General features: G+C 59.9%; 193 protein-coding genes, 1 tRNA gene and 1 pseudogene (2 of these 195 running past the window's edge). 96 read left to right on the top strand and 99 right to left on the bottom strand.

Annotated elements, in window-relative coordinates; genetic code table 11:
• From ptsP to tadA, 4 genes are all read left to right on the top strand, one after another.
• Window positions 1–1,418: the 3' portion of a phosphoenolpyruvate--protein phosphotransferase gene (ptsP, locus tag NF676_RS21775; RefSeq protein ID WP_252886755.1), read on the top strand. It extends 1,111 nt beyond the left edge of the window; only the last 1,418 of its 2,529 coding nucleotides appear in the window; the start codon falls outside the window, past its left edge; the stop codon is at window positions 1,416–1,418.
• A 2-nt stretch (window positions 1,419–1,420) separates the two neighbouring features.
• The gene (locus tag NF676_RS21770; RefSeq protein WP_252886754.1) at window positions 1,421–1,711 is read left to right on the top strand and encodes a PTS sugar transporter subunit IIB; all 291 of its coding nucleotides are present in this window, start codon (window positions 1,421–1,423) and stop codon (window positions 1,709–1,711) included.
• A gap of 117 nt (window positions 1,712–1,828) precedes the next feature.
• The gene (locus tag NF676_RS21765; RefSeq protein ID WP_041479914.1) at window positions 1,829–3,205 is read left to right on the top strand and encodes a multicopper oxidase family protein; all 1,377 of its coding nucleotides are present in this window, start codon (window positions 1,829–1,831) and stop codon (window positions 3,203–3,205) included.
• On the top strand, window positions 3,205–3,705 hold the full coding sequence (tadA, locus tag NF676_RS21760) for a tRNA adenosine(34) deaminase TadA (protein WP_071173476.1): 501 nt from the start codon (window positions 3,205–3,207) through the stop codon (window positions 3,703–3,705). Before NF676_RS21765 ends, tadA begins: the two co-directional genes overlap by 1 nt.
• A 172-nt stretch (window positions 3,706–3,877) precedes the next feature.
• Here the strand turns inward: tadA and cmoB are convergent, their stop codons facing one another.
• From cmoB to lon, 4 genes are all read right to left on the bottom strand, one after another.
• Window positions 3,878–4,834, bottom strand: a complete 957-nt coding sequence (cmoB, locus tag NF676_RS21755) for a tRNA 5-methoxyuridine(34)/uridine 5-oxyacetic acid(34) synthase CmoB (RefSeq protein WP_095181720.1) — start codon at window positions 4,832–4,834, stop codon at window positions 3,878–3,880.
• Complete coding sequence (cmoA, locus tag NF676_RS21750) at window positions 4,831–5,574, bottom strand: carboxy-S-adenosyl-L-methionine synthase CmoA (RefSeq protein WP_252886753.1); 744 nt, start codon at window positions 5,572–5,574, stop codon at window positions 4,831–4,833. The genes cmoB and cmoA overlap by 4 nt, the downstream gene beginning before the upstream one ends.
• A 195-nt stretch (window positions 5,575–5,769) precedes the next feature.
• A complete protein-coding gene (locus tag NF676_RS21745; RefSeq protein ID WP_024014192.1) occupies window positions 5,770–6,162 on the bottom strand; it encodes a protease inhibitor I42 family protein in 393 nt (130 codons plus the stop codon).
• Window positions 6,163–6,378: 216 nt separating this feature from the next.
• Window positions 6,379–8,793 (bottom strand): endopeptidase La, encoded by a 2,415-nt coding sequence (gene lon / locus NF676_RS21740; protein WP_024014191.1) that lies wholly within the window; start codon window positions 8,791–8,793, stop codon window positions 6,379–6,381.
• Window positions 8,794–9,189: 396 nt separating this feature from the next.
• On the opposite strand from lon, the gene NF676_RS21735 reads away from it, so the two are divergent.
• The gene (locus NF676_RS21735) at window positions 9,190–9,378 is read left to right on the top strand and encodes a hypothetical protein (RefSeq protein ID WP_041479908.1); all 189 of its coding nucleotides are present in this window, start codon (window positions 9,190–9,192) and stop codon (window positions 9,376–9,378) included.
• 206 nt (window positions 9,379–9,584) lie between these two features.
• On the opposite strand, the gene NF676_RS21730 is transcribed toward NF676_RS21735, so the two are convergent.
• Both NF676_RS21730 and NF676_RS21725 read right to left on the bottom strand, forming a co-directional pair.
• On the bottom strand, window positions 9,585–11,996 hold the full coding sequence (locus NF676_RS21730) for a glucose/quinate/shikimate family membrane-bound PQQ-dependent dehydrogenase (RefSeq protein ID WP_095181723.1): 2,412 nt from the start codon (window positions 11,994–11,996) through the stop codon (window positions 9,585–9,587).
• A 222-nt stretch (window positions 11,997–12,218) separates the two neighbouring features.
• Window positions 12,219–13,580, bottom strand: a complete 1,362-nt coding sequence (locus tag NF676_RS21725; protein ID WP_217851414.1) for a carbohydrate porin — start codon at window positions 13,578–13,580, stop codon at window positions 12,219–12,221.
• Between the two features lie 298 nt (window positions 13,581–13,878).
• Between NF676_RS21725 and NF676_RS21720 the strand changes: the two genes are divergently transcribed.
• Together NF676_RS21720 and NF676_RS21715 are read left to right on the top strand one after the other, a co-directional pair.
• On the top strand, window positions 13,879–14,109 hold the full coding sequence (locus tag NF676_RS21720; RefSeq protein WP_016987543.1) for a VF530 family protein: 231 nt from the start codon (window positions 13,879–13,881) through the stop codon (window positions 14,107–14,109).
• Between the two features lies 1 nt (window position 14,110).
• Window positions 14,111–14,749: a Pr6Pr family membrane protein gene (locus NF676_RS21715; RefSeq protein ID WP_252886752.1), complete on the top strand. Its 639-nt coding sequence runs from the start codon at window positions 14,111–14,113 to the stop codon at window positions 14,747–14,749.
• Between the two features lie 121 nt (window positions 14,750–14,870).
• Here the strand turns inward: NF676_RS21715 and NF676_RS21710 are convergent, their stop codons facing one another.
• Together NF676_RS21710 and NF676_RS21705 are read right to left on the bottom strand one after the other, a co-directional pair.
• On the bottom strand, window positions 14,871–15,656 hold the full coding sequence (locus tag NF676_RS21710) for a siderophore-interacting protein (protein WP_056790103.1): 786 nt from the start codon (window positions 15,654–15,656) through the stop codon (window positions 14,871–14,873).
• Entirely contained in the window at window positions 15,653–16,228 is a 576-nt protein-coding gene (locus tag NF676_RS21705; protein ID WP_252878837.1) for a PadR family transcriptional regulator, read from the bottom strand. Before NF676_RS21705 ends, NF676_RS21710 begins: the two co-directional genes overlap by 4 nt.
• Window positions 16,229–16,723: 495 nt before the next feature.
• On the opposite strand from NF676_RS21705, the gene NF676_RS21700 reads away from it, so the two are divergent.
• The 5 genes from NF676_RS21700 (at window position 16,724) to NF676_RS21680 (ending at window position 22,407) form a co-directional block, all read left to right on the top strand.
• On the top strand, window positions 16,724–17,212 hold the full coding sequence (locus NF676_RS21700; RefSeq protein WP_041479903.1) for a CS1 type fimbrial major subunit: 489 nt from the start codon (window positions 16,724–16,726) through the stop codon (window positions 17,210–17,212).
• A 113-nt stretch (window positions 17,213–17,325) separates the two neighbouring features.
• Window positions 17,326–19,848: a TcfC E-set like domain-containing protein gene (locus NF676_RS21695; RefSeq protein WP_056790099.1), complete on the top strand. Its 2,523-nt coding sequence runs from the start codon at window positions 17,326–17,328 to the stop codon at window positions 19,846–19,848.
• Window positions 19,849–19,852: 4 nt separating this feature from the next.
• Entirely contained in the window at window positions 19,853–21,070 is a 1,218-nt protein-coding gene (locus NF676_RS21690) for a hypothetical protein (protein WP_252886751.1), read from the top strand.
• 44 nt (window positions 21,071–21,114) lie between these two features.
• Window positions 21,115–21,858: a molecular chaperone gene (locus tag NF676_RS21685; protein ID WP_252886750.1), complete on the top strand. Its 744-nt coding sequence runs from the start codon at window positions 21,115–21,117 to the stop codon at window positions 21,856–21,858.
• Window positions 21,859–21,891: 33 nt separating this feature from the next.
• Entirely contained in the window at window positions 21,892–22,407 is a 516-nt protein-coding gene (locus NF676_RS21680; RefSeq protein WP_056790095.1) for a CS1 type fimbrial major subunit, read from the top strand.
• Between the two features lie 91 nt (window positions 22,408–22,498).
• On the opposite strand, the gene NF676_RS21675 is transcribed toward NF676_RS21680, so the two are convergent.
• The 3 genes from NF676_RS21675 to NF676_RS21665 form a co-directional block, all read right to left on the bottom strand.
• Complete coding sequence (locus tag NF676_RS21675) at window positions 22,499–27,490, bottom strand: dermonecrotic toxin domain-containing protein (RefSeq protein ID WP_252886749.1); 4,992 nt, start codon at window positions 27,488–27,490, stop codon at window positions 22,499–22,501.
• 186 nt (window positions 27,491–27,676) lie between these two features.
• Window positions 27,677–30,796, bottom strand: coding sequence for a transglycosylase domain-containing protein (locus NF676_RS21670; protein ID WP_236169890.1), 3,120 nt, complete (start codon window positions 30,794–30,796; stop codon window positions 27,677–27,679).
• 939 nt (window positions 30,797–31,735) lie between these two features.
• Window positions 31,736–32,194 (bottom strand): REP-associated tyrosine transposase, encoded by a 459-nt coding sequence (locus NF676_RS21665; RefSeq protein WP_056790088.1) that lies wholly within the window; start codon window positions 32,192–32,194, stop codon window positions 31,736–31,738.
• A 474-nt stretch (window positions 32,195–32,668) separates the two neighbouring features.
• Between NF676_RS21665 and NF676_RS21660 the strand changes: the two genes are divergently transcribed.
• From NF676_RS21660 to NF676_RS21630, 7 genes are all read left to right on the top strand, one after another.
• Complete coding sequence (locus NF676_RS21660; protein ID WP_095181733.1) at window positions 32,669–34,090, top strand: amino acid permease; 1,422 nt, start codon at window positions 32,669–32,671, stop codon at window positions 34,088–34,090.
• Between the two features lie 237 nt (window positions 34,091–34,327).
• A complete protein-coding gene (locus tag NF676_RS21655) occupies window positions 34,328–34,690 on the top strand; it encodes a GtrA family protein (RefSeq protein ID WP_095181734.1) in 363 nt (120 codons plus the stop codon).
• Window positions 34,687–36,156 (top strand): UbiA family prenyltransferase, encoded by a 1,470-nt coding sequence (locus tag NF676_RS21650; protein ID WP_252886748.1) that lies wholly within the window; start codon window positions 34,687–34,689, stop codon window positions 36,154–36,156. Before NF676_RS21655 ends, NF676_RS21650 begins: the two co-directional genes overlap by 4 nt.
• A complete protein-coding gene (locus tag NF676_RS21645) occupies window positions 36,153–37,469 on the top strand; it encodes an FAD-binding oxidoreductase (RefSeq protein ID WP_252886747.1) in 1,317 nt (438 codons plus the stop codon). Before NF676_RS21650 ends, NF676_RS21645 begins: the two co-directional genes overlap by 4 nt.
• Window positions 37,466–38,206 carry an SDR family oxidoreductase gene (locus tag NF676_RS21640; protein WP_041479891.1) on the top strand — a complete coding sequence of 247 codons (741 nt, stop codon included), beginning with the start codon at window positions 37,466–37,468 and terminating at the stop codon, window positions 38,204–38,206. The genes NF676_RS21645 and NF676_RS21640 overlap by 4 nt, the downstream gene beginning before the upstream one ends.
• Entirely contained in the window at window positions 38,203–39,165 is a 963-nt protein-coding gene (locus tag NF676_RS21635) for a lysylphosphatidylglycerol synthase transmembrane domain-containing protein (protein WP_252886746.1), read from the top strand. The genes NF676_RS21640 and NF676_RS21635 overlap by 4 nt, the downstream gene beginning before the upstream one ends.
• A 21-nt stretch (window positions 39,166–39,186) precedes the next feature.
• On the top strand, window positions 39,187–40,605 hold the full coding sequence (locus tag NF676_RS21630) for a glycosyltransferase family 39 protein (protein WP_191637011.1): 1,419 nt from the start codon (window positions 39,187–39,189) through the stop codon (window positions 40,603–40,605).
• A gap of 46 nt (window positions 40,606–40,651) precedes the next feature.
• Here NF676_RS21630 and NF676_RS21625 read toward each other — a convergent pair whose 3' ends face one another.
• Window positions 40,652–42,271, bottom strand: coding sequence for an FMN-binding glutamate synthase family protein (locus NF676_RS21625; protein WP_252886745.1), 1,620 nt, complete (start codon window positions 42,269–42,271; stop codon window positions 40,652–40,654).
• Between the two features lie 275 nt (window positions 42,272–42,546).
• On the bottom strand, window positions 42,547–43,017 hold the full coding sequence (locus NF676_RS21620; RefSeq protein WP_056790069.1) for a DUF4234 domain-containing protein: 471 nt from the start codon (window positions 43,015–43,017) through the stop codon (window positions 42,547–42,549).
• A gap of 214 nt (window positions 43,018–43,231) precedes the next feature.
• Here NF676_RS21620 and NF676_RS21615 point away from each other — a divergent pair, with 214 nt between their 5' ends.
• The 3 genes from NF676_RS21615 to NF676_RS21605 are packed head-to-tail and all read left to right on the top strand — an operon-like array spanning window position 43,232 to window position 44,827.
• Window positions 43,232–43,666: an NUDIX hydrolase gene (locus tag NF676_RS21615; RefSeq protein WP_041479886.1), complete on the top strand. Its 435-nt coding sequence runs from the start codon at window positions 43,232–43,234 to the stop codon at window positions 43,664–43,666.
• Between the two features lie 23 nt (window positions 43,667–43,689).
• On the top strand, window positions 43,690–44,328 hold the full coding sequence (locus tag NF676_RS21610) for a LysE family translocator (protein WP_236168273.1): 639 nt from the start codon (window positions 43,690–43,692) through the stop codon (window positions 44,326–44,328).
• Window position 44,329: 1 nt separating this feature from the next.
• On the top strand, window positions 44,330–44,827 hold the full coding sequence (locus NF676_RS21605) for a GNAT family N-acetyltransferase (protein ID WP_150638626.1): 498 nt from the start codon (window positions 44,330–44,332) through the stop codon (window positions 44,825–44,827).
• Window positions 44,828–44,957: 130 nt separating this feature from the next.
• On the opposite strand, the gene metR is transcribed toward NF676_RS21605, so the two are convergent.
• Window positions 44,958–45,875, bottom strand: coding sequence for a transcriptional regulator MetR (metR, locus tag NF676_RS21600; RefSeq protein WP_016773382.1), 918 nt, complete (start codon window positions 45,873–45,875; stop codon window positions 44,958–44,960).
• A 216-nt stretch (window positions 45,876–46,091) separates the two neighbouring features.
• On the opposite strand from metR, the gene NF676_RS21595 reads away from it, so the two are divergent.
• From NF676_RS21595 to NF676_RS21585, 3 genes are all read left to right on the top strand, one after another.
• Window positions 46,092–47,126 (top strand): alpha/beta fold hydrolase, encoded by a 1,035-nt coding sequence (locus NF676_RS21595; protein ID WP_056790057.1) that lies wholly within the window; start codon window positions 46,092–46,094, stop codon window positions 47,124–47,126.
• 107 nt (window positions 47,127–47,233) lie between these two features.
• Window positions 47,234–47,929, top strand: a complete 696-nt coding sequence (locus tag NF676_RS21590) for a hypothetical protein (protein ID WP_024014168.1) — start codon at window positions 47,234–47,236, stop codon at window positions 47,927–47,929.
• Entirely contained in the window at window positions 47,926–48,834 is a 909-nt protein-coding gene (locus NF676_RS21585; RefSeq protein WP_252886744.1) for a hypothetical protein, read from the top strand. Before NF676_RS21590 ends, NF676_RS21585 begins: the two co-directional genes overlap by 4 nt.
• An 18-nt stretch (window positions 48,835–48,852) precedes the next feature.
• On the opposite strand, the gene NF676_RS21580 is transcribed toward NF676_RS21585, so the two are convergent.
• The 9 genes from NF676_RS21580 to NF676_RS21540 all read right to left on the bottom strand — a co-directional run bounded on the left by NF676_RS21580 (window position 48,853) and on the right by NF676_RS21540 (window position 57,937).
• On the bottom strand, window positions 48,853–49,182 hold the full coding sequence (locus tag NF676_RS21580; protein WP_177342732.1) for a GlpM family protein: 330 nt from the start codon (window positions 49,180–49,182) through the stop codon (window positions 48,853–48,855).
• An 8-nt stretch (window positions 49,183–49,190) separates the two neighbouring features.
• Complete coding sequence (gene aauR / locus NF676_RS21575) at window positions 49,191–50,468, bottom strand: two-component response regulator AauR (RefSeq protein ID WP_236168384.1); 1,278 nt, start codon at window positions 50,466–50,468, stop codon at window positions 49,191–49,193.
• Window positions 50,469–50,512: 44 nt separating this feature from the next.
• Window positions 50,513–52,414 carry a two-component sensor histidine kinase AauS gene (aauS, locus tag NF676_RS21570; protein ID WP_056790048.1) on the bottom strand — a complete coding sequence of 634 codons (1,902 nt, stop codon included), beginning with the start codon at window positions 52,412–52,414 and terminating at the stop codon, window positions 50,513–50,515.
• 228 nt (window positions 52,415–52,642) lie between these two features.
• Window positions 52,643–53,377, bottom strand: a complete 735-nt coding sequence (locus NF676_RS21565) for an amino acid ABC transporter ATP-binding protein (RefSeq protein ID WP_016773390.1) — start codon at window positions 53,375–53,377, stop codon at window positions 52,643–52,645.
• Window positions 53,374–54,045: an amino acid ABC transporter permease gene (locus NF676_RS21560; RefSeq protein ID WP_016773391.1), complete on the bottom strand. Its 672-nt coding sequence runs from the start codon at window positions 54,043–54,045 to the stop codon at window positions 53,374–53,376. Before NF676_RS21560 ends, NF676_RS21565 begins: the two co-directional genes overlap by 4 nt.
• Window positions 54,045–54,791 (bottom strand): amino acid ABC transporter permease, encoded by a 747-nt coding sequence (locus NF676_RS21555; RefSeq protein WP_056790046.1) that lies wholly within the window; start codon window positions 54,789–54,791, stop codon window positions 54,045–54,047. The genes NF676_RS21560 and NF676_RS21555 overlap by 1 nt, the downstream gene beginning before the upstream one ends.
• Before the next feature lie 200 nt (window positions 54,792–54,991).
• The gene (locus NF676_RS21550; RefSeq protein WP_095181779.1) at window positions 54,992–55,906 is read right to left on the bottom strand and encodes a glutamate/aspartate ABC transporter substrate-binding protein; all 915 of its coding nucleotides are present in this window, start codon (window positions 55,904–55,906) and stop codon (window positions 54,992–54,994) included.
• A 271-nt stretch (window positions 55,907–56,177) separates the two neighbouring features.
• Window positions 56,178–56,588: a DUF4440 domain-containing protein gene (locus NF676_RS21545; RefSeq protein WP_252886743.1), complete on the bottom strand. Its 411-nt coding sequence runs from the start codon at window positions 56,586–56,588 to the stop codon at window positions 56,178–56,180.
• Window positions 56,585–57,937 carry an MFS transporter gene (locus NF676_RS21540; protein WP_041479877.1) on the bottom strand — a complete coding sequence of 451 codons (1,353 nt, stop codon included), beginning with the start codon at window positions 57,935–57,937 and terminating at the stop codon, window positions 56,585–56,587. Before NF676_RS21540 ends, NF676_RS21545 begins: the two co-directional genes overlap by 4 nt.
• 105 nt (window positions 57,938–58,042) lie before the next feature.
• Between NF676_RS21540 and NF676_RS21535 the strand changes: the two genes are divergently transcribed.
• A complete protein-coding gene (locus NF676_RS21535; RefSeq protein ID WP_252869568.1) occupies window positions 58,043–58,930 on the top strand; it encodes a LysR family transcriptional regulator in 888 nt (295 codons plus the stop codon).
• An 86-nt stretch (window positions 58,931–59,016) separates the two neighbouring features.
• On the opposite strand, the gene glpD is transcribed toward NF676_RS21535, so the two are convergent.
• The 4 genes from glpD to NF676_RS21515 form a co-directional block, all read right to left on the bottom strand.
• A complete protein-coding gene (glpD, locus tag NF676_RS21530; RefSeq protein ID WP_252886742.1) occupies window positions 59,017–60,552 on the bottom strand; it encodes a glycerol-3-phosphate dehydrogenase in 1,536 nt (511 codons plus the stop codon).
• A gap of 290 nt (window positions 60,553–60,842) precedes the next feature.
• The gene (locus NF676_RS21525; RefSeq protein ID WP_007953179.1) at window positions 60,843–61,598 is read right to left on the bottom strand and encodes a DeoR/GlpR family transcriptional regulator; all 756 of its coding nucleotides are present in this window, start codon (window positions 61,596–61,598) and stop codon (window positions 60,843–60,845) included.
• Window positions 61,599–61,693: 95 nt separating this feature from the next.
• Window positions 61,694–63,196 (bottom strand): glycerol kinase GlpK, encoded by a 1,503-nt coding sequence (glpK, locus tag NF676_RS21520; protein ID WP_024014162.1) that lies wholly within the window; start codon window positions 63,194–63,196, stop codon window positions 61,694–61,696.
• 77 nt (window positions 63,197–63,273) lie between these two features.
• Window positions 63,274–64,125 carry an MIP/aquaporin family protein gene (locus NF676_RS21515; protein WP_041479875.1) on the bottom strand — a complete coding sequence of 284 codons (852 nt, stop codon included), beginning with the start codon at window positions 64,123–64,125 and terminating at the stop codon, window positions 63,274–63,276.
• A 351-nt stretch (window positions 64,126–64,476) separates the two neighbouring features.
• Here NF676_RS21515 and ybaK point away from each other — a divergent pair, with 351 nt between their 5' ends.
• Complete coding sequence (gene ybaK / locus NF676_RS21510; protein WP_252886741.1) at window positions 64,477–64,947, top strand: Cys-tRNA(Pro) deacylase; 471 nt, start codon at window positions 64,477–64,479, stop codon at window positions 64,945–64,947.
• Between the two features lie 99 nt (window positions 64,948–65,046).
• Window positions 65,047–65,829, top strand: coding sequence for a PhzF family phenazine biosynthesis protein (locus NF676_RS21505; RefSeq protein ID WP_252886740.1), 783 nt, complete (start codon window positions 65,047–65,049; stop codon window positions 65,827–65,829).
• Between the two features lie 120 nt (window positions 65,830–65,949).
• On the opposite strand, the gene NF676_RS21500 is transcribed toward NF676_RS21505, so the two are convergent.
• Entirely contained in the window at window positions 65,950–67,059 is a 1,110-nt protein-coding gene (locus tag NF676_RS21500) for an ABC transporter ATP-binding protein (RefSeq protein WP_252886739.1), read from the bottom strand.
• Complete coding sequence (gene argF, locus NF676_RS21495) at window positions 67,056–67,976, bottom strand: ornithine carbamoyltransferase (protein ID WP_024014160.1); 921 nt, start codon at window positions 67,974–67,976, stop codon at window positions 67,056–67,058. Before argF ends, NF676_RS21500 begins: the two co-directional genes overlap by 4 nt.
• A 406-nt stretch (window positions 67,977–68,382) precedes the next feature.
• On the opposite strand from argF, the gene plzR reads away from it, so the two are divergent.
• The 3 genes from plzR to grxD all read left to right on the top strand — a co-directional run bounded on the left by plzR (window position 68,383) and on the right by grxD (window position 71,353).
• Window positions 68,383–68,673 (top strand): PlzR type 4 pili assembly inhibitor, encoded by a 291-nt coding sequence (gene plzR / locus NF676_RS21490; protein WP_041479870.1) that lies wholly within the window; start codon window positions 68,383–68,385, stop codon window positions 68,671–68,673.
• A gap of 135 nt (window positions 68,674–68,808) precedes the next feature.
• A complete protein-coding gene (locus NF676_RS21485) occupies window positions 68,809–70,914 on the top strand; it encodes a molybdopterin oxidoreductase family protein (RefSeq protein WP_252886738.1) in 2,106 nt (701 codons plus the stop codon).
• A gap of 97 nt (window positions 70,915–71,011) precedes the next feature.
• Window positions 71,012–71,353, top strand: coding sequence for a Grx4 family monothiol glutaredoxin (grxD, locus tag NF676_RS21480; RefSeq protein WP_016773402.1), 342 nt, complete (start codon window positions 71,012–71,014; stop codon window positions 71,351–71,353).
• A gap of 201 nt (window positions 71,354–71,554) precedes the next feature.
• Here the strand turns inward: grxD and bfr are convergent, their stop codons facing one another.
• Window positions 71,555–72,028: a bacterioferritin gene (gene bfr / locus NF676_RS21475; protein WP_016773403.1), complete on the bottom strand. Its 474-nt coding sequence runs from the start codon at window positions 72,026–72,028 to the stop codon at window positions 71,555–71,557.
• Between the two features lie 201 nt (window positions 72,029–72,229).
• Window positions 72,230–72,448, bottom strand: coding sequence for a bacterioferritin-associated ferredoxin (locus NF676_RS21470; protein WP_003227725.1), 219 nt, complete (start codon window positions 72,446–72,448; stop codon window positions 72,230–72,232).
• Between the two features lie 312 nt (window positions 72,449–72,760).
• Between NF676_RS21470 and NF676_RS21465 the strand changes: the two genes are divergently transcribed.
• The gene (locus NF676_RS21465) at window positions 72,761–73,363 is read left to right on the top strand and encodes a peroxiredoxin (RefSeq protein WP_003227723.1); all 603 of its coding nucleotides are present in this window, start codon (window positions 72,761–72,763) and stop codon (window positions 73,361–73,363) included.
• A 74-nt stretch (window positions 73,364–73,437) separates the two neighbouring features.
• Here NF676_RS21465 and rnt read toward each other — a convergent pair whose 3' ends face one another.
• Together rnt and pyrC are read right to left on the bottom strand one after the other, a co-directional pair.
• A complete protein-coding gene (gene rnt, locus NF676_RS21460) occupies window positions 73,438–74,115 on the bottom strand; it encodes a ribonuclease T (protein WP_041479868.1) in 678 nt (225 codons plus the stop codon).
• On the bottom strand, window positions 74,112–75,158 hold the full coding sequence (gene pyrC, locus NF676_RS21455; protein ID WP_252886737.1) for a dihydroorotase: 1,047 nt from the start codon (window positions 75,156–75,158) through the stop codon (window positions 74,112–74,114). The genes rnt and pyrC overlap by 4 nt, the downstream gene beginning before the upstream one ends.
• A gap of 160 nt (window positions 75,159–75,318) precedes the next feature.
• On the opposite strand from pyrC, the gene NF676_RS21450 reads away from it, so the two are divergent.
• Together NF676_RS21450 and NF676_RS21445 are read left to right on the top strand one after the other, a co-directional pair.
• The gene (locus NF676_RS21450) at window positions 75,319–76,233 is read left to right on the top strand and encodes a flagellar protein MotY (protein ID WP_041479867.1); all 915 of its coding nucleotides are present in this window, start codon (window positions 75,319–75,321) and stop codon (window positions 76,231–76,233) included.
• A 129-nt stretch (window positions 76,234–76,362) separates the two neighbouring features.
• Window positions 76,363–77,580, top strand: coding sequence for an argininosuccinate synthase (locus tag NF676_RS21445; protein WP_007953201.1), 1,218 nt, complete (start codon window positions 76,363–76,365; stop codon window positions 77,578–77,580).
• 116 nt (window positions 77,581–77,696) lie between these two features.
• Here the strand turns inward: NF676_RS21445 and NF676_RS21440 are convergent, their stop codons facing one another.
• Window positions 77,697–78,398 (bottom strand): hypothetical protein, encoded by a 702-nt coding sequence (locus tag NF676_RS21440; protein WP_095181788.1) that lies wholly within the window; start codon window positions 78,396–78,398, stop codon window positions 77,697–77,699.
• Window positions 78,399–78,864: 466 nt separating this feature from the next.
• Here NF676_RS21440 and NF676_RS21435 point away from each other — a divergent pair, with 466 nt between their 5' ends.
• Complete coding sequence (locus NF676_RS21435) at window positions 78,865–79,491, top strand: response regulator transcription factor (protein WP_016773408.1); 627 nt, start codon at window positions 78,865–78,867, stop codon at window positions 79,489–79,491.
• 88 nt (window positions 79,492–79,579) lie between these two features.
• On the opposite strand, the gene NF676_RS21430 is transcribed toward NF676_RS21435, so the two are convergent.
• The 8 genes from NF676_RS21430 to metG all read right to left on the bottom strand — a co-directional run bounded on the left by NF676_RS21430 (window position 79,580) and on the right by metG (window position 86,379).
• Window positions 79,580–79,759 (bottom strand): PA3496 family putative envelope integrity protein, encoded by a 180-nt coding sequence (locus NF676_RS21430; protein WP_041479865.1) that lies wholly within the window; start codon window positions 79,757–79,759, stop codon window positions 79,580–79,582.
• 107 nt (window positions 79,760–79,866) lie between these two features.
• A complete protein-coding gene (gene nth, locus NF676_RS21425) occupies window positions 79,867–80,505 on the bottom strand; it encodes an endonuclease III (RefSeq protein WP_016773410.1) in 639 nt (212 codons plus the stop codon).
• Window positions 80,502–81,074, bottom strand: a complete 573-nt coding sequence (locus NF676_RS21420) for an Rnf-Nqr domain containing protein (RefSeq protein ID WP_150741899.1) — start codon at window positions 81,072–81,074, stop codon at window positions 80,502–80,504. The genes nth and NF676_RS21420 overlap by 4 nt, the downstream gene beginning before the upstream one ends.
• The gene (locus NF676_RS21415) at window positions 81,071–81,676 is read right to left on the bottom strand and encodes an RnfABCDGE type electron transport complex subunit G (RefSeq protein WP_252886736.1); all 606 of its coding nucleotides are present in this window, start codon (window positions 81,674–81,676) and stop codon (window positions 81,071–81,073) included. The genes NF676_RS21420 and NF676_RS21415 overlap by 4 nt, the downstream gene beginning before the upstream one ends.
• The gene (locus NF676_RS21410) at window positions 81,673–82,656 is read right to left on the bottom strand and encodes an RnfABCDGE type electron transport complex subunit D (RefSeq protein WP_252886735.1); all 984 of its coding nucleotides are present in this window, start codon (window positions 82,654–82,656) and stop codon (window positions 81,673–81,675) included. The genes NF676_RS21415 and NF676_RS21410 overlap by 4 nt, the downstream gene beginning before the upstream one ends.
• A complete protein-coding gene (gene rsxB / locus NF676_RS21405; RefSeq protein ID WP_252886734.1) occupies window positions 82,643–83,647 on the bottom strand; it encodes an electron transport complex subunit RsxB in 1,005 nt (334 codons plus the stop codon). The genes NF676_RS21410 and rsxB overlap by 14 nt, the downstream gene beginning before the upstream one ends.
• Window positions 83,644–84,213 (bottom strand): Rnf-Nqr domain containing protein, encoded by a 570-nt coding sequence (locus NF676_RS21400; RefSeq protein ID WP_252886733.1) that lies wholly within the window; start codon window positions 84,211–84,213, stop codon window positions 83,644–83,646. Before NF676_RS21400 ends, rsxB begins: the two co-directional genes overlap by 4 nt.
• A 114-nt stretch (window positions 84,214–84,327) precedes the next feature.
• Window positions 84,328–86,379: a methionine--tRNA ligase gene (gene metG, locus NF676_RS21395; RefSeq protein ID WP_041479859.1), complete on the bottom strand. Its 2,052-nt coding sequence runs from the start codon at window positions 86,377–86,379 to the stop codon at window positions 84,328–84,330.
• 319 nt (window positions 86,380–86,698) lie between these two features.
• Here metG and apbC point away from each other — a divergent pair, with 319 nt between their 5' ends.
• Window positions 86,699–87,793: an iron-sulfur cluster carrier protein ApbC gene (apbC, locus tag NF676_RS21390; RefSeq protein ID WP_024014150.1), complete on the top strand. Its 1,095-nt coding sequence runs from the start codon at window positions 86,699–86,701 to the stop codon at window positions 87,791–87,793.
• A gap of 131 nt (window positions 87,794–87,924) precedes the next feature.
• On the opposite strand, the gene NF676_RS21385 is transcribed toward apbC, so the two are convergent.
• A complete protein-coding gene (locus NF676_RS21385; RefSeq protein ID WP_053123391.1) occupies window positions 87,925–88,683 on the bottom strand; it encodes an SDR family oxidoreductase in 759 nt (252 codons plus the stop codon).
• A 163-nt stretch (window positions 88,684–88,846) separates the two neighbouring features.
• On the opposite strand from NF676_RS21385, the gene NF676_RS21380 reads away from it, so the two are divergent.
• The 4 genes from NF676_RS21380 to groL all read left to right on the top strand — a co-directional run bounded on the left by NF676_RS21380 (window position 88,847) and on the right by groL (window position 92,370).
• Window positions 88,847–89,572 carry a HugZ family pyridoxamine 5'-phosphate oxidase gene (locus NF676_RS21380; RefSeq protein WP_122880719.1) on the top strand — a complete coding sequence of 242 codons (726 nt, stop codon included), beginning with the start codon at window positions 88,847–88,849 and terminating at the stop codon, window positions 89,570–89,572.
• A gap of 71 nt (window positions 89,573–89,643) precedes the next feature.
• A complete protein-coding gene (locus NF676_RS21375; RefSeq protein ID WP_016773418.1) occupies window positions 89,644–90,120 on the top strand; it encodes an FxsA family protein in 477 nt (158 codons plus the stop codon).
• 259 nt (window positions 90,121–90,379) lie between these two features.
• The gene (locus NF676_RS21370; RefSeq protein WP_007916610.1) at window positions 90,380–90,673 is read left to right on the top strand and encodes a co-chaperone GroES; all 294 of its coding nucleotides are present in this window, start codon (window positions 90,380–90,382) and stop codon (window positions 90,671–90,673) included.
• Between the two features lie 50 nt (window positions 90,674–90,723).
• Entirely contained in the window at window positions 90,724–92,370 is a 1,647-nt protein-coding gene (gene groL / locus NF676_RS21365) for a chaperonin GroEL (RefSeq protein WP_016773419.1), read from the top strand.
• A gap of 190 nt (window positions 92,371–92,560) precedes the next feature.
• On the opposite strand, the gene NF676_RS21360 is transcribed toward groL, so the two are convergent.
• Window positions 92,561–93,304, bottom strand: a complete 744-nt coding sequence (locus NF676_RS21360) for a phosphatase PAP2 family protein (protein ID WP_252886732.1) — start codon at window positions 93,302–93,304, stop codon at window positions 92,561–92,563.
• Between the two features lie 207 nt (window positions 93,305–93,511).
• Here NF676_RS21360 and colR point away from each other — a divergent pair, with 207 nt between their 5' ends.
• The 5 genes from colR (at window position 93,512) to NF676_RS21335 (ending at window position 97,236) form a co-directional block, all read left to right on the top strand.
• Window positions 93,512–94,195 (top strand): two-component system response regulator ColR, encoded by a 684-nt coding sequence (gene colR / locus NF676_RS21355; protein WP_041479855.1) that lies wholly within the window; start codon window positions 93,512–93,514, stop codon window positions 94,193–94,195.
• Window positions 94,185–95,468: a sensor histidine kinase gene (locus tag NF676_RS21350; RefSeq protein ID WP_252886731.1), complete on the top strand. Its 1,284-nt coding sequence runs from the start codon at window positions 94,185–94,187 to the stop codon at window positions 95,466–95,468. Before colR ends, NF676_RS21350 begins: the two co-directional genes overlap by 11 nt.
• 149 nt (window positions 95,469–95,617) lie before the next feature.
• Window positions 95,618–96,286 carry a class I SAM-dependent methyltransferase gene (locus NF676_RS21345; RefSeq protein ID WP_041480029.1) on the top strand — a complete coding sequence of 223 codons (669 nt, stop codon included), beginning with the start codon at window positions 95,618–95,620 and terminating at the stop codon, window positions 96,284–96,286.
• Window positions 96,287–96,289: 3 nt separating this feature from the next.
• Window positions 96,290–97,006, top strand: a complete 717-nt coding sequence (locus NF676_RS21340; RefSeq protein ID WP_024014147.1) for a lipopolysaccharide kinase InaA family protein — start codon at window positions 96,290–96,292, stop codon at window positions 97,004–97,006.
• Between the two features lie 2 nt (window positions 97,007–97,008).
• The gene (locus tag NF676_RS21335; RefSeq protein ID WP_041479852.1) at window positions 97,009–97,236 is read left to right on the top strand and encodes a hypothetical protein; all 228 of its coding nucleotides are present in this window, start codon (window positions 97,009–97,011) and stop codon (window positions 97,234–97,236) included.
• A gap of 177 nt (window positions 97,237–97,413) precedes the next feature.
• Here the strand turns inward: NF676_RS21335 and NF676_RS21330 are convergent, their stop codons facing one another.
• The 9 genes from NF676_RS21330 to NF676_RS21290 form a co-directional block, all read right to left on the bottom strand.
• Window positions 97,414–100,440 carry a multidrug efflux RND transporter permease subunit gene (locus NF676_RS21330; protein WP_252886730.1) on the bottom strand — a complete coding sequence of 1,009 codons (3,027 nt, stop codon included), beginning with the start codon at window positions 100,438–100,440 and terminating at the stop codon, window positions 97,414–97,416.
• A 13-nt stretch (window positions 100,441–100,453) separates the two neighbouring features.
• A complete protein-coding gene (locus tag NF676_RS21325) occupies window positions 100,454–101,602 on the bottom strand; it encodes an efflux RND transporter periplasmic adaptor subunit (RefSeq protein ID WP_252886729.1) in 1,149 nt (382 codons plus the stop codon).
• A 256-nt stretch (window positions 101,603–101,858) separates the two neighbouring features.
• Window positions 101,859–102,959 carry a DUF1513 domain-containing protein gene (locus NF676_RS21320; protein WP_252886728.1) on the bottom strand — a complete coding sequence of 367 codons (1,101 nt, stop codon included), beginning with the start codon at window positions 102,957–102,959 and terminating at the stop codon, window positions 101,859–101,861.
• A 14-nt stretch (window positions 102,960–102,973) separates the two neighbouring features.
• Window positions 102,974–104,038 (bottom strand): imelysin family protein, encoded by a 1,065-nt coding sequence (locus tag NF676_RS21315; RefSeq protein WP_252876822.1) that lies wholly within the window; start codon window positions 104,036–104,038, stop codon window positions 102,974–102,976.
• 27 nt (window positions 104,039–104,065) lie between these two features.
• On the bottom strand, window positions 104,066–105,493 hold the full coding sequence (locus NF676_RS21310; protein ID WP_252886727.1) for a di-heme oxidoreductase family protein: 1,428 nt from the start codon (window positions 105,491–105,493) through the stop codon (window positions 104,066–104,068).
• Between the two features lie 275 nt (window positions 105,494–105,768).
• A complete protein-coding gene (locus NF676_RS21305; protein WP_056789973.1) occupies window positions 105,769–107,121 on the bottom strand; it encodes an imelysin family protein in 1,353 nt (450 codons plus the stop codon).
• A gap of 210 nt (window positions 107,122–107,331) precedes the next feature.
• A complete protein-coding gene (locus NF676_RS21300) occupies window positions 107,332–109,383 on the bottom strand; it encodes a putative bifunctional diguanylate cyclase/phosphodiesterase (RefSeq protein ID WP_016773430.1) in 2,052 nt (683 codons plus the stop codon).
• Between the two features lie 329 nt (window positions 109,384–109,712).
• Complete coding sequence (locus NF676_RS21295) at window positions 109,713–110,309, bottom strand: superoxide dismutase (protein ID WP_016773431.1); 597 nt, start codon at window positions 110,307–110,309, stop codon at window positions 109,713–109,715.
• A 176-nt stretch (window positions 110,310–110,485) separates the two neighbouring features.
• Window positions 110,486–111,088 (bottom strand): LysE/ArgO family amino acid transporter, encoded by a 603-nt coding sequence (locus NF676_RS21290; RefSeq protein ID WP_016773432.1) that lies wholly within the window; start codon window positions 111,086–111,088, stop codon window positions 110,486–110,488.
• 96 nt (window positions 111,089–111,184) lie between these two features.
• On the opposite strand from NF676_RS21290, the gene NF676_RS21285 reads away from it, so the two are divergent.
• The 4 genes from NF676_RS21285 (at window position 111,185) to NF676_RS21270 (ending at window position 115,121) form a co-directional block, all read left to right on the top strand.
• Window positions 111,185–112,072, top strand: a complete 888-nt coding sequence (locus NF676_RS21285; protein WP_252886726.1) for a LysR family transcriptional regulator ArgP — start codon at window positions 111,185–111,187, stop codon at window positions 112,070–112,072.
• Window positions 112,073–112,171: 99 nt separating this feature from the next.
• Window positions 112,172–113,164, top strand: coding sequence for an NAD-dependent epimerase/dehydratase family protein (locus NF676_RS21280; RefSeq protein WP_252886725.1), 993 nt, complete (start codon window positions 112,172–112,174; stop codon window positions 113,162–113,164).
• 116 nt (window positions 113,165–113,280) lie between these two features.
• A complete protein-coding gene (locus tag NF676_RS21275) occupies window positions 113,281–114,138 on the top strand; it encodes an ATPase (protein ID WP_252878805.1) in 858 nt (285 codons plus the stop codon).
• 134 nt (window positions 114,139–114,272) lie between these two features.
• A complete protein-coding gene (locus tag NF676_RS21270; RefSeq protein ID WP_095181439.1) occupies window positions 114,273–115,121 on the top strand; it encodes a cache domain-containing protein in 849 nt (282 codons plus the stop codon).
• Window positions 115,122–115,244: 123 nt separating this feature from the next.
• On the opposite strand, the gene NF676_RS21265 is transcribed toward NF676_RS21270, so the two are convergent.
• Together NF676_RS21265 and pobA are read right to left on the bottom strand one after the other, a co-directional pair.
• Window positions 115,245–116,762 (bottom strand): MDR family MFS transporter, encoded by a 1,518-nt coding sequence (locus NF676_RS21265; protein ID WP_252876818.1) that lies wholly within the window; start codon window positions 116,760–116,762, stop codon window positions 115,245–115,247.
• A 78-nt stretch (window positions 116,763–116,840) separates the two neighbouring features.
• Window positions 116,841–118,034, bottom strand: a complete 1,194-nt coding sequence (pobA, locus tag NF676_RS21260; RefSeq protein ID WP_150637412.1) for a 4-hydroxybenzoate 3-monooxygenase — start codon at window positions 118,032–118,034, stop codon at window positions 116,841–116,843.
• A gap of 175 nt (window positions 118,035–118,209) precedes the next feature.
• On the opposite strand from pobA, the gene NF676_RS21255 reads away from it, so the two are divergent.
• Window positions 118,210–119,100, top strand: coding sequence for a helix-turn-helix domain-containing protein (locus NF676_RS21255; RefSeq protein WP_024014136.1), 891 nt, complete (start codon window positions 118,210–118,212; stop codon window positions 119,098–119,100).
• Between the two features lie 131 nt (window positions 119,101–119,231).
• On the opposite strand, the gene NF676_RS21250 is transcribed toward NF676_RS21255, so the two are convergent.
• Window positions 119,232–119,408: a hypothetical protein gene (locus NF676_RS21250; protein WP_016773438.1), complete on the bottom strand. Its 177-nt coding sequence runs from the start codon at window positions 119,406–119,408 to the stop codon at window positions 119,232–119,234.
• A 218-nt stretch (window positions 119,409–119,626) separates the two neighbouring features.
• Window positions 119,627–120,532: a LysR family transcriptional regulator gene (locus NF676_RS21245; protein ID WP_224789898.1), complete on the bottom strand. Its 906-nt coding sequence runs from the start codon at window positions 120,530–120,532 to the stop codon at window positions 119,627–119,629.
• A gap of 113 nt (window positions 120,533–120,645) precedes the next feature.
• Between NF676_RS21245 and NF676_RS21240 the strand changes: the two genes are divergently transcribed.
• Both NF676_RS21240 and NF676_RS21235 read left to right on the top strand, forming a co-directional pair.
• Window positions 120,646–121,524: an MBL fold metallo-hydrolase gene (locus tag NF676_RS21240; protein WP_056789950.1), complete on the top strand. Its 879-nt coding sequence runs from the start codon at window positions 120,646–120,648 to the stop codon at window positions 121,522–121,524.
• 45 nt (window positions 121,525–121,569) lie between these two features.
• Window positions 121,570–122,184, top strand: coding sequence for an NAD(P)-dependent oxidoreductase (locus NF676_RS21235; protein ID WP_252868189.1), 615 nt, complete (start codon window positions 121,570–121,572; stop codon window positions 122,182–122,184).
• A gap of 194 nt (window positions 122,185–122,378) precedes the next feature.
• On the opposite strand, the gene NF676_RS21230 is transcribed toward NF676_RS21235, so the two are convergent.
• On the bottom strand, window positions 122,379–123,260 hold the full coding sequence (locus NF676_RS21230) for a LysR substrate-binding domain-containing protein (protein WP_252868188.1): 882 nt from the start codon (window positions 123,258–123,260) through the stop codon (window positions 122,379–122,381).
• 218 nt (window positions 123,261–123,478) lie between these two features.
• On the opposite strand from NF676_RS21230, the gene NF676_RS21225 reads away from it, so the two are divergent.
• Window positions 123,479–125,116: a 5-guanidino-2-oxopentanoate decarboxylase gene (locus NF676_RS21225; protein WP_252886724.1), complete on the top strand. Its 1,638-nt coding sequence runs from the start codon at window positions 123,479–123,481 to the stop codon at window positions 125,114–125,116.
• A complete protein-coding gene (locus tag NF676_RS21220; RefSeq protein WP_252886723.1) occupies window positions 125,113–126,564 on the top strand; it encodes an aldehyde dehydrogenase family protein in 1,452 nt (483 codons plus the stop codon). The genes NF676_RS21225 and NF676_RS21220 overlap by 4 nt, the downstream gene beginning before the upstream one ends.
• Before the next feature lie 246 nt (window positions 126,565–126,810).
• Here the strand turns inward: NF676_RS21220 and NF676_RS21215 are convergent, their stop codons facing one another.
• Window positions 126,811–127,740: an AraC family transcriptional regulator gene (locus NF676_RS21215; RefSeq protein ID WP_016773445.1), complete on the bottom strand. Its 930-nt coding sequence runs from the start codon at window positions 127,738–127,740 to the stop codon at window positions 126,811–126,813.
• A 397-nt stretch (window positions 127,741–128,137) separates the two neighbouring features.
• On the opposite strand from NF676_RS21215, the gene NF676_RS21210 reads away from it, so the two are divergent.
• Both NF676_RS21210 and NF676_RS21205 read left to right on the top strand, forming a co-directional pair.
• A complete protein-coding gene (locus tag NF676_RS21210) occupies window positions 128,138–128,491 on the top strand; it encodes a putative quinol monooxygenase (protein WP_150637421.1) in 354 nt (117 codons plus the stop codon).
• A 43-nt stretch (window positions 128,492–128,534) separates the two neighbouring features.
• Window positions 128,535–128,777 (top strand): hypothetical protein, encoded by a 243-nt coding sequence (locus NF676_RS21205; RefSeq protein ID WP_041479831.1) that lies wholly within the window; start codon window positions 128,535–128,537, stop codon window positions 128,775–128,777.
• Here the strand turns inward: NF676_RS21205 and NF676_RS21200 are convergent, their stop codons facing one another.
• The 8 genes from NF676_RS21200 to NF676_RS21165 form a co-directional block, all read right to left on the bottom strand.
• The gene (locus NF676_RS21200) at window positions 128,778–129,407 is read right to left on the bottom strand and encodes a flavin reductase family protein (protein ID WP_041479830.1); all 630 of its coding nucleotides are present in this window, start codon (window positions 129,405–129,407) and stop codon (window positions 128,778–128,780) included. It abuts the gene before it with no gap.
• Window positions 129,408–129,542: 135 nt separating this feature from the next.
• Entirely contained in the window at window positions 129,543–130,862 is a 1,320-nt protein-coding gene (locus NF676_RS21195; RefSeq protein WP_024014128.1) for an MFS transporter, read from the bottom strand.
• Between the two features lie 378 nt (window positions 130,863–131,240).
• A complete protein-coding gene (locus tag NF676_RS21190) occupies window positions 131,241–132,569 on the bottom strand; it encodes a sigma-54-dependent transcriptional regulator (protein ID WP_252886722.1) in 1,329 nt (442 codons plus the stop codon).
• On the bottom strand, window positions 132,569–134,329 hold the full coding sequence (locus NF676_RS21185; RefSeq protein ID WP_252886721.1) for a sensor histidine kinase: 1,761 nt from the start codon (window positions 134,327–134,329) through the stop codon (window positions 132,569–132,571). The genes NF676_RS21190 and NF676_RS21185 overlap by 1 nt, the downstream gene beginning before the upstream one ends.
• Before the next feature lie 84 nt (window positions 134,330–134,413).
• Window positions 134,414–137,056 (bottom strand): RHS repeat domain-containing protein, encoded by a 2,643-nt coding sequence (locus NF676_RS21180; protein WP_252886720.1) that lies wholly within the window; start codon window positions 137,054–137,056, stop codon window positions 134,414–134,416.
• Window positions 137,046–139,829, bottom strand: coding sequence for an RHS repeat domain-containing protein (locus tag NF676_RS21175; RefSeq protein WP_252886719.1), 2,784 nt, complete (start codon window positions 139,827–139,829; stop codon window positions 137,046–137,048). Before NF676_RS21175 ends, NF676_RS21180 begins: the two co-directional genes overlap by 11 nt.
• A complete protein-coding gene (locus NF676_RS21170; RefSeq protein WP_252886718.1) occupies window positions 139,826–144,307 on the bottom strand; it encodes a SpvB/TcaC N-terminal domain-containing protein in 4,482 nt (1,493 codons plus the stop codon). The genes NF676_RS21175 and NF676_RS21170 overlap by 4 nt, the downstream gene beginning before the upstream one ends.
• A 198-nt stretch (window positions 144,308–144,505) precedes the next feature.
• The gene (locus NF676_RS21165; protein ID WP_252886717.1) at window positions 144,506–146,029 is read right to left on the bottom strand and encodes a fumarate hydratase; all 1,524 of its coding nucleotides are present in this window, start codon (window positions 146,027–146,029) and stop codon (window positions 144,506–144,508) included.
• Between the two features lie 570 nt (window positions 146,030–146,599).
• Between NF676_RS21165 and NF676_RS21160 the strand changes: the two genes are divergently transcribed.
• The 3 genes from NF676_RS21160 to NF676_RS21150 are packed head-to-tail and all read left to right on the top strand — an operon-like array spanning window position 146,600 to window position 149,406.
• Window positions 146,600–147,706: a GGDEF domain-containing protein gene (locus tag NF676_RS21160; protein WP_041479822.1), complete on the top strand. Its 1,107-nt coding sequence runs from the start codon at window positions 146,600–146,602 to the stop codon at window positions 147,704–147,706.
• The gene (locus NF676_RS21155; RefSeq protein ID WP_252886716.1) at window positions 147,699–148,634 is read left to right on the top strand and encodes an iron-sulfur-binding ferredoxin reductase; all 936 of its coding nucleotides are present in this window, start codon (window positions 147,699–147,701) and stop codon (window positions 148,632–148,634) included. Before NF676_RS21160 ends, NF676_RS21155 begins: the two co-directional genes overlap by 8 nt.
• A 28-nt stretch (window positions 148,635–148,662) precedes the next feature.
• Window positions 148,663–149,406 carry an enoyl-CoA hydratase-related protein gene (locus NF676_RS21150; protein ID WP_252886715.1) on the top strand — a complete coding sequence of 248 codons (744 nt, stop codon included), beginning with the start codon at window positions 148,663–148,665 and terminating at the stop codon, window positions 149,404–149,406.
• Between the two features lie 170 nt (window positions 149,407–149,576).
• On the opposite strand, the gene pyk is transcribed toward NF676_RS21150, so the two are convergent.
• Window positions 149,577–151,028 carry a pyruvate kinase gene (pyk, locus tag NF676_RS21145; RefSeq protein ID WP_024014116.1) on the bottom strand — a complete coding sequence of 484 codons (1,452 nt, stop codon included), beginning with the start codon at window positions 151,026–151,028 and terminating at the stop codon, window positions 149,577–149,579.
• A gap of 172 nt (window positions 151,029–151,200) precedes the next feature.
• Here pyk and NF676_RS21140 point away from each other — a divergent pair, with 172 nt between their 5' ends.
• Window positions 151,201–151,587, top strand: a complete 387-nt coding sequence (locus NF676_RS21140) for a tetratricopeptide repeat protein (RefSeq protein ID WP_095181453.1) — start codon at window positions 151,201–151,203, stop codon at window positions 151,585–151,587.
• A 230-nt stretch (window positions 151,588–151,817) separates the two neighbouring features.
• On the top strand, window positions 151,818–152,177 hold the full coding sequence (locus tag NF676_RS21135; RefSeq protein WP_041479819.1) for a PilZ domain-containing protein: 360 nt from the start codon (window positions 151,818–151,820) through the stop codon (window positions 152,175–152,177).
• A gap of 93 nt (window positions 152,178–152,270) precedes the next feature.
• Here NF676_RS21135 and NF676_RS21130 read toward each other — a convergent pair whose 3' ends face one another.
• On the bottom strand, window positions 152,271–152,648 hold the full coding sequence (locus NF676_RS21130) for a DUF6124 family protein (RefSeq protein WP_133339801.1): 378 nt from the start codon (window positions 152,646–152,648) through the stop codon (window positions 152,271–152,273).
• Between the two features lie 457 nt (window positions 152,649–153,105).
• Between NF676_RS21130 and NF676_RS21125 the strand changes: the two genes are divergently transcribed.
• The 4 genes from NF676_RS21125 (at window position 153,106) to NF676_RS21110 (ending at window position 168,282) form a co-directional block, all read left to right on the top strand.
• The gene (locus NF676_RS21125) at window positions 153,106–156,270 is read left to right on the top strand and encodes a hypothetical protein (protein WP_252886714.1); all 3,165 of its coding nucleotides are present in this window, start codon (window positions 153,106–153,108) and stop codon (window positions 156,268–156,270) included.
• 150 nt (window positions 156,271–156,420) lie between these two features.
• A complete protein-coding gene (locus tag NF676_RS21120) occupies window positions 156,421–160,065 on the top strand; it encodes a Tc toxin subunit A (protein WP_252886713.1) in 3,645 nt (1,214 codons plus the stop codon).
• Window positions 160,066–160,130: 65 nt separating this feature from the next.
• Complete coding sequence (locus NF676_RS21115; RefSeq protein WP_252886712.1) at window positions 160,131–164,228, top strand: Tc toxin subunit A-related protein; 4,098 nt, start codon at window positions 160,131–160,133, stop codon at window positions 164,226–164,228.
• On the top strand, window positions 164,221–168,282 hold the full coding sequence (locus NF676_RS21110; protein WP_252886711.1) for an Ig-like domain-containing protein: 4,062 nt from the start codon (window positions 164,221–164,223) through the stop codon (window positions 168,280–168,282). The genes NF676_RS21115 and NF676_RS21110 overlap by 8 nt, the downstream gene beginning before the upstream one ends.
• 9 nt (window positions 168,283–168,291) lie before the next feature.
• Here the strand turns inward: NF676_RS21110 and NF676_RS21105 are convergent, their stop codons facing one another.
• From NF676_RS21105 to NF676_RS21080, 6 genes are read right to left on the bottom strand one after another with little or no spacing between them, the layout of a single operon-like run.
• A complete protein-coding gene (locus NF676_RS21105) occupies window positions 168,292–169,620 on the bottom strand; it encodes a DUF58 domain-containing protein (protein WP_095181458.1) in 1,329 nt (442 codons plus the stop codon).
• On the bottom strand, window positions 169,617–170,618 hold the full coding sequence (locus NF676_RS21100; protein WP_041479813.1) for an AAA family ATPase: 1,002 nt from the start codon (window positions 170,616–170,618) through the stop codon (window positions 169,617–169,619). Before NF676_RS21100 ends, NF676_RS21105 begins: the two co-directional genes overlap by 4 nt.
• Window positions 170,615–171,778, bottom strand: a complete 1,164-nt coding sequence (locus tag NF676_RS21095; RefSeq protein ID WP_252886710.1) for a DUF4350 domain-containing protein — start codon at window positions 171,776–171,778, stop codon at window positions 170,615–170,617. The genes NF676_RS21100 and NF676_RS21095 overlap by 4 nt, the downstream gene beginning before the upstream one ends.
• A complete protein-coding gene (locus NF676_RS21090) occupies window positions 171,775–173,313 on the bottom strand; it encodes a DUF4129 domain-containing protein (RefSeq protein WP_252886709.1) in 1,539 nt (512 codons plus the stop codon). Before NF676_RS21090 ends, NF676_RS21095 begins: the two co-directional genes overlap by 4 nt.
• A complete protein-coding gene (locus NF676_RS21085) occupies window positions 173,300–174,277 on the bottom strand; it encodes a stage II sporulation protein M (RefSeq protein WP_252886708.1) in 978 nt (325 codons plus the stop codon). The genes NF676_RS21090 and NF676_RS21085 overlap by 14 nt, the downstream gene beginning before the upstream one ends.
• Window positions 174,274–174,990: an RDD family protein gene (locus NF676_RS21080; protein WP_252886707.1), complete on the bottom strand. Its 717-nt coding sequence runs from the start codon at window positions 174,988–174,990 to the stop codon at window positions 174,274–174,276. The genes NF676_RS21085 and NF676_RS21080 overlap by 4 nt, the downstream gene beginning before the upstream one ends.
• Before the next feature lie 267 nt (window positions 174,991–175,257).
• Between NF676_RS21080 and sbcB the strand changes: the two genes are divergently transcribed.
• Window positions 175,258–176,688 carry an exodeoxyribonuclease I gene (sbcB, locus tag NF676_RS21075; RefSeq protein ID WP_252886706.1) on the top strand — a complete coding sequence of 477 codons (1,431 nt, stop codon included), beginning with the start codon at window positions 175,258–175,260 and terminating at the stop codon, window positions 176,686–176,688.
• A 97-nt stretch (window positions 176,689–176,785) separates the two neighbouring features.
• On the opposite strand, the gene mvaT is transcribed toward sbcB, so the two are convergent.
• Window positions 176,786–177,163 carry a histone-like nucleoid-structuring protein MvaT gene (gene mvaT / locus NF676_RS21070; RefSeq protein WP_016773476.1) on the bottom strand — a complete coding sequence of 126 codons (378 nt, stop codon included), beginning with the start codon at window positions 177,161–177,163 and terminating at the stop codon, window positions 176,786–176,788.
• A gap of 337 nt (window positions 177,164–177,500) precedes the next feature.
• Between mvaT and purU the strand changes: the two genes are divergently transcribed.
• The gene (gene purU, locus NF676_RS21065; RefSeq protein ID WP_041479808.1) at window positions 177,501–178,349 is read left to right on the top strand and encodes a formyltetrahydrofolate deformylase; all 849 of its coding nucleotides are present in this window, start codon (window positions 177,501–177,503) and stop codon (window positions 178,347–178,349) included.
• Between the two features lie 81 nt (window positions 178,350–178,430).
• Entirely contained in the window at window positions 178,431–178,607 is a 177-nt protein-coding gene (locus NF676_RS21060; protein ID WP_016773478.1) for a hypothetical protein, read from the top strand.
• Here NF676_RS21060 and gpgF read toward each other — a convergent pair.
• The 5 genes and pseudogenes from gpgF to NF676_RS27860 all read right to left on the bottom strand — a co-directional run.
• A complete protein-coding gene (gene gpgF, locus NF676_RS21055) occupies window positions 178,591–179,589 on the bottom strand; it encodes a glucosaminyl phosphatidylglycerol flippase (RefSeq protein WP_076563957.1) in 999 nt (332 codons plus the stop codon). The two genes, NF676_RS21060 and gpgF, sit on opposite strands and share 17 nt — an antisense overlap.
• Window positions 179,586–180,356 carry an N-acetylglucosaminyl phosphatidylglycerol deacetylase gene (gpgD, locus tag NF676_RS21050; protein WP_252886705.1) on the bottom strand — a complete coding sequence of 257 codons (771 nt, stop codon included), beginning with the start codon at window positions 180,354–180,356 and terminating at the stop codon, window positions 179,586–179,588. Before gpgD ends, gpgF begins: the two co-directional genes overlap by 4 nt.
• Window positions 180,349–181,461 (bottom strand): N-acetylglucosaminyl phosphatidylglycerol synthase, encoded by a 1,113-nt coding sequence (gene gpgS, locus NF676_RS21045; protein ID WP_041480026.1) that lies wholly within the window; start codon window positions 181,459–181,461, stop codon window positions 180,349–180,351. The genes gpgD and gpgS overlap by 8 nt, the downstream gene beginning before the upstream one ends.
• 195 nt (window positions 181,462–181,656) lie before the next feature.
• Complete coding sequence (locus tag NF676_RS27865) at window positions 181,657–182,421, bottom strand: methyl-accepting chemotaxis protein (protein WP_425375757.1); 765 nt, start codon at window positions 182,419–182,421, stop codon at window positions 181,657–181,659.
• 141 nt (window positions 182,422–182,562) lie between these two features.
• A pseudogene (locus NF676_RS27860) lies at window positions 182,563–183,402 on the bottom strand (HAMP domain-containing protein); the annotation flags it as partial.
• Window positions 183,403–183,732: 330 nt separating this feature from the next.
• On the opposite strand from NF676_RS27860, the gene NF676_RS21035 reads away from it, so the two are divergent.
• The gene (locus tag NF676_RS21035; protein ID WP_041480025.1) at window positions 183,733–185,220 is read left to right on the top strand and encodes a helicase HerA-like domain-containing protein; all 1,488 of its coding nucleotides are present in this window, start codon (window positions 183,733–183,735) and stop codon (window positions 185,218–185,220) included.
• Between the two features lie 90 nt (window positions 185,221–185,310).
• Here NF676_RS21035 and NF676_RS21030 read toward each other — a convergent pair whose 3' ends face one another.
• Window positions 185,311–185,766 (bottom strand): DUF721 domain-containing protein, encoded by a 456-nt coding sequence (locus NF676_RS21030; RefSeq protein ID WP_095181464.1) that lies wholly within the window; start codon window positions 185,764–185,766, stop codon window positions 185,311–185,313.
• 309 nt (window positions 185,767–186,075) lie between these two features.
• Between NF676_RS21030 and secA the strand changes: the two genes are divergently transcribed.
• The 4 genes from secA to NF676_RS21010 all read left to right on the top strand — a co-directional run bounded on the left by secA (window position 186,076) and on the right by NF676_RS21010 (window position 191,914).
• Window positions 186,076–188,817: a preprotein translocase subunit SecA gene (gene secA, locus NF676_RS21025; protein ID WP_038861039.1), complete on the top strand. Its 2,742-nt coding sequence runs from the start codon at window positions 186,076–186,078 to the stop codon at window positions 188,815–188,817.
• Between the two features lie 122 nt (window positions 188,818–188,939).
• Window positions 188,940–190,157, top strand: a complete 1,218-nt coding sequence (gene argJ, locus NF676_RS21020; RefSeq protein ID WP_041479803.1) for a bifunctional glutamate N-acetyltransferase/amino-acid acetyltransferase ArgJ — start codon at window positions 188,940–188,942, stop codon at window positions 190,155–190,157.
• A 180-nt stretch (window positions 190,158–190,337) separates the two neighbouring features.
• Complete coding sequence (locus NF676_RS21015; protein ID WP_024014096.1) at window positions 190,338–190,970, top strand: glutathione S-transferase family protein; 633 nt, start codon at window positions 190,338–190,340, stop codon at window positions 190,968–190,970.
• Entirely contained in the window at window positions 190,967–191,914 is a 948-nt protein-coding gene (locus tag NF676_RS21010) for a Nudix family hydrolase (protein ID WP_252868160.1), read from the top strand. Before NF676_RS21015 ends, NF676_RS21010 begins: the two co-directional genes overlap by 4 nt.
• Window positions 191,915–192,027: 113 nt before the next feature.
• Here the strand turns inward: NF676_RS21010 and NF676_RS21005 are convergent, their stop codons facing one another.
• Genes NF676_RS21005 through NF676_RS20995 form a run of 3 tightly spaced genes read right to left on the bottom strand, consistent with a single transcriptional unit; the run spans window position 192,028 to window position 195,615 of the window.
• Window positions 192,028–192,612: a cob(I)yrinic acid a,c-diamide adenosyltransferase gene (locus tag NF676_RS21005; protein ID WP_150637464.1), complete on the bottom strand. Its 585-nt coding sequence runs from the start codon at window positions 192,610–192,612 to the stop codon at window positions 192,028–192,030.
• Window positions 192,613–192,615: 3 nt separating this feature from the next.
• On the bottom strand, window positions 192,616–194,652 hold the full coding sequence (locus NF676_RS21000; RefSeq protein ID WP_056787893.1) for a sensor histidine kinase: 2,037 nt from the start codon (window positions 194,650–194,652) through the stop codon (window positions 192,616–192,618).
• A gap of 45 nt (window positions 194,653–194,697) precedes the next feature.
• Complete coding sequence (locus NF676_RS20995) at window positions 194,698–195,615, bottom strand: putative 2-dehydropantoate 2-reductase (protein ID WP_056787896.1); 918 nt, start codon at window positions 195,613–195,615, stop codon at window positions 194,698–194,700.
• Window positions 195,616–195,754: 139 nt separating this feature from the next.
• On the opposite strand from NF676_RS20995, the gene NF676_RS20990 reads away from it, so the two are divergent.
• Both NF676_RS20990 and NF676_RS20985 read left to right on the top strand, forming a co-directional pair.
• On the top strand, window positions 195,755–196,240 hold the full coding sequence (locus NF676_RS20990; RefSeq protein ID WP_016773491.1) for a YajQ family cyclic di-GMP-binding protein: 486 nt from the start codon (window positions 195,755–195,757) through the stop codon (window positions 196,238–196,240).
• Between the two features lie 151 nt (window positions 196,241–196,391).
• Entirely contained in the window at window positions 196,392–197,234 is an 843-nt protein-coding gene (locus NF676_RS20985) for a mechanosensitive ion channel family protein (protein WP_016773492.1), read from the top strand.
• Between the two features lie 224 nt (window positions 197,235–197,458).
• Here the strand turns inward: NF676_RS20985 and NF676_RS20980 are convergent, their stop codons facing one another.
• Window positions 197,459–198,796, bottom strand: coding sequence for an OprD family porin (locus NF676_RS20980; RefSeq protein ID WP_016773493.1), 1,338 nt, complete (start codon window positions 198,794–198,796; stop codon window positions 197,459–197,461).
• A gap of 892 nt (window positions 198,797–199,688) precedes the next feature.
• Between NF676_RS20980 and NF676_RS20975 the strand changes: the two genes are divergently transcribed.
• A complete protein-coding gene (locus NF676_RS20975) occupies window positions 199,689–200,114 on the top strand; it encodes an HIT family protein (RefSeq protein ID WP_252886704.1) in 426 nt (141 codons plus the stop codon).
• Window positions 200,115–200,117: 3 nt separating this feature from the next.
• A complete protein-coding gene (locus NF676_RS20970; RefSeq protein ID WP_041479795.1) occupies window positions 200,118–200,324 on the top strand; it encodes a SlyX family protein in 207 nt (68 codons plus the stop codon).
• 64 nt (window positions 200,325–200,388) lie between these two features.
• On the opposite strand, the gene NF676_RS27615 is transcribed toward NF676_RS20970, so the two are convergent.
• Window positions 200,389–200,991, bottom strand: coding sequence for a cold-shock protein (locus NF676_RS27615; RefSeq protein WP_016773496.1), 603 nt, complete (start codon window positions 200,989–200,991; stop codon window positions 200,389–200,391).
• A 311-nt stretch (window positions 200,992–201,302) separates the two neighbouring features.
• Here NF676_RS27615 and NF676_RS20960 point away from each other — a divergent pair, with 311 nt between their 5' ends.
• The 19 genes from NF676_RS20960 to nadA all read left to right on the top strand — a co-directional run bounded on the left by NF676_RS20960 (window position 201,303) and on the right by nadA (window position 216,357).
• Complete coding sequence (locus tag NF676_RS20960; RefSeq protein ID WP_041479794.1) at window positions 201,303–201,773, top strand: Dps family protein; 471 nt, start codon at window positions 201,303–201,305, stop codon at window positions 201,771–201,773.
• Window positions 201,774–201,954: 181 nt separating this feature from the next.
• The gene (locus tag NF676_RS20955; RefSeq protein ID WP_038861040.1) at window positions 201,955–202,293 is read left to right on the top strand and encodes a ribbon-helix-helix domain-containing protein; all 339 of its coding nucleotides are present in this window, start codon (window positions 201,955–201,957) and stop codon (window positions 202,291–202,293) included.
• A gap of 130 nt (window positions 202,294–202,423) precedes the next feature.
• Complete coding sequence (locus NF676_RS20950) at window positions 202,424–202,645, top strand: FmdB family zinc ribbon protein (RefSeq protein WP_016773499.1); 222 nt, start codon at window positions 202,424–202,426, stop codon at window positions 202,643–202,645.
• Between the two features lie 98 nt (window positions 202,646–202,743).
• Entirely contained in the window at window positions 202,744–204,519 is a 1,776-nt protein-coding gene (aspS, locus tag NF676_RS20945) for an aspartate--tRNA ligase (RefSeq protein WP_041479793.1), read from the top strand.
• A 119-nt stretch (window positions 204,520–204,638) separates the two neighbouring features.
• On the top strand, window positions 204,639–205,385 hold the full coding sequence (locus NF676_RS20940) for a YebC/PmpR family DNA-binding transcriptional regulator (RefSeq protein WP_024014089.1): 747 nt from the start codon (window positions 204,639–204,641) through the stop codon (window positions 205,383–205,385).
• Between the two features lie 155 nt (window positions 205,386–205,540).
• Window positions 205,541–206,068, top strand: a complete 528-nt coding sequence (gene ruvC / locus NF676_RS20935) for a crossover junction endodeoxyribonuclease RuvC (protein WP_016773501.1) — start codon at window positions 205,541–205,543, stop codon at window positions 206,066–206,068.
• 114 nt (window positions 206,069–206,182) lie between these two features.
• Window positions 206,183–206,791, top strand: a complete 609-nt coding sequence (gene ruvA / locus NF676_RS20930) for a Holliday junction branch migration protein RuvA (protein WP_024014088.1) — start codon at window positions 206,183–206,185, stop codon at window positions 206,789–206,791.
• A complete protein-coding gene (gene ruvB / locus NF676_RS20925) occupies window positions 206,792–207,853 on the top strand; it encodes a Holliday junction branch migration DNA helicase RuvB (RefSeq protein ID WP_024014087.1) in 1,062 nt (353 codons plus the stop codon).
• Window positions 207,854–207,980: 127 nt separating this feature from the next.
• Entirely contained in the window at window positions 207,981–208,448 is a 468-nt protein-coding gene (gene ybgC, locus NF676_RS20920) for a tol-pal system-associated acyl-CoA thioesterase (RefSeq protein ID WP_150637475.1), read from the top strand.
• Complete coding sequence (gene tolQ, locus NF676_RS20915; protein WP_008080223.1) at window positions 208,438–209,133, top strand: protein TolQ; 696 nt, start codon at window positions 208,438–208,440, stop codon at window positions 209,131–209,133. Before ybgC ends, tolQ begins: the two co-directional genes overlap by 11 nt.
• Window positions 209,134–209,156: 23 nt before the next feature.
• Window positions 209,157–209,609 (top strand): protein TolR, encoded by a 453-nt coding sequence (tolR, locus tag NF676_RS20910; RefSeq protein WP_160767866.1) that lies wholly within the window; start codon window positions 209,157–209,159, stop codon window positions 209,607–209,609.
• Window positions 209,609–210,685, top strand: coding sequence for a cell envelope integrity protein TolA (gene tolA, locus NF676_RS20905; protein ID WP_016773505.1), 1,077 nt, complete (start codon window positions 209,609–209,611; stop codon window positions 210,683–210,685). The genes tolR and tolA overlap by 1 nt, the downstream gene beginning before the upstream one ends.
• A 17-nt stretch (window positions 210,686–210,702) precedes the next feature.
• Window positions 210,703–211,983 carry a Tol-Pal system beta propeller repeat protein TolB gene (gene tolB, locus NF676_RS20900; RefSeq protein WP_164488347.1) on the top strand — a complete coding sequence of 427 codons (1,281 nt, stop codon included), beginning with the start codon at window positions 210,703–210,705 and terminating at the stop codon, window positions 211,981–211,983.
• Window positions 211,984–212,035: 52 nt separating this feature from the next.
• Window positions 212,036–212,533 (top strand): peptidoglycan-associated lipoprotein Pal, encoded by a 498-nt coding sequence (gene pal / locus NF676_RS20895; protein ID WP_003178634.1) that lies wholly within the window; start codon window positions 212,036–212,038, stop codon window positions 212,531–212,533.
• Window positions 212,534–212,539: 6 nt separating this feature from the next.
• Window positions 212,540–213,379 (top strand): tol-pal system protein YbgF, encoded by an 840-nt coding sequence (gene ybgF, locus NF676_RS20890; RefSeq protein ID WP_024014085.1) that lies wholly within the window; start codon window positions 212,540–212,542, stop codon window positions 213,377–213,379.
• A 167-nt stretch (window positions 213,380–213,546) separates the two neighbouring features.
• The gene (queE, locus tag NF676_RS20885; protein ID WP_041479789.1) at window positions 213,547–214,194 is read left to right on the top strand and encodes a 7-carboxy-7-deazaguanine synthase QueE; all 648 of its coding nucleotides are present in this window, start codon (window positions 213,547–213,549) and stop codon (window positions 214,192–214,194) included.
• Between the two features lies 1 nt (window position 214,195).
• Window positions 214,196–214,888, top strand: coding sequence for a 7-cyano-7-deazaguanine synthase QueC (gene queC / locus NF676_RS20880; RefSeq protein ID WP_252886703.1), 693 nt, complete (start codon window positions 214,196–214,198; stop codon window positions 214,886–214,888).
• Window positions 214,889–214,951: 63 nt separating this feature from the next.
• Window positions 214,952–215,027, top strand: a tRNA-Lys gene (locus tag NF676_RS20875).
• Window positions 215,028–215,298: 271 nt separating this feature from the next.
• Window positions 215,299–216,357 (top strand): quinolinate synthase NadA, encoded by a 1,059-nt coding sequence (nadA, locus tag NF676_RS20870; RefSeq protein ID WP_016773509.1) that lies wholly within the window; start codon window positions 215,299–215,301, stop codon window positions 216,355–216,357.
• A gap of 178 nt (window positions 216,358–216,535) precedes the next feature.
• On the opposite strand, the gene NF676_RS20865 is transcribed toward nadA, so the two are convergent.
• The 12 genes from NF676_RS20865 to arcD all read right to left on the bottom strand — a co-directional run.
• The gene (locus NF676_RS20865; protein ID WP_016773510.1) at window positions 216,536–217,024 is read right to left on the bottom strand and encodes an RDD family protein; all 489 of its coding nucleotides are present in this window, start codon (window positions 217,022–217,024) and stop codon (window positions 216,536–216,538) included.
• A 97-nt stretch (window positions 217,025–217,121) separates the two neighbouring features.
• Entirely contained in the window at window positions 217,122–217,334 is a 213-nt protein-coding gene (locus NF676_RS20860) for a cold-shock protein (protein WP_003227496.1), read from the bottom strand.
• A 403-nt stretch (window positions 217,335–217,737) separates the two neighbouring features.
• Window positions 217,738–218,862: a glycine cleavage system aminomethyltransferase GcvT gene (gene gcvT, locus NF676_RS20855; protein ID WP_252876787.1), complete on the bottom strand. Its 1,125-nt coding sequence runs from the start codon at window positions 218,860–218,862 to the stop codon at window positions 217,738–217,740.
• 110 nt (window positions 218,863–218,972) lie between these two features.
• Window positions 218,973–220,349, bottom strand: a complete 1,377-nt coding sequence (locus NF676_RS20850) for an L-serine ammonia-lyase (RefSeq protein ID WP_252878771.1) — start codon at window positions 220,347–220,349, stop codon at window positions 218,973–218,975.
• A 206-nt stretch (window positions 220,350–220,555) separates the two neighbouring features.
• The gene (gene gcvP / locus NF676_RS20845; RefSeq protein WP_252886702.1) at window positions 220,556–223,408 is read right to left on the bottom strand and encodes an aminomethyl-transferring glycine dehydrogenase; all 2,853 of its coding nucleotides are present in this window, start codon (window positions 223,406–223,408) and stop codon (window positions 220,556–220,558) included.
• Window positions 223,409–223,419: 11 nt separating this feature from the next.
• Window positions 223,420–223,803, bottom strand: a complete 384-nt coding sequence (gene gcvH, locus NF676_RS20840) for a glycine cleavage system protein GcvH (RefSeq protein ID WP_252886701.1) — start codon at window positions 223,801–223,803, stop codon at window positions 223,420–223,422.
• 451 nt (window positions 223,804–224,254) lie between these two features.
• Entirely contained in the window at window positions 224,255–225,763 is a 1,509-nt protein-coding gene (gcsR, locus tag NF676_RS20835) for a transcriptional regulator GcsR (RefSeq protein WP_150637481.1), read from the bottom strand.
• Between the two features lie 246 nt (window positions 225,764–226,009).
• On the bottom strand, window positions 226,010–226,372 hold the full coding sequence (locus tag NF676_RS20830) for a DUF5064 family protein (RefSeq protein ID WP_041479784.1): 363 nt from the start codon (window positions 226,370–226,372) through the stop codon (window positions 226,010–226,012).
• 62 nt (window positions 226,373–226,434) lie between these two features.
• Window positions 226,435–227,364, bottom strand: a complete 930-nt coding sequence (arcC, locus tag NF676_RS20825; protein WP_252886700.1) for a carbamate kinase — start codon at window positions 227,362–227,364, stop codon at window positions 226,435–226,437.
• Between the two features lie 191 nt (window positions 227,365–227,555).
• Window positions 227,556–228,566 carry an ornithine carbamoyltransferase gene (locus tag NF676_RS20820; protein ID WP_041479782.1) on the bottom strand — a complete coding sequence of 337 codons (1,011 nt, stop codon included), beginning with the start codon at window positions 228,564–228,566 and terminating at the stop codon, window positions 227,556–227,558.
• Between the two features lie 68 nt (window positions 228,567–228,634).
• Window positions 228,635–229,891: an arginine deiminase gene (arcA, locus tag NF676_RS20815; protein ID WP_016773516.1), complete on the bottom strand. Its 1,257-nt coding sequence runs from the start codon at window positions 229,889–229,891 to the stop codon at window positions 228,635–228,637.
• A 35-nt stretch (window positions 229,892–229,926) separates the two neighbouring features.
• Window positions 229,927–230,686: the 3' portion of an arginine-ornithine antiporter gene (gene arcD, locus NF676_RS20810; RefSeq protein WP_016773517.1), read on the bottom strand. It continues 668 nt past the right edge of the window; 760 of the gene's 1,428 nt are visible here — the last part of the coding sequence; its start codon lies beyond the right edge, outside the window — the gene reads right to left on this strand; its stop codon occupies window positions 229,927–229,929.

Here is a 230,686-nt window from a genome sequence, read left to right as displayed (position 1 = left end):
AGACCAGCACCGACGCAACGGCGGCGATGTTTCGCTCGCTGGGCAATGCCTTGCTGGCCGAGCGCGCGGCGGATCTGGATGATGTCGGCCAGCGCGTGCTGAAGCTGATCCTCGGTGTTCACGAGCAAGCGCTGGAGTTGCCGGACGACACCATTCTGATCGCCGATCAGTTGACCCCGTCCCAGACCGCCGGGCTCGATACGCGCAAAGTGCTCGGGTTTGCCACCGTCGGCGGTGGCGCCACCAGCCATGTCGCGATCCTCGCGCGAGCCTGCGGTTTACCGGCGATCTGCGGCATGCCGGCGCAAATGCTCGGGCTCGGCAACGGCACGCGGGTGCTGCTCGATGCCGACAAAGGCGAATTGCAGTTGCATCCGGACGCCGAGTCCATTGACCAATTGCGCACGCGGCATGAGCGCCAGCGGCAGCGTCATCAGCAGGAGCTGGCGCAGGCCAGCGAGGCGGCCTGCACCCGTGACGGTCAGCACATCGAAGTCACCGCCAACGTTGCCTCGCAGCAAGAAACCGCCCAGGCCATGGAGCTGGGCGCGAATGGCGTGGGGCTGCTGCGTTCGGAATTTCTCTACCTGGGCCGTCAACAGGCGCCGAGCCATGACGAACAGGTGGCCACTTACAGCGCCATCGCCCGCACCATCGGGCCGGCACACAATCTGGTGGTGCGCACCCTCGATGTCGGTGGCGACAAGCCGCTGGCCTACGTGCCGATGGACAGCGAAACCAATCCCTTCCTTGGTTTGCGCGGCATTCGTCTGTGCCTTGAGCGACCGCAACTGTTGCGCGAACAATTTCGCGCGATCCTCGCCTGCTGTGAACTGACGCGTCTGCACATCATGTTGCCGATGGTCACGAATTTGGCCGAACTGCGTCTGGCGCGGCAGATTCTCGAGCAAGAAGCGCGGGTGCTGGGCCTGGCGCACCTGCCAAAGCTGGGAATCATGATCGAAGTGCCTGCCGCTGCGCTGATGGCCGATGTGCTGGCGCCGCACGTGGATTTCTTTTCCATCGGCACCAACGATCTCACCCAATACACCCTGGCCATGGACCGCGATCATCCGCGTCTGGCCAGTCAGGCGGACAGCTTTCACCCTTCGGTGCTGCGCCTGATTGCCATGACGGTGAAGGCTGCGCATGCCCACGGCAAATGGGTCGGCGTCTGCGGTGCGATGGCGTCTGAACGCCTTGCCGTGCCGCTGCTGCTGGGGCTGGGTGTGGATGAGCTGTCGGTGAGCGTGCCGTTGATTCCGGCGATCAAGTCGGCGGTCCGCGAAGTGGATCTGGCCGACTGTCGAATCATCGCCGAACAGGTTTCGAACCTGGAAAGCGCCGCCGACGTGCGCGCAGCCTTGCAGCAGTTTCATGGGGCGAAAGTCGATGCCTCGCCGGTTATGGAGAATTGAACATGTTCGACAAATTGCAGCAGGCATTCTGGAAAGCACTGACGCCGGATCTGGTCCCGGATGAGGTGAAAGCCATCGCTGAACCGGTTGCCGGCCTGAGCGCCGAGATCGTAGCGGCGCTGGGTGGTGTGGATAACCTCAAGTCGCAGCAACCGGTGGCGCTGACTCGGGTGCGCGTGGCGCTGCACGACGCGGCACGGGTCGACCGTCAAGCGTTGAGTATGGCCGGTGTGTCGGGCGTCATGTGCCTTGAGGGCGGCGTGCTGCACCTGATTACCGGGCTGCGCGCATAAGGCCGACAAGACGTGCGGCCGCAGGTCGCCCTTACTGTTTCTCAACTGCGGGTGTATCGTATTCGCCTTTTGCGGATCCCTCGGGGTCTGTCGCTGATACGTGAGGTAGTTGAGTTCATGTCCTTTACCCGTCGCCAAATCCTCGGTGGCCTGGCCGGTCTTGTTGTCGTTGGCGTGGGCGCGGGAGGCGCGTCGCGTTACTGGCTGGGCAAGATGGCCGACGCCGAGGCCGGCCACGACTATGAACTGATCGCCGCGCCGCTGGATGTCGAACTGGTGCCGGGCCACAAGACCGAGGCCTGGGCGTTCGGCCCGTCGGCGCCGGGCACCGAGTTGCGTGTGCGTCAGGGTGAATGGCTGCGTGTGCGCTTCATCAATCACCTGCCGGTGGCGACTACCATTCACTGGCACGGTATCCGCCTGCCGCTGGAGATGGACGGCGTGCCCTACGTATCGCAGTTGCCGGTGCTGCCGGGCGAATACTTCGACTATAAATTCCGCGTGCCGGACGCTGGCAGCTATTGGTATCACCCGCATGTCAGCAGCAGCGAAGAACTCGGACGCGGGCTGGTCGGGCCGCTGATCATCGAGGAACGCGAGCCGACCGGTTTCAAGTACGAGAAAACCCTGAGCCTGAAGAACTGGCATGTCGACGAGCAAGGCCAGTTCGTCGAGTTCAGCATCCCCCGCGAAGCGGCCCGTGGCGGTACCGCCGGGCGCTTGTCGACGATCAATGGTGTGCCGCTGCCGGTGATTGATCTGCCGGCCGGGCAGGTCACCCGGGTGCGTCTGCTTAATCTCGACAACACCCTGACCTATCGCATCAACATCCCCGGTGTCGAAGCGAAGATCTACGCGCTGGATGGCAACCCGGTCGAGCCGCGCCCGTTGGGCAAGGAATACTGGCTCGGCCCCGGCATGCGCATTTGCCTGGCGATCAAGGCGCCGGCGGCCGGTGAAGAGTTGTCGCTGCGCAACGGCCCGGTGCGTCTGGGTACGCTGCGTTCAGTCGCCAACACCGATGCGCCGACGGACTGGCCGAAGGCCCTGCCGGCCAACCCGGTGGCCGAGCCGGATCTGGCCAATGCCGAGAAACTCAACTTCAATTTCGAATGGGTCGGCTCGGTCTCGGTGAACACTGAAAACGGCAAGCCGCCGAGCCTCTGGCAGATCAACGGCAAGGCCTGGGACATCACCGACAAGACCTGTGCTGACCGACCGATTGCCAGCCTGAAACTGGGCCAGAGCTATATTTTCGAATTGAAGAACATGACTCAGTACCAGCACCCGATCCACCTGCACGGCATGAGCTTCAAGGTGATCGCGTCGAACCGGCACAAAGTCGTGCCGTATTTCACCGACACCTATCTGCTGGGCAAGAACGAGCGTGCGCAAGTGGCGCTGGTGGCGGATAACCCGGGGGTGTGGATGTTCCACTGCCATGTCATCGACCACATGGAAACCGGCCTGATGGCCGCGATCGAGGTGAAGTAATGCGCCAGATCCGCCCGGCGGCGATCATCGACCGCAGCCGCGACCGCGACTTCATGCGCGAAGCCCTGACCCTCGCCGCACAGGGCGCCGCCCTCGGTGAGGTGCCGGTGGGCGCGGTGCTGGTGCACGATGGCGTGATCATCGGTCGCGGCTTCAATTGCCCTATCAGCACCAGCGACCCGAGTGCCCACGCCGAAATGGTCGCGATCCGCGCCGCCGCGCAGGCAGTGGATAACTATCGCCTGCCGGGCAGTACGCTGTATGTGACGCTGGAGCCTTGCAGCATGTGCGCCGGGCTGATCGTGCATTCGCGGGTGGCGCGGGTGGTGTACGGCGCGCTGGAACCCAAGGCCGGGATTGTGCAAAGTCAGGGGCAGTTTTTTACCCAGGGCTTTTTGAATCACCGGGTGTTGTATGAGGGCGGGGTGTTGGCAGAAGAATGTGGTGCGGTGCTGACCGAGTTTTTCCGCGCCAGACGCACTAAAAGCCCCTCACCCTAACCCTAACCCTCTCCCAGAGGGAGAGGGGACCGACCGAGTTGAATGGACCAAGTCCGCCGACCTGAAATACCGAGTCGGACTCAAGTTTTGAAAAGCTCAACAATCAGCTCCCTCTCCCTGGGGAGAGGGCTGGGGTGAGGGGTAGGCCCACCGCGGTCATGGGAAAATACGCTTACTTCCTGGCGACGATAACTGCCCGCATCGGCGCCGGCAGCCCTTCAATGGTTTTGCTGTGATCCTCGGGATCAAGAAAATCGCTCAGCGACTGATACTTCATCCACTCGGTCCCGCGTTGTTCTTCCACCGTCGTGGTACTGACATCCACACAACGAATATCGCTGAATCCGGCTCTGCGCAGCCACAATTCCAGCGCCGGCACCGACGGCAAAAACCACACGTTGCGCATCTGCGCGTAGCGATCTTCCGGCACCAGCACCTGATGCTTGTCGCCTTCGACCACGAGGGTTTCCAGCACCAGTTCGCCGCCCTTGACCAGGCAATCCTTCAGCGCCAGCAAATGCTCGATCGGCGAGCGACGGTGATAGAACACGCCCATGGAAAATACTGTGTCGAAGCCTTCCAGATTCGGCGGCAGGTCTTCGAACGGGAACGGCAGGTGCCAGGCATTCGGCTCGGACAAGTAACGCTGCACCGCCTGGAACTGGCAGAAGAACAGCCAGTTCGGGTCGACCCCGATCACGCTGTCGGCGCCGGCGCCGAGCATGCGCCACATGTAGTAGCCGTTGCCGCAACCAACATCAAGGATGCGTTTGCCCTTCAGGTCGAGGTGCGGGGAGACCCGCGACCACTTCCAGTCCGAGCGCCATTCGGTGTCCACATGCACACCGAACAGGTCGAACGGCCCTTTGCGCCACGGCGACAGGCCCATTAGCGCGGTGCGCATCTGTGCGCGGGTGTCGTCGTCGCAATCGGTGTCGAGTTTCAGGCCGTTGAGCAGGTCGACTTCGCTTGGCTGGATCTTCGGCAAGGCGTCCAGCGCACTTTGCCAGCGCTCCAGATCGCCGTGGCCTTTGTCCATTTTCTTGTCGAGTTGCGCTTGCAGGGTGTTGGCCCATTCGGCCAGCGGAGTACCGGCCAGACGCCGGGCGAGGGGGGACAGATCAATCATGGCAAGGCAATCAACGAGGCAAAGTTTAGACACTGGAACCACGGCACGACTTTCGAGAACCCGGCGGCCAGCAGGCGTTCGCGGTGTTCTTCGAGGCTGTCGGGCTTCATGACGTTTTCGATGGCGCTGCGTTTCTGGGCGATTTCCAGTTCGCTGTAGCCGTTGGCGCGTTTGAACGCCACGTGCAGATCGGTGAGCAGCGCATGCTCTTCGGCATCGTTGAAGCGCAGCTTCTCCGAGAGAATCAGCGCGCCGCCGGGCAACAGTGACTGACGGATGCGCGAGAGCAATTCAGTGCGCTGATCCGGGGCGATGAATTGCAGGGTGAAGTTCAGCGCGACTACGGAGGCGGGCTCAAATTGCAGCGCGAGGATATCGCCCTCAATTACCTCGACCGGCAGCAGTTCCTGAAACATCGAATCCTGACCATTGAGATACTCGCGGCAACGCTCGACCATCGCCGCCGAGTTATCCACAGCGATGACCCGGCAACCGTCGGTGCGCACATGGCGGCGCAGGGCTTGAGTCACTGCGCCGAGCGACGAGCCGAGGTCGTAGAGCACGCTGTCTGGCTGAGCGAACTGCGCCGCGAGCACGCCGAGGTTTTCGACGATGGTCGGGTAACCCGGCACCGAGCGCTTGATCATGTCCGGGAACACCCGCACCACGTCTTCATTGAAGGCGAAGTCAGGCACCTCGGCCAAAGGCTGGGCGAATAGGCGATCGGGTTCTTTGCTCACGGCGGCGTCCGGCGGTGTCGGTGGAAAAGGCCGGCATTTTAGCCAAAGTGGCGCGGGGATGCTTGGGTTGTCTGATAAAGCACCGAACCGGGTGTAATTCTCGCCGTCTGGGATATGGCTTTCGCGAGCAGGCTCGCTCCCACAGGGGGGGCGCGGTGATCTGTCGGAGCGAGCCTGCTCGCGAAGAAGCTGCAGTCAGTTCACCGAAATGGCGCAGTCGAAGGTCTCAACAGGCAGCACTTCCGGTGCCCACGGTTGTTGCGAGGTCAGGCGCAAACGCCCGGTGCCTGCTGCGAAGGCCTGGAAGCGCCAGGTCGAAACCCCCGCTGCGCCAACCACGCCGGCATCTTCCGGATTGCTGTAAACCTCGGGGCTGAGGGCGCGCAACACGCCGCCAGCTGAATCCTGAATCGCCCAGCGGTAGCCGGTGGTCGGGTTGCTTGGCAGGCTGATGATCAGGTTTTGCCCGACGTTGAGCCGCACGGGGCATTCGCTTTGTTTTTCCACGGTCACGTTGTGTTTCGGTTGCGTGGCGCAGGCCGCCAGCAAGGAAAGGGCGAGGGGGAGAAACAGGCGAGTGGGGGACATGAGGTCAGCAGCTCCGGCGGTTACGACGAACGGCGAGCATAACTGAAGATGGGACAAAGTGTGACGGTCAGGGAGTTCCGTGTTGGCAGCACTGAAGCCATCGCTGGCAAGCCAGCTCCCACAGGTTTCTCGGTTGACCACAAGATTTGTGGGCACATTGAACATTGTGGGAGCTGGCTTGCCAGCGATAGCGGTACAGCAGGCGCTACATGACTATCAGAAGAGCACCTTCGCCACATCCGCAAACCGCTTGGCAAAGTGCACGGTTATCCCTTCCTTCAGATAATCCGGCAATTCCTCAAAGTTACCCCGGTTCGGTTCCGGCAGAATCAATTCGAAAATCTTCTGCCGGCGCGCTGCGATGACCTTTTCGCGAACGCCGCCGATCGGCAGTACATGCCCGGTCAGGGTCAGTTCGCCGGTCATCGCCACGCCTTTTTTTGGCGGTTGATTGCGTGCGAGCGAGAGCAGGGCGCTGGCCATGGTCACGCCGGCGCTCGGACCGTCCTTCGGCGTTGCGCCTTCCGGTACATGCAGGTGGACGAAGGCTTCGTCGAAGAACTTCGCATCACCACCAAATTGCTTGAGGTGCGAGCTGACGTAGCTGTAGGCGATCTCCGCCGATTCCTTCATCACATCGCCCAATTGCCCGGTGAGCTTGAAGCCCCGGTTGAGCGTATGAATCCGCGTGGCCTCGATCGGCAAGGTCGCGCCGCCCATGCTGGTCCAGGCCAGACCGGTAATCACGCCGGTGCCGGACAGCACTTGCTCATTGCGGAACACCGGATGGCCCAGCGAGGCTTCGAGGTCTTTCGGCCCGAGTTTGATCACCGCTTTCGGATCGTCGATCAGCTTCATCACCGCTTTGCGCACCAGTTTGCCCATCTGCTTTTCCAGCTGCCGCACGCCGGCTTCGCGGGCATAGCCGTCGATCAGGGCTTTGAGCGCGGTGTCGCTGATGCTCAGGCTGCCTTTTGATACTCCAGCCTTTTCCAGCAGTTTCGGCCACAAGTGACGCTTGGCGATGGCGACTTTTTCTTCAGTGATGTAGCCGGACAGGCGAATCACTTCCATCCGGTCCAGCAGTGGGCCGGGAATTGAATCCAGGGTATTGGCGGTGCAGACGAACAGGACTTTCGACAAGTCCATGCGCAGGTCGAGGTAGTGGTCGAGAAATTCGACGTTCTGCTCAGGATCGAGAGTTTCCAGCAGCGCCGAGGCCGGGTCGCCCTGGTAGCTCTGGCCCATCTTGTCGATCTCGTCGAGCATGATCACCGGGTTCATCACTTCGACGTCTTTCAACGCCTGCACCAGTTTGCCCGGTTGGGCGCCGATGTAGGTGCGGCGGTGGCCCTTGATTTCGGCCTCGTCGCGCATGCCGCCGACGCTGAAGCGGTAGAACGGCCGCCCGAGGGATTCGGCGATGGATTTGCCGACGCTGGTTTTACCCACGCCCGGTGGGCCGACCAGCAACACGATCGAGCCGCTGATCTCGCCTTTGTACGCACCGACGGCGAGGAATTCGAGGATGCGATCCTTGATGTCGTCCAGACCCGCATGGTGCTTGTCGAGGATTTTGCGTGCGTGCTTGAGGTCGAGTTTGTCCTCGCCGTACACGCCCCACGGCACCGATGTTGCCCAGTCCAGATAATTGCGCGTGACGGCGTATTCCGGCGAGCCGGTTTCGAGGATCGACAGTTTGTGGGTTTCTTCCTCGAGGCGCTTCTGCACTTGCGCCGGCAGGGTTTTGCCTTCGAGGCGCTGCTGGAACTGTTCGAGGTCGGCGCTGCGGTCGTCCTTGGTCAGGCCGAGTTCCTGCTGGATGACCTTGAGTTGCTCCTTGAGGAAGAACTCACGCTGATGCTCGCCGATCTTGCGGTTAACTTCGGCGGAAATTTCTTTCTGCAGGCGCGCGACTTCGACTTCCTTGCGCAGCATCGGCAGGACTTTCTCCATGCGCTTGAGCATCGGCACGCAGTCGAGCACTTCTTGCAGCTCGGGGCCGGTGGCGGATGTCAGGGCGGCGGCGAAGTCGGTCAGCGGCGATGGGTCGTTGGGGCTGAAGCGGTTGAGGTAGTTCTTCAGCTCTTCGCTGTACAGCGGGTTGAGCGGCAGCAGCTCCTTGATCGCATTGATCAGCGCCATGCCATAGGCCTTGACCTCGTCGGTCGGCTCGGTGGGCTGGTGCGGGTATTCGACTTCGACCAGGTACGGCGGGCGATGGTGCTTGAGCCAGGTCTTGATGCGCACGCGGCTCAGGCCTTGGGCGACGAATTGCAGTTTGCCGTTTTCGCGGCTGGCGTGGTGCACCTTGACCAGCGTGCCGTATTCGGGGAGGGCGCCGGTGTCGAAGTGGCGCGGGTCTTCCTGGGGCGTGTCCATGAAGAACAGGGCCAGGGAGTGGTGTTCGGATTTGCTGACCAGTTCGAGGGTTTCGGCCCACGGTTCTTCGTTGACAATGACCGGCAGGACCTGGGCCGGGAAGAACGGACGGTTGTGGATCGGAATGATGTAGACCTTGTCCGGCAGGTTTTGCCCGGGCAGCGCCAGGCCGGTGCCGGAGGAGGTGTGTTCGATGTGGTCGGTTTCGTAATCGTCGTGGTTGTCCGGGCGATCTTGCTGGTCGGTCATGGGGCACCTGCGCAATGGGGTATGGGGTGTTAGATGGGGCAGGGGTGGGGTGGTTTCAATGGGGCGGGTGTGTTTCTGCTTGTGTGTTCAGGTTTGCAAAGTTTTTGACCTTGTTAACCTTGGCGGCCGTTGGGCCGGTGGCGAGATCCTTCAGGTCGGCACGGATGCCTAGTGGAATCTAACAATGTCTGTGCATAACTAGCGAAAAACGCGAGTGTTGGTTAGCTTTAACTATTAAATGGAGTTTTGATGGATTCCGTTCGGCTTATTTCGAACTGGCCTTGAGTCCCTGTAATTTCTGACAGTAGACAACTGACTCAATCGGCCGAAGATTGCGGTTCAATCTCGAACGACAGAGAGGTGTTCGAGAATTTACCAACGTCAAGGAATCGAACCATGAGTCATACCGATACGAAATACAGGGATTTCATCATTCGCGAATATTCTTCCGACACGCCGGGTTTGCGTTTCCAGGTGATCTACAGCGAAACGGATAAGAGTTTGTTGCTGGAAACCCGCAAGCATGCCGAGCAACTGATCATCGATCGATTGCAACGGATGGCAAATGGAGGAAAAGCCTTTTGATTCTGTCGGGTCACGCTGACGACAAGCGTTCGAAGGTTGCGATCTTTTGATTTTTTCTTGAAAGCACCGAATTGCCCAAGGCGAAGTGGACAGACTTCATTGATGCCATACACCTTGGTGCGAATGGAGCATGTTGGGCACGCCTCCATGCAAAAAGGCGCCACCCCTCACAGGGTGGCGCCTTCTTTTTTTACCGCCGCTACCGCTTATTCCGGCAGTTTGTACGCAATGATGTAGTCACCCATCTTGGTGCCCAGCGAGCCGTGACCGCCAACAACGAGCAGCACGTATTGCTTGCCGTCCTTGCCGGTGTAGGTCATCGGAGTCGCTTGGCCGCCTGCTGGCAGGCGCGATTTCCACAGTTCTTTACCGGTATTCACGTCATAGGCGCGCAGGTACTGGTCGAGGGTGCCGCTGAGGAAGCCGACGCCGCCGGCGGTAACCATCGAACCGCCCATGCTCGGTACGCCGAGGGTGAAGCCGATCGGGATTGGCGAGCTGTCGCGGCTGGTGCCGTTCTTGCGTTTCCACACGACTTTGCCGGTGGTCAGGTCGATACCGGCGACGTAGCCCCAGGCCGGGGCCTGGCACGGTACGCCGAGTGGCGACATGAACGGGTGCATGATCACCGCGTATGGCGCACCAGTGTTTGGCTGCACGCCCGAGGTTTCGCTCTCGCGCTTGCTGCCGGCTTCGACTTGCTCGCGTGGCACCATTTTCGAGACGAAGGCCATGTAGTTCGGGCTGGTGAACAGCAGCTGGCGAACCGGGTCGACCGAGACGCCGCCCCAGTTGAACACGCCGACGTTACCCGGATAGATCAGGCTGCCCTGTTCCGATGGCGGGGTGTACTGGCCTTCGTAACGCAGTTCCTTGAACTGGATGCGGCACAGCATCTGATCGAACGGGCTCGCGCCCCACATGGCTTTTTCGGTCAGTTCCGGGGCCAGCAGGTTGAGGTCCGAACGGGCCTGGGTCGGTGCGGTGTGGTCGCCTTTCACGGCGCCCTGCGGAACCGGGATTTCCTTGATCGGAATGATCGGCGTGCCGTCACGACGGTCGAGGACGTACAGGCTGCCCTGTTTGGTCGGGGCGATCAGCGCAGGTTTCACGCCGTCGGCGGTTTTCATGTCGAGCAGGGTTGGCTGGCTGCCCACGTCCATGTCCCACAGGTCGTGGTGGGTGAACTGGTAGTTCCAGCGCACTTTACCGGTAGCCAGGTCCAACGCGACGAGGCCGGCGCTGAATTTCTCGGCGCCCGGGGTGCGATTGCCGCCCCATTGGTCAGGGGTCTGGTTGCCCAGTGGCAGGTAGACCATGCCGAGTTTTTCATCGACGCTGGCCAGCGACCACATGTTCGCCGAGTTGCGGCTGTAGGTTTCGCCCGGGGCCAATGGCTCGGTGGCGTCCGGCTTGTCGCTGTCCCAGTTCCATACCAGGTGCCCATCGCGCACGTCGAAGGCGCGGATCACGCCCGATGGCTCGTTGGTCGACTCGTTGTCGGTGACGTGACCGCCCATGATCACCAGATCACGGGTAATCGCTGCTGGCGAGGTGGAGTAGTAGCCGCCGGCGGTGAACGGGCCGATGCCTTGGGTCAGGTCGACCACGCCGTTGGTGCCGAAGCCTTCGCAGATCTTGCCGGTGTCGGCGTTCAGTGCGATCAGGCGGGCATCGGCGGTTGGCAGGTACAGGCGACGCGGGCAGGCCTGAGCAACGGCCTGGCCGGCTTCAGAGATGACAGCGGAACCGGCATTTTCAGACTTGGCATAGGCGGCTTCGTCGTAGTACGACACGCCACGGCAGGTCATGTGGGCGAAGCCCTTGAAGCCGACCGGGCTCTTGATCTGTGGATCGAAGCGCCAGATTTCCTTGCCGGTGTCCGGGTCCAGTGCCAGCACTTTGCTGTGCGCGGTGCAGGCGTAGACCATGCCGTTGGCTTTGAGCGGGGTGTTTTCGTTGGTCAGCTCGACCGGGTCATCCGCAGTTGGCAGGTCGCCGGTCTGGATGCGCCAGGCTTCTTGCAGCTTGCCGACATTTTCCGGGGTGATCTGCTTGAGCGGCGAGTAGCGGTCACCGAACTCGGTGCGACCGTAGGCTTGCCAGTCGCCATCCGGCATGGCCGGTGCGGTGCTGGTCATGTCGGCGGTGTCGCGGCCCAGTTCACCGAAGGTTTCGCCCGGGTGGGTGAAGAGGCTGGCCAGAGCGGTAACGCCGGCCAGGATCACCGCCACGGTCAGGCCGCCAGTGCCGATTTTCGCCGGGCCGTTGAGCAGCAGCGGACGACGGAACCACGGCAGCAGCATCACGAAACCGAGGACAAACCACAGCGCCAGACGCGGCACCAGTTGCCACCAGTCCAGACCGACTTCCCACAATGCCCATACCGTGCTGGCAAACAGCACGATGGCGTACAGGCCCAGTGCCGCGCGGCGGCGCATCAGCAGCAGAATGCCGCTCAGCGCGATGCCGATACCGGCCAGCAGATAGTAAAGCGAGCCGCCGAGCATGCTCAGCTTGACTCCCCCGGCCAGCATGGCCAGGCCCATCAGTAGAAGCAGGATGCCGAGCAGGCCCGGTAGCAGACGGCCCCGACTCGAAGCACTTTCGGTGCTCATAGTGTGATTCTCCGTGACGTTTATGTAGTCCCGCGCTGTAGTCACTTTAGATGACGATTTGGCGCAGGCATGGTTCAGATAAAAACTTGTTCGGCTAACGAATTTCATGGATCCCTGTGGGAGCTGGCTTGCCAGCGATGGCGATTGCACATCCAACACTGAAATCGCCAGACAGATTGCTATCGCTGGCAAGCCAGCTCCCACAGGGCCTTGTGGCGTTTTTTAGAACGACGACTGGATCTTGATCCCGCCGATCAGGGCGTCGTCGACGTCGTTCACGCCACCGGGATGGCGGATGTATTGCAGGTTCGGGCGCACGGTCAGCCAGTTGGTCACGTGCACGCCGTAATACAGCTCGGCGCTGTATTCGGTGTCCTGCGGTGGCAGGAACGCCGGATTGTCGTAGTCGTAGACGGCGTTGGCGCGGTTAGTCATTTCGGCGTTCTTGCGATAGGCCGGGTTGACGTGCACACGAGCGAGGGCAAAACCGATGTCGTCCTTGGCGCGGGCATCGAACGGGCCTTTGTAGGTCAGGCCGGCCTGCACGTAGTTGTCGATGGCATTGGTTTTCTTGTCATGCATCGTCGCGTTGGCGAACAGGCTCAAACCACGGGAGTGGTCGCTAGCGATGCTGGTGACCTGCTGCTGAATGCCCAGCCACACGCCGTGCTTGCTCGACGCGCTGCGATAGGCTTCGCCGCTCAGCGCTGCCGGCTGGTCGTTGCGGTCTTTATAGACGTCAGAGGCCTTGGCATTGCTGTAGTAATAACCGGCGCGGTATTCGCCCGGCAGGCCGTTGAGCTTCGGCGTCCACACCAGCTCGACTGGCAGGATCGCGCCTTGCGTGCCGCTGCCGCTGAGTTTGAAGCCGTTGCCGCGATCGAGGTTCGACGGGTTCTGCTCGTAGGCGCCGACCTGCGCATACAGCTCGGGCGTCAGGTGATATTTGACCCGCAGCGCCCATTGGCTGACCGGCCAGTTGTACCAGATGCCGCCGACCCAGTTGCCGACCTGCGAGCCGCAGAAGGCCAGGTTCTGGAAGTCGCAAGGGAAGCTGTTGAAGTCTTCGCCTTCGCCGAAACGGCCGACCTTGATATCGAGCTTCTGATCGAAGAATTTCTGCTGATACCACATCTGCGTCAGGCGCGTGGTCTGGCCACGACCCCAGACTTCCTGGGCGGAAGTGAATCCGCCAACGCGCGGGTCGTTGATGCGGTCGTTGCTGATGTTGTTGCCACTGCGCTTGGTGATGGTCAGCTGAAATTCAGCGTCGTTCCAACCGAGGATCTTTTGCAGATCTAGATGGGTACCGAGGCCGAACTGGTCGCTGTAGCGGGCAGTGCGGTCGTGGTCATAGCCGCCGTGCAGATTGCTGCCCATTTCGCCGGTGTAATCGAGTTTGAAGTCGTAGCCTTTTTCCGCAAGTTCTGTGCGCGTGCCGTTCCAGTCACCGAGCATATACGGTGATTCACTGTCGAAGGCCGGCGCCGCGTGGGCGCAAGTGGCAAGGCCGAGGGCGGTGCAGCCGCCAAGGGTGCGCAGGGCAGAGATAGCGCTGTCTCGGGAGAAGGAAAAGTCAGGCATGAAGAAGTCTTTTTTTGATGTTTTCAGGTGCAGGCCGAACGCTTCAGATTGTCGCAGGCAGTGAAGCGTTTCAGCGGAAGGGCGGCAGGATAATGATCTGTAACAAATTGAGAAAGCGCTTTTGCAGACATGCAGCGTTTCGGATTCGGTAACAGTGCGGCAAACGGGCGCATTGTGAGTCGGGCCACAGCCTGCGATCTTCCCGGGTTGGCCTACATTTGCAGGAAGGCCTTCCACCTGCTCTGCCCCTCGGCTAAGGTGCGCGGCTTCTGCATATCACTTCGCCCAAAGGCCCGGCATGAACGAACAAACCCCCGATCCGCTGCACGGCGTGACCCTTGAACAGATCCTCAATGCACTGGTGACTCACTACGAGTGGTCGGGGCTGGCCGAGCGTATCGACATCCGTTGCTTCAAGAGCGATCCGAGCATCAAGTCGAGCCTGACCTTCCTTCGTAAAACCCCGTGGGCGCGGGAAAAGGTCGAGCGCCTGTACGTTAAGCTGATGCGCACCAAGCGACCGCTCTGAGATGGACAGCGCGAGGCGCCGACGCCTGATCACCGGCCTGGCCGTGTTGGGCTGGGCCGGATTGACGATTCAGCTGTACCTGATTTTCTTCGCACGATTGAGCATCGGCGCCAGCCTGCTGGGCGGGCTGGTGAGTTTCTTCAGCTACTTCACCATATTGACCAACACACTGGTGGCGACGGTGTTGACCTGCGCGGTCACCGAGCGCGAATCCGCCGCACGGCGCTGGTTTCTGCAACCGTGGGTCAGCAGTGGAATCGCGGTGAGTATCGCCGTCGTCGGTCTGGCCTACAGCATTCTGTTACGGCATTTGTGGCACCCCGAAGGCTGGCAGTTTGTTGCCGATGAGTTGCTCCACGACGTCATGCCATTGCTGTTTCTCGGCTATTGGTGGCGCTGCGTCCCCAAAGGCACGTTGCGCCTGTGGCATCTGCCGCTGTGGCTGATCTATCCGTTGGTGTACTTCATCTATGCCTTGCTGCGCGGGCATCTGCTCGGCGCCTATGCGTACCCGTTCATTGATGTGGCGGTGTTGGGTTATCCACAGGTGCTGGCGAATGCCGGGGGGATATTGGTGGGGTTTGTGTTGGTGGGGTTGCTGATTATCGGCCTCGACCGCAAATTGTCCGCACGAAGTTGAGATCCAGTGTGGGAGCGAGCCTGCTCGCGAATGCGGTGCGTCAGCCAGCAAATCTTTCGACTGTGCCGATGCCTTCGCGAGCAGGCTCGCTCCCACAAGGGTGATATGGGTCAGGAAGAGATCACTCTTCCTCAGAGCCCTCGGCGCGCCAGTAGCCGACCGCCTTGATGAACTGTTCATCGAGCCCATGCTCATCGATCAGGACCCGGCGGATCTGCCGTGAGACCTTGGTTTCGGTCGCCACCCATGCGTACAGATTGCCCTTGGGCACCTGCAATTGCTTGACGGTAGCCAGCAGGTTGTCCTTGCCGCCTTCGCGCAGGACCCAGATCACATTGAACGGCGCTGCGCTTTCCAGCACTTGCTGCTCAGCGCCGTTTTCCACTTCGATCACGACCAGCGCCTTGCGATTCGCCGCGAGGTGTTCGAGGCGGCGGGCGATGGCGGGGAGGGCGGTTTCGTCGCCGATCAGCAGATAGCTGTCGAAGATGTCCGGTACGATCATCGACCCGCGTGGCCCGCCGATGTGCAGGAACTGCCCCGGTTGTGCCTGCTCGGCCCAGGTCGAGGCAGGGCCGTCGCCGTGCAGGACGAAATCGATGTCCAGCTCCATTTTTTCCAGGTCGTAACGACGCGGCGTGTAGTCGCGCATCTCGGGCATCGGCCCGTTGTCCTTGCCGGCGCCCAGTTGCATCGTCTCCAGCGCCGCCGCTTGTTCGGCGTTCTGCGGGAACAGCAGTTTGACGTGATCGTCCGTGCCCAGGCTGATGAACCCGGCCAGTTCCGGCCCGCCGAGGGTGATGCGGCGCATGCGTGGGGTCAGGTCGGTGACGCGCAGCACTTCAAGCTTGCGCCGTTTGATTTCGTGCATCACGCGGTGAATGGTTTGAGTATCGACTGCAGTCATTCGGCTTTCTCCGGGGCAGGTTGAACGGCAGGGCCGTCGACGATGGCTTTGGCGGTGTCGTTGAGCAGGTCGCGCACGCGCAGGATTTCCTCGGCGCTCCAGCGCCCGTGGTGCAGCTGCAAGGCATGGCGCAGGTTGTGCACCGCTTCGTGGATTTCCGGCGGACGATCATGGCCGCGCAGCGAGCGCTTGCTGACGTCAATGCGCATGCGTACGCCGTCGAGCGCCACCGCTTGTTCACTTAAAGACAAACGACCGGCGTCGGTGACGCTGTAACGCTTTTTGCCGGCCTCGGCATCACCGGCAATCAAATCGCTCTCTTCCAGAAAGGTCAGGGTCGGGTAGATCACCCCGGGGCTCGGGCTGTAAGCGCCATCGAACATGCCTTCGATCTGGCGGATCAGGTCGTAGCCGTGGCAGGGCTGCTCGGCGATCAGCGCCAGCAACAGCAATTTCAAGTCGCCGGGGGCAAAAACTCGCGGGCCGCGACCGCCGCGTTCGCGACCGGGGCGTTTCTCGAAGCCGTCGCGGCCATCGCCGTGCTCGCGATGGGGGGAATGATGGTCTCTCATTTCGCTTCTCTCTCGTCGTATTTAGATACAACTTAAGATATATCTTAAGCGTTACGCAAGACGTTTTTGGCCTTGTCCTGAGCTTGACGGACGAGCGGTCAAAGCGAAAAAGAGCCGGAAAAAGTTTTTTGATCAATAAATCAAAGCGGTGACCGTAAAGTTAAAGTTATCGCTCTAGTTGTACTTGAGTATATGTTCTAATTCCTCGCAAGTTGCCGCGTTAAAGCGGCTAAGTTGCTGTATGGTTTTTTGCCTGTAACTGTGTGTAGGGCGCAACTTACAGCGAATGTTGCAAGTATCTGTTTTTTGTTCTTTTTTCTGGCGGGGTGTGAGGTTGTTTAACTACGAGTTTGTCGGAAGTTGCCTGCTTACATTCCAGAGGCAACAGCCGATGATGCCCGCCATTGAAAGTTCAAGTTGCTCTGGCGGTCGATGAGCAAATGGTTTGTGAACTTTCAATGACACCCCCTATATAAAGCAAACAGGTACTGAACGATGTTCAAGAAAATCGCAATCGCTGCTCCACTGGCTCTTCTGGCAATGTCCTCCACTGCCTTCGCTGCGGGCGAAGCGTCGCACTCCATCAGCCTGATCGCTCATGTGCCAACCAACGGTTTCTATGTGGTGCCGACTGATCCGGATCTGGTCAACAAGGACCAGGACATGAGCTATCAGCCGACCACCGGCAAGATGGCCGACGTCAACGGTTTCTTCGACGTGCGCAATAACAACGGTTCGGTTCACGCCAGCCTGGAAAGTCTGCCGAAACTGGTTGCCGGCAATACCTCGATCGACCTGCAGGTCATGCTCAACAACAAGGAGCTGACCCTGACCCCGCAAATGGTCGTCGGTGAATCCGAGTCGGATGTGAACTACCGCGCCCCGCTGAAAATCTCCGCCAAAGGCAGCAACTTCCAGCCGGGTGACTACACCGGTTCCGTGGCGATGATCTTCGACGCCGTGCCACCGGTTGGCGGCAACTGATCGACTGATCAGGTCCAAAACGCTCGCTTTTCAGCAGTGGCGTCAACCGACGGGGCAGGCAGTGATGTTTGCCCCGACGGACTTTCATTGTCAGTCAATCAGAGTACGAGTTCATGTTCCCGATGACACCCATCGCGGCTGCGCTTGCGCTGTTGTTTTGTGCCAGCGCAGCCGTCGCATCCAACACCGCCGGTACGACGCCACGCAGTTTGCTGGCGCAGGCCAAAGGCTTGCCAGCGGATTTCGAGGAGCATTTCTTTGATGTGCCTCTGGCGGTGCGGGTCGAAGTCGACCAACAGCCGTTGGGTGAGGCCATGGTGGTGTTGTCCCGCGATGATCGCATCACCCTTCTCGAATTCACCGACACCAGCGAAAACCGCTTCGGCCCCGCTGAACGGGAAAAATGGGCAAGCTACCTCAAACCCGGCGTGCCATTAGGTGCGTGCAGCGGTTCCTGCCCCGACCAGTTTCTCGCGGTGCATTACAACCTGGAAAGTTCGCTGGTATCGATCGTCACCGAAAACGCCGAACGCGACCTTCAAGCCAAGCGTTATTACGAGCAACCGAGCGGTGGTAGCAGCGGCCTGATGGTGCGCAACCAGCTCAACCTGAACGGTGGCCAGGATCAGGACCTCGGCGGACGCTTCGGCCTGGAAGCCAGTTCAAGCCTGGGCAACTGGAGCCAGACGCTGAATCTGCAATTGGCCCGGCTTGGTGGCCCCGACGACAAGCTCTACCACGCCGTGCACGAGCTGCACACCCAGCGCGAACTGCAAGGCAGCTTCTTGCGCCTGGGCTATTTCACCCCCAATTCCGAAGGGCTGACGCGCCAGCCGCGCACGTTTGGCACCAGCCCCGATACGGCGGTCGGCCTCATGTACGGCAGCTCCGACAGCCTCGCGATCAACAGCCCGATGCCCAGCGTTTACCCGATCTACGTGACAGCCAACCGGCAGGGTTCGGTGGAGATCTGGCGCGACGGTCTGTTGATCAATACCCAATCAGTGCCGGCCGGTTTGCAGACCCTCGACACCCGGCCGCTGCCCGGCGGTATTTATGAAGTGGAAGTGCGCCTGATCGAAGACGGCCAGATCACCTCCACCACCCAGGAGTTGGTGTACAAGCCCAGCAACTGGCGCAACCTTGACGAACGCTGGCGCTACAACGTGTTTGCCGGTGAAGAAAGCAAACTGCTGAGCAACTGGGACACGCAATCGAGCGGCAGTCCCACCGCCGGTGCGGCGGTCAATTACCTGCTGCACCCACGGGTGATTGTCGGCGCGTCGGCGCGGCAGATCCGCGAAAAACTGCAATACGGTACTTCCATCGACTGGACCCTGGCCAACCACGTCAGCCTGTATGCCAATGTCTACAAGACCGAGGATTACGGCACCGGTCTGGACCTGCAAAGCCTTTACAACTATGGCGCGGGCAGTCTGGTGATCAGCCACAACCGCAGCTGGCTCGACACCACCAACACCTACGACACGCTGCCGGACGGCACGCGCGTTCGTCCACGTAACGTGTTTGTCGGCCAGACCAGCAATTCGTCGCTGGCGCTCAACCATCGGCTGAGCAGCAAGAGTTCGGTCAATGCCCGGGTCTCGCACAGCGAAGGCAATGTCGAAGGCGTGGGCGTGGATCTGGGCTGGACCCAGCGCGCCGTATTGCTGGGCAGTGATGCCAGTTGGCGCCTGTCGGTCTTTGATCGCCCGGGCAGTTTCAGCAGTGGCGATGCGCGCAATCGCGGCGTCGATCTGAGCATCAACCTGGCGTTGGGCGCTCCCGGTCAGCAGCTCACCGGCAGCATCGGTTCACGCACGGCCCGCGACGGCAAACGCGACAACAATGCCTCGCTCGGCTGGCGCAAGGATTTCAAGGATCACGTGCTGCAAAGCGTCTCGGTCACGGCGCTTACCGACACTTACGGTCTGGGCATGTCGAGCCTGACCAATTTCCGCACCGACGCGGTAAACGGCGACGCCTTCGTCCAGCGCTCTTCCTACAACGGCAACTTCACCGGCGGGCTCAACCTCGACAGCACACTGGTGGTCGGCGGTGAAAAGATGCTCCTGACCAGCCAGAGCGACGTGCGCGGTGCGGGAATGATCGTCGACGTCGAGTCGGATATCGACGACATCGTCCTGCGGGCTGACGACTACAGCGGCGGCGGTGCCGCGCTGAAGCCGGGGCGCAATTTCATTCCGATCACCGCTTATCAGAACAGCTCGGTGAGCTTCGACTTCGAAGGCAACACCGTACCGGCCGCCACCATCGAACCGGCGCGAACCCGCTATCACCTGAACAAGGGCGGCATCGAGTATCGCAAGGTTCGCGTGATGAAAACCCTCACCGTGCTCGGTCGCCTGGTCGATGCAAGCGGGCGGCCGCTCAAGGGCCACCACGTGATCAACCACGCCAGCCGTGGCGTGACCGAAGTCGACGGTTTCTTCTCGATGGAAATGAACGCCGGTTCACCCACCCTGGAAGTGCGCCAGGGCAACCAGTTGCTGTGTCAGTTCCGCTTGAACGAGGCCGACCACCGCAGCGAAAACGACGTGTTGATGATCGGCGATCTGCGTTGCACCCCAGACACCCTCGCCGACGTCACTACCACCGAAATGAAGGCAGGCTGAGCATATGAAAATCTTCCAGGCAGGCTGCGCGCTGACGCTGGCGTTGGCCATGTCCACCGCCCATGGGTTCAATCAGGAAATCCGTGCGACGTTTCAGCCTGACCCGACGCAGCCAGGCAAGAATCTGTTCGTGAACAAAACCCCCAACACCGGCTACTGCGCAAGCTACCCGGCGCAATGCGCCGACCACAACATTTTCAGCATCGAGATGCCTGTACGGTTCGACTCCACACGCTTCATCTCACGCGGTGAACCGATGCTGGTGAAAGCCCCGGCCGACTGGCGACAATTGACAGTTACCAATATGCAAACGCAGGAAACCGAAACCGTCGAAGTGCGCATCATCGGTATCGGCTCCACGTACATTCTGGGCGATTCCGCGACCAGCATCACCGGCGTGTCAGACGTGGCTGAAGCGCATGACAAATTATGGGACTCCAGCGGTTGGGTTTATGTGCCGGAACCCTGCCGTTACAGCGGTGTGGCGTCCTACGGTACGCACAGTTATCGCTTCTTCTGGAAGACCCCGGTGCAAGCTGGCTGCTCCAAAAATGTCGCTTACCGTCTCCCGTCAATAGCTTTCGACAAGATGGATTTTGCTTATGAATTAAGGACTCCCAATCCGTTGGGCATGTCTACCGGGCAATATACCGGCTCGGTTACTTACACCTTGGGAGGCGGCCGCGATTTTGTTCTGGGCGGCCTCTTGCTGCAGCCCGACGACCCCACGCTGACCCTGGATTTCGTCCTCGACGTGCAACACACCCTCAAGGTCGACCTGCCCCCCGGCGGCACTCGGGTCACGCTTGAGCCCGTAGGTGGCTGGGAGCCATGGATCAACAGCGGCCGCAAACCCACGCGGATATTTGCCGACCAGGTCTTCTACATTTCGGCCTCATCGCGTTTCAAGGTCATGATGTTGTGCAATTCCTACGGCGGAAACGTCTGCAACCTGGGTAGCCCGAAGGGCGATACGGCCCCGGTTCATGTCTCGATGAGTTTGCCTTCGGGCATCAGCGGCCCCGGCGGCGGTCCGGTTAACCGGATTTCCCTGGATTTCAATCGCTGGTCAGCGCCGTTTCAGCCTGGCGTGTATGTCGAGCGCAAGCCTGGATATCTTCATTTTGATATGGCATCGAAAGACATCGACTTCCTGCTCAGGCCGGGCAAGAACGACCGTTTGCGCGGCAACGTCACCATTATCTGGGATTCGGAAGTATGAGCGTCCTGGTCCGCTTTCACTCAACGTTCATGGAGTTCAACACGATGAACCGTGGTCTTTTGCTGGGCCTGCTCAGCGTTTTTTGCCTGACGGCGCAGGCCGGGCCGCAGATCAATGTCGGCACCGTTTACGACTATCTGGAAGCCGACAAGAGCACCTATCTCAAACGGGTTTTCAACAGCGGCGACGCCACCGCATTCGTCAAGATCAATGTGCTCGAAATCGTTTACGACGACGCCGGCACGCCCAAGGAAATTGCTGTCGAGAACGCCGCCGATGGCGCCTCGCGCAACGGCCTGATGGCCAGCCCGGCGCGGCTGATCGTCCCGGCGCAAGGCATGCAGGGCACACGCTTGCTGTACATGGGCGAACGGGATCGAGAACGCTATTTCCGCGTGCGCTTCGTGCCCGTGGTGCCGGAAAAGGAAGACGATTTTGTCGTCACCGGTGAAGAGCGGGAGGATTACAAAAAGTCGTTGTCGGCCGGCGTCAACGTCATGACCGGGTTTGGCACGATCTTCTTTGTCCGCCCCAGGGAAGCGCGTTACGCCACGGCGATCAACGAAACCGAAGGTCGCTACGAACTGCGCAACAACGGCAATACCGTGGTGATCGTCGATGAGTTCAAGAGCTGTTCGCTGAGCAAGGAAAGCGATTGCGGGGCGACCACCAAACACCATGTGCTGGCGGGCAAATCCTTTGCCTTCAACAAGGAAAAGGGCCGTGAGTACCGCTTCTTTCTGATCGAAGGCAGCGACAAGAAAACCATGAAAGTCGCCAGCCGCTAGGCCGGTTTTCCATTCACGCATCAGGTAGCCAACATGATCAAGCAATGCACCGCCGCCCTGCTGGCGGTCGCCGCCGCGTTGACCGCGGCAGTGACGTGGGCCGCCCGGGAGGAGCACACCTTCGAAGTGTCGCTGACCATTCCCAGCCGGCCCTTCTACATCATTCCGGCACAACCGGACTGGATTCACCGTCCGCAGGTGCTGGCCTGGCACCATGCCACGGACAGCCTGGGCAATCTGGAAAAATCTTTCGACATGCGGCATGACAGCAGCGCCATCGAGGCGCGTCTGGCCACCGAGCCATTCCTTGATACCGGCACAACGGGTGAAGTGATTGAGCTGCGGGTGACGTTCAATGACGTCGTGCTGAGTTCGCACATCATTCCGCAACAAGTGCTTTCGGAAGAAGAGGCGGCTGTCGGTAAACGTGTGCTGCTGAAAATCGAACCCATCAAACCGCCGGGTGGCTACCGCCCCGGTCATTACAGCGGCAACGTCGTGCTGTTGTTCAGCGCCAGCGCGCCAAACGGCAATGACGCTGATGCCTGAATGTCTTACGCGGTGGGTATCGCAAGCACGACCAGGGTCCGTCGGCAGATTCGGCCAGCCTGAAACGCTCGCCGAATGCCGTGTGATGGTTTCAGAGTCCGGCCCTGTCGAGGGCTTCGCGACTCAAGGCGCGGGATAGCTCGTTGCGCTCGTAGCTGATTTTGTCGGCCAGCTTCCTGTACTCCCGGTCGCTGCTGAACACCTGGCTGTCGAGCTGACGGAATTTTTCTTCGTACAGGCGCAGGTTCTCCTGATAACGGTCAGGATAGGTATTGCGCAGGTAATCCTCCCAGAAAGGATCGGTATAGAGATCGATCATGCCGTTGACCAGGCCATCCCCCTGTTCGCGCTGGATGATTCTCTGGTAAGCCGCGTTGAGCTTTTCCTCGCTTACCCCGGCCCGAGGCTGCACAGGCATGCCCTCCGCTTGCCAGGGCAAATCCAGACGCTCGCCCAGGCCCGCTTCGAACGCCCGATGAATCTGGATTTCGTCCGGCGCCGGCAGGCGCGGATCGATCAGGTGTTGCTGCTGCTGACGACTGACCTCCATGGCGGCCTCATCGCTGACCCGATCAAGGCGAGCCGCGCTGCGCGCCAGACGCACGAGTCTGTCTTCCAGCTGCGAGGCCGATGCCGTTTCGTTGTAGGCCTTGGATACCAGGACTTTGAGCCCCAGTGAATTGAACAGCTGCTGGCCCAGATCAGCGCAGTCCTGTGCAGACACGTTCTGCTCGAAGAGCTTTTTGCGCAGATGTTCGTCGAGCGCCGCCGCATCGACCATGTCCCAGACCCGTGCGGTCAAATTCCGCCGCCCCGCGTCAGTCCCGTAATCGGCGGATTCGCGTTGCTTGCGGATCACGCTGAAAAAGCCGGCGGAATCAGGCTCGGCCATCAGGTCATGCCAGGACTGCTCGCGGTATCGGCTGAAGGCTGCCGAAGGGTGGGACGGATCCGCATTGGCGGGCATCAACTTCCAGTAATCAAGCTCATCGGCGGCGGCGGATGAATAACCGGGCACGACGCTCAACCCTACCGACTGGCGATACTCGCCAAGACGCCGCAACTGGTCACTGTCGAATTTGGCAACACTGATCCGTGCGCGAGCCAGCAGGCGCGCCTGATCGCTACCGGGTTCGACCCGGGGCAGGGTGTCCAGCGGATTGTCTCGCATGTCCAGGTAGAAGCCTTTCGGGCGCTGCCGTATCTGTCCATCGACTTCAAGCCATCCTGCCGGCCAATCGCGAATGCGCGTATTGACCAGGTTCAGTTCGACCAGTTGCTCCATGCGCCCGATATCCGGCGGCACACGCAGGTTGTTGCCATTGAGATTCAGGCTGTGCAGGCGGGTGAGATTGCTCAGGCGCGTGCTTGAGTCATAGGTCAGTTCAATGCTGTTGTGCGACAGATCCAGTGTCTGCAACTGATGCATTTTCCCGAGGGCAGCCGGCACCTCCTTGAAACCGCAGCGCTGGGCGCTCAATTGCCGCAGATTCGGGAAACTCGCCAGCAGGCTGTCCGGCGTGGTTGAAAGCGCAATGTTGGCGATGTTCAGTCCGGTAATCCGCTCGAAGTATTGCTGCATCCCGGGACGCCGTCGCAAGTCGCGCCACCATGACTCAAGGTTCGGTAGCGGCAGTTCGGCTGAAAGGTCCAGCGTATAGCCGTGTTCCGGATGGGGATTGCGTGCGCCGGGCCGTTCGTTCTCGCGTTTGAAGCACTTCCTCAACTGCTGCTCGATGTACAAGCCGCCCTCGCGGACGAAATCCGTTGGCAGCGCGATCAGTTCCCCGTTGTCTTCAATGACGGGGGTGTAACTGCTGCGCCAGCTGTCGAGGGCGTTGTCGAGCACTTCGCGTTCGCGCTCAAGGTCGGCGATGGCGCGTTCGCTGTTGCCCTTTTTTTCCAGCGTCATGAGGAAACCTGCGACCTCTCTGTCGTTGAGTTTCGGGTACAACTGTCTGAGCCGCTGTTCCGGGGTTTTTGCCGCCCAGGGCCAGCCGCGTAGAAGAATCTCCGTCTCGCGGGGGGCGACCGTTCGAATCGGCGGTTGCGCCAGAGCAATACGGCGTTCGGCTGGCGGCGCGCACTGTTCCATGATCCACAGTTTCAAGGCGCGGCCCTGACCGCGCTGATAACCGGTACTCGCCAGCGTTTCGAGCGGTACGGCGCGCAGGATGGCTTCGTGGAAATCGCTACTGTCATGCAGCACCTGACCCTTGGCGTCGCGCACTTCATAACGGCCTTCGCCACGCCTGAGCAGTTGCCTTACGGTGCTGGCGTCCTGCGGCCCGACACTGCAGCGCAACGGACCGTGCGGGCTGCCGTCGAACACTTCGATGCGCAGGTCGGCAAAGGTGTCGGTGTGGATTTTCAGCGTATTGAGCGCCAGGCGTTCGGTTTGTTCGGTCATCAGATCATCCCGATAAAAACCGTCGTACGCGCGACTGGCCGACGCCTCGAAATCCAGCTCCCGGGCCTGATTCTTCAGGCGTAGCGGCAAGTGCTGTTCGTCGCTGATGCGTTGCCGTTCGGCGACGCGAGCCTGGCTCAGAACCGTCTCGGCCAAGGGCAACGGCAGATCCGGAAACGACTGTCTGATCACCGCTATGTCGGCGTCGCCGCTGCGCTGCCCGGCCTGGTACAGATGGCGGGCGACGGCGCTGCGCTGCTCATTGAGCGCGTCGGCCAGTTGACTGCGCAGGACCTCGACCCGTTGCTCGGCAGTGACCATCGGGCCGAGCAGATGATTGAACTCGTCGTCGCGCAGGAACCCGGCGACCCGCTCGGGCAAATGTCCGGCGTTGAGATCAGCCTGGCTGATGCGCAACGTGTCGGCTTCGGACGCCAGCGCGTTGCCGTATTTATGCGAGTAGCCGGTCAGGTCCTGACGCGCGAAAACCTCCAGCGCGCGTCGCGGCGGCCAGCCCGGCAGGCTGGTCAGCATCGGCTCCAGCCATACCGCATCGGCATCGATCGGTTTGCCGTTACGCAGGTTCTGCGCAGCCTCGATGACATCCTCGTATGCACTGACGCGCCTGACCGTGTCGGCCAGCAGCGGCGGTGGCGGGCTGTTGTCGCTGTGCATGCGACGCAGTTCATCGTGGCTGGTGCCGCTGCTGCGCCGGATGTCCTCCAGTTGCACAGGCGTAAAGCGCTCGACGCTGTGGCCCAGGCGAGGCATCAGCCGGGCGTCGGGCCAGTCGCCTGGCGATTCTGCTTCATGCAGCCAGGCGCCGTGACCGTTGTGTTCGATCCTTGGCTGGTAGGCATTTTCTCGATTCGGATGTTTGATCCGGTGAGTTTTGCTGGTGGCATCGGCGGAGGCTTTTTCCACCACGTAGAGCTTGCCTTCCAGCGGCAGGACGCTGGCGCTGGCATGTTGATGCAGGCCGTGACGATCGGGCTTCGATTGCGCTGCCAGGCTCAGCTCGTCACGTGCATAGGGGCTGAGGTCGCGATGCCACAGGCTTGGTTTGCCGTCGGGCAATTTGACCTGTTGCATGGCATCGACCTGCGGTGAGAGTTTTATCCGCAACGTTTCGCCAATCTGCGCGCCGGCGGCGAACGCCGCCAGTTGAATGACATCGGTCACCACACTGATGACATGTCCGGCAGCTTCCTCCCAGACGCCTTCGGCCAGATCGACGATGCCTTCAATTACATCGCTGGTCAGTTGATAGGCGGTATAGGCCATCATCACCTCGCCCAGACCAGGCACAAAGGGCGTGGCAATCAGCAGGGCGACGTTGAAGATGTCCGAGACGATCCGCTTGAAGTTGTCCCACCATGCCCAGCGTGCGTTGCTATCGGCATCGGCGGTCGAGACAGCGATTTGCCGCGCATCATTGATGACCTTGTTGAGTTTCTGCTGATAGACGTGCCGCCAGTAATCGCCCTGCAACGGCAAGCGCGTGAACTGCAACCTGGGCTTTTCCACCGGGTCCTTGCGCCACACCGGGCGCTGGTCGGTGCTCTGCTCGCGTTCGTGATGGCGGACGACGAACAACCGCTGTTCGAGTTCGGCAAAAAAATGCCCACGTTGCTGCTGATCGACGAACTGGCTGAAGAATTGCCGGTACGTATGCCCGGTCGAGGCGCTCAGGCGGTCCTCGCGCAACTGGCGGGTCAGTTCGTCACGAAACGCCGCCAGCGACTCGTACTCCTTGAGTGGATGATCCGGATCGTGCGGCACGTAGACGATCAGGCGTCGAACCCCACGACTGTCGGGGTGGCCGTGCATCAGCAACAGAATGCCGGTCAGGCGGGTACCGAGCATGGACAGGTCATTGCAGCGAATCGAACGGTTGTTGAGACGCAAGCGCGGGTTTTCCTCTGTGCTGAAGCTGAGCACCATCCTGAAGGTGTCGTACTGGATCTCTGCCTTGAGCAAGGCGATGTGCGCCGCGACGGCGAGGGCGTCTTTGAGGCTGGTGCCGATCTTGTATTGCAGAAGGCTCTCGGCCAGCGCTTCGCCGGGCAGCAAGTAGCCCTGCAAGTGCCTGGCATATTGCCCGCCCAGGTCGAGGTCGCGACACAGTGTCTGGAACTGGCTGATGGGCATTTGGTTTTTGAGCGGCAATACGTCGAAGTGGCCGCGCGCATCAGGCTGGCTGATGTAGTCCGAGCCTGCGCCGACCGTCTCGTTGGCGGCAAAGTTGTGCAGAGCGGCATCGAGCAGTGAGACCGTACGGGTCGTCGAACCGTCGACCACGTCGATTGCATACCAGGGACTGCTGGCGGGGATATACAGGCGCAGCCAGGTCTTCCTGACGTCCGGCTCGATGCCATGGCATTGCTTGATCCTTGCTTTGAGCAGCGGCTCGGCGAAGGCGTACAGGTCGGTCCTGGCCAGCAGATGATCGACCTTGTTCTGCGAGTCCCAGGCCTTGAGATTGGCGGCGGCGAGTCGGCTGGCAAACGTACCGGGTGCGCTGTACCAGGGTTCGCGCTTCAGTGGCGTGGCGGCGAGTGCCAGGCTGCGGCTGAGCGTTGCAGTTTTGAACGGCGCGCTGACAGCCGATTCGATGAACGCGTAATGCCGGCCTTTGTCGGCGGCTTCGGCAGGCTGAGGGGAGTCAGACATGGCCAATCATCCTTGATTGTTTGAGGAATGATCAGCGTACCGGCGGCAGGGCAAAACAAAAGTTCAAAGATCGGGAGACAATCGTGTGATCGCCTCAGCGATGCGACAAGAATTCGAATCGGAACAATGCACGAATACCACCTTTTGCGCCGATGGCCTTCGGCGCGACGTGCAGACCACGTTCGGTCAGTGCAGCGCCGATGCCACCACGGGCGCCTGTGGCGGTTGGCACTGTGAGTCGCTGCCCGGTTGCAGATACGGCGTGAGAATCGGCGCCATGCCTTTGAGTACCTGCGTGGGCAGAGCCGAGGTGAACTTGAAGTTCTCCGCCGAGCGCCCCGGGACGAACGCGGTGAGGGTGCCGAAATGGTGGTCGCCGATGTAGAACACAAAGGTCGCCGTGCGGTTGATCGACTTCGAACTGATGATCCGCCCGCCAGACCCGATCGCCGCAATGCGGTTATCGCCGGTGCCGGTCTTGCCGCCCATGGCCAGCGGTGTGCCGTCGGGCAGTTTGAAACTGCCGGACAGCCGTTTGGCGGTACCGGCGTCGACCACTTGCGACAGCGCCTCGCGCATGGCCCGGGCCACTTCCACCGGCATCACGCGTTTGCCCACGTGCGGGTCGTTGATCAGCCTGGTTTCATACGGCGTATCGGCAGCAAAGTGCAGGCTGTCGATGCGCAGCGTCGGCATGCGCACGCCGTCATTGAGGATGGTGCCGATCAGCTCGGCGAGCGCGGCGGGACGGTCGCCGGAACTGCCGATGGCCGTGGCCAGTGACGGCACCAGGTGATCGAACGGGTAGCCGACTTTCTGCCAGCGCTGATGAATGTCGAGGAACGCTTCTATCTCGAGCATGGTGCGAATACGACTGTCTCGCGCACCCTTGTGCCGGCTCTTGAACAGCCAGCTGTAAACTTCCTGGCGTTCGAAATGGCTGGCCTTGACGATCTCGCTGAAGGTCGCTTCCGGGTGATGCAGCAGGTAACCCATCATCCACAGATCCAGCGGATGCACCTTGGCGATGAAGCCTTGGTCAGGCAAATCGTAACTGCCGGGGCCATAGGAATCGTAGAGGCGGATCAGACGGTCGTCGGTGAGTTTTTCGTTGAGCTTGGTGCCCTTGAGGTGCGAGCGCACGAAACGGTTGAAGTCTTCCTGACTGGCCTCCGGCAGCAGATAGCGATGCACCGCCGCCATGCGGATCGGCGTCGGGCGGATGCTGTCGAGGAAGGTTTCCAGGCGCGCCTGGGTGTCCTTGTTCTTGTACTTTTTCCAGAATTTGAGCAGGAACGAGGTGCCTTCGCGGTCGGCGAAACTGGCCAGGTATTCCTGACGGCGCGGATCGCGATCATCCTTGAGCAATTCGCCGTTGGGGCCTGAGTAGGTGGTGTAGCGGACGATGTCGCGCATCAGGCGAATGAATGGCAGGTTGATCGACTCGCGCAGCGAATCGCGCAGGGTCGGCAGGCGACCGTTGTCCTCTTTGCGGAAGTTGTTGAATCTGTGCAGCCCACCGCCGGTAAAAAACGCCTCGCCGGGGCTGGCCGAGTATTTGCGATCCAGCGCGGCGCCGAGCAGCTTCGACAGGTCGTGATCCTTGTTCTGGATCAGGTAGTCGATGACCCAGCGGCTGAGGCGGTCCTGATCGGGCACTTCGACTTTTTTCAATTCTGCCACGCCCATCGCGCCGTATTTGTCGTGCAGCTCGGCGACGATTTGCAGGTACGTGGTCAGCACACGCATTTTCGCCGTCGAGCCGAGTTCAAGCTTGCTGCCTTCGTTGATGTCGAACGGCTGATCGGTGCTGTCGGTCTGCACGCGCACCCGCGAGCCGTCCGGGGTCAGTTCGAAGAGGGTGAAGCTGTAACGCACTTGCGTGGTGCTGGTGGGTGTCAGCAAGCGTTCGCCGAGCAGACCGATTTCTGCTGCGTAGGCCGGGTCGGCAAGTTTTTTCAGATAAGCCGTGGCCTGCGTTTGCAGATCGCCCTGCAGGGTGCTGGTGGCCGACAGGTCGAGGCGATCGAGGTCGTACAGCGGGCGATTGAGCATGCTCGCCAAGCGGCTGCGGGCAACACTGATGCCCTTGTTGGTTTCAATCGGCTGCATCGTTGGCTGGGTCTGCCAGTCGCGATACGACACGGTGCTCGCCAGCGCAGCGTCAGCGAGGGCGCTGTCGATCACGCCGTTCTGCTTGAGCAGGCGCAGGTGGCTGTCGGTGAGGCTGGCCAATTCGTCGCGACCCTTGGTCAGGTAATGCGAAGGGCGGCGCTGGGCGATCATCAGCGAGAGCATTTCACGCAAGGCCAGGCCTTTGGCGGCCATGGTCTGCGGGTCGGTCTTCGGGCTGTTCAGTTGCTCGTTGGCCTTGTTGAAATCACTGCCGTACCAGACCCGCAAACCTTCGGCCATGCCGTGCACTTCACCGTGGCCGGGCACCGCCGAGAGCGGCACGCTGTTGAGGTAGTCGCGCACGATGTTCTGCCGCGAACCGAGAGTCTGCGGGCCATCCTGATAGGCGCGCACGCTGGCGGAAATCATCTGGCGGATCTTCTCCGCGCCCGACACGGTGAGGCCGTCGGGCGAGTGGCGATACTTCTCCAGTTGCGTTGCCAGGGTGCTGCCGCCGGCCGATTGCCCGGGCAGGTGCAGCAACTTCGCCACTTGCGACCACGCGGCCATGCCGAAACGCGGCCAGTCCACCGCCGGGTTGGCCAGCGGCTGTTTCGGGTCGAGGAGAAAGCGGTTTTCGATGAACAGCAGGCTGCTGACCACCACCGGCGGAATCGCCGCGAAGTCGGCATACAGTTGCTGCGGATAGTTGTATCGATACAGCGGCGCGCCTCGGCAGTCGGTGATCGACAACCCCGCCTGGATCTTTTCCGAATACGGCACGAACAGGCCTTTGTCGGTGTAACCGAGCAGGGCGGGGGAGAAGCGCGTCTGCTCGGTGATCACGTAATTGCGCTTGAGCAGGCGCGGGAGGAATTCGTCCAGAGAGCTGTAACCCAGGCGCAGATCGAAAGGGCCGTTGCCCGGATAACGAATCGCTTCGCTGGGACCGGGTTCCAGTTTGTAGGTCAGCGAAGCGGCGTACTGGCTCAGCTCCCGCGCCTGAAAGCGCGAAGTGCGCATTTCCTTGGACGCGGCGAGTCCCACCACCACCGCAATGATCAAAAACAGCAACCAGAAAGCCTTCCACCCGTGCCGCTGACGACGGGGTTTTTCAGGGACAGGCGCTTCATTCACACGTTCAGTCTGAACCACGGTTTTACTCGAATCGGTTTGCCACAAAGCGCCCATAGTCGACTGATCCATTCACGCAGATTGATCGGACTTGTCTGAAGCTTAGACGGTGGTTGGAGCCGGTGAAGAAAATGTGCAGAGCGGAGGAGACGGCTTGTCTGAATAAAACTGAAACGAACACTGTGGCGAGGGGATTCATCCCCGTCGGGCTGCAAAGCAGCCCCAAAACCTGCCACCACGGTTTTTACAGGCACACGGCATGTGAGCAAGTTGCGACTGCTGCGCAGCCGAGCGGGGATAAATCCCCTCGCCACAAAAAGGCTGCTCACATCCCCATGATGTGTCTGTGCGAGCGATGGACTCCCTGTGGCTAGCAGATCTATCAGTCTTGCAGGGACTCCCTGTGGCAAGGGGATTTATCCCCGTTGGGCTGCAAAGCAACCCCAAAACCTGCCAGCACGGTTTCTACAGGCGTACCGCATGTGAGCAAGTTGCGACTGCTACGCAGCCGAGCGGGGATGAATCCCCTCGCCACAAGGATGCTGTTCACATCCTCATGATGTGTCTGTGCGAGTGATGGACTCCCTGTGGCTAGCCGATTTATCAGTCATGCGGGGACTCCCTGTGGCGAGGGGATTTATCCCCGCTGGGCTGCGAAGCAGCCCCAAAACCTGCCAGCACGGTTTCTACAGGCGCACCGCATGTGAGCAAGTTGCGACTGCTGCGCAGCCGAGCGGGGATAAATCCCCTCGCCACAAAGAGGCTGCTCACATCCCCATGATGTGTCTGTGCGAGCGATGGACAGATTTATCAGTCTTGCAGGGACTCCCTGTGGCGAGGGGATTCATCCCCGCTGGGCTGCAAAGCAGCCCCAAAACCTGCCAGCACGGTTTCTACAGGCACAGCGCATGTGAGCAAATTACGCCTGCTGCGCAGCCGAGCGGGGATAAATCCCCTCGCCACAATAGATGCACTTATTCCAGAGAGCTGTTGCGCTCAGAGCCAGCAGGTATCCCAAAGCGGGTAATCACCGAGGTTATCGACCAGCCCGGCTCGCAAGGGATTATTGATGATATAGCGGGCGATGGGCTCCAGGTCCTCGCCGTCACGGATCGCTCGGTCATGGTAGCCGGTTTGCCACAGCGGTCCGTGACGTCCGGTTTTTCTGTTAACCGCATGCGTACAGCGAGCCTTTACACCGCCAATGACTTCACCAAGTGAGCCGCGTTGCAATTGCATCAGCCAATGAAAGTGGTCAGGCATGACAACCCAGGCGATGGACTGCGCGACTCCTTGCTCATGAGCCCGGCGCAGTTCTGCAACCAGTAATCGGCCTGTCCGCCAATCTGCAAATACAGGCTGGCGTTCGTGGATGACAGAGGTGATGAAGTAGGCACGACCGTTTTCCGAGAAACGACCTTGGCGCAGACGGTGGGAATTGGGGCGGACTGGCATGTGAGCTTCCTTGCATATGCTCCTGACTTTTTCAAAGGTTAGTGGTTGGCCGCCTCGGTCGGCGCTGCAACTGTTGAGCGAAATTTCTGAATCCGCCGGGCGATTTATCCGTGATGTAACGCGAGGAGAGACATCGCACAGTGAATCAAATACCCCAGGGCTGAAACATGACGCTGCACCATTGCTGTGCAATACTTCGCGGCTTTTTCAGTGGCGACTTTTCCTACGTAATGCAGGTAATGCCTCTCCGCAGAACCCACTATTGCCGAGAGTTGTCGCTGAATGTTGTGACTTTTAGAGTGAAAATTCCTGCCCTGAGCTTTTTATACTGCACGCCCCGCTGATCTTTCAGGCCTGCCCTGCAAGACGCGTCTGCCCACGAAGCCGACGCGGTTTCCTGCCCAGCCAAGGCCTATCGGCCGATGCTTCGAAACCCGGTGGTCATATCCAATAACAAGACGAGGTTGTACCCCTATGCCAGTTGGCAATCCTCTGCCGCACGGCGACACCGCTTCGGGCGGTCCGCTCAAACGTGAACTCGGCGAACGGCATATCCGCCTGATGGCGCTCGGTGCCTGTATCGGCGTCGGTCTGTTTCTCGGTTCGGCCAAAGCCATCCAGATGGCCGGGCCGGCGATCATGCTCTCTTACATCCTTGGCGGTCTGGCGATCCTGGTGATCATGCGCGCCCTTGGTGAAATGGCCGTGCATAACCCGGTGGCCGGTTCGTTCAGCCGCTACGCGCAGGATTATCTCGGTCCGCTGGCCGGCTTTCTCACCGGCTGGAACTACTGGTTTCTGTGGCTGGTGACCTGCGTCGCGGAAATCACCGCCGTGGCCGTGTACATGGGCATCTGGTTCCCCGATGTGCCACGCTGGATCTGGGCCTTGGCAGCGCTGATCAGCATGGGCTCGATCAACCTGATCGCAGTAAAAGCCTTCGGCGAATTCGAATTCTGGTTCGCCCTGATCAAGATCGTCACCATCATCGCCATGGTCATTGGCGGCGTCGGCATCATCGCCTTCGGTTTCGGTAACGATGGCGTGGCGCTGGGCATTTCCAACCTGTGGGCGCACGGCGGTTTCATGCCCAACGGCGTGACCGGTGTGCTGATGTCACTGCAAATGGTCATGTTCGCCTACCTCGGCGTCGAGATGATCGGCCTCACCGCCGGCGAAGCGAAAAACCCACAGAAGACCATTCCCGATGCGATCGGCTCGGTGTTCTGGCGGATCCTGCTGTTCTACGTCGGCGCGCTGTTCGTCATCCTGTCGATCTACCCGTGGAATGAAATCGGCACCCAGGGCAGCCCCTTCGTGATGACCTTCGAGCGTCTGGGCATCAAGACCGCTGCGGGCATCATCAACTTCGTGGTGATTACTGCGGCGCTGTCGTCGTGCAACGGTGGCATCTTCAGCACCGGGCGCATGCTCTACAGTCTGGCGCAGAACGGCCAGGCCCCGGCGGGCTTCGCCAAGACCTCGAACAACGGTGTGCCACGCCGGGCACTGCTGCTGTCGATCGCGGTGTTGCTGCTGGGCGTAATGCTCAACTATCTGGTACCGGAAAAAGTCTTCGTCTGGGTCACCTCGATCGCCACCTTCGGTGCGATCTGGACCTGGGTGATGATCCTCCTCGCCCAGCTGAAATTCCGCAAAGGCCTGAGCGCCAGCGAACGTGCCGGGCTCAAGTACAAGATGTGGCTGTACCCGGTCAGCTCGTACTTCGCGCTGGCGTTTCTGGTACTGGTGGTCGGCCTGATGGCGTACTTCCCGGACACTCGCGTGGCGCTGTATGTGGGACCGGCGTTTCTTGTGCTGCTGACGGTGTTGTTTTACGTGTTCAAGTTGCAGCCGACGCAAGTGACGCAAGGTTCGGTGCGTTCGGTTTCTTGAACCTTAAGTGCGTAGACAACGAAGCCCTGATCGAGAGATCGGGGCTTTTGAGTTTTATAGGCAAGGCGATTAACGGTCAACGCCTTAAAATCGCACGGGAAGAGCTATTGACACGTGAGTACGACAAGATGACCGCTGGTCGGATAAAGCCCTCGACCTGTAATTTCTGACAGTAGACCGTCTTCAAGCTCTGGCCTAGTTTGGAGGTCCGTCCTCTGGCAGCGGCTGGCCCTCACCATGAAAGGATTCTCTGCAACCACCGCCATCGGAGTGGCCGATGCGCTCATCCATTGGCAAATATTTTTCGTGCTCTGTCAGGCGGCCGCCCTGAGTCAGGCGGCCAGCAACTTTGCGGCGTTCTGCGTAGCTGCTGCGCTCTCTTTCTATCTGAACATGCTTTATATCTTTGAAAGGGAAACGCCGGTATTTCCCTATCTGATGTTCATCGGCCTGATGGGCGGCGTCAGTTTTGGCGTGGGTGTCATCGGGGACGTCTGGCGCTTGTCCGGGCTTGTGACGGTCGCTTCGTTTTCGCTGGTGAATATTGTTTTAGGGTACTGCGTTTTCCGCTTTGTCCTTTTTCCAGGGCGACGGGCATGAACGTCTCTCCGCCTGACGTACTGCCGATGTCAGCGTCCTGCGCTGCTTCAATGCCCTTCGTAGTTGATCTGGACGGTACCCTCGTCAAATCTGATCTGCTGTTCGAATGCGTGATGTCCTTTGTCCGCAGCAAACCATTGCACTGCCTGAAACTCTTTCCCTGGCTCTGGCACGGCAAGGCGTATCTGAAAGATCGACTGGCAATGACATCGGACGTCGATCTCGCGACTTTGCCCTATGATCCCGACGTACTCCGGATGATCGAGGAACAGCGCAACGCCGGTCGGAAAATTGTTCTCGCCACAGCCAGTCATTACACATTGGCAGTGCGGATCGCCGAGCATCTGCAGGTGTTTGATGACGTTCTGGGTTCAACCCTCGAGCAGAACCTTTCGGGAACGAACAAACGTGATGCGCTGGTGGCGTTATATGGGGAGAAAAGTTTCGATTACATCGGCAATTCGCTGGACGATCTGCCGATCTGGCGGTCGGCCAGGCAAGCTTATATCGTCAATCCGCTAGCGGGAGTCCAACGTGCCGCCCGGCATCTGGATAACGTAGTCCAGGTGGTTCACTCTCGCGTTACGTATTTCAGAAGTTTGTACAAAGCCTTGCGCATTCATCAATGGATGAAGAATGTGCTGATTTTCGTTCCCCTGCTTGCAGCGCATCAAGTGGCCAACCCGCTGCTATTGGGGCGCGGCTTGCTGGCCTTCATGCTTTTCGGCTTGTGTGCATCCAGCGTCTATCTTCTGAACGACTTGCTCGACCTGAACGATGATCGCAGGCACCCGAGCAAACGCAATCGACCCTTCGCCAATGGTTCGTTATCCATCCAGTCCGGTCTGCTGATTTTCCCCCTGCTGTTGTCAGTGTCGTTCATCGGCGCGTGGTTGTGGCTGCCTCACCCATTCATTGCCGTGCTGGCCTGCTATTACGGCCTGACGCTGGTGTATTCGCTGGTGCTCAAGAGGTTGATGGCGCTGGATGTCATCGCTTTGGCGCTGCTTTACACCTTGCGCATCATTGCCGGTGGCGCCGCTTTCGGGCTCGACCTGACGGGGTGGATGCTGGCTTTTTCCATGTTCATGTTTTTGAGCCTCGCGCTGGTCAAGCGCTATGCCGAGCTGTTGCTGGCGCTGCACGGCGGCATCACCGGTAAGACCGGCGGCCGCGACTACTTTCCTGCGGACCTGGCAATGCTCTCCTCTTTGGGGGCCGCATCCGGTTATCTCGCTGTCCTGGTGCTGGCGCTTTACATCCATGACAGCGCAACTACCGAGTTGTATGCATATCCCCGATGGCTCTGGTTTGCCTGCCCATTGATGCTGTTCTGGATCACTCGTATCTGGCTGCTGACGCATCGCGGCCGCATGAATGAGGATCCGGTGGTTTTCGCACTGCGTGATCGCTTGAGTCTGGTGATGGGAACAGTGTTCTGTCTGATTTTCTGGGTGGCGGCATGATGGCCTCGCTGGCTTCCTGGGGAAACTATCCCTATGCCCCGCAGAGTGGTCGTCCCTGCCACTGGCAAGCGGATATCGGACCGCAGTGGCAGCAGTTGATCGAATCACACGGGACAACTTTGCCGTTTGGCAATGGGCGCAGCTATGGCGATAGCTGCATGGCCGCAAGCGATCATGTGCTGCAATTACGTCCCCTGAACCGCTTCATCGAAGCCGACTGGGAAAAGGGTGAGATCTGCGCTGAGGCCGGCGTGACACTGGGCGAGATTTTACAACTCGCCATTCCCCGTGGCTGGTTTTTGCCCGTCACACCCGGTACGCGGCATGTAACGCTGGGTGGGGCGGTGGCCAATGACGTCCACGGGAAAAATCACCATCGCTGCGGCACGTTTGCCCATTCGCTGGTGTGTTTCGGGCTGCACCGTTCCATGCAATCGCCGATGGTGTGCTCGGCGACGCTAAACCCACAGTGGTTTGCCGCCACCATCGGCGGGCTCGGCCTGACGGGCGTGATTACCTGGGTGCGCATTCGTCTGCGCAAAATCCAGTCCAGCCTGATCGACAGCACACGGGTGCGTTTTGACTGTCTGGATGACTTTTTTGCCCTGTCGGCCGACATGGATGCGCGGCATGAATACAGCGTCGCGTGGATCGATTGCCTGGCCAAGGGCAATGCGCTAGGGCGCGGATGCTTCACGGCTGGGGATCATTGCGAGGCGGGGCCCCTTGAGGTCGCTGCACCACGTTCTCTGTCTGTCCCGATCCGCCCTCCGGTATCGCTGATCAATTCGCTCACCTTGAAACTGTTCAACGATCACTACTGGAAACGGCAGCCAACGAACGGACAACATCAAAAGGTTGCCTACAGCTCGTTCTTCTATCCGTTGGACCGTATCGAAAACTGGAATCGCATCTACGGACGCAGAGGTTTCCAGCAATTTCAGTGCGTATTGCCGGCCTCGGTTGCAGCCGTGGCACTGGCCGAATTACTCAAGTCGATTGCGCGTAGCGGCAGTGGCTCCTTCCTCGCGGTGCTCAAGCGTTGTGGCGACATTCCTTCGCCGGGATGGCTTTCCTTTCCTATGCCCGGTACTTCATTGGCGCTGGACTTTCCACAGAACAATGAACTGACGAGAAAACTTCTGTCGCGTCTCGATGCCATCGTCCGTGAAGCCGGGGGGCGCTTGTATCCGGCCAAGGACGCTCACATGAGCGGCAGCGATTTTCGCCAGGCCTATCCCGCCTGGGAGCAGTTGGAAGCGATGCGCGATCCGACCCTGATGTCCCGTTTCTGGCAGCGAGTCACTCGATGAAAAAAATACTGATTGTGGGCGCCACCTCGGCGATTGCCTGCGCTTGCGCACGATTGTGGGCGGCTGATCGCAGCGAATTGTTCCTGGTCGGCAGGGATGCGCAAAAACTCCAGCAAACCAGCGTCGATCTTCAGGTTCGAGGTGCCAGAGCCGTGACCACGTACGTCATGGACGCCAGTGATATCGCGGCACATCCGGTCATGTACGAGAAATGCCTGGCGACGTTGCAGACGGTGGATATCTGTCTGATTGCCTATGGCTCGCTGCCAGATCAGTACGCGTGCGAACAACACGTTGAACAGGCCATGGAGCAGTTCGCCAATAACGGCAGTTCAATGATCGCGCTGTTGACGCTGTTGGCAAATCGCATGGTTGTCCAGCAGCACGGCACGCTGGCGGTCATTTCCTCGGTTGCCGGGGATCGAGGACGACCTTCCAATTACCTGTACGGCGCGGCAAAGGCGGCCGTTTCCACGTTCTGCGAAGGCTTGCGGGTACGCTTGTTCAAAGCGGGTGTGCATGTGATCACGATAAAGCCTGGGTTAGTCGACACGCCCATGACGCGAGGGTTGGCGCTGCCCTCCGTGCTTGTAGCGCAACCGGATACGGTTGCCCGGCGAATAGTCAGAGGGATCAATCGACAGGTGGCGGTGCTGTATGTGCCCGGCTTTTGGGCGGTGATCATGTGGCTGATTCGGGTGATGCCGCAGCCGCTGTTCAAGAGGCTGAACCTGTGAATCAGACACTGATGTTATCCGGGTGGCGTTACCGCGTTTTGATCGGCTCGGTGATCTGCTCCGCCCTCGCTTATCTCGCTGTTTCCCTGTGGGGTGGGTGGTCGGCGGTGAGCGCGGCGGTCAGTCGAGTGGGTTGGTGGCAGTGCGGGCAAATCGTCTGCGTGGTTTTGCTTGGATACGGTCTGCGTTTTTTGCGTTGGCAGGGTTATCTGTCTGCCTTGGGTCACCGGTTGCCTTGGCGGGCGAGCTTGAACATCTACCTGGCCGGATTCGCCCTGACGACGACTCCCGGCAAGGCCGGGGAGGCGTTGCGCGGTGTTTTGCTCAAACGTTTGGAGGTGCCTTACGCACAGAGCTTTGCCGCGCTGTTCAGTGAGCGGCTTGCGGACCTGCTGGCGATGACGGGCCTGGCGTTGTTCGGCTTGAGCGCGCATCCGCAATGGTTGTCGATGGTCGTTGCCAGTCTCGTCCTCCTGGCATGCGGTACATCGATGATGTTTTCGCCAAGCCTTGTCAGCGCGATTGATCGTCGCACTGAGCAACGGCACGACAGATTCTCGCGGTTGCTGGGGCATGCCGTTCAGGTATTGCGTCAGTCGCGCCGCTGTCATTCCCCTCGTCGCTTCATGGGCGCAACGCTATTGAGCCTGCTGGCCTGGGGGCTTGAAGCATTGGCGTTTTACTGGATTTTGCAGGCGATGGGCGCGGACGTGGGCCTAACGTTGGCGATCTTTATTTATGCGGTGGCCATGTTGGCGGGGGCTCTGAGTTTCATGCCGGGCGGTTTGGGCAGTGCCGAAGCAGCGATGCTAGCGCTGCTGGTTTCAGGCGGAGTCGGGTTGGCAGATGCGATCGCGGCGACGGTTTTGTTACGGCTGGTAACGTTGTGGTTGGCGGTCGGGGTGGGAATGCTTGCACTTTTATGGAAGAGGTCGGTAGCCGGTTTTGATCATGGCTGAGTAACTACTGAGGAGATGACAATGGACACTGCGTCGCGAAAGTACAAATTGGCAATGTACCTGTGTCTGATTGGCGCAATTGGATTTGGCCTGTATGTAAGGTTGCGCAACATCGATGCTACTGGCCTGTGGCTGGATGAGGCCTTCAGTGTATCGGTAAGCGATCCGCAAAATGGATTCTTTGACGTGTATCGAACTACATTGAGTGACGTTCATCCTCCCTTTTATCAGATTTTACTGTGGACTTATTATCAGGCTGTCGGGTTTGGCGAACACACAGGGCGGTATCTCTCTGCGGTAATCGGCGTGCTGTTGATTCCCTCTGTATTCCTCCTCGGGCGCAAATTGTTTGATGAACAAGTAGGGCTCATCGTTGCGTGGTTGGCAGCGGTCAATAGTTTCTTGGTTCAGTATTCGCAAGAGACTCGCTCTTATGCGCTTCTGTCGTTGCTTACCGTTTTGTCTTTTGTGATCTTCTTGCGCTGCTTAAGTCGAGGCAGAGGGCAGGATTTTTTTTGCTATTGGCTGACTTCCGCCGCGCTGATAAATACTCATTACTTCGGTTATCTGCCGGTCTTTGCTCAAGTGCTTGTGTTGCTTCACATGATCTTGCGCAGCGAGGTCCACAGCCAAGTTATATACAGGTTCATTTGCGCCGGATTTTTTGCCGCATTAACCGTAATTCCTGGTTTATCGTACGCTGAGAGTAGCTTTTCACGGGATTTCTGGATTCAACCACCCGAAACTGTTTTTTTCTTCAAGGTTTTCCTGTTGTATTTCGGAGATACGTTTCTGGCCGCTTTGCTCGCTGTAATTTTAATTTCAGGGCTGGCGTCGATGGCTCAAAATCCTGAAAGCGCAATTGCTTGCAGGCTGATTGTGTTCTGGGGGGTAGTAGGAATTGTGGTGCCCTATGTCTGTTCTGTTTACTTACGCCCGGTGACAACTCAACGCAATTTTATTTTTCTTCTGCCCGCCGTATTGCTGGTGGCTGCGTACGCAGTTGGCAATATAAGAGATGTGCCAGTAAAAGTGTTAATGCTGGTGGTATTGATGACATTTTCTGCTACGCCTTTATTCAGGGATATCAGTTATCTGAGGGATCCTGAAAATCCGTACTCACGCGAGACGCACATGAGAGATATCGTCATCTCTGTAATGAATAAGTCAAGCGTGTTGCCAATCTATTCGCTTGATGCGATTCAGTTTGGTGTCTATTTCAAGTTGCTGGGATCTCCGCTGCTTGTTAGTAATTTAGAGAAGCTGAAAACTGATTTGTCGTTGCCCAGTCACCCGAAAGAATTTTATGTTCTGGAGACGAACTATGGTCCTGGTTTTGCTCAGGGAATCAAAAATCTAGAAAGGTATGAAGCAAAAATTATCGATAAGGAAGAAATAGGTCATGTGCGATTATTCAAGATCCGTACATTTGAACCATGATCGGTAGCGGTGGGCATTCCGAATGGAAATGCACACCTTTGAGCAGTTACGCAGCGACGACCTCGCTCGGCTCAAAACTGTCCGCCCGCGCCATCTGCCACATCCGCGAATAGAACTCGCCATTCACTTCGCCGGTAAGCAATTCCCCCGGTTTCAGAAATACATGCAACTGCGAGAACAGTTTGATCTCGGTCGCCGACATGCGTCGTACCAGATGCTTGGCCGACAGTTGCGACGGATGCTCAAGCCCGGCCGCCGCGAGCATTTCCGCCAGTGCTTTGAGCGTGCTGCGATGGAAGTTGTAGACGCGCTGGGCTTTGTCCGGTACCACCAGAGCGCGTTGGCGCAAGGCGTCCTGGGTGGCAACGCCGGTCGGGCATTTGTTGGTGTGGCACGACTGCGACTGGATGCAGCCGATGGCGAACATGAAGCCGCGCGCGGAGTTGGCCCAGTCAGCGCCGATGGCCAGCACGCTGGCGATGTCGAAGGCGCTGACGATCTTGCCGCTGGCGCCGAGTTTGATCTTGTCGCGCAGGTTCAGGCCGACCAGCGTGTTGTGCACGAACAGCAGACCTTCGCGCATCGGCACGCCGATGTGGTCGGTGAACTCGACAGGGGCGGCGCCAGTGCCGCCTTCCTTGCCATCGACGACGATGAAATCGGGAAGGATGCCGGTTTCCAGCATGGCCTTGGCAATGCCCATGAACTCCCACGGATGGCCGAGGCAGAATTTGAAGCCCACCGGTTTGCCACCGGACAATTCGCGCAGTTGCTGGATGAACTGCATCATCTCGATCGGCGTTGAAAACGCACTGTGGCGCGACGGCGAGACGCAGTCCTCGCCCATCAGGATGCCGCGTGTTTCCGCAATCTCCCTGGTGACCTTGTGCTTGGGCAAGATCCCGCCATGGCCGGGTTTGGCGCCCTGGCTCATCTTGATTTCGATCATGCGCACTTGCGGATTCTGCGCCTGCACGGCGAAGCGCTCAGGGTCGAAACGGCCGTCGCTGGTGCGGCAGCCGAAGTAGCCGCTGCCCAGCTCCCAGGTCAGATCGCCGCCGTGTTCGCGGTGATACGGGCTGATGCTGCCTTCGCCTGTGTCGTGGGCGAAGTTGCCGAGTTTGGCGCCCTGGTTCAAGGCGCGGATGGCGTTGGCACTGAGCGAGCCGAAGCTCATCGCCGAAATATTGAAGATCGACGCCGAGTAGGGCTGCGTGCACTGCGGACCCCCGACAATGACGCGGAAACCGTTCGGGTCACTCAACGGCGCGGGGCGCATCGAGTGGCCGATGAATTCGAAGCCGGACTGGTAAACGTCGATCAGCGTGCCGAACGGTTTGTCGGCAGTTTCGTTTTTCGCTCGCGAGTACACCAGCGAACGCTGCGCGCGGGAGAAGGGCAGGGCATCGCTGTCGGACTCGAGCAGATACTGGCGAATCTCCGGGCGGATGCCTTCGACCAGATAACGGATGTTGCCCAGAATCGGATAATTGCGGCGCACTGCATGGCGCGTCTGCAACAGGTCGAACACGCCGAGCAGGCTCAGCACAGCGGTGGCGGCGGTGATCGGCCACAGCCAGTCATGTTCGAGAAAGGGCAGGCTGGCGAGGGTGAACATCACACAGACGGCAAAGAAGGCGTAGCGGCTCAGCAGCGACAGGCTCATACGGTTTCCTTGGTTCGGATTGTTTGTGGCTGGCAGGCATATTGCGCCAACGACGGAACCGTGAACAGGCAGACGTCCCTCTCCTCGCTTACATCGGAGCCGTCTCGCTTACGATGCCAGTTGACTTGGCTGTTGAACGCGAGAAGCAGCCATGCAGCAATACTGGTGGGCAAACTTGTGGCATTGACGAACGCCTTCGCGAGCAAGCTCGCACAAGGAATTGCAGTGAAAGGTAGAAGCGAACTTGCACGCGAAATCGACGATTACCTTTTTGTTTATGCCGCGACCGATTCCTGAGGCGTTTGCCGTTTCTGGTCATGTTTGTGCTTGGCCCTGGCCATATCGTTGATGCAGTAATTGATGTGATAGAAGGTGAACAGGACTGAATACAAGCGGTTCATTCGCGGTTCGAAGTTGTGTTTGGTCAGCGTGTAGGCGCGCAAGGCTCTGCGAACTCGAAAGCACCAAGCAATGGCGATGAGCTGGGCAATGACCGTCATCGCATACCCCGTGGCTATGAACCGCGGATCAGATACGGTGAAAAAGATCCCTCCGATACCACAGAGCGCCAGATAAACGACCAGACCGGTCTGGCTCAGTGTCTTGATTTGAGTGACCTCCTCAACCACGGTTGTTGTTTTGTGCAGCCATACAACCGAGTAGAGACCCATGGTGACTACGGTCAGGAGAATGAAATGGAGCGTCTTGAGATTGTTCTTTTCCTTGAGCGTCGAAATGTCAGACATGCAGCGTTTTCCCTCTTAGGCGATGTAGCGAATGGCTGCCGGGCAGCGATGGATAACGCTACCAAATTCGCGAGTGGGAAATTTCCGAGCCTTTTGGCGGACTTGTCGTCAGAGTCAGGCTGATCACGGATGCTTCTTGTAGGGATCTTCTGATGACGCAGGCGCGTCGGGCGTGGGATCCTGCGATCTTTTCGCACAAGGCATTTTTCGACTCATGACGCCGACATCCGCCGTTTCGCCCTGCATCATCCATATCGCCGCCGCGCTGTTGCTCAACGCCCAAGGCCAGACCCTGCTGGTGCGCAAGCGCGGCACCACGGCCTTCATGCAACCGGGTGGCAAGATCGAAGCCCACGAGTTGCCAGTACACGCATTGGCCCGTGAGCTGGAAGAAGAACTCGGGTTGCAGATCGACCCGGCGCAGGCGATTTTCCTCAACAGTTTTTCCGCCCCCGCCGCCAACGAGCCGGGCTTCATTGTCCATGCGGAAATCTTTCAACTGACCATCGATAGCGACGTTTGCCCGGCGGCGGAAATCGAAGAGGTGATCTGGGTCGATCCGGCCACTGATCCGGCGCTCGAGCTGGCGCCATTGACACGCGAGCACATCCTGCCGTTTTATCGCCGTTCACTGACTGCACTCGCCTGATCATTCCCGCAAAGGACGTTGCCATGATCCCGTTGCAAGACCTGCTGATCTTCGCCGCCGCCGCGCTGCTGATGGTGCTGACGCCGGGGCCGAACATGATCTATCTGATCTCGCGTTCGATCTGTCAGGGGCGCCGCGCGGGGGTGACTTCGCTACTCGGCGTGGTCGGCGGGTTCTTCGTGCATATGTTCGCTGCGGCGGTCGGTTTGACGGCAGTGTTTCTTGCCGTGCCGATGGCTTATGAAGTGTTGAAATGGGCCGGTGCGCTGTACCTGCTGTGGCTGGCCTGGCAAGCGCTGAAACCCGGCGCGCGTTCGCCGTTCGAAGCGCAGCAATTGCCGCCGGACTCGTCGCGCAAGCTGATCACCATGGGCTTTCTCACCAGCGCACTGAACCCGAAAATCGCCGTGTTCTATCTGTCGGTGTTTCCGCAATTCATCAGCCCTGAGCACGGCTCGGTGTTCACCCAAAGCATCGTCCTCGGCCTCACGCAGATCGGCGTCAGCTTCAGCGTCAATCTGTTGATCGCGCTGTTCGCCGCAGGCATCGCTTCGTGGTTCGTGCGCAACCCGACGTGGTTGGCGATGCAGCGCTATTTCATGGGCATGGTCCTCGGTGGCCTTGCCGTACGGCTGATGCTCGAACAACGGCGGACTGCCTGACATGTGGATCGAACGGCTGGACGCCAGCCACGCCCTGGCTTACCGCGAACTGATGCTGCAAGCCTACGACCGTCATCCGCAGGCGTTCACCTCCAGCGTACGCGAGCGCGCGGTGATGCCATTGAGTTGGTGGGAAGGGCGCCTGACCAGCAAGCTCGATGTGGTGCTGGGGGCATTCGATGCCGGGACGTTGGCCGGGATTGTCGGCCTGGCCTTTGAACCGCGCGAGAAGGCACGACACAAGGCCACGCTGTTCGGCATGTATGTCTCGGCGGATTTTCGTCGCAAGGGGCTGGGCTTTGATCTGGTGCAGGCGGCACTGGTCGAAGCGCAAAAGCATCCGGCGCTGAAGCTGCTGCAGCTCACTGTCACCGCCGGCAATGACGCGGCTTTTCAGTTGTATCAGCGTTGCGGCTTCATTCAGTTCGGCCTCGAGCCACTCGCCGTGCGGGTGGGCGAAGACTACTTCGACAAGATCCACATGTGGCGCCAGCTCTGACCCACCACGACAATCCTTGTGGGAGCGAGCCTGCTCGCGAAGGCGTCCGTCCAGCCGACATCATCGCTGAATCATCCACCGCTTTCGCGAGCAGGCTCGCTCCCACAGGGAGATCTCTTGTTCTGGAGAATCAGCGTACGGCACTGACCCCATCGAGGGTCGAGAACGAGGTGTCCTTGGCAGTCAGCAGGAAATCGCGCATGTACGGCGCGTCGAGCATGTCCGTGCGAATCGCCGCGTACAGCGTCGCGAACAAGCCCTTTTCACCCAACCGTTTGCCCTTCACATAGCCGCGCGAGCTGTATTCATGCAGCGCCCAGTGCGGCATTCCGCAGACGCCACGGCCGCTGGCGACCAGTTGCATCATCATCACCGTCAGTTCCGAAGTGCGCACCTGCGCAGGTTCGATGTCGGCCGGTTCGAGGAAGCGGGTGAAGATGTCCAGGCGATCACGCTCGACCGGGTAGGTGATCAGCGTTTCCGTCAACAAATCTTCGGGAACGATGTACGGCTTGCTCGCCAGTGCATGCTGATTGGCCACGGCAAGCATGGCTTCGTAAGTGAACAGCGGCACGTAAGTGATGCCGGCAATTTCCAGCGGATCGGAGGTCACCACCAGATCCAGATCGCCGCGCGCCAGTGCCGGCAGTGGGGCGAAAGCGAAACCCGAAGCCAGGTCCAGCTCGACCTCCGGCCAGGCATCGCGGAACTGGTCGATGGTCGGCATCAGCCACTGAAAGCAGCTGTGGCATTCGATCGCCATGTGCAGACGCCCGGCGGTGCCACCGGCCAGCCGACCAATGTCCCGTTCCGCAGCACGCAACAGCGGCAGAGTGGCGTCGGCCAGTTGCAGCAAGCGCAGACCGGCGCTGGTGAAGCGCACCGGTTTGGTCTTGCGCACGAACAACTGCATGCCCATGCGCTCTTCCAGCTCTTTGAATTGGTGCGACAGTGCTGACTGTGTCAGATGCAAACGGTCGGCGGCGTCGACCAGGCTGTCGGCCTCGCGCAGGGCATGCAGGGTTTTCAGATGTCGGATTTCAAGCACCGGCGGGCTCCATGAAGAAAACTTGTGACGAATGCGTGGAAGGTGAGTTTGTCTCATGAAGCACGCTTTGTCGATCTGCCGGCCAGGATCCGGCGATGCATTCGACAGACGACCGCTCGGCACTCTTCATCAAACTGTCATGCAACTGTGGCAGCGCGCTTGAACGAACTTCATCAGACTCGCGCTCTACTGGGGTGCTGCGTTTTGGTGTTTTTCATGTTCAAGAGAGTTTTTTCAGTCGCGGCCGCGTTGGCCGCGCTTTTGTTCGGGGCCGGCTCGTTTGCAGCCGGACGCTGTGATGTCAACGTGCCGACCGAGCACGCCGAGCTGGCGCAGGTCAGTCTTGCCTATCAAAGTATCGGCCGCGCATCGGACCCGGCGCTGTTGCTGGTCATGGGCCTGGGTGGGCAGTTGATCCACTGGCCGGATGAAGTGGTTGTCGCTTTGTGCCAGCAGGGTTTCCGGGTGATCCGCTATGACAACCGCGACGTCGGATTGTCGACCTGGCGGCAGGCGCCGATCGAGGCCAATCTGACCTTCGAAGTGCTGCGTTACAAGCTCGGTTTACCGGTGTCGGCACCGTACAGCCTGACCGACATGGCCGACGATGCGTTGGGTTTGATGACGGCGCTGAAGGTTGAGCAATTCCACGTGCTCGGCGCGAGCATGGGCGGGATGATCGCCCAGCACATGGCGGCAATGGCGCCGCAGCGGGTGGAAAGCCTGACCCTGATCATGACCACTTCCGGCGCTGAAGGCCTGCCGGCACCGAGTGCGGCGCTCGTGCAGTTGCTCTCGCGCCGAGGTGCGCCGAACCGCGAGGTAGCGCTGGAGCAACAGGCCGATCTGCTCGCGGCACTCGGTAGCCCAGCGGTGACGGATGATCGACAGGCCTTGCTGCAACAGGCGGCGGCATCCTACGACCGCGCGTTCAACCCCGAAGGCGTCAAGCGCCAGATCATGGCAATCCTTGCCGAACCGAGCCGGGTGGCATTGCTCAATCAGCTGCGCGTGCCGACCCTGGTGGTGCACGGCACGGCAGATCCGCTGCTGCCGGTGATGCACGGCGTGCATCTGGCGGCGCACATTCAGGGCAGTCAGTTGAAACTGATTCCGGGACTGGCGCATCGCTTTCAGGAGGCGTTCAAGGAGCCGTTGCTGGCGGCGGTGCTGCCGTATTTGCAGGCGCATCGCGAGGACACTTCGCATTGGGCTCGGGTCGATCCGCCGGCGCCGAACAATCTGCTGTAAGAGTGCGCCAGCATCCTGTCGCCAAAAAAATATCAATGTGCCACTATTGTTTGCCGCGTTGTTGCCGATAAGGCGCAGGAACGTTTTCAGACATAGGGACTTGATCCATGATTTTTCGCGCTACACGTCAATGGGCCGCGCTGGCTCTGCTCGCCGTACTGACTCTCACCGGCTGCGCCCATGTGCAACCGCCCGTGGCCCTGGACAAACAGTTCTGGGATGCCAAAGAGCCGACCATCGGTGTGGCCATTACCGTCGTACCGTCGCCGGTGCTGGCGCTGACCGGCAATCAGGGCATCCTCGATTACGCCATCAATGCCGGCGTCAACAGCAAGCTCAGCGCCAATGTCGAGACCTGGCAGGTGCGCGACCTGGAAACCCTGCCCGACGCCATCGTCGCCAAGCTGCAAGCCAAGGGCTACAAGGCCAAGCGCATTGATGAAAAGGTCGATCTGAAGACCTTCAAGGAAGTCGATTTCCGCGAGGGCTACATGACCAAGGACCTGTCGCCGATGAAAGCTGCCCACGGCATCGACCGTCTGTTGCTGGTGTCGATCTATGCCACCGGTGCCACCCGCAGCTACTACAGCATCGTGCCCACCAGCGTGCCGATGGCCCAGGTCGGCGGCCAGGGCATGGTGATCGATCTGTCGGACAACAAACTCTTGTGGTACCAGCCATTCGCCGCTGTGCAAGCCGCGCAAGGCGAGTGGGACGAGCCGTCCTACACCAACCTGTCCAACGCGTTTTATCAGGCGATGGATAACAGCCGTCAGCAAATGATCGCCCCGTTCGCGCAATGAAACGTCTGGCGCTGACCCTCGCGGCGATCTCGCTGCTGGCGTTGCCTGGCTGTGCGCAGAAACCGGCACCTGAGGCCGGTTTCAAGGATCAGGCGGCCATGAGCTATGTGCAGGCACACGGACTGAAGGTCGACGTGCAACTGCCGGCGGAGTTTGTCGGCGCCAGCACGGTGATCGACAGCAAGGCGGCAGTGAACGCGGCGAATTCCAGTTACACGCTGGTGTCGAGCTCCGGTGCGGGCGCCGGGCTGGCGGGCATTCTGGTGGCCAGCCTGATCAACACGCAAATGGGTTCCGGTGCGTTACAGCGCGATGCCGAAAAAGCCGCGCTGAACGAATCGCGGCCGCTGGCCGACCTGCTCGCCGGCGTGCCGTTGCAGGAGCGCTTGCAACAGCGTTTTCAGGCGGCGTCGCAAGTCTCCGGATTCAAGCAGGGGGCAGGTGCGGTGACGGCACGGTTGCTGATCGAACCGAAGCTGATGCTGACGCCCGATCGCGGCAGTTTCGTGCTGGTCAATCAGGTGCAATTACAGGATATCGCCGGCTCGCCGCTGTACCGCATGCGCATCGAAGTGGCCAGTCAGCCGATTCGTCGTTGCGGCAAGCAATGCATTGATGACGGCGCCCTTGACCTGGCCAAGGTCACCGCCGTGCTGGATGAATGCATTGACGAATCCATGCGCGTGTTGAGCGCCGATCTGATGCAACCGACGCCACCGCCGGCCGCGCAGGAAACCCTGCGTTACGTGCTCGACGGCCAGCGCGTGGTCGAGCGCGGTTATCAACTGGCGCAGAACGGCGACTACTGGCGCTACCGCAATCTCTACGGTGCGGTGAAGTCAGTGCCAGTGCCGTTCGAGGATGCTCTGTCGTCCGCGCAACTGGCCAGAGTCTACGGTCGCTAGAGGCTGATGCACGTGGGTTCAGGCATGCAGCCGGACCCACACGCTCACCAATACCGTCGCCGCCATCAGCCACGCCACCGCCGCCACGGCCAGCGATGCTTCCAGGCGCATGCGGTCGACCATCACATACAGCGTCGCCAGATACACGAAGTAGGGAATGATCGACCACATGCCGAAGACGATCGTGGTCTTCAGATCGTCGACCGAACGGCCCTTGCCAACGATGTAGTGCGCAATCAGGGCAAAGGTCGGGAACAGCGGCACCAGACCGGCGATGTAGTAGTTTCTGGTCTTCGACAGCGCAGCGAGGATCAGCACGACTGCGGCGCCGATAGCGGCTTTGAGAATCAGATCCATCAGTGGCTCAGCCCGTACTTTTTGACTTTATCGAACAGCGTGGTCTTGGCCATGCCCAATTCCTGGCTGGCCTGGGTCAGGTTGCCGCCGCTGCGTTGCAAGGCGTCGACCAGCAGATTGCGCTCGAACGCTTCCACCGCTTCGGCAAACGCCAGACCCTGGCCGGCGCTGGCCCCGGATTTCTTGAAGGCCGGCAGGCCGAGGGCGAAGCGTTCGGCGACGTTGCGCAGTTCGCGCACGTTGCCCGGCCAGTCGTGGCTCATCAGGTTCGACAGGGTCTGGTTGTCCAGCTCCGGCAGCGCGCGGTCGAAGCGCAGCGCCGATTGCTGGGTGAAATGCTCGAACAGTTGCAGGATGTCTTCGCGGCGTTCGCGCAGCGGTGGCAATTCCAGGGTCACGACGTTGAGGCGGTAGTACAAGTCGCTGCGAAATTCCCCGGCCTTGCTCGACTCATCGAGGTCGGATTTGGTCGCCGCGATCACCCGGCAATCCACCGCCACGCTCTGGTTTGAGCCGAGGCGTTCAAGGGTGCGTTCCTGCAGTACGCGCAGCAACTTGATCTGCAACGGCAGCGGCATGCTTTCCACTTCATCGAGGAACAGCGTGCCGCCGTCGGCGTGCTCGATCTTGCCGATGCGCCGTTTGCCGGCGCCGGTGAAGGCGTTGGCTTCGTGGCCGAAGATTTCGCTTTCAAAAAGGTTTTCCGGCAGGCCGCCGCAGTTCAGCGCGACGAACTGTTTGCTGTGGCGCCGACTGAAATCGTGCAGGCAACGAGCGACCAGTTCCTTGCCGGTGCCGGTCTCGCCTTCGATCAAGACGTTGGCCGAGGTGTCGGCGACGTTGGCGATCAGCTCGCGCAGGTTCTGCATCGCCGGTGAGCGGCCGATAATCCGCCCTTCCAGCGAATCGCGTTCAGCCAGTTGCCGGCGTAGCGATGACACTTCACGGGCGAGGCTGCGTTGCTCCAGCGCCCGCCGCGCGACATCGACCAGGCGTTCCGGCGAGAACGGTTTTTCCATGAAATCGTAGGCGCCTTTCTGCATCGCGCCGACGGCCATGGAAATGTCGCCGTGGCCGGTGATCAGCACCACCGGCAGGCTGCGATCACGCTGCTTGAGGCGGGTGAGCAATTCCAGGCCATCGATGCCCGGCAGGCGGATGTCGCTGATGACGATGCCGGCAAAGTCGTCGCCGACCTGCGCCAGCGCCTCTTCGGCACTGCCGACGCCGATGCACGGAATGTCTTCGAGGGTCAGCGCCTGTTGGCAGCCGAGCAGCACATGGGGGTCGTCTTCGACAATCAGCACACTGAGTTCAGGGTTCATATTGGCTCGGCAGATAGAGGGCTTACCAACGGTAAACTGAGGACGAAAGTGGTGCCACCGCCGGCCGGGTGTTCGACACCCAGGTGCCCGCCGGTGGCGGCGGCGAGGCTGGCGGACAGGGTCAGGCCCAGTCCCAGGCCTTGCTCGCCGGGTTTGGTGGTGAAGAACGGTTCGAAAAGATGCTTGCGCGCTTCGGCGTCGATGCCGTGGCCGTTGTCACGCACCCGCAAGCGATACTTGCCGTTGAATTCTTCACCCTCCAGCCACAGCTGCGGCTGCGGTTGCGCGTGCATGGCGTCGAGGGCGTTGCCGATCAGGTTGACGAGGATCTGTTCGAGGCGGGTCTGATCGATCAGCAACTGCACATCGGCAAACTGCCGGTGAATCTGCAGCGCGGTGTTTTCCACGCGCGCGCCGAGCACTTGCAACGCGGCGTCGACGGCTTTGCCGAGACTGGCCTGACCCTTGTTGTCGCCGCGCCGGGCGAACGAACGCAGGCTGGCGGTGATCCGGCCCATGCGGTCGATCAGGTCGTTGATGGTCTTGAGGTTGGTGCTGGCGACGTCGAGTTGGCCGCGCTCGAGAAAGCGCACGGTGTTGCCCGACAGCGTGCGCATGGCCGCCAGGGGCTGGTTCAATTCATGGGCGATGCTGGTCGACATCTGGCCGATGGCCGCGAGTTTGCCCGCCTGCACCAGTTCATCCTGAGCGCGGCGCAACGTCTCCTCGGCCTGACGGCGCTCGCGGATCTGACTCTTCAGACGTTCGTTGCTGGCGCGCAGATCGGCGGTGCGTTCGGTAATCCGACGTTCGAGTTGGCTGTTGGCTTCCTGCAACGCTTCGCGGGCGGCGAGGCGGGTGGCGAGGACTTTGCGCCGCTCGTTCCAGGCAATCAGCAGGAAGGCGAACAGGGCAAACGCCACCGCCACCAGAATGCCTTGGTTGATGGCTTCGCGGCGCAGGTCCTGCAATGGCGTGAGCAGGGTGAAATTCCACGGCGTGTCGCTCAGCAGTCGGGTTTGCGCCAGATAACTGATGTCGTCTTCGTCGGGCTGCAATTCGCTGTTGGCCGGGAAAGTCAGTTTCTCCACGCCTTCGGCCAGCGTCTCGCGGGCCAGTGGTTGCAGTTCGTTGAGCGGGAACCAGTAATACTGCAGGCTGCGAGCGAGTTTTTCCTTGACCTCATCGCTGAGCGGGATCACCGATTTCAGCCGCCTGGCAGGATCGCTGGACAGAATGATGATGCCGTTCTCATCGCTGACGAACGCTTCCAGACGCGCCCGTTGCCAGCGCTCTTCCATGGCTTCCAGACGCACCTTGACCACCGCGACACCGATGATCTTGCCGTGCTCTTCGAGGCCGTGGGCGAGGTAGTAACCGGGTTCGCCGTTGGTGCTGCCAATGCCATAGAAGCGCCCGGGCTGGCCGCGCACGGCGTCTTTGAAATAGGCGCGGAAGGACAAGTCTTCACCCAGATAACTGTCGACATCGCGCCAGTTGCTGGTGGCCATGACCCGGCCGGTGGTGTCCATCACGTAGATGGCGCGGCTGCGGCTGCGGCGGTTCAGGCCTTCGAGGTAATCGTTGACCGTCTGCCGGTGCTCCGGGGTCGGATCGGCCAGCAACTGCGGCACACTGGTTTCGAGTTCCAGCAGGCTGGGCAGGTAGGTGTATTTGCTGATCTCGCTTTCGACCGCGCGGGCGTGCAGTTCCAACTGACGCTGACCGTTCTCGCCGAGGCTGCGGATGCCGAAGTGTTCACTGGTCCAGAAGCCGATAAAACCCAGTCCGACCATCAGGGCGATGATCAGCGGCGGCAGGAACAGATGACGGATCAGACGGGGCTTCACGGCAAGTGATGGCTCTGCAGCGCGATAAAGAGTGGGGTCGCATTTCATCACAGATGCCTTGGGTCAACCACAACACTTGTTTGTGCCTGTGGCGAGGGGATTTATCCCCGTTGGGCCGCGAAGCGGCCCCAAAACCATCACTGCGGTTTAACTGAAAGACCGCATGCACAGGGTTTACGACTGCTGCGCAGCCGGACGGGGATAAATCCCCTCGCCACAAGGGATCTCATTGTCAGGCTGCCCGCACCCCACAGACAGGGTGCGGGTGTGTTGCTTTTAGTGCTGCAGGATTTTCTCGAGGAAGTGCTGCGCGCGTTCGGAGCGGGCGCTGATGTCGCCGAAGAATTCCTCTTTCGGGCAGTCCTCGATGATCTTGCCTTGATCCATGAAGATCACCCGGTCGGCCACTTTACGGGCGAAGCCCATTTCGTGGGTCACGCACATCATGGTCATGCCTTCGTGAGCCAGTTGCACCATCACGTCGAGCACTTCGTTGACCATTTCCGGATCGAGCGCCGAGGTCGGTTCGTCGAACAGCATGACGATCGGGTCCATCGCCAGCGCACGGGCAATCGCCACACGCTGTTGCTGACCACCGGACAGTTGCCCCGGATGCTTGTGGGCGTGCGCCGACAGGCCGACGCGCTCAAGCAACTGCAGACCTTTTTTGGTTGCCTCTTCCTTGCTGCGGCCGAGCACCTTGATCTGCGCGATGGTCAGGTTTTCGGTGATGGTCAGGTGCGGGAAAAGCTCGAAATGCTGGAACACCATGCCCACGCGCGAACGCAGTTTCGGCAGGTTGGTTTTCGGGTCGGCGATCGACGTGCCGTCAACCACGACATCACCTTTCTGGAACGGCTCCAGGGCGTTGACGCATTTGATCAGCGTCGACTTGCCGGAACCCGACGGGCCGCAGACCACGATCACTTCGCCTTTCTTGACCTCGGTGCTGCAATCAGTCAGCACCTGGAAGTCCCCATACCACTTGTTGATGTTTTTGATAGAGATCATACGGCGAACCTTTTTTGCAGACGCTTGACCAACCGCGAGGCGGCGAAGCTGATGATGAAGTACACGAGACCGGCGAAAATCAGGAACTCATTGGAGCGGCCGATGATGTCGCCGCTGGCACGCGAGGCGTTGAGGAAATCCACCAGGCCCACGGTGTAGACCAGCGAGGTGTCCTGGAACAGGATGATGCTCTGCTGCAGCAGCAGCGGGGTCATCTTGCGGAACGCCTGCGGCAGGATGATCAGGCGCATCATCTGCCCGTAGTTCATGCCCAGTGCCTGAGCAGCACCCATCTGGCCCTTGGAAATCGACTGCACACCGGCCCGGACGATTTCGCAGAAGTACGCCGCTTCGAACATCATGAACGCCACGACGCACGAGGTGAACGCGCCGATCGGCGTGTCTTCGCCGGTGATCCAGCGCAGCACGAACGGCACCGCCAGGTAGAACCAGGTGATCACCAGCAGCAGCGGGATCGAGCGGAAATAGTTGACGTAGGCGCCAGCGATGCTCGACAGCAGCTTGTTGTGCGACAGACGGCACAGCGCGAGGATCGTGCCGAGAATCATCCCGCCGATCACGCCCATGGCCATCAGCTTGAGGGTCATCACCATGCCGTTCCACAAACCGGGAATGGCCGGGACGATGCCACTGAAATCGAATTCCATTATTTACCCCCCACGGAGATCAGGCCGGGCACCGCGACTTTCTTCTCGACCAGGCGCATCAGCAGCATCAGGCTCATGTTGAGGGTGAAATAGATCAGGGTCGCCAGGGTGAACGCTTCGAACAGGTTGGCCGAGAACTCGGCGGTCTGTTTGGTCTGCGCCAGCAATTCCATCAAACCGATCAGGGACGCCACGGAGGAGTTCTTGAACACGTTGAGGAATTCCGAGGTGAGCGGTGGAATGATGATCCGGTAGGCCTGGGGCAGCAGCACGTTCCAGTAGATCTGCGGCAGCTTGAAACCCATCGCGCGGGCGGCGGATTCCTGACCACGGGGCAGCGCCTGGATACCGGTGCGCACTTGCTCGCAGACACGGGCGGCGGTGAACAGACCGAGGCAGACGACAACGCTCAGGTAGGCCGAGGTGGTTGGATTGAGGTCCTGCTTGTACCACTCCTGCAGATCCGGCGGCAGCAGATCGGGTACCAGGAAGTACCAGATGAACAGCTGCACCAGCAGCGGCACGTTACGGAACAGCTCGACGTAGCAGGTCGCGATGCCCGATACGATGCGGTTCGGCACAGTGCGCATGATGCCCAGCAGCGAGCCGAGCAGCAGGGCGATGATCCACGCCACGACGGCGATGGCGATGGTCCAGCCCAGACCGGAGATGAACCAGTCGAGATAGGTCTCGCTGCCCACACCGGTGGACTTGAAGAACACGCCCCAGTCCCAGTTGTAATTCATTAGGGTCTCCCCTCGATTCGATCGATGTACAAGTGCCCGCCTGGGGAACTCCGTTCCCTCCCCAGTCTTTTTTCAAAGACCGGGCACACGCGATCGGCTCGACAGCCACCGGTTCGAGTGTTTCCAGAAAAATGCCAGCAGGGAGTGACCATCCCCTGAAAAGGCAGGCGCCTCCTCAGGGGATAAGGTTAGTCAGAAAATCAGGACTTCTTGTCGTCAGCCGCTTTGTCGGTCGGATTGGCGATCAGGGTCTTGAGCTCGTCGCTCATCGGGAAGTTCAGGTTCAGGCCTTTTGGCGGAATCGGCTGCATGAACCACTTCTCGTAGATCTTGTTGATTTCGCCCGAAGCGTAAGTGGCCTTGATCGCGTCATCCACAGCCTTTTTGAACGGCTCGTCGCCTTTGCGCATCATGCAGCCGTAGATTTCGTACGACTGTGGCGTGCCGGTCACTTCCCAATCGGCGGCTTTCTTGGCCTTGGCGGCTTCGCCGGCCAGCAGTGCGTCATCCATCATGAAGGCGACGGCACGGCCCGATTCCAGCATCTGGAAGGACTCGCCGTGGTCTTTGGCGGAGATGACGTTCATGCCCATCTGCTTGTCGGCGTTCATCGCCTTGAGGATGCGCTCGGAGGTAGTGCCGGCGGTGGTTACGACGTTCTTGCCTTTCAGATCGTCGAAATCCTTGTACTTGGAGTCTTTCTTGGACAGCAGGCGGGTACCGATTTCAAAGATGCCGACGGAGAAGTCGACCTGCTGCTGACGCTCGACGTTGTTGGTGGTCGAACCGCACTCGACGTCCACGGTGCCGTTCTGCACCAGCGGGATACGGGTCTGCGAGGTGACGAGGTTGTATTTGACTTGCAGGTTCGGCAGGTCGAGGTCTTTCTTGATCGCTTCGACGATCTTCAGCTGGATATCGTGCGAGTAGCCGACCGGCTTGCCGGACGCATCAGCGATATAGGAGAACGGAATGGAGGCGTCACGGTGGCCCAGGGTGATGACACCGGACTCTTTGATCTTCTTCAGGGTGCCGGTGAGTTCGGCGGCGAAAACTGGCGTGCTGATCAGAGCGGCAGCAATGGCTGCGCCCAGGATATGGGGAACGATGCGCATCAAATTTTCCTCGACATTGTTTTTTTTATGGAGCCAGTTTGTCGGCCCTTTTTGTGCTTCGAATGCCTGACGGCTCCTGAAGTGCTGGCACAGCAGGCATTCGTCGAGAGAGTGTAGAGCATGACTCGTGCCAGAGCAGTCGAACTCAGTTAAGCGGTTGTTTTATAACGTTATTAAAGTTTTATGGCGGTAATTTTATGAACGCATGATCCGGTTAACCGAATCGACTGTGGAGTCGCGTTCGGAAAACCGAATATCTTGTGGCCTGGTCTCAGACTTGCCGGCTCAGTGGCGTTTCATGCAAATACACCCACTTCACCCCTTCAGGCTGCCCGCTCAGGATCGCCACTGCGACCCGCGAGTGTTGAGCGCCGTCCAAGCGTTGGGTTTCGACGTAGCTCACAGCCAGCATGTCGTCCTCCTGCCACACCGTGTGCAAATCACTGATCTCGATATCGAGTCCCGCCTTGGCGCCTACGACTCCTTTGAACATTTGTTCTACTTCGACGCGGGTCAATGCGTCCCCCGAAATACCAACCATGCTGAAATCCTCAGCAAATGCCTGCATCAACGGCTCGATGCTCGCGGCGCCGGCGCCGTCGGCATCAGTGAATACCCGAAGGATCAGCTCGTGGACGTGGTGGATACTGTGTTCGGCTTGTTCGATCAGATCGTATGTCATGGGCGTTCCTTCGCAGGGGGCAGTTGATTCATCTGCAGCAACGGCAGCAGCCCGACCAGCGCGGCAATCGCGAAGGTCGCGTGATAGGCCGGCGTGGTGCCGAGCGTCGGGAGCAGCACGTTGAAGATCATCAGAAACAGTGCGGCGCCGAGGCTGAAAGACATCTGCCGATTGATGTTCCAGATGACACTGGCCTTGTGCGTATCGCCGCCGGTGAAGTCCATCAGTGAGGTAGTTTGCGCGGTATTGGCACCGATGCCACCGCCAATGCCCATCAGGCTGTAGGCGATCATGATGAGCCAAAGATCCGTTGGCGCATTGACCAGCACCAGGGTGGCGATGCCGGCGCTGTGCAACAGCATGCCGAGGGTGAACAGGCGTCTGGCGCCGATCCGGTTGTAGACGCGACCGCAAAGGATCATTGCGATGAACGCACCGATGGCATAGAGGATCATGAACATTCCGGTCAGCCGGGCGCTGAAGTGCAGGGTGTTCTGCAAAAAGAAAATGCTCATCAGGTTGACACCGGTGAACACCCCCGGAATTGCGTAATAGATGAAGATCGAGGTGCTGAGTTTTCTGCTCCTGAGCAGGCTCAAGTCGATGATCGCGTTACTGCAGCGGCGGTAATGCAGCAGATACAGCGCGATGAATGTCAGGCCCGCGATGACAAAACCCAGCGCTGCGAGCGGTGGGTAATCGCCGCCGTACAGCGACATACCCATCAGCAAACTGGCGAGCACCGCGCTGACCAGCAACAGGCCTTTGATGTCCGGACGCTGAAGCTCGGCGGGTTTGCCTTCCCTGATCCACCACCACGACAGCCCGGCGGCAAGCAGCGAAAACGGGAGGGTGCTGTAGAACACCCAGCGCCAGGAGCTGATGTCGACAATGAGGCCGCCGACGGTCGGTGACATCGCCGGGGCAATCAGGGCAACGGCCATGATCAGCGTGGATATTTTCGCGCGTTGCTCGCCATGAAAAAGATTGAACGTAAGCGCCTGTCCGACCGGGATCAACAAGCCACCGCCGATGCCCTGAACGAAGCGCCAGATCACCAGTTCATGGAAGCTGTCGGCCTGGCCGCACAGCCACACCGAGCCACTGAATACCAGCATTGAAGCGGTGAGGATTTCACGACTGCCAAAACGCGCGGCCAGCCAGGTGCTCAGCGCAATGATCAACGTCAGTCCGAGAATGTACGCGTTGGCGACCCACGCCACCGAAGCGCTGCTGACCTGCAAGGTAGCTGACAGACTGGGCAGCGCCACCGCCGACATGAAGATGTTGATGCAATCGATAAAGAAGCCGAGCAGGAAAATCGACGCGACTTTATAGCGGTAACTCATGGTGTTTCCCCTTTGTCGTCGAGCATAGGGGCGATAGACTCCGATCGTCGATGCAATGGAGCTGAACACAATGTTTGAAGGGATTGAACCGTGACTCAGGGCGCTCTGCACACGCACTTGAACCGGGTGCAGACGTTTCTGGCGATTGCCGAACTGGGTTCTTTTACCAAGGCTGCCAGCCATCTGAATCTCAGCCGGGCCATGGTCAGCCTGCACATCAAGGCCCTGGAGGCAGCGTTGTCGACCAGCCTGTTGCTGCGCAACAGTCGTGCCGTGACCCTGACCGAGGCCGGGCAAAGCTTTTACAACGAATTCAAAACCATCGTTGCCGATATCGACACAGCGTTTGACAGGGTACTGCACCGCACAAACCGCGTTTCGGGAACGCTGCGGATCAGTTCCACCAGTGAATACGGCGAGCGATTCATCCTGCCGCTGATTCCGCTGTTCGCCGAGCGTTATCCCGACATCCGCCTGTGCTACGACTTCAACTCCTCGCTCAATGATCTGCTTGCCGACCGGCTCGATCTGGTGGTTCGCCTGGGCAACCTGGCGGACTCGGCTTTCAAGAGCCGGAAACTGGCCGACTATGAAATTGTGCTGGTGGCTACTGAAGGGTTTCTGCTCCGCTACCCGGTAAAAACACCGCAGGATCTCAATGCCGTGCCGTGGATTGCCAACAGCAATCTGTTGGCGCCGACGCAGTGGGTTTTACGCGATGGTGTGGGGGAAGCAGTCGAAATCAATGGTAGCCGTCATTTCCAATCGAATTCATCGACTGCGATTCGTTCGATGACCTTGTCGTCGCTGGGCGTGTCGGTGCTGCCGGCGTGGATGGTTGAAGACGATAGGGCCCGTGGGCATCTGGTACGTGTGCTGCCGGAATACTCGCTGCCCTCACAGCCGATCAGCCTGGTGTTTGCGGACACGCCGCACCTGCCGCCCAAGTCGCGGGTGTTTATCGACTTTCTTTTGGCACATTTAGGGTCGTGAGGGAGTGGAGCCGGGCCTTGCGGGCATAGCAAAAAGCCCCTGAATCTTGCGATTCAGGGGCTTTCGTTCAAACGATAGGGCGAAGATCAAGCCGCCTCGATCTTCCGGCTCTGCTCAACCTTGCCCAGATACGTCGACAGCGTCTGCTGTTCCTCCGCTGTGGTGAACAAGCCTAGCTTGGTGCGGCGCCACAGGATGTCGTGCGCCGTAGTGGCCCACTCTTCGCTGCACAGGTAATCGACTTCGCGGGTGTAGAGCCCGCCGCCGATGTGCTCACCCATGTCGGCCAGGCTTTCCACGCCTTCAAGCATGCGCCAGGTGCGGCTGCCGTAGGTGACGGCCCAGCGCCGGGCGATTTCGGTCGGGACGAAATCGAACTTGTCGCGAATCCGCGCGCTCAGGGCCTCTGGCGTGGTCATGTCTTCGCCGCCGGGCAGGGTGGCGGTCGCGGTCCAGCTCGGGCGCATCTGGGTGAAGAACGGCATCAACTGCGCCATCGCCGACTCGGCGAGCTTGCGGTAAGTGGTCAGCTTGCCGCCGAACACCGACAGCAGCGGCGCTTCCTCGGCGTTGCCCGACAGCGCCAGGGTGTAATCGCGAGTGACCGCAGACGGGTTGTCGGATTCGTCGTTGCACAGCGGCCGAACGCCCGAGTAGCTGTGCAGGATGTCTTCGCGGCTGAGCTGCTTCTTGAAGTGGGCGTTGACCACTTTCAGCACGTAATCGGTTTCGCCTTCGGTGATCGCTACTTTCGCCGGGTCGCCGGTGTATTCGCGGTCGGTAGTGCCGATCAGAGTGAAGTGGTTCAGGTACGGAATAGTGAAAACGATGCGCTGATCTTCGTTTTGCAGAATATGCGCATGTTCGCCTTCGTACAGTTTCGGCACGATGATGTGGCTGCCCTGGATCAGACGGATGCCATACGGCGATTCCATCTTCAGGTCGTCACGGATGAACTTGGCCACCCATGGGCCGGCGGCGTTGACCAGTGCTTTGGCGGTGATCGAAAACAAACTGCCGTCGGCGCGCTCCAGATGCAGATGCCACAAACCTTTGGTGCGGCGGGCACTGACACAGCGGGTCTGGGTATGCACATGCGCGCCTTTTTCACGGGCGGCCATGGCGTTCAGGACCACGAGGCGGGCGTCATCGACCCAGCAATCGGAGTATTCGAAGCCTTTCTTGATTTCGCTTTTCAGCGCGCTGTCGGCGCCGAATTTCAGGCTTTTCGAACCTGGCAGCTTTTCGCGTTTGCCAAGGTGATCGTAGAGGAACAGGCCGGCACGAATCATCCACGCCGGACGCAGGTGCGGGCGGTGTGGCAGTACGAAACGCATCGGTTTGACGATATGCGGCGCCTTGGCCAGCAACACTTCACGCTCGGCGAGCGCTTCACGCACCAGACGGAATTCGTAATGTTCCAGATAGCGCAGGCCACCGTGGATCAGCTTGCTGCTGGCCGACGAGGTGTGGCTGGCCAGGTCGTCTTTTTCGCAAAGGAACACCGAAAGACCGCGACCGGCGGCATCCGCTGCGATCCCGACGCCGTTGATCCCGCCGCCAATCACGGCAACGTCATAGATCTCGGAGAGAGGGGGCGTACGCAAGGTAGAGGTGGACATCGGCTGGCCTCGGTTCTTTTGATTTTGTATTGGAAATCGAACATAAATGTTCATTTGCGAAAATGGTAGCCCATAAACACGCGCGCAGCCAGTCGCGTTCGATTGAAAAAACTCATCGAAGGGCGATTAAAAGAAAATTTTCGAACATGAACGCGCGCAGGGGCGCAGAAGATGTGTTGTTTGATCGATTGTTTTCGCGAGCAGGCTCGCTCCCACATTTTGCAATGCATTCCAAGAGTGGGAGCGAGCCTGCTCGCGAAAGCGTCGGTTCGGTCAGCGAGGGAGAGGAATCAGACGACTTCCAGACGAATCTTGTGCTGACTCAGCAACTGCGCCAGCGCCGGTACCGGCTGCTGATCGGTGACCAGGCAATCGATCAGGCTGATCGGCCCCAGTCGAATCATCGCATTACGCCCGAACTTGCTCGAATCCGCTGCCAGAATCACCTGTCGCGCGTTGGCGATGATCGCCTGGCTGACCCGGACCTCCTGATAATCGAAGTCGAGCAGGCTGCCGTCCTCATCGATCCCGCTGATCCCGACCAAGGCGAAATCGACCTTGAACTGATTGATGAAGTCCACACTCGCCTGACCGACCACACCGCCGTCGCGGCGCACGTTGCCGCCGGTCAGCAGCACATCGAAATCATCCTTGGCGCTGAGCATCGAGGCGACGTGCAGGTTGTTGGTGATGATTTTCAGGTGGCTGTGATTGAGCAGGGCGCGGGCGATCGATTCGGTGGTGGTACCGATATTGATGAACAGCGAGGCGTGATCGGGGATCTGCGCGGCGATGGCTTCACCGATGCGTTGCTTTTCATCACGCATCTGATCGGCACGCATGGCATACGCGGTGTTTTCGACACTGGAATCGTAAGCGGCGCCACCGTGGTAGCGACGCAGCAGATTGGCTTCCGCGAGCTGGTTGATGTCGCGGCGGATTGTTTGCGGGGTGACAACGAACAGCGTGGCCATTTCCTCGATGCTCACATAGCCGCGTTCGCGGACCAGCTCGAGGATTTGCTGCTGACGGGGAGGCAGATTCATGGGGCTTCCTTTGGGCTGCCAAGCAAAATTTGCCCATGATGCCGCAGGAATCTGCTCCCTACCAGTTAGATACCCTTCTGGAACTGCACGTTGGCTTATTCGGCGTCCTCACGCGCCCAGTCACGGGTGCGGCTGACGGCTTTTTTCCAGCCTTTGTAGAGTTTCTCTTTCTCGGTTTCGTCAAGGCTCGGTTCGAACTCGCGCTCGATCACTGCCTTGCCGCGCAGTTCTTCCAGGCTGCCCCAGAAACCGCAGGCCAGACCGGCCAGATAAGCCGCGCCGAGTGCGGTGGTTTCGCGCATTTGCGGGCGTTCGACCTGGGTGCCGAGGATGTCGGCCTGGAACTGCATGAGGAAGTTGTTCGCCACCGCACCGCCGTCCACGCGCAGGGCTTTGAGGCGTTCGCCGGAATCCTGTTGCATGGCGTCGAGTACGTCGCGGGTCTGGTAGGCGATCGACTCCAGCGCGGCGCGGATGATGTGATCCACGCGGACGCCGCGCGTCAGGCCGAACAGTGCGCCACGGGCATACGGGTCCCAGTACGGCGCGCCGAGACCGGTGAACGCCGGCACCAGATACACACCGTTGCTGTCCTTGACCTTGTTGGCAAAGTATTCGGTGTCGTGGGCGTCGTTGACGATTTTCAGTTCATCACGCAGCCATTGCACGGTCGAACCGCCGTTGAACACGGCGCCTTCCAGAGCATAAGCCACTTCGCCGCGCGGGCCGCAGGCGATGGTGGTGAGCATGCCGTGCTGGGATTTCACCGCTTTGTCGCCGGTGTTCATCAGCAGGAAGCAACCGGTGCCGTAGGTGTTTTTCGCCTGGCCCGGCTCGACGCACATCTGCCCGAACAGTGCCGCTTGCTGGTCGCCGGCGATGCCGCCGATGGCGATGCCGCTCTTGGTGCGACCGTAGATTTCCGAGGACGCTTTGACTTCCGGGAGCATCTCGCGCGGGATGTCGAGGATCTCCAGCATCTTCGAGTCCCACTCCAGCGAGTGAATGTTGAAGAGCATGGTGCGCGAGGCGTTGGTGTAGTCGGTGACGTGCACCTTGCCGCCGGTGAATTTCCAGATCAGCCAGCTATCGACGGTGCCGAACAGCAGCTCGCCGTTGCGCGCACGCTCGCGGCTGCCTTCGACGTTGTCGAGGATCCACTTCAGTTTGGTGCCGGAGAAGTACGGGTCGGTGACCAGGCCGGTGGTGTCGCGGATGTAGTCTTCGTGGCCATCGCGCTTGAGCTGCTGGCAGATCTCGGTGCTGCGGCGGCACTGCCAGACGATCGCGTTATACACGGGGCGGCCGGTGGTCTTGTCCCAGACCACGGTGGTTTCACGCTGGTTGGTGATACCGATCGCGGCAACCTGGTCGTGGTGCAGGCCGGCTTGGGCCAGCGCTTCAACCATCACCGCGCTCTGGGTGGCGAAGATTTCCATCGGGTCGTGCTCGACCCAACCGGCCTGCGGGTAATGCTGAACGAATTCGCGCTGCGCGGTGCAGACTACGTTCGCGTCGCGGTCGAAGATGATCGCGCGCGAACTGGTCGTACCCTGATCAAGGGCAATGATGTAGTTCTTGTTCTGAATGTCGGTCATGTCGATTGCCTTGGACGAAAAAAACGAGAGTGGGCCGTGGCGCCGGCTCGGATGGGCAGGAGCCGGCGCCGACTGTTTCAAGAAGTTCTTGGTTTGCCGTCAATGGCCGGTTCTGCATCCTTTGTAGCAGGTGTGGCGCCGGTCAGGTGACGGGCGATGAGCCCGCGATACCCGGCAGCGCCGAGGCAGGCACCGACAATCGGTGCAAAAATCGGAATCAGGAAATACGGAATATCACGACCACCGGTGAAGGAAATTTCACCCCAACCGGTAAAGAAAGTCATCAGTTTCGGACCGAAGTCACGCGCAGGGTTCATCGCGAAACCGGTCAGCGGACCCATCGCACTGCCGATCACGGCAATCAGCAAACCGATCAGCAGCGGCGCCATCGGGCCGCGTGGCAGGCCGTTGTTGTCATCGGTCAGGGCCATGATCACGCCCATCAGGATCGCGGTGATGATCATCTCGACCAGAAATGCCTGGGCCGTCGACAGCACCGGGTTCGGGTAGGTGGAGAACACCGACGCCAATTCAAGGCTGGCGGCCGAGCCACGAATCATCTGGTGGGTTTGTTCGTAATCGAAGAACAGATTGCTGTAGAGCGTGTAGACCAGCAATGCGCCGCAGAAGGCGCCGGCAATCTGCGAAAGGATGTAGAACGGCAGTTTGCGCTTTTCGAAGTCAGCGAAGATTGCCAGAGCAATGCTCACTGCCGGGTTCAGGTGCGCGCCGGAAACCCCGGCGGTGAGGTAGATCGCCATGCTCACGCCGACGCCCCAGATGATGCTGATCTCCCACAGGCCGAAGCTGGCGCCCGCGACTTTGAGCGCGGCGACACAACCGGTGCCGAAGAAGATCAGAAGGGCGGTGCCCAGGAATTCGGCCATGCATTGGCCGGAAAGCGATGGTTGCGGTAAAGCAGCTGTCATTGAAAACCTCGGTTCTTTTTCTTGTGTGGCGCCTTGCCAACGGAGCAGGGCGCGATCTTCACCGGGTCGGAATCCCCATTCGGTTCCCGGGTTACTGCTGGGTACTGCGTTGAGCATGATTCTTACATTATTCAGATTCGAAAAAATATAGACAAGAAACAAACCTGTCAAAGGTCGAAAGTGAACTGTCGGTCACAATAAAACTATTCGCCATGTGAATGATCAGCGCGGCGATCAGCTTGAATGCGGCGCGAAGCCACGGGATTCGCGGCTTGGAATAGAGCCTTTTGCCCAACGATGACCTAGAATCTGCCGCAGGTTTTTTCAAAGATTGCCGAACCCGGAGCTGCCATGACCCCAGCGTTGGACTTGTTGAAAAAAGTTCGTGCCGAACATCGCGTGCACAGTTACGAACATGATCCGAAAGCCGCGTCCTATGGGCTGGAGGCGGCGGAGAAGCTCGGGCTCGAACCGGCGCAAGTGTTCAAAACCCTGCTGGCCGCCAGTGAAAAAGGCGAACTGCTGGTGGCTGTGGTGCCGGTCGTCGGAACGCTTGATCTCAAAGGGCTGGCCCATGCCGCTGGAGTGAAGAAAGCCGAAATGGCTGATCCCGCTGCCGCGCAACGCTCCACCGGCTACCTGTTGGGCGGCATCAGCCCGCTCGGGCAGAAGAAACGCCTGCGCACCTTCATCGACAGTTCCGCTCAGAGGTTCGCGACTATTTATGTGAGTGCCGGGCGGCGAGGACTGGAGGTGGAATTGGCACCGGCGGTGCTGGCCGAGCACACTCAGGCGCAGTTCGCCGATATCGGCCGGGCTTAAAATGCGCGCCAGCTGTATGAAGAAAAAATTGCGCTTCTGTCACTGGCACTGATCCGGGCCGCCGATGCATGCTCGGTCGACCAATTCAGGGAGAAAGTCATGCAGCTTGCGTTTCATCAGGTCGACGCGTTCAGTGATCGGCCGTTCAGTGGCAACCCGGCGATGGTCTATCGGCTCGACAGCTGGCTGGCCGATGACTTGATGCAGAAGATCGCCGCCGAACACAACCTGGCGGAGACTGCGTTTCTGGTGCGCGAAGCGCAAGCCTGGCATATCCGCTGGTTCACTCCGACTACTGAAGTGCCGCTGTGCGGGCATGCGACCCTGGCCAGCGCGTTTGTACTGTTCGAAATCTATAAGGAAAGTGCCGAGCGCATCGACTTCATCTGCAAGTCCGGGCCGTTGAGTGTCAGCCGCGAAGGCGACCGGCTGTGGCTGGATTTCCCGACCATCGTGCCTTCGGAAATCGGCGTGACGCTGGATGTCGAGCGGGCGCTGGGTGTCGAGGCTGTTGATGTGCTCGGCTCCAACGAACTGTTCGTGGTGCTGGAATCGGAGCAGGCCGTGCTCGACTGCAAACCGGACATGGCGGCGCTGGCGAAACTGCCATGGCTGGGTGCAATCGTCACCGCGCGTGGCAATCAGCACGACTTCGTCTCGCGCTATTTCGCCCCGGCGATCGGTATCAATGAAGACCCGGTGACTGGTTCGACGCATTGCAGCCTGATTCCGTACTGGTCCAAGCGTCTGGGCAAAGCGAATCTGACCGCGTGCCAGCGCTCGGCGCGGGGCGGCGAGTTGTTTTGTCGGCTGGAAGGTGAGCGGGTGAAGATTGGCGGCAATGCGACGCTGGTGGCCAGCGGTACGCTGTTTTTAGGCTGACGCAAAACCAACTGTGGGAGCGAGCCTGCTCGCGAAACCGGTCTTTCAGTCAACATCTTCGGCGACTGAAACACCGCATTCGCGAGCAGGCTCGCTCCCACAATTTTGATCCCGCGCCGATCAGAAGCTGGTGCTGAACCGACGGACGCCGTTTTCCACCGCCGGAATCTGCGCCGCCGTGCTGCCCGAAGCCTGGAACAGCACCAGGTGATCCGCCGCTACGCGAATCCCGACCTGCGCGCCAACCAGATGATCGGCGTGGCTGGGGAAGATCGATTCCAGCTGCGCGCCGGTCGGCAGTTGCAGGCGATACAAGGTCGCCGCGCCGAGGAATGTCTTGCCGACAATCTGCGCCTTCAACGCGCTGTCCGGCGCGTAAACAATGTCATCCGGACGCAACAGCACATCCACCGCACCGCCAATCGGCCAGGTGTAAGCACGGTTGCCGCGCAGTTCACCCAGCTCGGTCTGCACCGATTCCGGGGTGACGAGCTGGCCGCGAATGAAATAGCCCTGACCGATGAAACTGGCGACATACGGCGTCGCCGGTTCGTGATAGAGGTTGTAGGGCGTATCCCACTGTTCCAGCCGACCTTCCTTGAACACGCCAACGTGATCGCTGACGGCGAACGCTTCTTCCTGATCGTGGGTGACCAGAATCGAACTGGTGCCACGAGCCTTGAGAATGTCGCGCACCTCATGGCTGAGCTTGCGGCGCAGTTCGCCATCGAGATTGGAGAACGGCTCGTCGAGCAGCAGCAACTGCGGCTCCGGCGCCAGGGCGCGGGCGAGGGCGACGCGCTGTTGCTGACCGCCGGACAATTCGTGGGGGAAGCGCTTGCCGAGGTTTTTCAGGTTGACCAGTTCCAGCAGCTCTTCGACCACGCGCGCCTTGTTCGGGTGCTTGCGAATGCCGAAAGCGATGTTGTCGGCCACGCTCAGGTGCGGGAACAGCGCGTAGTCCTGAAACACCATGCCGATCCGGCGTTTCTCCGGCGCCAGGGTGAAACCGGCACTGGACAGGGTTTCGCCACCGAGGGTGATTTCGCCTTCATGCACCGGTTCGAAACCGGCGATTGCGCGCAGGGTGGTGGTCTTGCCGCAGCCAGACGAGCCGAGCAGGCAGCCGATGTCGCCGGCGTTGAGGTGCAGATTGAGGTTCTGCACCACGCGTTGATCTTGGTAGCCGCAAGCGAGGTTGCGCAGGTTCAGCAGTAATTCATGGCTCATGCGTGGTGATATGCCGGTTCAACGAGGAACTCGAGCAGGGCCTTCTGTGCGTGGAGACGGTTTTCTGCCTGATCCCAGGCGACGGAGCGCGGGTCATCGAGCAGGTCGAGACTGATTTCTTCGCCACGGTGCGCCGGCAGGCAGTGCATGAACAGCACGTCCTCGGCAGCGAGGTCGAGCAAGGCACGGTTGACCTGAAACGGCGCGAACAGCTTGAGGCGCTTGGCAGTTTCCTCTTCCTGACCCATCGAAGTCCAGACGTCGGTGCTGACCAGATGCGCGCCACGCACGGCGTCTTGCGGATCGCGGACGATGGTCACGCGATCACCAGCCTGGGCGACGAATTCCGGGTTCGGCTCGTAGCCTTCCGGGCAGGCAACGCGCAACTGGAAGTCGAACTGGATCGCCGCTTCTATATAGCTGTTGCACATGTTGTTGCCGTCACCGATCCAGGCCACGGTCTTGCCCTGGATCGAGCCACGGTGTTCGAGGAAGGTCTGCATGTCGGCGAGCAACTGGCACGGGTGCAGATCATCGGACAGGCCGTTGATCACCGGTACGCGCGAGTTGGCGGCGAATTCGGTGAGGGTGCTGTGGGCGAAGGTGCGGATCATCACCGCATCGAGCATGCTCGACATGACGATGGCGCAATCGCTGATCGGCTCGCCACGGCCCAGTTGGGTATCGCGCGGGGACAGGAAGATTGCCTGGCCGCCGAGCTGGATCATGCCGGCTTCGAAGGAGATCCGGGTACGGGTCGAGGATTTTTCGAAGATCATCCCCAGCACGCGGTTTTTCAGAGGCTCGAACAGTACGCCGCGGTTACGCAGGTCCTTGAGCTCAACGCCTCGACGGATCACGCTGACCAGCTCTTCGGGCGTGCAATCCATCAGGGAGAGAAAGTGCCTTGCGCTCATCATTGACTACCTTTTTGCTACAGACCGCAGATGCTCAAAGCCTTGTTTAACGGAACAACGGGCGAGACCTGCGGCGTAAGCCGCACGGGGCGACGAAATAGGGGAAGGCGCGATATTGACACTAAATGTCGCGTTTTTCCAATAGGGTACTTTTGTCAGCGGGATTCGGAGCGCGGACCGAGCATTTCGAACACGCATGTTGAAGCCGGATTCAGTACAGCGGTGAGCCTCTTTGTACACTGGCGCCGCCGCGCTTGGCAATGCGCCGCGACGGCACCGCAGCGATCCTGGTCGGTTTGCGAACGCTGCGCCACCGATTCGCTTGGTCGGATGTTCAGACTGAAACATTTGCTAAAGCAAAGTGCTGGGTTATAAATAAGTTTCGAGCGACGCAGGAAGCCTCCGCATGGAATCGAAAGAACAACTGTTAATGGAGCTGCTGGGCCACACGGCTCGCTCTCTGACCCATCTCACCGCGTCAGTCACCTCGATGTCTTTCGAGTTGCTGCGCAGTGACGACGAAGTGGTCAAATCCGCCGGCCGACACATGATCGATCGCATGGCCACCATCAGCGCCGGGCTCGATGAGCACTGGCGGTTGATCGGCGAGCTCACCGGCGTCCACGTCGCCCACGAGCAGATCGAAACCATCCAGGAAATCCAGCTGGCCGCACCGCCGCAGTTGCCTTCGAACTGATCGCGACGGTTTATCGGCTGCCCTGATAACCGTCGATTCACGAGACGAACGTCGCTGGCGCCTGCTCCGCGCACGGGCCATAGTTTTGTTCCCGCGGGCGTGATTGCCTGCCCCCGAACAAGACAGAGACTGGCCATGACCAAGACTCTTCACCACCGTGCGTGCCACCTGTGCGAAGCCATTTGCGGGCTGACCATCGAAACTACGGAAACCGATGGCGATGTCGCGATCACCTCGATCAAGGGCGATGCCCTCGACACCTTCAGCCGCGGCCATATCTGCCCGAAAGCCGTGGCTCTGCAAGACATTCAAAACGATCCCGACCGGCTGCGTCAGCCAATGCGCCGCGTCGGCAGCGAATGGCTGCCGATCGAATGGGACGAGGCGTTTGCGCTGGTGGCCGAGAAACTCGCGTCGATTCAGGAACGTCACGGCCAGAACGCCGTTGCGGTGTATCAGGGCAATCCGAGCGTGCACAACTACGGCCTGATGACCCACAGCAATTACTTCCTGGGGTTGCTGAAAACCCGCAATCGTTATTCGGCCACTTCAGTCGATCAATTGCCGCATCACCTCAGCAGCTATCTGATGTACGGCCACGGTCTGCTGTTGCCGATCCCGGACATCGACCACACCGATTTCATGCTGATTCTCGGCGGCAATCCGCTGGCGTCCAACGGCAGCATCATGACCGTGCCGGATGTCGAGAAGCGCCTGAAGGCTATTCAGGCACGTGGCGGCAAAGTGGTGGTGGTCGATCCGCGGCGCAGCGAAACCGCAGCGATGGCCGATCAACATGTATTCGTTCGCCCGGGCGGCGATGCGGCGCTGTTGTTCGGCATGCTCAATACGCTGTTCAGCGAAGGCCTGACCCGCGACAGCCATTTGCCGGTCGATGGCCTGGATGAGGTGCGCAACGCCGTGGCGGCGTTCAGCGCCGAAGCCATGAGCCCGCTCTGCGCGGTGCCTGCCGAGCAGATCCGCCAACTCGCCCGCGACTTCGCTGCCGCGCCAAGCGCCGTCTGCTATGGACGCATGGGCGTTTCGACCCAGGCCTTCGGTACCTTGTGTCATTGGGTGGTGCAGTTGATCAACCTGGTCACCGGCAACCTCGACCGCGTTGGTGGTGCACTGTGCACCGAACCCGCTGTGGATCTGGTGGCGTCGACCTCGGGCGGGCATTTCAACAAATGGCAGAGCCGCGTTTCCGGTCGTCCTGAATACGGCGGCGAGTTGCCGGTCTCGGCGCTGGCCGAAGAAATGCTCACCGAGGGCGAGGGGCAGATCCGCGCGCTGATCACCGTGGCCGGCAACCCGGTGTTGTCGACACCCAACGGCCGGCAACTGGAGCAGGCGCTGGATGGCCTCGACTTCATGCTCTGCATCGACCTGTACATCAACGAAACCACGCGCTATGCCGATCTGATCCTGCCGTCGACCTCGGCGCTGGAAAACGATCACTACGACACCACTTTCAACCTGTTTGCGGTGCGTAACGTGACCCGCTTCAATCGCGCGATCCTCGCCAAGCCCGAGGGTGCGCTGCACGACTGGGAGATCTTCGTCGGTTTGGCCAAGGCTTTCGCCGAGAAAACCGGTAAAGAACTGAAACCGACGATGCCGCCGGCGAAGATGATCGACATGGGCCTGCGTATGGGCCGCTACGGCGATGCGTCCGAGCACAAGTTGTCGTTGGCGACGCTGTTCGATCATCCGCATGGCGTGGATCTGGGTGCGCTGAAACCGAATCTGGCATCACGTCTGAAAACGCCGAATCAGCGTATCCAGGCCGCACCGCCGGAAATTCTCGCTGACCTCGCTCGCTTTGCCGCGTTGCAGGCGCCGGCTGCCGATGAATTGTTGATGATCGGCCGCCGCCATGTGCGCAGTAACAATTCGTGGATGCACAACTTCCATCGACTGGTGAAGGGCAAGCCGCGGCATCAGTTGCTGATGCACCCGGATGATCTGGCCAGCCGTGGCCTGGCCGACGGGCAACGGGTTCGGGTGAGTTCGCGGGTCGGGCAGATCGAGGTGGAAGTGCTCGCCAGTCTCGACATGATGAAAGGCGTGGTCAGCCTGCCCCACGGTTGGGGCCACGCGCGCCCGGGCGTGCAGATGGCGATCGCCAGCGGCCAGCCGGGGTCGAGCGCCAACGACCTGACCGACGAGTGCCAGCTTGACGAACTGTCGGGCAACGCGGCGTTGAACGGTGTGCCGGTGACAGTGGCGGCGGCTTGAGCGGGTCTGTCGGGGAGACCGAGCATGGCGCTCGGGATTCCGTTACAATGCGCCACCGTGCCGACCTCTGAGTCGGAAAGTTCAGCCGAGGTGCTCCATGGATATCATCGAAACGATTAAAGAGCAGATTGCCAACAACACCATTCTGCTTTACATGAAAGGCTCGCCGAATGCCCCGCAGTGCGGCTTCTCCGCAAAAGCTGCGCAAGCCGTGATGGCCTGTGGTGAAAAGTTCGCGTACGTGGACATCCTGCAGAACCCGGAAATCCGCGCCAACCTGCCAAAGTACGCCAACTGGCCGACTTTCCCGCAACTGTGGGTCGGCGGTGAGCTGGTCGGCGGCAGCGACATCATGACCGAGATGGCTGCAGACGGTTCGCTGCAAAGCACCATCAAGGCGGCTGTCGAAGCGGCAGCGGCGAACAAGTCCGAAGCCTGATTCTACGTTCATAGAGTTTCGCTCGACGACGCGTCTCCCGTAGGAGCTGTCGAGTGAAACGAGGCTGCGATCTTTTGATATTCGGCCAGCAAAAAGCCCCGCACCTCGAAAGAGGGCGGGGCTTTTTGTTGGTTATATGAGTTGACTGAGTATCAAGGCTGAAATCGATAAAGATCGCAGCCTCGTTTCACTCGACAGCGCCTACTCTTCGCCCATCTGCGACTGCAGATAGTTTTCCAGGCCGATCTTGTCGATCAGGCCGAGCTGGGTTTCCAGCCAGTCGATGTGTTCTTCTTCCGACTCGAGAATGTCTTCGAGCAGTTCACGGCTGCCGAAGTCGCCAACGGTTTCGCAATGGGCGATGGCGGCTTTCAGGTCAGCGTGGCCGGTCTTTTCGATGCGCAGGTCGCATTCGAGCATTTCGCGGGTGTGTTCGCCGATGTGCAGCTTGCCCAGGTCCTGCACATTTGGCAGGCCTTCAAGGAACAGGATGCGCTTGATCAGCTTGTCCGCGTGTTTCATCTCGTCGATGGATTCGTGATATTCGTGCTTGCCGAGCTTGTTCAGACCCCAATCTTCATACATGCGCGCATGCAGGAAGTACTGATTGATCGCGACCAGCTCATTGGCAAGGATCTTGTTGAGATGCTGGATGACTGTAATGTCGCCTTTCATGATCGGAGTCCTGCCCTGTATTAACTGTATATAAGGCGGAGTTTGAGCTTGGTGTTTATAAGTGTCAAACCTAAGTTATTGAATAATAAATGAAAATTAATCGGAATAAGAATGTTTGTGTTCCGCGTCTGGACGCTAAGCAATTGATTTTCAGGCATAAAAAAACCGGACGCGAAGTCCGGTTCTTTGAAATGGGGGCATTTACGCAGCAGTAAATTCTACAGGGTAAGGGATCGCGGCCTGGGCGGTTTGCAGCTTGGTCAGGGTTTCGCGCACCACTTCCTTGGCAAGGCAGGCGCATTTGCCGCACTGGCTGGCGACGCCGGTGGCCTGGCGAACTTCTTTGTAGCTGCAGCAACCTTCATAGATCGCTTCGCGGATCTGTCCGTCGGTGACGCCAGTGCAGAGGCAAACATACATAAGTAAGAACCGTCGCTGGTTGTGACTCAATTGCGATGGATCTTAATGTTAACGAGAATGATTGTCAAAGTGCTTTCGGAACGCTTCGCAGCCAATTTCCCAGCGACTGACGAACGGTATTTTCCAAATGCGCGTCTGACCCCATGAATACGCAGTGGATAACCGAACAGGGAAAATCCGTTACGGACAGGCCAAACACGCAGTGTATGATGGTCGTCCCTTGCGAAGAGGGTTCGTGTCACAGGGCTGTCGCCTGAGGGTGACAGGCTGGCCCGGACCCTGAACTTCAAGTTTCTACACCAGGAGATATCAATGAGCGTACTCGTAGGCAAACAAGCCCCAGACTTCACCGTCCCGGCCGTACTCGGCAATGGCGAGATCGTTGACAGCTTCACCCTGTCCTCGGCCATCAAAGGCAAATACGGCCTGGTGTTCTTCTACCCGCTGGACTTCACCTTCGTCTGCCCGTCCGAGCTGATCGCTCTGGACAACCGCATGGCTGACTTCAAGGCGCGCAACGTTGAAGTGATCGCTGTGTCGATCGACTCGCACTTCACCCATAACGCCTGGCGCAACACTCCAGTGAACAATGGCGGCATCGGCCAGGTGAAATACACCATGGCTGCCGACATGAAGCACGACATCGCCAAGGCTTACGACGTTGAATCCGAAGGCGGCGTGGCTTTCCGCGGCGCGTTCCTGATCGACGACAAAGGCGTGGTTCGCTCGCAGATCATCAACGACCTGCCGCTGGGCCGTAACATGGAAGAGCTGATCCGTCTGGTCGACGCGCTGCAATTCCACGAAGAGCACGGCGAAGTCTGCCCGGCCAACTGGAAGAAAGGCGACAAAGGCATGAACGCTTCGCCAGAAGGCGTTGCGGCTTACCTGACCGAAAACGCTGCTGCCCTGTAAGGCGCAACGTCGAGGTAGAAAAAAACCGGCCCATGTGGCCGGTTTTTTTATGCGCGGGATTTGTTCGCCGAGGATCAGTCGTCGAAGTCTTCCCAGCCGCCCATCTGTTTCCAGCGATTGACGATGCCGCAGAACAGCTCAGCGGTCTTTTCGGTGTCGTAGCGCGCCGAGTGCGCCTCACGACCGTCGAAATCGATGCCGGCGGCCTGACAGGCTTTCGCCAGCACTGTCTGACCGTACGCCAGACCCGCCAGGGTCGCGGTGTCAAAACTGGAGAACGGGTGGAACGGGTTGCGCTTCATGTCCAGCCGCGCGACTGCGGCGTTGAGAAAGCCCAGATCGAAGCTGCTGTTGTGCCCGACCAGAATCGCCCGTTTGCAGCCGTTGGCTTTCAGCGCCTTGCGGATGCCACGGAAAATGTCGGTCAGTGCGGTTTCTTCGCTGACGGCCATGCGCAGCGGGTGATCGAGCTTGATCCCGGTGAACTCCAGCGCTGCCGCTTCAACGTTCGCACCTTCGAATGGCTCGACGCGGAAGAAGTAGGTGTGATCCGGGTAGACGAAACCCTTTTCATCCATGGCGATGGTGGTCGCGGCAATCTCCAGCAGGGCATCGGTGGCTGCGTTGAAGCCACCGGTTTCTACGTCGACGACAACCGGCAGGTAGCCGCGAAAACGCGCTGCCATCGGGTGACGGGAACCGCCGCCACCACTTTGACCGTCCAGCTCATCGTCGAAATGCTCTTCACTCACGCGTGTTCCTCCAGCAGGCGCCAGCGCAGTTTTTCACCGGCGCGCAGCGGGATAACGGTCAGCTCGCCAAATGGCAGGCTGGTTGGGGCGGTCCATTCTTCGCGAACCAGGGTGATGCGATCGGTGTTTGCCGGCAGGCCGTAGAAACGCGGGCCGTTGAGGCTGGCGAAGGCTTCGAGCTTGTCCAGCGCATTACGCTGTTCAAACGCTTCGGCATACATCTCGATGGCGGCGTAGGCGGTGTAGCAACCGGCGCAACCGCAGGCGGCTTCCTTGGCGTGCTGGGCGTGGGGCGCCGAGTCGGTGCCGAGGAAGAACTTGGCGCTGCCGCTGGTGGCGGCATCGAGCAAGGCTTCCTGATGGGTGTTGCGCTTGAGGATCGGCAAGCAATAGAAATGTGGCCGAATCCCGCCCACCAGCATGTGGTTACGGTTGTACAACAGGTGGTGCGCGGTGATGGTCGCGCCGACGTTGGCCGAAGCCTCGTTGACGAATTGCACGGCGTCACCGGTGGTGATGTGCTCGAACACCACTTTCAGCGTCGGGAAGCGCTCGACCACGCGGCGCATGTGCTCATCGATGAAGATCTTTTCGCGGTCGAACACATCGACGTCGCCACGGGTGACTTCACCGTGGATCAACAGCGGCATGCCGACTTCGGCCATGGCTTCCAGCGCCGGGAAGATCTTGTCGATGCTGGTCACGCCGGAATCGGAATTGGTGGTCGCGCCGGCCGGGTAAAGCTTGGCGGCGTAGACGAAACCGCTGGCCTTGGCCTGACGAATTTCTTCCGGTTGGGTGCGGTCGGTGAGGTACAGCACCATCAACGGCTCGAACTGACTGCCGGCCGGGCGGGCAGCGAGAATGCGCTGACGATAGCCGTCGGCTTCAGCGGCGTTGCGCACCGGCGGTACCAGGTTCGGCATGATGATCGCGCGCCCGAAGGTGCGGGCCACATCGGCAACGGTATTGTTCAACACGGCACCATCGCGAAGATGAATGTGCCAGTCGTCGGGACGCAGCAGGGTCAGGCGGTCGGACATGAGGGGATTCCAGGCGGGTCAAACTGAGGCGAATGCTACCGGAAAAGACTCTTGCAGGCACCCGCTATCAAGTTTTGCCACAAGCGTCCGATATCCCGAAGGTATGCCGTAAACATTGTGTGAATCGGTGTTTGTGTTTCACAAGCCAATGGAGCCTCCCGTGCGCCAGCGTTATTTAGCCCTGCTCAGTGTGTTTGCCAGCCTTCCCGCGATGGCGCTGACTTACCAGACCCGTCTGGAGAACATTGAGTGGACGGTCGCCGGCGACCAGTTCGAATGCCGCCTGACGCAACCGATCACCGATTTCGGCTCGGGCGAGTTCGTGCGCAAGGCCGGTGAGCAGGCGATCTTTCGCCTGAATGCCTACAACGCCATGCTTGGTGGCGGCTCGGCGACGTTGCTCGCTGCCGCTGCACCGTGGCAGCCGGGGCGCGGCGATATCAATCTGGGCTCGGTACGGCTGGGCAGTGGCAATGTGTTGTTCAACAGCTCGCAATCCCAGGCCGGTGGGCTGATCAGCGGTCTGCTGGACGGCCGTAGCCCGGTAGTTCGCCGTGCGTCTGGCGATGGCCGGGTGTCGGAAGTGCGTTTGTTGCCGGTGAAATTCAGCAAGGCGTTCAACGACTACCAAGGCTGCGTGGCGAAATTGCTGCCGCAGAATTTCGACCAGATCAAGCAATCGCAGATAGGCTTTCCCGGCGAAGGCGTTGAGCTGGACCCGGCTGCCAAGGCCAAGCTGCAAGTGATGCTCGAATACATGAAGGCCGACCCGACGGTGAACCACATTGACCTCGACGGCCATTCCGACAACAGCGGCAATCGCCTGACCAACCGCGAATTGTCGCGCCGCCGCGCGCTGGCGGTGGTGGATTTCTTCAAGGCCAACGGCATTCAGGAATCGCAGATCACCGTGCGTTTCCACGGCGAGCAGTATCCGATCGTGCCGAACACCAGCAAGGCCAATCGTGCGAAGAATCGCCGGGTCAACGTGAAACTGTCGCGTGTGGCACCGACCACAGCCCCTGCGCCAGCGCCGCAAGCGAGTACGCCAGCCACCGCCGCAGCGACTTCCTGACTCGCCGGTCATCGTCGCGCTCTCGACAGATTCTGTCGCTTTGTCGTCTTAAGCTGTCGCGCCTCTGTAAATTATCGCGTTTGAGCGGTAGACTCCCCGGCTTTCCGTAGAACCCCGTGGAGTGATGGCATGGCGGACGTAAACAAGGTCGTTCTGGCGTATTCCGGCGGCCTGGACACTTCGGTGATCCTCAAGTGGCTGCAGGATACTTATAACTGTGAAGTGGTGACTTTCACCGCCGATCTCGGTCAAGGCGAAGAGGTCGAGCCGGCCCGCGCCAAGGCTCAGGCCATGGGCGTCAAAGAAATCTACATCGACGATCTGCGCGAAGAGTTCGTGCGTGATTTCGTGTTCCCGATGTTCCGCGCCAACACCGTTTACGAAGGCGAGTACCTGCTGGGTACTTCCATCGCCCGTCCGCTGATCGCCAAGCGCCTGATCGAAATCGCCAACGAAACCGGCGCCGACGCCATTTCCCATGGCGCCACCGGCAAGGGCAACGACCAGGTGCGCTTCGAACTGGGCGCTTACGCGCTCAAGCCAGGCGTGAAAGTCATCGCCCCTTGGCGCGAGTGGGACCTGCTGTCGCGCGAGAAGCTGATGGACTACGCCGAGAAGCACGCGATCCCGATCGAACGCCACGGCAAGAAAAAATCCCCGTACTCGATGGACGCCAACCTGCTGCACATCTCCTATGAAGGCGGCGTGCTGGAAGACACCTGGACCGAGCACGAGGAAGACATGTGGCGCTGGACCGTCTCCCCGGAGAAGGCTCCCGACACCCCGCAGTACCTGGAACTGACTTACCGCAACGGCGACATCGTCGCACTGGACGGCGTCGAAATGACCCCGGCCACCGTACTGGCGACGCTGAACAAGATCGGCGGCGAGCACGGCATCGGTCGTCTCGACATCGTCGAAAACCGTTATGTCGGCATGAAGTCCCGTGGCTGCTACGAGACCCCGGGTGGCACCATCATGCTGCGCGCTCACCGCGCCATCGAATCGATCACTCTGGACCGCGAAGTCGCTCACCTCAAAGACGAGCTGATGCCCAAGTACGCCAGCCTGATCTACACCGGCTACTGGTGGAGCCCTGAGCGTCTGATGCTGCAACAGATGATCGACGCTTCGCAGGTCAACGTGAACGGCGTAGTGCGCCTGAAGCTGTACAAGGGCAACGTCATCGTCACCGGCCGCAAGTCCGACGATTCGCTGTTCGACGCCAACATCGCCACCTTCGAAGAAGATGGCGGTGCTTACAATCAGGCGGATGCGGCGGGCTTCATCAAGCTCAACGCGCTGCGCATGCGCATTGCTGCCAACAAGGGCCGCAAGTTGTTCTGAGTGGCTCAGACCGACGCGCAATAAAAATGGCGGCCTGTTGAGGGCCGCCTTTTTTTCATCTTTTTTTTCTGGTTCATCAGGCTCCCTCGTGTATCTGCGCGCAGTCTTGACCCGGTTCAGCTGGTTCGTCCCAGTAATGTCACCGTCTGCGAACACAGGTTATATACGATGCACAGTGTGGCTCCTGAGCCTTTCTTGGCCTGCCTGATCTGTTGCAATGCGGAGTGGGCAAGCGCGTCCGACGCATGATTACAAAGAAATACGAGAACCCGCGCGTGCTTTTTATCGACGCCTTTTAGCGTTTCGAAGATGGCATCGAATTCCTTCGCTGCATCAACTTCTCTTGCGTCAATGATGTTCAGTTCACTTACCCAGGGTGACAGCTTGATATTCTGCATAACCGGATGGGATGGGTCGCGTGGACCGAGCGGTGGGTCCGGCGCGTTGTGAACTCTGCAGGGAATCGGCACTCGGCCTGGCCCGGTTTTACCCGACACGATGCAACTGGTCAGCTCAAAAGCACAACGCTCGCCTGCTTCGCGAAAGGATTCGTCCCTCTGGTTATTTTGAGTGGTTTTCAAAAAGCTTTTGTCTTTGCCGAAGTCTGAAGGCGAGTAAAGCGAGCGATGATTGAAGTTGAGAGTGATAAAGAACAGGAATAACAAGTAAAAGGGGAAACTGATCAGAAACCAGACGTAAATTTCCCGGTCCTTGTTATCGAGAAATGGTAACGATACCGCCGCCGAGGTTTCCGAAAGAATTGCAAATATGGCGATGACTGTCATGGGGTTGGTGATTTTGTTTTTTATCTTTAGCATTGTTTTGCTTCTACATGGTTTGTCTAGTTTAAGTTGGTTGTTTCAGCGATAGTAAAGGCGCTTGTGTAAGTGCGCGGCTGTTAACTAAAGTTTTATAGAATCAACGATGTTGTGTCGAACAGGTGGTTGTGTCGGTTCGTTACGTCGTATGTCCCAGTGCTTGCCCAAGGCCAATTTGACAGGTAAATCATCGTGTATGAAGGTTCGTAATTGCGCCTGTTGAAGTTTTCCAACGACCCACCATGGCGTAGGACTCGACTGCATGAAGATCAAACTCCGCCGGTGTATGAAAGATCGGAAGGCGGTTGCAATGGGGCAAGGGCAGCGAATTTGTGGGAATTATCCTCAATGCCTGTAGGGAATGTCTCTGGATGCAAATGCGTGTAAAAGTTGCCATGCCTTGAAGCAAGTGACTGGGATATCGTGCGTGTTCTAAAAATTCGAACAGCGAAAACTGGACTTGCCCATGAATAAAGTGCTGATCGTGGATGACCACCCCGTCATTCGACTTGCGGTACGTATGCTGATGGAACGGCATGGCTACGAAGTCATTGCAGAAACGGATAATGGCGTTGATGCACTACAAATTGCTCGTGAACAAATACCCGATCTTGTCATCCTGGATATTGGAATACCCAAACTCGACGGGCTGGAAGTTATTGCGCGCCTGACCTCCACTGCCATGCCGGTGAAAGTGCTGGTGCTGACTTCCCAGGCTCCCGGACATTTTTCAATGCGTTGCATGCAATCGGGCGCAGCGGGTTACGTGTGCAAGCAGCAGGATTTGACCGAGTTGCTCAGTGCGATCAAGGCAGTTCTGTCCGGCTACAGCTATTTCCCCAATCAGGCGCTGCACACTGTGCGCACCAGTCTGGGCAATGCGAGTGAAGCGGACATGGTTGATCGTCTGTCCGGGCGGGAAATGATGGTGTTACAGCAGTTGGCGCGCGGCAAGACCAACAAGGAAATCGCCGATGGCATGTTTTTGAGCAACAAGACTGTGAGTACCTACAAGACTCGCCTGTTGCTGAAACTCAATGCGCGCTCTCTGGTTGATCTGATCGAGCTGGCGCAGCGTAACGGCCTGGTTTGAACGATTCGACAGCTGAGAACGTCATGGGCCGATCAAGCTCGGTTGTCGCAAAAAATGAAAAGCCTCCGTCTCGGGAGGCCTTCAGATATCACAGATCATAATCGTAGTCGGCCAATTGCCTTTGCAGTCGGCGCTCCTCAAGCAGGTTGTCGATTGTGCGACGCTTGCTAAGGTTGGTCTTGGCCACTTCAACCACCGGTTCGACCTCATCGGCGTCGGTGGCAATAAGATCCTCTTCTACATCCAGTTGCTCTGTGTCGGTACTCATGAAGTCAACTCCCGGCTAAGACTGCCTTTGGCGCTCCTTATATCGACATTACTGCGGCGGGTAAAAAAGATTTTTTCAATCGATGGATGCGAAAAACCGATGACCGCTCAATCGTCAGAAGTTTTATGTTTGTATTCGCATAGATCTTCGATGCGGCAGCTGCCGCAGCGCGGTTTACGCGCCAGGCAAACATAACGACCGTGCAAAATCAGCCAGTGATGAGAGTCGAGCAGGAATTCTTTCGGTACAAACTTCATCAACTTCATTTCAACTTCCACCACATTTTTCCCCGGCGCGATGCCGGTGCGATTGCTGACGCGGAAAATGTGCGTGTCGACCGCCATGGTCAATTGACGGAAAGCGGTGTTGAGCACCACGTTGGCGGTCTTGCGCCCGACGCCCGGCAAGGCTTCCAGTTCTTCCCGGGTTTGCGGGACTTCACCGCCATGACGCTCAACCAGCAAACGGCAGGTTTCAATGACGTTTTTCGCCTTGCTGTTGTAGAGGCCAATGGTCTTGATGTACTCGGACAGTCCCTCGACACCCAGCGCATGAATCGCGGCGGGTGTATTGGCGACGGGAAAGAGTTTGGCAGTCGCCTTGTTGACGCCGACATCGGTGGACTGCGCCGAAAGAATCACCGCAATCAGTAGCTCGAACGGCGAAGAGTAGGCCAGTTCGGTTTTCGGCTCGGGATTGTCTTCGTGCAGTCGGCGAAATATCTCAAGACGTTTTGCAGCATTCATGGGCGATGCGTTTCCTTGATGACAGAGTTGCGGCGTGTCCACGCCTGACGGGCGGCGAGAAGCAGGCCCAGTAAAACCAAAGCGCCGGGAACCAGCGTAATCAGACGCAGTCCTTCGGGGAACAAAACCAGACCTGGCCAATGCTCCGAAAGGCCTCGGCCAAGGCTGCCATAACCGATAATCTCGCGCAGCCCGCCGACTACCAGCATGAGCGCGCCGAACATTGCGCAGCGTTTGAAGCTGACAGCGACGGGCTCGCGGAAGGCACCGTGGTATTCAAACACGACGCAGTGCAAGGCGATCAGCCCTATGTAGAGCTCAGACGTCTGCTGCCATGGCAAAAACCAGCGTTGCGCCACAATATCCGCGCAACTGGTCAACGTCGCGGCGATTATCAGGCTGGCGAGCAATGCACGGGTGCCCGTGAGGCGCTCGCGCAGCGGCGACATGCAGACGGCAAATACACCGAGTACCGCGCTGAGCATCAAGGTTATCCCCAGTGCAGCGCTGAATGTTGGTGTGGCGCCCAGTAGGGGCACCAGCATCAATAAATTCACCGTGCGCTTCATGGGCCAGTCCCCAACAGCAGCGCCCGATGCTCATCGAAATAACGCAGTGCGTCATGAATTGCGTCAATGGCGGCACGGGAGGTAATGGTCGCGCCAGCGATTTGATCGAACTCCCCCTGATCCTTTTTCAGCGCCCAACCGGCGTCTGTGGGCTCAGTACGGGATTTGCCGATGAAGGCCTGAAGCCAGGCATTCGGCCATGCACCGATGTAACCACCCAATCCTGGCGTTTCGCGCTGCTCAAGGGTTTTCACGCCTAAAAGTTTGCCATTAGCATCAATGGCAATCAGCAGTTCCAGAGTACCTGCGTAACCTTCACTGCGACTGCGCAACAGCACCGCGACTGTCTGACCGGAGCGGGTCGCTCGATAGCCGCCCGACAGCGTGCTATGGCGCAAAGCAGGCTCGGCGAGCGTCAGCGGTTGCTCCAGCGGCTGATTGTCGTAGAGCGCGGCAGGCATGACATCGAGCAATTTGCGGCTGTCGAGCAAGCGCTGCTCGCTGGCAATCTGCGGCGCATTGCTGCGCTGCAGCACATATGTCGTACTCATGCCAACGAGTGCCAGCAGCACCACCGTCGCGACACTCGCTGAGCGATTCACGCGTTCACCTTCGACTGGCGGCTGAGGGCGAAGCGTTCGAGTGCCGGCACCAGAAGATTCATCAGCAATACCGCAAACGCGACGCCGTCCGGGTAACCACCCCACGTGCGAATCAGATAAGTCAGCAGGCCGACGCCAACACCGAACAGCAGGCGGGCAAGGGCGCTTTTCGCGCCGGACACCGGCTCGGTCACAATAAAAAATGCACCGAGCATGGTCGCGCCGCTGAGCAGGTGAAACAGCGGCGAACCATGGGAATCCGACCCCGAGCCGTTCCAGCACAACAGGCTGATGACGAACAGACTGGCGAGCATGCCCACCGGTGCGTGCCAGGAAAAGATCCGCCGCTGCAACAGCCACAGGCCGCCGAGCAGAAACGCCAGATTCACCCATTCCACACCGCGCCCGCCGAAACGGCCGAAGGCCGGGTTGCTGGCGAACAGCTCCTGCATGGTCAGGCTTTTATTGATGCGCAGACTGTCCAGTGCCGTGGCTTGCACCCAAGCGTCCGGCGCCTGCGCTGGACTGAAAACCTGTTGCAGCGCCGCAAGAAAATCCAGGCCATGAGCGGGCCAATGGGTCATCGCTTGCGGGAACAGCACCATGCTCAGGACAAAGCCAAGCATCGCCGGGTTGAACGGGTTTTTGCCGACGCCGCCATACAGATGTTTGCCGAACAACAGACCTGAAGCGGTCGCAATGACCGTCAGCCACCAAGGGCAATAAGCCGGCAGCGCGGCGGCCAGCAACATCGCACTGACCAGCGCGCTGCCATCACGCATTGCCGCTTGCACCGCTTGCCGACGCAGACAGGCGACGCCCGCTTCGACGAGCAAAGCACTGACAACCGCCAGGGAAAGGTTGATCAACACGCCCCAGCCATACAGCCAGAATAAAGCGAGCAGACCCGGCGCAGCGGCCAGCAGCACGGTGTTCATCGCCTGTTGCAGGCGATCGTCCACTGGCTCAAGGGGCGGCATGGTCTTGCACCCGGCGCTCGGCGTCACTCACGGCTTGCTCCAGTGCTGCGATCTGCTCCGGCGCAGCCTCCGCTGCCTGAGCCTTTTTCAACTCGGCGCGGCGCATGGCCAACTGGATCTTGGCTCGCTTCAGTTCGGCGTCGTTGGTAGTTGCGGGAACGGCGGGAATCACCGTTTGGCTGCTTTCCAGATTCGCCAGCGCCTGCTCGGCGGCTTCGAATTGTTGCTGCAGGACGATCAATTGCGACTGCTGCTCGAACGTCGGCGGGTGACCGAAGGCTTTCAGCGATTTGTGCAGTTGCGCTCGACTCATCGCCACATCGACCTTGGCCTTCTTCAGCGCCGCATCAGCGTTCGCGGCTTTTTGTGCACGCACCCGCTCCAGCGCAGCCTGCACCGGGTCGGCGGTCGATACTTGCGGTTGTGCCGCACGCGCGGCTCGCGCTTCACGTTCAGCCTGCTTTTGCTGTTCTTCATGCAGCAAGCGCTGGTTGCGGCGCTCGAAACGCTGGCGCGCATGGTCACGCTTTTCAGCGCGGGCGCGCTGTTCTTCGAGATCGAATGCGAGACCGCCAACCACTGGGATCGTGTTCGCAGGCAAAGGATGCATTTCTATGCAGTCAACCGGGCACGGCGCAACGCACAGATCACAACCGGTGCACTCGTCGATCAGCACCGTGTGCATGAGTTTTGCCGCGCCGACGATGGCGTCGACCGGGCACGCCTGAATGCACTTGGTGCAGCCGATGCATTCGGCCTCGCGGATAAAGGCGATTTGCGGCGGTGCCGGGCCACGGCTGATGTCCAGTTCCAGGACCGGTATTTTCAACAGCTCGGCCAGGGCGACGATGGTCTCCTCGCCGCCCGGCGGGCACTTGTTGATCGGCTCGCCGTCAACAATGCCTTGCGCATACGGTTTGCATCCGGGATGGCCGCACTTGCCGCATTGGGTCTGCGGCAGCAGGGCATCGATGCGTTGAATCAGACTCATGTTTTGATCAATCCACTGAATCCGAGAAAAATCACTGCGACCAGTCCGGCGCTGATCAGATCGATCGGCAGGCCGCGAAAGGGCAGGGGAATATCGTTGTCGACCGTGCGCTCGCGCAGGTCGCAGAACACGCTCAGCACCAGCCAGAAACCCAGCCCTGCACCCAGACTCAAAGCTGTCGCGTGCAGCAGGCCATGATCGTTTTGCGCATTGATCAAGGCCAGCCCGAGTACCCCGGCACTGCCCAGCAGCAGCGGCCACAATCCAGCGAACGGCCAATCGGGCAGGCCGCGCGCCAGCAGTTTCAGCAGCGGCGCGATCAACAACACACTCAATGGCAGAAACACGAACAGGCGCAGCGCTTCAAGCTGCAACGGCACCAATATCCACTGCCAGATCGCCTGACCGATAACGCCGACCACCACCATCAGGCACAACGTCGCCAACCCCAGCGCATGGACCTGGCGTCGGCTGCCCGCCAGCAGCGGAGCGACGCCCAGCGGCCAGTGCAACACGAAGTTGTTGAGCAGCGCAGCACTGATCAGCGTTAACACGAGTTCGGTCATGGTTCTGCCAGCGAAACGGGCGGGTGTCTCTTAAGGGTAGGCACTATCGGGCCAGATATGAAAAATCCCACCGGCATGCAGAGCACGTCGGTGGGATCGTTTTACGGCAACCTCTTACTTGATGCGCTGACCCGGCTTGGCGCCGCTGTCCGGGCTCAGCAGGTAAATCTCTTCACCACCAGGGCCCGCCGCCATCACCATGCCTTCGGAAATACCGAACTTCATTTTCCGTGGCTTGAGGTTGGCGATCATCATGGTCAGGCGACCGTCGAGCTTGGACGGGTCCGGGTAGGCGCTCTTGATCCCGGAGAACACGTTGCGTTGCTCGTCACCGATGTCGAGGGTCAGGCGCAGCAGCTTGTCGGCGCCTTCGACGTGTTCGGCCTTGACGATCAAAGCGACGCGCAAATCGATGGCGGCAAAGGCGTCGAAATCGATTTCCGGCGACAGCGGATCCTTGGCCAGTTCGCCGTTGCCCGCAGGCTTGGCTTCGCCAGTGTCGGTCTGGCTGGCGGTCAGGTCTTCTTTCGATGCGTCGGTCATGGCTTGCACTTTTACCGGGTCGATGCGGGTCATCAACGGCTTGAATTCGTTGAGCTGGTGATTAGCCAGCAGGGTGGTGTGGTCATTCCAGGTCAGCGGCGCGACGTTGAGGAACGCCTCGGCATCAGCGGCCAGCAGCGGCAGTACCGGTTTGAGGAAGATCACCAACTGGCGGAACAGGTTGATGCCGGTGGCGCAGATCGCCTGGACTTCATCCTGCTTGCCTTCCTGCTTGTTCAGCGACCACGGCGCCTTGTCGGCGATCCAGGCGTTGGCGCGGTCAGCCAGGGCCATGATTTCACGCATGGCGCGGGCGAAGTCGCGGGCCTCGTAGGCGTCGGCAATGCTCGGCGCGGCGGCGAGGAAAGCCTCGGTCAGCTCCGGCGCGGCATTGTTGTCGACCAGCAGGCCGCCGTTGCCTTTGTGGATAAACCCGGCGCAACGGCTGGCGATGTTGACCACTTTGCCGACCAGGTCGGAGTTGACCTTCTGCACGAAGTCTTCGAGGTTCAGGTCGAGGTCATCGACGCCACGGCCCAGCTTGGCTGCGTAGTAATAGCGCAGGTATTCCGGCGACAGATGATCGAGATAAGTGCGGGCCTTGATGAACGTGCCGCGCGATTTGGACATTTTTTGACCATTGACGGTCAGGTAGCCGTGCACGTTGATGCCGGTCGGCTTGCGGTAGCCGGCGCCTTCGAGCATGGCTGGCCAGAACAGCGCATGGAAATTGACGATGTCCTTGCCGATGAAATGGTACAGCTCGGCAGTCGAGTCCTTGCCCCAGAACGCGTCGAAGTCCAGCTCCGGCGTACGGTTGCAGAGGTTCTTGAAGCTGGCCATGTAACCGATCGGCGCATCCAGCCACACATAGAAATACTTGCCCGGCTCGCCCGGAATCTCGAAGCCGAAGTACGGCGCATCGCGCGAGATGTCCCACTGCTGCAGGCCGGCATCCAGCCATTCGGCGATCTTGTTGGCCACGGCGTCCTGCAGGGTGCCGCTGCGGGTCCAGGCCTGAAGCATTTCCTGGAAGTCCGGCAGCTTGAAGAAGAAGTGCTGGGAATCCTTGAGCACCGGTGTGGCGCCGGAGATCGCCGACTTCGGATCCTTCAGGTCGGTCGGTGCGTAGGTCGCGCCGCATTTTTCGCAGTTGTCGCCGTACTGGTCTTCGGTGCCGCATTTCGGGCAGGTGCCCTTGATGAAGCGGTCGGCCAGGAACATTTTCTTTTCCGGGTCGAAATACTGGGTGATCGAGCGCTGGGCGATGTGCCCGGCGTCACGCAGCTTGAGGTAGATCTGGCTCGACAGCTCACGGTTTTCTTCGGCGTGAGTGGAGTGGAAATTGTCGAAATCGACGAGGAAGTCGGCAAAGTCGGCGCTGTGTTCAGCCTGCACGTTGGCGATCAGTTGTTCCGGGGTGATGCCTTCCTTTTCCGCGCGCAGCATGATCGCCGAACCGTGGGCGTCGTCGGCGCAGACATAAATGCATTGGTTGCCGCGATGCTTCTGGAAGCGCACCCACATATCGGTCTGGATGTATTCCAGCATGTGGCCAAGGTGAATCGAACCATTGGCGTAGGGCAGGGCGCTGGTGACGAGGATCTTGCGTGGCTCGGACATGGGGCTTCGCTACTTGATGAAACGGAGGTCGGCCACTATAAAGCGCCGGCGCATATTTTTCACCCCTGCGCCACTGGGTACTTTGAGAGCTCTTGTGGCGAGGGGATTTATCCCCGCTGGGTGGCGAAGCCGCCCGAAAACCGCAAACTTCGATGTATCAGATAGTCCGAGTGCAATGGCTTTACGACTGCTGCGCAGCCGAACGGGGATAAATCCCCTCACCACGGTGGCTTTTCAGCGCAAGTAATCTGTTCGCCTCAAATCGGTGTCCAGCGTACGATAGCCGCCATTCTTTCCAGTCTTGTTATCGGAGTTGCCCATGAGCGCCGTCACTCGCGCAGCGGTGGAAGCCGTCCTCAGCCAATACACCGACCCTTACCTGAACCAGGACCCGGTCAGCGCCGGTTGCGTGAAAAACATCGAGATCATCGGTGACCGCGTCAATGTGCAGCTGGAAATCGGCTACGCCGCCGGACTGTTCAAGAGCGGTTGGGCGCAATTGCTGCAACTGGCCATCGAAAACCTCGACGGCGTGGTCATCGCTCGCGTCGAGGTCACCAGCGTGATCGCCGCGCACAAGGCCCAGGCGCAGATTCCCGGGCTGGCCAACGTCAAGAACGTCGTCGCCGTCGCTTCCGGCAAGGGCGGCGTGGGCAAATCCACCACCGCTGCCAATCTCGCGCTGGCGCTGGCGCGCGAAGGCGCCAAAGTCGGCATCCTCGACGCCGATATCTACGGCCCGAGCCAGGGCATCATGTTCGGCATTCCCGAGCGCACCCGTCCTGAGGTCAAGGATCAGAAGTGGTTTGTGCCGCTCAAGGCCCACGGCGTGGAAGTCATGTCGATGGCCTTCCTGACCGACGACAACACGCCGATGGTCTGGCGCGGGCCGATGGTTTCCGGGGCGCTGCTGCAACTGGTTACGCAAACCGCGTGGGGCGATCTGGATTATCTGGTCATCGACATGCCGCCAGGCACCGGCGACATTCAGCTGACCCTGGCGCAGAAAGTCCCGGTGGCGGGTGCGGTGATCGTCACCACGCCGCAGGATCTGGCACTGCTCGACGCACGCAAAGGCGTGGAAATGTTCCGCAAGGTCAACATTCCGGTGCTGGGCGTGGTGGAAAACATGGCGGTGCACATCTGCTCGAACTGCGGGCATGCCGAGCATCTGTTCGGTGAAGGGGGTGGCGAGAAACTGGCCACCCAGTACGGCGTCGAATTGCTGGCCTCGCTGCCGCTGTCGATGCTGATCCGCGAACAGGCCGATGGCGGCAAGCCAACCGTGATCGCCGAGCCGGACAGCCAGATCGCCATGGTCTATCAGGAACTGGCCCGCCACGTCGGCGCGCGGATCGTGTTGCAGGAAGCGGCGACACCGGCGATGCCGAACATCACCATCAGCGACGATTGATCCATCGGAAGCGCTGAAAAACCTGTGGGAGCGAGCCTGCTCGCGAAAGCGGTAGATCAGACAACCAATGGGTTGAATGACACACCGCATTCGCGAGCAGGCTCGCTCCCACATTTGTTTCAGGGTGACAGTCAGATGCGCAAGCCGCCATCCATCTCCAGAATCCGCCCGGTGTAGTAGTCGTTCTCGAAGATATACGCCGCCGAATGGGCGATCTCCTCAGGCTTGCCCATGCGCTTGAGCGGAATCCCCGACGTCATCTTCTCCAGCGCTTCCGGTTTCATGCCCAAAGTCATTTCGGTTTCGATGAAGCCCGGTGCGATGCCCGCCACGCGAATGCCGTAACGCGCCAGCTCCTTCGCCCAGGTCACGGTCGCCGCTGCGACGCCGGCCTTGGCTGCGGAATAGTTGGTCTGGCCGACATTGCCTGCGCGGGAGATCGACGAAATATTGATGATCGCGCCGCTGTTCTTCAGCTCGACCATCTTCGCTGCGACTTCACGGGTGCAGAGAAACACGCCGGTCAGGTTGACGTCGATCACCGCCTGCCACTGCGCCAGGCTCATCTTGGTCATCTCGCCGTCCTTGACCTTCAACAGCAGACCATCGCGCAGAATCCCGGCGTTGTTGATCAGGCCGTGGATGGCGCCGAAGTCTGCGGCCACTTGCGCGACCATGTGCTCGACCTGTTCTTCATTGGCGACGTTGCACAGGTAGCTGCGCGCTTCGACACCCTTGGCTTTGCAGGCGGCCACGGCGTCGTCGAGTTTTTCCTGATTCAGATCGACCAGGGCCAGCTTCGCGCCCTTGCCGGCGAAATACTCGGCCATGGAACGGCCCAAACCCTGGCAACCGCCGGTGATAATGATTACTTTGTCGTTGAGTTGCATTCGCATGTCCCGCTGGCAGGTCTGAGTTGTTTTTGTTGTCGGCAACGCTCGATCGGCACCGGTCAGGCCTGGTAGCACACGAACATTTGCCCGATGCGCGCCGGTTACTTTTCGCTGCGCGCCTGTCCGTTTTCTAGACGGAACCCATTTAAGGAGTCACAAATTGAGCGCTGAAGTGGCGAAGAATGCCCGAGAATTGCTTCTCAAGGAATACCGAGGAGTGCTGTCGACCCACTCCAAATCGATGCCGGGTTTTCCCTTTGGCTCGGTTGTGCCGTATTGCCTGGACGAGCAGGGCCGGCCGCTGATCCTGATCAGCCGCATCGCCCAGCACACGCATAACCTGCAGAAAGATCCGAAGTGTTCGATGCTGGTGGGCGAGCGCGAGGCCGACGATGTGCAGGCGGTCGGGCGGCTGACTTATCTGGCCGAAGCGCAGAAGCTCGCAGAACCGGCAGCGATTGAGGCTGCCGCCGAACGCTACTACCGCTATTTCCCCGACTCGCAGAATTATCACCAGGCCCACGACTTCGACTTCTGGGTGCTCGATCCGGTGCGCCATCGCTACATCGGCGGCTTTGGTGCGATCCACTGGATCGACGATCTGACCTTGGCCAACCCGTTCGCCGGCAAGGCTGAAATCAGCATGGTCGAGCACATGAACAGCGATCATGCCAAGGCCATCGCCCATTACGTCGAGCTGGCCGGGCTGCCGAACAGTGTGCCGGCGCAACTGGCCGGCATCGACAGCGAGGGCATGCACCTGCGCATCGGTCAGGCCGTCTACTGGTTGCCCTTCGCGGCGCCATGTAATACGCCGACACAAGTGCGCGAGGCCTTGGTTTCTCTGGCTCACGCCCAGTCCTGGCCGAAAAAAGCGCAAAGTTAAGCTTGAATTCACGCAAGGGCGACGTCATCTAGGGCTTACTGCAAGGCATTTCTTGCGTTGAGGAAACTTTGATGCGCCCTTTTCTGTTGCTCTTTCTGCTGTTTCCAGTGCTGGAGCTGTTCGTATTCGTCAAAGTGGCAGGCTCTATCGGGTTCTTCCCGGCCCTGCTGCTGATCATTCTCGGCTCGATGTTCGGTGTGTTCGTGCTGCGCGTCGCCGGTCTGGCCACCGCATTGCGTGCCCGGGAAAGCCTGAATCGCGGCGAGTTGCCCGCGCAGACCATGCTCGAAGGCCTGATGCTGGCACTGGCCGGTGGCCTGTTGATCATTCCCGGCTTCATCAGTGACGTCGTCGGTCTGGTGATGCTGTTGCCGGTCACCCGTCGTCTGCTGGCGAACAAGATGCGCCAGCGCGCCGAAGATCAGGCCATGCGTCAGCGCGCCTTCGCCGACGACCTGCAACCCCGTGGCGGCCCGGCCCCGCGCGAGCCGCTCGGTCGAGAGCCGAATGTGATCGAAGGCGAGTTCGAACACCGCGACAACAAGTGATATCAGCATCGACACGGCACCCTCGGGTGCCGTGCTCGTTTATGGCGCTTTTTTACGGTGTGGCGATGAAAAATTTTTTCCGCCAGCCCTTGTAATCGGCTTGTACGCCCCTATGTATCGGTCACCGAAAGGTTTCCGGTATTCAAACCGGACAGACTTGCGCGGTTCGCTCGACGGACCGCAACCGGCGCAGGCCGGATTCGTTAAACCCGCCGGGACTACACCGGCCGATGAAAACCACAATTAGGAGAGATCGACAATGAAGCTTCGTCCTCTGCATGACCGCGTCGTCATCCGTCGCAGCGAAGAAGAAAAGAAAACCGCTGGCGGTATCGTCCTGCCAGGTTCGGCTGCTGAAAAAGCCAACCACGGTGTGATTCTCGCTGTAGGCCCGGGCAAAGCTCTGGAAAACGGTGAAGTGCGTGCACTGTCCGTGAAGGAAGGCGACAAGGTTGTGTTCGGTCCTTACTCCGGCAGCAACACTGTGAAAGTCGATGGCGAAGACCTGCTGGTAATGAGCGAGAACGAAATTCTCGCGGTTATCGAAGGCTGATACTCCCGTTCATTTTCCCGTTACTACAAAGTATTTAAGGAATATCGATCATGGCTGCTAAAGAAGTTAAGTTCGGCGATGCCGCCCGCACCAAGATGCTCAAAGGCGTCAATGTTCTGGCTGACGCGGTAAAAGCGACCCTGGGCCCGAAAGGCCGTAACGTGGTTATCGAGAAGAGCTTCGGCGCTCCGACCATCACCAAGGACGGCGTTTCCGTCGCCAAAGAAATCGAACTGGATGACCGCTTCGAAAACATGGGCGCGCAGCTGGTCAAAGACGTTGCCTCCCGTGCCAACGATGACGCTGGTGACGGTACTACCACCGCTACCGTTCTGGCTCAGTCGATCGTCAACGAAGGCCTGAAAGCCGTCGCTGCCGGCATGAACCCGATGGACCTTAAGCGCGGCATCGACAAGGCAACCATCGCCATTGTCAAAGAGCTCAAAGCCCTGTCCAAGCCATGCGCTGACTTCAAAGCCATCGCTCAGGTCGGCACCATCTCGGCCAACTCCGACAACTCCATCGGCGACATCATTGCCGAAGCCATGGAAAAAGTCGGTAAAGAAGGCGTGATCACCGTCGAAGAAGGCTCGGGCCTGGAAAACGAACTGTCGGTTGTAGAAGGCATGCAGTTCGACCGTGGCTACCTGTCGCCATACTTCGTCAACAAGCCGGACACCATGGTTGCCGAGCTCGACGGCCCGCTGATCCTGCTGGTCGACAAGAAGATCTCGAACATCCGCGAAATGCTGCCAGTGCTGGAGGCCGTTGCCAAAGCCGGCCGTCCATTGCTGATCGTGGCCGAAGACGTTGAAGGCGAAGCCCTGGCGACTCTGGTTGTGAACAACATGCGTGGCATTGTCAAAGTCGCTGCCGTCAAGGCACCGGGCTTCGGCGACCGTCGCAAGGCAATGCTGCAGGACATCGCTGTTCTGACCGGCGGTACCGTTATCTCCGAAGAGATCGGTCTGAGCCTGGAAAGCACCACCCTGGAGCACCTGGGTAACGCCAAGCGCGTAACCCTGTCCAAGGAAAACACCATCATCGTTGACGGTGCTGGCGTGCAGGCAGACATCGAAGGCCGTATCGCCCAGATCCGCGCCCAGGTTGCCGAAACTTCCTCGGACTACGACCGTGAAAAACTGCAAGAGCGTCTGGCCAAGCTGTCCGGCGGCGTTGCAGTGATCAAGGTTGGCGCTGGTTCCGAAGTTGAAATGAAAGAGAAGAAAGCCCGCGTTGAAGACGCCCTGCACGCAACCCGCGCAGCCGTTGAAGAAGGCGTGGTACCTGGCGGTGGCGTGGCGCTGATCCGTGCTCTGGAAGCACTGACCGAGCTGACCGGCGACAACGCTGACCAGAACGTCGGTATCGCTGTGCTGCGTCGCGCTGTTGAAGCGCCGCTGCGTCAGATCGCTGCCAACTCCGGTGACGAGCCAAGCGTCGTCGTCAACGAAGTGAAGAACGGCAAAGGTAACTTCGGTTACAACGCTGCTTCCGGCGAATACGGCGACATGATCGAAATGGGCATCCTGGACCCAACCAAGGTAACCCGTTCGGCTCTGCAAGCTGCAGCCTCGATCGGCGGTCTGATCCTGACCACCGAAGCAGCGGTTGCCGACGCACCGAAGAAAGAAGGTGCAGCTGGCGGCGGTATGCCAGACATGGGCGGCATGGGTGGCATGGGCGGCATGATGTAAGCCAACCCTGGCCCTGTAACGCAAAACCCCGCTGGCGAAAGTCAGCGGGGTTTTTTATTACCCCAATTTCGAAGCTCACTGGTATCCCCCTGTGGGAGCGAGCCTGCTCGCGAAAGCGGTCTGTCATCCGACATGCAAGCCAGTTGAGCCGACAATTCGCGAGCAGGCTCGCTCCCACGGGTGCTTTATTTCAGGCATTGATCGGCTGTGTGTTCATCGCCGTCGAAGTCTTGCCAGCCGGGCGATACAGCACCCAGTAATAAGCCCCCAGGCAAATCAGCCAGCAGAAAATCGCCGTCCACACGTTGTGCGAGAAGAAGTGCGCGCCCTGCATCATGCGGCTGATCGAGAACACCGAGCCCAGTGCAAAGGCGAACACAAACGCCTGCCGCGCCAGTCGCGGGCGGCGGTCGCGCAGCACGAAGAACAGTGCAAACAGGGTGAACCCGGTCGCCGCATGGCCACCCGGCCAGCAACGTCCAGGCTTGTCCGTGGCGGGGCGATGTTCCATGAGTTTGCTGTAGGTCTCGTGGCCACCGAATTGCTCCAGGCTCCATGGGCACTGCACAGCGGTGACGGCTTTGACCGGAGTGACAAATGAAGTCGCCAGCCCCAGCGACAGCACCAGGCAGCCCAGTTCGCGCTTGAACGGTTTCAGCCGTTCGATGAAAAACGCGCCGATGAAACCCAGAATGGCAAACACCGAGAAGCCGATCACCAGCTGTTTCGCCCGGTCATGCAGGATGTCTTCAAGAAAAAAGCTGTGCCGTCCGATGAAATCCCCGGCGACCGGGTCGTAGAACATTTGCGCCAGAACCATGTCCAGATCGGTCAGTTCGAGCAACAGCAGAATGATCGCCGCCGCTGCGGGAATGCCCAGACACAACCACCAGTTGAGCGGTCTTGCAGCGGGAAGGGCAGAGGTCGACACCATGGCAGGTTCCTTGGTCGATGAACGGAGGAGAGAGCGTAATCGCGCGGAGTCTGCGCGCGCTGGCGTCGGCGATTTGTTAACCGAAAGTGAAAAAAACGTCGCAGCGCGCAGTGCAGGTTTATCGAAAAACGCCCCTAGCCCTGAGCCACACTTGGCCGTAAGCTGCGCGGGCCAAGACGGCCGTTACCCCGTTCGGAGGAGATGTCCATGCGAATTCTGCTGGTCGAAGACAACCGTGACATCCTGGCCAATCTGGCCGACTACCTGGGCCTCAAGGGCTATACCGTCGATTGCGCCCAGGATGGTCTGTCCGGTCTGCATCTGGCGGCGACCGAGCATTACGATCTGATCGTGCTCGACATCATGCTGCCCGGCATCGACGGCTACACCTTGTGCAAACGCCTGCGCGAAGACGCCCGGCGTGACACGCCGGTGATCATGCTCACCGCCCGCGATCAACTCGACGACCGGCTGCAAGGCTTCAAGTCCGGCGCCGACGATTACCTGATCAAACCGTTTGCGCTGTCTGAGCTAGCGGCCCGCGTCGAAGCGGTCATGCGCCGTGCTCAGGGCGGCGGTCGCCGGGCGTTGCAGGTCGGTGACCTGAGCTACGACCTCGACACCCTGGAAGTGACCCGCGAAGGCAAGCTGCTCAAGCTCAACCCGGTCGGCCTCAAGCTGCTCGCGGTGTTGATGCAGAAGAGCCCGCACGTGCTGCGTCGGGAGATTCTTGAAGAAGCGCTGTGGGGCGATGACTGCCCGGACAGCGACAGCCTGCGCAGCCATGTCCACCAATTGCGCCAGGTGATCGACAAGCCATTCGCCAAGCCACTGCTGCACACCGTGCACGGTGTCGGTTATCGCTTGGCCGAGGGGCGAGATGGAGTTTAAGCAGAGTCTTTCCCAGCGGATCATCATCGCCTTTGCGCTGATGAGCGCACTGGTCGCCGGCGCTTTCGCCATGGGCATCGTTGCGACGGTGCACCTGGTGGAAGAGAAACTGATTTCCGCAGGGCTGGGCGGCGACCTGCAACGTTTGCTGCTGATGGACAATGTCTCCGACTGGAGCCATCGGCCCGAGCCGGATCAGTTGTTCTACTTCAGTGGCGGGCCGGGGGATTTTGACCTGCCCAAGGATCTGCGTCACCTCGATGCCGGTTTCCATGAGGTCTTTCGCGAGCAGCTGTCCTATCACGCCATGGTCGAAGTGGTGGATGGTCGGCGTTATGTCTTGCTGCAGGACCAGAGCGATTTCGAAGAGCGCGAGCGCGTGCTGTTTGCGGTGGTGCTGGTGGGCTTCGTGCTCAGCCTGGCCTTGGCGGTATTTCTCGGCTGGGTGCTCGCGCGCAAGGTGATGGCGCCGGTGGTGCGCCTGGCGCGGCAGGTCCGGCATCGCGACCAACTGCTCGGGCTGGCGCCGCCCTTGGCGCCGGACTACGCGGCGGATGAAGTCGGTGAACTGGCGGTGGCGTTCGATGCCACCCTGGGGCGCTTGCGTCAGGCACTGACCCGCGAACGTCTGTTCACCAGCGACGTCAGCCATGAATTGCGCACGCCGCTGATGGTCCTGGCCAGTTCCTGCGAACTGCTGCTGGAAAACCCCGGAGTCGATCAGCGCGGTCGCGCCCAGGTCGAGCGCATTGCCCGGGCCAGCGAGGAGATGCGCGAACTGGTACAGACCTTCCTGATGCTGGCGCGCACGCAGAACGAAGAGGCCGCAGCGGCGCCCCAGCAGAACCTCACACAGGTGGCCGAGAGCCTGCTGTGCCTGTGGCGTGAGCCGATCGAGCGCAAGGGGCTGACACTGATATTCGAGCCGGGCACCCCAGCGGATACTCGCTACAACGCGACCTTGCTGAACGCGGTGATGGGTAACCTTTTGCGTAACGCACTGCATTACACCGAACAGGGTTTCATTCGCCTGACGCTCACCGCCAACGGTTTCGTCGTTGAGGATTCGGGCGTGGGCATTCCCGAGGAAAAACGCGAGGCGATGTTCGAGCCCTTTGTGCGCGGCAGCGAGAAGCGTGGCGAAGGGCTGGGCCTGGGTTTGTCGCTTGTGCAGCGTATCTGCGAAAACCAGGGCTGGACGGTCAGCTTGAGCACGATGGACCCCAATGGCTGCCGATTCGAGGTAGATCTTGGCGTGAATGCCAGCAAATAGTGGCTCGAGGCTACTCCCGTACACCTGTCTGAATCCTGTATAACGTTGTAATAATTTACGGATTTACCTGACAGATTTTTCACAATTGGATGACCTGACGCTGACACGCCGCTGTTTAAGGTGGCGTCATCAGAACAGGAGTCCAGATGATGGCCGGCCCGATCAAGCTCGATTTTTCCGAAAAGTACGACGACCAACACGCACAACGATATCTGCGCAAGCACCAGCAAAGCCTCGGTCGCCGCCTGTCGCACTTGCGCGATGAGCAAGTCGGTCGCAAGGCCTTGGCGCTGGCGGGAGATCCCGGGCTGGTGCTGGATCTGCCCTGCGGTGCCGGGCGTTTCTGGCCAATGCTCGCGGAGAAGCCCAACCGGGTGATCATCGGCGCGGACAATTCCGAGTCGATGATCAAGACCGCGATGCAGGGACAACCGGCCGAGGTGGTCAAGCGTGTACAACCGCTGCACACCTCGGCATTCGATATCGCTCTGCCGGATAACTCGGTCGACAGCATCTTTTGCATGCGTCTGTTGCACCACATCGGCGAGGCCGAGCACCGCCGGGTGATCCTGCGCGAGTTCGAGCGGGTGACCCGCGACAGCGTGATTGTTTCGTTGTGGGTCGACGGCAATTTCAAGGCCTGGAAGCGCAAGCGTGCCGAGCGGGATCGGCCAAGTCATGATTACCAGAATCGGTTTCTGATTCCGGCGGCGACGATCGAGAAAGAATTTGAACAGGCGGGTTTCCGCATTCAGGAACAACTGGACTTCATACCGCTCTATGCGATGTGGCGAGTTTACGTATTACGCAAGAGGTAGAGGATGGCAGTGCAAGCAGCGGTTGAAGCGGATGTCGCTCCCCAGGATCGTTTCGATTATTACTGGAACCAGCGCGGCGAATGGGTTGAAGAGCCCAATGTGCGCCGTGGTGGCGAAAGCGGGGTGCAGCGCATCGTCGACCGTGACGGGCAGCTTTTGTACGCCAAGCGCCAGACCGGGCACATCTATCGCAGTTGGTTGCACCCCTTCGGTCGCCCGACCGTATTGCGTGAACTCGACGCCCTGACTGGCGTTAGCAAACTCGGCGTGCGCGTACCGCAGATCGTCTTTTGCGGCGCCCAGCCGGATCCGCAGCACAAATGGCGCGCGCTGCTTGTCACCAAATCGCTCGATGGTTTCCAGGAACTGGAACACTGGCTGGCCGCTGCCGGTGGTCGCGATCAGTGTGGCGACGTGGTTTACGAGAAAGTCCTCAAGGACCTCGCCGAGAACCTGGCGCGCATGCACAAGGGCCGCTGGCAGCACAGCTGCATTTACATCAAGCACGTTTTCGTTCGCGTCACCGGCGAGGGCGAAGCAGCGCAGGTTGAAGTGGCGTTGATCGATCTGGAGAAGTGCCGCCAGCGTCTGACCCCCTATCGCGCCGCGCAGCATGACATGAAGCAACTGCGTCGCCATTCGTCGTTCCGCGATGCCGACTGGAAGAAACTCGTCTACTTTTATGAGACGGCGTTTGGCAGCGCTATCAAAGGTTTATAGCGATGAAACTCGAAATTGCACGAGGTTTGTTCCTGATCGGGGCCTTGGCAGTTGCTTCACTGGCGGTGGCTGCCTGGGAGCAGCCGCGCATGCAGGTCATAGGGGCGTCCGGGAACGACGCTCATTGTTCGGTTCCACGGGTGGCCAAGGCTTCCGTGGCGACCCAGCCTGATCATGATCTGCTGTTGTTCATGTTCGGACTGTCCCAAGGGATGAGGCCAGCCAGTTGAAACGATTCAAGCCCAAATAAAAGGCCTCGCAATTGCGAGGCCTTTTTTATTCCACAACTTTCAAGATACATATCGTCCTCTGTGGGAGCGAGCCTGCTCGCGAAGGTGTGTCAGTCGACATCAATGCAACTGAAATACCGCATTCGCGAGCAGGCTCGCTCCCACAGGGAAATGTGCTTATCTGGCATCTGGCTTAGCAAGGAAGGTATAAACACACGGCAGCACGAACAACGTAAACAACGTGCCAATCGACATCCCTGTGGCAATCACCATGCCGATATCAAAGCGGCTCACGGCGCCCGCGCCGGTTGCCAGAATCAGCGGCACCATGCCGAACACCATTGCCGCCGTCGTCATCAGTACCGGGCGCAAGCGAATTGCTGCCGCTTCCTCCACCGCGTCACGGGCGCTCAGGCCCTTGTCCTTGCGCAACTGGTTGGCGAATTCGACGATCAGGATGCCGTGCTTGCTGATCAGGCCGATCAGCGTCACCAGCCCCACCTGGGTGTAGATGTTCATGCTCGACCAGCCGAGGAACAACGGGATCAGCGCGCCGCAGATCGACAGCGGTACGGTGATCAGAATCACCAACGGATCGCGGAAGCTTTCGAACTGTGCGGCCAGCACCAGAAAGATGATCGCCAGCGCCAGAGCGAATGTGACCCACAATGCGCTGCCTTCCTGCACGTACTGGCGCGAGGCACCACCGTAATCGAAGGCAAACCCGGCCGGTGCTTCTTCGCGGGCAATCTGCAGCACGGTATCGATGGCTTCGCCCATGCTCACCAGCGGGAAACCGGAAATCTTCGCCGCGTTGAGCTGCTGGAACTGATTGAGCTGGCGCGGCCGTGCGCGGTCGCTGACCTTGATCAAGGTCGACAATGGCAGCAATTCGCCCTGGGTGTTTTTCACGTAGTAATTGTTCAGCCAGTCCGGGTTGTCGCGGTAGGCCCGTTCAACCTGGGCGATGACCTTGTAGCTGCGCCCGTCGATGGTGAAGCGGTTGATCTCCGCCTCGCCGAGCAAGGTCGCCAGCGTGCTGCCGAGGTCGAGCATCGACACGCCCATCTGCGCGGCCTTGTCGCGGTCGATATCGACCACTACTTCCGGCTTGTCGAACGCCAGATCGAGGTCGACGAAGGCGAACTTGCCTGACTCCATGGCGCGTTTCTCGATGCGCTCGGCGACTTGCAGCAGCAGCTCGTAGTCATTGGCGGTGTTGACCACGAATTCGAAGGGCAGACCCTCACCGGTACCGGGCAGGGAGGGCAGGTTGAAACCGAAGATCTGCAGGCCGGGAATACTCTCCAGTTTGCTCTGCACCTCGGGAAGGATTTCCATCTGCGTGCGGCTGCGCTCGTTCCATGGCTTGAGCAGGAAGCCGCCGATACCGGCCTGCACGCCGCTGTAGCCGTTGATCTGGAACGAGGAGTAGTACTCGGGAAACTCCTTGAAGATGGTGATGAATTCGTCGGTGTAGGTGCTCAGGTAGTCGAGGTTGGTCGGCTGCGGCGCGCTGGCCATCATGAAAATGATGCCCTGGTCCTCGTCGGGGGCCAGTTCCGACTTGGTGAACTTGAGAAACACCGGAATCAGGCACAGCACGACCACCGCGAACACCAGCACCACCGGCCGAGTATTCAGCGTGCCATGCAGCATGCTTTGATAACGGCGCTTGAGGCCTTCAAAGACTCGGTCGAGACGATGGGCCAGGCCGCTGGGATTCTCTTCGTGGCGCAGCAGAAACGCGCACATCATCGGCGACAGCGTCAGGGCGACGACGCCGGAGATCACCACCGCGCCGGCCAGGGTCAGGGCGAACTCCTTGAACAGCGCTCCGGTCAGCCCGGTGAGAAAACCGATCGGCGCATACACCGCCGCCAGGGTGATGGTCATCGACACCACCGGCATCGCAATTTCCCGGGCGCCTTCCAGGGCTGCGTCGAACGGCGTCTTGCCTTCCTCGATGTGCCGGTGGATGTTTTCCACCACGACGATCGCGTCGTCCACCACCAGACCGATGGCCAGCACCATCGCCAGCAGCGTCAGCAGGTTCATCGAGTAACCCATCATCTGCATGAAGAACATCACGCCGATCATCGACAGCGGAATGGTCACCACCGGGATCACCACCGAGCGCAACGCGCCGAGGAACAGGAACACCACGACGATGACGATCAGTACCGCTTCGAACAAGGTCTTCACCACCTCGTCGATCGAGGCCTGAATGAACAGCGTGGCGTCGTAGGCGATCTCGCTTTTCAGATTCGGCGGCAGCTGCGCTTCCAGCTCGGGCATCAGCTTGCGCACTTCCTTGATCACGTCCAGCGGGTTGGCGCCGGGGGTGGCCTTGATGCCGATATACACCGACGGCGTGCCGCCGAACGAGCTGATCGAATCGTAGTTTTCCGCGCCCATTTCCACCCGCGCCACATCACGCAGCAGCACGCGGCTGTCGCCATCGACCTTGAGCGGAATCGCCGAAAAGGCCTCGGCGGATTTCAGTTCGGTGTTGGCGTTGATGCTGGTGACGGTGTACTCGCCTTTCACTTCGCCGGCAGCGGAGAGGAAGTTGTACTGGCGCACCGCTGCGGTCACGTCGGCGGCGCTGAGGCCGAAGCCGGCGAGTTTCACCGGGTCGAGCCACAGGCGCATGGCGAACACCTGGTTGCCGAGAATCTCCGCTTCGGCCATGCCCGGCAGCGTCGCCAGTTTTGGCTGGATGACCCGCGACAGATAGTCGGTAATCTGCGGGTTGCTCAGGTCCTTGCTGAAGAAACTGATGTACATCAGCGCCGAAGCGTCGGCGGATTCCTTGCTCAGCACCGGGTCTTCGGCGTCCTGCGGCAGCTTGTTCTTTACCTCGTTGGCCTTGGCCAGCAGTTCGGTGAACAAGCGGTCGGTGTTGGCACCGATGCGCGCGTAGATCGAGATCACCGAGAAGTTCTGCCGGCTCACCGAAGTCATGTAATCGATGCCTTCGGCGCTGGCCAGGCTCTGTTGCATCGGCTGGGTGATGTAGCCCTGAATGGTTTCGGCGTTGGCCCCGGGATAAGCGGTGGTCACCGTGATCAGGGCGTTTTCCATTTGCGGGTACTGGCGCAGCGGCAGCTTGCTCCAGGCCTGAAAGCCCAGCAGCACAATCAGCAGGCTGACCACGGTGGCGAGCACCGGGCGGCGGATGAACGGATCGGTAAAAGCCATGGGGATTCCTTGATCAGTCGGCGCGAGGCGGACTGTTCTGCTCGCCGAGGGTCTTGTCGTCGCTGATGGCGATAGGGGCACCGTTGTCCAGTTTGATCTGGCCAGCCGTCACCACTTGTTCGCCGCTCTGCACGCCCTTGTTGATCATCACCAGGCCATCGCGGCGTTCGCCGGTCTCGACGAAGCGCCGCTCGGCAATCAGCAGCGGTTGGCCGTTTTCATCCTTGGCGACGCTGCCGTCCTCGGCCTTCTTCTGCCCGACCACGTAAACCGAGTTGCCGTACAGGGTGTAGGTGATCGCGCTTTCCGGCACGACGATGTGCTTCTGCGGATTCGGCAGCAGCACTTCAAGGCTGGCGAACATCCCCGGCAGCAGCTTGCCGTCGGGGTTGGCGAGGGTGGCGCGGACCAGAATATTACGCGTGGTGCTTTCGACGATCGGGTTGATCGCGCTGATCTTGCCGACAAAGTTCTGTCCCGGATAAGCGGCGACGGTGAACTGCACGGGCTGGCCGATAGCGAGTTTCGGCACCGCTTGTTCGGGCACGTAGAAGTCGGCGTAAAGGCTGCTCAAGTCCTGCAACGTGGCGATTTTGGTGCCACTGGCGAGGTAGTCGCCGACGTCGACCTGACGGATGCCGATAGTGCCGCTGAACGGCGCGAGGATGCGCTTTTTCGCCAGCGATGCGTTGAGCTGATTGACCGTGGCCTTGTTCTTTTGCAGCACGGCGGAGAGGCGGTCGTACTCGCCTTTGGAGATCGCGCGGCTGTCGACCAGTTGCGCGCCACGGCCGAAATCAAGCTGCGCCAGACCGAGGTCGGCGCGGGCAGTTTCCAGCAGAGCGGATTCGACGGCGCTGTCGAGTTGCAGCAACGGTTGCCCGGCCTTGACCTTCTGCCCGGATTCGAATTTGAGTTCAGTGACGGTGCCGGAGACTTCCAGACTCAAGTCGACACCTTGCAGTGCCTTGAGCGTGCCGACGGTGGGCAGACGCATCTGCCACGGCTGTTCGCCGGCAGTGGCCACGGCGACACTGATCGGCGGCTTGGGCTTGGAAAAGCCCTGGATCATCGTGTAGATCGAAAAGGCTTTGTATCCGCCCAGCACCAGGACGAGCAGCAAAACAACACCCAACATGATCAGCATGCGGCGACGCAGCATATGTCCAGTTCCTTGGATAAATCATGAGACAGGCGGGCACATTACTCCGAGTCAGGTGGGGATTCCAACTGGCAGTTATTACGTGAAGGCCGGATATGAACCCTGTGGCGAGGGGATTTATCCCCGTTGGGCTGCGAAGCGGCCCCCTGAATCCTTCAGTCATACCGCAATTGCAGTTTTAAGGGCGGCTGCGCCACCCAACGGGGATAAATCCCCTCGCCACAGGATGGGGGGCCATCTCAAAAATGAGCGGGTATCAGGCCATCAAGTGCAGATGGTTGTCCCAGAGCCCCGCCGGCAATTCCAGCGGCTTGGCCAGCAGTTGTTCCTGGCGGCAATCGTAGTAACGGCAACGGCCCTGCCCCGAGGTCACGACAAAGCCATCCTTTACCGCACCAACGCCGGCGCAATCAGGCAAAGGCGCATCGAGGCGCAGTTCGCCGCTGTCCAGATCCCAGATAAAGAAGCGATTGCCGCGCGGCGCCGTCAATGCGACCAGACGCAGATCGCTGTGCACCGCGACGCTGGCGGTGTAGTGCCCCATCGCCTGCAACTGCTGCTCGGCCACCGGGAACGCCACGAACGCTTGTCCCGGTCGCTTGATCGCCAACAGCTCCGAACGCTCGTGGGACGGCCCCATGAATTGCTGACCGGCGACGATGGTGCCGTCACTGGCGATGCCCAGGTGGCGGACGCTGTTCATCTGCTGGGCGAGGGTTTCCTTGCTCAGCAACGTGCCGTCGCGCTGCATCAACACCAGGCTCGGTTCCATGGCGTTAAGGTTCATGTCGACGCGGCTTTCCGCCTCGGTGCGAATCCCACCGTTGGCCACTACCAGCGTCTCGCCGTCTGGCATCCACGACACCTGATGCGGGCCGAGACCGTGAGTGGAAATCTCGCCCGTGTGCACCAGCCGTTCGCTCTCGAACTTGTACACGCCGAGCAGGCCACGGCCGGGATCGCTCGTGTCATTCTCGGTGGCGTACAGGTATTCGCCGTCCTTGTGCACCACGGCGTGGCCGTAGAAGTGCCGGTCCGGCTGCGAGGTCACGGTCTGCAGCAACGTGCCGTCGCGCAGGTCGATCAGGTAACTCTCGGTACCCGGACGCCGTGCAACGAACAGCGCCAGCGGCTGCGTCGGATGATTGATGATGTCGTGACAACGCTGGCCGACGTGGGTGGCGAACACCCGCGTACCGTCGAGCCGATAGCCGACGGCGTAATGCTTGCCGTCAGTATCGTCGCGCGCCGACAGCAGCAGCGGGCTCTGATCCTTGCGTTTGAACAGCGTCCAGCCGCCCAGCGTCACTGCTCCCAGCAGTGCACTACCTAAAGTCAGAACCTGACGTCGCAGCATGGCACTCGCCCTCATCAGTCACCGTCGTTGGCGTTGAAGCCCAGTTGGATGCCCAGCGCCTTGGCCAGCTCGCCTTCATGCAGGCGATGGACGACGTTGAGGCTGTCGTAGATATCGTTGAGTTGCTGTCGACCGGCGTCGTCCTCGAGCATTTCGCCGAGCGAACGCTGGGTGCTGTCGAACAGTTTAAGCGAGGCGGCATAAGCAGCGTCGATCTTGTCCGCCAACGGTTTCTGCTCGGCCGGCAGCAGACCGCGCAGGCCTTTGTTGTCGACGCCTTCCCAGACGGTTTTGGCTGCGGCAAGGCTGGCTTCCAACGCCGACAGCGACGACTGGCTGCGCCACGCATCCGCCTGGAATGGCTGCGGCACGCCTTTGCTTTGCCGGCCCATCGGCGTGCCGAGTTTTTTCTTCAGGGTATCCAGTGCCGTCACTTGTACGCGCAGCAGATCGGCGATCGCTTCGTGGGAGTCGGCGTAGCGCTGGTTAGGGAACTTGCTCATCTGCGCGAGCATGCCGTCGGTGTTGTTCCAGCCCTGCAGGATTTCTTCCGCCAGTTGCTTCTGGCGTTCGCCGATGGCGATCAGCAGCGGGCAGTATTTGGCTTTTTGCGCGTCGTTGGCGACGTCAGGCTTGGCGTCGAAGAGGATGTATTCGTAAGCCGACAGGCCCTGCACCACGACGCTGGATTTGGCCAGCGCTGCGGCATCGATCTGCGGCTGGGCCACGACCAATTGCTCGACCTGACGGCCGACGAGGTTTTTCTTGTCCGGCCAGAACTGCACTTGCCACGAGCGATTGCCCTCGGCCAGCGGCCCGATCAACAGCGGTTGCAACTCGGCCCAGGCTTTCTGCGCGTGAAGGAAGTCGGCACGGGCGGTTTCCAGGGTCTCTTTGCCCTGGCAGTAGGCGAGGGCGCTGACCGCCAGTTGCCGGTCGGCTTCGACCCAGCGAGTGTAGGTCGGCAGGATCACCGATTTGGCGATCGCCGCCGAAGTGACCGCTTGCGGGTCCTGCGGCGAGCAGGCGCCGAGGGCGAGCGCGGCAAGGCTGGTGAACAGTAACTTGGGACGGAACATGTCGGGCTCCCGATGCTTTTACAGTATTTAAAGTGAGTTCAGAAAAGCCAGCAACGCAGCGCGCTGCTCGGCATTGAAAGACAAAACCTGTTGCTGCGCCGCCGTCGCCTCGCCGCCATGCCAGAGCACCGCTTCGAGCAGGTTGCGTGCGCGACCGTCATGCAAAAACTGGGTGTGACCGCTGACCGCTTGCGTCAGACCGATCCCCCACAACGGCGGCGTGCGCCAGTCGCGGCCGGAGGCCTGAAATTCGGTGCGGTTGTCCGCCAGGCCTTCGCCCATGTCATGCAGCAGCAAGTCGCTGTATGGACGAATCACCTGATTGGCCAATTCCGGTTCGGCGGCATCGGCGGCAGTGGTGTATTTCGGCGTGTGGCACGACTGGCAACCGGCCTGGAAAAACAGATTCTTGCCGGCCAGCACCTGTGGATCGTTGACGCCACGGCGCGCCGGCACTGCGAGATTGCGGCTGTAGAACAGCACCAGCCGCAGGATGTTGTCGCTCACCTCCGGTTCACCGTCCGGGCCATTGCCGTTCGGCGCCTGTTTGCAGGCAGTCTGCGCCTCGGTGCAATCGTCGAACGGCCGCAGGCTGGTGGTCAGGCCCATGTCACCGGAGAACGCGTGAACATTCTGTTGATTGAGATTCGGTTGCCCGGCTTTCCAGCCGAACCGGCCGATGACGGTTTTCTGCAACTGGTCATCCCAGACCTGGTTGGGTCGGCCATTGATGCCGTTGTTCTCTTTCGCCTGGGCGGCGGCGTTGGCGAGGATCGCCTCTTCGGGGATCGCTTCGAGCAGGCCCAGACCAATCATCGGCGGCGCCACCCGCGCGGAAAAACGCGTGTCCGGGTGCATCGGCCCGTAACCGAGTTGAGTGATCTGCAAGGTCGGTTTGCGCAGCTCGACTTCAGTGCCGTCCTTGAAGCGTACCGGCACCGGCGTGTAGTCCACCCGCACCTTGCCTTCCGGGGCAACCCCGGGCACGGCCATATCCTGGAACTGCCCGCCATATACCGGCTCCGGCACCACGCCGAGCTGTTGGATGACTTTGGCGTAGGGCGGCGCGTCGGGAATCGACAGGCGCACCAGCATCGACACTGCATTGCTTGCATCAGGTGCCGGCGGATGACCGCGACCGTCCTTGATGTGGCAATTCTGGCAGGCGTTGGTATTGAACAACGGGCCGAGACCGTCGCGCGCCGTGGTGGTCGACGGCGCGATCACCCACGGGCTGCGAAAGAAACTGTTGCCGACACTGAAGTCCACCCGCCGCGAGGACGGCAAGTTGGCCGATGGCAGGGAAAAGGCGTTCTGATCGCTCTTGCGCACAGTCGCCGCACCGCCCGAACGCGCTTCCCCCGGCTCGGCCTTGGTGAAACGCGGGGCGTCATCGCAGGCACTCAGGCCCAGGGCCAGCAACAGTGCGGACAAGCGAAGAGGCAGCGAGGGCATCAGACATCCTGCGGACGGGCAAAAATGAAGGCGCAAAGTCTAACAGGGCGGGGGAGTTTGAATAAGAGGAATTATCGTTTGCTTGATACAGCGCAAATCTGCAGAGCGATGCAAACCCCCTGTAGGAGCTGCCGAAGGCTGCGATCTTTTGATTTTGATCTTCAAAAATCAAGATCAACAGATCGCAGCCTTCGGCAGCTCCTACAGGGGACTGTGAACATGGGGTATGAAAAAGGCGACCCGAAGGTCGCCTCTTTTTGACGCGGACGCTGCGATCAGAATTCGTGATCGGCGCTGTCCGGGTTCAGGTCGCTGATGCCCAGTTTGCCCGCAGCGGCTTCGATCGAGCCGGTCTGCTTGACCAGCGCGGCGATGGCGTCGCGAACGACCTGGTTGCCAGCGGTGTTGCCGGCAGCGATCAACTGGTCGTAGTGCTCACCCTTGTTGGCGTGATCGACCATGACCTGGATCTTCGCTTCGGTCGCGGCCAGATCGGCTTTCAGCGCGGTGTCGGCAGCCGGATCGGCCTTGGCCACCAGCGACGACAGGCTGGCGCCGGTCATCTTGGTGCCGTCAACACGGGTGTACTCGCCCAGGTAAACGTTACGCACGCCTTTGGCGTCGTAGAAGTGCGAGTAGTGGGTGTTGTCGCTGAAGCAATCCTGCTCGTCTTCAGGGGAGTTGGCTTCCAGGGAAACCTTCATGCGCTCGCCCGCCAGTTCACCCAGGGACAGGCTGCCCATGCCGAAGAGCATTTTGCGCAGGCCGGTTTCGCCTGGCTCGGCTTCCAGGGTGGCGCGGTAGTTGTCGGCCACGTTCGGCTTCCAGTTGGCGACCATTTCTTCCAGATCGCTGACCAGCAGTTGGGTCACGGCTTTCAGGTAGGCGCGACGACGCTCGTTGTGACCACCGGTGGCGCCGGCGCCTTCCAGGTAGTCCGAGGCCGGACGGTTGCCAGCGCCAGGGCCGGTGCCGTTCAGATCCTGGCCCCAGAGCAGGAATTCGATCGCGTGGTAGCCGGTGGCGACGTTGGCTTCCGAGCCGCCCAGCTCGTTGAGGCTGGCGAGTTTTTCCGGGGTGATTTCTTTCACGTCGACTTTGTCTTCGCCGACCTGCACTTCGGTGTTGGCAATGATATTGGCGCTGGCGCCCGGGTTACCCAGTGCGTGCTCGTAGGATTTGTCGACGTAGTCGATCAGGCCTTCGTCCAGCGGCCAAGCGTTAACCTGACCTTCCCAATCGTCAATGATGGTGTTGCCGAAGCGGAACACTTCGCTCTGCAGGTACGGCACGCGCGCGGCAACCCAGGCAGCCTTGGCGGCTTTGAGGGTGTCGGCATTCGGCTTGGCGAGGAACGCGTCGACCGCAGTTTGCAGGGTTTTCGCAGTGGATTCGGCATCGCTGTAAACGGCGAAGACCATGTCGGCATAGTGCGCGACCACGGCCTTGGCGGCAGCATCGTCAACTTTACCGGCAGCAGGAGCCGGTGCAGCGGCAGGGGCTGGAGCAGCGCTGCTGGAAGCCGGAGTCATTTCGGAGGCTTTTTCTTTGTCCTTGCCTTCGCCGCAACCGGCGAGGGAAATAGCGATGGCCAGCAGACTGGCGGTAGCCAGAGGCATACGAATCATGGCGAACATCCTGCTTCGGTAGTTGAGTGGACTGGCGCCGGTGGCGCGCAAAACTGCGACATAATGCAAATCTTTCGCATTATGTGTAAAGGCGTGCTTGGAAATATTTCTTATTTGCGCATGAAAATCAAAAGTCGCAGCCTCGTTTCACTCGTCAGCTCCTACAGGGGGAACGCATTTCAAATGTAGGAGCTGCCGAAGGCTGCGATCTTATAAAATAGCCGCGTTGCTGCGTTGCGCCTGCTTGAGGTAAATACCCAGCTCCCGCGCCGGCAGCGGTTTGCTGTAGTGGTAGCCCTGACCTTCGTGGCAACCCTCGGAAATGATGTAGGTTTCCTGCTCGGCGGTTTCCACGCCCTCGGCAATCACCTGCATGCCCAGGCTCTTGCCCAGTTGAATGATCGCCCGAACGATGGTCGCGTCATCGTCGTCATCGAGCAGGTCCTGCACGAAGCTCTTGTCGATCTTGATCTTGTCCAGCGGCAGGCTTTTCAGATAGCTGAGGGACGAGTAGCCGGTGCCGAAGTCGTCGATCGCGATCAGCGCACCGGAGCGGCGCAGGCTGAGCAAATGCTGGGCGGCGGTGGTGATGTCTTCCATCAGGCCGGTTTCGGTGACTTCCAGTTCCAGACTGCGCGGCGGCAGGCGGTACATTTGCAGCAGGTTGTTGACCACCCGTGGCAGCTCGGCGTGGTGCAGTTGCACGGTGGACAGATTGACCGCCATGCGCAGATCGACGAAACCCTGATCGTGCCACTCGCGCAATTGCTTGCAGGCCTGATCGAGCACCCACTCGCCGATGGCGATGATCGTGCCGTTCTGTTCGGCCAGCGGGATGAACAGGTCCGGCGGCACCAGCCCGTGTTCCGGATGTTGCCAGCGAATCAGCGCTTCGACGCCAACCACGCGGTGATCGCGATAGCTGATCTGCGGCTGATAGACGAGGTAGAACTGGTCGCGGATCAGCGCATCGCGCAAATCTTTTTCCAGCTCGCGACGACGGCGCATCTCGCTGTCCACGCTGGCGATATAGAACTGATAGCGATTGCGCGAGCGGGTCTTGGCCAGGGTCATGGTCTGCTCGGCTTTCTGCAACAACTTCTCGGTGCTGTCGCCGTCCTCCGGAAACAGGGTGATGCCGATGGTCGCGCGCAGGCGGATTTCCTGATCGTCGAGGGCGAAGGGCGCCTCGAGGTCATCGAGAATGCTCTGCGCCAGTTCCGCTGCCTCGTAAGGCTGTTCAATATCGGCCTGCACCAGCGCGAACTGATCGCCGCCCAGGCGAGCGAGGGCGCCCAGGCGACCGCTGTGGGCACGTAGACGATCGGCCAGGGCCAGCAGCAATTGGTCGCCGGTCTGGTAGCTGAATTGCTCGTTGATGCCCTTGAAGTCATCCAGGCCGACGCACAACACCGCGACGCGGCGCTGCAATTTGCCGGCATCGACGAGAATCTTGTCCAGTTGCTGCTGCAATTGCTGGCGGTTCGGCAGACCGGTAAGGAAGTCGTACTGGGCCATGCGCAGCAGGCTGTTTTCCGCTTCGTGGCGCAGGTGGGTGTTGCGTTCGATGGACTCGAGCAACTGGTTGGCAGTGTTGATCCACAGGCCCAGTTCGTTCTTTTCGTGGCCCTTGATCTGCGGAATCTTGTGCTCGCTGGGACGATCCGGGTTGATCTCGGTGAGGTGCTCGATGATTCGTGACAGCGGTTTGGTCAGCAGCCAGTGATAGACCAGATACAGCACCAGCCCCAACGCCAGCGCACGCAGTACGCCGGAAATGAAAATGATCACTGAGCTGACGATAAACCCTTCGCCATAGGTGGCGGTGTCGAGGGTGATGCTCAGGTCGCCGTAGTATTCGCTGTAGGGGCCGCGGCCGACCAGTTGCGTGGTGAAGGTGCGTTCCTGGCCGAGAATCAGGTCGGTCAGCCAACGGCTATTGGAATGCTGCAGTTCGCGGGATTTCTGCGCGAGCATGGCTTCGTTGGGGTGGCCGATGGAGGCCTGACGCACGGCGTCGTCCTGGAACAGCCCTTCGATCACCTGCATGCCCATTTCCCGGTCCAGGCTGTACACGGCCTGGGTCGATGGATCGCGGAACATGTCGAGGATGCGCTCGGCGTCGCCGGCAACCGCCTGACGGGTCTTGTAGGCATCGAAGACAATCTGCGCGCAGCTCAAGACTACGCCTACGATCAATGCCGACAGGAGCACGACCCGGAGCAACTTCACCGACAAGCTGTTCTTGAGTTCCAGCTTCAAAGGGTTATTCCTTGTTCCGTGCGGGTAGCGTCAAGTTGCCATGAGTATTGGCAATCCCGGGTTGGCAGTCAAAGGGACAATCGGGCACGGGAAAAGTCGCCGTGATCCTGGCCGCAATGTCGCCATTTGAGTAATAGCTCTGAATTAACTGTGTCGGTTGCAATTGCCTTCAACTTGAGCACTGGGCCAAAGATTTTTTCCTGTCTGTGATGGTAGACCGCTGGGGGCTGGCGGCAAACGGCGCGAAGCTGCTTTTACCGTGCGAGAAACGCCATGCGCCGGGCATAAAAAAACCCGGCCGAAGCCGGGTTTTTCATCTGGCGCGCAGCTTAAGCGGTGAAGGTTTTGCCTTCGAACTGCTCGGCCACGAACTTCCAGTTGACCAGGTTCCAGAACGCTTCAACGTACTTCGGACGCAGGTTACGGTAGTCGATGTAGTAAGCGTGTTCCCAGACGTCGCAGGTCAGCAGCGGGGTGTCGCCGCTGGTCAGCGGGTTGCCGGCGCCGATGGTGCTGGCCAGGGCCAGGGAACCGTCAGCCTTTTTCACCAGCCAGCCCCAGCCGGAACCGAAGGTGCCGATCGAGGTTTTGCTGAATTCTTCCTTGAACTTGTCGAACGAACCGAACGCTGCGTTGATGGCATCTGCCAGGGCGCCGGTTGGTTGACCACCGGCGTTTGGCGCCAGGCAGTTCCAGTAGAAGGTGTGGTTCCAGACCTGAGCGGCGTTGTTGAAGATGCCGCCCGAAGAAGTCTTGACGATTTCTTCCAGGGTCTTGCCTTCAAACTCGGTGCCTGGCACCAGGTTGTTCAGGTTCACGACGTAGGTGTTGTGGTGCTTGTCGTGGTGGAACTCCAGGGTTTCCTTGGAGATGTGCGGCTGCAGGGCATCGTGTGCGTAAGGCAGCGGCGGCAATTCGAAAGCCATGATGATTCTCCTAATCAGGTCTGTTGCGGTGAGCGCAAGGCCGATCACGGGCGGCCGGAAATGCACCGGCGAGTTTTTACTCTTTGCGGCGCAGGGTTCGGATCATAGCACCGGGGTCGCGCCTTAACCACGCAACAACTGTGTGGGATAGAGGTTCCAGAGCCTTTGGCAATTATTCATCCGGCGATGATCAACTGCGCGGCCACGGCAAACATCATCAACGCCACCACCAGATCGAGAATGCGCCACGTGCTCGGGCGGGCCAGCCACGGTGCCAGCCACGCCGCGCCTAGGGCCAGGGTGAAAAACCACAGCAACGATGCACTCGCCGCGCCGACCACATAAGCGCCCGGCACCGATTGCTGCGCGCCCAGCGAGCCGATCAGCAAAACCGTATCGAGATAAACGTGGGGGTTGAGCAAGGTCACCGCCAGCGCGCTGAGCATCACTGCGCGCAGCGAACGCACGGTCTGGTTTTCGCCTTGCTCAAGGCTCTGTTTCGAGCAGGCCCGGCGCAGCGCCTGGCTGCCGTACCAGATCAGAAACGTCGCACCGCCCCAACGGGCGATCGCCAGCAGGGTCGGGTTCTGCGCCAGGATCGTCGCTAGGCCGAACACCCCGGCCGCGACCAGAATTGCGTCACACACCACGCACAATGCCGCCACCGGCAAATGGTGTTCACGGCGCAGGCTTTGCGCCAAGACAAAAGCGTTTTGCGTGCCGATCGCCATGATCAGGCCGAACGCCACCAACAGGCCGTTTACGTAGCTTTGCCACATGGGAGAGATCCTTGAAAGAGAGTGCTTGCTGGCTATTCTCCGGTGTGACGCTGTATAAGAAAAACCAATAGTGCTGATCGCCCATTAGGAAAACTGATGTTCGACTATAAATTGCTTTCCGCGCTCGCCGCTGTGGTCGAGCAGGCCGGATTCGATCGCGCCGCACAGGTGCTCGGCCTGTCACAGTCGGCGATCTCCCAGCGCATCAAATTGCTTGAAGCGCGGGTCGGCCAGCCAGTGCTGGTGCGCGAAACACCGCCATCGCCGACCGAGATCGGCCGACGCTTGCTCAACCATGTGCAGCAGGTGCGTCTGCTCGAGCGCGACTTGCAATCAGTGGTGCCGGCGCTCGACGAAGAAGGCTTGCCCGATCGCCTGCGCATCGCCCTCAACGCCGACAGCCTCGCGACATGGTGGGCCGAGGCCGTCGGCGATTTCTGCGCCGAGCAGCATTTGTTGCTCGACCTGATCGTCGAAGACCAGACCGTCGGCCTCAAGCGCATGCGTGCGGGTGAAGTGGCCGCATGCCTGTGTGCCAGCGAGCGGCCGGTGGCCGGCGCACGCAGCGTATTGCTCGGCGCCATGCGTTATCGGGCGGTGGCCAGTCCAGCCTTCCTCGCTCGGCATTTTCCCGAAGGCGTGCGCGCCGAACAGCTGCCGCGCACCCCGGCGCTGGTGTTCGGCCCGGACGATTTCCTTCAGCATCGCTATCTGGCGCTGTTGGGCGTCGACGGCGCGTTCGAGCACCATTTATGCCCGTCCTCCGAAGGCTTCATCCGCCTGACCGAAGCCGGTCTGGGCTGGGGCCTGGTGCCGGAACTGCAGGTGCGCGAGCAATTGCAACGCGGGGTGCTGCGCGAATTGCTGCCAGATAAACCGATCGACGTGCCGCTGTACTGGCATCATTGGCGCAATGGCGGCCAGTTGCTCAATCTACTGACCGAACAACTGCTGCGCTCCTCAAAGCAATGGCTAGTGGCTTGAACGCAGCAACAAGCGTCAAGCTGCAAGCGGCAAGAACACGTACCGTTTCAACTTGCAGCTGAAAGCTCGAAGCTTGCAGCTGCTTCCCTGGAGTTTTTGATGAAGATTTTGGTTACCGGCGCCAGTGGCTTTATTGGCGGGCGCTTTGCGCGTTTCGCCCTGGAGCAGGGCCTTGAAGTGCGGGTCAACGGTCGCCGGGCCGAGAGCGTCGAGCATCTGGTGCGCCGGGGCGCCGAATTTGTGCCGGGCGACCTGACCGACGCCGATCTGGTGCGCGACCTGTGCCGTGACGTCGAAGCCGTGGTGCATTGCGCCGGTGCGGTTGGCGTGTGGGGGCGTTATCAGGACTTTCATCAGGGCAACGTCGAAGTCACCGAAAACGTCGTCGAAGCGTGCCTCAAGCAGCGGGTGCGGCGGCTGGTGCATCTGTCGTCGCCGTCGATCTATTTCGATGGCCGCGACCATCTCGGTCTGACCGAAGAGCAAGTGCCCAAACGCTTCAAGCATCCCTACGCCGCGACCAAATATCTGGCCGAGCAGAAAGTCTTCGGTGCCCAGGAATTCGGTCTGGAAGCCATTGCCCTGCGCCCGCGTTTCGTCACCGGTGCCGGTGACATGAGCATCTTTCCGCGCCTGCTGAAGATGCAACGCAAGGGCCGGCTGGCGATCATCGGCAATGGCTTGAACAAGGTCGATTTCACCAGCGTGCAGAACCTCAACGAAGCCATGCTCAGCAGCCTGTTGGCGCAAGGTTCTGCGCTCGGCAAGGCTTACAACATCAGCAACGGTACGCCGGTGCCGCTGTGGGACGTGGTCAATTACGTGATGCGGCGGATGGACGTCGATCAGGTGCGCAAATATCGCTCCTACGGTCTCGCGTACAGCGTCGCGGCGCTCAACGAAGGCGCGTGCATGCTCTGGCCGGGACGCCCGGAGCCGACCCTGTCGCGTCTGGGCATGCAGGTCATGAAAAAAAATTTCACCCTCGACATCAGCCGCGCCCGGCATTATCTCGACTACGATCCGAAAGTCAGCCTCTGGGCTGCCCTCGATGAGTTCTGTGCGTGGTGGAAAGCCCAGGACATCCGTTGAAACGATTCGGCCGGGCGGCAATGAACCGCCTTGCGGGTTGAGGGTCAATGCCTGCGGCTGCGGCGGTTATACTTCGCAGCATTTAGCCATCACCGCGTTTGCCAAAGGTTGCCTCAATGTCCATGCGAAACGATGCCCACGACGACGATTTCGATAACGTGCCAAGCCTGCGCGCTGACCCGTTCGACGACGATGACATCGCGCCTAGCCCCCGTACTTCCGTGCATTCGCGCAGCGCGCCAGTGGTCAAGGTCAGGGCCGCCAGCACCGGGCCGCTGTGGGCGCTGGTCGGTGCGTTGTTTTTCGCCTTCATCGGTCTGGCCTGGTGGAGCTTCCAGCAGATCTCGCTGATGGAACAGCAACTGGTCGCCACCCAGGAAAGCTTCGCCCGCATCAGCGAAGAAGCGGCGGGGCGCCTGCAGGATATTTCCGGCAAGGTCGTCGCCAGCCAGAGCAACGTCAACAGTGACAGCGAAGCGCTGAAGCTGCAGATCAAGCAACTCGAAGGCAAGCTGCTTGACCAGAGCAAGCAGCAGCAAGGCGTGGCCGGGCAGGCCAGCGAACTGGACAAGCGGCTGGCGCAGATGACCGCGCAGACCACCGAACAGCAGAACGCCAATACGCAGTTGCAGGCTCAGGTCAAAGCCTTGAGCGCCGAGCTGGCGACCATCAAAAGCACCCCGGCCGATACCAGCAAGGTCGATGCGCAGTTGAAAGCTTTCGACGCCCAGTTCAAAAGCCTCGGTGCCGATATCGCCGCGCTGAAGAAACAGGGCAACCCGAGCGCGGCGATCGATCGTCTGGAGCAGGACATCGTCGTGCTGAAAAGTCAGCAGGACAATCGCCCGGCAGCGCCGCAGGGTGGCGGCAATACCGCCGAGTTCGATGCGTTCCGCGCGCAGATGACCCGCAACCTCAACACTTTGCAGGCGCAGATCCAGAACCTGCAGCAGCAGATCAATTCCCGCCCGTAGCGACTGATCTGTTGCCCGGAGGGCTTTGTCCCCTCACCACAGGGGTCTGTAATCCCCTGCATCATTCTGAATACTCGTACATCAGCCCAAGCCGTCTACGCTCTTGAAACACCAAAAAGAACGAGGGATGCGCTATGGGGTTTTTGCATAAAGTGGCCTGGCTCGGCCTGATTCTGCTGGCCGGTTTCGGCCAGGCCAGCGCCGCCACCGCCGCCAAGGATGACAGTCAGGCGGCCATCGCCCTGCTGGAAAAAGCCTTGGCCTACTACCACGACAATGGCGACAAGGCCTTCGCCGCCTTCAGCCGCCAGGGTGAGTTCGTCGACAAGGATCGCTACGTGTTCGTCCTCGACACCAAAGGCGTCATGCTTGCCAGTGGCGGGCCGTCATCGGCGCTGATCGGCCGTGATGTCAGCGAAGTGCTCGGGCCGGATCTGCAGAAGGCGTTCAAGGATGCGCTGAAAGTGCCGGAAGGCAACGGCATCCAGCAGGCCGAATACCGCTGGCAGAATTGGGCCGACGGCAAGGTCGAGCGCAAGCATGTGTTTTATCAGCGCGTCGGGCAGCGCATTCTCGCGGTGGGTTACTATTTGCCACGGGCTTCGGCTGAGCAGGCCAAGGCCTTGCTGGACAAAGCCGCGACGGATCTGGGCAAGGACGAGAAGGGCACGCTGGTTGCGATCAACTCGCTCAAGGGCGGATATCTGCAGGATGACCTGTATGTCTTCGTGGTCGATCTGAACAACCAGCGGTATGTCGCCCATGGCACCAATCTGCGCTTGATCAACACTGATTTCGGCAAGGTCAAGGACCCGGAAGGCAAACCGGTGGGCGAGCCGATTCTGGCGCTGATCGGCAAGCAGGATGAAGGCGAATACGAATACCGCTGGAAAAACCCGGTGACAGGCAAGATCGAGGACAAGCATGCGTACCTGAAAAAGGTCGGGCACTTCCTCGTCGCGGTGGGTTACTACAGCCCTTGAGCGAACACCGTTCCCTTGTGGGAGCGAGCCTGCTCGCGAAGCGGTGTGTCATTCAGCTATGTGTCGGCTGACACCGCGCATTCGCGAGCAGGCTCGCTCCCACAGTGGTATTTGTTGCGGCAATTATTTCGCGCCGTGCTCCCGTCCGCGCAGCAGGTTGTTCGGCATGGCAATCGCCGCTGCCAGCCCCAGCAACGACACTGCCGTGCTGACCCAGAGCAAGTGGCGGAAGGTCACCAGCAGTTCCGCGCGCAAAGCGTTCTGCGCTTCGCCGGGTGCGGCGTTCAGGCCATCGAGCAGAACGTTGCCCGAATGCCCTTCGCTGATCAGCGAACTGTTCGCCAGGTGGGCGAAACTGGAGTCGTGCAGCAACGCCAGCAGCAGCGCCGACATCAACGCCACGCCCACCGCGCCGCCCAGTGAGCGGAACAGGTTGGTGGTGCTGGTGGCGACGCCGATGTCGCGTTGTTCCACCGAGTTTTGCGTGCCGACCAGCGAGGTCGGGAACTGCATGCCGCCGGCGATGCCGCTGAGCAGCATGAACAGACCGCTGAGCAAGGTTGCTTGGGGCGGACTGAAGGCCATGCCGAGAATCGAGATCGGCATGAGGATCGCCCCGGTGAGAATCTGCGGTTTGTAGCGTCCGGTAATCGAGGTGCGGCGGCCGGCGAAATAGGCACCGATCGGCAAGCCCATCGCCAATGGCAGCAAGTGCAGCGCTGCGCTGTCGGCGCCAGCGCCGGTGACGCTTTGGAAACGCAATGGCATCAGCACGATCAGCGAGATGGCCTGGAAACTGGTGAAGAAGATCGTGCACCAGCACAGCAGCGCGCTGCGATTGGTGAACAAGTGCATCGGCAGCAATGGCTCGCGTGCACGGCGTTCATGCCAGACGAACAGCGCCAGCACCACCACGGCGCAGGCGAACAGGCCGAGCACTTCGCCGCTGCGCCATGAATGACCCTGGCCGACTTCGGTGATGCCGAGCAGCAACGCCGTGAGACCAATGATCATCAGCACCGTGCCGAGGTAATCGATCACCGGTTTGCGCTGCGGAATCGGCAAGCCGCGCAGGTTGCGCCGTGCCACCCACCACGCGCCAAGCCCCAGCGGCAGGTTGATCAGAAACACCCAGCGCCACGACAGGTATTCGGTCATGTAGCCGCCGAGCACCGGGCCGGCGACGCTGGCCACGGCGTACATGCTGCTGAAGTAACCCTGATAGCGCCCGCGTTCACGTGGCGGGACGATGTCGCCGATGATCGCCTGACTCACCGAGATCATGCCGCCGGCGCCGATGCCCTGAAGGATCCGCGCCAGCACCAGTTGCTCCATGCTCTGCGCCATGCCGCAGAACAGCGAGGCGAGGGTGAACAGGCCCATGCCGAACAACATCAGTTTGCGCCGCCCGTACAGGTCGCCGAGTTTGCCGTAGATCGGCACCGCCACGGTCATCGCCACCATGTAACCGGAAATCACCCAGGCCAGCAGGCTGACGTCCTTGAATTGCGCGGAGATCGCCGGCATCGACACGGCGACGATGGTCTGGTCCAGCGCACCGAGGAAGATCGCCATCATCAAGGCGACCAGCACGCTGCGAATGGCCGGTTTGGGCGTTTCAGGTTGATTGAGAGTGGTCACGGGCGAGCCTGCGGGCATTGATGGACCCGCGCGGCCATCGCGCGCGGGTGGATGCTCGCAGTGTAAGTCGGTAGGAAGCTATTCGATAGCCTCGTACGGAAGCCCGACGTAATTTTCTGCAATGGTTTTTTGCCCGGCTTGCGAGCTGACAAAATAGTCCAGTTCCGAAGCGCAGATGCGCTGGCTGAATTCATCGTGCTCGTCGAAGCGATGCAGCATCGACGTCATCCACCAGGAAAACCGTTCGGCTTTCCACACCCGGCGCAGGCAGATTTCCGAGTATTTTTCCAGCAGATCAGTGCGGCCTTCGCGATAGACCTTCAGCAGAATATTGAACAACGTGCTGACATCGCTGGCCGCCAGGTTCAAGCCCTTGGCGCCAGTGGGCGGGACGATGTGGGCGGCGTCGCCGACCAGGAACATCCGGCCGTATTGCATCGGTTCGACGACAAAACTGCGCAGCGGCGCGATGCTTTTTTCGATCGAAGGGCCGGTCACCAGTTTTTCCGCGAGGGCATCCGGCAGGCGTTTTTTCAGCTCATCCCAGAAACGCTGATCGCTCCAGTCATCGACGTTTTCATCTGCCGGGACTTGCAGGTAATAGCGGGTGCGGGTGGCCGAACGCATGCTGCACAAAGCGAAGCCACGCTCGTGGCGGGCATAGACCAATTCGTCGTGGACCGGCGGCGTGTCGGCGAGAATGCCCAGCCAGCCGAACGGGTAGACCCGCTCGAAGATCTTCAGGCAATCGGCCGGAATCGACTGCCGCGCGACGCCATGGAAACCATCGCAACCGGCGATGTAATCGCAATCGACGCGCCAGCTTTCACCGTCCTTTTCAAAGGTGACGAAAGCTTCGTCGCTTTTCATGCCGTGGGGAACGACATTGCTTGCCTGATAAATTGTCAGCGCCCCCGCGTCCCGACGAGCGGCCATCAGGTCGCGGGTGACCTCGGTCTGACCGTAGACCATTACTGTTTTACCGTCGGTCAGAGCGTGCAGATCGATGTGCACCTGACGCCCGTCCAGCGCCAGATCGAAGCCGCCATGAACCAGGCCTTCGGCATCCATTCGCTGACCGACGCCGGCCTCACGCAGCAGCTCTACCATGCCTTGTTCAAGCACACCGGCACGGATGCGCCCAAGAATGTAATCAGGCGTCTGGCGTTCGAGGATCAGGGTTTCGATGCCAGCGTTGTGCAGCAACTGGCCGAGGAGCAGTCCGGAAGGACCGGCGCCGATAATGGCGACTTGGGTTTTCAGGGTTTTCATTGTTTTTATGACTCGCAAGCTTCACGCAGCAACAGCCGGTGAATGATTTTATGGATCGAGTGCTTGCATTTTTCCCTTGCGGGTCTGTCAATTGAAGGTGAAAACTGAGCCGATACCTGTACATTCTGCCAATCGGTGCGATTATCGCCCAAAAACCAGAGGCCTGGATTGAAGTATGAACAAGCCTGCCCTGCCTTCTATTCCGGTGTTCAAGCTCTACGGTGAAAGCCTGGACTGGCCGACCCCGGACTTGCTGCACTGTGAAACCATTTCCTCGCGCAGTCGCGAACATCAATGGGAAATCAAACCTCACCGCCATGCGGATCTGTGCCAGCTGCTGTTCGTTTTCAAAGGTCAGGCCGAGCTCGAAATCGAAGGCCAGCGCACGCAGCTTGAGACTCCGGCGATACAGGTGCTGCCACCGTTATCGGTGCACGGGTTTCGTTTTTCCGAGGATGTTGAAGGCTTCATCGTCACCTTGGCCACGCCGCTGATCAATCATTTGCAGGCGCAATTGGGCGATTCGGTACACGCGTTGGCCCGGGCGGAGAACTACCCGGCCGGCAAGGATGGCGATTATCTCAACAGCCTGTTTTCAGCCTTGCAGGCCGAGTACAACGGTCATCAACCGGCGCGGGAAATGCTCATGCATTCGCTGGTCAGCGTGATCATGGTCTGGGTCAGCCGCCAGGCGATCGTCCGCCACAAGGCCAGCCAACGGCCGCAACGCCAGCGCGAATACCTCAACGGTTTCATTCAGTTGGTGGAAGAGACTTACCGCCAGCACGTCAAGGTCGAAGACCTCGCCCATCGCCTGGGCATCTCCGTGTCGCACCTCAACGGCACCTGCCGTGAACTGGCCGGGCAACCGGCGTTGCAGATCATGCACGAGCGGCAGTTGCTGGAAGCCAAGCGCCTGCTGACCTACACCAGCATGACGATTTACGAGATGTCGGAGTTGCTGGGGTTTTCCGATCCGACCAACTTCACCCGCCTGTTCCGCCGCCGCGTGGGAATTTCGCCAAAGGCGTTCCGCGACCGACTCAAGGCCGAGCAACAATCCTGAAAGCGCTGATGAGCCCTGTGGGAGCGAGCCTGCTCGCGAATACGGTCTTTCATTCAGCAACTAGGCTGGCTGACACAGCGCATTCGCGAGCAGGCTCGCTCCCACAGCAGTTGCATTCCAGCGCAGGTCTATCAGCGCAATGCGTTCAGCGTGGCATTGTGCGGAATACACCGCTCATAGTTGCAGCTCGCATACTCACGCGGCAGCTGGCGCAACTGCTCGACCCGCCAGGCAGCGGTGCCGTACAGCGCCAGCGTGGCGGCGCATGTGATGAAGATGGCGGCGTATCTTTTTGTTTTGATGTTCATGGTGTTCGACCTCTGAACGTCTACCTTGCGGTATTACTTTGAGCATAGGTCAGCGGCGCGTACTTGCCAGCGAGTGCGCTTGAGGATTTAGCCGGCCATTCAGCGAATTGATGCCTATGTGGGAGCGAGCCTGCTCGCGAAGGCGGTGGTCCAAGCGACATCAATGTTGAATGTACTGGCCTCTTCGCGAGCAGGCTCGCTCCCACAAGGGATCGGGTTTACAGGCCGGCATCCCAGGCCGGGGCCTCGGGAAAGCGCTGCACAAGAAAGTCGAGCATGCTGCGCAGTGCCGCCGGCATGTGTTTGCGTGAGGCGTACACCGCGTAGATATTCATCTGGCGCGGTTCGACATGTGGCAGCAAACGCAGCAGTTCGCCGCTGTGAATATGCACGCCAGCCTGGTAGGTCGGCAGCATCGCCACGCCCGCGCCGGCCAGGGTTGCGCGCAGGAGGGTGCTGGCCTCGTTGGCGCTGATATTGCCCTGCACCGGCACCGAAACCGGTTCGCCATCCTCCTCGAAATGCCACAGGCTCTTGCCGAAATAGGAATGAGTCAGGCAGTTGTGTCGGCTCAGTTCCTCCACCCGCAACGGCGCCGGATGCTCAAGCAGATACGCCGGTGCTGCGCAGACCACCGAGCGGCACACGGTCAGGCGCCGGGCGATCAGATTCGGATCAAGATCGTTGCTGGTGCGAATCGCCAGATCGATGCGCTCATCGACCAGATTCACCGTACGGTCGAGCATCTGCAGATCGATGCTCACGCCTGGGTAAAGCTTGACGTATGCCGCCATCGCATCGGCCAGTTGCGCCTGGCCAAACGAGGTGCTGACGCTGATCCGCAGCAATCCGCGCGGCGCGTCATGGGGTTCGCTGACGGCGGCCTGCATGTCGTGCGACAGGTCGATCATCTGCCGGCAGCGCGGGAGGATTTCGCTGCCGGCGGCGGTCAGGCTCAATTTGCGCGTGGTGCGGTGCATCAGCCGCGCGCCGACCCAGTCTTCCAGCTCCGCCAGATAGCGCGACACCACCGGCCGCGACAGGTCGAGGTGGTCGGCCGCCGCCGACTGGCTGCCCAGGTCCACGACCGTGACGAATACCCGCATTGCTTGAAGCCGATCCATGATTTGCCCGCTTTCAGAAACAAACTATGTTCAAGCATCGCATTTTTTGTACTGAGTCTGGCAACTAAGCTCTGTTGCATCGCCAGACTGGCATTCGCAATCCGGAGCAACACATGATCGGCTTCACCCCCTTCAAACGCGTTCTGCTCGCCGCAGCATTTTTCGGCTTTGCCGCCCATGCATCCGCTGCCGAGCTGAGCCTTGATGTCTACAACCCGGGCACCCAGGCGATTTTCCCGGTCAGCTCGGTGCTGGTCAGCGGTGAGAAAGAAGCGATTCTGGTCGACGCGCAATTCGGCAAATCCCAGGCTGAGCAGGTCGTGGAAAAGATCCGCGCCAGCGGCAAGCAATTGACCACCATCTACATCAGCCATGGCGACCCGGATTACTACTTTGGCCTCGACACCCTGACCAAGGCATTCCCGCAGGCGAAAGTGCTGGCTTCGCAGCCGACTGTCGATCACATCAAGCACACCGTCGACGGCAAACTGGCCTACTGGGGGCCGAAAATGGGCGCCGACGTGCCGGCGAAAACCATCGTCCCGGACGTGCTCAAGGGCGACAGCCTGACCCTCGAAGGCAAGCAATTGCAGGTGATCGGCCTCGACGGCAAGCAACCGGATCGCAGCTTCGTATGGATCCCGTCGCTCAAAGCAGTGGTCGGTGGCGTAGTGGTCGCCGAGAACATTCATGTGTGGATGGCCGACACCCAGACCGCGCAATCCCACGCCGATTGGCTGCACACCCTGCACACCATCGAAAGCCTGAAACCGCAAACCGTGGTGCCCGGTCATTACCTGGGTGACAGCAGCCGCTCGCTGGCCAGCGTGAAATTCACCGCCGATTACATCAAGGCCTTCGATGCCGAAACCGCCAAGGCCAAAGACTCCGCTGCACTGATCGCGGCGATGAAAAAACGCTACCCGCAGCTGGGCGAGGAAAGCTCGCTGGAGCTCAGCGCGAAAGTCGCCAAGGGCGAGATGCAGTGGTAAGCCGAACCTGAACACGCAGCATTTTCAAGCCAACTGGAGAATGTCATGAGCAAGATCGCAATCATTGGCGCCACCGGCCGTGCCGGTAGCCAATTGCTGGAAGAAGCCCTGCGTCGCGGCCACAGCGTCACCGCCATTGCCCGCGATACCTCGAAGATCGGCAGCCGTGCCGGTGTCGTCAGCAAGAGCCTCGACGTACTGGATTCGGCAGCGTTGCAAGCGGCGGTGGCCGGTCACGACGCAGTGATCAGCGCAGCGCATTTCGCCTCCGTCCCGGCCTCGGCGATTGTCGGACCGGTGAAGCAGACGGGCGTGAAGCGCTTGCTGGTGGTCGGCGGCGCCGGTTCGCTGTTGCTGCCGGATGACACGCGGGTGATCGACAGTGCCGGTTTCCCGGCCGAATACAAAGCCGAGGCGAGCGCAGGTGCTGAGTTTCTTGATGCGTTGCGTCACGAGCAGGAACTGGACTGGACCTTTTTGTCGCCGTCGGCGGAGTTCGTCGAGGGTGAGCGCAGTGGCACATTCCGCGTCGGCAAGGATCATCTGTTGGTCAGTGCCGAAGGACGCAGCTGGATCACATTTGCCGATTACGCGATTGCGCTGATTGACGAAGTGGAAACGCCGAAGCATTCGCGGCAGCGTTATACCGTCGGGTATTGAGTCAAGCCTTTTCCCCTCACCCCAGCCCTCTCCCGGGGGAGAGGGAGCCGACCGAGTTGTCTTGGGTCACGCATTGACCTGAACGGCCGTGTCGATTATGGATTCGGCGTGGCTGTGTCAGGTCGATGAATTTCTTGAGTATCCCCAATCAGTTCCCTCTCCCTGGGGAGAGGGCTAGGGTGAGGGGAGAGGCTTCAGCGCAAATGAGCCTGCTCAACCAGCCAGAGCATCAGTTCCTCAAGTTGCGGCGAGGGTTCGGCTCCAGCAGGCACCACCACGTAATACGCCAACCCCGTCTTCACCTTCAACGCAAACGGCATCACCAGTCGTCCAGCGTTCAGATCATCACCAATCAGCGACCAGTCCCCGATCGCCACCCCCGTGCCGTGCGAGGCCATCGACATCGCCTGATCCAGCGTTTCGAAATGCTGCCCGCTGCCAAGGTTGCCCAATCGCAATCCCGCTGCATCGAGCCACACCGACCAGTCCTGAATGTCGTGGGTCGGGTGCAATAACAGATGCTCTTGCAAATCCTGCGGTGAATTCAGCGCCGGCGAACCTTTGAGCAGTTGCGGTGAGCAGACCGGTGTCAGTTGCTCGTCGAACAGATGCAGTGCGCCTGGCGAATTGTCCGGCGGCGGACCGTAGATCACGGCGGCGTCGAATTGCTCGCGCTGGAAATCCACACCGTGTTGCAGCGAGGCCGTCAATTTCACCGGCACGTCCGGGCGTTCCTTCTGCCATTGCAGCAGGCGCGGCAGCAGCCAGCGCATCACGCAGCTTGGGGCCTTGAGTTGCAACGTCTGGTGTTTGAGCCCGATCTGCTCGGTCGCTTCACTGATCAGCCCGAAAACCTTCTCCACTTGTGGCAGCCATTCGCGGCCTTCAGCCGTCAGCGCCAGACCTCGGGCCAGACGGATGAACAGCGGATAACCGAGCTGTTCTTCCAGCCCGGCGATCTGCCGGCTCACCGCGCCCTGAGTGATGTGCAACTGCTCGGCGGCGCGAGTGAAATTGCAGCATTGCGCGGTGATCCAGAACGTATGCAGAGCGGGCAGGGGTGGCAGGCGTTTCATGGCGATCCGAGGTATGACGTGGGGACATGGCTAGTATGACTTTTAATCGATTGTTGCTGCCAGTTGCGCACCGTTCCAATGGGCACTCCACGGACCCTGTGGGAGCGAGCCTGCTCGCGAAGACGGTTCAAGGTTCGACACGGATGTTGGCTGGACCGCTTATTCGCGAGCAGGCTCGCTCCCACAGGGAGTGTTCAGTGAATGAAAGGGCAATCAACATGGCAAAGTGCGGCGAAGTACTGGTCAGGCTGTTGGAAAATTACGGGGTCGAGCAGGTGTTCGGCATTCCCGGTGTGCATACCGTTGAGCTGTACCGAGGCCTTGCCCGCTCAAGCATCAACCACGTCACGCCTCGTCATGAACAGGGCGCCGGGTTCATGGCTGACGGCTATGCGCGTACCAGCGGCAAACCCGGTGTGTGTTTCATCATTACCGGCCCGGGCATGACCAATATCACCACGGCCATGGGCCAGGCTTACGCCGATTCGATTCCGATGCTGGTGATCTCCAGCGTGCAGTCGCGCAGTCAGTTGGGCGGTGGGCGCGGCAAGTTGCATGAGCTGCCGAACCAGAGCGCACTGGTCGGCGGCGTCGCAGCGTTCTCGCACACGCTGATGTCGGCTGCCGAATTGCCGGTGGTGCTTGCTCGCGCTTTCGCGCTGTTCCAGGCCGGGCGACCGCGTCCGGTGCACATCGAAATTCCGTTGGACGTGCTGGTCGAAGAGGCCGATGAATTGCTCGCCAGCCTACCGGTGAATATCGATCGCGCCGGCGCCGCACCGGCTGCCGTGCACCGCATGAGCGAAATGCTGGCCAGCGCGCAACGTCCACTGATTCTTGCTGGCGGCGGTGCTATCGACGCGGCGCCGGAGCTGACCCGACTCGCCGAATTGCTCGACGCTCCCGTGGCGCTGACCATCAACGCCAAAGGCATGCTGCCGACCAGCCATCCGTTGTTGATCGGTTCGACGCAAAGCCTGGTCGCCACGCGCGCACTGGTCGCTGAAGCCGACGTGGTGCTGGCGATCGGCACGGAGCTGGCCGAGACCGATTACGACGTGACCTTCGCCGGCGGCTTCGAGATTCCCGGCAAGCTGCTGCGCATCGACATCGATGCCGATCAGACCGTGCGCAACTACCCGCCGCACGTCGCACTGGTCGCTGATTCGCGCAACGCCGCGCAAGCCTTGCTCAGCACGCTGACGCAAAAGCCGCTGGCCGAGCGCCGCAATGATTGGGGCCAGGTTCGCGCCGCGCGTCTGCGTGATGAATTGGCGGCGAGCTGGGATGCGCCGACGCTGGCGCAGACGCGTTTCCTCGAAACCGTGCTGCACGAGCTGCCTGACGCGGTGTTCGTCGGCGACTCCACGCAACCGGTGTACACCGGCAACCTCACTTTCAACCCCCAGCGTCCGCGTCGCTGGTTCAACGCATCCACCGGTTACGGCACCCTCGGCTATGCGTTGCCGGCGGCGATCGGTGCGTGGCTCGGTGGACAACTCGACAACGGCGCGCGCCCGCCGGTGGTGTGCCTGATCGGTGACGGCGGCTTGCAATTCACCCTGCCGGAACTGGCCAGCGCCGTTGAAGCACGGGTGCCGGTGATCGTGCTGCTGTGGAATAACCAGGGTTACGAGGAGATCAAAAAGTACATGGTCAACCGCGCCATCGAACCGGTTGGCGTGGACATCTACACCCCGGACTTCGTCGCCGTGGCCAAGGGCCTCGGTTGCGCCGCGCAAGCCATCAGCAGCATCGACGAATTGCGCGCAGCGCTGCGCGAGGCGACGGACCGGCAAGGCCCGACGCTGATTGAAATCGACCAGAACCAGTGGATGCAGGCGGTGGCCCAATGATCAGCTTTCCAACCACACTCGACGGCCTCTACATCAATGGCCAATGGTCGTCAGGCCGCGAACATCTGCGGGTGATCAACCCCGCTACCGAAGCGCTGCTGACCACCGTCAATGGCGGCGACGAACAGGCCGTCGACCAGGCGATCAGCGCGGCGACCGAGGCGTTCAAACACTGGTCGACAACCACCGGCGCCGAACGCGCTGCGATCCTGCGCAACATTGCCAACGGCGTGCGCAACGGTCGCGATCACTTGATGAATCTGCAGTCGAGTAATAACGGTAAACCGCAGTACGAAGCGGCCATCGATGTCGATGACGTGATCGCCACGTTCGACTATTACGCCGAACTCGCCGAAGGCCTCGACGCCGGGCAGGACAGCAACGTGCCGTTGCCCAGCGATGATTTCAGTGCGCGCCTGCGGCGCGAGCCGTGCGGAGTGGTCGGGCTGATCGTGCCGTGGAATTTCCCCATGGTCACCACCGCGTGGAAACTGGCGCCAGCGCTCGCCGCCGGTTGCTGCGTGGTGCTGAAACCTTCTGAAGTGACGCCGTTGCCGGAGCTGGAACTGGCGGCGATCATCGCTGCATCCGGCTTGCCCGACGGCGTGTTCAATCTGGTCTGCGGCACTGGTCTGGCGGTAGGCGCGCCGTTGTCGGCGGATCCTCGCATCGCCAAGATCTCCTTTACCGGCAGCAACGCGGTTGGTGTGCAGGTGATGCAACGCGCTGCTGAAACCGTGAAGGGTGTGAGCCTGGAGCTGGGTGGCAAATCGTCGTTGCTGGTGCTGGCGGATGCTGATCTGCAGCTGGCGGTGGAACTGGCTTGTGGCGGGGCGTTCTTCAACGCCGGGCAGATGTGCTCGGCCACCAGTCGGGTGCTGGTTGCCGAGGAATTGATGGATGAGTTTCTTCAGCGTCTGCAAAAGCGCGCAGAGGCGATTCGAGTGGCCGATCCGTTCGATCCGGACGTGGAGATGGGCGCGCTGGTCAATCAGGCGCAGTACCAGCGGGTGCTTGGGCATATTGATCGCGGTTTGAGCGCCGGGGCGAGGTTGGTGTGCGGCGGTAATCGTCCGGCGCATTTGCCGCGCGGTTATTTCCTGCAACCGACGGTGTTCACCGACGTGCCGCTGGACAGCGCGTTATGGCGTGAAGAGATTTTCGGCCCGGTGGTGTGTGTGCGCGGTTTTGCCAGTGAGGCCGAAGCGATTGCCTTGGCCAACGACACGCAGTTCGGCCTGGTCGCGAGCGTAGTGACACGCGATGCCACAGCGGCGGATCGTGTGGCCAATGCCTTGCAGGCAGGGCTGGTGTGGATCAATGCACCGCAGGTGATCTTCCCGCAGGCGGCATGGGGTGGGTACAAGCAGAGCAGCGTCGGCCGCGAACTGGGGCCTTGGGGGTTGGCGGCGTTTTTGGAGATCAAGCACGTCGTGCGCGCGGTGTAGAAGCCTGCCCTCACCCCAGCCCTCTCCCGGGGGGAGAGGGCTGGGGTGAGGTGTCTTGCGTTCTCCGTCGACCTGAAAAACCGAGTCGATTATGGATTTGAAGGTCATCAACCCAACGCCGGGTTGGCCTGGCTTGGCTGATTCCGGATTCAGCACCGATATCGCAAGTCGCTGAACCTCTCCAATATCCCCCAATCGGTTCCCTCTCCCTCTGGGAGAGGGCTAGGGTGAGGGGCTTCTATGGAGTTACACCGACAGCCGCAACCGCGCCAGGTCCCGCAACGGTGGCGCACCAAACAGTCGGCTGTACTCACGGCTGAACTGCGACGGACTTTCATAGCCCACCCGATACCCCGCCGCCGACGCTTCCAGCCCTTCGGTCAACATCAGCCGACGCGCCTCTTGCAGGCGCAACTGTTTTTGATACTGCAACGGACTCATCGCAGTCATCGCCTTGAAGCGATGATGCAACGTCGACACGCTGAGGTTCACTTCCCGCGCCAGATCATCGATGCGCAGTGGTTGCTCGAAATTGCCGTTGAGCCATTTGATGGCCTGGCTGATGCGATGGCTCTGACTGTTGGCAATCGCAATCTCATACAGACGATGGCCCTGTGGGCTGCGCAGCAGGCGATAGAGAATCTCCCGGCGAATCAGTGGCGCGAGCATGGCGATGTCTTTCGGCGCGTCGAGCAGCCGCGCCAGCCGCAGCACCGCGTCGAGCATGGCGCTGTCGATTTTTTCCACGTACAGACCGCGTCCGGTCGGCCGCGTCGGTACGCCCATCGGGCCGGCGTCGGCGATCAGCGCGGTGATTTCGGTCGGATCAATGTCGAGGCGCACGGCGAGGATCGGTTCTTCCGGCGAGACATTGACCACGCGCCCGCTGAGCGGCATCGAGACCGACACCACCAGATAATTCAGCGGGTCGTAGTTGAAGAACTCGTCGGCCAGGCGCACCTCTTTGCGCCCCTGCGCCATGATGCACAGCGCCGGCTGCGCGAGCACCGGGGCAAAGTCATGGGACTGGGTATGGCGCGACATCACCAGCGAACCGATCGCGGTCTGGTAGCTGCCATCGTCGCTGGTGTTGCGGCGGATGATCGCCGCCAGCTCCGCGCGCTGCTTTTCCATGTCGGCGCTGGGTTCGGCTTGAAAACGATCGAATGACGTCATGCACGGCATCCTCGGCAAGTGAGGGGGGAATGCAGCAGAGCATATGTTTGTGCAAGCGGCGGCGGTAGACACATTCTGCCAAATGCTTGCCTGATTCTGCCCGCAGGTGCGCACATGTCTCCCGCCATACGATTCTGTAGGAGCTGCCGAAGGCTGCGATCCGTTGATCTTCAAGGCAAAAGCACAAGATCGCAGCCTTCGGCAGCTCCTACACAAAACGCGTATGACAGACGTGTTGCGCGGGTTTACAGGTTGTTACAGGTCGTCTGCGCAGTCTCGCAGGATTGTGCAACGCGAAGGCAGGAATCGACTAACGGCGCAGCCGCCCCGGCCCTTAATCTTTGCTTCAGTCGCAGCCCGTCCCCCGGCTGTCACGCGATTTCATGGAGGGTTGATCATGTCCAAGCAAATGCCTGTCAGTCATATGGCCTTCGTTCGTGCCCAGGCCGGGCGTTCGGCGGAACTCGGTGTGCGCCTGAGCGCATTGATCGAAGTCTCGCGCGCGGCGCCCGGCTGCCTGAGTTTTTCCTTGCAACAATCGCAGTGCGACGCCGACCTCTGGCTGGTCAGCGGCTACTGGAGCAGTCAGCAAGTGATGACGGCGTATTTCAACAGTCCGTCGATGGAAGTCTTCGCCGAGCTGGTCCAGGACCTGGTGGTCAACAGTCTCGACTTCCACACGTTCAGGGACGTTTCCGCCGCGCAGGCCCTCGGTCAATGCGCTGCGCCGATACACAAACTCGCCGGTTGAGGGTTTAATGTCCGGCTTATTTGATTGAGCCAGGATCCGCGACATGGCACGTAAAGAGTTTGAACGCTTCGAAGCAGTCTCCGCAGTCGTCCCCGTCGAGCTGGGCGGCAACAAGGGTTATTACGCGGCGATCGCGGTCAAGGCCCTGGTCGATGGCGGCGCACCACGCTTTCACAAATTGCTCAATGAGCAGGTGTTTCCTGGCGCCATTGCTGCCGATGACGCAGCCATCAACGAACTGGACAAGCTCAAGGGCGTCACCGATGACGCCGAGCTGATCTGGTAATTACTTCTGCGCCCCCGGGCGCCACATCTTGAACAGCGCCTCAGGCCCCAGCTGGAAATAATCCGCCGGCCCGCCGCCGCGCAGAATCGGTTGTGCGGCGGCGGTGTCGTAGATGCCATCCTTCAGCAGCCATTTGGCGATGTGCACCGCGACCACCTCGCCGAGGATCAGCCAACTCGGCACCGTTTCGCCATCGGCGCGTTGCAGCTGGACGATCTGCGTGACCTTGCACTCGAAGGACACTGGACTCTCGGCGACCCGTGGGACCGAAATCACCTTTGACGCCACGGTGGTCAGCCCCGCCAGTTCAAACTCGTTGACCTCGGGCGCGACCATCGCGCAGCTCTGGTTCATCTGCTCGGCCAACGGGCGGGTGGCGAGGTTCCAGACGAACTCACCGGTCTGCTCGATGTTGTTCAGACTGTCTTTGCGCCCGACACTGGAAAAACCAATGATCGGCGGCACGTAGTTGAAGGCGTTGAAGAAACTGTACGGCGCGAGATTGAGTCGGCCTTCGGCATCCTGCGAGGAAATCCAGCCGATGGGGCGCGGGCCGACGATGGCGTTGAACGGATCGTGAGGCAGGCCGTGGCCGTTGGCGGGTTCGTAGAAGTGGATGTCATCGGGCATGGGGAGCGGATTCCTGAGCTGCATTCGGATGCAGCCATAGTGCAAGGACCCAGCGCATATTTCCAGCCGGACGCGAGACCCCGTAGGGTTCGTGGCAGGACACAGATTTTGTGGCCTGCCAGCGAAGTAGCCCTATCAGTCAGTCACGATCCGCGAGTGCTTCTGGGTGTCTTTCATGGTGATGTACACCAGCAGCGACACGGCAATGCACGCGGTGACGTACCAGTAGTAACCGGTTTCCATGCCGATGCTTTTGAACCACAGCGCGATGTATTCGGCAGTGCCGCCGAAGATCGACACGGTCAGTGCGTACGGCAGGCCGACGCCCAGGGCGCGGATTTCGGTCGGGAACAATTCGGCTTTGACCACCGCGTTGATCGAGGTGTAGCCGCTGACGATGATCAACGCCGCCATGATCAGGAAGAACGCGCCCCACCAGGTCTGGATGGTGTGCAGGGTCATCAGGATCGGCACGGTGAAAATCGTACCGAGCACGCCGAACGCGATCAGGATCGGGCGACGACCGATCTTGTCCGACAGGCCGCCGATGATCGGTTGCAGGCACATGAACAGGAACAGCGTGGCGGCGGAAATGGTGGTCGAGTCGGAGATGCTCATGCCGACCGTGTTCACCAGGTATTTCTGCATGTAGGTGGTGTAGGTGTAGAACGCCAGGGTGCCGCCCATGGTCAGGCCGACCACGGTCAACAGCTCTTTCGGGTGGCGCATCAAGGTGCGCATGGCGCTTTCCTTGGATTTCTCTTTTTTGGTGAACGACTCGGTTTCTTCCATGCCGCGACGCAGGTACAGCGCCACGACCGCACACAGCGCACCGATGGCGAACGGGATACGCCAGCCCCACGCGTAGAGCTGTTCGGTGGTCAGCATGTTTTGCAGCACGATCAAGACGCCGAGGGCGATGAGCTGCCCGGAGATCAGGGTCACGTACTGGAAGCTGGAGAAGAAGCCGCGACGTTCCTTGGTCGCCATCTCGGACAGATAAGTCGCCGAGGTGCCGTACTCGCCGCCGACCGACAGGCCTTGCAGCAGGCGGGCAAACACCAGCAGGATCGGCGCGCCGATGCCGATGGTTTCATAATTCGGGCTCAGGGCGATCAGCAGCGAGCCGAAGCACATCAGGTACACCGAGGCCATCAGCGCTTTCTTGCGCCCGACCTTGTCGGCGTACATGCCCATCAGCCAGCCACCGATCGGACGCATCAGGAAGCCCACGGCGAAGATCGCAGCGGTGTTCATCAGTTGCGCTGTGGTGGAGCCGGCGGGGAAAAAGGTTTTCGCGAAGTACAGGGAGAAGGCGGCATACACATACCAGTCGTACCACTCGACCATGTTGCCGACAGAGCCGCTGAAGATCGATTTGATCCGGCTGGCGGTGGTTCTCGGTTTGGCCGGCACGGCAGCCGACCCAAGGGGCAGGGCGTTGGAGTTATCCATTGAAGGATCCTTCGTTTAATTGTTTTTGTGGAGCGCGTCGGAACGCAGCCTGCCAGGGCTATAGCAGGAGGTGTGCCAAGGGGTGAGGGGCCGGTTTAGAGGGGGTAGCGGGGAGGAGTGAGCGGATTTGTGCCGACTGATTGGGCTGAGTGAGCGGATTTCCGCTTACCGCGTGAAGATCAAAAGCCCCTCACCCTAGCCCTCTCCCAGAGGGAGAGGGGACTGACCGAGGTGTTCTCGTGGGTTACATCGACCTGCAATATCGAGTCGAATACAGATTCGGGAAAGCATGGAGATCGGCTCCCTCCCCCCTCGCCCCCCTGGGGGAGAGGGCTGGGGTGAGGGGGATGGATTTCAGCTACACCACAAATCTCTGCCTCACTCCGCCAGAAACATCTCCCGACTCAACCCATGCCGCTGCATCTTTTCATTGAACGTGCGGCGCGGCAGTTGCAGTTCTTCGAGCACGGCTTTCACATCACCCTTGTGCCGGGTCAACGCCGCGCGCAGACATTGCGCTTCGAAGGCTTCCTGCTGCGCCGCCAGCGATTGCCCCGGATCGATTCCGGCGACCGGTTCATCCAGCCCCAATACCTGACGTTCCGCGACGTTGGCCAGTTCGCGCACATTGCCCGGCCAGTCATGGCTGAGCAGGTGACTGAGCTGCGCACCGGTCAACGGCGGAAAGGTCCGGCCCAGACGCTGAGCGGCATTCTGCGCGAAGGTCTCGAACAGCAACGGAATGTCTTCGCGGCGATCGCGCAGCGGCGGCAGGCGCAGTTCGGCGACGTTCAGGCGATACGCCAGGTCCTCACGAAAACGTCCGGCGCGGGCTTCGTCGAGCAGGTCCGGTTTGGTCGCCGCGACGATACGCAAATCAACGCGAATGCTCTGGTTCGACCCCAGCCGCTCAAGCTTCTGCTCCTGCAAGACCCGCAGCAATTTCACCTGCTGGGCCAGCGGCATGCTTTCGATCTCATCGAGAAACAGCGTGCCGCCATCGGCGTATTCCAGCTTGCCGATGCGCTTGCCCGAGGCGCCGGTAAACGCGCCGCTCTCATGGCCGAACAGCTCGGCCTCGAACAGTTGCTCCGGGATCGCCGCGCAGTTCAGCGCCACGAACGGTTTGCCGGCGCGCGGGCCGAAATCGTGCAGGCAACGTGCGACCAGTTCCTTGCCGCTGCCGGTTTCGCCCCGGATCAGCACATTGACCGGCAACGTCGCCAGATCCAGCACTTGCCGACGCAATGTCTGCAAGCCACGGGACACGCCCAGCAACGTCGCATCCAGCTTCGCGCGGTTGTCGGCGAGTTCGTGCAGGGCGCGGTTTTCCAGGACCAGGCGGCGTTTGTCCAGCGCCCGGCGCAGGCTGCCGAGCAGGGTTTCCGGGCTGAACGGTTTTTCCAGAAAGTCGTAGGCACCATCGCGCATGGCTTCGACCGCCATCGGCACGTCGCCATGGCCGGTGAGCAGAATCACCGGCAGATCGGCGTCGCGCTTTTGCACTTCGGCGAGCAATTGCAAACCGTCCATGCCGGGCATGCGCACGTCGCTGAGGATCACCCCGGCAAAATGTTCCGGGAGCGCGGCAAGGCATTCTTCGGCGCGGCTGAACAATTGCACCTGAAACCCCGACAGGCTCAGCCACTGTTCAACGGCGTCGCGAATGCTGCTTTCGTCGTCGACCGCCATCACCGAATTGAGCATCAGATATGTGCCTCCAGATCGATTGGCAGGGTCAGGCTGAACACCGCGCCGTGGTCGCCATTCTCGACGCTCAGGCGTCCGCCGGATTCATGCACGATGGCGAAGGATACTGCCAGCCCCAGGCCCAGACCGTCACCCACCGGTTTGGTGGTAAAGAACGGATCGAACACCTGGCCGAGATGTTCCTCGGCAATGCCGCCGCCGTTGTCGCTGACGCTCAGCCGCCACAATTGTTCATCAGCCTCCAGACGGATTTCCAGACGCTTGCAGGCTTTGCCGTGCATCGCATCCAGCGCATTGCGCAGCAGGTTGATCAGCACCTGTTCCAGACGAATCGCATCACCGCGTACCCACGCCGGGCGGGTCAGATGCAGCACCAGACTGACCTGTTCGTCACGCAGTCGCGCATCGAGCAGTTGCAGCGATTGATCGACCACCGTCGCCAGATCCAGACGTTCGCGCAAGCCGCTCGGGCTTTTGCGGGCGAAGGTCTTGAGGTGGCCGGTAAGGGCGGCCATGCGCGTGAGCATGTCGTCCACCGGTTTCAGCGCCTTGTAGGCGTCATCGACGCGGCCATGTTCGAGCAGCAGGCGCAGAGTTGCCAGTTGCATGCGCTGGGCGGTCAGCGGTTGATTGATTTCGTGAGCCAGCGCCGCAGACATCTGCCCCAGCGCGGCGAGTTTGGCCGACTGCACCAGACCTTCCTGCGCGGTACGCAAGTCGCGGGTGCGCTCCTCGACCAAACGCTCAAGCTCTTCACGATTGCGCTGACGGACCTTGGCCAGCCGCCAGCGCTGATTGAGGAACAGCAACAGGAACACCAGCGCCAGCCACACGCCAGCGGCGGCCAGTGCGGCGTTGCGCAAATCCTCGAAGGCCACTTGCGGACGACGCAGCAGATGCAGGGTCCAGCCCTCGGTCGTCAGCGGCAGCGATTCCCACAGATAATCCGCCGTGCCCTGCGGACCTTCGACCCGGCGCAGATCGCTGTTGTCATCGAAGCGCCGTAGCGGCAAATGGGTCAGCGGAATCAGCGATTGCTTGTCGTACTGGCGGGTGGTTTTGATCTCGGCCAGATCATCAGCGCTCAACGGCCGCAAGGCGCGATAACGCCAGCCCGGCTGATTGGCGATAAAGATGATCCCGCGTGCATCGCTGACCAGCAGCGTGTCGCTGCCCTGGCTCCATTCGCGCTCCAGTTCGGGAAACTCCAGCTTGACCACCATCGCGCCGAGAAACTCGTCGTTGTCGCCAAGTACGGCGCTGGAAAGGAAATACCCGGGAATGCCGCTGGTCACGCCTACCGCGTAAAAACGCCCGGTGCCTTGGGTGCGGGTCTGGCTGAAATAGGGGCGGAAGCCGTAATTGTGGCCAACGTAACTGCTGGGCAAGCGCCAGTTGCTGGCGGCCACGGCCAGGCCGGTGCGATCGAGCAGTTCAAGGGTCGAGGATTGCGCGGCGCCGTTGATCTTTTCCAGCTTCACATTCAATGCCGCTTGCTGCGCAGCATCGACCGGGCCGGCCAGGGCCGAACGCAATTGCGGATCCAGCGCCAGTACGGCGGGCAGGGCGCGATAGCGGTCGATCAGGGTGTGCAAGGAGTTGGCGTACAACCCCAGTTGCTGATTGGCGCGGGCGGCGTCTTCTTCCAGCGCCTGACGTTCCGCGTGGCGCATCGCGAGCGTCGCGGCAATGACCGTGCCGGCGATGATCAGCAGGGAATACAACGACAGACGCAGGGTACGGGAAGTCGGCAGCATGCTGGATGAAAGGTCGGCAGGACGGGCGGGCACGATAGCATGGGCCGAGGTGGCCGGGCGCGCTGTTCGCGCCGGCCGTGTCTGCTAGACAGCTGTCTCCTGTACCTGACGTCGATGCACAAGATTCAACCTCGGCTTCGGCACCGGTCTTGCCTGAGGTTCGGCAGCGAGCGAGCGCTCCAGTTGCTGCAGGCGTTCAGTCACGCCTTGCGCCTCGCTTGGCGCTTCGATAGTCGCCTGGGCGGTTTGCATGACCTTGTCGATGGCCTCGAACGGGTCTACACCATTCCTGGACAGCTTCATGACCTGACGCTGTTTTTCTGCATCCAGTGCGTCCAGTTGGGCGTAGAACATCTTCTGGATGTGCTCGGAGTAGCTGTTGAGGTTATCCGTGAAAGTCTTGATGCTGTCGATAAGCGCAGCACCTCCATCGAGAAGAGCGCCCGCGCCGTCGACGGCTTTTGCAGCGCCGTCGCCCAGCGTTTTCAGCCCGTCCTTGAGCTCTTGGGTGTGCAGTGTCTGCGCTGCTTTCAAACCTTTCTTGAAAAAGTGGTAACGCAATACCGGAAACACTATTGCCCCCGCGATTGCCCCTGCGCCGGAACCGATGGCGTTGCCGATTCCGGGTACCACGGTGCCGATGACACTGCCGATGGCGATGCCTTTGCCGATACCGTAAAAGACCGATTTGATGCCGGCCCGGGAGGTGATGAATTTGCCGAACGTCATGCTTTTGCGCACCTCCTCGATGTTCTGGCCTTCAGGAATCAGGCCATCGAACTCGGTGGTCAGGTTGTGCAATTGCTCCGCCGCAGTTTGCGCTTTATCAAAAATACCGACCGCTTTTCTGACCAGGTCAAACACCACTTTGAAGGCACCGGTCTGGTCGACATGGACGATCGGGTTGTTACCGACAAAACCATACAGATTCAAACCGTCCACATCCCCCGCCGGATCCGCACTGACCCAGCGCTGCAACCACGGCGCGTAATAACGGGCGCCGTAGTAGTACAAACCGCTGACATCCATTTCCTTGCCGGAATAACGGATAAAGCGGTATTCGATTTCCGATTCCGGCGCCATCCACGCGGTTTCGCCGAACGGGTAATAGCCTTCTGCGCTGGTGACTACGGCGTCTTCATTGAGCTCCATCACGCAAGAGCCGAGGTGGTCTTCGAGGGTGTAGCGCATCTGGTCGTCTATCGGTGCTGAACGTTGCGCCCAATGCAGGCAGCGCGCGTTACCGAGGCTAATGATGTGCAGCTCTTCGCCGTTGTCTTTGCTGCGGATTTCCAGCCCCGGCAGGTAACGCACCTGGTGGAAGTGGCGGACCTTGTCGGTGAACCATTCATGACATTTGAGGACCCGCTGGCCCGCGCTGTACTGGTAATACTCGGCATCGTTATCGCTGTCCTGACGGATAACCAGATCCACGCGCTCCAGTTCGTCACGGCTGTTCCAGTGCAATGACGGACCGTGGTGCAGCTTGCGTTGATTGCCGTGCGGGTCGAACCAGATGTCGAAGTCCGGCGGCTCGTCACCTGTTTGCCAACGCACCCCGCGATTGCTTTTGTCGTCGATGCGCATCGTGCGGGTACGACTGTTGCCGTCGCGCTGATGACGCAACTCGGTCAGATTGCCGCCATCGTCGTAGCTATACGTCTGAGTGTAATTAAGGCGGTTTCGCTCGTCGGGCGGTCGCGGCAGGCCGGGAATGTCCGGGGGCAGGGCGTCGTCATGACCGGTCGCGCGGATCAGGCGATACAGGGAGTCGTAGCTGAATTCACGGTGGCCGTCGACCCGTTGATTGGCGAACCAGGTGGGCTCGAAGGCATGGTCTTCGATGCGGATGATATTGCCGACGCGATCGTAGAAATATTGCAGATCCTGCAATGCGGGTTGGCCGGGCTTATGGCTGATCCGGGTGCGCAAGCGTCCGTCGGCTGGCTCGTAGGTCCATTCGCTGAGCACGCCGTTGCCGTCCTCTTGCTCGATGAGCTGGCCATTGGCGTTGTAGTGCGCAGCCAGCAATACGTGGTGTCGTTCTGTGCCGCCGATCAGCAGATCTACTGTTTTGAGCTGTCCTGCGACTCCGTAGCGCGATTGCCGACAATGCCCGCCGGCGTCGGTTTGCTCGAGCATGGTACCGAGCGGGCTGAATACCTGATGGCTGGCGAAAGACGCGCCGTCGTGAAACAGGCGGGTCTCTTGCAGTGGTTGGCCGGTGAGAGCGTAGCTGGCAACTTCGAACGAACCGGAGGCATCTGTCCGTTGGATCAACTGGCCACGGAGGTTGTTACCTGTATCGGCAGAACCGTCGGCATAGGTGAAGGTGTCGAGCTGTGTCTTGTCGTTGCCGGTCATCTCGAGCTTCACCACGCGCAGTTGCTCGTCGAACGACGACAGCCAATGCTGGTGGCGGCCGTCCCATCGCTGCACTGGCTCGCCGGCCAACCCGGGCAGCATCAAACGCTGGCCGCTGTCCACGCTGGCGGTGTACAGCGCATCGCCGTTCAGCGCGTAAACGGTGCTGACGTTGGCAACGGTCAGACGCGGATCCTGCTGCAATGCCAGACGGCCGGCCAAATCGTATTGCTGGCGAGTCACGAGGGCTTTGGGGGAGGCGCCGGCCAGGTTGCGCAGGTAATCGATCTGCCGGACAGTTAAGCCTCGACCGTCAGTGGCCGACAAGGACGGCGTGCGCGAGTGCATGGTTTCATCGTCCATTTTTAAACTTGGCAACCAGTGGACTGCCAGGTTTTTTCGATGCCAGATGTCGCTGCCTTGCCAAATACTGGTTGTCCGTCGACCCCATCTCTTTGTAATGCGCGAGGCCGGCCTGCGCTTGCGCGATGTTCGCAAGTACAGCCCGGTTCCTTTGCTGCAGGCCGGAACGCGTGATGACCGCCAACATTTCGCTGGACGTGTTGCTATTCGCATTCGGCAGCACATTGGCGGGCGAAACACTGTCAACGCCCAGTGCATCAAAGGCATTCTCTGCCCATGCAGACCGTTCTTCGATGGCTGCTTTCCACTCGCTGAGCATTTTCTCGATCTTTTCGATTTTCACCGGGTCGAGGCGGTTCTTGATGTCCTGTGCTTCCTGCGCCCGACTTCCCATATTGAGTGCGCCGGGAATGATGGCGATTACCGATCCGAATACTCTGTTCATCAAAAACACTGGGTTGGTGATCGCATTGAGTGCCGGATGGAGCAGCTCCCTCCTGAAGTCTTTCCAGGAGTTGATCTCCCTGACCGATTCCTGAATTCCCAGACTTTGATCAATCGCGCTGACGGACATCTGCGAGGTCTGCGGTATCAAAGGACCGACGCGAAGCCTGACATGGTCAGCCAGTGGTTCGCCGATAGCTGCGGCGACATCTCCACCGATGTTGCCGCCGATCAAGCCTGAGGGTTTCAACACATTCGGCTTTACTTCAAGAGCGGGGATCATGGTGTCAAATTGCGTACCACCGATGGATCCACCCTCATAACCGATAACGCCTCTGAGGGTTTCTCCCGCCAGATTCATTGCCATGCTCAGTGCAACATCCTGATGAATGATGCTGTGCAGCTGTCCCAGGACTTCTTCGGAATGCCCTTCCACGGCGGATGCGAACGCCGAATACAGCATGATCACGCCTTCTGCACGCTTGTTGCCGTCCGGATCGATGAAACGGATCGGGTTATTTCCCACGAATGCATATAAATTCAGGCCGTCCGCCTGCTCGGCGTCAGTACTGACCCAGCGCTGCAACCACGGCGCGTAATAACGGGCGCCGTAATAGTACAAACCGCTGACATCCATTTCCTTGCCGGAATAACGGATAAAGCGGTATTCGATTTCCGATTCCGGCGCCATCCACGCGGTTTCGCCGAACGGGTAATAGCCTTCTGCGCTGGTGACCACAGCGTCTTCATTGAGCTCCATCACGCAAGAGCCTAGGTGGTCTTCGAGGGTGTAGCGCATCTGGTCGTCTATCGGCGCTGAACGTTGCGCCCAATGCAGGCAACGCGCGTTACCGAGGCTGATGATGTGCAGCTCTTCGCCGTTGTCCTTGCTGCGAATTTCCAGCCCCGGCAGGTAACGCACCTGCTGGAAGTGGCGGACCTTGTCGGTGAACCATTCATGACATTTGAGGACCCGCTGGCCCGCGCTGTACTGGTAATACTCGGCATCGTTATCGCTGTCCTGACGGATAACCAGATCCACGCGCTCCAGCTCGTCACGGCTGTTCCAGTGCAATGACGGACCGTGGCGCAGCTTGCGTTGATTGCCGTGCGGGTCGAACCAGATGTCGAAGTCCGGCGGCTCGTCACCTGTTTGCCAACGCACCCCGCGATTGCTTTTGTCGTCGATGGACATCGTGCGGGTACGACTGTTGCCGTCGCGCTGATGACGCAACTCGGTCAGATTGCCGCCATCGTCGTAGCTATACGTCTGGGTGTAATTGAGGCGGTTTCGCTCGTCGGGCGGTCGCGGCAGGCCGGGAATGTCCGGGGGCAGGGCGTCGTCATGACCGGTTGCGCGGATCAGGCGATACAGGGAGTCGTAGTCGAATTCACGGTGGCCGTCGACCCGTTGATTGGCGAACCAGGTTGGCTCGAAGGCGTGGTCTTCGATGCGGATGATATTGCCGACGCGATCGTAGAAATATTGCAGATCCTGCAATGCGGGTTGGCCGGGCTTATGGCTGATCCGCGTGCGCAAGCGTCCGTCGGCTGGATCGTAGGTCCATTCGCTGAGCACGCCGTTGCCGTCCTGTTGCTCGATGAGCTGGCCATTGGCGTTGTAGTGCGCATCCTCCAGGACTTGCGTGATGTTCGCCTTCACTTGCAAGTGCATTTGCCTGAGTTGCCCGGCAAGACCGTAGCGCGAGGTTCTGCGATGGCCGCCGGCGTCGGTCTGTTCAAGCACGGCGCCAAGCGGACTGAACACCTGATGGCTGGTGAACGCTTGGTGATCATCAAATGTGCGCTTTTCCACCAGTGCCTGTCCGGTGAGGGCATAGCTGGTGATATCCAGCGAACCTGACGGATCTGTCTGCTGGATCAACCGGCCGCGCAGGTTGGAGTCTGCTCCGGCAGAGCCGGGGGCGTAAGTGAAGGTATCGAGCTGATTTTCGCCGTTTCCCGACACTTCGAGCTGCACCACGCGCAATTGCCCGTCAAAGGTCGATTGCCAGACATGGCCACGCGCGTCCCAACGGTGTCCGGGCTCCCCGGCCCTGCCCGGCAGCAGCAGGCGCCAGCCGCTATCCCGGCTGTTGGTAAACACGGCGATATCGTTCAGCGAAAACACGGTAGTTGTGTTCGCGATCGGCAGGCGCGGATCCTGTTGCGCGACCAGGCGCCCGGCGACATCGTGGTGCTGGCGGGTCACGAGTGCGCTAGGCGTGTCGCCCGCCACGGTACGCAAATAAGCGACCTGACGGACTGGCAGGCCACGTCCGTCGCTGGCTGTCAGCGAAGGCGTGCGCCAATGTGTGGAGGCGCTCATGCGCCTGACCCTCGCGTAGACACCACCTCTTCAGCGGTGTCGTTGAAGTCTTCGCTGGTGTGATACCAGGGATGATACGTCTCGCGGGAAAAGTCGCCCTTGGCGTTGATCAGCTTGATCGGACGCCCCGTTGCGTCATAGAACAGCTGATCGAAGAGCCCGAGTTGGCGCAGCGATTGATCATTGACGTAGCGGTGCGTGTTGGCGAAAAACGGCCGGTATTGGCGCTGCGGCAGACCTTTGTTGTTGTATTCGACGCGTTCACTGATGCGCCAGCGTGTCTGCGTCGGTTGCTCACCTTCTTCGATCAGTAATTGACCATCCTCACCCACCACATAAGCCAGCCCGGGGTCGACCTTCTGCTGGGTTTGCAGTACCCGACCAAAGCCATCGACGCAGGTTTTGACAATCTGGATCTGTGCCTTGACGGTGTCGTAGGGATAGCGGTCGGCGCTGAGCACCACGGTGTGTACCGGCTCCCGGTACGCCAGTTCAATGGCCTCGAGCAATTGCTGGTCTTCAGGCGTCAGATTGAGGCTTTGCGCGAGCCGGCGACGTGCGCTGGCGCGGATCTGCCCGCCGGGCAACAGATCGCCCTGCTTGATTGACAGGGTTTGAAGCGTGGAGGCGGGTATCAGGCCCATCCAGCTGAACAGGTTTTTGTGCAGGGTGCTGGCTGCGTTTTTTACAGTGTCCTCCGGATACTGGATGGCCTGTTCCGGACTGGGGGCCGGCAAGGTCCAGTCATCGGTCAGCTTGTCGAATCCGGCAGGTTGGCCATTCTCGGTACCGTGAAAGCTGATGACCAGCGGCTGACCGGAAGGCTCATGGATGACTTCTTCAGTGTTGTCGTTGGCGTCGGTGATTCGCTTGGGTTTCAGGGCGTGGTAATCGAATTCCGCGACCTGCACGGCACAACCGTCGGGCAACTCCATGCGCATGACCGTCAGCCAGTGTTGATCGTATTCGGCTTTGGTCACGCCATGGCTTGGCGTTTCGTTGAAATCGAGCACTTTATAGAACGCTTGCAAGTCGCCGTACCGAGCCAGATTGAACCGCGATGACCAGAGGTTTGGTTCTTCGCTGGGCGGTGCTTCGAACAGCAGCGGCATGGGTGAGTAACCAATTGCCTCGAGGGCTTCGCGAATGTTCAGATCCGGCACAATGCTGTAAGCGTCCAGCGCGTTCTTGTCCAGCAAGGCAAGCTCCAGAGAATGCGACAGGGCTTCGAATCCGGCGACGCCGTCCTCCAGTTCAATACCCTCTACGTCCACATAACGCTGTATGGATTGGGAAGTCAGTACCCGATCGATGGCCCATTCTTGCGAATCCTGCAGCGTTCTCAACGATTCAAAAGACACCTGTGCCGGGTTCAGCTCGCCGGGTAGCGTACCTTTGGCCAATTTCAGCGCATCGCCCCGTTCCTGATAGGGCAAGCCAAGTCGCCATTGCTGCGCCTCTGGCAGATTGATCAGACGCGCACGGGTTTCACTGATGTAAAAGTATTGCTGCGCCTCGTCGTGAGCGTCGGACCACCATTGATTCAGGTGGTCCTCGGTGAAGGGTGGCGGGCTCTGGGCGGTCAACCTGCGCGCATAGCTCACCGTCAGTGCATGGGTCGCGGCGCCATAAGCGTCCCAGCGCAGGCTGACATCGTGGCGGCACAGCGGGTCATTGATAAAGCCGTCGTACTGATAACTGATTGCTTCAACCTGAAGGGGCAGCAGAACGGCTGCGGCATATGGCCCCTGCGGCCGTACCTCGCGCACCAGATAACGCTTTTCCTGTATCGAGTACAGCGGGGCTGCAGCAGACGTCCGCGCATCGGTCTGGTAGACGAGGATTTCCGTTCGGGCGACCGAGCCGACCAGTGCCTGCGCAATCCGATAGCGACTGTCGGCATCTTCCGGGGTCACAGGCTCATCGATTTCACCCTTGGGGTGATAACGACTGAACAGGGTTTCGCCCAACGGGCAGGCGTCCACGTCCGCGTTGAAATAATCCTCGCGGGAACGATTCATTTCCTGCCCGTTGTGAAACCAGGTGCATGTTTGCACCGGCTCGTTGAAGCCAGGCTCTGAAGGATCGGCTCCAATCTCGCAGTCAAGTTGCTGCAAATAGCCGAACCCGCGAAACTCCCGTTCCCTGCCGTCGTAGAACCCTTCGCGCCAGGTGAATGACTGGGTCAACCGGTTGTCGGTGATCTCGTCGTGTTGCTCCTGTTTCTTCACCACGGGCAGCGGAAACGGCAGATGACATATCGGTGCACGCGCAAGTGCCAGCAGTCGCTCCTTTTCATCCAGCCATTCCTGAGCCGAACTGCGATAAGTCACGCTGCTCGAGTAACCCATGTTGTTGTTGCTGTTGACCAGCAGATAGGGCTTGGCTGCAACAAAATCGTAGCGCCAATGCCGAGGCTGGATATGCGGCACCGTCAGAATCAGGCTGGCGCAACCGAGGCCTTGCAGGTCGGCGAAACTGACCTGACACAGACGGTCATAGCGCACCTCTTCGGGCCACGGCACGCTGACGGGAATCTGCTCCAGACCGTTGCCGCCCCGGTTCAGGTAAATGTCGAACCCTTCGGATCGCAGATAGATCAGCGCGGGCGCGCCGGAGCCATCGAGGTCGGCCAGGCGCACTCGTGCGGCGTCGAATTCGTCGTAGGTGAAGGGCAGGGCACTGATCTTGCGACCTTGACCGAATTTGCCATGACCAAGATTCGGCCAGCAGCGGACTTCGTCATGGCGGATGCGACACAGTTCGGGCATGTCGCTGCCGAGCAGATTGCCCAGAAGCACCAGTTCGGTTCGCGAGTTACTGAACACCGGCAGACGGTCGTCTTCGTATGCATGGGGGATTTCCTGTGCGGCGGCGAAGCCTTTTTCGCGCAGGCTGGCATAGAGCCGCACACGGTCGTGGCTGATGCTGGCCGCTGACATCAGGCCGTCGCCGCTGAAATCCCCCATGGTCAAAGTCAGATCCTGGTGTTCCCGGGGAAACGTGTCGAACGCGCTGAACAATTCGAATTGTCGCTGCGCATTCAGCGCATGGAACCCGCAGTAACCCAACCGGGCGATGATCAGGTCCAGGCGCCCATCGCCGGTCAGATCCAGCAGTTGCGCCACGGCGCGGTTACGATCTGCCACCGGGATCTTGTCCAGCAGAGCCCATGGGCCGTAACCGATCAGTTCGGTACCAGGCGCCGCGCGCAGCGGCTCGCGGTAGTACCAGGCGTTGTCATAGCGGCAGAGAAAACCCGGCACGCCCTCGCCATACAGATCGACACATTGGTAGAACCCGCCGTCTTCGATGCCCGGTTGAGTTTCGTTTTCCAACAGGCGTGCAGGTGTCTTGTTGATCTCGAAGGGCGAGTATTCGAACTCTAGCGGCGGTGAATGCTCGACATTGCCTTGCGCATCGAAGGCCTGATAGTGCGCCGCGCTGATCTGGCTGTAGGCCCACGGCGTAGAGTTCTGGATAGGTCGATATTCCAGCAGCAGGCGACGGGCAAGTTTCGCCTCTGTCGCCAGGCCCTCGGGGAAGTGATGAAACATCAACACCTGCTGGCACAGCCTGCGGGTGCTCAGCTCAAAACCCTGGCCATAGGTGGAAAACGGATCCGGTCGCAGCCGCCAGCGGTTCACTTCTTCGTAGCTCGGGGTCTCCGTCAGCGAACTGCTGCGTTCGCCGTAATCGAACACCAGTTGAAAATGCCAAGGCAAATCCGTCGGCCGGTCGGTGTCCCAGCTATAGAGACGGTCGCTCGCCGTGGCATTGCCATAACACACCCGGCGCAGATAACGCTGGGCGCGGTAGTCGTGAATCGGGTCGTGCTCGTCAGGCTGATCGTCGGGCTTGTACTCGTAGCAGATGTGTTCGCCATGGGCGTTCATGCTTTCACACAGCAGCCAGCTACTGATGCGCGATTCGTCGTCGGGGTCGGCACGGCGTGAGGCGCTGGTTTTGCCGTAGACATGCAACGTGCCGTCGGCACCGTGGACCAGCCAGAAGGGGGCTCCACCGTCAGCCGGATGCCAGCATTCGCGCAGGGAAAAATCGCTTTCGATCCGCGTCCGGTAAGACACGACGTTGTGTTCGGGAATGGGGCGGTCTCTGTAGCTGTGTTCCGTGCGTGACTTCAAGTCTCCGGCATCATCGAGCTCCGGCATCCACACCTCGCCGTCATGCCCGATGATTTCATCGTGCTCGGTATAACGTGGAACACCTTTGTTGGTGCGGCGACTGATCTGGCTCAGGCCCAGGTGGCAACCAAGGCCAAACGGACCGTTACCGCTCTGGCTGTTGATTGCCAAGGGTATTTGCGGGTCGTAGCCACGACCGCTCGATAGCGGGATCAGCAATTCGCATCCAGCCGAGGCGGTCGGCCCGACGGCGCTCCAGCTTTTGCCGATGGTGGCGATCGATGAGCTCTTGGCGATGGAAGGAGCTGTGATGCTGAGGTCTTGATCGGCCATGGTCGAATCCGTTCGCGCTACATAGGGCGTATGGACAGACGCTAACAGGAGTGGGCCAGAGATGGACCTGTCAGATCTGACAGGTGCGCAAGATCATTTTCTGTGCATGGGAAATTCTGTTATCGCGATTGGTTTGAACAAGCAAAAACGGCCGGGGCATCTTTGCGGATGCGCCGGCCGTTTTCATACGCCTGAGGCTTACTGCACTTCTACCGCCAGGCTTTCGCTGATCTTCTGTTGCCAGATCGCCGGGCCAGTGATGTGTACCGACTCACCTTTGCTGTCCACCGCTACGGTGACCGGCATGTCCTTGACCTCGAACTCGTAGATCGCTTCCATGCCCAGCTCGGCAAATGCCAGCACCTTGGACTTCTTGATCGCTTGCGCAACCAGGTACGCAGCGCCGCCGACTGCCATCAGGTACACGGCTTTGTTGTCCTTGATCGCGTCGATCGCAGTCGGGCCGCGCTCGGACTTGCCGATCATGCCCAGCAGGCCGGTCTGCTCGAGGATCTGGCGGGTGAACTTGTCCATCCGCGTTGCGGTGGTAGGACCCGCCGGGCCAACCACTTCGTCACCGACCGGATCAACCGGGCCGACGTAATAGATGAAGCGACCCTTGAGGTCGACCGGCAGGGTTTCACCCTTGTTGAGCATCTCGACCATGCGCTTGTGCGCGGCGTCGCGACCGGTGAGCATCTTGCCGTTGAGCAGCACGGTTTCGCCCGGCTTCCAGCTCTGCACGTCTTCCGGGGTCAGGGTGTCGAGGTTGACACGACGCGCCGACGGGCCGGCTTCCCAGACTATTTCCGGGTAGGCGTCCAGCGGTGGCGCTTCCAGCGAGGCCGGGCCGGAACCGTCGAGCACAAAGTGTGCGTGACGGGTGGCGGCGCAGTTGGGGATCATGCACACCGGCAAGGATGCGGCGTGGGTCGGGTAGTCCATGATCTTCACGTCGAGCACGGTGGTCAGGCCACCGAGGCCCTGGGCGCCGATGCCCAACTGGTTGACCTTCTCGAACAGTTCCAGACGCATTTCTTCGATGCGGTTCTGCGGGCCACGGGCCTTGAGCTCGTGAATGTCGATGGATTCCATCAACACTTCCTTGGCCATCACCGCGGCTTTCTCGGCGGTGCCGCCGATGCCGATGCCGAGCATGCCCGGCGGGCACCAGCCGGCGCCCATGGTCGGCACGGTTTTCAATACCCAGTCGACGATCGAGTCGGACGGGTTGAGCATGGCCATTTTCGACTTGTTCTCGGAACCGCCGCCCTTTGCCGCCACGTCCACTTCCACGGTGTTACCCGAGACGATGGAGTAGTGGATCACCGCCGGGGTGTTGTCCTTGGTGTTCTTGCGAGCGCCTGCCGGGTCGGCAAGGATCGAGGCACGCAGGACGTTTTCCGGCAGGTTGTAGGCGCGACGCACGCCTTCGTTGATCATGTCGTCCAGGCCCATGGTGGCGCCATCCCAGCGCACATCCATGCCGACACGGACGAACACGGTGACGATACCGGTGTCCTGGCAGATCGGGCGATGGCCGGTGGCGCACATGCGCGAGTTGATCAGGATCTGCGCCATCGAATCACGGGCCGCTGGCGACTCTTCGCGCAGGTAGGCTTCGTGCATCGCCTGGATGAAATCCACGGGGTGGTAATAGGAAATGAACTGCAGGGCGTCGGCAACGCTCTGAATCAGGTCATCTTGCTTGATCACGGTCATGAGTCGCGCTCCTCTGAAACACGGGAACATTCTATGGGGCAGCTTGAGGCTTTCGGCTCACAGCTGATCCTCTGGCACGCCGGGGCTGCTGGCGCGACGCTAAAAAGGCGCGGCAGTATACCGCGCCTCGGTGGGGCGTACACGCGCCGGCAGTCATTCGTTGGTCGCATGGGTGGGCGAATATCGGACAGCGGGTTTGCACTTCAGGATCGCCCCCCTCACCCCAGCCCTCTCCCCCAGATGGGGCGAGGGGGAAAGGGAGCCGATCTTCATCTTGTTCAAAAACTAAGTCCGGCTCAGGAAAATGAAGCTGTTTTGTGCCGTTTCCAGACTCGAGTTCGGCGCGATGTTTGAAGTCGGTGTAACTCGGATAAACAACCCGGTCAGTCCCCTCTCCCTCTGGGAGAGGGCTAGGGTGAGGGGCTTTTGGCGGTGTCAGTAGGCCACACTTTTGACGTCAATTTTCGAGCCCGAAAATCGGTGGTCATTTAGCGACCGGCCCTCTAAAGTGGCATCCGGTCTGTAGAGTAGGACACTCGGTCAGCCTCCTATCGCACGGTGAGTCAACGATTGACCCATAACGCCATTCAACGCCTTTTGCTCAAACGCTTCGCCCTCGCTGCGGCCACCTACGGATTGGCTCTGCTGCTGCTGTGGCTGGCGTTTTTCACCGGGCATTACCAGCAATCGCTCAGTGGCGTGGCCATCGGCAGCGCGCTGGTAGTGATCAGTCAGGCGAGCCTTTTCGCCATGTTCTGGAGCGGGCGCAACCAGCGCTTCGCCGACCCCAGCCTGACCGAAGCGCAAGTGCTGATGGGCCTGGGCTGGCAGACGTGGCTGATCGCCCATGTCGACGAAGCGCGCGGCGCGTTTCTGGTGTTTTACGTGCTGATCCTGCTGTTCGGCCTGTTCCATCTCACCCGACGAGTATTCATCCGCTGCGCGTTGTTGGTGTTCTTCAGTTTTTCCGCGATTACCCTGTGGGACGCCTACCACTTCCGCTTGGCCGAGCCTGCGCTCGCAGCGTTGCAGGTGTGCATTCTGGCGATGGTCTTGGCGTGGCTGGTGCTTTACGCACGTTTTGTCCAGGTTTCCCGACAACGTCAGCGCCAGCGTCGGTTTGCCTTGCAGGCGCATCAGGACACCCTGCGCGGGATGATGCGCCAGCTTGAAGATCTGGTCGCCACCGACGAACTGACCGGGCTGTTCAATCGCCGGCATTTCCTGCGCATCGCCTCGCGCGAGCTGAACGCGCTGGACAGCGACGTGATGCATGGGCTGGCGCTGATCGATCTGGACCACTTCAAGCGCATCAACGACCTGCACGGCCACGCCGCCGGCGATCAGGTATTGCAGGCGTTTGCCGGGGTGGCGCAAGCCTGTCTGCGCGACGGTGACGTGCTGGCGCGTTATGGTGGCGAGGAATTCGTCGTGCTGGTGCCCGACTGTGATGCCGAACGCCTGACCGCGTGTTGCGAACGTTTGCGCATCGCCTTCAGTGAGGTGGAATTAATGGGCCTGCAAGTGCGCAACCTGAGCCTGTCGGCGGGCATGACCCTGCTGTCCGTTGGCGATGATCTGGATGAGGCGTTGCAGCGTGCCGATCAGGCGCTGTATCGGGCCAAGCGTGACGGGCGCAATCGTTGTGCCGCCGCGTGGGAGAACATTGATGCCTGAATTGCGCGTCGGTGATCGGCAGTGGACGGTTGAGGCGGGCAGCAACCTGCTCGACAGTCTCAATCAGAACGGCGTTGCCGTGCCCTACAGCTGTCGCGCCGGCAGTTGCCATGCCTGTCTGGTGCAATGCATCCAGGGCCTGCCCGCCGACAATCGTCCGGATGCCTTGAGTGCCGAGCAACGTCAGGACGGTTGGCGCCTGGCTTGTCAGTGTCAGGTGGTCGAAGACTTGCAGGTACACACTTTCGACCCGATCAGCGACGGCCGCCCGGCCGTGGTCGAAGCGCTGGACTGGCTCAGCGACAGCGTTCTGCGCCTGCGCCTGACCCCGCAGCGGCCATTGCGCTACAGCGCCGGCCAGCATCTGGTGCTGTGGATCGGCCACAGCGCCCGCCCTTACTCGCTGGCGAGCCTGCCGCAAGAAGACCGCTTCCTCGAGTTTCACCTCGATTGCCGCCAGCCCGGCGAATTCATCGATGCCGCACGCAAGCTGCAGATCGGCGACTCGATCCGCCTTGGCGAACTGCGCGGCGGTGCCTTGCATTACGATCCGGACTGGCACGCCCGGCCGCTGTGGCTGCTGGCTGCCGGCACTGGTTTGGGGCCGTTGTTCGGGGTGCTGCGTGAGGCCTTGCGTGAGGATCACCAAGGCGCCATTCGCGTCATTCACCTGGCCCATGACGAACGCGAGCACTATCTGGCCAAACCCCTTGCCGCACTGGCCGCGCAGCGCGAGAACCTCAGTGTCGAGCTGTGGGCAGCGGCCGACTCGGCCGCCGCTTTGGCACAACTGCGCCTTGTTTCCCGGCAAACCCTGGCCTTAGTCTGCGGCTCGACGACCAGTGTCGACGCATTCGCCAAGCGTCTGTACCTGGCCGGATTGCCGCGCAATCAACTGCTGGCCGACGTGTTTGTGAGCCGTGGTTGAGCGCTGATTTTCAGACGCGAGACACGCCATGACCGAAGCCATCCTGCTGGAACGCGAACGCGGTTTGCTGACCCTGCGCCTCAACCGCCCGGACAAGAAAAACGCCCTGACGCGCGCCATGTACAGCCGCCTCGCCGAAGCACTGAAACAGGCCGACAGCGACCCCGAAATCAATGCCGTACTGATCAGCGGCAGCGCCGAGTGCTTCACCGCCGGCAATGACATCGCCGACTTCATCGGACAACCGCCGAGCGACCTCGACAGCCCGGTGTTTCACTTCATGCTCAATCTGCTCGAATGCCGCAAACCGGTGATCGCCGCCGTGGCCGGTGCTGCGGTGGGTATCGGCACGACCCTGCTGCTGCATTGCGATCTGGTCTATGTCAGCCGCGACGCCCGGCTGCGCATGCCGTTCGTCAACCTCGGATTGTGCCCGGAATTCGGCTCCAGCCTGATCCTGCCGCGTTTGCTCGGGCAAGCGAAAGCGGCTGAGTTGTTATTGCTCGGCGAAGGCTTTAGCGGCGCACAGGCTGCGCAATGGGGAATTGCCACAGACGCGCTGGACAGTGGCGCGGCTGCGTTGAGCAAGGCCCGGGAAATGGCGCTGCGGTTTGATGAGCTGCCGGCCGAAGCGGTGCACATCAGCAAGCAACTGATGCGAGCGCCCGATCGCGAGCTGCTGCGCAAAGTGATCGAGGAGGAGGGCGCATTGTTTACCCAGCGGCTGCGTTCGCCAGAGGCGGTGGCGGCGTTGAGCGGGTTCTTTCGCTGAGTGTCAAGACGCCTTCGCGAGCAGGCTCGCTCCCACAGGAGATTGCATTTCAAGTGTGAGAGCGAGCCTGCTCGCGAAAGGGCCTTACCAGACAAAATATCTGTTGAATCATAAGCAAAAAAGCCCCGCCATTCACATGGCGGGGCTTTTGCGTTTCAGCTGCCGGTCACTCAGACCTGCGGATCACCGACATGCAGGATCTTCATGCCATTGGTGCCGCCGGTGGTGTGGTAGCTGTCGCCCTTGGTCAGGATGACCCAGTCGCCTTTTTCCACGACGCCGCGCTTGGTCAGCTCGTCGATGGCTTTCTGGCTGACTTCGTGCGGTTCCAGCGAGGCCGGGTCGAACGGGATGGTGTAGACGCCACGGAACATTGCTGCGCGGGCCTGGGCTTCGCGGTGCGGGGTGAACGCGTAGATCGGCACCGAGGAGCGGATCCGCGACATGATCAGCGGGGTGAAGCCGCTTTCAGTCAACGCGATGATCGCTTTGACGCCCGGGAAGTGGTTGGCGGTGTACATGGTCGCCAGCGCGATGCTCTCGTCGCAGCGGCTGAATTCCTTGCCGATGCGGTGGCTGGAGGTCTTGCCGGTCGGGTGTTTCTCGGCGCCGACGCAGATGCGCGCCATCGCCTGCACGGCTTCCAGCGGGTAGAGACCAGCGGCGGATTCGGCCGAGAGCATCACGGCGTCGGTGTAGTCGAGCACGGCGTTGGCCACGTCGGACACTTCGGCGCGGGTCGGCATCGGGTTCTGGATCATCGACTCCATCATCTGCGTTGCGACGATCACGGCCTTGTTGTGGCGACGTGCGTGCAGAATGATTTTCTTCTGAATGCCCACCAGTTCGGCATCGCCGATTTCCACACCGAGGTCGCCACGGGCAACCATCACCGCGTCGGAGGCCTTGATCAGGCCGTCGAGGGTTTCATCGTCGGCCACGGCTTCGGCGCGTTCGATCTTCGCCACCAGCCAGGCAGTGCCGCCGGCCTCGTCACGCAGTTGACGGGCGTATTCCATGTCGGCGGCGTCGCGCGGGAAGGATACGGCGAGGTAGTCGACTTCCATTTCGGCGGCGAGCTTGATGTCGGCCTTGTCTTTTTCAGTCAGGGCCGGCGCGGTCAGACCGCCACCGCGACGGTTGATACCTTTGTGGTCGGACAGCGGGCCGCCGATGGTCACCACGCAATGCAGTTCAGTGGCGGTGGCGGTTTCAACGCGCATCACCACACGGCCGTCGTCGAGCAGCAGCTCGTCGCCCACGCCGCAGTCCTTGACCAGATCCGGGTAGTCGATGCCGACCACCTGCTGGTTGCCTTCGGTCAACGGATGGCTGGTGGAGAAGGTGAACTTGTCACCGATCTTCAGCTCGATCTTCTTGTTGGCGAATTTGGCGATACGGATTTTCGGGCCTTGCAGGTCACCGAGCAGGGCGACAAAGCGGCCGTGCTTGGCAGCGAGGTCACGCACCAGCTTCGCGCGAGCCTTGTGCTCGTCGGGGGTGCCGTGGGAGAAGTTCAGACGGGCGACGTCCAGACCAGCCAGAATCAGCTGTTCGAGAACTTCCGGCGAGTTACTGGCCGGGCCAAGGGTAGCGACGATTTTGGTACGACGGACGGACATGCAAAGACTCCTGAGTTCAAGCGCAGGCAGAGGCTACTATGCTCGAAGGGTGTAGTCATTGTTCGAATGCACTACTTATCGTTTTCTTTATTGAACGCGGCAACTTTGCGACCAGCGCGTCTGAAGTTTTCCGACCTGGGGTCGATACAGAGCACAAGACAGGAGAACCCCCATGCGATTGTTGCCCATTGCCGCCCTTGCCCTCAGCGCCCTCGCCGCGACGGGCTGCACCCGTTGGTCGATGAACCACCATTTGAACAACGCCTACAGCGCCTATGAACGCGGCAATTGCGAGCAGGTCATGCTCGAACTGTCCAAGGTCGAACGCGCCAGCCGCGCCCGCCCGTACGTGTGGCCGGAAGTGTCGATGATGCGCGGTCAGTGCCTGGAACGACAGAAGCTCTACATCGACGCGGTGCAGACCTACCAGTTCATCATCGCTTCGTACCCCAACAGTGAATACGCCTACCGCGCCCGCGCGCGTCTGGAAACGTTGCAGAGCCTGGGCCATTACCCGACACGCAGCGCCGCTGCGGTGGTTCGGCCGACGCGCTTCTGACGCGGTTTTCGTACAAAATCTGGCCGTCTGTACAAGCTCCGCTATAGTCAAGGAAACCGTTTCGAGCCGTGTCTCGATAACGGCGCAACACCTGCGACTGGCAGTTACAAGGTGACGGCGATTGTCGCGACCGTCACACCGGAAGCGGGGAGAGCGGGCCTGTCGCACAGGTTCGTTCCGAAGCACAGGTGCGGCTCCGTGACGGAGCCCTGCATGGCGAACAGCACATCATGTTTACCGACCGCCGGATCGAACGGCATCAATTGCCGTATTACCTCAGAGTGTTCAACAGCGTCACCGACAAACCCGTCGGCTTTCTCGGCAATGTGTCTACGGACGGGCTGATGCTGATCAGCCAGTTGCCGATGATGATCGGGGTGGATTTTCAGTTACGCCTCAAGGTCCCCGCCCGCGATGGCAGCCAGCAAGTCATCGATTTCAGCGCCTGTTGCGTGTGGTGCCATGAAGACGCCACGCCGCTGCATTACGACGCCGGTTTCATCCTGCGCCGCGCTCCCCCGGAGTTCGGCCAACTGGTGCTGGCGCTGAAGCAGTATTTCAGTTTTCAGCCGTTGCCCGCTTCTGCCTGAACAGCAAAAGATCGCAGCCTTCGGCAGCTCCTACAGGGGGAGCGCATTCCAAATGCAGGAGCTGCCGAAGGCTGCGATCTTTTGATTTTTACGTCACGCCACCGCGATCGCCCGCTCCTGATCCAGCGCCTTTTCCGCCAGCAATAGGCCCATCTCGCTCAACTGATAGATCGCCATCGCCAGATGTCGCGGCTTGTCCTCGAGGCTGTCCGCCAGGTCGAGCAGCAGAATGCTGACCGAAGAAAAGGTTTCGTAGGTTTGAATGGCCATCGCTTCGGGGTTGATGTCGGGCGCGACCATGAACATCTGCATGCCGCGATCGACGGAATTGCACGACGGCGCAGCGGCGGGTTTTTTCAGGTAGTGATCGAGGGCTTTTTCAGCGGCCTCGTGGAGTCTGGTGGAATCGGGGGAAGCGTAGGGGGAGGTCGAGTCTTCGGTTTCGGGGGGATTGGGTGTTGGTTTGATCATGGTGATAACCCTTGGTTGGGGCCTTCACCCCTCGCGACTAAACGAAAGGGTGGCGGCTGGACGCAGGTTAGTCGACCGGGGGTATCACCAAAAACCGGCGCGCCGAAGCGCCCTGCGTACAGCCACCATCGAGTGCGGGGATAGGGATTACCCGACTTGATGACGCTTATACACCTTGATGACAAACCCCCGGGCGACTAAACCCGACCACTGATTGGCAGCGGCACGGATCACGTTACGGGGCAGCTTCAAAGCGCACAAGCCGGCGGATTCTGAGTGATGTGTAGGCAACGGCGCAAGCCGATGTAGCCGCGTGTTAATGACTGAAGGACGTCTGCATGTTGCGGCGTGGGAATAGTTACCGCTGGTCGGGACTGTCAGGTTTTACAGGTGTCATTTCGTGCTTACGGTTCTTCAATGAGGCACCCAGGTACCGACGGTATAAGGAAGCTCGATCATGTCCGACCATGAGAACCCAGGCTCCAATTCTCCAGAAGATGGCCCGTTTCCTGAGGACCATCGCTCTTCCCAAAAATCCGATGATCCGATTTCCGAAGAGTCGGGAATCCTGGTCGCGGATTTGGAGTATGAGGCCGGCTCCGAGTCACTGTTAGTAGATACCACGATGGACTTCAAGTTTCGTATACCGGTAAATGATGGCCGTTATCACAACGTTCATCTGGATTTTCACGGAGCCGATAATTACTACCGACGTATCACTGAAAGTGCATGGTTGGGGGGCGTCTGGCACAGTATTCGAGTCGAAGACCTTCCCGAGAGTGACCTGCAAGTCAGAGTTGATGGAAGATGGGATTACATTGATCAATGGTCAAGGTGGACACCGCGGACTTTGCTGGTCAGAAAGGCTGCTCGCATTGCCAGCAATCGTACTGTGACTACAACGGTTCCAGGCCTCGCCGGTAAAGGCAGCAAAATCACGCTTGTGCGTCCCAATTCAGGCACTGTACTGAGCACAACGGCCATTACCAATGGCTACGGAAATTGGACTGTCACGCTCCTTGATAATGTCCCTCAGGGTTTACAGGATTTCATTATCCGTGAGGAGTATGGAAATACGCAGGGGCGCTACGCGGGGAAAGCGTCACTGACCGTACTCAAGCCTGTAACGCTCAGTCCGTTGCCGCAGGTTATAAGTACACAAACGCCGCAATTTGCGGGTACAGGCGGTCTGCACCAAGAGTTGACAAGAGTGGATGTTTACATCAAAGACACATCGATCAAAGTATTGGCCTACGCAAAGATCGAAATTGATGGGTCATGGGGTGGTACCAGCACTTATAAGTTTGCGTTCGGCAAAAATTATTCTCTAGTCGCCAGTCAAAGATACGATGGCGCAACATCTGTGCCGTCAGTCCAACGAAATTTTTATGTTATTGACCCCCCTCGAATAACGTCTCCTGGATTGACGCAGACGGTGGACATGACATCGACGTTCACAGGCACTGTCGTCGCCGGGATCTCCAGTGCTGTTGCTGTGCGTTCGGAAAACACCCAAGCTCAAATCAGCACCCCAACCGATGCCGCCACAGGCGCATGGTCTGCATCTTTCACGCTGACCCCTGGTCCGCATTCAATTGTCGGCACGCATACCTATTTGGGAACGACATCACTGACCAGCCAACCCTTCGGCATACGAGTACGCACGGGCAAGCCGACGGTCACATATACGCAAGCCAATGAAACGATCACATTTTCCGGCACCGGACATTTCGACGAGAAGCTCAGAACCGAAATCGAGTTCACTATCCTCGAAAGTCCAGCCGACCCAATGCCGGTCGCGCCTCCAAATGCACAAGTACAGCGCAACGGCACTTGGAGCACCACCGTAACGGGCTGGAAATTTGGCACCTATAAAATCAACGCCGTCCAGAAGATCAGAGACAACGCCAGCGGCTGGATCGACTCGCTGCCGCTGACCTTCGAAGTAAAGAATGTCCTCCCCGATGTCAGTGATGTGCAATTCACCAACGACTACCAACCGACCTTCAGCGGCAAAGGCTTCAACGGCGCCACGGTGAATCCACGCAGGCCCAATACCGGAGATCTCGAAGCGCCAGCAGTGGAGGTTGCTGGCGGGCGGTGGTCTACCAAGGCTTCAACGGTCTGGGGACCCTCGTTTGAGCGTCAGGTCCACATCAAGCAATATCTCGACGGGCACCAGTCGCCAAACTGGTTTGTCCTCAAAGTCACCATCCCGCCGCAGGCCCCTGGCTTGAACGAGCCTGAAGATGACGGACTTTCGCCCAGGTTCGGCGGCACGTGCTGGCCGGGTGCAACCGTGAACATTGAGTACAGCGACGAAACCGGCATTGTGCACAAGGGCATCGTCAGTGCTGGCACGTGGCAGTTCAGGCGCGACAAAGAATTTGCCTTGGATATCACACATACCGTCACGGTGACCCAGGTCGCCGCGCAGCAAACTTCGCAGCCGACGTCCACGACATTCATTGTCAGGAGAGCGATGGTTACGCCAGTGATTACCCAGCCGCCGAACGGCTCGGAAGTCGGTCGTGCTGTAACGGTCGAGGGCACGATGGGTATGGTGGGCGCCACTTTGCAACTGCGCGACAAGCAGTTTGATCGTCCCTTGGGCGATCCGAAAATATTGAGCCAGGATGGCGACTGGTCGATTGACCTGAGCCTCGAGCAATTCAGGCTCTACACCTTTGACGCCCAGCAGACACTGGACGGTCGACCGTCGCTACACAGTGACGAGCATGAATTGACGGTGGTGCTGCTACCGCCAGAATTTCTCCAGCCGATACAACACGGCAAGTTGCCACGAACCGCGTTGCTCAAGGGTACGGGCATGAGGGGCGGGGTTGTCGACGTCTGTCTGCAAGGGCTTGCCGAACCTCTGATCAGTGATGTCATTGTGGATTGGGCGGGCAATTGGCAAGCCGAAGTGACGTTGCCGGTGGGCAGCAAAACGATCTGGGCCCGGCAGAGGTTCATGGATGAAAGCGGCAAACTGCAGGAGTCGAAAGACAGCGAGCCGCTGCACTTTGACATTGTGCCAGCGGCACCCTTCATTGAAACCCCGATCGAGGGCGATGCCATCGGGCAGCAGGTGGTGGTGTGCGGTTTTGGCGTGCCGGGCGATACGGTTACGGTGACCCTGGTCGGAGCCGCGCGTTCCGAGCCGGCAAGCGCCGTCGTGCAGGAAAATCGCACCTGGTCAGTGATGCTCGATAGTCTGCTCGGCGGGGGGCTTTACCGGCTCGAGGCAGTCGCATCTCTGGACGGGTTCGAATCATTTGAAACCCTGCGCTCGGTCATTCTGGGTACTTTCCGACCTGTGCTCGACGGGCCTGCAGCCGGACGCTGGGTCAGTCATCCAGTGCAGTTCAGCGGCAAGGGCCGTCCGGGCGTGGGCGCCATCGCGAGTTGGTACAACCCGGATGTTCAGTGGCTGGCTCAGGTACCCGTGGTCGATGAGCACTGGCGCGGGGCGGCGACAAGGGCACTGCCTCTGGCGGGCAACTGGTACCGATTCCGGCAGACGCTGACTGACGCGGCGGATGACGCAACGATGTCCGATTGGGCCGACAGTGCGCGTTTTGAAGTCGAAGCTGCGCGCTTGCCCCACGCCGACTCCTGAAATCCGGCTTCCGACGAACGGCTATCAAAACTGTCAGAACTGACAGTGGACTTGACGGCGTTCGAAGCGCTCAATCGTACTCACTGAATGTGCAGCCTGACGAAGGACGTCAGGTTGCGCGGGCCAGTTGTCGCCTAAAGGAATCTGATCATGGTTGATTCGCGCCGTCCCGCCCTGCAACTGTTCGATGAGTTGTTCAGCGAGGAACAACGAGCACAGAACGTCGGACTGCAGAACCTCGAGACATACCTGCAAAACGGTGGATCAATTTATCCACTGGTTGAAAGGGGTGTTCAATGCATGGTCCAAGAGCATCAGCTCAGCGTTGAGCAAGCGCAACAATATTGGCGCGGCGCCAATAGCATAGCCACGTCTCAGCGGCGCCAATTTATCGAGCAGACGCTGAGGGGCACCAGGCCCGCGCCAAAGCGCAGCTCCAGCGGTTTGTTATCGATCGTAGACGGTCCCAATTATCACGCTCTGATCGGTACCGATTTTTCCGCGTTGTGCCCGCCAGATGCACTGGAGTCCATCTGGTCGCCAGTGGCGTATCTGATCGACTTGTTGCGCTGGGTTCGTGACCGTCTGGAGGGTATCAGAGAGGAAGACGATTTCTCGCTGCATAACCGGCGCACAGATCTCTTGGCACTGAAGGTCGACTTCAATGCGGTTTATCAATCGATCTCTTCTGTGGACATCATCGTTGAGGTGCTGGAGAAATTCATCGCGGCGCAAACGGATATCGAATCCATCGAAGACGCGCTGATCGCAGCCCGCTACCCCAATGGTCTGCCTTATTACCAGCATTGGGTCACAATTGATGGTATCGCGCAGTTTCATGACCTGTCGGTGGGCGACTTCGAGCACCGGGTTGACCTGGCTTATCCCTATTTTCTGCAAGCCAATGCTCGAGGTGCCAATACTGCACAGGGTTTCGCCCATGCCTCGCGGCTTGGCCCTTATCAGCGCCAGTTGCTGACCGAACCGCGTGCGGATTTCGCCCTTCGCGAAGATTTTTTTGCGCACAACTTTGGTACCTATACCGAGATGTATTCGAATCTCAATCAGGTGGAGTTTTTCGGTCAGCGCACCAAGCTCGACAGCCGACAGATCGAGGCGCTTCTGTCGATCGGCGACTTTGCTCCTGTGCGCTCGGCCAATGTGACCTACCCGGATGAAACGCCCAAGCAGCCTGAAAGCGAGCGCTCGGGTTCGGTTTACATCAATGACGGTACTGCGCCGGCGGTGGGTTTCGATCCTGCAACCAAGCCTCGCATTCGAATGACGGCAAACCCCGACGAACTCATCGGGTTCAACCGCTATACCCGGATGAATCAGATGGTGCGTCTGGCCAACTGGACAGGATTGCCGTTCGAACAGCTGGACGCAGTGTTGACATCGGTCATCCGGGCAACAGGGCGCGGCAATTCAACGAAAGGTCACAGCAACGAGATGGACATCTCCAGTGGCGCGGTTCATGCGCTTGGGTTGTTCCAGACGTTGCGCGAGCGCTACGAATGCACCGCCGCGGACTTTGCTGTGTTTGTGGGTGAGCTGTCGGTTTATGGCCGCGGTGAAGCGCTCTCGCAATTCGATCAGGTGTTCAATTTTCAAACCGGTTATCGCGAGCCTTTCAAGCTCGACAACGATGAGTTTGCGGTGGCGCCGATACCGGGCGTGGTGGATCTGACGATCAGCCAGCTCTGCAGTGGTCTGGCGATTGATCCGCAGACTTATTACGTGCTGGCGAACGCTGTGGCCAAGGCTCATGGCTTGACCGACAAATTGAAGCGCAACGCAGCGATCATCTCGAGCTTCTACCGTTTGGTGAGGCTGGCCCGGCTGTTGAACATCACTCCGGTTGAAGGCGTGCTGATGCTATCGATCCTGGGCGGCGATGACTGGGTCAATGGCTTGGCCGGTACTCCTGTCATCCACGATGTACCGGACGGTTCACCGGATGCGCTGGAACTGATCGAGGCTATGCAAAGTTGCGTGCAGTGGTGCGCGCAAAACAATCTGCCGGTGTTGTGGGTGTTGCAGCATGCGGTCGCTGCGCCAGCGGCTCAGGATCCATCCGAACAGGATGAGCAGTTTTTCGAGCAGGTTCGCAATTTGCTGCCGACTGCACAGTTGTCCAATAGTACGTTTCTCATGGCAGGCGTTCCGGCAGCCGGGGCCGCGGACTGGATCGAATTTCTCGCGACATCCGCCGACAGCCTGGGGCCGATAACCGACGGGCATGGTTTGATCCTGCCTCCGGAGGGAAGCGCTGAGATGTATCTGGCCTCCGTCCATAAAAAAATCGCCTGGGCGGTCGACAGCGCCTTGGGTGAGATCGAGCCAGCGTTGCGGCAGAGCATCATCGACAGCATGGTCAGCGCGTTTTTACAGATGCGCGATGCGCAGACTTCGCTGGTCAAGGAGACGCTGGCGGCATACGCCGGCGTTGGCGTGGATCAGGCATTGCCGGTCCTGAACTGGGCAGACGTCACGGTGCATCAGTTACTGCTGCATGTGCTGGAGCAAGCGGATGCGGGGAGCGAAGGGGGCGGCCGAACTCGCCCCCGAGTTGCCGACACATCATTCGATCTACTGGCTGAAGTTCGCCGGCGCAGTGAGGTGGTGTCGACCCTGGGGTTAAGCGCGGCGCTGTTGCAGGATTATCTGGATAGCGGCTACAAGGACTGGCTGGTTCAGGACGACAAGCATGCGTTGACGGTGCGCACGCTTTATTACCTGACCATGCTCACTCGCGCTTTTGCCCTCGCCTCAGCCTCGAGCGGCCAAGCGCCAGAGAAGCTGTTGGACTACCTGCGCCAGGTCAACGCATTGCCGGATGTCACCGGAGATGCGAGATGGCTGGCACAACAGGCGGCGGCGATCAAACTGGCCGATTTTTTTGGCTGGAGCGTTCAGGAAGTGCGCGAATGTGTGAGCCGCATCGATCCCGACCTGAAGGTGTTGAAAAACCTTCCCCAGCTCGATTTGTTGATGCGCGTGCTGGCGCTGTCCACCGAGAGCGGCATGGATGCGTTAACGATTTTTCTCATTGGCAATCTGCCCGAAACCGTCGACAAAAAATCCTATGCCGATGCCGCCGAACATGCCCTGCTCGGCGAGTCCGATACTCGTGCCCCGATCGTGCATGTTCCAGGCGACGTCAAAGGGCTGGTCACAATCACGTGCGAAGTGGTGGATGACAGCACCGTCGTGGCTAACAAGCCAGACGAAAAAGTCACTTATAAAGTGACCCTCAAAGACGCCAATGGAAAGTCGCTGAGTGGCGTCAATGTTTATTGGCGCGCCACATTGGGCACCATTGAATACAAGGCGACGGGAACGGACGGGACACTTTTGGCCGAGTTTATCCCCGGCAAGGTCATGGGCCGCGACACGCCAATGCTTTGGTTGGACTTGTTCGAGCCGCAATACGCCCCTCCCATAGAAATAACTGCCGACTTCACTACGTTGTCGTTCCCTATTGCAGAACTTTCACCTACGCCTTTGGAAACAGTGAAATACGGTCATGAAGTAGAACTGTATGCGGTGCTGGAGGACGACTACGGAAACCGCGGACAAAACTCGCTCGTGGAGTGGTTCGGCAAGAGCGTTCCGCCCGCGAAGATGGATGCCGTCACTATTCGGCCGGCTCAGGGGTTCACTGATCAGCAGGGGCTTACCCGGGTTTTTGTCTCAAGCAAGACGGGCGGCACATTCGTGTTCAGCGTTCGCTCTCAGTCTGGGGAAAGCGAAAGAATATTCCCCCATGCCATTACCTTTGCCAGGGAGTAGCGGCAGGGCGTTGCATACCGCCTGGCGAACGTTTTTCCCCGGGCCATATTCCAAGGAGCAAGATCATGGCACTGAGTAATATTGGCGGGCTGCTGGAAAAACGTCGCTCGGCACTTCTTGAATACTGCATCGGTCAAGTGGCCAATGATAAATACCCTTTTCTGAAAACACCTGAAGACTTGTTTGAATTGCTGCGCATGGATCCTCTGGATACTTATCAGGTCAAGAGTTCCAGAGTTGCCGAAGCGATAAGTTGTGTGCAGCAGTACATCCATGCGGTGTATCGAAAGCTGGAACCAGGATTCCGGGATCACGAGTTCGACAAGCGTCATCTGCGCGAATGGGAGATTTTCAGCAATTATCCCGACTGGACCGTGCCCCACCAGATTTCATGCTATGCGGAAAACTTCATCGTTCCATCGGTGCGATTGCGCAAAACCAGTCTGTTCAAGAATCTGGAAAACAACCTGAACCAGGCCCGTCTGGACAAAGATACCGTGCAGGCGGCGCTGCAGGATTATTTGCAGGCATTCGAACAAGTCTGCGATCTCGATGTGATCAGCTGTTTCATGGACGGCGTGACACCGGCCAAAGCTGATTACTACTTTCTGGGGCGGCAGCGGGTGCAGCCGTTTCAGTATTTCTGGCGCAAGGCCGAGATCGAACTGGGCGCAACCAGCGTTTCGGTCAATCCGGCGGTCTGGAGTGAATGGCAGGCCGTGGAAATCCCGACCGCCGATCAGGTGCTGGATATCCGCCCCGTGTTCTGGAATGGCCGGTTGTGTGTGGTCTGGGCCGAATGGCGCGACGCGGTAGTCGCGAGCGCAGCGGAGTCGCTCAGCCCGAGCAAACTGGTGATCAATCTGGCATTCATGAAGCAGAACGGGCAGTGGTCTGCGCCGTTGTGTGTGCACAGTTCAGAACACAAGGACGAGGGTTTGGCGAGCTCCAGACTGATTGCGACGGTGCAGGTCGATTATCTGAATCCGAAGGGCAAGTTGGGGATTTTACTGACGGGCAACCTATCTTCGCCATCCGGCAGTCTGCGGGTGCATGGTGTCTACGACGTTCTGATGCGCCCCCTTCTGGACGGTGGCGCATGGCTGGATCTGGCGCTTGAGGAGCGATTTGTCAGCAACGATACGGTTCAGCACCCACTGAACAGTCAGGTGACTGTTGTCACTCGCATACAGACCCATGGTTCCCTGACGCCCTATCTCGACCTGCACGTTATGGCAACGCGCGCGGATGACAAAGATGTGCTGACGGTGCAGGGTTTTTGCAGCCCCACGGGCCTGGACAGCGCTCGGTTGAAAATGGAGCTGCAAATTGCAGGTCTGCCTTCTGATAGTGACCCGCCGCCGATCCTCGAAGAACAGGATGCAGGCGGGGGCTGGGTAACTCAGTCGTGGACTTCCTCGCGGACGAAAGGCACCTGGCCCACGCCAGTCATTTTTTCATTCGCCTCTCCCACTTCCCCGACAGGACAGAAAGAGTTCGACCTGACGATTGTCGATCTCATGGATTTCGTCCCGCCAGCTCTGCACAAGAACAGTACCGACGGGGCACAGTTTCTTTCATTCAATCAAACTGGACTGGCGTTGAAATTCATTCGGCTCAATTCCTTGTTTGGCTCGGAACTGGTGAGATGCTCGAATATTTCCGTGGACGCCGTGCTGGACTGGTCCAACCAGTTCATTCGCGAGCCGTCGCCGATCGGCGCAGAGTTCGTTGAACCACCCAATGGTGCCTTCGACGGTGCCAATGGTCTGAACTTCTGGGAGCTGTTTTTTCACCTGCCGCATTTGATCGCCACCCGGTTGCGCGACGAAGAACGCTTTCAGGAAGCGCAGAGCTGGCTGCATTACGTATTCGATCCACAGGCCACCGCAGATCCGGCCAATCCGCCGGTTCCGATCGCGAACCCGAAACCGGCGTATTGGCGTTGCCGGCCTCTGGATATCGCAACAGCGCCGGGCAATCCAGGGTGGGAAATTCAGAATCCCCTCGATCCGGATGCCATTGGCTATGCCGCACCCGCACATTTTCAGATCCTGATGTTCACCGACTACGTAGAAAACCTGATGGCGTGGGGCGATTGGTATTACCGACAATTGACCCGTGACAGTCTGGTGGCCGCCAAGCTTTGCTATGTCCAGGCCGGGTTTCTGATGGGCAAGGCGCCCACCGCCGACACCGCGACTCGTTGGCAGACCGACACCGTGGAAAACCTCTTGGACAATTGCGAATCGCGACCCCTGCTTGAAGCGCTTGAAAAAACGCTGGATTTCAACCTGGCAGATTACCCGATCGCTTCCGACACCCCGCCGATCCTGGGTTTGTTGGCCTGCGAACCTTTCAGAATTCCGATCAATCAATCGCTGCTCGACCTGTTCGCAAAGCCGCAGCAACGCCTTGATAACCTGCGCAACAATCTCACGATCGATGGCAAACCGCTGGACGTGTTGCTGTTCAGCCCGATGACCGATCCCAGGCAATTGCTCCGCGATCTGGCCGCTGGTAGCGCGGCCGGGCCCAGACCGATGGGCGGGCGCCTGGTGGTCAATGCGTATCGCTGGCGGGTCACGTTCGAAGTCGCGTTGCGCGGGGTACAGAGCCTGCGGGATTTCGGCAGTCTGGTGCTGCGTCTGCTCGAGCAACGCGACCGTGCCGAGCAGGAAGAATCGCAGCAGAACCATTTGCTCGAGCTGGGTCGCTATGCCGAAACGGTACAGGAACAATCCATCGCCCAATTGGAGGCGAATGTCACAGCGCTGAAGCAGAGTCGGGCAATGGCGCAGGACCGGGCCGACGCCTATGCAATGCGTTACAGCGAAAACGTTTCGCCGATCGAGTATCAGGTCATGGCCAGTCTGCAGCAGTCGAAGACATCAGCACTGCAGGCCAAAGTTGTCAGGGTGGCAGGGGGCGTCATCGCGGCGTTGCCAAAAATCTATGGTACTTCCAACGGTGGCTTCAAACCCGAACACACTTTCGATGCGGTGGCTTTCGGCCTGGAGGTTTCTTCGTCATTGCTGCAAATCGACGCCGACCGACAGGCCACCACTGAAGGTTATCGCCGTCGCCGCAGTGAGTGGGCGCTGCAACGCGATCAGGCGCTGGCGGAGGTGGGCGCAATCGATGCGCAGATCGAAGCGCAAAGCCATGCGGTCAGCGCGGCGAGGTCCAGCCTTGAACAGACGCTCAAGGCCAACAGCCAAGCGTTGACCATGTACAACTTCCTTAAAAAACGCGCGAGCAATGCCGAGCTGTTCGGCTGGATGCTTGGCCAGCTCAAGGCTCTGCACTATCAGGCGTACGACGCAGTCGTCAGCCTGTGCCTTAGTGCTCAGGCTTCACTGGCTGCCGAAACCGGGGATTATGATGCCCCCGTCCCTTTGCCTCAGGCCTGGCTCGATCACCGTTATGGTCTGGGCTCGGGTGAACAACTGCATATGTACCTGCTGGACCAGGAGCGCAGGCGCTTGCAAAGCTACGAGCGGCGGCCGGAACTGATCAAAACCATTTCCTTGCGGCAGTTGTTCGACGACAGAATCGAGCCTCAAGAGGGCATAACCAGCTGGGCAGATGCACACGCGCAATTGATGGCAACAGGTGTGTTGGAGTTCAGACTGACCCAGTTGTTGTTCGACCGTGATCATCCTGGCCATTTCTGCCGGCAGATCAGTTCGGTGGAAGTCGATCTGCCTGTGCTGGCCGGTCCCTACGAGGATGTGCGGGCAACGTTGCTGCAGATCAGTAGCGTGACCGCGACCCGACCGACCACACAGTCTGTGCAGTATTTGCATAAGCCCACCGCAATCGCACCTGGCGATCTGCTGTTCAACCTGCGCAGCGGTCAGCAGATCGTTTTGTCGGTCGGGCTTGGCGATAATGGCCAGACCCACCAGAAACCCGACGAAGGATTGCTCAACCCGTTTGAATACACGGGTGCCGTTTCCCATTGGCGGCTGAGTTTTCCTCGCCCGCTTAATCAGCCGCAAGCTGCAATGCTCAAATCCTTGACCAATATCATTCTTCGCGTGCGGTACTCCATCAAGGCCGGCGAGCCGACGTACGTCCAAAAGGTCACAGACCTGGTGACCGAGGCTGAAAACACCTACCTGGCGCGCCAACGCAACGGAGCCAGCGATCATGAATGAGCCCGTCGTGCAAAAAAATGAAAGCCTGCTGCTCAATGGTGACTTCAATGATCGGCTCAAAGAGTGGCGTACCAGCGGTAGGGTTGGCCTGGCGAGCGAGTTCTATGATGGCGAGTTAGTCAATTTCATGGAGGTCGGTGTCGGGGCTTCGGCCACACAGGAAGTCAAAGCTCCCAAAACCCCCGGTGCACAAGCCGGTTACGAACTGACGTTTTTATGTGAACTGCGGCCCGGCGTTTCATGGTCGGGCGAATCGGGCTGGTTGCACATCCGCAAGCGCGGTGAAGTGTTGATGAGCATCGAGCTCACGGCGCCAGAAGGTCGGAATCCGGAGCTCGAAAACGCCCGACGGCTGGCGGGACAGCCGCTTGAATTCAAGCCGCGCGCGTATCAACGGTCGCTGGATCAATTGGAATTCGTCAGCGATGACGCATTGAGCTTCGAGGTCAGCGGTGTCCCTGACAACACGGGCGACAATCGTTCGGCAATCTGCATCACTCGAATCGACCTGCAACTGAAGCTTGAACCGCTGCAACTGCAGACGGTGCGACTGGATAGCGAAGATCTGCCACCAGGCCAGACGTTATACCTTTGCCTGGGCGCTTCCCTTGGCGATGACCCGAATGACTCTCTGTTCATTCCCCACGGCCTGTCTTTTATTCCGGCAGACGGCAGCGCCTGGCTGGATACGAATATCGCATTGATCATTCACGGCAACCCGATGGAGTCAGTCAAGGCGACCCCCGACTGGGGCGCCTATCAACCGCTATTGTCGCAGTGGTCGCTCGATTGCCCGGATATGCAGGAGGAAAAGGCTCATGACTTCACGATAAGTCTGGTGAACCAGTACAACGCCGAGCCTTACACGATTGACGTATCGTTGGGGCATCATCGATTAGCGCTTCGCGAAGTACAGTGCGCGGCTTATTACCCGGTCCTGGAGTATGCGCAAAGCGTCCGTTTGGGTGTGCAGGTTCTCTCTTACTACACCAGTCAGGCGCTTGATGGCCGGGAAGTCAGGTGGACGACTGCCGGGCAAGGTGTTCTGGGCACCAGCATCACTGATGAACAAGGCTTGGTCTACTTCGATTTCGTTCCTGAGCAAGCAGGCGATTTCGTCCTCACAGCTTCGGTCGACAGTCCTTATTACCCTAGTGGCGAGGTGACTCTCGAGTTTTCGGTCACGGTGCTGGCGACCGATCCCTGGATGGACTTGCGTTGCGTTGTCGAAGGGCAGGTAACCCAGTGGAGCGCGACCGGTTATCCCAATCGCGGCACTGATTACCCCTTCATTGTGCGCTTGCCCGCCGACAGCCCTTTGCTGGCGACTGATCTATCGCTGCACTGGAGCGGCGTCGGGCATGAAGAGCTGAAGGTCACGGTCAACCCGCCACTCCAGCAACCGGTCGCTTTCGATGGGGACGATAGTCTCTGGACGCTGGCCTGCGAGGACTGGCTGGACGGTCGCTTCGAACTGTCATTGGTCTGCTCGAAGCTGTTACTGCCATCGCCGCGTAAACCCATGTCGCTGGCGCGCAACAAGGTCAGGATCGCTGACACGCGCGGCCCGAATATTTCACCGGTTGTCGAGGACTCCGAAAAGACGTTGATGCGGGTGCAGGTGGTGCATGTCACTGACAAAGGTGCCGGTGAGCCAGTGATTGATGCGATCGTCGACTGGCAAACCCCTGAGGGCATTGTCGAGTCTCGTACCGGCAGTGGGGGCTGGGCCAGCCTGTATTACCGACCGTTGACGGCTTTGAGCAACGAGACGATTACCGCCAGTGTGAGTGCCTACGAAGGCGGGCCGGCAGATGAACACTCATTTTCGGTCACGGCGTTTGCACGAGACGAATGGAAGGACAAGGTCAGCATCACGTTTGATGTCGTTCCGATTGCCCATGACGGAATCGCATGCAAGCGCGGCCAGAGGCACATCCTGACGGTCCGGGCATTAGCGGGCAGCCCGTTGATTGGCGAGGCAATTACGCTCGGATGGCGGAACGAAAATCCAGAGAACGGTCTGGCGGTGAGCGACCTTGACGTACCGAGAATATTGCGCGAAGGGGAAGATCTGAGTTGGTTGTTCAGCTCTGATCGTATCGAAAGTACCAGCAGTATTTTCGAGGTGAGTTTGCGCACCGACACTCTCACGAACAAGGATTTTTCTTGCCGACTGTTATCACCTGACCTCCATGAAGAAATGACCGTGGTCCTGGATCAGATGACCGATCTCAGGGGCCAGCCACTCTTTCCGTGTATCGGCGCTGTACACCGCTATATCTTCCGCACCAATGCGCTAAGCCCTTTAGTGGGTATTGCCATGGATCTGGTATGGAGTGGAAGCCCGGCGGCAGAGCTCGGAATCGAATTGAGTCCACCCCGCGGAAGCGAAAATTTTGTGGATGACAGCGGGTTTATCTGGACGCTGGACTGTTCAAAAAGTACCAAACCCGGTGTCTTCGCACTTCGGTTCGTTATCGATACCCATGGTTTCAGCGACATCAATACGATGACCCTGGGCCACAATAAAATCACTATCGAAGACGCCCGTGCATCTGCGGTGGATCCGGTCATTGGGCAGGATCCTGCGTGGATGTGGCTGAAGGTACGCTCCCCTTATCGTCCCGACCTCGCTCTGGATCAAGTGCCTGTTCAATGGACAGGCGACGGCAGCACCGAAGAGCACAGGACGGCTGCCGATGGCTGGAGTGGTTTTCCCTTTGCGCCATCCACCGCAGGTGAACATGTGGTGACAGCGGCGGTTATCAGCCCTTATGACCGTTTTGAAGAGCGCCGAACCATGAAGGTTCTAGCGCTGGAAGGGGATCCCTGGGCCGGATTTGAATACAGTTTCGACTCCCAACCGTTTCAGCCACTGGGTCAAAGCGCTGAGTTCCCTCGGCGCAAGGGGCAGCACCAATTGCGCGTGAGTGCCCCGGCGGGCAGCGCGTTGTTTGACCAGCACCTGACGCTGGGCATGACCGGCACCGGGCCGACGGAATTGGGCATGCGCTTCGAGGAGCCACGTCTGGGTGACCCCAGGCTTTTCTCGAGCGCTGGAATGACCTATCGGTTCAACGCGGGCGACATCAAGGACGGGCGTTTCGGCCTGCGCTTTTCCTCGGCGCGGTTGGCCAGGCTTTCTCCGGTTATTGCAATGTCGCTGGGGCAAGGCGCGCAGGTGGTAAAAATTGCGGATCGTTCGCGCAGCAGTCAGACGCTGTTTTGGGGCGAGGCTGTATCTGAGCAGATCACCATTGTGTCGGGCATCAGTGGCAGACCAATGGTGGGGATGAAGGTTGTCTGGTGCAGTCCGGACCTTGGTGAGGTGACCACCACTACCAACTTCTACGGTGAAGCGCGGATACGGTTTGTGCCGACAACACCGGGTGCGGCGCAACTGACCGCCACGGTGGGCGATGCGCTGTATTCGGAGTCGATTTCTTTACCGTTTGTTCTGCACGAGCCCCGGGAGATCAAGGAACTGATCAGCGCTGATCCGAACGGGTATCCGGGGCAACAGATGACCGCGCAAGTCCTGGTCGTTTCAGCCAGTACCGCGCAACCCTTGGCCAATGTCGAAGTGATGTGGGAGTACGACCGCACCTCGCTGCCGACAACCCTGACGGATGCCGAAGGCAAGGCAACGGCGCGCATTGTCTTGGGAGGAGCAGGCGAGGCTGCATTGCGGGCGTCGGTAAAGGGTGGTTTGGCTGGCTGGGTGGTAAAAACGCTCTGGTTGACCGTCACTGAGTGTCCAGCAGCGGTGGAATCCGTTGTTGCGTCGCCTAATCCGGTTCCCTTGCAGACCTACGTCTCCATGACCGCGCTGATTGTGGCCAAGGAGGGGCGAGAGCCCATGCCCAGACGGAAAATCCTTGTTTCCACTAATGGAGCACCGTTCACTGAGTCGTTTACCGATCACAAAGGGCGATACCAGGCTCACTGGCGGCCGATGAACCTTACGGAGCAGATTTCGCTGGTCGTCAAAGTAGAAAACAGCGACGGCACTTCGGACAGCGGCGCTGTGTATGTTGCAGTCACCAACTGATCGAAGCTGTCAGATCGCAGCGGTCTTTTTCCAGCTCATGTAACTTGTCACCAGTCCGGCCCCCAACTCGGCGGGCCGAACATCCATCACTGCAACGCCATGAGCAGTCAGCCGCTCATGGAGTTGCGAGCGGGCATTGAGAAAATCGATGGTGCCGCAGTAGGCGAGTGCCTCGGGCAACGTTTGCACCGTGGTCTGGCGCAATGTATCCAACGCCTGTTCACGCAGGCTCGCCACCAGCACCCGATGTTGTGCGCTCAGGCGTTTGACTGCGGCCAGCAGTTGCTCGTCTTCATCGCGCAAATTGGTTACCAGCACTACCAGCGCCCGGCGCTTTTGGCGGGCCAATAGCTGGTTGGCGGCAGCCTGATAATCGGCGGGGCGCTGAGTGCTCCCAAGGTCATAAACAGCGTTGAGCAAGACATTCAGTTGGCCGCTGCCTTTGACCGGCGCGACATGGCGCGGCTTATCACCGGCAAAGGTACTCATGCCCACCGCATCCCCTTGGCGCAACGCCACATAACTGAGTAACAGGCAGGCATTGAGCGCGTGATCGAAGTGCGACAGCTCACCGTCCTGGCTGCGCATCTGCCGGCCGCAGTCGAGCATGAAAATGATCTGCTGATCTCTTTCGTCTTCGTACTCGCGGGCAATCGGTGTGCGCTGACGGGCGGTGGCTTTCCAGTCGATCTGGCGCAGGCTGTCGCCCTCGCGAAATTCGCGCAACTGATGGAATTCCTGACCCTGACCGCGACGTTGTCGCTGGCGCACGCCGAGCTGGCTGAGCCAGTTGTCGACGGCGCGCAACTCGCCGCCGTAAAGCCGGGCGAAGTCCGGGAAGACGCGGGTCTCGTCGCGGACGCTGAGCAGGCGTTTGCCGGACCATAATCCCAAAGGGCTGGGCAGGTTGACTTCGCACTGTTCGAAGCTGAAATGCCCGCGTTCGAGAGGACGCAGACGGTAGCTGATCTGGCTGACATGGCCGGGTTGAAGCTCGACAAGCATCGGCAGATGTTCAAACGCCAGACCGTCGGGAACGTGGTCGAAGAGTCCAATGGCCAGTGGCTCGGCAAATTCATGGGCCACCTCCAGCTTCACCTCCGCCCAGCGCCCCAATGCCAGGCTGCCGGGCATCTGTCGCTTGATGCGCGGCGAGGGCAGGCGTCTGAGGCGCACAGCGTCGATCACCGCCAAGGCCAGCAGCGCCAGGAGCAAACCCCAGTTGATCGAAATCAGGCTGGACGGGAGGTCGATCTGCAACGCCTGCAACGCGCCGAGCACGATACTGATAACCACCAGCAGGGCCAGCCAGATCAGCAGCAGCCGAGACGGTTTCACAGGCGCGGCGCCGGCACTTGATCGAGCAATTGCGTGAGCACCTGATCGACCTGCAGGCCTTCGATATCCAGCTCCGGCGCGATGCGCACGCGATGGCGCAACACCGCCAGCGCGCAGCCTTTGATGTCATCCGGGATTACAAACTCGCCGCCTCGCAACAACGCCCGGGCACGGGCACAGCGAACCAATGCAATCGAGGCGCGTGGCCCGGCGCCGAGGGTCAGCCCCGGCCAGGTGCGCGTGCTGCGCGCCAGGCGCACGGCGTAATCGAGGACCTGATCGTCCAGCGGCAAGTCACTGGCGATGCGCTGCAAGGCTTGAACATCCTTGGCTTGCAACACCGTGCGCAGCGGTTGCACATCGAGCATGTCGGCGCGGGTCGAACGACAGACCTGACGGACCATGTTCAGCTCCTGATCGGCGTCGGGGTAATCCATGCGCACCTTGAGCATGAAGCGGTCAAGCTCGGCTTCCGGCAGTGGATAGGTGCCTTCCTGTTCGATCGGATTCTGCGTCGCCAGCACCATGAACGGTTGCGCGATGGGCAGGGCGCGACCTTCGAGTGTCACCTGGCGCTCCTGCATGGCTTCGAGCAACGCCGCCTGGGTTTTCGCCGGGGCGCGGTTGATCTCGTCGGCCAGCAGCAGGTTGGTGAACAGCGGGCCTTTGCGCAGCTTGAACTGCTCGGTCTGCAAGTCATACACGGCGTGACCGGTGACGTCGCTGGGCATCAGATCAGGGGTGAACTGGATGCGCGCGAACTCGCCGCCGAAGCATCGCGCCAGTGCCCGCACCAGCAAGGTTTTGCCCAGGCCGGGCACGCCTTCAAGCAGCACGTGGCCGCCGGCAATCAGCGCGGTCAGGACAGCGTCGACCACCGCATCCTGGCCAATCAGCGCCTTGTTCAATTCGTTGCGCACCGCTTGCGCCAACTGGCTGGCACGCTGGCGCTGCTGGGCGGCGTGCGTCGCGCTGCCGGGCTCGATCTGTTCAGTCATAACGCGTTCCTCAAAGTTTGCAGATGAGCGACCTGACGGCTGAATTCGGCGCTGGACAAACGCTGCTTCGGTCGTGGGCTCAGGGCCTGGCTGATGGCGCGGGTGGGTTGCCGGGTCAGGCGCGATAACGCCAGCCATTGTTCGGCCACATTCAATTGATCGAAACCGGGATGGCGGCGGCGCGCGCGGCGCAGGATGTCTTGTTGCAAGGCTTGGAGCAGTGCCTGCTGGCCGTTGTGGCGCAGGAGGAAATCGGCACTGGCACGCAGATGCTCCAGCAGTTGACGGCGACCCGCTGGCGCGGGCATTTGCACCGGCCCGTGGCGCACGCTCGCCTGCCACAACCACAGACCGATCAAGGCGAGCAGGGCGACGATAGCCTGCGGGAAGTAGCGCCAGAGCAACGTCCACAGACCATCGTGTGCGGTGTTGTAAATCAGCGTGACGTCGGTGTCGGCGCTCAGATACCAGAGCAGCCAGGCGTTGTCGTATTTGCCGATAGCCGGGGTTTTCCACAGCTCGGCATCGGTGACCACGGTGATCGTGCCGAGGCCGTACACCCGTTGCATCATGTGCGTGGCTTTGGCGCTGTTGGCCCAGGCTTGCGCGACATTGTTCGGGTCGTCGAGGTGGAAGTCGGTGTCGAAACCGGCGTAGGCCGGCGCGTCTTCATCTTCCAGATACAGTTTGGTCAGTTTCGGGAAGCGGTCCTTTTCCCCGTCCTCGGGAGGATCTTTCAAGTCCTTGCTCAGCGATTGGTGCAGTTGCACCTTATCGAGCAGCAGATCATTACTTTGCCCGGTTTGCGCATCCCACAACGATTCGGCGACGAACACCAGGCGCCCGCCGGCACGAGTCCAGTTCAGCACCTGATCGACTTCACGCGGCGTCATCCGGGCGCGCTCGCCGAACAACAACAAGGTGTGGCTGTGCGGATCAATCTGCGGCAGCACCGTCAAGGTCTCGGCGTGGCTGACCGCGAGGCCGCGCTCGCGCAGGAACATTTCTGCCGCCAGATAGGGATTGGCTTGCGCAGCAGGCGAGGGGCCGTGATCGATGACTTCCTGATAAGGACGGGCTTTGAGGTAGAGGAACAGACTCAAGCCGCCAAGCAGCAAAAGCGCCAGCGCAGCCAACGACCCGCCGATGCGCCGGTTCAATGCCCGGATCCTTTGCTGAACAATTCACGCCAGCCGTTACACAGCTCTGCTTGCAGGTGCGCGGCTGGAAGTCGGTGCCCGTAGGCCATGTTCTGCCAGTGAACAGTGAGGTTGCGGCTGTAGGCGAGCAGGTCCGGGCGTTGCAATTGCTCGATGCGGTTGAGGATCTGGCTCTCGGTGTCGGCGGCTTTGAGCGTCAGGTTGAAATCATGCAGCAGATGGCTGAGCAGGCCGCGATAGAGCAGGCCCAGCGCGGCGCGAGGTTCGCTCAGCCACAATTGTTCGGCACTGGCGGCGATGTCATCGGGAAGGGTTTCACGGTTCAGATCCAGCCCGAAGACTTGTGGCGCCGCCGGTGGTTTGCTGCGCGAGGGCAGGTTCGGGCGACGACTGACGAAGGCCCGGAGAAATTCGCGATAACGCCAGACCAGCCAGCCCAGCGCGGCAATCAGCGCGCCCCACAACAGCACCTCAATCACGTTCGCCAAGGCATCAAGGTGTCGACCGTCGAGCCAACCGAGAAGGGTTTTCAGCCACTGCGGCGCCTCACCCGGTTGCGCGTCCTTGGTCGGGCTTGCCGGGTCGTCTCCGAAGCGATAGCGGGTGACGCTTTCCTTGTTCTTGAACGGCGGTTGTTCGAGCAGCGACTGGATGCTGTCGCGCGATGCCTGACTGGTCAGCGGCTGATTGAGCAACCGTGGAGCATCCGGCGTATCGCTGGCCCATACCGGTTGCAGGTTCGGCAGCAGCAGACACGCCGCCAGCAACACACCGAGCACGCTGCTGTTCAAACGCTGGCGCAAACGGCGGAAAACCAGCTCAATGTCCCAGGCTTCCAGTTGCGTGCGACGGTTCAGGTACAGGCTGAAGCCGCAGGCGACATACACCGGTCCCCAGGCCACCAGGATCAGCGCATAAAAAACGTTGGTCAGGTGCTCCAGCCAGCGCCAGTCCTGATCGGCGGCGAGCAGCAGCGACTGCCAGTCCCAGTCGGTTTCGATCTGCTGCGGCAAGAGCATGTAGAACAGCAGCATCAAGCCGATCCACAGTGCGGTTTCCAGATGCACGCCGATAATCGTCAGCCATTGCGCGGCGCCACCGTTGCGTTGCAGCAGCACCTGCAGACGTTGTTGTCTGGCCTCGCCATTCAGGCCTTCGAGTTGCGTCACCGGCAGCACAAAGCTGCGACTCAGACTCAGCCGTCGCCAGGTCAGACTGGCCAGCAGTTGCGGCTTGAGCAGGCGCGGCCACTCGCGCAAGGCTTGTCTGAGGGTTGGCGTTTCACCGAACAGCGCTTTGGAGAGGATGTACAGCGGCACGCGTTCGTAGGCCGGTTTCAGCCACCAGAAAATGAACACCGCCAGTGATGGCGAATCCCACAGCAACAGGCTGAGCAGGGCGAACAGCGGCAGGGTGACGATCGCCCAACTGGTCATCAACAACCGGCGATGCTGCTGGCTCATCAACACGCCCAGGTCCATGGCTTCCCAGGTCGTGCGCGGGCGGATCACTACGCTGGCGTCACTCAGGCGCATGACGAATCCTTCCGGCCAACGACAGATAAACCGCGACGGCCAGCCACAGCGCGGCGCCGACGGCGTATTTGGTCAGCGGCGTGACACTGGTTTTCGACGACCAATAAGCCTCGATGAATGCTGCGATCAACAGGAACAGCATGGCCCCACACACCAGCAACACGCTTTTGCGCGCGGCCAGGCGCAGCGCCTCGCCCCATGTCAGGCGTCCGGGGGCGATTAGCGCCCAGCCCAGCTTCAGGCCCGCCGCTCCGGCGAGGGCGATGGCGCTCAGTTCGAACGCGCCGTGACCGATCACGAACGACCAGAAGGTCTGGCCGAAACCGATCTCGCTGAGATGCCCGGCCACCGCGCCGATGATCATGCCGTTGTAAAGCAGGAAAAAACCGCTGCCCACGCCCATCAGCAAACCGCTGGCGAACGTCTGAAAGGCGATACCCGTGTTGTGCATGACGTAATAGCCGAACATCACCCAGTCTTCGCTGGCCGCCCGTTCCGCCGAGCGTCCGAGGTGGCCGGCGACGGGGTCGTACATGCCTTGCATCTCGCGCACCTGTTCTGCCGGGATCAGGTTGTAGATCAGTTCCGGGTTCAGATAAACCAGCACGCCGAAACCGATCAGGCTGCCGAAGAACAACAGGCTGGCGGCCGCAACGAAGCGCCATTGTTCGCGCACCAGTCGCGGGAAGTCGGCGAGGATAAAGCTGATGATTTGCGCCCCGAGCCGACTGCGATGCCGATAGAGCTGTTGATGGCCGCGCAGCACTTGTTGTTGCAATGAATCGATCAGAAAACTGCTGTAGCCGCGCGCCTGGGCCAGAGCCAGATGTTGGCAGAGACGCCGATAGGCCTTGGGGAAATCGCTGACTTGCGCTGTCTCCTTGCCTTGTTCGAGGCGTTCGAGCGCCACGGCGAAGCGCTCCCATTCGGCCTTGTGGCGACTTTCGAACAGGCTCTGCTTCATGGGGTCGGCCCCAACAAACCGCGCGCGATGCCGTTGAGTTCAGACACGGCTTTGGGCGCAGAGATGTGCAGCGGCTGCGCCAGCAATGCCGCCAGCTCGTTGATCCGTGCGGGAGAGAGCTCGGCCTGACGCTCGGCGAAACCGAGTACCGCGCGTTGTTCGCTCAAGGTCAGCGGAACGGGGCTGCGGCGAGGTTCAGCGTCAGGCAGTTGCGGGCGGCTCAGCGGGCGTTCGCTGTAAACCACCAAGGTGCCGGCGGCAATGTCGCCGAGGCGTTTGAAGGTCGGGTGTTGCAGGCAACTGAGTGCACCGAGGAAATAGCCGAAGGGCAGTAGATCGACAAAGCGCAGCAGGTTGCGCAATAGCGAGGCCGACCAGCCGATCGGCGTGCCGTCATCGTGTACCACGCGCAAACCCAGCCATTGCTTACCCGGCGAACGGCCCTGACGCAGCACCTCGAACAGCACCATGTACCACCAGCTGATGGCAAACAGCAGCAAGGAACCGAGGCCCATACCGAGCTTGCCGAGAAATGCCAGCGCGATAAACAGCACGCCGAGGATCAAGCCGCGAATGCCCAGATCGATGGCAAACGCCACGGCGCGCACCATCAGCCCAGCGGGGCGCAACGGCAGGTCGATGCCTTCCGGCGTTTCGACCTGATGGCGCGTATCCAGCGGTGCTTTCCTTCGCGGTGCTGTGGGCTCGAGCATGGGCTACCTGATGTTCGCCTGTTCGGGGGGCAAGTGCGCCTGATGCTAGCAGCCTCTCGGGTGTGGGAGCGAGCCTGCTCGCGAATGTGGTGGATCAGTCAGCCTATGTGCAACTGACGGAAAGCCTTCGCGAGCAGGCTCGCTCCCACAAGGGCAATGCATTCCAGTTGTAGGAATCTGGAGAAATTGCTGTTCGAGGGCGACCAGGCTGGCCGTGGCAACCCTGAAACGCCTAGACTTCGCCGATCTTCTGTTCAGGATTCGCCCGTGACTTCAATCTTCTGGTACGACTACGAAACCACTGGCATCAATCCGCGCAACGACCGACCGCTGCAGGTGGCCGGGATTCGCACCGACCATGCGCTCAACGAAATCGACGAGCCGGTCAATCTCTATTGCCAGCCCAGCGAGGACATCCTGCCGCACCCGGCGGCGTGCGCGATCACCGGCATCACCCCGGGCCAGCTCGCTGAAAAAGGCCTGAGCGAAGCCGACTTCATGACTCGCGTACATGCGCAACTGGCCGCACCGGGGACCTGTGGCGCCGGTTACAACACCTTGCGTTTCGACGACGAAATGACCCGCTACAGCCTGTATCGCAATTTCTTCGACCCCTATGCCCGTGAATGGCAGGGTGGCAACAGTCGCTGGGATCTGATTGATGTGGTGCGCGCCGCTTACGCATTGCGCCCCGATGGTCTGGTCTGGCCGACCGATGATGAAGGCCGCGTGACCCTCAAGCTCGAACGCCTCACAGCGGCTAACAATATCGATCACGGCCATGCCCACGAGGCGCTGTCGGATGTGCGCGCCACCATCGCGTTGGCGCGGCTGATTCGCGAGAAACAACCCAAGCTCTACGAGTGGCTGTTCCAGTTGCGCAGCAAACAGAAGGTGATGGATCAGATCCGCCTGTTGCAGCCACTGGTGCATGTGTCCGGGCGTTTCTCGGCGGCACGCAGTTATGTCGGCGTGGTGTTGCCGCTGGCCTGGCACCCGAAAAATCGCAACGCCTTGATCGTCTGTGATCTGCATCTTGATCCGCAGGGGTTGCTGGACCTCGATGCGCAAGCCTTGCGTCAGCGTCTTTATACCCGTCGCGATGAGTTGGCCGAAGGTGAGTTACCGGTACCGCTCAAGCTGATTCATATCAATCGTTGCCCGGTAGTGGCGCCGTTGGCGGTATTGCGCGAGCAAGACCAGCAGCGCCTTGGGCTGGACATGGCGCTTTATCATGAGCGGGCAGTGCGACTAACTGACGCACAACAAGTCTGGAAAGATAAAGTCGCGACGATTTATGCCAGCGAAGACTTCGTTCCCAGCGAAGATCCCGAGCAGCAGTTGTACGATGGATTTATCGGTGATCGTGATCGTCGTTTATGCGAACAAGTTCGAACGGCGGATCCTGCGCAGTTGGCGCAAGAGCAGTGGCCTTTCGATGATGAACGTTTGCCTGAATTACTTTTTCGATATCGAGCACGCAACTTTCCGGACACCCTGGACGTGGCCGAGCAAGAGCGCTGGAAATTATTTTGTCAGCAGCGCCTTACGCAACCTGAGGCAGGTGCGCCGAATACCGTGCAGTCATTTATCGAGGCGGCAGAGCAATGGTCGCTTAGTGCGACGCCAATGCAGCGAGAGGTACTCAATGACTGGCAGAATTATGTCCAGGCATTACGCAAACGTTTGAATCTGTGAAATCGAACATACCCGTAATTAATCTGCGGGCATAAAAAAACGCCAGCGCTAGCTGGCGTTCTTTTGTTCGCGGATCGCTCTGCGAAGGCGTTGCGGCTTAGCCCAGCAGGGTCGCCCAGCCTTCAACCACGTCGCCGCCCCACTTGGCTTTCCACTCTTTCAGAGTCTTGTGGTTGCCACCTTTGGTTTCGATGACTTCACCGTTGTGCGGGTTTTTGTATTGCTTAACTTTGCGTGCACGCTTGGTGCCGGTAGTTTTCACTGCGCCGCCACGTGGAGCCTTGGATTTGGCTTCTGGATCCAGCAGCGCGATGATGTCACGCAGGGACTTGGAGTATTCACCCATCAGCGTGCGCAGTTTGCCTTCGAATTCCAGTTCGGCTTGCAGTTTGTCGTCTTCGGACAGGTTCTTCAGACGGGCTTGCAGCTCTTTGATGGCTTCTTCGGTGGCGCGATATTCGTTGATCAAGGACATGAGTACTACCTTTTGTAGAATGCTGAATGACAGGGGACAGTGCCGCAATAATAGTCAGGCTGTTTCATCAAGTAAACATTTAGATCGGCTTTTTATTTAAATGAGTTACAGGAATTAGCCGCGCTTTGAATGTTCCGTTAAATAATGTGATGCAGTCAGCACAGATATTTACAGTTGTCTGACAAAAGCCCCGCTAAAGCGTCACTGTCTTGACGTAAGACCTGCGCCAGAAAGCCGTTTGACCATGCTTTGTCCCACCCGGCGCGTATGCGTACTGCAGTTTTCCTGCGCAGTCGCTAGAATGGCGGCCTTTGTGAAGTTCTGGAGTTTCCCCCTCATGCGCACTTTTCGGCTGGTGATCTCTTGCCCGGACCGCGTTGGCATCGTTGCCAAAGTCAGTAATTTTCTGGCCTCTCATAATGGCTGGATCACCGAAGCGAGCCACCACTCTGACAATCAAGTGGGCTGGTTCTTCATGCGTCACGAAATCCGTGCCGATTCCCTGCCGTTCGGTATTGAAGAATTGCGCGAGAAGTTCGCGCCGATCGCCGAAGAGTTCTCGATGGACTGGCGCATCACCGACACCGAGCAGAAAAAACGCGTGGTGCTGATGGCCAGCCGCGAATCCCACTGCCTGGCCGACCTCCTGCACCGCTGGCACAGCGACGAACTGGATTGCGAAATCGCCTGCGTGATCTCCAACCATGACGACCTGCGCAGCATGGTCGAGTGGCACGGCATCCCTTACTACCACGTGCCGGTCAATCCGCAGGACAAGCAACCAGCATTCGACGAAGTATCGCGGCTGGTCAAACAGCACGACGCGGAAGTGGTGGTGCTGGCGCGCTACATGCAGATCCTGCCGCCGGACATGTGCCGCGAGTACGCGCACAAAGTCATCAACATTCACCATAGCTTCCTGCCATCGTTCGTCGGCGCCAAGCCGTATCACCAGGCGTCCCTGCGCGGCGTCAAGCTGATCGGCGCAACCTGCCACTATGTCACTGAAGAGCTGGACGCCGGCCCGATCATCGAGCAGGACGTGGTGCGTGTCAGCCACAGCGACAGCATCGAAGACATGGTGCGCTTCGGCCGTGACGTCGAGAAGATGGTGCTGGCCCGTGGTCTGCGTTATCACTTGGAAGACCGCGTGCTGGTGCACGGCAACAAGACAGTCGTGTTCTGATCGAGCACGATACGCTTGAAAAACCAAGGGCCTGGGCGTTGAATCGCTCAGGCCCTTGTCATTTGAGCCCGAGGAAAAGTCATGAGCGATCCACTGGACAAAGCTACTTCCAAAGCGCCCGCCACGCTCGGCGAGGGTTGCCTGAGTCGTTACGACCCGGATGACATGAGCCCGGACGACGGCACCGAATTCCCCGGTGCCGCCGAACTTTGGGAGCAGCTCCAGCAAGAGCAGGACGAACCTAAGAAGCCTGCCTGACGTTCATCAACTTCTTCAGCAACGGCTTGCCCAGCATCAACACGAACACCGGGCCGCCAACCAGCAGATAGAAGTAATACGTCACCACGCGCCAGATCAGGATCGCCGCCGCTGCGGTGGATTTGCCCACCATCGGCGCGAGCAGCGCAGCCGAGGTCAGCTCTGCCGCACCGGCACCGCCGGGTAACAGACTGAACTGGCCGGCGCCCAGCGAGAGCATCTGCACCAGAAAGCTCCACGCCCACTGCAAATCCGCGCCGAGCCCGCGCAGGGCCAGATACAGCACGCTGTAGCGCAGCAGCCAGTGCACGCAGGTCAGGGCGAACACCTGAACCAGCGTCTGCCAGGGCAACTTCAAGGTATCGGTAAACGCTGCGAGAAAGTGCAGCAACTTGCGCGCCCAGCGACGGCGAGTACTTGTCGTGATGTTCATCCCCGCCAACAGCCGCCCGCTCAGGCGAATCAACGCTCGGTGATAACGCGCGATCAACACGCAACTGAACAACCCCCCAAACAACGAAACGGCGCTGACGGTCAGCAGCCACTCGAGGCGATCGCTCAGGTGCTGGAACAGCGCATAGATCAGAATCCCGCTGAGTGCGCAGAGAAAGAACAGCAGATCGCTGAGCTGATCCATGGCAAACACCGCGCTGCCCCGCGCCGGACGCACGCCGCACCGGGCGAGCAGAGCCATGATCGTCAGCGGCCCGCCGCTGCCGCCGGGCGTGGCGCAATACGCAAACTCGGCCGCCATCACCACGCCGAGGCTTTTCAAGGGCGCGACTTTTTCTCGCTGGTCGCCGAGCAACAAACGCAAGCGCAGCGTATTGATCCCCCAGCAGAGCAGAATCATGCCGAACATGATCAACAGCCAGTTCAGCGGAAAACTGCGCAGGCGCGACCAGGTCTCGCCGCCGCCGAGCAGTACCGGAATCAGTACCGCCGCCAGCAGGCCGATCAGCAACAACAGACTGCGCTTCATGCTGCGCGTTCCAGCTGACCGCGCTGTCGGGCCAGCCAGTCGATCTTGGTCAGCGGCACGCGTCCCTCCGCCAGCAGGCGTTGCAGCGTGTGCAACCAGTAATCGCGAGAAAAGCGGTGACGCATGTCCACCGGATGCAGGCCCAGACGAATCACCGATGCCTCGCGCCAGCGCTGTTCACGCTGGTCGCTGACGATTTTCGACAAGCCACGACGCCAGGCACTGCGCGCACTCCACACCAGCCCCGGTGCATCTATGGCGCTGAAGTCGGGCAAGCGATAAAGATGCTGCGGATCGCTGGTGTAACTGAGCGGTAATTCGCGCAAGGCCTGACGGGCGCCGTCGCTCATCAGCCAGGCCGGGGCGACGAAACCCTGCACCGGCCAGTCGTAGCGCTGAAACATGTCCAGACCTGCGTGCAGGCGGGCAAGGGCAGCTTCGCGGGACAGGCGGTAAAACTCGCCTTCATGGGTGTAGACCCGGCGCATGAACCAGTCGCGCGGGGTGTTTGGCATGGGTTCCTGATCGTCGTGGTAGTAGCCGTGCAGCGCCAGTTCATCGCCTCGGGCGACACGGGCATCGAGCACTCGGCGAAACGCAGGATTGGCATCAAGGGCATCGTGGCGATGGAAGTCCGGCACTACCAGCCACGTCATCGGCACATCACCCAAGGCATCGACAGCCTCGACGAAGGGCTGGTAATCCGCCCACGTCGAGGGCGCCACATCATGCAACACCAGACATACGGCTTTCATGTGTTCAACCATTGGCCACCCGTGGCAGCGTATGGCCGAGCACGGCGTGATAGTGGCTGAGCAGGCTGTCAACCACGGTGTCCCAGGCATAATGCCGTTCGACGTGCTGGCGCGCCTGTTGACCGAGGCGGGCGCAGCCGCGACTGAACAGCTCGCGCACAGCATTGGCCATGGCCTGCGGATTATTCGGTGCACAGAGCAGGCCGCAGGAATCGTTGACGATCTCTTCAAACGCCCCGGCCGCCACCGCCACCACGGGAATGCCGCAGGCCATGGCCTCAAGGATGACCAGGCCGAAGGTTTCCTGGTCGCCGGCATGCAGCAGCGCATCGGCGCTGGCCATCAGCCGCGCGACTTTCGGCGCCGGGCAGAATTCGTCGATGACGCTGACGTTGTCCGGCACCGCCGCAGGCATCGACGAGCCGACCAACAACAAGTGATAACGCGGACCAAGGCGCTGCATGCACTTGAGCAGCACCGGCAGGTTTTTCTCCTTGGAACCGCGCCCGGCAAAGATCAGCAGGCGCGTGTCTTCGGCAATGCCCAGCTCGGCCCGCAGCCCGGGGTCGCGGGCGTCGGGATGGAAGGTGTGCAGATCCACGCCCAGCGGTTGCACATGGACATTGCGTACACCAAGCCCGATGAGCTTGTCGGCCATGACCTGGCTCGGCGCGAGAACGCGGTCGAAATTGCCGTAGAGACGCGTGACATAAGCCTCGACATTCGGTGTGACCCAATGGCCCATGCGATTGCCCGCCAGCAGCGGCAGATCCGAGTGATAAAAGCCGATCACCGGAACGTCCAGCTGCCGCCGCGCATCCAGCGCTGCCCATGCGGTGAGGTAGGGATCGCCGACTTCGATCAGATCCGGCTGCAGATCCTGCAGGACGTTTCGCCATGGCGCCAGCCGCAGCGGGAAGCGATAGCCTTTGCCAAAGGGCAGGGCGGGCGCTGGAACCGTATAAATGCCGTCATGTTCACCCAGTCTCGCGCCGGGGATCAGCAGGCTGTGGCGAATGGCGTTGCGCTCGCCAAGGCGACGGTGTTTGGCATCCAGATAAGTCCGCACGCCACCGCTGGCCGGGGCGTAGAACATGGTGATGTCGGCGATATGCACGGTGAGCAACCCTCCGCTGTGTTGTTCTCCCTTGATTGACCTTTATCCAGAATAGATGTTCGGTCGGGATTGCGCGGTGGGGTGTCACTCGGGTTTTGTTGGAAGGTAGATATTCGCGAGCAGGCTCGCTCCCACAATGGAATGCATTTTCCCTGTGGGAGCGAGCCTGCTCGCGAAGCGGCCAGTCGTCGCAGCTTAAATCCTGAAGCTGCCAACCAACTGCTTGAGACGCGAAGCCTGCTGCTCCAGATCCGAACAAGCGCGCAACGTCGCTTGCAGGTTCTCCACGCCTTCCTGGTTCAGCGTGTTGATCTCGGTGATATCGACATTGATCGACTCGACCACCGCGGTTTGTTCTTCGGTCGCGGTCGCCACCGACTGGTTCATCCCGTCGATCTCGCCAATGCGCAGGGTCACGCTGTTCAGGCGTTCGCCGGCGAGGTTGGCGATCTCGACGCTGTCCTGGCTGTGGCGCTGGCTGTCGCTCATGGTGCTCACCGATTCTCGAGCGCCGACTTGCAGCTCCTCGATCATGGTCTGCACCTGTTGGGCCGATTCCTGAGTGCGGTGCGCGAGGTTGCGCACTTCGTCGGCCACCACGGCAAAACCACGACCGGCCTCACCGGCGCGTGCCGCTTCGATCGCCGCGTTCAGCGCCAACAGGTTGGTCTGCTGGGAAATGCTGGTGATCACTTCGAGAATCTGGCCGATGTTGACGGTCTTGCTGTTCAGCGACTCGATGTTGGTGCTCGACGCGCTGAGCATGCTCGACAGCTGGTTCATTGCTTTGATGCTGCGCTCCACCACTTGCTGTCCATCTTCGGCCAGACCCCGGGCGTCGCTGGCCTGATTCGACGCTTGCGCGGCGTTGCGGGCGATTTCCTGGGCGGCGGCGCCGAGCTGATTGATCGCGGCAGCAACGCTGCTGGTGCGCGAGGCTTGCTGGTCGGAGTTGTACATCGACGAGTTCGACGCAGCGACCACGCGCAGGGCGACCTCGTTGACCTGGCCGGTGGCCGAGGACACTTCGCGGATCGAGCCGTGAATGCGCTCGACGAAGCGGTTGAACGCGGTGCCAAGGATGCCGAATTCATCGTTATTGACGATGTTCAGGCGTTTGGTCAGGTCGCCTTCGCCGTCGGCAATGTCTTCCATGGCGCGGGTCATCACGTGCAGCGGCTGGATCAGCAGGCGGATGAGCATGCCGAGCAGGGCAATGATGATTACCACGGCAATAATGGTTGCGATTACCGCTGAGGTGCGGAATTCGCTGAGCATCGCGTAGGCCTGGTCTTTATCGATCGACAGACCGATGTACCAGTTCACCGACGGCAGGCCTTTGATCGGAGCGAAGGTGACGATGCGGGTTTTGCCGTCGACGCTCACTTCGCTGAAATCGCTGCTGATGCGCGGCGTGTCCTGCGGGTAGGCTTCTTTGAGCGACTTCATTACCAGGGCCTTGTCCGGGTGGACGAGGATCTTGCCGTCAGCGCTGATCAGAAACGCATAGCCCATGCCGTCGAAATCCCGCGCGGCGAGGGTGTCGATCAGCGATTGCAGGCTTAGGTCGCCGCCGACCACGCCGACGCTCTGCCCGGCCTTTTTCGACGCGGTGGCGATGGAAATGATCAACTGGCCGGTGGCCGCATCGATGTAGGGTTCGGTCAGGGTCGAGGTGCTGCTGCTTTCGGCACCTTTATACCAAGGGCGTACGCGCGGATCGAAACCGTCCGGCATCTTCACGTCCGGGCGGATGGTGAAGTGGCCAGTGGCATCGCCCAGGTAGGTGGCCATGAACGTCGAGGTCAGGCTTTTCTGTTCCAGCAGGCTGGCGACCGTGGCAGGTTCCGGGTTGATGGCGATGTTCTGCGCGGCGTTCTCGATCAGCAGAATGCGCCCGCTGAGCCAGGTCTGGATGTTGCCGGCGGTGACCTCGCCCATTTCATTGAGGTAGTTGTTCAGATCATCGCGGATCGCATTGCGCTGCAGCCAGTCGTTGTACAACGTGAACGAGGCAAAAGCGGCAATGACGATGAGAGCGGCGGCAAGCAAAATCTTATGGCTGAAGCGCAGGTTTTTGTTCATGGCTTGGGGTTCCGCTAAGGTCTTAATGTCCTGGGCGTGCTTTGATAGAGACGCGCACTATGGGCAAGGTTGAAAAATTGATATTTCCGGCTCTCCTTAGGGAAATGTCCGACCCGGTTTTCTGGCGGGTCTGTCCAATTTATGTATCGGCCATGTGTCATCAAAGATTAACCATTGGGTGAGAAAATGCCTGACTCCTCGCAACTCGTTATCGGCGCTGATCCGGCCGCGCAACCCATCGCTCAGGCCATGCGCCTGGCCAACCGCCACGGCCTGATCGCCGGCGCCACCGGCACCGGTAAAACCGTGACGTTGCAGCGCCTGGCCGAAGCGTTCAGCGACGCCGGTGTGGCAGTGTTCGCTGCCGACATCAAGGGCGACCTGTGCGGCCTCGGTGCTGCCGGCAACCCGCAGGGCAAAGTGGCCGAGCGCATCGCCGGCATGCCCTGGCTTGGTCACACGCCGCAGGCTTATCCCGTCACGCTGTGGGACATCCACGGTGAATCCGGTCATCCGCTGCGCACCACCCTGAGCGAAATGGGTCCGCTACTGATCGGCAGCCTGCTCGAGCTGACCGACAGTCAGCAGTCGGCGCTGTACGCGGCCTTCAAGGTGGCGGATCGCGAAGGGCTGTTGCTGCTGGATCTCAAGGATCTGAAAGCGCTGCTCAATCACCTCAAGGACAATCCACAGTTGCTCGGCGAAGACGCCGCGCTGATGACCACCGGTTCCAGCCAGGCACTGTTGCGCCGGTTGGCGACGCTGGAACAGCAGGGCGCCGAAGCCCTGTTCGGCGAGCCGGCGCTGCAACTCGAAGACATTCTGCAACCGGGCGCCGATGGCCGTGGACGTATCCATCTGCTCGATGCCAGTCGGCTGGTGCACGAGGCGCCGAAGGTTTACGCAACGTTCCTGCTGTGGCTGCTGGCCGAGTTGTTCGAGCAACTGCCCGAGCGCGGCGACGCCGACAAGCCGCTGCTGGCGCTGTTTTTCGACGAGGCGCACTTGCTGTTCGGCGACACGCCCAAAGCTCTGCAAGAACGGCTCGAGCAAGTGGTGCGTTTGATTCGTTCCAAAGGCGTTGGCGTGTATTTCGTCACCCAGTCGCCGGCGGATCTGCCGGATGACGTGCTGGCGCAGTTGGGCTTGCGTATTCAACACGGTCTGCGTGCGTTCACCGCCAAAGAGCAGAAATCCCTGCGTGCGGTTGCGGATGGCTTTCGGCCGAATCCGGCGTTCGACAGTCTGTCGGTGCTGACTGAGTTAGGTATTGGTGAGGCGCTGGTCGGCACGCTGACCGAGAAGGGCACGCCGGAAATGGTCCAGCGCGTGCTGGTGGCACCGCCGCAATCGCGGATCGGCCCGCTGACTGAAACCGAGCGCACCGTGCTGATCGCCGGCTCGCCGTTCAAGGGCCGTTATGACAAGCCGATCGATCGCGAGTCGGCCTATGAAATCCTGATGGGACGCAAAGGGCTGGCGCCCGAGGCTGAAACACCAGCGGGCAAAGCTGCGGCCGAAGAGCCGAGCCTGGCTGACCGCGCTGGCGAATTCCTCGGCACGGCGGCAGGGCAGGCGCTGAAATCGGCGATGCGCCAGGCGGCCAATAACCTTGGCAAGCAGTTGGTGCGCGGGTTGATGGGGTCGCTGCTCGGCGGCAGCAAGCGCCGCTAAAAGCAAAGATCGCAGCCTTCGGCAGCTCCTACAGTTGAAATGCATTCATTCTGTAGGAGCTGCCGAAGGCTGCGATCTTTTGATTTTGCTTCAGGCTTTCCCCTTGGCATGCGCCGCCAGCCGCTCCAGCGCCGCGCGCAATCCCGGATCGCTGATCCCGTCGGCCGTCGACTGAATCGTCTCTGCCGCACTGCTGGACAGATCCATCGAGTGCCCAACTGCCCGATGCTGCACGATCGGCGGGCGCACGCTGAATTTGATCCGCGTCAGGTTGGCGAACTCTTCGAACAGTTGCAGTTGCCGTTGCAGGCGTTTCTGCTGATAGCGCAGGCGCGTCGCCCAATGGCCGTCAGTGACCACCAGTGACAGCTCGCCTTCGCGCCACTTGGCCACGCGGCAATGCTCGCGGGCGGCCGGTTGCAGCTGGCTTTCGAGCAGACGCTGCAAATGCTCCAGGCGCTGGGCATGGCCGAGGATGGCTTTGAGCGGTTTGGCTTCACGTAACAGAACGGCGGGTGCTCTGGCCGTGAGAGGGCGAAACGCCATGATCGAACACCTGAAAGTCACAGAGGCGCCATGGTAGCAGAAAGCTGCGGAACCTCTGGCCCATTGCTTTTGTCCCTGATTTGCTCATTAAATCAACGCCTGACTTCTTTCCCCCGACGGGTTGAAGTTGAGCAAAACGCCCCTATTTTAAGTGAGCCCCGTCAAAGCGCAGTGCCAGCATCGTGGAACATCGCCACTTTCCTCACCACCGTTTCCGGGTAGAATGCTCGTTCGCATGCGGCCATGAGGGCTGCACGGGCGACTCACGGGGCCGCCCTCCATCCCTTTAGTGTGGAAGATCCTGCCGATATGTTTGCGCCTTTGTTAAAGAAACTTTTTGGAAGCAAGAACGAGCGTGAAGTCAAACGCATGCTCAAGACGGTGCAGCTCGTCAATGCCTTCGAAGAGCAAATGGTGGCCCTTTCGGACGATCAATTGCGCGCCAAGACCGCCGAGTTCAAGGCCCGTATCGCCAAAGGGGAAACCCTCGACAAGCTGTTGCCTGAAGCCTTCGCCGTAGCCCGCGAGGCCGGCAAGCGTGTGATGGGCATGCGCCACTTCGACGTGCAACTCGTCGGCGGCATGACTCTGCACGAAGGCAAGATTGCCGAAATGCGCACCGGTGAGGGCAAGACCCTCGTGGCCACCCTGGGTGTTTACCTCAACGCACTGTCCGGCAAGGGCGTGCACGTTGTGACCGTGAACGACTACCTGGCCCGCCGTGACGCCAACTGGATGCGTCCGCTGTATGAATTCCTCGGCCTGACTGTCGGCGTCGTGACGCCGTTCCAGCCGCCGGAAGAAAAGCGTGCCGCCTACGCCGCCGACATCACCTACGGCACCAACAACGAATTCGGTTTCGACTACCTGCGCGACAACATGGCGTTCAGCATGGATGAAAAATTCCAGCGCGAACTCAACTTTGCCGTGATCGACGAAGTCGACTCCATCCTCATCGACGAAGCGCGTACTCCGCTGATCATTTCCGGTCAGGCCGAGGACAGCTCCAAGCTGTACATGGAGATCAACAAACTGATCCCGCAGCTGGAACTGCACGTCGAGGAAGTCGAAGGCCAGGTCACCAAGGCCGGCCACTACACCGTTGACGAAAAGACCCGTCAGGTCGAACTCAACGAAGCCGGTCACCAGTTCATCGAAGAAATGCTCACCCGCGTCGGCCTGCTGGCCGAAGGCGAGAGCCTGTACTCGGCGCACAACCTTGGCCTGCTGACCCACGTCTACGCCGGTCTGCGTGCGCACAAGCTGTTCAATCGCAACATCGAATACATCGTGCAGGACGGTCAGGTCGTACTGGTCGACGAACACACCGGTCGTACCATGCCGGGTCGTCGTCTGTCCGAAGGCCTGCACCAGGCTATCGAAGCCAAGGAAGGTCTGAACATCCAGGCTGAGAGCCAGACCCTGGCCTCGACCACTTTCCAGAACTACTTCCGTCTGTACACCAAGCTGTCCGGCATGACCGGTACCGCCGACACCGAAGCGTTCGAATTCCACCAGATCTATGGTCTGGAAGTCATGGTCATTCCGCCGAACAAACCGTTGGCGCGTAAAGACTACAACGACCTGGTGTTCCTCACCGCCGAAGAGAAATACGCGGCGATCGTCGCGGACATCAAGGAAAGCATGGCCGCCGGTCGTCCGGTGCTGGTGGGTACCGCGACCATCGAGACGTCCGAGCACATGTCCGAATTGCTCGTCAAAGAAGGCATCGAACACAAGGTTCTCAACGCCAAGTTCCACGAAAAAGAAGCTGAGATCATCGCTCAGGCCGGTCGTCCGGGGGCTCTGACCATCGCCACCAACATGGCCGGTCGTGGTACCGACATCCTGTTGGGCGGCAACTGGGAAGTGGAAGTCGCTTCGCTGGAGAACCCGACTCCTGAGCAGATCGCGCAGATCAAGGCCGACTGGCAGAAGCGTCACCAGCAAGTGCTGGAGTCCGGCGGCTTGCAGGTAATTGCTTCCGAGCGTCACGAATCGCGCCGTATCGACAACCAGCTGCGTGGCCGTGCCGGCCGTCAGGGCGATGCCGGTTCGAGCCGCTTCTACCTGTCGCTGGAAGACAGCCTGATGCGCATCTTCGCCTCTGACCGGGTGAAGAACTTCATGAAAGCCCTGGGCATGCAGCCGGGCGAAGCGATCGAGCACCGTATGGTGACCAACGCGATCGAGAAGGCGCAGCGCAAGGTTGAAGGCCGCAACTTCGACATCCGTAAGCAACTGCTCGAGTTCGACGACGTCAACAACGAACAGCGTAAAGTGATCTATCACATGCGTAACACGTTGCTGGCCGCTGACAACATCGGTGAGACCATCGCCGACTTCCGTCAGGACGTGCTCAACGCTACCGTCAGTGCCCACATTCCGCCGCAATCGCTGCCAGAGCAGTGGGACGTGGCCGGTCTGGAAGCGTCGATCGAAAGCGATTTCGGCGTGAAACTGCCGATCCAGCAATGGCTCGACGAAGACGATCACCTGTACGAAGAAACCCTGCGCGAGAAGCTCATGACCGAGCTGATGGCGGCGTACAACGAGAAAGAAGATCAGGCCGGTGCTGAGGCGCTGCGCTCGTTCGAGAAGCAGATCGTCCTGCGCGTACTGGACGACCTGTGGAAAGACCACCTGTCGACCATGGATCACCTGCGTCACGGCATTCACCTGCGTGGCTATGCGCAGAAGAACCCGAAGCAGGAATACAAGCGCGAATCCTTCACGCTGTTCTCCGAGCTGCTGGATTCGATCAAGCGCGACTCGATCCGCGTGCTCTCGCATGTTCAGGTTCGTCGCGAAGATCCGGAAGCCGAAGAGCAACGCCTGCGTCAGGAAGCCGAAGCACTGGCGGCGCGCATGCAGTTCGAACACGCCGAAGCGCCTGGGCTGGATCAGCCGGAAGCGCTGGGTGAGGAGGTCGATGTGGCACTGGCCACCGCCGCTGCCCCGGTGCGCAACGAGCAGAAGCTGGGCCGCAACGAACTGTGCTACTGCGGTTCGGGCAAGAAATACAAGCATTGCCACGGGCAGATCCAGTAAAACCCGTTTCAATCGCTGAACACCCCGCGCCGCGACCGGCTCCTGCCGTCGCGGCGTTTTGCCATTTATCCCACCGTCCTTTCCCGTGGCGGTGCTGACATCATTGAGTAAGGAGCGCATTCATGGCTGTTGGTCTTGGTCCTTTGCCAACGTTGCACCCGGTTGCCGGTTTTGAACTCGGTATCGCCTCGGCCGGCATCAAGCGCCCGGGGCGCAAGGATGTAGTGGTGATGCGCTGTGCTGAAGGTTCGACCGTGGCTGGCGTGTTCACCCTGAACGCGTTCTGCGCCGCACCAGTGATCCTGGCGAAAAAGCGCGTGCACAATGCCGTGCGTTACTTGCTGACCAACACGGGCAATGCCAACGCCGGTACCGGCGAGCCTGGCTTGGCGGCTGCCGAGCGCACCACCGCTAAGTTGGCCGAGCTGACCGGCGTCGATGCCAGCCAGATTCTGCCGTATTCCACTGGCGTGATCGGCGAGCCGCTGCCGGTCGAGAAGATCGAAGGCGCACTGCAAGCCGCGCTGGATGATCTGTCGGAGAACAACTGGGAAGCCGCGGCCACCGGGATCATGACCACCGACACGCTGCCCAAGGGCGCCAGCCGCCAGTTCGAGCATGACGGCGTGACCATCACTGTCACCGGCATCAGCAAAGGCGCCGGCATGATTCGCCCGAACATGGCGACCATGCTGGGTTACATCGCCACCGACGCCAAAGTCTCCCGCGAGGTGCTGCACAACCTGATGCTCGACGGCGCCAACAAGTCGTTCAACCGCATCACCATCGACGGCGACACCTCGACCAACGATTGCTGCATGCTGATCGCCACTGGCAAGGCCGCTCTGCCTGAGATCACCCGCGCTGAAGGCGAGCTGTTCGCCAAGCTGAAACAAGCGGTGTTCGAAGTGTGCATGGACGTCGCCCAGGCCATCGTGCGTGACGGCGAAGGCGCGACCAAATTCGTTACCGTTGAAGTGAATGGCGGCGGCAATCATCAGGAATGCCTGGACGTCGGTTACACCGTGGCCCACTCGCCGCTGATCAAGACCGCGCTGTTCGCCTCTGACCCGAACTGGGGCCGTATCCTCGCTGCCGTGGGTCGTGCCGGCGTGCCGGATCTGGACGTGAGCAAGATCGACGTGTTCCTCGGCGACGTGTGCATCGCCAGCCGTGGCGCTCGCGCAGCGACCTACACTGAAGCCCAGGGCTCGGCAGTGATGCAGCAGGAAGAAATCACCATCCGCATCGAACTGGGCCGTGGCGATTGCAGCGAAACCATCTGGACCACCGACCTGTCGCATGAGTACGTGAAGATCAACGCTGAATACCGTACTTGATTCAAGGTGTGGGAGTGGGCTGCCGGCCTCTTCGCGGGCAAGCCCGCTCCCACAGTGATTGCGGTCGTTCACAAATGCCGTGTACACCACCAAAACCTGTGGGAGCGGGCTTGCCCGCGATGACGGACGACCAGACGCCAGACATTCTGGATTGTTTCCCTGACGAAAAGGCGCCACACCATGTCCCTGCACCTGATCATCGGCGACAAACTGCTTTCCTCCTGGTCCCTGCGTGCGGCACTGGCGCTGGACCTGACCGGCGCACCCTACAGCGAAGAGCTGATCAAGCTCGGCAAACCCGACACCCGCGAGCGCCTGCTCAAGCACTCGCCGACCGGCAAGGTGCCGCTGCTGCAAACCACCCGTGGCACCATCGCCGATTCGCTGGCCATTGCTGAGTACCTCGCTGAGCAGTTTCCGTCCGAGCAACTCTGGCCGAGCGATACCTTTGCCCGCGCCCAGGCCCGCTCGGCCTGCGCACAAATGCACAGCGGCTTCTTCGCCATGCGTAACCACATGCCGTTCAACCTGAGCCAGGACGCACCGCTGAACCCGGTGCCGCCAGAAGTGAAGGTCGATATCGAACGCATGCTCGCGCTGTGGGCCGAATGCCGCGCGGCAGCGACGGAAGAGGGGCCGTACCTGTTCGGTCGTGTCAGCCTTGCCGATGCCTTTTTCGCGCCGATCGCCGTGCGCTTGCGCACCTATCAGGTGAAGCTGCCGGCGGTCGACGAAGCTTATGTTGAAACCATCTACCAATGGCCCGCCTTCAAAGCGTGGCAAAAGGCTGGACTGGAGGAATTGAACCCGTGAAACGCGTCCACGTCGCCGCTGCCGTCATTCGTGACGGCGCCGGCAAAATCCTTATCGCCCGCCGTGCCGACACCCAGCATCAAGGCGGCTTGTGGGAATTTCCCGGTGGCAAGGTCGAGGCTGACGAATCGGTCGAATCGGCGCTGGCTCGCGAGCTGCACGAAGAGCTGGGCATCGTCGTTGACGCTGCCCGGCCGCTGATCAAGGTTCGCCACGATTACCCGGACAAACAGGTCTTGCTGGATGTCTGGGAAGTCTCGGCGTTCAGTGGCGAACCCCACGGCGCTGAAGGCCAGCCACTGGCCTGGGTCACTGCCAGGGAATTGATTGACTATGAGTTTCCGGCGGCCAATCAGCCGATCGTCGCGGCGGCGCGCTTGCCTGCCGAATACTTGATCACTCCCGAAGATCTGGAAGGCCCGGCCTTGTTGCGCGGCATCCAGAAGGCGATTGCCGGAGGCATCAAACTGATCCAGCTGCGCGCACCCAACGGCTACGACCCGAAATACCGGGATCTGGCGGTGGATGCGGTGGGCCTGTGCGCCGGCAAGGCGCAGTTGATGATCAAAGGGCCGTTCGAATGGCTCGGTGATTTCCCGTCTGCCGGATGGCACATCACCGCTGCCCAACTGCGTAAATACGCAGCGGCAGGACGTCCGTTGCCGGCTGAGCGCTGGCTCGCGGCGTCCTGTCATGACGCTGAAGAGCTGGCGCTGGCCGAGCAGATGGGCGTTGATTTCGTCACTCTGTCGCCGGTGCAGCCGACGTTGACGCACCCGGATGCGCAGCCGTTGGGGTGGGAGCAGGCACAGGCGTTGATTGACGGTTTCAGTAAACCGGTGTTTCTGCTCGGTGGAGTAGGGCCGGCGGAGCGCGAGAAGGCTTGGGGTACTGGGGCTCAGGGTGTCGCGGGGATTCGGGCGTTCTGGCCTGATCCAGTGTAAGGGCTACCGACCTCTTCGCGAGCAGGCTCGCTCCCACAGTGGATTGCATTTCTCCAGTCAGAATGCAGTCAAATGTGGGAGCGAGCCTGCTCGCGAAGGCGCCCTGACAGGCGCTACTTTCCTCCAGGTTTCGCAGCCGGCTGCCACAAAATCTCCGCCACCCCTTGCCGCCGCGCAATCAACCGCGCCACAACAAACAGCAAATCCGACAACCGATTGATATACGCCAGGCCAACCCCGGCCAACGGCTCCAGCGCATTCAAATGCTGACAGCGCCGCTCGGCACTGCGCGCCAGACTGCGGCAGACATGTGCCTGCGCAATCAACATCGAACCACCCGGCAAGATGAAGTTTTCCAGCGGCCCCAGCTCTTCATTCCACACATCAATCGCCGCTTCCAAACGCTCGATTTCAGCCTCGTTCAGTGCCTGATATTCAGGCATCGCCAGTTCGCCACCGAGGTCGAACAGGCGATGCTGACAAGGCGCCAACACTTCGATGATTTCATTCAGCGCCGGATGCACTTCGCGCTCGGCGAGCAAACCGGCGAGCAACACGCCGACCTGACTGTTCAGCGTATCGACCTCGCCGATCGCCTCGATGCGCGGGTGATCCTTGGGGACGCGACGGCCGTCACCGAGGCCGGTTTCGCCTTTGTCGCCGGTGCGGGTGTAGATCTTCGACAAGCGAAAGCCCATGGGTTACCTCGGTAGTGAATTGGTTTCGGTGGTCAATGGCGCAGGCTGCACCAGCGGTAGACGCAGCGTGAAACAGGTGCCTTGGCCGGGCGCCGACTGCACTTCCATCTGGCCTTTGTGATTGTTGGTGATGATGAAGTACGACACCGACAGACCAAGCCCCGTGCCCTGGCCGATTTCCTTGGTGGTAAAGAACGGCTCGAAAGTGCGCTTGCGCACGTTCTCGCTCATGCCGATGCCGTTGTCCTCGACCTGAATCTCGGCCCATGGCGGATTCAGCCTGGTGCGCAAAATGATCCGGCCCGGCTCGCTGTCGTCTTCGCGCTGATGAATCGCCTGCGCGGCGTTTTTCAGCAGATTGAGCAGCACCTGTTCCAGTTCGTTGGCGGTGCCCGGCACCGGACCCAGTGCCGGGTCGAACTGGCGGATGATCGCCTGGCCCTTGAAGTCGAAGCCGATGGCCAGATCGAAATCGTTGCCGGCGATCTCAACGGCCTGATCGATCAGCGCCGGTAGATCGCACGGCGCCATTTGCCGGGTGCTGCGGCGGCTGAAGCTGAGCATGTGCGTGACGATTTTCGCTGCGCGGGCGCCGGCCTGTTGAATGCCGTCGAGCAGTTGCGGGACTTCGCGGCCTTGCAGGTAGCGGTTCACAGTGTCCAGTTCGATGCCCATTTGTTCGGCAGTCTCGATGTTCTTCGGCAGATCCGCCGACAGACGCCGGCGAATGTTCTGCACGTTGTGCAGGATCGCGCCGAGCGGGTTGTTGATTTCATGGGCCATGCCGGCCGCGAGGCCACCGACCGAGAGCATCTTCTCCGACTGCACCATCATTTCTTCCAGCGACAGACGCTGAGTGATGTCGTCGATACGGATCACCACGCCACGCCCGGCACCGCCCATCAGTGGGTAAAACGTCAGCGCGTAATGCTTGGGTTCATCGTCCTTGAACCAGGTCACCCGATCGACTTTAGCCACGGTGTGCTGTTCGACAGTGGCCTTGAGCTGCGGCAAAAACGGTTTCAGCGGTTCGAAGGCGAGGAAGATCGGTTGGTTCAAAGCCTCATCCAGGCGCGTGCCGGAGAGGGCGCTGGCTTCCTGATTCCATTGAGTGACGTAAAGCTGCTCGTCGAGAGCGATGAGCGCCGACGGCATCGAGTCGATGATGCTGTTGAGGTAATTCTGGAAGCCGGTGAGCTTCTTCTCGATCTTGCTGCGCACCTGGACTTCGAGTTCCAGTTTGCGGTTGGTGTGGCGGGTTTCCTCGGCCAGCCCCTGCGCCTGATCGTAGGCGGCCTGCGAGTCGTCGCGGGCGCGTTTCAATTGCTGCTCGCGGGCTTCGATGCGCGAAAGCATGGTGTTGAACGCCTCGGCCAGACTGCCGATTTCGTCGTGGTTGCCGCGCGCGGCGCGCAGGGCGTAGTTCTCTTCGCGGGTGACCTGCCGGGACAATTCCTCCAGCTGATGAATCGGCCGGGTAATCAGGCGCTTGATCTGCCGGGCGATGACCAGCCACAGCAAGACGCTGAAGATCAGGATGCCGAGGCTGGCGGTCAGGGTGCCGGTGTAGAACGCCATCGGCAGTTCGCTGCTGGCCACCAGCAACAGATGCCCAGGTGCGGCGCCGGGGCGGGGCAGGGTGATCAGTTGATTGCTGCGAAACTCGGTGAGTTGCCAGGCTTCGACATGGCGGTAGCGCTCGGGGAGGCTGAGTTTTTCGCCGCGCTGCACTTGCGCCAGGCGTTCACCCTTGCCGTCATACAGGGCGGCGGCGCGCAGCGGTGAATAACTGTCGAGTTCCTTGAGCAGGCGCTCGGCGCTGCGCGGCGACTCCAGCGCATCGCTGACCAGACTCGGATTGGCGATCAGCCGGCCGATGGTCTGCAGGGCTTGTGGCGCCATGCTTTCCTGAGAAATGTAGTAGGCGGCGCTGATAAAGGTCAGGTTGGCGACGAGCAGAACCGTGGTCAACAACACCAGCAGGGCGGCCAGCAGTTTCTGGCCGACCGGCAGGTTTTCAAGGCGCTGGCGCAATGGCATCAGGTTTATCGCAGCAGGGGAACAAGTCGTCAGCCTAGCGGCTGCTCAGTCGCTGGGCAATCCACGCTTGTGCAGATGAGCGATCAGGCGTTGCTGCAACTGCTGCAGATGCGGCAGGTTCAACTGATGGCGCTCGGCAACTTTGCAGGCGTGGCCCAACAGATAGCTGATCTCGGTGCGGCGCTGGTTGGCGACGTCCTGATACATCGAAGAGTAATTGGCGGCGGTGGCGTGGATCACTCGTTCGACTTCCGCTTGCAGATTGTCCGCCGCAGCGGGTTGGCCGCAGCGTTCGAGCAGTTCGGTCAATTCGGCACAGAGTGTGGCAACTTCGCAGTGATGCTCGCTCAGCCCGCCGTTGCGGCAATCGTGGAGCACGGTCAGCGGGTTGATCGCGCAGTTCAGCGCCAGTTTGCGCCACAGTCGGGTGAGGATGTCAGCGCTCCATTCATGGGGAATGTTCGCCGCTTGCAGATCGTCCAGCCAGACCGGCGCCAGCGGATTTGCCGCATCGCCCAGCCAGTTGAAACCGTGACCGGCAAACACCACGCGCCAATCGCCATCGCGGAACGCGCCCTCGGTGCTGGACGCGCTGATGCAGCGCGCTTGCGGTACCCGCGCGGCCACGGCGTCCTGACTGCCAAGGCCGTTTTGCAGGAGGATCAGTTCGGCGTCCGGAGCGAGGCGTGAAGCGAGGCGGGCGACGGCCTCTTCGGCGTCATAGGCCTTGCACGCGACCAGTAAACGGCGAATTGGCTCGGGGCTGTCCGGGGTTTCGCCGGGAACTGCATAGGTATGAGCTTGTCCGTTTTCTACCAGGGTCAAGCCGCCCACTGCCTCGTAGCTGTGCAAGCGCGCGGCATCGCGCAGGATCAGTTGCACAGGCAAGCCGGCCCGGGCCAGACGTGTCGCCCAGAGTGTGCCGAGGCTGCCGGCGCCGAGTACATGCCAGGTGGTCGACATCAGTTTTTTGCTCGATTGCTTGCAGGCATGTGAGGCTCGCCGTATCGGTAGGAAAAGACCCGTTATAATGAGCCCGATTTTAACCGCAAGCCAAGCGCGCTCCATCCACATCGAGCGCGCCTTTTATTGGAGAGATTACATGCCGTCGTTCGACGTGGTATCCGAACTGGACAAACACGAACTCACCAACGCGGTCGAGAACGCCGTGAAGGAACTCGATCGTCGTTATGACCTGAAAGGCAAGGGCAGCTTCGAGTTCAAGGAAAAAGACCTGACCGTCAGCCTCACCGCCGAAGCTGCTTTCCAGCTCGAAGCGATGATCGAAATCCTCAAGCTGGCGCTGACCAAGCGCAAGATCGACGTGCAGTGCCTTGAGGTCAAGGATGCTTACGCTTCGGGCAAACTGATGAAGCAGGACGCCATCCTCAAGGAAGGCATCGACAAAGAGCTGGCAAAGAAAATCGTCGGCCACATCAAGGAAGCCAAGCTCAAGGTCCAGGCCGCCATTCAGGGCGAGCAGGTGCGTGTCACTGGCAAGAAGCGCGACGATTTGCAGGAAGCCATCGCGGCCCTGCGTGCCAAGGAATTCGGCATGCCGCTGCAGTTCAACAACTTCCGCGACTAAGCTTGTTTTGTGACTGTGTGGGAGCGAGCCTGCTCGCGAATGCAATGTGTCAGTCAATTTATTGCTGAATGACACAACGCTTTCGCGAGCAGGCTCGCTCCCACAGTTGTTTTGAATACACCCCGGGAAGCCGGAAATCAGGAGATAGAACATGGATTTGAATGCTGAAGTGGACCACCTGGTCAAGGCGTCCCAGGCGTGGATCCCGATGATCATGGAATACGGCAGCCGCGTACTGCTGGCAGTGATTACCTTGGCCATCGGCTGGTGGCTGATCAACAAGGTCACGCAAAAACTCGGCGGTCTGCTGGCTCTGCGCAATGCCGACCTCGCGCTGCAAGGCTTTATCAGCAGCTTGGCCAATATCATTCTCAAGGTGCTGCTGATTGTCAGCGTCGCGTCGATGATCGGCGTCGAAACCACCTCGTTCGTCGCGGCTATCGGTGCTGCGGGTCTGGCGATCGGTCTGGCCTTGCAGGGCAGCCTGGCGAACTTCGCTGGCGGCGTACTGATTCTGCTGTTCCGCCCGTTCCGCATCGGTGACTGGATCGAAGCCCAGGGCGTGGCGGGTACCGTCGACAGCATCCAGATTTTCCACACCGTGCTGCGTACCGGCGACAACAAGACCATCATCCTGCCCAACGGCAACCTGTCGAACGGCATCATCACCAACACCAACCGTCAGCCAACCCGCAAAGTCGTGTTTGATGTCGGAGTGGATTACGAAGCGGATCTGCAGAAGGCCCGTCAGGTATTGCTGGATCTGGCCAAGGATCCCCGCGTCATGCAGGACCCGGAGCCACAGGCAGTGATTTCGACATTGGGCGACAGTTCGATCACTGTATCCCTGCGCGTATGGGTTAAAACTGCGGACTATTGGGACGTGATGTTCATGTTCAATGAACAGGCGCGTGATCGTTTGAAGGCTGCGGGCATTGATATTCCATTTCCGCAGAGGGTTATACGTGTAGTGCAGGAATCTGCCACGCAGTAAGCGTCTTTGAAGTTGGCTTGGCAGTCAGCAACTAATATAGAACCCGAGCAGTGTGCACACTCTCGGGTTTTTTATCGGCGCGATGAAACTATGCTGGCTAATAAGTAGCTAGCTAATGTTTGTCTTTTTGGTTAGTTATTCATCCATAAAAAAACCGCCCACCTGATTCAGGCGAGCGGTTTTGTTAGAGCAGAGCTCTACAGTACGTCAGCTTCGCATCCTTATTAGAGGATGTTCAGTGGGTACTCGATGATCAGACGGGTGTCGTTGTTATCAGACGAGTAACCGCTGTAGGCACCGTTGGAGCGGTACATGGCGTAACGCAGACGGAACGACAGGTCTTTGGCCGGACCTTCCTGAACCACGTACTTGGACTCGGCGTTCCACTCGTTCTCTTTACCTTCACCCAGACCGTTGGTGGTGATGTGGTCACCCATTACGTAACGGGTCATGAAGCTCAGGCCAGGTACGCCGTAAGTTTTCATGTTCAGGTCGTAGCGAGCTTGCCAAGAGCGCTCGTCGCGGCCCACGAAGTCGGAGATCTGAATGGAGTTGGCGACGAAAATGGTGCTGTTGCCGTCAACGCCGTAGTAGTAAGCGTTGTCACCGCTGGAACGCTGGTGAGCGAGGGTGAATTTGTGAGCACCGATGCTGTACGCAGCAGCCAGGGACCACAGGTTGTTGTCTACACCGGTGGTGCCATCGCCAATTGCGTCAACCAGATCACCGCGGCTGTCGCCTTTGGTGTGGTAGCCGTTGAAGTCGAAGTTCAGCGACTGCTCGTCGTTGATCGGCAAGGTGTAGTTGAGGTTGACGTAGTACTTCTTGAAGTAGTCGTCAGCGTCGGAAGCCGCCAGTGCACCGGTGAAATTGTCGGTGAACGAGTAGCTGGCGCCAAAAATGTTGATGCTGGTCAGGCCTTTGCCGCCATTGCCATCTTCATCCGGCAGACCACCGATGCTGTCGCGGCCCATGCCGGTTTGCTTGCTGAGGGCGGTGAAGCGACCTGCGCTCAGTTCCAGACCTTTGATCTCTTTGGAAGTGATCAGGGTACCGGTGGCGACTTCTGGCAGCAGACGGCTGTCGTCAGTGGCGAAAACCGGGCTGGCAACGAATTGCTGACCGTATTTCAGAACGGTGTCGGATACACGGAATTTGACTGCGCCGCCGACCTTGCCCTGGGATTTCTCAGGGTTGCCATCGCTGTCGTTGGCGAACAAACCGTTACCACGACGACCCGAACCGCCGTCCAGTTTTACCGAACCCATGGCCATGGCGTCGAGACCGAAGCCTACGGTGCCTTGAGTGAAGCCCGACTCGTAAGTCAGCAGTTGGCTGAGACCGCTATCCTGGCGATAGCCACTTTTGAAAGTGCCGTCACCGTTGGAAACGTTGCCCGCGCCATTTTTGTAGTCGCGGTTCATGTATTCGAAACGAGTCTTCAGTTTCAGGCTCTGATCTTCCAGGAAACCTTTGGCTTCATCTTGAGAAGACGCCATTGCGAACTGCGAGGTGCCTGCTGCAACAGCCAGGGCGATCATGCTCCACTTCATCACGCGCATCGTGATTTGCTCCTTTGGTTTTTAGAAGAGTACTGCCGTCCCACCTGTTTTATTATCTGGGCGGCTCTTTCTTTTTGTGTCGGCGCAAACTTATATCACGCCGACATTGTTGGCGATACTTGCGAAATCAACCTTTCAGCTTCTTTACGGCGTTGTCGCAAAAGGAGCGCTGGATGTCGCAAATTCACAGTACCGATGCAGCCGGACTGACAACTTTATCGCTGTTTCCGGGCCTTTTTTGCATCGCTAAAAAAGAGTCCCTGGCAAAACACTTGAATCTCCATCGGGCAACCCTGCCACTGTTTTTATTGGCTTCAAGCGACCACTTCCAGTGGTGCGCTTATAGTCCATACGGTTACTAATGCAACAAGCGTGCACAAACCGCGAAAACGCTGCGGTTATTTTTCTGTGGGCCGCTCGCAGATGTGAAAACCGTGTGAAAACGGGGCTCCGGAGCCTTTTTTGCTGCGGGCTTGACGAGGTTCTCCCAATGGTGTTGCAGCGCACCCAGGGTGCGCAGGACAGCAAAAAACGTTACCGGTTCACCCCTTACTGAGTATTTAGCGGATGCCCGACCCAGTGAGCGTAGTCGTGTTGTGCAGTTTTGGTGCAAAAAAATCATGAATCCAGCCTTGGCCAATCTGGCGGCGACTGACCTGAGGTACGGCAGATCAAGGATTTTCGTGCAGCTCTTCACGTCAAGGCTCATATCGGGGCCTGTGTTGGTGCGCGGCCGGGATAAATGTTTCATGTCGGAGCGCCTGGCGATTTACTGCCGGCAGCGGCGTGAAGCTCGCTGCATTCGCAGGTATGCTGCCGTTCTGTCGCTTGGCGCGCTGCTTCGAATGGGCCGCCGCTAAGCTGAGTTAGAGGATCAGCGGGAGTGCTCACAGTGTTTGCTTTGGATTCACGACTTCAACAGGACGCCCTGGTCATCGGCGACTTTCCGTTGTGCCGGCTGTTGCTGTCCAACGACAGCAATTACCCTTGGTTCATACTGGTACCTCGTCGCGAGGATATAAGCGAGTTGTTTCAGTTGGATGTCGCCGATCAGCAACAGCTATGGCGAGAAACCACCACCCTTGCCGAGTTACTCAAGGATTCGTTCGACGCCGACAAGCTGAACGTGGCAACCCTGGGTAACGTTGTCAGCCAGTTACATATGCATGTGATCGTGCGTAAGCGTGACGATGTCGCCTGGCCGGCTCCGGTCTGGGGCAGGCACCCGGCCAAGCCGTACAGCGCGGAACAGGTAGCAGCCATTCGCGAGCGCTTGCGTCTGGTGCTGACCGATGAATTCACTTTTTTGGAGGGCTGAGTCATGAGCCTTGAAGGACGCGTTACCGATCTGGAAAGCCGTTTGGCCTTTCAGGATGACACCATTCAGGCATTGAACGATGTGCTGGTGGCGCAGCAGAAGGTCATCGAGCGCTTGCAATTGCAGATGGAAGCGCTGATCAAGCGTCACGAAGAGATGGTCGGGCAGTTCGGTGCTTTTGAGGAAGATGCACCGCCGCCGCATTATTGAGCCATTCGGCAGGCATAAAAAAACCGCGAACAGACAGGCTGTTCGCGGTTTTTTTTGCTTTGGATCAGCGACGCGGCAGGGCGGCGATCACGTCCTCGGCTTGCAGGCCTTTGTCGCGGTTCATCACCGAGAACTCGACGCGCTGGCCTTCGACCAGAACACGGTGGCCTTCGCCACGAATGGCGCGAAAGTGCACGAAAATATCATCGCCGGAGTCCCGGGAGATAAACCCGAAACCCTTGGAAGTGTTGAACCACTTCACGGTGCCGGTATCGCGATTGCTCATGTCATAGGTAGTCGGCGCAGCGGCCGGTGACGATTTGTAGAAGCTCACGGCCAGATGCAGCAGCACGGCAACCAGGGCGATCACCAGGCTGAACAACACCGCCGGCTGGCCAGCGATGACCGGCATCGGCGCGATCAGGGTCAAAGTTTGCAGGACGACAGTCAGTACCAGAAGGGCGCTGACCAGATTTTGCAGATGCTGGCGCGGGCCTTTGTTCCAGTAAGGAATCACTGGAGCGATGACCAGGTTCAACAGGCCGAAAAAGGCCAGGTAAAGTGCATCGGGCTGTTGCAGGTAAGGAACGGCTTCGGCTTTCAGGCTGGGTATGAACGACAGCAGCAAGGCTGCTGCGCCCATTAGCAGGTGGACGATTTTCAACATTTTGATTGGCTCACGTTATGACGGCTCACAAGGAAGAGCTGAAGGCGCACGGTTCGCTTCAGGACAAAATAAGAGGCGGTGGACACGTACACGGCATCAGCCTATGCGCAACACCCCGGAAAATAGGGCATGGCGACACACTGCCTATTTAACAGCAAAGCCTGCGGCTACTCAAATCAGCCCGGCCAGCGGCAGAGAAACGGTCGATTTGTCGCAGTCTGACCACGGATTCATAGCTGCGAGCCGGCTCTTGCCTTGCTACAGTGGGACCGAACCTGCTGGATGAATTCAATCACTGTTAGGGGGCAAGCATGGCAATTGATATCGGTATCAGTGAAGAAGACCGCAAATCCATCGTCGAAGGGCTGTCGCGACTGCTGTCGGACACCTACGTGCTGTATCTGAAAACCCATAACTTCCACTGGAACGTCACTGGCCCGATGTTTCGCACGTTGCACCTGATGTTCGAAGAGCAATACAACGAGCTGGCGCTGGCCGTCGATTTGATCGCCGAGCGTATCCGTGCGTTGGGCTTCCCGGCGCCGGGTGCCTACGCGACCTACGCGCGTCTTTCTTCTATTAAAGAAGAAGTCGGTGTGCCGAGCGCCGAAGACATGATCAAGCAACTGGTCGAAGGCCAGGAAGCGGTGACCCGTACCGCGCGCGGCATTTTCCCGCTGCTGGACAAGGTCAGCGACGAGCCGACCGCTGACCTGCTGACCCAACGCATGCAAGTGCACGAGAAAACTGCGTGGATGCTGCGCGCACTGCTCGAGGAATGATCCAGACGCGGCGGACGGCGTGAGGTCGTCCGCATGCTCTCCAGACTCTTACCGTTGTCGTTGGCTTATCCTACGAGGCTGGTCAACAAGTCGTATGGCGCGAACTTTGTCACTGGGTTTTTATGAAGGCGCAGGATGTTGCCTTATAAATCAGCAGTCATGGCAAAGGAGTGTCAACGCTATGGTAGAAGGAGACAGGCGAAGCGACAGGATGTCGGCTTCGCGGCATGTAATAAAGGTCGATCCGTTTGTCAGCGAGTTCGACATGAATCTGATCCGGCCGCTGTCGCGGTCGATTCGCCTCAATGGTTTTGCGACCTGCCTGCGACTCGAGCAGGTCTACTGGAACATCCTCGGCGGCATGGCCGAGGACAATCATTGTTCGGTCAGCACACTGTTATCCCACGTCGATCGTGAGGTGCATCTGCGTTACGGCGGGGTGAAGAATTTCAGTGCGCTGGTACGGGTGGTTTGTGTCATGAACGGGATCAAAGACCTCGCACCCGCAGTTTCGCGCTGAAACGGCGGTTGCAACGAGGTTGCGGGCCGTGCAGCGTTACGGCTGCACAGCCCGCATTTAATCGATATAATCCCGCGCTTTCGCCGCAAAGCCCTGCGCGCGGCAGCAATCTGATCGCCGAGACACCTCCATGCCAATGTACGATTACCAATGTGCTTCCTGTGGTCATCAGTTGGAAGCCATTCAGAAGATCAGCGACGCACCGTTGGTCGATTGCCCTGCCTGCCAGGCGCCCGAACTGAAGAAGCAGCTGTCCATGCCGGGTTTTCGCCTCAGCGGCAACGGTTGGTACGAGACCGACTTCAAGACCGGAGCCAAGAAGAATCTGGCCGGTGGCGACAAAGCTGACTAGGGTTCAAACCCTGAACGAACGACACGCGTGAGTTTCCGCCCTGCTTGATGGCGGCGGGATCTCCACCGAATTTCGAATTACGAGAAGCGAACCACACCATGATGCGCAGCCACTATTGCGGCCAACTGAACGAAAGCCTGGAAGGCCAGGAAATTACCCTTTGCGGATGGGTTCACCGTCGCCGCGACCACGGCGGGGTGATTTTCCTCGATATCCGTGATCGTGATGGTCTGGCTCAGGTGGTGTTCGACCCGGATCGCGCCGAGAGCTTCGCCGCCGCCGACCGCGTGCGCAGCGAATACGTCGTGAAGATCACCGGCAAGGTGCGTCTGCGTCCGGCCGGCGCGACCAACGCCAACATGGCCTCGGGCATGATCGAAGTGCTGGGTTATGAACTGGAAGTGCTGAACGAGTCGGAAACCCCGCCGTTCCCGCTCAACGAGTTTTCCGACGTTGGCGAGGAAACCCGCCTGCGCTATCGCTTCCTCGACCTGCGTCGTCCGGAAATGGCCGAGAAGCTGCGTCTGCGTTCGCGCATGACCACCAGCATCCGTCGCTTCCTCGACGAGAACGGCTTCCTCGACGTCGAAACGCCGATCCTGACCCGGGCCACTCCGGAAGGTGCGCGTGACTATCTGGTGCCGAGCCGTACCCACGCCGGTTCGTTCTTCGCCCTCCCGCAATCGCCGCAGCTGTTCAAGCAACTGCTGATGGTGGCCGGCTTCGACCGTTACTACCAGATCGCCAAGTGCTTCCGTGACGAAGACCTGCGTGCCGACCGTCAGCCGGAATTCACCCAGATCGACATCGAGACCAGCTTCCTCGATGAAAAAGAGATCATGGGCCTGACCGAGCAGATGATCCGCAACCTGTTCAAGGAAGTGCTGAACCTGGAGTTCGGCGAATTCCCGCACATGACCTTCGAAGAAGCCATGCGCCGCTACGGTTCGGACAAGCCGGACCTGCGTATTCCGCTGGAACTGGTTGACGTTGCCGACCAGTTGAAAGAGGTCGACTTCAAGGTGTTCAGCGGCCCGGCCAACGATCCGAAGTGCCGCATCGCCGCACTGCGTGTTCCAGGCGGGGCGAGCATGCCGCGCAAGCAGATCGACGACTACACCAAGTTCGTCGGCATCTACGGTGCCAAGGGCCTGGCGTACATCAAGGTCAACGAGCGTGCCGCCGGTGTTGAAGGTCTGCAATCGCCGATCGTGAAGAACATCCCGGAAGACAAGCTCAACGTGATCCTCGATCGCGTTGGCGCAGTCGATGGCGATATCGTGTTCTTCGGTGCCGACAAGGCCAAGATCGTCAGCGAAGCCCTGGGCGCGCTGCGTATCAAACTCGGTCACGACCTGAAGCTGCTGACCTGCGAGTGGGCGCCAATGTGGGTCGTCGACTTCCCGATGTTCGAAGAGAACGACGACGGCAGCTTCTCGGCGCTGCACCACCCGTTCACTGCACCGAAGTGCACCCCGCAGGAGCTCGAAGCCAACCCGGCCGGCGCACTGTCCCGTGCGTACGACATGGTCTTGAACGGCACCGAGCTGGGCGGCGGTTCGATCCGTATCCATCGCAAGGAAATGCAGCAAGCGGTATTCCGCCTGCTGGGCATCAACGAAGCGGAACAGGAAGAGAAGTTCGGCTTCCTGCTCGACGCGCTGAAGTACGGCGCACCGCCGCACGGTGGTCTGGCCTTCGGTCTGGACCGTCTGGTGATGCTGATGACCGGCGCCCAGTCGATCCGTGAAGTGATCGCCTTCCCGAAAACCCAGAGTGCTGCCGACGTGATGACGCAGGCTCCGGGCGTAGTGGATGCCAAGGCATTGCGCGAGCTGCACATTCGCCTGCGCGAAACGCCAAAGGCTGAGTAAGACGGGCCTGAAGGCGCATCTTCGGATGCGCCTTTTTTCTTTCTCAGGTCGAATTTTTCAATTGCCGGCCGCTGCCTCGGCGGGGCGGGCAAGGTTTCAAAGAGCATTCGGAGCAAGTTATGGCAGGTCATTCCAAGTGGGCAAACATCAAGCACCGCAAAGAACGTCAGGATGCCAAGAGGGGCAAGATCTTCACCAAGTGGATCCGTGAACTGACCGTTGCGGCCCGTCAGGGTGGCGGTGATCCGGGTTCCAACCCGCGTCTGCGTCTGGCTCTGGACAAGGCGTTGAGCGCGAACATGAGTCGCGACATCATCGACCGTGCCGTCGCGCGCGGTGCCGGCGCCACTGAAGCGGACAACGTTGAAGAACTGACCTACGAAGGTTACGGCCCGGGCGGTGTGGCGGTGATGGTCGAGTGCATGACCGACAACCGCAACCGCACTGCGGCGGCTGTGCGTCACGCGTTCAGCAAGTGTGGCGGCAACCTCGGCACCGATGGTTCGGTGGCGTATCTGTTCGAGCGCAAGGGCCAGATCAGCTTCGCTCCGGGCGTCGATGAAGACGCACTGACCGAAGCGGCGCTGGAAGCCGATGCCGATGACGTGGTCACCCACGAAGACGGTTCGATCGACGTGTTCACCTCGTTCACCGGTTTCTATGCGGTGCGCAACGCGCTGGAAGCGGCCGGGTTCAAGGGTGACGATGCGGAAATCGTCATGCAGCCGACCACCAGCGCCGAGCTGGATCTGGAAGGCGCGGAGAAGGTGCTCAAGCTGATCGACATGCTTGAGGACCTGGATGACGTGCAGAACGTCTACTCCAACGCGGACATCCCGGAAGACGTCGCCGCTCAGCTTGGCTGATAAGCGACTAGTCTTCCTTGTGGGAGCGAGCCTGCTCGCGAAAGCGGTGTGTCATTCAGCACCTGTATCTGCTGACATACCGCCTTCGCGAGCAGGCTCGCTCCCACATTTGCTATTGGCTGTCAGGTAAATCGTTTTATGAATCTGCAGGCGTTATGACTTTAATCCTTGGTATCGACCCCGGTTCGCGCATCACCGGTTACGGGATCGTTCGCGATACCGGGCGGGGTGGCTGCATCTATGTGGCCTCGGGCTGCATTCGCACCGGTTCCGGCGAGCTGCATGAGCGTCTGCAGATCGTCTATCGCGGCGTGCGCGAAATCATCAAGACCTACGGCCCGGTGACCATGGGCATCGAAAAGGTGTTCATGGCGAAAAACGCCGACTCGGCGCTGAAGCTCGGACAGGCGCGGGGCGCTGCGATTGTCGCCGGCGCCGAAGAGTGTCTGGAAATCGCCGAGTACACCGCCACGCAAGTCAAACAGGCGGTGGTCGGCACCGGTGCGGCCAATAAGGAGCAGGTGCAGATGATGGTCATGCACATGCTCAAGTTGACCAGCAAGCCGCAGATCGACGCCTCCGACGCCCTCGCGATTGCCATTTGCCATGCGCACACGCGCTCAAGCCTGCTGCCGCACGGGCTGGGAACCGCACGCAGTCGTGGCGGGCGCCTGCGTCTCTGATAGCATCAGCATCAATTTTCTCGAAAGTGACTTCGCGGTGCCTGTGTTGTCGGCGCGCAAGCCACCTTCAATCGTCGCCAGCCCACGGCTGGCCAGCGCTCAAGGATTCAAAACGTGATTGGACGCTTGCGCGGCACCCTGGCTGAGAAACAGCCGCCGCACCTGATTCTCGATGTGAACGGCCTTGGCTATGAGGTGGAAGTGCCCATGACCACCCTTTATCGTCTGCCGTCGGTCGGCGAACCGCTGACCCTGCACACCCATTTGGTTGTACGCGAAGATGCGCAATTGCTCTATGGTTTTGCCGGCAAGCGTGAGCGAGACTTCTTTCGCGAGCTGATCCGTCTCAATGGCGTCGGACCGAAACTGGCGCTGGCGTTGATGTCGAGCCTGGAAGTCGACGAGCTGGTGCGCTGCGTGCAGTCTCAGGACACTTCGGCGCTGACCAAGGTGCCGGGGGTTGGCAAGAAAACCGCCGAGCGTTTGCTGGTGGAATTGAAAGATCGCTTCAAGGCCTGGGAAACTTCGCCGGCGATGTTCGCGCTGGTGCCGAATCAGCCGGACGGCCCGGCGCCGGTCAACAGTGCCGAGACCGATGCGGTCAGCGCGTTGATCTCCCTGGGCTACAAGCCGCAGGAAGCGAGCAAGGCGATTTCCGCGATCAAAGACAAGAACCTGAGCAGCGAAGACCTGATCCGCCGCGCTCTGAAGGGAATGATTTAAGTGATTGAAGCTGATCGTCTGATCGCCGCCGCGCACAGCCCGCGCGAGCGCGAAGAAGTCCAGGATCGGGCCATCCGCCCGGTCAGCCTGGCCGACTACATTGGCCAGCCGACCGTGCGCGAGCAGATGGAGCTGTTTATCCAGGCCGCCCGTGGCCGCAGCGAATCCCTCGATCACACCCTGATCTTCGGCCCGCCGGGGCTGGGCAAGACCACGCTGGCGAACATCATTGCCCAGGAAATGGGCGTGTCGATCAAGAGCACCTCCGGGCCAGTGCTGGAACGCCCGGGTGATCTGGCCGCGTTGCTGACCAATCTTGAGCCGCACGATGTGTTGTTCATCGACGAAATCCATCGTCTGTCGCCGATCGTTGAAGAAGTGCTGTACCCGGCGATGGAAGATTTTCAGCTCGACATCATGATTGGCGAGGGGCCGGCGGCGCGTTCGATCAAACTCGATCTGCCGCCTTTCACTCTGGTCGGCGCCACCACCCGCGCCGGCATGCTGACCAATCCGTTGCGTGATCGCTTCGGTATCGTCCAGCGCCTGGAGTTCTACAGCACGGCGGATCTGGCAACGATCGTCAGTCGTTCGGCGGCCATTCTCGGTCTGCCGCTGGATCCGGAAGGTTCGTTCGAGATCGCCCGTCGCGCTCGTGGCACGCCGCGAATTGCCAACCGTCTGCTGCGGCGGGTGCGCGATTTCGCTGAAGTACGCGCCAAGGGCCACATCACCAAAGCGGTGGCGGATCTGGCGCTGAACCTGCTGGACGTCGATGAACACGGTTTCGATCACCAGGACCGGCGTCTGCTGCTGACCATGATCGAGAAGTTCGACGGCGGTCCGGTTGGTATCGACAGTCTGGCGGCGGCGATCAGTGAAGAACGCCACACCATTGAAGACGTGCTCGAACCGTATCTGATTCAGCAGGGCTATATCATGCGCACGCCACGGGGCAGGGTGGTGACGCGGCATGCCTATTTGCATTTCGGTTTGAATGTTCCGTCACGCATGGGCGAGATGCCCGTGGCAGACGAGTTTCTCGACGCCGTCGACGATTGATACACATTTGCTGGTGATTTATTCAGGGTTTGTACTGTCAGACGACGGTACTTTTGCGTTAAAGCTTTGAAACCACGAAAAACAGTTGTCTGGCCGGATTGGCAACCTGAGGAGTAAGCACTAGAGTATGCGCGCGCAAAACGGGCTTGAGCCGTTCGCACATCGTTGTCGCGTTTATTACGAGGACACCGATGCGGGCGGCATCGTGTATTACGTTAATTACCTCAAGTTTATGGAACGGGCTCGAACCGAGCGGCTACGGGAACTGGGTTTTGCCCAATCTGTGCTTGCCGGAGAGGACCTGTTGTTCGTCGTGCATTCCAGCGAAGCGCGCTACTACGCGCCGGCGCGACTGGATGACGAACTGCTGGTAAGCGCTGATGTAATCGAATTGAACCGTGCCAGCCTGCGCTTCAAACAGCAGGTCAGGCGGGCCACGGATAATGTGCTGCTCTGCGAAGGGCAGTTTTTGGTGGCCTGCGTGCGCACCGACAGTTTGAAACCCCGGGCCCTTCCCGAAGACCTGCGTGCGGCCTTCGCCGACGCGGTCGGCCCGGGTACACACTCAAAGCAGGAGATAAAGCGTGGAAGCTAACGTCGTCGACCATTCCTCCATGTGGAGCCTGGTCAGCAATGCCAGCATCGTGGTGCAGTTGGTAATGTTGACCCTGGTGGCCGCATCGGTGACCTCATGGATCATGATCTTTCAGCGCAGCAATTTGCTGCGTGCCGGTCGACGTGCCCTGGAGAGCTTCGAAGAGCGCTTCTGGTCGGGTATCGACCTGTCCAAACTGTACCGTCAGGCTGGCAGCAACCCTGATCCGGATTCGGGCGTGGAGCAGATCTTCCGTGCCGGCTTCAAGGAATTCTCCCGTCTGCGTCAGCAGCCAGGTGTCGATCCTGAAGCCGTGATGGAAGGTGTCGCTCGTGCGATGCGCGTGGCCATCTCGCGCGAAGAAGAGAAACTCGAGCAGAGCTTGCCGTTCCTCGCCACCGTCGGTTCGGTCAGCCCTTATATCGGTCTGTTCGGCACCGTGTGGGGGATCATGAACTCCTTCCGCGGTCTGGCCAGCGCCCAGCAAGCGACCCTGGCCACCGTTGCCCCGGGTATCGCCGAAGCCCTCATCGCCACCGCGATCGGCCTGTTCGCTGCGATCCCGGCGGTCATCGCTTACAACCGTTTTGCTGCGCGCAGCGAAACCTTGCTGGGCCGCTACTACACCTTCGCCGATGAATTCCAGGCGATCCTGCACCGCAAAGTGCACACCAGCGAAGAATAAGCAGGTATTTCCCGATGGCTTTAATCGCTCGAGCTCGCAAAAAGCGCAAGCCGGTCGCCGAGATGAACGTGGTGCCCTACATCGACGTGATGTTGGTGCTGCTGGTCATCTTCATGGTGACCGCGCCGATGCTCAATCAGGGCGTGAAAGTTGATCTGCCCAAGGTTTCCAGCGAAGCCTTGCCGCAGGACAACAACACTCAGGTCCTGACCATTTCGATCAAGGCTGACAAGACCTACTACTGGAACCTTGGCAGCGAAGTCGACACCGAGAAGCAACAGGACAGGGCCATGACCCTGCCACAGATGACTGACGCGGTGACCAAGATCATCCGCGCCGGCACCGAGGGCGGCAAACGCACCCAGGTGTTCATTCGTGGTGACAAGACTGTCGACTACGGCGCCGTCATGGGTGCCATGGGCGGGTTGCAGAAAGCCGGGGTCGGTAACGTTGGTCTGATTACCGAGGCCCCCTGATGCAGCAACAGCGAGAGCCGTCCGCCTCGGAAAGCTACTTCTGGCCTAGTGTTCTGGCAATCGTCCTGCACGTGCTGGTGTTCGGCATGCTGTTCGTCAGTTTTGCCTTCACGCCCGAACTGCCGCCGGCCAAGCCGATCGTCCAGGCGACTCTGTACCAGCTGAAATCGAAAAGTCAGGCGACCACCCAGACCAATCAGAAGATTGCGGGTGAGGCGAAGAAATCCGCCGCGCGCCAGACCGAAGTCGAACAGATGGAGCAGAAAAAGATCGAGCAGGAAGCGGTGAAGGCGGCGGAACAAAAGAAAGAGGAAGCGGCTCAAAAGGCCGAGGAAGCCAAGAAGGCCGACGAGGCGAAAAAAGCCGACGAGGCGAAAAAGGCTGATGAAGCCAAGAAAGCCGACGACGCGAAGAAAGCCGAAGCGAAAAAGGCCGAAGAGAAACAATTGGCTGATATAGCCAAGAAGAAGGCCGAAGACGAAGCGAAAAAGGCTGCTGAGGAAGAGGCGAAGAAGGCCGCTGCCGAAGAAGCCAAGAAGAAGATCGTCGAAGACGCGAAGAAGAAAGCCGCAGAAGACGCCAAGAAGAAAGCTGAAGCTGAAGAGGCGAAGAAGAAAGTCGCCGAAGACGCGAAGAAGAAAGCTGCTGCCGATGCTGCGAAGAAGAAAGCGCAGGAAGCGGCACGCAAATCCGCCGAAGACAAAAAGGCCCAGGCCCTGGCAGATCTGCTTTCCGACACGCCGCAGCGTCAGCAGGCCCTGGCAGATGAGCAGGGTGACGAAGTTGCCGGCAGTTTCGATGACCTGATTCGCGCTCGTGCAGCGGAAGGCTGGGCTCGTCCTCCTTCGGCGCGCAAAGGCATGACGGTCGTGCTGCAAATCGGCATGTTGCCGGACGGTACAGTGACCTCGGTCAGCGTGGCCAAGTCCAGCGGTGACGGTCCGTTCGATGCTTCGGCGGTCGCGGCAGTGAAGAATATTGGACGTTTGACAGAAATGCAGGGAATGAAGCCGAGCGATTTCGCTCCGTATCGTTCATTCAAGATGACATTCACACCTGAGGATCTAGCCTTGTGAGAAACCTTCTTCGAGGAATGCTGGTCGTGATCTGCTGCATGGCAGGGATCGCGACGGCAGATGAAAAGAACATTCTGGTCACCAGCGGCAGCGATCGGGCCACTCCGATCGCCGTCGTACCGTTCGGCATGCAGGGCGGCGCCGTGTTGCCTGACGACATGGCTGAAATCATTGGCAACGATTTGCGCAACTCGGGCTATTACTCGCCGATTCCGAAAGCCAACATGATCAGCCAGCCAAGCCAGCCGAGCGAAATCATCTTCCGTGACTGGAAGGCGGTGGGTGCTCAGTACATGATGGTCGGCAGCATCGCTCCAGCGGGCGGTCGTCTGCAGGTGCAGTGGGCGCTGTTCAACGTCGCCACCGAGCAGAAAGTGGCGGACGGCAGTGTTTCCGGTACGACCGACCAGATCCGTGACATGGCGCACTTCATCTCCGATCAGTCGTTCCAGAAGCTGACCGGCATTGAAGGTGCCTTCTCGACGCGCCTGCTGTACGTGACGGCCGAGCGTTTTTCCGAGAAGAACACGCGCTACACCCTGCAGCGCTCCGACTATGACGGTGCCCGCGCAGTGACTCTGCTGCAATCGCGCGAGCCGATCCTGTCGCCGCGTTTTGCACCGGACGGCAAGCGTATCGCCTACGTGTCGTTTGAGCAGAAGCGTCCGCGTATCTTCATGCAGAACATCGACACCGGTCGCCGTGAGCAGATCACCAACTTCGAGGGCCTCAACGGCGCGCCAGCCTGGTCGCCGGATGGCAATCGCCTGGCGTTCGTTCTGTCGAAAGACGGTAACCCGGACATCTACGTGATGAACCTCGGTTCGCGTCAGATCAGCCGCGTAACCAATGGTCAGGGCATCAATACCGAACCGTTCTGGGGCAAGGATGGCTCGACCATCTACTTCACCTCCGACCGTGGCGGCAAGCCGCAAATCTATAAAACCAGCGTCGGTGGCGGTGGTGCCGAGCGTGTGACGTTCGTGGGCAACTACAACGCCAACCCGAAACTTTCGGCTGATGAAAAGACTTTGGTGATGATTCATCGTCAGGATGGCTTCACCAATTTCAAGGTGGCAGCTCAGGATCTGCAGCGAGGTAGTGTAAAGATCCTCACTGATAGCACTCTGGACGAGTCACCTACTGTTGCGCCCAACGGCACCATGGTAATCTACGCCACCCGCCAACAGGGCCGGGGAGTCTTGATGCTCGTGTCCATTAATGGACGCGTGAGGCTCCCGCTTCCTACCGCTCAAGGCGAAGTCAGAGAACCGTCCTGGTCCCCTTACCTGAAGTGAGCGGGCGCTACACGTTTTACTTAACACACTGGGGTTCATTAGGAGTTTCACGATGGAAATGCTGAAGTTTGGTAAATTTGCTGCGCTGGCTCTGGCCATGGCTGTAGCTGTAGGTTGCTCGTCCAAAGGCGGCGACAACGCCGGTGAAGGCGCTGTTGATCCAAACGCTGGTTACGGCGCAAACACCGGTGCCGTTGACGGTTCCCTGAGCGAAGAAGCTGCTCTGCGCGCAATCACCACCTTCTACTTCGAATACGACAGCTCGGACCTGAAGCCAGAAGCCATGCGCGCTCTGGACGTTCACGCCAAAGACCTGAAAGCAAACGGCGCTCGCGTTGTTCTGGAAGGCAACACCGACGAACGTGGTACTCGTGAGTACAACATGGCACTGGGCGAGCGTCGTGCGAAAGCCGTTCAGCGCTACCTGGTACTGCAAGGTGTTTCCCCAGCTCAGCTGGAACTGGTTTCCTACGGCGAAGAGCGTCCAGTTGCTACCGGCAACGACGAGCAGTCCTGGGCCCAGAACCGTCGCGTCGAACTGCGTAAGTAATTCGATATGCGAACGTGCCGTCGTGCTGTAACTGTTCTGGCTCTCAGCCTTGCGCCGCTTGCGGCGTGGGCTGCGGTTCCTGTGGTCGATGACAACTCCGGTTATAACAATAGCGGGAGCAGTTATCCGCCTGCGGGTTACGGTACGAACGGCGCCTATGCCGGGGGAGCGGCTTCGGCCCCTGCCTCGGCACAAGGCATGCTGTTCAACCAATTGCAACAGATGCAGGACCAGATCTCGCGCCAACAGGGCGTGATCGAAGAACTGCAGAATCAGGTTTCGCGCATGAAGCAGGAATCCCTGGAGCGATACCAGGATCTTGATCGGCGCATAGGATCCGGCGTTGCACCAGCCGCGACTCCCGAGAATTCTTCTGCCGGTGGCGATGCAAGTGCTGCTGCCGGTGCTGCCGCAGGCGCGGGTGCTGCTGCGGCAGCCCAGGCCCCTGCTGCGGGTAGCGAACCGGCTGATCCGGCCAAGGAAAAGCTGTATTACGATGCCGCTTTCGACCTGATCAAAGCCAAGGATTTCGACAAGGCCAGCCAGGCCTTCGCCGCTTTCCTGCGCAAATACCCCAACAGCCAGTACGCGGGCAACGCCCAGTACTGGTTGGGCGAAGTGAATCTGGCCAAGGGTGATCTGCAGGGTGCAGGTCAGGCCTTTGCCAAGGTTTCGCAGCTGTATCCCAAGCACAACAAAGTGCCGGATTCACTGTACAAGCTGGCTGACGTAGAACGCCGCCTCGGTCATACCGACAAGGTCAAAGGCATTCTGCAGCAGGTGGTGTCCCAATATCCGGGCACTTCCGCCGCGCAGCTGGCCCAGCGTGATTTGCAGCGCATGTAAGCCTGTTCATCCGTGTTTAGAAGAAACCCGCGCTTGTCGCGGGTTTTTTCGTTAGAATTCACGCCCTTTTTCTGAAACACGCTTCTTGTGGTCTACGCGTTGGCGGGATTGCCTGAAGTGCCTGACGGAGGCGGACAGCCTGTTTAGCTGTTACGCCCGTGGCGACTATGCAAGACACATTGAGAATCACCGAAGTTTTCTACTCGTTGCAGGGGGAAACTCGGACTGCCGGGCTGCCCACGGTTTTCGTGCGCCTGACCGGTTGCCCGTTGCGTTGCCAATACTGCGACAGCGCTTATGCGTTCAGCGGCGGCACCGTCCGCACCCTCGACGACATCCTTGAGCAAGTGGCCGGTTATCGTCCGCGTTACGTTTGTGTCACCGGCGGTGAGCCGTTGGCTCAGCCGAACGCCATTCCTTTGCTTGAACGGTTGTGTGATGCCGGTTACGAGGTGTCGCTGGAAACCAGCGGCGCCCTCGACGTGTCCGCCGTCGATCCGCGTGTCAGTCGCGTCGTCGACCTGAAAACGCCGGGCTCGAAAGAAGCCCATCGCAACCGTTACGAGAACATCGAACTGCTGACCCGCAACGATCAGGTGAAATTTGTCATCTGCTCGCGGGAAGACTATGACTGGGCGGTATCGAAACTGATCCAGTACGGGCTTGATAGACGTGCGGGTGAAGTGCTTTTCTCCCCAAGTCATCATGACCTCAATGCCAGGGATCTGGCGGATTGGGTGGTGGCAGATAACCTGCCAGTGCGGCTGCAACTGCAGTTGCATAAATATCTATGGAATGATGAGCCGGGGCGCTGAGATGATTGAACAACCGAACACTACCGAAAAACGTGCCGTTATCCTGCTTTCGGGCGGCCTCGACTCGGCCACCGTGGTGGCGATGGCACGCGCCGAAGGCTACGCCTGCTATACCATGAGCTTCGATTACGGCCAGCGCTCCCATGCTGAATTGCATGCCGCCGCCCGCGTTGCTCGCGATCTGGGAGTAGTCGAGCACAAGGTCATTGGCCTGAATCTCAACGGCATGGGCGGCTCGGCGCTGACTGACACCAGCATCGATATTCCGGAAGAGCTGGGCGAAGGCATTCCGGTGACTTACGTGCCGGCGCGCAACACGGTGTTCCTGTCGTTGGCATTGGGTTGGGCCGAAGTGCTCGGCGCGCGCGACATCTTCATCGGCGTCAATGCAGTGGATTATTCCGGCTACCCGGATTGCCGTCCCGAGTTCATCGAGTCGTTCGAGCGCATGGCCAACCTGGCCACCAAAGCGGGCGTGGAAGGCAATGGCTTCCGCATTCAGGCGCCACTGCAAAACCTGAGCAAGGCGCAGATCGTCCAGGCTGGCATGAAGCTGGGCGTGGATTATGGCCTGACGGTTTCCTGCTATCAGGCAGACGATGACGGCCGCGCCTGCGGCAAATGTGACAGCTGCCGCCTGCGTGCTGAAGGCTTCGCGGCGGCGGGTGTGAGCGATCCAACTCCTTATTTTTAATCTTTTTCAAAAAAGGTGTTGAATAGTCCTTAAAAATCAGTATTATACGCGCCACCACACAGCGGGTCGTTAGCTCAGTTGGTAGAGCAGTTGGCTTTTAACCAATTGGTCGTAGGTTCGAATCCCACACGACCCACCATATTTGGCGGTTTAGAAAATCCGGAAGGCCCACGAAAGTGAGGATTTCCGGGTTTTTTTTTGCCTGCAATTCGGGCGTTCGATGTTTCAGTGCGACCCGACCTGATACAGGTCAGAATCATCTTTTGTCTCAACGGGATATTCTGTAGCCTTGCGCAGCTTCAACGCTGTCCGTGCCTGATGATACTCACTCTCCCGGCGGTACCCTCTAACGGTCCGGAGCCGGGTGTATACTCGACTTTCGCGCGAATGCGCCTGCAGGTCTTGCGAACATGACGCAGATTTCCGAACGCCTTCTGGTTCAAGCCCACCTCGACGCCAAACAGCCCAAACCGCTGACGGCAGAAGAGGAGGCTTATTACCGTTCCGCCATCGCCGCCGAGCTCAAGGCTCAGGACGCGGTGCTGGTTGCCCACTTTTATTGCGATCCGGTGATTCAGGCCCTGGCCGAAGAGACCGGCGGCTGTGTATCCGATTCCCTGGAAATGGCCCGCTTCGGCAACGCCCATCCGGCCAAGACCGTGGTGGTCGCCGGCGTGAAATTCATGGGCGAGACGGCAAAGATTCTCAACCCGGAAAAGCGAGTGCTGATGCCGACCCTGGAGGCGACGTGCTCGCTGGACCTGGGATGCCCGGTCGATGAGTTCTCGGCGTTTTGTGATCAGCATCCAGAGCGCACCGTGGTGGTGTATGCCAATACTTCCGCCGCCGTGAAGGCTCGGGCCGACTGGGTGGTGACTTCGAGCTGTGCACTGGAGATCGTCGAAAGCCTGATGGACAACGGCGAGACGATCATCTGGGGCCCGGACAAGCATCTGGGCACCTACATTCAGCGCAAGACCGGCGCCGACATGCTGCTGTGGGACGGTGCTTGCATCGTCCATGAAGAATTCAAGTCCAAGCAGCTCGAAGACATGAAGGCGCTGTACCCGGACGCGGCGATTCTGGTGCATCCCGAGTCGCCGACTTCGGTGATCGAACTGGCGGACGCCGTCGGTTCCACCAGCCAGTTGATCGCTGCCGCGCAAAGCCTGCCGAACAAGACCCTGATCGTCGCCACCGACCGTGGCATCTTCTACAAGATGCAGCAGCTGTGCCCGGACAAGGTCTTCATCGAAGCGCCTACCGCCGGTAACGGCGCGGCTTGCCGCAGTTGCGCACATTGCCCGTGGATGGCCATGAACACCCTTGAGCGCACGCTCAAGAGCTTGAAGGAAGGCACCAACGAGATCTTTGTCGATCCGGCGCTGATTCCCCAAGCGATCCGCCCATTGAAGCGCATGCTCGACTTCACCCAGGCAGCGCGGATGAAATTGGCCGGCAACGCCTGAGAGAACCCCTTGTATGAGTGAGCCCTGTGGTGAGGGGATTTATCCCCGTTGGGTGGCGAAGCCGCCCTAAATCAAACACCGCGGCATATCAGGGATACCGCGTGGGCTCCTTTACGACTACTACGCAGCCGGACGGGGATAAATCCCCTCACCACAGGCCGACTCTTGAGCATGGAAATTATTTGCTCTTCTTCGGGATCCGCACCACACGCGTATCCGAATAGATGTCGTGCCAGGTGCGTTTCTGCTTGTCGAACAGCGACCAGAAGAACCCCAGCCCGATACACAACCACGACGCGATCGACACCATAAAGCGCAGCAGCGCCTGCCACAGGCTGATCGCTGTGCCGTTGGCGTTCTGCACGCGGATCCCCCACACCTGCATGCCCAGTGTCTGCCCGCCGTGGGTCCAGAACTTGGCGAAGAAGCCGAACAATACCAACAGCAGCACCGTGGAGTAGAGCGGATCACCATCCAGCTGGCCGGCGTCGGTCATCACTCGCAGACGCTCTTCGCCAATGATCGCCGCCTGGATCAACTTATAGATGAATCCGGTGACGATCAGCAGGGCGGTGCACAGCAGGAAGTCGTAGAACATTGCCGCCAGACGACGACCGAGAGCAACGGGAGGAAAGTCCCCTTGCGGCGTGAGCAGGTGTTTCGACATGGCAGCCTCGGGACGCGAATGGAAGCGCCATTTTACGGATAAGCGCGCACAAAAAAGCCCCTGATATCAATATCAGGGGCTTTTTCGTATCAGAAGATCAGGCTTCTGCTTGTACTTCGTCAGCCTGCATGCCTTTCTGGCCTTGCACAGCAACGAAAGTCACTTTCTGGCCTTCTTTCAGGCTTTTGAAGCCGTTGCCCTGAATGGCGCGGAAATGTACGAACAGATCCGGACCGCTTTCTGGAGTGATAAAACCAAAACCTTTCTCGTCGTTAAACCACTTGACGGTACCGCTCTGACGTGTGGACATTTCTTATTTCCTTTGACGCATAAATTGATGACAGCCTCTTTCACATGAAAGAGTACTGGAGCTGGTTGCAAGGAGTAAGAAGACGTCGAGCGGGATGTAGCTAACTTGTAGGCTACTGCCCAGGTCACGATTCCAAGCTGACCCATGCAAACACAGTGGACAAACTCTACGCCAACTACGGGAGAAAAAACAAGCCCTGCGAAGGCCCCGGTTTTACTGCTCTTCGCGGCAATTAGTCAGTTCACTAGAGCAGTCTTAGACGATTGTCTGGTTCAGTTTTTTGCAGTCGTTATAAGCCACGTTCATATTCGAAACAGATGTTAAAAAACGCACTGTTTTATGGCGATTGCGTTACACATTAGTGCACGCATAACGCAATCGCGTTACTTATAGAAACAGTCGATCAACCGCGATAGTAGCGTTGTGGAACAAATGGCATTTTGCTTACAAGCATTTGCACCTTTTTCCCACGGACGATGGCCCACACAGGTGTATCGATCGTGACGTAGGCGCTGTCGAGGTAACCCATCGCCAATGGGCCGCCCAAGGTCGGACCAAAGCCGCCGCTGCAGACGCTGCCGATGGTCTCGCCGGCCTCGTTGACGATGTCTGCGCCTTCACGTACCGGGGTGCGCTCCTGTGGCAGCAGGCCGACGCGTTTGCGTGCGACGCCGTTCTGTTGTTGCGCGAAGATCTGCTCGGCGCCCGGGAAACCGCCGGCCCGTGCGCCGTCGGCGCGGCGTGGCTTGGAGATCGCCCAAAGCAGGCTGGCTTCAATGGGTGTGGTCTCGGTGTTCATGTCGTGGCCGTACAGGCACAGGCCGGCTTCCAGACGCAGCGAATCACGGGCGCCGAGGCCGATGGCCTGGACCTCTGGTTCGGCGAGCAGGGCGCGGGCGAGTTTTTCCGCGTCGGCGGCCGGTACAGAGATTTCGAAACCGTCTTCACCGGTGTAGCCCGAACGGCTGACAAAGCAGTCCACGCCCAGCAACGACACACGGTTGAACTGCATGAAGGTCATCTTCGTCACGTCCGGCGCAAGACGCGCCAGCACCGTGACGGCTGCCGGACCTTGCAGGGCGAGCAGGGCGCGCTCTTCGAACAGCGCCGTAATGGTGCACTGATCGCCGATGTGTTTTTGCAGATGCGCGAGATCCTGATCCTTGCACGCGGCGTTGACCACCAGGAACAACTCGTCATTGCCCAGATTGGCAACCATCAGGTCATCGAGGATGCCGCCGCTTTCGTTGGTGAACATCGCATAACGCTGCATGCCCACCGGCAGGTCGATGATGTCCACCGGCACCAGGGTTTCCAGGGCTTTGGCCGCATTGGCACCGGTCAGACGAATCTGGCCCATGTGCGAGACGTCGAACAGCCCCGCCTGTTCGCGGGTGTGCTGGTGTTCTTTCATCACCCCGAGCGGGTATTGCACGGGCATGTCGTAGCCGGCGAACGGCACCATGCGCGCGCCGAGTTCGAGGTGCAGTGCGTGCAGCGGGGTTTTCGAGAGTTGTTCGGTGGACATGCGTGGCTCCTTTGAATTTGGGTTGCGGGTGAGAGGCAAGATCAAGAGCCCCTCACCCCAGCCCTCTCCCGGAGGGAGAGGGAGCTAGTTACGTTTGGCTGAGTTCGTAATCAGCATTCGATAATGTTGACCGCCAGGCCGCCGCGGGCGGTTTCCTTGTATTTGCTTTTCATGTCGGCGCCGGTCTGGCGCATGGTGCGGATGACTTTGTCGAGGGAGACGAAATGCTGGCCGTCGCCACGCATGGCCATGCGCACGGCATTGATGGCTTTCACCGAACCCATCGCATTGCGCTCGATGCACGGGACTTGTACCAGGCCGCCGATCGGGTCGCAGGTCAAACCGAGGTTGTGTTCCATGCCGATTTCCGCGGCGTTCTCGACTTGCTGCACGCTGCCGCCGAGCACTTCGCACAGAGCGCCGGCCGCCATTGAACAGGCCACACCGACTTCACCCTGACAACCGACTTCGGCGCCGGAGATCGAAGCGTTTTCCTTGTAAAGAATGCCGATTGCGGCAGCGGTCAGCAGAAAACGCACGACACCGTCGTCATTCGCCCCGGGGATAAAACGCATGTAGTAATGCAGCACCGCCGGAATGATCCCCGCCGCGCCATTGGTGGGCGCAGTGACCACGCGTCCGCCATTGGCGTTTTCTTCGTTGACCGCCAGTGCATAAAGATTGACCCAGTCGAGCACCGACAACGGATCGCGCAGGGCCGATTCCGGGTTCTTGCACAATTGCCGATGCAGCGCCGCCGCCCGGCGTTTGACCTTCAAACCGCCCGGCAAGATACCTTCGTTACGACAGCCAGCAGCGACGCAGTCCTGCATCACTTGCCAGATTTTCAGCAGGCCGGCACGGGTTTCGGCTTCCGGGCGCCAGGCGCTTTCATTGGTGAGCATCACCTGGCTGATCGACAGCCCGTACGTAGCGCAATGGCCAAGCAAATCCTTGGCGCTTTTGAAGGGGAAGGTCAGTGGCGTGGCGTCTTCGACGATGCGATCGGCACCGGCTGCATCTTCATCGACAACAAAACCACCGCCAACCGAGTAGTACTCGCGACTGCGGATCTGAATCCCCGCCGCATCGAAGGCGCGAAAGATCATGCCGTTGGGGTGATAGGCCAACGGTTTGCGGATCATTGCCAGATGTTCTTTCTCGTTGAACGCAATGCAGTGTTCGCCGAGCAGGTTCAAGCGGCCGTTGCCGCGAATTTCCTGCAGGCGCGCGGCGACGGTTTCGGTGTCGACTGTGTCCGGGTGCTCGCCTTCAAGGCCGAGCAGCACGGCTTTATCGCTGCCGTGACCTTTGCCGGTAGCACCGAGCGAACCGTACAGCTCGACACGCACGCTGGCGGTGCTGGTCAGCAGGTTTTCACGGCGTAAGCCCTCGGCAAAGCGCGCAGCCGCGCGCATCGGGCCGACGGTGTGGGAACTGGAGGGACCGATGCCAATCTTGAACAGGTCGAACACGCTTAACGACATGAGTGGTTCTCCGGTTTCTTGTTATAGGGATTGGCGCAGTTTTTGAGATCGGTGCAGATCCCTTGTGGGAGCGAGCCTGCTCGCGAAAGCGTCGGATCAGCCACCATTTACGCTGGCTGAAATGGCGCCTTCGCGAGCAGGCTCGCTCCCACAGGAGGATCTAGGGTGTTGCTGAAATCGGGGCCGATATTCAGCCCCTCATTCCATTAAGCATAGCTTTCGATCGACGGGCAGGCGCAGACCAGGTTGCGATCGCCGAAGACGTTGTCGACGCGGCCGACCGGCGGCCAGTATTTGCCTTCGATCAGCGACGCGACCGGGTACACCGCTTGCTCGCGGCTGTATGGGTGGGTCCATTCGCCGACCAGTTCCGCTGCGGTGTGCGGGGCGTTTTTCAGTGGGTTGTCTTCCTTGTCCAGGGTGCCGTTTTCCACTGCGCGGATTTCTTCGCGGATGCGGATCATGGCGTCGCAGAAGCGGTCCAGTTCTTCCCTGGATTCGCTTTCGGTCGGCTCGATCATCAATGTGCCGGCGACCGGGAACGACATGGTCGGCGCGTGGAAACCGAAGTCGATCAGGCGTTTGGCGACGTCATCGACGCTGATGCCGCTGCTGTCTTTGAGCGGACGCAGATCGAGGATGCACTCGTGCGCCACCAGGCCGTTGCTGCCGGTGTACAGCACTGGGTAATGCTCTTCGAGGCGGCGGGAAATGTAGTTGGCATTGAGGATCGCCAGTTGCGAAGCGCGCTTCAGACCCGCGCCACCCATCATGCGGATGTACATCCAGGTGATCGGCAAAATACTTGCGCTGCCGAACGGTGCCGCGCAGACCGCGCCTTCCTTGCGTTCCATCTGGCCGTGGCCCGGCAGGAACGGGGTCAGGTGCGATTTGACGCCGATCGGGCCAACGCCCGGGCCGCCACCGCCGTGCGGGATGCAGAAGGTTTTGTGCAGGTTGAGGTGCGAAACGTCGCCGCCGAACTTGCCCGGTGCGCAGAGGCCGACCATGGCGTTCATGTTGGCGCCGTCGATGTACACCTGGCCGCCGTTGTCGTGAATGATCGCGCAGATCTCGCGAATGCCTTCTTCGAACACGCCGTGGGTCGACGGGTAGGTGATCATCAGCGCGGCGAGGTGTTCGCGGTGCTCGATGGCTTTGGCGCGCAGGTCTTCAATGTCGACGTTGCCACGGGCATCGCACGCGGTGACGACCACACGCATACCAGCCATTTGCGCGGTGGCCGGGTTGGTGCCGTGGGCCGACGACGGGATCAGGCAGATGTCGCGGCGCTCATCGCCACGGCTCTGGTGGTAGGCGCGGATCGCCAGGAGACCTGCGTATTCACCTTGCGAACCGGCGTTCGGTTGCAGCGAGATCGAGTCGTAACCGGTGGCGGCGCAGAGCATCGCTTCCAGCTCATCGGTCAGTTGCTGGTAACCGGCGCTTTGTGCGGCCGGGGCGAACGGGTGCAGTGCACCGAATTCGGCCCAGGTCACCGGGATCATTTCACTGGCGGCGTTGAGTTTCATGGTGCACGAGCCCAGCGGGATCATCGTGCGATCCAGCGCCAGGTCTTTGTCCGCCAGTTTGCGCAGGTAGCGCATCAGCTCGGTTTCCGAGTGATAGCGGTTGAACACCGGGTGGCTGAGGATCGGCGACTGGCGCACCAGCACAGCGGGGATGGTGCTCTGCACCGAGGCGGCCAGCGCAGCGAAGTCCGGCAGGGTCTTGCCGTCGGCGAACAGGCCCCACAGGGTTTCGATATCAGCCTGAGTGGTGGTTTCGTCGACCGACAGGCCCAGACGCTGAGCGTCGATCACACGCAGGTTGATCTGCGCAGCGTGCGCCTTGTCGTGCAGCGCAGCGGTGTCTGCGTCGGTAGCAATGGTCAGGGTGTCGAAGAAACTGGCTTGTTCGACTTGAGCGCCCAGCGCGGTCAGGCCCTTGGCCAGAATCGCGGTCAGGTGATGCACGCGGTTGGCGATCTGGGTCAGTCCTTTCGGACCGTGGTAGACGGCGTACATGCTGGCGATGTTGGCCAGCAGCACTTGGGCGGTACAGATGTTCGAGGTGGCCTTTTCACGGCGGATGTGCTGCTCGCGGGTCTGCATCGCCAGACGCAGGGCCGGCTTGCCGAAACGGTCAACCGAGACACCGACCAGACGGCCGGGCATGTCGCGCTTGAACGCATCTTTGGTGGAGAAGTAAGCGGCGTGCGGGCCACCGAAGCCCAGCGGCACGCCGAAGCGTTGCGCCGAACCGATGGCAACGTCGGCACCGAATTCGCCCGGTGCGGTCAGCAGCGTCAGGGCCAGCAAATCAGCGGCGACAGCGACCAAAGCGTTGGCGGCGTGGAAGCGCTCGGTCAGCTCGCGGTAGTCGAACACATCACCGTTGCTCGCCGGGTATTGCAGCAGCGCGCCGAAGAACGGCGTGACGTCAGTCAGTTCGCGCTCATCGCCCACGACCACGTCAATACCGAGCGGCTCGGCACGGGTGCGCAGCACGTCGAGGGTCTGTGGATGGCTGTGGATCGAGGCGAAGAACTGGTGGCTGCCCTTGTTCTTGCTCAGGCGTTTGCAGAAGGTCATGGCTTCGGCAGCGGCGGTGGCTTCGTCGAGCAGCGAGGCGTTGGCGATCGGCAGGCCGGTGAGGTCGCTGATCATGGTCTGGAAGTTCAGCAACGCTTCGAGACGGCCCTGGGAAATTTCTGGCTGGTATGGGGTGTAAGCGGTGTACCAGGCCGGATTTTCCAGCAGGTTGCGCAGGATCGGCGACGGCGTGTGGCAGTTGTAGTAGCCCTGGCCGATGTAGGTTTTGAACAGTTGGTTTTTGCCAGCGATGGATTTGATCATCGCCAGGGCGTCGGCCTCGCTGAGGCCGTCGTCCATGCCCAGCACGCTGGTGCCCTTGATGCTTTCCGGGATGACGCTGGCGCTCAGCGCTTCGAGGGAATCGAAGCCGAGGCTGTTGAGCATGGCTTGCTCGTCACCGGCGCGCGGGCCGATGTGACGGGCGATGAATTCGTTGGCGGTGCCGAGATTGATGGCGGTCATGGGGTAATTCCTCAGGCTTCGGCTTGGGCTTTGATCAGGCGGTCATAGGCGTCCTGATCGAGCAGTTCGCCGACAGCGGCGGCGTCGCTTGGCTGGAAGCGGAAGAACCAGCCTTCGCCCAGCGGATCTTCGTTGACCAGTTCCGGGGCGTTTTCCAGCGCCGAGTTGACTTCCAGCACGTCGCCATCGAGCGGCATGTACACGCCGCTGGCGGCTTTCACCGATTCCACGGTGGCGGCTTCAGCGCCTTTTTCGTAAGCCTGCAGCTCAGGCAGTTGCACGAACACCACGTCGCCCAAGGCGTTCTGCGCGAATGCGGTGATGCCGACAGTGACACTGCCGTCGGCTTCGGTGCGCAGCCATTCGTGATCTTCAGTAAAACGCAACTCGCTCATGGAAACTCCTCAGGGGCCAGACTCGTCTGGTGGACGCGGTGGAAAGCTTGGGGCGGGGAAGCCCTTAATACATGAGGAGGCAGGTAGCAAGAATGCGGCCAAGGTTGATTTATCTATATAAATCAATGGCTTGGAGTTTTTAGGTGGGTGTCGGCAGGTTGCGCCTGTAGCGAAATCGCTACAGCTTGGGGCGAGGAGAAAAGCTTAATCGGATCAAAGCGTTGCGCAGCGCTGGTCACAGGCGGGTGTAGCGATATCGTTCCGCTGTAGCGCTTTCGGTACAGATAGAGGTCGTTTTTGAACGGATTTTGAATCCGCCATAAAACCTTGTGGGAGCGAGCCTGCTCGCGAAGACGGTGTGTCAGGCGCCAGCTATTTCGCTGATAGACCGCTTTCGCGAGCAGGCTCGCTCCCACATGGGGAATTTCCTGCAATAGGGATGCGCGGTGAGTCAGGGTTTATTGGGAATGCCGTATTTGCGCAGGCGATGGGCGATGGCGGTGTGCGAGGTTTGCAAGCGGCTCGCCAGTTGCCGGGTCGAGGGATAGCTGACGTAAAGCTTTTCCAGCAGCGCCCTTTCGAACGATTCGACCGCTTGTTCGAGACTTTCCACCTCAGTGTCGCTCTGGCGCGCGACGGAGGTGCCGGCGATGTCGAGGTCGCCGATATCGACAAGGCTGCTCTCGCAAATCGCTGCCGCGCGGAAAATCACGTTCTGCAGTTGCCGCACGTTGCCCGGCCAGCGATTGCCGAGCAGCGCCGGATAAGTGCCGGGCGCCAGGCGGCAGACCGGGCGCTGGATCTGCGCACAGGCCTGCTGCATGAAGTAGCGAGCCAGCAGCAAAATGTCTTGACCGCGTTCACGCAGCGGCGGCACTTCGACGTTGAGCACATTGAGGCGATAGAACAGGTCTTCGCGGAACAAGCCTTCGCTGACCATTTTTTCCAGATCGCGGTGGGTAGCGCTGAGGATGCGCACATTGACCTTCACTTCACGATCACCGCCCACCCGACGAAAGCTGCCATCGTTGAGAAAGCGCAGCAATTTGGCCTGCAAGTACGGCGACATCTCGCCGATCTCATCAAGGAACACCGTGCCCTGGTTGGCCAGTTCCATCAGCCCCGGCTTACCGCCACGCGCCGCACCGGTGAAGGCGCCGGGGGCGTAGCCGAACAGTTCGCTCTCGGCGAGGTTCTCCGGCAGCGCCGCGCAGTTGAGGGCGAGAAACGGAGCGCTGTGCCGTGCACTGATGGCATGGCAAGCGCGGGCGACGAGTTCTTTACCGGTACCGGTTTCGCCTTGAATCAACAACGGTGCATCAAGGGCGGCGACGCGTTGCGCGCGGGCCTTGAGTGTGCGGATCGCCGGAGACTCGCCGAGCAGCGCGTCGAAGCCTTCGGCGTGATCGTGGTGCAGTGCCGAGAGTTGTTCGCCGATGCGGTTCGGTTGATACAGGGTCAGCAGGGCGCCGGCGTCTGTGATCGGCGTGGCGTCGAGCAGCAGGGTCTGGCCGTTGACGGTGATCTCGCGCAGCGGCAGGCGAAAGCCGTTTTCCAGCAGGGTATCGAGCAGGCCGGGATCATTGAACAGCGCCGAGACGCTTTCACCGGCCGGTTCGCGACCGTACAGGGCAATCAACGCCGGGTTGGCCAGCAGCACCTTGCCGGCGCTGTCGAGGGCCAGCACCGGGTCGGTCATCGCCGCGAGCAGGGCATCTAGCTGCAAGTGCCGGCGCTGGCCGGGGAGGATATCGACCACGGTCACCGCTTCCACGCCGAGCACGCGAAACAGCGCATCTTTGAGTTCTTCGAGCACTTGCGGGCTGAGGGTCGGCGCGTCGATGTAGACGTTCGGCGGGATCATCTCCACCGCATCCAGATTGAGATTGCGCCCACCGAGGATAGCCAGGACTTCCTGGGTGATGCCGACGCGGTCGATGAAGCTGACGTGGATACGCATGGGGGCGGTTCAGTGATCTGTAGTGCGGAGGGGGGCAAGTATGCCTTAAATCAAAAGCCCCCTCACCCCAGCCCTCTCCCGGAGGGAGAGGGAGCCGACCGAGGTGTCTGGGGTTATGCATCGACCTGAAAGTACCGGGCGATTATGGATTCAGTGATGCAGGATCAGGTCGACGCAATGCTGCAGCATCCCCCAATCGGTTCCCTCTCCCTCCGGGAGAGGGCTAGGGTGAGGGGCTTTTGATTTTTATTCGAAATGCTCGAGGTTCACCGGATCCCCCGACTGCATATTCAACTTCTGCCGAATGTCTTCAAACATCAGATCGTAATGCTTGTGCACCGAGCCGATCTGGCTGTGGGTCTTGGGGATGCCGTACTTCTCGGCGATCCGCGTGACATCGCGGGCGAAGTTGTAGGCCTCTTCCTTGGGCAGGAAAAACGCCTCCTTCATGTCCTTGCCCTGCATGCTGCCGTGCAGGGTGAACTGAATCCCCTTGCCTTTCTGTGGGTCGGTGAACACTTCATAGTCCAGATGCACGTTGTAATTGACGTCATCGTCGGTCAACGCGTGCCGCTCGATGTGCAGATGACCAGGTTCGAACTGGGCCATTGAGCTACTCCTTTCAAGGCATGGAAGCGGAGCAGGTCTTGAGCCTGCCCCGGCGTTTATTGTTATCGGTAGCTGATCCCCGGCTTCGCCGTGCTGACCCGCGTACCGGCGGTGCCCTGGACGATGGCTTCGATATCGGCCAGCGAACCGATCACCGCGACCTTGCCAGTATGGCGCGCGAATTCGCAGGCTGCCTGCACCTTCGGCCCCATCGAGCCGGCGGCGAAACCAAGGCGTTCGAGTTCGTCGGGGTGGGCTTCGGCGATGGCTTTCTGCGTCGGCTTGCCGTAGTCGATGAACGCTGCGTTGACGTCGGTGGCGATCACCAGCAGGTCGGCTTCCAGTTGCTCGGCGAGCAACGACGAGCACAGATCCTTGTCGATCACCGCCTCGATACCCTTGAGGTTACGGTTTTCGTCATACATGGTCGGAATGCCGCCGCCACCAGCGCAAATGACGATGCTGCCCTTGTCCAGCAGCCACTTGATCGGGCGGATTTCGAAGATCCGTTTCGGCCTTGGACTGGCTACGACGCGGCGGAATTTGTCGCCATCCGGGGCAATCGCCCAGCCTTTTTCGGCGGCGAGTTTGTCCGCTTCGGCTTTCTCGTAGACCGGGCCGATCGGCTTGCTCGGCTTCTTGAAAGCCGGGTCGTTGGCGTCGACTTCAACCTGGGTCAGCAGGGTGGCGAACGGCACTTCGAAGTCGAGCAGATTGCCCAGTTCCTGTTCGATGATGTAGCCGATCATGCCTTCGGTTTCGGCACCGAGCACGTCCAGCGGGTAGGGGGTGACGGAGGTGTAGGCCGCCGCTTGCAGCGACAGCAGGCCGACTTGCGGGCCATTGCCGTGGGCGATGACCAGTTGGTTGCCGGGATGGATCTTGGCGATTTGCTCGGTGGCGATGCGGATGTTGGCGCGCTGGTTGTCAGCGGTCATCGGCTCACCACGGCGGAGCAGGGCGTTACCGCCCAGGGCTACGACGATACGCATGGTGCAATCCTTCTAAGCAGAGGAATGACAAACGACTCGATCTCCCTGCTGGAACCGATATCCCTGTGGGAGCGAGCCTGCTCGCGAACGCGTCAGATCAGTCGACATCGCTGTTGAATGACCCACCGCTTTCGCGAGCAGGCTCGCTCCCACATTGGGTTTCCGGTTCCTTCAGTGGGAGCGCTGTGGCGTCAGAGATCAGCCAGGGTCGAAACCAGAATCGCCTTGATCGTGTGCATGCGGTTTTCCGCTTGCTCGAAGGCGATGCAGGCCGGCGACTCGAACACGTCATCGGTCACTTCAATACCGTTTTTCAGGTGCGGATATTGTTCGGCGATCTGTTTGCCGACCTTGGTGTCGCTGTTGTGGAACGCCGGCAGGCAGTGCATGAACTTGGTACGCGGGTTGCCGGTGGCCTTCATCAGCTCGGCGTTGACCTGATACGGCAGCAGTTGCTGAATGCGCTCGGCCCAGGCTTCCACCGGTTCACCCATCGATACCCAGACATCGGTGTGAATGAAGTCCACGCCTTTGACCGCTTCTTTCGGATCTTCGGTGAGGGTGATGCGTGCGCCGCTTTCCTCACCGTATTTTTTGCAGCGCGCCACCAGATCGTCCAGTGGCCACAGTGCTTTCGGCGCGCAGATGCGCACGTCCATGCCGAGCTTGGCGCCGATCAGCAGCAGCGAGTTGCCCATGTTGTTGCGCGCGTCACCCAGGTAGGCGTAGCTGATTTCATGGATCGGCTTGTCGGCGTGCTCACGCATGGTCAGCACGTCGGCGATCATCTGGGTCGGGTGATATTCATCGGTCAGGCCGTTGAACACCGGCACGCCGGCGAACTTGGCCAGCTCCTCGACGATTTCCTGTTTGAAGCCACGGTACTCGATGGCGTCATACATGCGCCCGAGCACGCGGGCGGTGTCCTTCATGCTTTCCTTGTGGCCGATCTGCGAGGAGTTCGGGTCGATGTAAGTGACGTTGGCGCCTTGGTCATAGGCCGCCACTTCGAAGGCGCAACGGGTGCGGGTCGAAGTTTTCTCGAAGATCAGGGCGATGTTATTGCCCTTCAGATGCTGTTGCTCGGTGCCGGTGTACTTCGCACGTTTCAGATCGCGAGACAGGTCGAGCAAGTAACGCAATTCGCGAGGGGTGTGGTGTTCCAGGCTCAGCAAATTACGGTTGTGAATGTTAAACGCCATGATGGATCTCCTTGGGTTTCGGTTATCCCCTTGGCCGCGCTGGATAAGTCGCGGCGAAGGCTCAAAGATTAGTAGTCGATCGGGTCGCGGATGATCGGGCAGGTCATGCAGTGGCCGCCGCCACGGCCTCGGCCGAGTTCGCCGGCGCTGATGGTGATGACCTCCACGCCAGCCTTGCGCAGCAGGGTGTTGGTGTAGGTGTTGCGGTCGTAGCCGATGACCACGCCCGGTTCCATCGCCACCACGTTGTTGCCGTCGTCCCATTGCTCGCGTTCGGCGGCGAAGCTGTTGCCGCCGGTTTCCACCACGCGCAGTTTCGGCAGGTTCAGCGCCGCAGCGACGGTGTCGAGGAAGCTGCCTTCTTCGCGGCGGATGTCGATGCCGCCCTGTTTGCTTTCGTCAGGACGCAGGGTGAAGGCGACGATCTGGTTGACCACTTCCGGGAAGATCGTCACCAGGTCGCGGTCGCAGAAGCTGAACACGGTGTCCAGGTGCATTGCGGCGCGGGACTTCGGCAGGCCGGCGACGATGACTTTTTCCACCGCTTTGTTGTTGAACAGGTTCAGCGCCAGTTGGCCGATGGCCTGCCGCGATGAACGCTCGCCCATGCCGATCAGCACCACGCCGTTGCCGATCGGCATGACGTCGCCGCCCTCAAGGGTGGAGTTGCCGTGGTCCTTGTCCGGGTCGCCGTACCAGATCTCGAATTCGGCGTTGGTGAATTGCGGATGGAATTTATAGATGGCGGTGGTCAGCAGGGTTTCCTGACGGCGCGCCGGCCAGTACATCGGGTTCAGCGTCACGCCACCGTAGATCCAGCAGGTAGTGTCACGGGTGAACTGGGTATTGGGCAGCGGCGGCAGGATGAAGCTGGAGTGGCCGAGGAAGTCGCGGAACATCTGGATGGTCTTGCCACCGAAGCTGTCCGGCAGATCATCGGCCGACACGCCGCCAATCAGGAATTCGGCGATGTGGCGTGGCTCGAGGCTTTTCAGCCAGGATTTCACTTCGCTGATCAGGCCCAGGCCCACCGAGTCGGCAGTGACTTTGCGCTCAAGAATCCAGTCCAGCGCTTCGGGGATGGCAACGATGTCGGTCAGCAGGTTGTGCATTTCCACCACGTCGATGCCGCGCTCGCGCATCTTGGTGACGAAGTCGAAGTGATCGCGCTTGGCCTGCGCCACCCACAGCACGTCATCGAACAGCAGTTCATCGCAGTTGTTCGGGGTCAGCCGCTGATGGGCCAGACCTGGGGAGCAAACCATGACTTTACGCAGTTTCCCGGCTTCGGAGTGGACGCCGTACTTCACTTTTTCCGTGGTCATTTCTGTGTTCCTCCAGATGACAATTCAATCAGGGGTTACAGCGTCAGGAAGCCATCGTAGAGACCATAGGCCGCCACCACGGCGCCCACGACCACTGCGGCGAAAATCAGCTTCTCGACGTTGGTGAAAACCGGTTGTTTGAGTTCCAGCTTGGCCTTGGCGAACAGGATCGCGCCGGGCGCGTAGAGCAGGGCCGACAGCAGCAGGTACTTGACCCCGCCGGCGTACAACAACCACACCGCGTAGATCAGGGCGATACCGCCGATGATCAGATCCTTGCGCCGCTCGGCGGCAAAGCCTTCGTAGCTCTCGCCGCGCACCGCCAGCAGCAGGGCATAGGCCGCTGACCACAGGTACGGCACCAGAATCATCGAGGTGGCGAGGTAGATCAGTGACAGGTAAGTGCTGGCCGAGAACAGGGTGATGATCAGGAACACCTGCACCATCGCGTTGGTCAGCCACAGGGCGTTGACCGGCACATGGTTGGCGTTTTCCTTGCGCAGAAACTCCGGCATGGTGTGGTCTTTGGCGGCGGCGAACATGATCTCGGCACACAGCAGCACCCACGACAGCAACGCCCCGAGCAACGAGATGATCAGGCCGACGCTGATCAGCACCGCCCCCCAGTGACCGACCACATGCTCAAGCACGGCGGCCATCGACGGGTTCTGCAGTTTCGCCAGTTCCGGCTGGGTCATGATGCCCAGCGACAGCACGTTCACCAGCACCAGAAACAGCAGCACGGTGATGAAGCCGATCACGGTGGCCTTGCCGACATCCGAGCGCTTCTCGGCG

Source organism: Pseudomonas siliginis (assembly GCF_024072275.1).
Lineage (GTDB): Bacteria > Pseudomonadota > Gammaproteobacteria > Pseudomonadales > Pseudomonadaceae > Aquipseudomonas > Aquipseudomonas siliginis.
This window is presented reverse-complemented; position numbering and strand designations above follow the sequence as displayed.

Coding starts and splice junctions, on each gene's coding strand:
- NF676_RS21770 (WP_252886754.1), top strand. CDS start 1,421: ATGTTCGACAAATTGCAGCAGGCATTCTGGAAAGCACTGACGCCGGAT.
- NF676_RS21765 (WP_041479914.1), top strand. CDS start 1,829: ATGTCCTTTACCCGTCGCCAAATCCTCGGTGGCCTGGCCGGTCTTGTT.
- tadA (WP_071173476.1), top strand. CDS start 3,205: ATGCGCCAGATCCGCCCGGCGGCGATCATCGACCGCAGCCGCGACCGC.
- cmoB (WP_095181720.1), bottom strand. CDS start 4,834: ATGATTGATCTGTCCCCCCTCGCCCGGCGTCTGGCCGGTACTCCGCTG.
- NF676_RS21745 (WP_024014192.1), bottom strand. CDS start 6,162: ATGTCCCCCACTCGCCTGTTTCTCCCCCTCGCCCTTTCCTTGCTGGCG.
- lon (WP_024014191.1), bottom strand. CDS start 8,793: ATGACCGACCAGCAAGATCGCCCGGACAACCACGACGATTACGAAACC.
- NF676_RS21735 (WP_041479908.1), top strand. CDS start 9,190: ATGAGTCATACCGATACGAAATACAGGGATTTCATCATTCGCGAATAT.
- NF676_RS21730 (WP_095181723.1), bottom strand. CDS start 11,996: ATGAGCACCGAAAGTGCTTCGAGTCGGGGCCGTCTGCTACCGGGCCTG.
- NF676_RS21725 (WP_217851414.1), bottom strand. CDS start 13,580: ATGCCTGACTTTTCCTTCTCCCGAGACAGCGCTATCTCTGCCCTGCGC.
- NF676_RS21720 (WP_016987543.1), top strand. CDS start 13,879: ATGAACGAACAAACCCCCGATCCGCTGCACGGCGTGACCCTTGAACAG.
- NF676_RS21715 (WP_252886752.1), top strand. CDS start 14,111: ATGGACAGCGCGAGGCGCCGACGCCTGATCACCGGCCTGGCCGTGTTG.
- NF676_RS21710 (WP_056790103.1), bottom strand. CDS start 15,656: ATGACTGCAGTCGATACTCAAACCATTCACCGCGTGATGCACGAAATC.
- NF676_RS21705 (WP_252878837.1), bottom strand. CDS start 16,228: ATGAGAGACCATCATTCCCCCCATCGCGAGCACGGCGATGGCCGCGAC.
- NF676_RS21700 (WP_041479903.1), top strand. CDS start 16,724: ATGTTCAAGAAAATCGCAATCGCTGCTCCACTGGCTCTTCTGGCAATG.
- NF676_RS21695 (WP_056790099.1), top strand. CDS start 17,326: ATGTTCCCGATGACACCCATCGCGGCTGCGCTTGCGCTGTTGTTTTGT.
- NF676_RS21690 (WP_252886751.1), top strand. CDS start 19,853: ATGAAAATCTTCCAGGCAGGCTGCGCGCTGACGCTGGCGTTGGCCATG.
- NF676_RS21685 (WP_252886750.1), top strand. CDS start 21,115: ATGAACCGTGGTCTTTTGCTGGGCCTGCTCAGCGTTTTTTGCCTGACG.
- NF676_RS21680 (WP_056790095.1), top strand. CDS start 21,892: ATGATCAAGCAATGCACCGCCGCCCTGCTGGCGGTCGCCGCCGCGTTG.
- NF676_RS21675 (WP_252886749.1), bottom strand. CDS start 27,490: ATGTCTGACTCCCCTCAGCCTGCCGAAGCCGCCGACAAAGGCCGGCAT.
- NF676_RS21670 (WP_236169890.1), bottom strand. CDS start 30,796: ATGGGCGCTTTGTGGCAAACCGATTCGAGTAAAACCGTGGTTCAGACT.
- NF676_RS21665 (WP_056790088.1), bottom strand. CDS start 32,194: ATGCCAGTCCGCCCCAATTCCCACCGTCTGCGCCAAGGTCGTTTCTCG.
- NF676_RS21660 (WP_095181733.1), top strand. CDS start 32,669: ATGCCAGTTGGCAATCCTCTGCCGCACGGCGACACCGCTTCGGGCGGT.
- NF676_RS21655 (WP_095181734.1), top strand. CDS start 34,328: ATGAAAGGATTCTCTGCAACCACCGCCATCGGAGTGGCCGATGCGCTC.
- NF676_RS21650 (WP_252886748.1), top strand. CDS start 34,687: ATGAACGTCTCTCCGCCTGACGTACTGCCGATGTCAGCGTCCTGCGCT.
- NF676_RS21645 (WP_252886747.1), top strand. CDS start 36,153: ATGATGGCCTCGCTGGCTTCCTGGGGAAACTATCCCTATGCCCCGCAG.
- NF676_RS21640 (WP_041479891.1), top strand. CDS start 37,466: ATGAAAAAAATACTGATTGTGGGCGCCACCTCGGCGATTGCCTGCGCT.
- NF676_RS21630 (WP_191637011.1), top strand. CDS start 39,187: ATGGACACTGCGTCGCGAAAGTACAAATTGGCAATGTACCTGTGTCTG.
- NF676_RS21625 (WP_252886745.1), bottom strand. CDS start 42,271: ATGAGCCTGTCGCTGCTGAGCCGCTACGCCTTCTTTGCCGTCTGTGTG.
- NF676_RS21620 (WP_056790069.1), bottom strand. CDS start 43,017: ATGTCTGACATTTCGACGCTCAAGGAAAAGAACAATCTCAAGACGCTC.
- NF676_RS21615 (WP_041479886.1), top strand. CDS start 43,232: ATGACGCCGACATCCGCCGTTTCGCCCTGCATCATCCATATCGCCGCC.
- NF676_RS21610 (WP_236168273.1), top strand. CDS start 43,690: ATGATCCCGTTGCAAGACCTGCTGATCTTCGCCGCCGCCGCGCTGCTG.
- NF676_RS21605 (WP_150638626.1), top strand. CDS start 44,330: ATGTGGATCGAACGGCTGGACGCCAGCCACGCCCTGGCTTACCGCGAA.
- NF676_RS21595 (WP_056790057.1), top strand. CDS start 46,092: ATGTTCAAGAGAGTTTTTTCAGTCGCGGCCGCGTTGGCCGCGCTTTTG.
- NF676_RS21590 (WP_024014168.1), top strand. CDS start 47,234: ATGATTTTTCGCGCTACACGTCAATGGGCCGCGCTGGCTCTGCTCGCC.
- NF676_RS21585 (WP_252886744.1), top strand. CDS start 47,926: ATGAAACGTCTGGCGCTGACCCTCGCGGCGATCTCGCTGCTGGCGTTG.
- aauS (WP_056790048.1), bottom strand. CDS start 52,414: ATGAAATGCGACCCCACTCTTTATCGCGCTGCAGAGCCATCACTTGCC.
- NF676_RS21565 (WP_016773390.1), bottom strand. CDS start 53,377: ATGATCTCTATCAAAAACATCAACAAGTGGTATGGGGACTTCCAGGTG.
- NF676_RS21560 (WP_016773391.1), bottom strand. CDS start 54,045: ATGGAATTCGATTTCAGTGGCATCGTCCCGGCCATTCCCGGTTTGTGG.
- NF676_RS21555 (WP_056790046.1), bottom strand. CDS start 54,791: ATGAATTACAACTGGGACTGGGGCGTGTTCTTCAAGTCCACCGGTGTG.
- NF676_RS21550 (WP_095181779.1), bottom strand. CDS start 55,906: ATGCGCATCGTTCCCCATATCCTGGGCGCAGCCATTGCTGCCGCTCTG.
- NF676_RS21545 (WP_252886743.1), bottom strand. CDS start 56,588: ATGACATACGATCTGATCGAACAAGCCGAACACAGTATCCACCACGTC.
- NF676_RS21540 (WP_041479877.1), bottom strand. CDS start 57,937: ATGAGTTACCGCTATAAAGTCGCGTCGATTTTCCTGCTCGGCTTCTTT.
- glpD (WP_252886742.1), bottom strand. CDS start 60,552: ATGTCCACCTCTACCTTGCGTACGCCCCCTCTCTCCGAGATCTATGAC.
- NF676_RS21525 (WP_007953179.1), bottom strand. CDS start 61,598: ATGAATCTGCCTCCCCGTCAGCAGCAAATCCTCGAGCTGGTCCGCGAA.
- glpK (WP_024014162.1), bottom strand. CDS start 63,196: ATGACCGACATTCAGAACAAGAACTACATCATTGCCCTTGATCAGGGT.
- NF676_RS21515 (WP_041479875.1), bottom strand. CDS start 64,125: ATGACAGCTGCTTTACCGCAACCATCGCTTTCCGGCCAATGCATGGCC.
- ybaK (WP_252886741.1), top strand. CDS start 64,477: ATGACCCCAGCGTTGGACTTGTTGAAAAAAGTTCGTGCCGAACATCGC.
- NF676_RS21505 (WP_252886740.1), top strand. CDS start 65,047: ATGCAGCTTGCGTTTCATCAGGTCGACGCGTTCAGTGATCGGCCGTTC.
- NF676_RS21500 (WP_252886739.1), bottom strand. CDS start 67,059: ATGAGCCATGAATTACTGCTGAACCTGCGCAACCTCGCTTGCGGCTAC.
- argF (WP_024014160.1), bottom strand. CDS start 67,976: ATGAGCGCAAGGCACTTTCTCTCCCTGATGGATTGCACGCCCGAAGAG.
- plzR (WP_041479870.1), top strand. CDS start 68,383: ATGGAATCGAAAGAACAACTGTTAATGGAGCTGCTGGGCCACACGGCT.
- NF676_RS21485 (WP_252886738.1), top strand. CDS start 68,809: ATGACCAAGACTCTTCACCACCGTGCGTGCCACCTGTGCGAAGCCATT.
- grxD (WP_016773402.1), top strand. CDS start 71,012: ATGGATATCATCGAAACGATTAAAGAGCAGATTGCCAACAACACCATT.
- bfr (WP_016773403.1), bottom strand. CDS start 72,028: ATGAAAGGCGACATTACAGTCATCCAGCATCTCAACAAGATCCTTGCC.
- NF676_RS21470 (WP_003227725.1), bottom strand. CDS start 72,448: ATGTATGTTTGCCTCTGCACTGGCGTCACCGACGGACAGATCCGCGAA.
- NF676_RS21465 (WP_003227723.1), top strand. CDS start 72,761: ATGAGCGTACTCGTAGGCAAACAAGCCCCAGACTTCACCGTCCCGGCC.
- pyrC (WP_252886737.1), bottom strand. CDS start 75,158: ATGTCCGACCGCCTGACCCTGCTGCGTCCCGACGACTGGCACATTCAT.
- NF676_RS21445 (WP_007953201.1), top strand. CDS start 76,363: ATGGCGGACGTAAACAAGGTCGTTCTGGCGTATTCCGGCGGCCTGGAC.
- NF676_RS21440 (WP_095181788.1), bottom strand. CDS start 78,398: ATGCTAAAGATAAAAAACAAAATCACCAACCCCATGACAGTCATCGCC.
- NF676_RS21435 (WP_016773408.1), top strand. CDS start 78,865: ATGAATAAAGTGCTGATCGTGGATGACCACCCCGTCATTCGACTTGCG.
- NF676_RS21430 (WP_041479865.1), bottom strand. CDS start 79,759: ATGAGTACCGACACAGAGCAACTGGATGTAGAAGAGGATCTTATTGCC.
- nth (WP_016773410.1), bottom strand. CDS start 80,505: ATGAATGCTGCAAAACGTCTTGAGATATTTCGCCGACTGCACGAAGAC.
- NF676_RS21420 (WP_150741899.1), bottom strand. CDS start 81,074: ATGAAGCGCACGGTGAATTTATTGATGCTGGTGCCCCTACTGGGCGCC.
- NF676_RS21410 (WP_252886735.1), bottom strand. CDS start 82,656: ATGCCGCCCCTTGAGCCAGTGGACGATCGCCTGCAACAGGCGATGAAC.
- rsxB (WP_252886734.1), bottom strand. CDS start 83,647: ATGAGTCTGATTCAACGCATCGATGCCCTGCTGCCGCAGACCCAATGC.
- NF676_RS21400 (WP_252886733.1), bottom strand. CDS start 84,213: ATGACCGAACTCGTGTTAACGCTGATCAGTGCTGCGCTGCTCAACAAC.
- metG (WP_041479859.1), bottom strand. CDS start 86,379: ATGTCCGAGCCACGCAAGATCCTCGTCACCAGCGCCCTGCCCTACGCC.
- apbC (WP_024014150.1), top strand. CDS start 86,699: ATGAGCGCCGTCACTCGCGCAGCGGTGGAAGCCGTCCTCAGCCAATAC.
- NF676_RS21385 (WP_053123391.1), bottom strand. CDS start 88,683: ATGCAACTCAACGACAAAGTAATCATTATCACCGGCGGTTGCCAGGGT.
- NF676_RS21375 (WP_016773418.1), top strand. CDS start 89,644: ATGCGCCCTTTTCTGTTGCTCTTTCTGCTGTTTCCAGTGCTGGAGCTG.
- NF676_RS21370 (WP_007916610.1), top strand. CDS start 90,380: ATGAAGCTTCGTCCTCTGCATGACCGCGTCGTCATCCGTCGCAGCGAA.
- groL (WP_016773419.1), top strand. CDS start 90,724: ATGGCTGCTAAAGAAGTTAAGTTCGGCGATGCCGCCCGCACCAAGATG.
- NF676_RS21360 (WP_252886732.1), bottom strand. CDS start 93,304: ATGGTGTCGACCTCTGCCCTTCCCGCTGCAAGACCGCTCAACTGGTGG.
- colR (WP_041479855.1), top strand. CDS start 93,512: ATGCGAATTCTGCTGGTCGAAGACAACCGTGACATCCTGGCCAATCTG.
- NF676_RS21350 (WP_252886731.1), top strand. CDS start 94,185: ATGGAGTTTAAGCAGAGTCTTTCCCAGCGGATCATCATCGCCTTTGCG.
- NF676_RS21345 (WP_041480029.1), top strand. CDS start 95,618: ATGGCCGGCCCGATCAAGCTCGATTTTTCCGAAAAGTACGACGACCAA.
- NF676_RS21340 (WP_024014147.1), top strand. CDS start 96,290: ATGGCAGTGCAAGCAGCGGTTGAAGCGGATGTCGCTCCCCAGGATCGT.
- NF676_RS21335 (WP_041479852.1), top strand. CDS start 97,009: ATGAAACTCGAAATTGCACGAGGTTTGTTCCTGATCGGGGCCTTGGCA.
- NF676_RS21330 (WP_252886730.1), bottom strand. CDS start 100,440: ATGGCTTTTACCGATCCGTTCATCCGCCGCCCGGTGCTCGCCACCGTG.
- NF676_RS21325 (WP_252886729.1), bottom strand. CDS start 101,602: ATGCTGCGTCGCCGCATGCTGATCATGTTGGGTGTTGTTTTGCTGCTC.
- NF676_RS21320 (WP_252886728.1), bottom strand. CDS start 102,959: ATGCTGCGACGTCAGGTTCTGACTTTAGGTAGTGCACTGCTGGGAGCA.
- NF676_RS21315 (WP_252876822.1), bottom strand. CDS start 104,038: ATGTTCCGTCCCAAGTTACTGTTCACCAGCCTTGCCGCGCTCGCCCTC.
- NF676_RS21310 (WP_252886727.1), bottom strand. CDS start 105,493: ATGCCCTCGCTGCCTCTTCGCTTGTCCGCACTGTTGCTGGCCCTGGGC.
- NF676_RS21305 (WP_056789973.1), bottom strand. CDS start 107,121: ATGATTCGTATGCCTCTGGCTACCGCCAGTCTGCTGGCCATCGCTATT.
- NF676_RS21295 (WP_016773431.1), bottom strand. CDS start 110,309: ATGGCTTTCGAATTGCCGCCGCTGCCTTACGCACACGATGCCCTGCAG.
- NF676_RS21290 (WP_016773432.1), bottom strand. CDS start 111,088: ATGTGGCAAAGCTACGTAAACGGCCTGTTGGTGGCGTTCGGCCTGATC.
- NF676_RS21285 (WP_252886726.1), top strand. CDS start 111,185: ATGTTCGACTATAAATTGCTTTCCGCGCTCGCCGCTGTGGTCGAGCAG.
- NF676_RS21280 (WP_252886725.1), top strand. CDS start 112,172: ATGAAGATTTTGGTTACCGGCGCCAGTGGCTTTATTGGCGGGCGCTTT.
- NF676_RS21275 (WP_252878805.1), top strand. CDS start 113,281: ATGTCCATGCGAAACGATGCCCACGACGACGATTTCGATAACGTGCCA.
- NF676_RS21270 (WP_095181439.1), top strand. CDS start 114,273: ATGGGGTTTTTGCATAAAGTGGCCTGGCTCGGCCTGATTCTGCTGGCC.
- pobA (WP_150637412.1), bottom strand. CDS start 118,034: ATGAAAACCCTGAAAACCCAAGTCGCCATTATCGGCGCCGGTCCTTCC.
- NF676_RS21255 (WP_024014136.1), top strand. CDS start 118,210: ATGAACAAGCCTGCCCTGCCTTCTATTCCGGTGTTCAAGCTCTACGGT.
- NF676_RS21250 (WP_016773438.1), bottom strand. CDS start 119,408: ATGAACATCAAAACAAAAAGATACGCCGCCATCTTCATCACATGCGCC.
- NF676_RS21245 (WP_224789898.1), bottom strand. CDS start 120,532: ATGGATCGGCTTCAAGCAATGCGGGTATTCGTCACGGTCGTGGACCTG.
- NF676_RS21240 (WP_056789950.1), top strand. CDS start 120,646: ATGATCGGCTTCACCCCCTTCAAACGCGTTCTGCTCGCCGCAGCATTT.
- NF676_RS21235 (WP_252868189.1), top strand. CDS start 121,570: ATGAGCAAGATCGCAATCATTGGCGCCACCGGCCGTGCCGGTAGCCAA.
- NF676_RS21230 (WP_252868188.1), bottom strand. CDS start 123,260: ATGAAACGCCTGCCACCCCTGCCCGCTCTGCATACGTTCTGGATCACC.
- NF676_RS21225 (WP_252886724.1), top strand. CDS start 123,479: ATGGCAAAGTGCGGCGAAGTACTGGTCAGGCTGTTGGAAAATTACGGG.
- NF676_RS21220 (WP_252886723.1), top strand. CDS start 125,113: ATGATCAGCTTTCCAACCACACTCGACGGCCTCTACATCAATGGCCAA.
- NF676_RS21215 (WP_016773445.1), bottom strand. CDS start 127,740: ATGACGTCATTCGATCGTTTTCAAGCCGAACCCAGCGCCGACATGGAA.
- NF676_RS21210 (WP_150637421.1), top strand. CDS start 128,138: ATGTCCAAGCAAATGCCTGTCAGTCATATGGCCTTCGTTCGTGCCCAG.
- NF676_RS21205 (WP_041479831.1), top strand. CDS start 128,535: ATGGCACGTAAAGAGTTTGAACGCTTCGAAGCAGTCTCCGCAGTCGTC.
- NF676_RS21200 (WP_041479830.1), bottom strand. CDS start 129,407: ATGCCCGATGACATCCACTTCTACGAACCCGCCAACGGCCACGGCCTG.
- NF676_RS21195 (WP_024014128.1), bottom strand. CDS start 130,862: ATGGATAACTCCAACGCCCTGCCCCTTGGGTCGGCTGCCGTGCCGGCC.
- NF676_RS21190 (WP_252886722.1), bottom strand. CDS start 132,569: ATGCTCAATTCGGTGATGGCGGTCGACGACGAAAGCAGCATTCGCGAC.
- NF676_RS21185 (WP_252886721.1), bottom strand. CDS start 134,329: ATGCTGCCGACTTCCCGTACCCTGCGTCTGTCGTTGTATTCCCTGCTG.
- NF676_RS21180 (WP_252886720.1), bottom strand. CDS start 137,056: ATGGACGATGAAACCATGCACTCGCGCACGCCGTCCTTGTCGGCCACT.
- NF676_RS21175 (WP_252886719.1), bottom strand. CDS start 139,829: ATGAGCGCCTCCACACATTGGCGCACGCCTTCGCTGACAGCCAGCGAC.
- NF676_RS21170 (WP_252886718.1), bottom strand. CDS start 144,307: ATGGCCGATCAAGACCTCAGCATCACAGCTCCTTCCATCGCCAAGAGC.
- NF676_RS21165 (WP_252886717.1), bottom strand. CDS start 146,029: ATGACCGTGATCAAGCAAGATGACCTGATTCAGAGCGTTGCCGACGCC.
- NF676_RS21155 (WP_252886716.1), top strand. CDS start 147,699: ATGCCTGAATTGCGCGTCGGTGATCGGCAGTGGACGGTTGAGGCGGGC.
- NF676_RS21150 (WP_252886715.1), top strand. CDS start 148,663: ATGACCGAAGCCATCCTGCTGGAACGCGAACGCGGTTTGCTGACCCTG.
- pyk (WP_024014116.1), bottom strand. CDS start 151,028: ATGTCCGTCCGTCGTACCAAAATCGTCGCTACCCTTGGCCCGGCCAGT.
- NF676_RS21140 (WP_095181453.1), top strand. CDS start 151,201: ATGCGATTGTTGCCCATTGCCGCCCTTGCCCTCAGCGCCCTCGCCGCG.
- NF676_RS21135 (WP_041479819.1), top strand. CDS start 151,818: ATGTTTACCGACCGCCGGATCGAACGGCATCAATTGCCGTATTACCTC.
- NF676_RS21130 (WP_133339801.1), bottom strand. CDS start 152,648: ATGATCAAACCAACACCCAATCCCCCCGAAACCGAAGACTCGACCTCC.
- NF676_RS21125 (WP_252886714.1), top strand. CDS start 153,106: ATGTCCGACCATGAGAACCCAGGCTCCAATTCTCCAGAAGATGGCCCG.
- NF676_RS21120 (WP_252886713.1), top strand. CDS start 156,421: ATGGTTGATTCGCGCCGTCCCGCCCTGCAACTGTTCGATGAGTTGTTC.
- NF676_RS21115 (WP_252886712.1), top strand. CDS start 160,131: ATGGCACTGAGTAATATTGGCGGGCTGCTGGAAAAACGTCGCTCGGCA.
- NF676_RS21110 (WP_252886711.1), top strand. CDS start 164,221: ATGAATGAGCCCGTCGTGCAAAAAAATGAAAGCCTGCTGCTCAATGGT.
- NF676_RS21100 (WP_041479813.1), bottom strand. CDS start 170,618: ATGACTGAACAGATCGAGCCCGGCAGCGCGACGCACGCCGCCCAGCAG.
- NF676_RS21090 (WP_252886709.1), bottom strand. CDS start 173,313: ATGCGCCTGAGTGACGCCAGCGTAGTGATCCGCCCGCGCACGACCTGG.
- NF676_RS21085 (WP_252886708.1), bottom strand. CDS start 174,277: ATGAAGCAGAGCCTGTTCGAAAGTCGCCACAAGGCCGAATGGGAGCGC.
- NF676_RS21080 (WP_252886707.1), bottom strand. CDS start 174,990: ATGCTCGAGCCCACAGCACCGCGAAGGAAAGCACCGCTGGATACGCGC.
- mvaT (WP_016773476.1), bottom strand. CDS start 177,163: ATGTCCTTGATCAACGAATATCGCGCCACCGAAGAAGCCATCAAAGAG.
- purU (WP_041479808.1), top strand. CDS start 177,501: ATGCGCACTTTTCGGCTGGTGATCTCTTGCCCGGACCGCGTTGGCATC.
- NF676_RS21060 (WP_016773478.1), top strand. CDS start 178,431: ATGAGCGATCCACTGGACAAAGCTACTTCCAAAGCGCCCGCCACGCTC.
- gpgF (WP_076563957.1), bottom strand. CDS start 179,589: ATGAAGCGCAGTCTGTTGTTGCTGATCGGCCTGCTGGCGGCGGTACTG.
- gpgD (WP_252886705.1), bottom strand. CDS start 180,356: ATGGTTGAACACATGAAAGCCGTATGTCTGGTGTTGCATGATGTGGCG.
- NF676_RS27865 (WP_425375757.1), bottom strand. CDS start 182,421: ATGTACAACTCCGACCAGCAAGCCTCGCGCACCAGCAGCGTTGCTGCC.
- NF676_RS21035 (WP_041480025.1), top strand. CDS start 183,733: ATGCCTGACTCCTCGCAACTCGTTATCGGCGCTGATCCGGCCGCGCAA.
- NF676_RS21030 (WP_095181464.1), bottom strand. CDS start 185,766: ATGGCGTTTCGCCCTCTCACGGCCAGAGCACCCGCCGTTCTGTTACGT.
- secA (WP_038861039.1), top strand. CDS start 186,076: ATGTTTGCGCCTTTGTTAAAGAAACTTTTTGGAAGCAAGAACGAGCGT.
- argJ (WP_041479803.1), top strand. CDS start 188,940: ATGGCTGTTGGTCTTGGTCCTTTGCCAACGTTGCACCCGGTTGCCGGT.
- NF676_RS21015 (WP_024014096.1), top strand. CDS start 190,338: ATGTCCCTGCACCTGATCATCGGCGACAAACTGCTTTCCTCCTGGTCC.
- NF676_RS21005 (WP_150637464.1), bottom strand. CDS start 192,612: ATGGGCTTTCGCTTGTCGAAGATCTACACCCGCACCGGCGACAAAGGC.
- NF676_RS21000 (WP_056787893.1), bottom strand. CDS start 194,652: ATGCCATTGCGCCAGCGCCTTGAAAACCTGCCGGTCGGCCAGAAACTG.
- NF676_RS20995 (WP_056787896.1), bottom strand. CDS start 195,615: ATGTCGACCACCTGGCATGTACTCGGCGCCGGCAGCCTCGGCACACTC.
- NF676_RS20990 (WP_016773491.1), top strand. CDS start 195,755: ATGCCGTCGTTCGACGTGGTATCCGAACTGGACAAACACGAACTCACC.
- NF676_RS20985 (WP_016773492.1), top strand. CDS start 196,392: ATGGATTTGAATGCTGAAGTGGACCACCTGGTCAAGGCGTCCCAGGCG.
- NF676_RS20980 (WP_016773493.1), bottom strand. CDS start 198,796: ATGCGCGTGATGAAGTGGAGCATGATCGCCCTGGCTGTTGCAGCAGGC.
- NF676_RS20970 (WP_041479795.1), top strand. CDS start 200,118: ATGAGCCTTGAAGGACGCGTTACCGATCTGGAAAGCCGTTTGGCCTTT.
- NF676_RS27615 (WP_016773496.1), bottom strand. CDS start 200,991: ATGTTGAAAATCGTCCACCTGCTAATGGGCGCAGCAGCCTTGCTGCTG.
- NF676_RS20960 (WP_041479794.1), top strand. CDS start 201,303: ATGGCAATTGATATCGGTATCAGTGAAGAAGACCGCAAATCCATCGTC.
- NF676_RS20955 (WP_038861040.1), top strand. CDS start 201,955: ATGGTAGAAGGAGACAGGCGAAGCGACAGGATGTCGGCTTCGCGGCAT.
- NF676_RS20950 (WP_016773499.1), top strand. CDS start 202,424: ATGCCAATGTACGATTACCAATGTGCTTCCTGTGGTCATCAGTTGGAA.
- aspS (WP_041479793.1), top strand. CDS start 202,744: ATGATGCGCAGCCACTATTGCGGCCAACTGAACGAAAGCCTGGAAGGC.
- NF676_RS20940 (WP_024014089.1), top strand. CDS start 204,639: ATGGCAGGTCATTCCAAGTGGGCAAACATCAAGCACCGCAAAGAACGT.
- ruvC (WP_016773501.1), top strand. CDS start 205,541: ATGACTTTAATCCTTGGTATCGACCCCGGTTCGCGCATCACCGGTTAC.
- ybgC (WP_150637475.1), top strand. CDS start 207,981: ATGCGCGCGCAAAACGGGCTTGAGCCGTTCGCACATCGTTGTCGCGTT.
- tolA (WP_016773505.1), top strand. CDS start 209,609: ATGCAGCAACAGCGAGAGCCGTCCGCCTCGGAAAGCTACTTCTGGCCT.
- tolB (WP_164488347.1), top strand. CDS start 210,703: ATGCTGGTCGTGATCTGCTGCATGGCAGGGATCGCGACGGCAGATGAA.
- pal (WP_003178634.1), top strand. CDS start 212,036: ATGGAAATGCTGAAGTTTGGTAAATTTGCTGCGCTGGCTCTGGCCATG.
- ybgF (WP_024014085.1), top strand. CDS start 212,540: ATGCGAACGTGCCGTCGTGCTGTAACTGTTCTGGCTCTCAGCCTTGCG.
- queE (WP_041479789.1), top strand. CDS start 213,547: ATGCAAGACACATTGAGAATCACCGAAGTTTTCTACTCGTTGCAGGGG.
- queC (WP_252886703.1), top strand. CDS start 214,196: ATGATTGAACAACCGAACACTACCGAAAAACGTGCCGTTATCCTGCTT.
- nadA (WP_016773509.1), top strand. CDS start 215,299: ATGACGCAGATTTCCGAACGCCTTCTGGTTCAAGCCCACCTCGACGCC.
- NF676_RS20865 (WP_016773510.1), bottom strand. CDS start 217,024: ATGTCGAAACACCTGCTCACGCCGCAAGGGGACTTTCCTCCCGTTGCT.
- NF676_RS20860 (WP_003227496.1), bottom strand. CDS start 217,334: ATGTCCACACGTCAGAGCGGTACCGTCAAGTGGTTTAACGACGAGAAA.
- gcvT (WP_252876787.1), bottom strand. CDS start 218,862: ATGTCCACCGAACAACTCTCGAAAACCCCGCTGCACGCACTGCACCTC.
- NF676_RS20850 (WP_252878771.1), bottom strand. CDS start 220,349: ATGTCGTTAAGCGTGTTCGACCTGTTCAAGATTGGCATCGGTCCCTCC.
- gcvP (WP_252886702.1), bottom strand. CDS start 223,408: ATGACCGCCATCAATCTCGGCACCGCCAACGAATTCATCGCCCGTCAC.
- gcvH (WP_252886701.1), bottom strand. CDS start 223,803: ATGAGCGAGTTGCGTTTTACTGAAGATCACGAATGGCTGCGCACCGAA.
- gcsR (WP_150637481.1), bottom strand. CDS start 225,763: ATGCGTATCCACGTCAGCTTCATCGACCGCGTCGGCATCACCCAGGAA.
- NF676_RS20830 (WP_041479784.1), bottom strand. CDS start 226,372: ATGGCCCAGTTCGAACCTGGTCATCTGCACATCGAGCGGCACGCGTTG.
- arcC (WP_252886700.1), bottom strand. CDS start 227,364: ATGCGTATCGTCGTAGCCCTGGGCGGTAACGCCCTGCTCCGCCGTGGT.
- NF676_RS20820 (WP_041479782.1), bottom strand. CDS start 228,566: ATGGCGTTTAACATTCACAACCGTAATTTGCTGAGCCTGGAACACCAC.
- arcA (WP_016773516.1), bottom strand. CDS start 229,891: ATGACCACGGAAAAAGTGAAGTACGGCGTCCACTCCGAAGCCGGGAAA.